Below are 225286 nucleotides of genomic sequence, written 5' to 3' on the forward strand. Positions count from 1 at the left end.
GGATAACAGGCTGATGACGCCCAAGAGTCCATATCGACGGCGTTGTTTGGCACCTCGATGTCGGCTCATCGCATCCTGGGGCTGGAGCAGGTCCCAAGGGTTCGGCTGTTCGCCGATTAAAGCGGTACGTGAGCTGGGTTCAGAACGTCGTGAGACAGTTCGGTCCCTATCTGCCGTGGGTGTAGGAATGTTGAGAGGAGCTGTCCTTAGTACGAGAGGACCGGGATGGACGCACCTCTGGTGGACCAGTCGTCGCGCCAGCGGCGCAGCTGGGTAGCTATGTGCTGAAGAGATAACCGCTGAAGGCATCTAAGCGGGAAACTCGCCTCGAAACAAACATTCCCTTGAGAGCCGTGGAAGACCACCACGTTGATAGGCCGGGCGTGGAAGCGCAGCAATGCGTGAAGCTAACCGGTACTAATTGCTCGATCGGCTTGATCGTCACAACTCATGCGCGGCGAACGCTCCGTCAACGGACGGCTCGCCGGAGCAGGACATTTGAAGAGCGCGGCTCCTTCCGATCAGGGGCCGGCGCTTGCGCGGTCTTGTCCGCCTCTCGCAGTCCGTCGTCTTCGCCGGCCCGGTGGCTTAAGCGGGGAGCCTACACCCGATCCCATCCCGAACTCGGAAGTTAAAGTCCCCAGCGCCGATGGTACTACGTCTTAAGACGTGGGAGAGTAGGTCGCCGCCAGGCCAGCCAAGACGACGGATTTTTCGCTCTTGCGACCCTTCCTTGCGGAACGTTTCGCGTTCCGGAAACTGGAAATTCCCCTTGTTCGCCGTCCGGCTTGGCCTTCGCGCCGGCGCGCGCGTTGATCTCGCGCGGCGTCGTCATATGATGAAGAGGCGAACTTGGGCGAGTCGCGGCTGTGGGGCGCGCAATGTCGGCGAAAATCTTGTTTGTCATCGCTTCGGCCTGCTCTCTCGCGCTTGTCGGGTGCGAGCGCGAAAGCGTCGCGAACGGGGAGGAAGACTCGCCGCCGCCGGCTGCAGGCGATCCCTACGCTAACAATAAGGCCAGCATTGACGTCTGGCTTGAGCGCCTCGAAGTCGGCAGCCGCGAGCTTTACAGCGCGCGCGTTCAGGTGGCGGACGCCGTCGACCTGCCGGCCGGCGCGCGCGTCGCCGACATCGGCGCCGGCACCGGCATCTACAGCCTCCTCTTCGCCGAGCGCGTCGGGACGGAGGGCGTCGTCTACGCCGTCGATATCGAGCCGCGATTTCTGAAGCTTATCAATCAGCGCGCCGAGGATCTGGGCCTGGACAACGTCGTTTCGGTTCTCGGGCGGGAAGATTCCATCACCTTGCCGCCGGCCTCCGTCGATGTCGTTTTCATCTCCGACACCTATCACTATTTCGACGCGCCTGAAGCGATCATGCGGACCGTGTTCGAGGCGCTACGCCCGGGCGGGTCGCTCTATGTCGTCGATTACGACCTGAAGGAGGGCGAAATGCCGCCCGCCGACAAGCGTCACGTCCGCGCGGGGCGCGAAGGCGTGGCCGCCGAGATCGAGGCGATCGGGTTCCAAAAGGCCGAGCACGTGTCCGTGCCCGGCCTTTCAGAGAACTATATGCTGCGCTTTCGCCGGCCGTAAACGCAAGCCGGCAAGAGCCGCCGCCGCGTCAGTCGAGATAGGCCGGCGGCTGCGGCAGGCGCTCGAAATCCGCCGCCTCGTGCTGAATGACCACCATCGCGCCGGTCTCTGCGGCGATCGCCTCGAACTTGTCCATCGAGCGCAGGGTTTCCTCGGCGTCCGTGTTGAAGCGCGGCACGGTGCGTCGCTCGCGCGCTTCGCTCAGGTGATAGAGATCGCCTGAAAGCAGCGCCGGTCCTGTATTTTCGAGCGTGACGAGCAGCACCGAATGGCCCGGCGTGTGGCCTGGCGCAGCGATGATGCGCACGCTTCCGTCGCCGAAGACGTCATATTCGTCCGTGAAGGTGATCGTCTGCGCGTTCTCAAGCGCGCTGTAGAGAGGGAAAGTCTGCGCGTCGGCGCGCGCCTCGTCCCGGAACATATGCGCGCGCTCGTCTTCATGCACGATGAAAGTCGCATTCGCGAAGACCCCAGCGTTGCCGACATGGTCGAAATGAGAATGCGAGATCGAGAAATATTCGATGTCCCCGGGCGCGAGCCCGAGCCCGGGGAGCTGGCCGTCGAGCGTTTTCGGCATGGAGAGCGCGAAAGGCCCGTTCGTCACGCCGCCTTCGACCTCATGCAGCGAGTCCGGAAGGCCCGCATCCCACAAAAGATCGCCTTTCGGATGGCGGATTAGAAAGCACGTATCCACGGCGCTGTTCCGGCGGCCGTCATAGGCACCGCCCACGTCGAACACGCCGAGATCGAGCATCTCGATCCGGCCGCAGTCGAGCGTATAAAGACGCATTGACGGGGCGCCGCCGTCGCCGGCCTCTCCGGCCGATTCGGACGGCGCCGTCGATTCGGCGCCCGCCGGTTCCACCCGCGCGCAGCCAGCGGCGAGAACGACAAGACCGGCGAGGATTGCGATCGTCTTCATGGAGACTTCTCCCTCTTTGGCGGGCGCAGGATTTACGGCGTCGCGCCGGACGTCAACAGGCCGGGCCGTCGCCGGCGAGTTCGGCGCGCATGCCGGCGTTGAGATCGTCTGCGGCGGCTTCTTCCCGTTCGGTTTCGGCGATGTAGTCGCGATAAGTCTGACACGACCCGGCGTCTTGAGCGTTCTGCGGGGAGGCGGGCTCGATCAGGACGCCCAGCAGCGGCGCAGGCGGAACGCCTTCCGCCTGAGAGTCCGACGCGGCGTCGGCTTCGTTTTCGGCCAGACGCGCAAGAGACGCTTCCGCGCCGTCTGGCGGCCCGGCCGCGCCCGATACGCCCGCGGCGGCTGAAGAAGCCTCATCGAATGCGGCCGCCGGCTCGGACAGGGCCGGTTGCGAGGGCTTCCTGGCGGGGGGCGCGGGCGCGCGGTCTGCAGTCTGCTCCTCCGCCAGAACCCGCCGCTTGCGGGCGGGCGTCTGCGGCGGCTGCTGGGGCTCATCGGTCGCCGCCGAGGACGAAGCTGCTTTGTCGCCCGGCGCCGGCGTCATGGGCGCCGCGTCCGCGGGCGCGAGAAGCGCGGCCGCGTTGGCGATCAGGATCGTCCGTTCCGGGATGGGCGGCAGATTTCCGTTGGGCGGCAGGGCGGCGAGAGCGCCTGCGCGCCCGTTCGGGCCGCCCCGTTCGAGATCGGCGGCGAGCCGGCCGGCGATGGCCGACTGCGTCAGGCGGCTGCGATAGACTTGGGCGTTTTCGAACACGCGCTGAACGTAGTTGCGCGTTTCGGAAAAAGGTATCTGCTCCACCCAGTCCACCGGATCCACCCCGGGCGCGCGCGGATCGCCATAGCGCTCGATCCATTCCTCCACCCGGTTCGCGCCGGCGTTGTAGGCCGCCAGCGTCATCACCCAAGATCCGTCATATTTCTCCATCAGATGCGACAGGTGCGCCGCGCCGATGATCATGTTGTAGACGGGATCGTCGAGCAGCGCCGAACGCGAATAAGGCAGCCCCTCCTTGCGGGCGGTGATCTGCGCCGTAGACGGAAGAAGCTGCATAAGGCCGCGCGCGCCGGCCCGCGAGTAGGCCCGCGGGTTGAATTCGCTCTCCTGGCGCGACAGGCCGAGAATGATCTCCGGCGGCGCGAAGCGCGTCGCCTCTTCCGGCACGAAAACGAGCGGGTAGGCGACCTCCGGCGCGAAGGCGCCGCGCCCGGCGCCGACTTTTCCCGCGCGCACGGCGAGATGAGTCGCGCCGCGCCGTTCCGCCAGCCGCATCAGCTCGACATATTCGCCGGGCGATTCGAGTTCGTCGTCGACATGATAGGCGAAGACCATGAGCGCGTGATCGGACTGAAGGTCGGCGAGCATGCGCATGGCCTGAACCGTCGGTCGCGAGCCGAAACGCGCGCGCTCTTCCGGCGTCGGTTCGACGACCGGCCCGAAGTTCTGGGTGGCGGCGCCCAGCTTTTCGGCGGCGAGCTGGCCGTAATACGTATAGGCGTGCCGGGCGGCTTCGCCATAACGGGCCTGGGCGATGTCGTTCGCGCCGCGCGCTTCGGCGGCGCGGGCGAGCCAGTAATAGGCTCTCGCCAGAGAGATCGGGGCGCTCACATGCGCGGCGAGCGCGGAGAAGTGCGTCTCCGCCCGCTCCGGCGCGCCGAGAAACCGCAGGGCGATCCAGCCGGCGTTGAACTCGGCCTCGGCGAAATCCGGTCCGCCAGGTTCGAGCCCGTGTCCGGCGGCCATGTCGTAAGCCTCCGTATAGAGACCTTCTTTGAGCGCCCAGCGCATGAGCAGCTGGCGTTCGTCCCACCAGCGCGCGGCGTTGCGAAGCGCCGCCGGATCGGCGGGCGCCTGTCGGGCTATGGCGATCGCCCGAGGCTCCTCGCCGGCGCGGCGGAAATAGCGCACGGCGGCCAGCATGACGCCCGGATCGGCGCGGTCTTCCTCGCGAAGCGATTCATACATTTGCGCCGCCTTGCGCGCCGAGGTGAGAAGCGCCGCGCGCGTTTCCGCCAGGCGCCGCTCATGGGGCGGCAGGCGGGAGAAAATGCGTCTGGCCGCCGTAACCTGTTGCGACCATAGCAGACGGTCGACCCGGGCGATGTGGTCTTCCGTACGCAGATGGCGCCCGTACCGGGCGAGCGCGCTCTGTTCGACGATTGCCGGGAGATCATGGTTGATCCAGGCGTCGCGGAGCTGGACGACCGCCGCCTCGCGCTGGCCTTCATCCAGAAGGGCGCGCGCGAGGTGGATCTTCCCTTCGCCGGTCACCGGATCGCGCGTGTCAAAAAAGGCGAGGATCGCTTCCGGCCTGGCCGAGTTCGGAATCCGGCTCTCGACATGCGCCTGGATGCGCCGCGCCGCAGGCCAGCCGGAATGGCCGTCAAGAAACGCGTCGGCTTCTTCGATGTCGACGAGGGGGTCCTCAGCGTAAAAGTAAAGCCATTGCGCGAGACTGCGCGCAATCGGCGCGTCCGCAGCGGGCGCCAGCGCCTTCGCCCGCGACCAGTCGCGACGGGCGAGCGCTTCTTCTATCTCCTTAAGGAGCGCGTAATCGGCGGGCGAGAGCCAAGCCGGACCCGGCGCGGGGGGTTTCACCCGGGGCTCGGCGTAGAGCGCGGCGGCCGAGAGCGCGGAAACGGGCGTTGCGGCGGCCATGGTTTCCGCGACGGCCATCGCCGCCAGACAGGCTGCAAAACCGGCCAAACCGCGCCACAATCGCGTTCTACGCATCGACGTCTCCTGAGAGCCCCAGCCGCGGAGGAAAAGGGTAACGCATTTGGCCGCGCTTCAAAATGCAGGCCAGCTTGCCGGAGACGGACATCGGGAGTATCGAGCGGGTAAATCTGACAGGCGCTTGGAAAACATGAAAAAAATTCAAGGCTGCATCACCGCCCTCGTGACGCCGATGCGCAATGGCGCAGTCGATGAGGATGCTTTTCAGCGGCTCGTCGAGCGGCAGATCGCGGCCGGCGTCCACGGCGTCGTGCCGGTGGGGACCACCGGCGAGTCGGCGACCCTGAGCCACGCCGAGCACCGGCGGGTCATCAGCCTGTGCGTGGAGGTCGTGGCCGGCCGGGTTCCGGTGATCGCCGGCGCCGGCTCGAACGCCACGGCCGAAGCGCTCGCGCTGGCGCGGTTCGCCGAGGAGGCGGGGGCCGACGCGCTGCTCACGGTCACCGGCTATTACAACAAGCCGAGCCAGGCGGGTCTGATCGCGCATTTCACGGCGCTGCATGACGCGACCGGCCTGCCGATCATTCTCTACAACGTGCCGGGGCGCACGGTCGCAAATCTGTCCGTAGAGACGATCGCGACGCTCTCACGGCTGCCGCGCATCGTCGGCGTGAAAGACGCGACCGGCGATCTCGCCCGCGTGGCCCTGCAGCGTCTTGCGAGCGGCGAGGACTTCACCCTGCTTTCCGGAGAGGACATGACCGCGGTCGGCTTCAACGCGATGGGCGGGCGCGGCTGTATCGGCGTGACGGCCAACGTCGCGCCGGAGCTGTGCGCGCGGATGCAGAACGCCTGTCTCGAAGGGGATTACGCGACGGCTCTTGCGCTGCAGGATCGGCTCGCGCCGCTCCATGACGCGCTCTTCCGCGACACCAGTCCGGGCCCGGTGAAATACGCCATGTCGCTTCTCGGTCTGTGCTCGGACGAGTTGCGGCTGCCGCTCGTCTCGCCGCCCGAGCCGGTCAAACAGAAGGTGCGCGAGGCGCTGTCCGGCCTCGGCCTTATCGACTGATGGCGGCGGGCAAGGGCGACCATGGTCGCAAGATCATCGCGGAAAACCGCCGCGCGCGCTTCGACTATCATATCGAAGATGTCGTCGAGGCCGGACTCGTGCTGACGGGCACTGAGGTGAAGGCGCTGCGCGAAGGCAAGGCGACGATCGCCGAATCCTACGCTTCTCCGGAAGGCGACGGCATCTATCTCATCAATGCGACGATCCCGGAATACTCCGCCGGCAATCGCGAGAACCACGAGCCGAAACGGCCGCGCAAGCTCCTGCTGCGCGCCCGCGAGATCAGCCGTCTGACCCAGGCCGTGCAGCGCAAGGGTTACACGCTGGCCCCGCTGCGGCTTTACTTCAACGAGCGCGGCATCGCCAAGCTTGAGCTGGGCCTGGCGCTCGGCAAGAAGCTGCACGACAAACGCGAGACCGTTAAGCAGCGCGACTGGACCCGGCAGAAGCAACGGCTGTTAAGGGAGAACCGCTGATGATGGACGCGCCGCCGCCGAACTTGCAAAACGAGCCGCCTCGGGAGGAAGACGAGGGCCCCAAGGTTCGCGTGCATCCGCCGACGGTGATGTTCGCCGCGCTCGTCGCCGGTTTTCTCGTTCGCCTTTACGCCGGCGGCTCGTTGCCGCTGCCGCGCGCGCTGGCGGAAGGTCTGGGCGGCTTTCTCATCATACTCGCCCTGGGCATTCTGATGGCGGCGACGCGCGCATTCAACGAAGCCGGCGAGACGCTTCAGCCCAACACGCCGTCGAAGCGGCTGCTCACCGAAGGACCGTACCGCTTTTCCCGCAACCCCGTTTATCTCGCGATGATGATATTCGGCGCGGGCTTCGGGATAGCGACCTCTAACGTGTGGATCGTCCTGACTACGGCGCTCGCCGGCGTCATCCTTCATTTCTTCGCGATCAAGCCGGAGGAGGCGTATCTCGAAAGGAGATTCGGGGACGCCTTCGCCGAATACCGCCGACGGGTGCGGCGCTGGATCTGAGCCAGCGCAGCGCCGGGTCAGGCCGACTCGTCCCTGTAATCCGGCACGAACGCGAGCACCGTTTGAAACGCGGCCGCCGCGCCCGCCCCGCCGGAAATGCATAGCAACGCGACGCTCAGAAGATCCCCGACCACATAACGCGACCCCGCCGCGAGCGCGAGCACGACGCCCAGCGTCAGGCCCGCGCGGGCGTAAAACCGCACAAGATCCGCGAAAGCGTCGCCGTCGCCGGTGAAATGCGCGGCGAACCGGGGCCTGGCGAGCCATACATAGGTCCAGCAGCCGACGCCGCCCGCGACGATCGCGAGGATCAGCTTGCGGCCGTGGAATACATTCTCGATGAGATCGCGCGCCTCGGCGAAGCTGAAGGCGGCGACTGCCGCGCCGATCACGCCGAAGATCGCCGACGCGCTGAGCGTCGCAAAGGGGCGCGTCCGGCGCGCCCGACGGATGGCGGCCTGTTCGGGCCTCGGCGGCAAACCCCAATTGCGCGCCATCGCGGTCTCCCTGCAGTTGATGCAGCGGTCTGAAGGTTACCCTTATCGCCTTGGCGGGGCTAGGCTTCGCGATTCAAGAAGAGTCCGCGCCTCGGCGAAAACCGCCTCGAACATCTCGGGCGTCAGCCTGCCCGTGTTCGTGTTGTATCGCGAGCAGTGATAACTGTCGAACAATGTCACCCCGCCGGCTTCATGCCGGGCGCCATGGGCGAACGGCGTCGCGCTGCGGCGCAGACCGAGCGCCAGGACGGTCGATTCGTGCGCGATCCTGCCGAGACATAGGATGGCGCGCAGATGCGGCAGGGCCTTGATCCGCGCCTGGAGAAACGTTCGGCAGGCGTTGATTTCGGCGGGCGCAGGCTTGTTCTGCGGAGGAACGCAGCGAACCGCGTTGGTGATCATCGCATCGATGAGCCTTAGCCCGTCGTCCGGCCGCGCCTCATATGTTCCTTCGGCAAAGCCGAATTTGAGGAGCGTGCCGTAAAGCAGCTCGCCGGCGTAATCGCCGGTGAACGGCCGCCCGGTGCGATTGGCGCCCTGAAGGCCGGGCGCGAGCCCGACAATGAGCAGACGCGCCTGCGGATCGCCAAAAGACGGCGCCGGCCCGTTGAACCAGTCAGGGTGAGCGCTCTGGTTTTCCCGCCGATAGGCGACGAGGCGCGGACAGACTGCGCACTCGCGAGGAGGCTCAGGCGCGATTTGCGCGACGGCGGGGTTCGACGCCACGTCGGGCCGATCAGTCCACGTCCTCGTAATCGTCCTCGTCTTCGTATTCGCCTTCGTCCTCGAAATCGTCCTCTTCGAATTCTTCTTCATCGTGGGCGGGGCGAGCCTTGCGCTGCTGACCGGCCGCGCGGCCGATGATGGATTCAAGCTCGGCGAGGTCGATGAAGCGGTCGGCCTGGCGGCGCAGTTCGTCCGAGGCCATGGGCGGGCTCGACTTCACCGTGGACACGACCGTGACGCGGACCCCCTGTGCCTGAACGGCCTCAATCGCCCGCCTGAAATCGCCGTTGCCGGTGAACAGCACGATGTGATCAAGCTTCGGGGCGAGGACCAGCATGTCCACGACGAGTTCGATGTCGACGGAGCCCTTGAAACGCCGGCGGCCCTGCGCGTCGACATATTCGCGCGAGGGCTTCGTGACCATCGAATAGCCGTTATAGTCGAGCCAATCGACGAGCGGGCGCAGGGGGGAATAATCCTGCGTCTTATCTTCCTGGATCACCGTATAGTAGTAGGCGCGCACCAGCCGGCAGTTCGCCTGAACTTTCGCCAGCAGGCTCTTGTAATCCAGGTCGAAACCCAGCCCGCGCGCCGCCTTGTAGAGATTGGCTCCGTCAATGAAGAGCGCGGTTCTTTCATCCGCGCGCAAACCCAGAAAACCCGTCATCCATTCCTCTCAGTATCGCTCTTGGCGTAATTGGATTGAAACAACGCTTCGTCTCTATGCTTCAAGACGGTTTAAAAGACATGATTCTCGTCGCATTGGGATCGAATTCGCCATTCGGCCGGCTCGCCCCGGCCGACATCATTTTATCCGCGCTGGGCGCGCTGGGGCGAGTCGCAAATGTGCGAGCCGCGTCGCGACTTTATGCCTCGCCCGCCTGGCCGGACCCGACGGAGCCGCCTTTCGTCAACGCCGTGGCGCGGCTGGAGACGGCGCTGTGCGCGGAGGCGCTTCTGGCGTCTCTTCACGCCGTCGAAGCCGGCTTCGGCCGGCGCAGAAGCCGGCCGAACGCCCCGCGAACGCTCGATCTCGATCTTCTGGATTATCACGGCATGACGCGCGTTGCAGACGCCGCCTCTTCGCTGGTTCTGCCCCATCCCAGGCTCGCGAAGCGCGCCTTCGTGCTCGCGCCGCTCGCGGAGGTTGCGCCCGCATGGCGGCACCCGGCGACGGGCGAAACCGTCGCCGCGCTCGCAGCAGTGGCCCGGAACCCCGCCGTCCGGCCGCTGGCGGCGCCGGGGAGCGGCCGGCGGGGCGACGGATTCGAGGGGTGATTTTGCGGCGCAGCAGTTGTCTTTCGGCGCGCGCAGGATTATGTCAGCGGGCTCAGCCCGCACCACCCGCATCAGGAGAACCGGATGGCTCGCGTCACCGTTGAAGATTGCGTCGAGAAGGTTTCGAACCGCTTCGATCTCGTATTGCTGGCCGCCCACCGGGCGCGCGTGCTTTCCTCAGGCGCGCCCTTGCTGGTCGATCGCGACAACGACAAGAACCCGGTCGTGGCGCTGCGCGAGATCGCCGACGGCGCGCTCGAACCCGACGCCGTCGCGGAGGATCTCGTCGCCTCGCTGCAGAAGCATATCGACACCGAAGAACCTGAAGAGGGCGCTCCGGTGGAGAAGGCGGACCAGCCTGAATTCGACAGGATCACCGAGGAAGAATATATTCGCGCCCTGAAGGCGTCGGGGATGACGACGCCGCAGTCCCTGCCCAAGGGTTAAGGGAGGCGCCGTCGGGCGACATGGCCGACCCCACCCACGGAGATCCCCGCCGTCACGGAGATCCGTCGTCCGTCGGCCGCGCCGAGATGGAACAGCATCGTCTCGCCGGAAAGGATGCTGGCGCGAATGCCGAGAAAACATGCGCGACTGCTGCGAAAACGCCTTCAGAACAGGGCTCGCGCGCGCCGCAAGCTCGCCCTGTCGGATCGTCGGCGACGACGGCGCAGACTCGTCGCGATCAGAACGATGCGACAGCGCCGGCGGCTTCGCATCCGGTGGGGTTCATCCGGCAATATGAGCTCGTCGATCGCGTCAAGGCGTACGATCCGCAGGCGGATGAAGACCTCCTGAATCGCGCCTATGTGTTCGCGATGAAGGCCCATGGCGGCCAGATGCGGAAGTCGGGCGATCCTTATTTTACCCATCCGCTCGCGGTGGCGGGCATCCTGACCGAACTGCGGGCCGATCCGGCGACCGTCGCCACGGCGCTGCTGCATGACGTCGTCGAGGACACCGACACGACGATCGACGAAATCCGGCGCCTTTTCGGCGACGAGATCGCGCGCCTGGTGGACGGCGTCACGAAGCTGTCGCAGATCGAGCTGAAATCGGACGCCAGCAAGCAAGCGGAGAATTTCCGGAAATTCGTCATGGCGATGGCGGACGACGTGCGCGTGCTGCTCGTCAAGCTCGCCGATCGTCTGCACAACATGCACACGCTCTATCACGTGCCGGATGCCGACAAGCGTCAGCGGGTCGCGCTCGAGACGATGGAGATATACGCGCCGCTCGCAGGCCGCATCGGCGTGCAACGGTTTCGGGAAGAGCTCGAAGACCTGGCGTTCCGCGAGCTTAGCCCGCACGCCTATGAAACCATCAGCAAACGTCTGGAAGAGCTTCAGGCGACGACCGTGGGCGGCGTGGTGGAGCTCGCCCAGACCCTGCGCGCGCGGCTTGAGAAGGCGGGCGTAAAGGCCCAGGTTCACAGCCGCGAGAAACGCCCCTATTCCATCTGGCGCAAGATGGCGGCGAAGAACGTCTCCTTCGACGAAATCGCCGACATTTACGCCTTTCGCGTCATCGTCGACACGGTCGAGGACTGCTATCGCGCGCTTTACGTCATCCATACCGGATGGCGCATGATTCCGGCCGAATTCGACGATTACATTTCTGCGCCCAAGCCGAACCACTATCAGTCCATCCACACCGCCGTCATCGGCCCGCCGCGGGCGGACGGCGGGCGCCAGCGGATCGAGATCCAGATCCGAACGAACGAAATGCACGAGACGGCCGAGCGCGGCGTCGCCGCCCACTGGCAATACAAGGACCCGGCCAATGGCGACGGCGGCGTCGTCGAGATCATCCCGCCTGGCCAGTACGACCCATATGAAACGCCGCGTCGGCTCGTCGAAATGTTCCAGCATGGCGAGGACGTCGAGGAGGCGCTGCGTTTCGCCAAGCTTGAGCTGTTTCAGGATCAGGTCTTCTGCTTCACGCCGAAGGGGCGGGTCATCGCGCTGCCGAAAGGAGCCACGGCGATCGACTTCGCCTATGCGGTGCACACCGACGTAGGCGACGAGTGCATCGGCGTGAAGATCAACGGCGTGCAGAGGCCCTTGCGCACGCCCTTGAAGAACGGCGACGTGGTGCAGATCCTGCGCGCGAAAAACGCCCCGCCGCCCGCCGAGTGGGAGACGCTCGCGGTCACGGGCCGCGCGCGCTCCGCGATCCGTCGGCGCATCAAGAAGATGCAATATGCCGAGCAGGTCGCGCTCGGCCGCAGCATCGCCGAAAGCGTCTTCAGCGGCGCGCATCTTGAGTTTTCGCCCAAGGCGGTGCGGGCCGGCCTCGTTCGCCTCGGCGAGAGATCCGTCGACGACGTGCTCGCCAAGGTCGGCCGCGGCGAGCTTACGGTGAATCAGCTCATCGAAGCGGTCTATCCAGGCGCTAGCCATGAAGCCGAAGGCGAGATCCGCGCCGCCGGGCGCAAGCCGTTCAAGCCGCGCGTCGCCATTGAAGGACTCACCCCCGGCGTGTCGGTGAAGATGGCGCAATGCTGCACGCCGCTTCCGGGCGAGCGCATCGTCGGCATTCGCCAGCCCGACGGCTCGATACTCGTGCACACGATCTATTGCGAGAAGCTCGCCGAAGAAGATCCCCCTCAGGGGCTCTGGCTCGACCTCAAATGGCGCCGCGACGGCGAGGGGCTGTTCGGTTACGCCCGGATCGTCGTAACGGTGCGCAACGAGATCGGCGTTTTGTCGGACGTCGCGGGCATCATCGCCCGCTATGGGGTCTCCATCGCCAACATCAAGATGCGCAATCGCGCGCAGGATTTCGTAGAGATGTTCATCGACGTCGAGGTGAAGGACGCCCGCCAGCTCATGCAGATGCTGGCCGGCCTCAGGGCCTCGGCCAATGTGGTGTCGGCCGAAAGACGCGAGGGCGCGGACGATGAAGACCGCTGACGTGCTGAAAGAGTTCGAGGAAGCCGGCGCGCTCCAGAAAGGACATTTCGTCCTGTCGTCGGGCCTTCACAGCGACACGTATCTCAACAAGTCGATCGTCTCCATGCACCCGCCGCGTACGGAAAAACTGTGCCGGGCGCTTGCGGAGAAAATCCGCGGCGCCTTCGGCTCTGACGTCGATTACGTGGTTTCGCCTGCAATGGGCGCGATCATTTACGGCTACGAGACCGCGCGCCATCTCGGCGTTCCTTTCATGTTCGTCGAACGGGTCGAGGGGAGGTTCGAGTTGCGGCGCGGCTTTTCGCTGGAGAAGGGCGCGCGCGTCGCCGTGGTGGAGGACATCGTTTCGACAGGCCTTTCGGCGCGCGAATGCATCGAGGCCGTGCGCGCGCTTGGAGCGGAGGTCATCGGCCTCGGCTGTCTCATCGACCGCTCGGACGGGACGGCGGACGTCGGCGCGCCGCTCGTCGCGCTGGCGGCGCTGAATGTCGAGGCCTGGCCGGCGGACGCGCTTCCAGATCATCTCAAGGCGATTCCGGCGGTCAAGCCGGGCAGCCGCGGAGTGAGCCAATGAGCAGCCAGTCGTCAAAAGAGGGGGCGAAAAGGCCGATCCGGCTCGGCGTCAACATCGACCATGTGGCGACCATCCGCAACGCGCGCGGCGGACCGCATCCAGACCCCGTGCGCGCCGCCCAGCTCGCCGCCGACGCCGGCGCCGACGGCGTCACCGCCCATTTGCGCGAGGATCGCCGGCATATCCGCGACGACGACATGCGCCGGCTCAAGGCGGAGATCGATCTGCCGCTCAATTTCGAGATGGCCGCCACCGCGGAGATGCACAAGATCGTCGCCGAAGTGCGTCCGCACGCCTGCTGCATCGTTCCCGAGAACCGCAACGAGCGCACGACCGAGGGCGGGCTCGACGTACACGGTCAGAAGACGTTCATCGCGCCCTATGTGCGCGAGCTGAGCGATGCAGGCATTCGCGTCTCGCTCTTTGTCGATCCGCAGGAAAAACAGATCGAAGCGGCCAGGGAGGTCGGCGCCCCGGTCGTCGAAATCCACACCGGCGCCTATTACGAGGCCTGCGCCGCAACCCGGCCCGAGCGCATCGCCCATGAGCTCGAACTGATCCGAAAGGCCGCCGCCTTCGCCGCCGGGCTGGGGCTTGAGGTGCACGCCGGCCACGGGCTCACCTTTCACAACGTCCAGCCGGTTGCTGCGATCGCCGAGATCATGGAGCTCAATATCGGCCACTTCCTCATCGGCGAGTCGGTGTTCATGGGACTTGGCGCGGCGGTGAAGGAGATGAAGCGGCTGATGCAGGACGCGCGCACGGGCGGGCATTACTGATGATCGTGGGCCTCGGCAATGACATCATCGACATCCGCCGGATCGAGCGCACGCTCGAACGGCATGGGGAGCGCTTCGTCAGGCGCGTCTTCACCGAGATCGAGCAGGCGAAATCCGATCGCCGGCTCAACCGGGCCGCGTCCTACGCCAAACGCTTCGCCGCGAAGGAAGCCTGCGCGAAGGCGCTCGGCACCGGGCTTTCGCGCGGCGTCTTCTGGCGCGACATGGGCGTGGTGAATCTGCCCGGAGGCAAGCCGACCATGCGCCTCACGGGCGGCGCGGCGAAAAGGCTTGAAGAAATCGTCCCGCCCGGCCATGCAGCGGACATTCACGTGACCATCACCGACGAATATCCGCTCGCGCAGGCTTTCGTGATTATCTACGCTCGGCCGGCGCAGGAAACATGATAGGGATCGGCGCGCGGCGGGGGGCTGCGGCGATTGCGAAGCGGAAAGACAGGCAGGGAGCGGAGAATGGCGTTTGGTCTGAAAAGCGGCGTCGAGGGGGAGCCGCTGAAAGAGAAGAAAAAGCTCACCGCGGCCGAGGAGGCGTGGGATCTGGCGAAGACCGTCTTCTACGCCGTGGCGATCGCGCTCGTCCTGCGTATCGCGCTGTTCCAGCCGTTTAACATTCCCTCGGGCTCCATGCAGCCCAATCTGCTGGTCGGCGATTTTCTTTTCGTCTCGAAGCCGGCCTACGGCTATTCGCGCGCCTCGCTCGTCTATCCCTTGACGCGCCTGCCGATCGAAGGCCGGCTGTTCGGCAAGGCGCCGGAACGCGGCGACATCGTGGTGTTCAAGAACCGCAAGGATCACAACAAGGATTACATCAAGCGCGTCATCGGCCTGCCGGGCGATGAGATACGCATGATCAACGGCCGTCTGCACATCAATGGCGAGCCGGTGCGCAAGGAATTCATCGGCATGCAGATGACCGTCTGCGGCGCCCGGATGAGAGAAGCGCCGATCTATCGAGAAACGCTCGACAACGGCGTGAGCTATATCGTTGAGGAATGCGACGGCGACAATAACGAGCTCGACAACACGCCTTCCTATTACGTGCCGGCCGGCCATTACTTCATGATGGGCGACAACCGCGACCATTCGCAGGACAGCAGGGTTCTGCACGCGGTCGGCTTCGTGCCTGAGGACGATCTCGTCGGCAAGGCGGAACGGCTGTTCTTCTCCGTCGACGGCTCGAAGGCGCGGCTGTGGGAAGTCTGGAAATGGCCTTTCGCCGTCCGCTACGGTCGAATTTTCGACCCGGTGCGATGACCGACGCAGGCCTCGACGCTTTGGAGAATCGGGTCGGGCATCATTTCGCCGACGCCTCCTTGCTGGAGCGCGCGCTCACCCATTCCAGTCTTTCGGCGGGCGGGCGCGTGCGCGATCTCGAACGGCTGGAGTTTCTGGGCGACCGGGTGCTGGGCCTGCTTGCCGCCGAAGCGCTCTGGCGGCGTTATCCGCATCTCGAAGAGGGCGACCTCGCGACGCGATTCAACGCGCTCGTGCGCAAGGAGACCTGCGCCAAGGCGGCGCTTGCGCTCGGACTGGATGCGCTGATCCGCATGTCGCCCCATGAGGAGAGCGCCGGCGGACGGCGCAAGAAGGCCATTCTGGGCGACGTCTGCGAGGCGTTTCTCGGCGCGCTCTACATCGACGGCGGGCTGGAGGCGGCCCGGCGCGCCTTCGACCTGTTCTGGGCGCCCAATCTGGAGGCGCTGTCGACGGCTCATCGCGATCCGAAAACCACGCTTCAGGAATGGAGCCAGGAGCGCAAGAAAGGCCCGCCCCGCTATGAGGTCGTCGCCTCCGGCGGGCCCGCCCATGCGCCAGCCTTCGAGATCGAGGTGCAGGTGGAGGGCTTCGCGCCGGCGCGCGGCGAAGGCCGCTCCAAGCGGCAGGCCCAGATGGCCGCCGCCGAAGCATTCCTCATCCGCGAAGGCGTGTGGAAGGAAGATGACTGAAACGCGCTGCGCTTTCGTCGCCGTCATCGGCGCGCCCAACGCCGGCAAATCGACGCTCGTCAATGCGATGGTCGGCGCGAAGGTGTCGATCGTCACCCACAAGGTGCAGACGACGCGCGCGCGCGTGCGCGGCGTGGCGATCCATGACGAGACGCAACTCGTCTTCATCGACACGCCGGGGATCTTCTCCCCGCGCCGAAGGCTCGATCGCGCTATGGTCGCCGCGGCCTGGGATGCGCTCGAAGGCGCCGACGTCATATTGCTTATGGTCGACGCGCCGGCCTATCGGGCGGGAAAGGGCGGCGCGGGCGCGGACGCGGCCTCGCGCCGCGCGGTCGAGGATACGGATGCGATCGTCGCGGGTCTGAAAGAGCGCGGCGCCAAGGCGGTTCTCGTGCTCAACAAGATCGACCGCATCGCGCGCGGCGAGCTTCTGGCGCTGATCGACGCGTTCAATGCGCACGGCGTCTTTACGGACGTTTTCCTGATTTCGGCGACGACCGGCGACGGAATCCTTGATCTCAAGGCGTTCCTCGCCAAACGCGCGCCGCAAGGCCCATGGATGTATCCGGAAGATCAGCTTTCTGATAATTCAGAAAGGCTCATGGCGGCTGAGGTGACGCGCGAAAAGATCTACCTGCGCCTCCATCAGGAGCTGCCCTACGAGACGACCGTCGAGACGGAAAGCTGGACGCGTACGGGGAAAGGCGGCATCCGCATCGAACAGACGATCTATGTCGCGCGCGAAAGCCAGAAGCCGATCGTTCTCGGCAAGGGCGGCCAAACCCTGAAGGCCATCGGCGCGGCGGCGCGCAGGGAGCTGACCGAGCTTCTCGGCGTTCCGGTTCATCTTTTCCTTCACGTGAAGGTCAAGGAGAACTGGGCCGAAGACCCGGCGCGCTATCGCGCCATGGGACTCGACGTCGCCGACTGAGCCGCCGCGGCGCGGCTCTCGCCGGAAGACGTGATCGGAGCGTTCGATGCAGTTCGCGGACGAAGCCGTCGTTCTCTCGGCCCGGCCTCATGGGGAGGCGCATGCCGTGGTCGAGCTTTTCACGCCCGCGCACGGGCGCTGGGCGGGGCTCGTCTATGGCGGGCAGGGACGGCGGATGCAGCCCGTCCTGCAGCCGGGCAACGGCGTGCGCGCCGAATGGAAGGGCAGGCTCAGCGACAGCCTCGGCCATTTCTCCCTGGAGCTTGTCAACGCGCGCGCGGCCGCGCTGATGCAGGAACGGCTGTCCCTTGCGGGTCTTTCGGCGGCCTGCGCGGTCGCCGCGGCCTGCCTTCCCGAGCGCGAGGCTCATGCCCGCGCCTATCATGCGATGAGCGTGCTGCTCGACAATCTCGACGACGCGCAGGTCTGGCCGGCGCTGATGGCGCGATGGGAGCTCGGGCTGCTCGCCGAACTCGGCTTCGGTTTGACGCTTGATCGCTGCGCGGCGACCGGGACGCGGGAGAACCTGATCTATGTCTCGCCGCGCTCGGCCTGCGCGGTGTCGGCCGAAGCGGGCGAGCCCTACAAGGGAAAGCTTCTGCCGTTGCCGGCGTTCCTGCGCGGCGAATCGGCCGAAGCGAGCCTCGCCGACGCGCTCGACGCGCTGAAGACCACCGGCTACTTCATCGAGACGCGCATTCTCCACCCGGCGGGCCGCCAGCTTCCGGAAGCGCGCGCGAGGCTGTTGGAATTGCTCGCCAAAACAAATAATTAGCCCCTGTTTTTGCGCCGCCGCGCCGAGGCTCGTATCATGCCCGGCGAGGCATTCTTCCCGCCCTTTCGCGACCCGTCGCAGCAGGAGATGACCGAAGATCAGGAATCATATCGCCGCGCCAATGAGGCGAAAGCGAAATTCGACGATATCTACAACGCGCCGGATCCGCGCGCCTATTACGCGACTCTCGCCGCGCTCGATTACCAAATCCCGACCCAAGCGCGGCCTGTGTTTCAGAGATTGATCCGCAGCATCGACAAGGAACGTCCGAAAGTCGTGGACGTCGGGTGCTCCTATGGCGTGAACGCCGCCATGATCCGACACGATCTGAGCTTCGACGCGCTGGCGCGTCGTTACGCCGCGCCAAAGATGCAGGCCGCCGCGACGGCCGAGGTCATTCTAGAAGACGCCAGACTGTTCGCCGAACTGCCGCAGGCGGTAGAGGCTTCTTTCATCGGCGTCGATGTCGCTAACGAAGCGGCGGGCTATGCGAAATCCGTCGGCCTCATCGAGGAGGCGGCGGTGGAGAATCTCGAGGTCGAGCCCCTTTACGATCCCGCGCCGTTCGCCGACGCCGACCTGTTCATCACCACCGGCGCCGTGGGCTATGTGACCGCTGAGACCTTCGCAAAACTCATCGACGCGGTGAAAGGCCCGCCGCCGATGGTCGCCGCGTTCGTGCTCCGTCAGTTTCCCTTCGACGACATCGCCGCGCGCCTTGAGGATTACGGCTTGATCACCCGGAAGCTGGAAGGGCGATATTTTCCCCAGCGCCGCTTCCGCGACGCGGCGGAGGCCGAAGCGGCGGTCGAGGCGGTGCGCGCGCTCGGGCTCGACCCGACAGGGCTTGAGGCGGAAGGGCGCTATTACGCGGAGCTTTATCTCGCCGCGCCCAGGGGCGGGCTGCGCGTTGAGACGCTTTTTCCGGCCTGAGCGCGGCGCTGGAAAAGGGCGGGAGTCGGGGGCGGCTGGCGCCGCGCCGAGACTCTGCTATCCAGCCCGGCATGGCGAAAACGAAAATCCCGAAGGGGCCGGACAAGCCCCAGCCCGAAGACATTTTTCTCGAGCCGTTCGACGAGGCGCTGTCGCGGCGTTATCTGGCCTATGCGCTCTCGACCATTACGGCGCGCGCGCTGCCCGACGTGCGCGACGGGCTCAAGCCCGTTCACCGGCGCATCCTCTACGCCATGCGTCAGATGCGCCTTTCCCCCGGCGGCGCGTTCCGAAAGTCCGCAGGGGTCGTCGGCGAGGTGATGGGCAAGTTCCACCCGCACGGCGATCAGGCGATCTACGACGCGCTCGTGCGTCTCGTGCAGGATTTCTCCGTGCGCGTCCCGTTGATCGACGGGCAGGGCAATTTCGGCAATATCGACGGGGACAACCCGGCGGCCATGCGCTACACGGAAAGCCGGCTCACCGAGGCGGCGGCGCTCCTCCTCGACGGCATCGACGAGGACACGGTCGATTTCCGCGACACCTATGACGGGCTCGGCAAGGAGCCTGTCGTATTGCCGGCAGCGTTTCCGAACCTTCTGGCGAACGGGGCGTCGGGCATCGCGGTGGGCATGGCGACGTCGATCCCGCCGCATAATCCGGCCGAGCTGATCGACGCAGCGCTCCATCTCATCAAGGCGCCGAACGCCGCGACGGCGACCTTGATGAAATATGTGAAGGGGCCGGATTTTCCGACCGGCGGGATCTGCGTCGAAACGCCCGAGACGATGGAGGAAGCCTACGCCACGGGGCGCGGCGGCTTCCGCGTGCGGGCGCGGTGGCATACGGAGGATCTGGGGCGCGGGCGCTATCAAATCGTCGTCACGGAGATTCCATATCAGGTCCAGAAAGCGAAGCTCGTCGAGAAGATCGCCGAGCTGATGGCGGCGAAGAAGCTGCCCATGCTCGCCGACATACGCGACGAAAGCGCGGAGGACATCCGTCTCATTCTGGAGCCGCGCGCGGGAACCGTCGACTCCTCCGCGCTGATGGAGGCGATGTTCCGCGCCACCGATCTCGAAAACCGCTTCCCGCTCAACATGAACGTTTTGGGGGCGGACGGAGCGCCGCGCGTGATGGGACTGCGCGAGGCGCTGCGCGCCTATCTCGATCATCGCAAGGAAGTGCTGGTCCGGCGCACGAATTTCCGCCTCGCCAATATCGCCAGGCGGCTTGAAATTCTCGACGGCCTGCTCGTCGCCTATCTCAATCTCGACGAGGTGATCCGGATCATCCGGTATGAGGACGATCCCAAGGCCGAGCTCATGAAGGCGTTCAGGCTCTCCGAGGTTCAGGCCGACGCCATCCTCAACATGCGCCTCAAATCCCTGCGCAAGCTTGAGGAGATGGAGATACGCGCCGAGCACAAGGACCTTAAGAAGGAGCAGAAGGAGCTCAAGGCGCTGCTCGCTTCCGACGACCTTCAATGGAAGCGCATCAGCGAGGAGCTTAAGGAGGTCCGCAAGGTCTTCGACCCGAAAAGCCCGCTCGGCCGGCGGCGCACGACATTCGAGGCGGCGCCGGAAGCCGCGGAGATCGATCTCGACAGCCTCGTCGAGAAAGAGCCCGTCACCGTCATCCTGTCCGAAAAGGGATGGATACGGACCATGAAGGGCCATATCGAAAACCCCGCCGACGTCAAATACAAGGAAGGCGACCGGGCGAGCTTCGTCATTCCCGCCATGAGCACGGACAAGCTCATGCTGTTCGGCACCGACGGAAAGTTCTACGCGCTCGACGTCGCCGGCCTGCCGGGCGGGCGCGGCTTCGGCGAGCCGATCAGGCTGTCGATCGACCTTCCGAACGATCAGGCCGTGGCGGCGGCTTTCATCTATCAGGGCGGGCGCAAGCTGCTGCTCGCCTCGTCATCCGGGCACGGGTTCGTGGTTTCGGAGGATGACTGCATCGCCACGACCCGTAAGGGCAAGCAGACGCTCAACGTGCCGGCCGGCGCTGAGGCCGTGGTGTGCCGGGAGGCGGAGGGCGACATGGTCGCCTCCGTCGGCGACAACAAGAAGCTGCTCGTCTTTCCGCTTTCCGAGCTTCCCGAGATGGCTCGCGGCAAGGGCGTGCAGCTTCAGAAGTTCTCCTCGGGCGGGCTGTCCGACGCCAAGGTCTTCTCCGCGAAAGAGGGCCTGACCTGGATCGACCGTTCGGGACGCACCCAGACGGTGGACGGCTGGAAAGGCTATGTGGGCAAACGCGCCCAGGCGGGCCGCGTCGCGCCGAAAGGCTTTCCCGCATCGAAAAAGTTCGGGGGGCGCTGAGCCCGGCCCCCTGCTTCGCCTCAACGGTGTGCGAACAGCGGTCATCCCGCCGCCGATCCCAGAAAGGCCGCTGCGCCGCCAAGGCAAAGGCCGGGACCAAAGGCGATCGGCGCGGCGGCGTCTACGCGTTTTCCCATAACGGCGCGCACGCCGACGACCGCCAGGGTCGCGAGCGCGCCGACGAACACCGCCGGCGCCAGCGCCGGCCAGCCGCCCCAAGCGCCGATGGCCGCCAGCAGCTTGGCGTCGCCCGCGCCGAGGCCTTCGCGCCCGCGCAACGCGGCATAGGCGAGAGCGATGAGGCCGAAAGCGGCGTAGCCCGCCGCCGCGCCGACGGCCGCGGCTTCGAGCGGAACGAATCGGTCCCCGACATTGGCGAGAAGTCCGAAAAGCAGAAGCGGCAGGGTGAGCGCGTCAGGCAGAAAACCCGTCTCGAAGTCGATCGCCGCGAGGGCGATCAGGCTCCACAGAAAGATCGCGGCGAGCAGCGCCTCCGGCGAAGCGCCGAACAGGGCGAGCGCGCCGAGGGCCGCGAGCGCGCCGGCGAGCTCGACGAGCGGATAGCGCGGCGGGATCGCCGCCCCGCAAGCCGCGCAGCGCCCGCGCAGCGCGAGGTAGCTCGCAAGCGGAATGAGATGGAGCGGCGACAGCCGCGTGCGGCATTGCGGACAATAAGAACGCGGCGCGAGCAGCGTTCCCCTGTCGGCGCCGTCCGATTCCTCGATCAGCCCCCACATGGACGGGCCGCGATAAATGACGACGTTCAAAAACGACCCGGCAAGAAGGCCCGCCAGCGCGGCTGTGACGTAAAAGAACCACTCCATGAAATTGCGCGGCTCCGATTTATTTCTGCGCACATAGTGCGGTTAAGGGCGCTTTAACCGCAAGAGACGGCGATTCCAGCGGAAAATCTTAACTTCGCGCACAAGGTGCGCATACTGAGCATACGGCCCGTCGATTTGTCACAAAACTGAAAATCAACCGTCATGTCACTGTCGCGCCGCACGGCTAGCTCCCCGGCGTCGTGGGCGGCGCAAGGGCGACGCTCATCGGTTTTTTGCAAAGCGTCAACCACTCCGCGGGGGTCATGACATGAGGTTTCTTACGAACGTCCGTTCGATTCTGCTCGCCGGCGGCGCCGCGCTGGCGCTCGCCGCCTGCACCCAGGGCGAGGAAATCGCCTCGCCGGGGCCGAGCAATCCCGGCACGCCTCCGGGCGGCGGAGGCGGCGGCGGGGGCGGCGGGGGCGGCGGCGGGGCGCAGTGCCCAAGCGGCTTCACCGAAGGGACGGGCGTCGGCGGCTTCACCGTCTGCAATATTTCCGGCACGCTGCTCGGCGATCTCACCCTGCCTTTCGTGCAGGGCGTCGCCTATCGCCTCGACGGGCGCGTGGATGTCGGCGAGGATGGCGGCCCGACCTGCTCCGGCGGGGCTGACGAAGCCACCTTGACGATTGAACCCGGCGTCATTGTGTTCGGCGCTTCGGGCTCCGATTACCTGGTCGTCAATCGCTGCTCACGGATCATCGCCGACGGCGAGCAGAATGCGCCGATCGTCTTCACCAGCGAGAACGACCTAGAGCGCCGGGCCGTCGATCCAAACGACACGGGCGGCTCTGCGATCTCCGAATGGGGCGGGGTGGTGGTTCTCGGCCGCGCGCCGATCAACCGCTGCATCGCCGGAACGCCGGGCACGGTCGACTGCGAGCAGACCATTGAAGGCGTCACGAATCCGGATGCGCTTTACGGCGGCGCGACCGTCGACGACGACAGCGGCGTTCTGCGCTACGTGCAGATTCGCTTCGCCGGCTTCGCGATCAATCAGGACGGCGACGAGCTGAACGGCCTGACGCTCGGCGGCGTCGGTTCCGGCACGACCGTCGAATATGTCCAGGTGCATAACAATTCCGATGACGGGATCGAGGTCTTCGGCGGCGCGGTGAACCTCAAATATATCGTGCTCACCGGCAATGACGACGACTCCTTCGACCTCGACAACGGATGGAACGGCGCGACGCAGTTTCTGGTGATTAAGCAGCGCGACGACGGCGGCGACAACGGAATGGAGCTGTCGAGCGCGACAGGCGTGACGCCGGCGACAAATCCGACGATCGCCAATTTTACGCTGGTCGGCGCGCGGTCCAACGCCTTCCGCATCAATTCCGGCCATATCGGACGCTTCATCAACGGCGTGGTTTCCTATGGCGGGAACTGCTTCCGCTGGGAAAGCTCGGCGGGCGACGGGGACCCGTCGTCCTATGGCGGCGTCGACGTCGATCCGACCTTCAACTCTGTGCTGTTCGACTGCGACGGCGAGCTGACCAACGATTCGCCGGACACGCCGGCGGCGGTTCAGTCGGTCAACGCCGATCCCAACAATGTTATCGGCGAAAGCTCGCTCGCCGCGACGTTCTTCCCCGGCCCGAACGAGCTTGCGGTCACGCCGTTCGATCTGACGACGCTTCCCGGAATGTTCTTCGAGGATGTCGACTATGTCGGCGCGTTCGGCCCGGATGAAACCGAGACAGATAATTGGGCGACCGGTTGGACCTTCGCCCTGTTCCCCGAACCGGGCTGCCCGGCTGGCACGACGGATACGGGTTCGACGATCGGCGGCGTAAAGGTTTGCAGCGTCAGCGGCGTTCAAACTACGGATCTTCGCCTTACGCGCGGCAATTATTACCGGCTCGACGGCAGGGTCGATATCGGCGTCGATGTCGGCGCCGACGGCGCCAAGGCCGGAGGCGTCGCGGCCGAACTGACGATCGAGTCAGGCGCCGTGATCTTCGGCGAAAGCGGCGACGACTACCTGGTCGTCAATCGCGGCTCCAAAATTTTCTCGAACGGCACGGCGCAGAATCCCGTCATTTTCACATCGCGGGCGGATCTGGAAGACAACCAGCCCGATCCGCTTAACGCCATCGGCGAATGGGGCGGGGTGGTGGTTCTCGGCCGCGCGCCGATCAACCGCTGCATCGCCGGGACGCCGGGCACGGTCGACTGCGAGCAGACCATCGAAGGCGTCACGAATCCGGATGCGCTTTACGGCGGCGCGATCGCCGATGACGACAGCGGCGCGATCAGGTTTACGCAGATCAAATACGCCGGCTTCGCGATCAATCAGGACGGCGACGAGCTGAACGGCCTGACGCTCGGCGGCGTTGGTTCCGGCACGACCGTCGAATATGTCCAGGTGCATAACAATTCCGATGACGGGATCGAGGTCTTCGGCGGCGCGGTGAACCTCAAATATATCGTGCTCACCGGCAATGACGACGACTCCTTCGACCTCGACAACGGATGGAGCGGGTTCACGCAATATCTCATCATCGTTCAGCGCGAGCTTGGCGGCGACAACGGGATGGAACTGTCGAGCGCGACAGGCGTGACGCCGGCGACAAATCAGACGATCGCCAATTTCACGCTGGTCGGCGGGCGCTCCAACGCCTTCCGCATCAATTCCGGCCATATCGGACGCTTCATCAATGGCGTCGTGGCTTATGACGGCGCGCCGTGTTTCCGCTGGGAAAGCTCGGCGGGCGACGGGGACCCGTCGTCCTATGGCGGCGTCGACGTCGATCCGACCTTCAACTCTGTGCTGTTCGACTGCGCTGGTCTGACCAACGATTCGCCGGACACGCCCGCCGCCGTCCAGTCGGTGAACGCCGATCCCAACAACACGACGACGACGCCGGACTCGCTGATCAACACCTTCGTCAACGGGCCGAACGAATCCTCCGTGACGGCGTTCGACCTCTCGACGCTGGGCGGCGCAGCGGCGGCATTCTTCGATGACGTCGATTACATCGGCGCGGTTCGGGATGCGAACGACCGCTGGTGGGCGGGCTGGACCTGCGGTCTTGAGCCTGGCTCGGATTGCTGACGCCGGGGGGCGGGCGGCGCAACCATTTGCGCCGCCCCAATCATTCGTCCGCAGAATTTTGGGGTTGAAAAATCATGAAGTCGAAACACGCGCTGAACGGCCTCCTGCTGGCCACCACCATGCTCATCGCGCCGATTGGCGCGGCGGCGCAGGACGCCAGCGAGACGGTCTTGCCGACTGCGCCGGTCTTCACAGATGAAATTATCGTTCGGGGCAGGAATATTCCTGAGCCGCAACGGGCGACGTCTCAGGTTGCGACGTTTCTGTCGGCTGAAGATCTGACGCGGACAGGCGACGACAACGCGGCTCTGGCGCTGACGCGCCTGTCCGGCCTCAGCGTCGTCGGCGGGCGCTTCGCCTATGTGCGGGGTCTCGGCGACCGCTATTCCGCCGCTCGTCTCAACGGCTCGCTTCTGCCGAGCCCGGAGCCCTTGCGTCGGACGGTCCCGTTGGATCTTTTTCCGTCCAACATCCTGCAAGGCGCGGTCGTCCAGAAAACCTATTCGGCGAACTATCCTGGCGAGTTCGGCGGGGGGATGATCGACCTGCAAACGTTGCGACGGCCGGACGAAAGCTTCGTCAACGTCAAGCTCGGCGTCGGCATGAATCTCGAAACAACCGGCAAGAACGGCGTCTTCGTGCGCGGCGGCGATCTCGACTGGCTCGGCTATGACGACGGTCTGCGTGATATTCCGGAACCGCTCGACGCGCTCATCAAGTCCGGAACGCCGCTCAACGCCCTGACCCCCGCAGAACGCGAGACCGTCGGGGAAAGCCTCGTCAACTCGCCGCTTTTGGTTATTCAGCAAGGAACGCTTGGACCGAACTGGGAAGCGTCCATCGACGGCGGGACGTCTGTCGACCTCGGAGGCGATCTTACGCTCGGCCTCGTCGGCGTCGCCGGCTATAAGCAGGACTGGGAGACGGAGAGAGCCGTTCGGCAGCGCGTTTCGGGCGACATTCTCGGAAACGACTTCGAAAGCGTCGAGACCAGTCTCAATGCGACGGTCAACGCCTTGGGCTCGGCCTCTCTTTCCTGGGGCGAGCACCTTGTTCAGACGACGTTGCTCTACATCCATTCGGGGCGGAAAGAGTCCCAGATTCTCGAAGGGTTCAACACCAACTCTCCCGGCACGGGACAGGTGCTGGACGAACGCAGCTCCTGGCTGGAACGCCAGTTGTCTTTCGCGCAGCTGAGAGGCGAGCACGGTCTTGGCGACTTTGAAATCAATTGGCGCGCTTCGGCGGCGCGTTCGAAGCGGGATACGCCTTATGAGCAGTTCCTGAGGCGCATCAAAAACGCCGACGGCGTGCCGCTCTATTCCCAAGCCAACAACCGCACTATCGATTTTTCGGACCTGACCGATGATGCGCTGGGCGGCGGGATCGACCTAGTCTACCACGCTCCCTTCTCGGGACCGCGCGAAGCGACGATCACGCTCGGGTACGAATATTCAAACAACGAACGGGAATACAACCTGCTCGCCCTGCGGTTCGCCGGGGGCAACTCGCTTCCGCCCGACGTACAGGCGGCGCGGCCGGACTTTCTGTTCTCGCCGGACAATATAGATCCGGCCCGTTTCTTCCTTATCGAAACTCAGACAAGCTCGGATTCGTACAAAGGCGAGATGACGATCCATGCCGGTTACGGCCAGATCGACGCCGAGCTTATTCCAACGGTCCGCACGACCGTGGGGGTTCGTTATGAAGACGCCGACCAGTCGGTCATCACCTTCAATCGTTTCGCCGCATTCGATCCGGATCCGAGGAATTTCGGCCCCTCGACGGAATTGCTGAACGATTACTGGCTGCCGTCGGGGACGGTGACGTGGAATTTCACCGACAATATGCAGTTCCGCGTCGGCTACTCGCATACGATCGCACGGCCGCAGTTCCGCGAGCTTTCTCCTTCTCTGTTCTTCGATCCCGAAAATGATCGGTCCTACCGCGGCAACCGGTTCCTCGTGGACAGCGAATTCAGAAACTACGATGCGCGATATGAGTATTATCTCGGAAGAAACCAGTTTCTGACTCTCGCGGGATTCTACAAAACTATCGAAAATCCGATCGAGGAAATTCAGTTTGAGTCGACGCAGTTCGAGTTCGATACGACCTTCATCAACTCGCCGCGGGCGCGGCTGTTCGGCGGAGAGGCGGAGTACAGAACGCGGTTCGCCATCGGGTGGAACGACTGGTTCGACCGTCGCGACTGGCTGTTCTCGGCCAACTATACCTACACCAACTCGGAGATCAGGCTGAAGGACGGCGACACGGTCATCAATCCGTTCTCGGGCGCGCCTCAGTCGGCCGAGCTGTTTGGACTCGACGGTGCGCCGCTGCAGGGTACGCCGAAGCATATCGTCAATTCCCAGTTCGGCTGGGAAGGCGAGAACGATCAGTTTACGGTGCTGCTCGGTTGGGTCGGCGAGCGCATTCTGCAGCGGGGCAGCCCGAATGCATCGGGCGGGATTCCGGACGTCATTGAAAAGCCCGGCATCCAGCTCGATGTCGTCTATCGCTACGACATCGCCCTGTTCGGCGCAGACGCCACGATCGGTCTGGCCGCCCGGAACCTGACCGGGACCCGCCACGAGGAGTTCCAGCTCAGCAACGCGACCGAAAGCGGCCGCACCGAGTTCGACACTTACGACCGGGGGCGCAGCCTGTCGGCGAGCCTGACAGCCCGGTTCTGAGCATAGTAGGCAGAGGCGGGCCGGGGTAAAGGGCCCGAATCTTGCTAAGCAGCCGTCCGCGAAGGTGGGCGGCTGCTGCGCATTCTGGTAAAGCTTCAGGGCGACGAGCCTTGGGGCGCGCGTAAGGTGAGCACTGTTGGCGGTGATCGGGCAGGACCAGTTTGAACGCTCGGCGGCTTTGGCGATGCGGGCGCGGTCATGGCTGCGCCGTCTGACCGGCTCCGCCGGCTCTTTCGGCGGGCTTAAGGCGATCGATGCGCCGCGCTTGGCGGAATTCGGGCTGGCCGCGCTGATCGCCCTTCTCTGCGCCGGGATCGCCCTCGACATGGTCGCGCCGCTCCCGGTTTCGCGCAAGCCCGCTGTTCCATCCGCGGCGCGCGCGGATCGGGGAATCGAAGCCCGCAATCCTTTCTTTTCCCCCGCGCGCGAGACGGCGCAGACGGCCGCCGCGCCGGCGGCGGAGACTACGCTCGATCTCAAGCTGCACGGCACATGGATCGACGATGCGGGCGGCACGGCGATCATTCGCACGCCTGACGGCAAGCAGAAGACCTACGCCGTCGGAGATGCGGTCTGCTGCGGGGCGCGGCTCGACGGCGTGTTCGCCGACCGCGTGGTCATTCTGCGCGACGGCGTGCGGGAATCGCTCCGCCTGCCGCGCGACATGGACGCATCCGCGCGCGCCGCCGCCCCGACGACGGCACCGCCCCCGGCCAAACGGAATGCGGAGGATTTGCGCCGGATCATCCGCGTGCAACCTGTTTCCTCGGTCGGCGGCGCGCGTTTCGCTCTCTTCCCGGCCGGCGACGTCGCTGCGTTCGAAGCCCTTGGGCTTCGCGAAGGGGACATATTGCTTCGGATCAACGGCGCGCCTGCGCCGCAGGACGCAGAAGGTTTCGCACGTCTCGTCAACACGCTCGCCGACGCCGGCGAGGCGACGCTGACGGTCGAGCGCGATGGCGCGACCGCGACAGTTCGCATTGCGCCCGCCGCCGGAGGCTGATGCGCAGGAGATGGCTCATCGCATGAAAATGACTGTTGCGTTCCTTGTCTGCCTGGCTGCTATCGCAAGCGCAGCCGACGCGCAGGACTCTGCGCGACAAACCTGCGGGGCGGCGATCAATTACGACGACGCAGACATCAGGGCCGTGGTCGACGAGATCGCCCTGCGCACCGGTCGGACGTTTCTGCTCGATCCCCGCGTGCAGGGCCGCGTAACGGTGAAATCCCCCCCCAATGGCGGTTTGTGCGCTGACGAAGCCTGGGAGCTGTTCCAGGCGATGCTGCGGGTGAACGGCTTCACGGCGACCCCGATCGGCTCCGGCAAGTACAAGATCGTGCCGGCGCAGGAGGGGCCGCGCGCAGCCGGCCCGGTCGGCGAGGCGGAAGGCGGCGATATCGTCACGCAGATCGTCCGCTTGCAGCATGTCGATGCGCGCGAGGCGGCGGCGAACCTTTCCCAGATCATCAACGAGCGCGGAGTCGCGGCGCCGGTGCGCAGCGGCAACGCGCTGATCCTTGTCGACACAGCCGACAACATGGCGCGTTTGCGCGAAGTGCTCGCCCAGCTCGACCGCGACACGACCATCTATCGCACCATCCCGCTCAACTACGCCTCGGCCGGCGAAGTCGCGCGCGTCGTAGGCGGCCTGGCTCAGGAGATCACCGAAGAAGGCGGGCAGCGCGCGAAGATCAGCGTCGTGCCGGTCGAGGCGAGCAACAGCGTGCTCATTCGCGCCGAACCGGCGATCATCAACCGCCTTTCCAGAATCATCGCCGAGCTTGATCAGATCGGTCAAGCGAAATCGGATTTGTCGGTGATATACCTCGACCATGCGGATGCGGAGGAGATGGCGTCGCTGCTCCGTGAGATTGCGGACGCGCAGACGACAGCCGGCGAAGACGGCGCGTCAGGCCGGCCGCGCGCGACCATATCGTATCACAAGCCGACCAACGCGGTGATCATCAACGGCGATGCGGACATGCAGCGCACGCTGAAGAACGTCATAGCTCAACTCGACGTGCGCCGCGCGCAGGTTCTTATAGAAGCGATCATCGTCGAGGTTTCTGACAGAACCGCCCGCGAGCTCGGTCTGCAATATTTCCTGACGGGGACAAAGGGAAGCTCGATTCCATTCATGACGACGAATTTTCGCTCGACGCAGCCGAATATCCTGGCGCTGGCGGGGCCCACGTTGATCGAAACGGGCGTGCTGCCTGATACGTTCGAAGACTTTCGCGAGGATCTCGCGGAAGCCGCGCTCAATTCGCTCCTGGGCCTCAACGGGCTCGGTCTGGGCGGAGCGGGACGCATCGGCGACGACGGCGTGTTCAGCGCGATCCTGACCGCCATCAAACAGGACGACACTTCGAATGTGCTGTCGACTCCCTCGGTCGTCACTTTGGACAATCAAACGGCGCGGCTTTCGGTCGGGCAGGAGATACCGATCACCACCGGCGAGGCGATCGGCGACGATTTCACGAACGCCTTTCGTACGATCTCGCGCGAAGAAGTGGGCGTCATTCTGGAAGTGACGCCGCAGATCAACGAAGGCGGCACGATCACGATGGAGATTTCGCAGGAGACCTCCAGCGTCGCCGGGCAGATCATTGAGGAGTCGACCGATCTCATCACCAACAAGCGCGAGCTGACAACCATGGCTTTGGTTGACGACGGCGATATTCTGGTGATCGGCGGCCTGATCGACGATCAGTCATCTACGCGACAGGACAAGGTGCCGCTGCTCGGCGATATTCCGGTCGCGGGCAATCTGTTCCGGTCGTCCGGCAGAACCCGCGAGCGGCGCAATCTCATGGTCTTCATCAAACCCACGATCTTGCGGGATCGCGAGACGGCGCGCGCGGCGACGACGAAGAAGCTGAACTATCTCAAAGCGCGGGATTCGCTTTACCGGGGCGAGCCGACATCGGATCTCGAGCGGCTTATCGAGCAGGCGACGGGCCTCGACCGGCCGGCCGACGCCGGCGACGCCAACGCCAACGACAGACCATGAGCGACGCCAGCACACAGTCGCCGGTGAGATTGACTTACGCGTTCGCCAAGGAGCGCGGACTCGTCGTGCTCGATGGCGCGTCGCGGCCGGTCGTCGTCGGGTCGCGCGGCAGCCCCGATCCATGGGCGCTGATCGAGGCGCGCCGGGTCGCCGACGCGCCGATCCTCATCGAGGAGATGCCGCCGGAGGCCTTTGAGCGCCGCCTGTCGGAGATTTACTCCGTAAACGCCATTCACGCCGACGATTTCGCGATGGAGGGAGACGAAGGCGATCTCATGTCGCTGGCCGAGGGGCTGCCCCAGACCGCGGATCTGCTGGAAGCTGAGGACGACGCGCCCGTCATCCGGCTTATCAACGCGCTCATCGCTGAAGCGGTGAAGACGCGCGCCTCTGACATTCATATAGAACCCTACGAGAAAAGCCTGTCGGTGCGCCTGCGCATCGACGGCGTTTTGCGGGAAGTTTTGTCTCTGCCGGCGCGCATGACGGCGGCGCTGGTCTCGCGGGTGAAGGTCATGGCGCGCCTCGACATCGCGGAAAAGCGGGTGCCGCAGGATGGGCGCATCTCCATTGCGCTCGGCGGCAAGGCGGTCGACGTGCGCGTTTCGACCCTGCCGGCCCGTTACGGCGAGCGGGTCGTCATGCGAATTCTCGACAAGGAGGCCGCGCGACTCGACCTCGAGACGCTGGGCATGCCGGAAGACGTGAAGAGCCGTTTCAAGCAGGCGCTGCGCCGGCCGAACGGGATCATCCTCGTCACCGGCCCCACGGGTTCGGGCAAGACGACCACGCTTTACGCCGCGCTGACGCTGCTCAACGATCCGAGCCGAAACATCCTCACCGTCGAAGATCCCGTGGAATACGCCATCGACGGAATCGGTCAGACGCAGATCAACCCGCGCGTCGGCATGACTTTCGCGACCGGCCTGCGCGCGATTCTTCGTCAGGATCCGGATATCGTCATGGTCGGCGAGATCCGCGACGTGGAGACCGCCGAAATCGCCATTCAGGCCGCGCTCACCGGCCATCTTGTCCTGTCGACGGTGCACACCAATTCGGCGGTCGGCGCGGTCACGCGCCTGCGCGACATGGGCGCGGAGCCGTTTCTTCTGTCCTCCACCATCGCTGCGGTGATGGCGCAGCGTCTGGTGCGCCGGCTGTGCCCGTCCTGCAAGGAGCCGCACGCGCCGGACGAGGCGGAGCGGAGCGTCCTCGGCCTGGCGGCCGATGCGGCGGTCGAGATTTATCGCGCCGCGGGATGCGGACGCTGCGGACATACGGGTTACGAAGGCCGGATAGGGGTGTACGAACTGATCGTCGCCGACGAGACCTTGCGCAAGCTCATTCATGACGACGCCAGCGAACAGACGCTCGCCGCCCACGCCTTCCGCCATGCCGACACGCTCGCGCAATGCGGCTTCCGTCATGTGCTCGCCGGCGTCACGTCGCTTGAAGAAGTCCTCAGGGTCGTGCGCCAGGAGGAAGACGATGCCGGCCTATGAGTACGAGGCGCTCGACCCTTCGGGGCGCGCGCGCCGCGGGATCGTCAGCGCCGACAGCCCGCACCAGGCGCGCCGCGAGTTGCGCCGGCTGCGGCTCACGCCGCTGCGCCTGTCCGCTCCCCGGGCCGAGCGCGCCGGCCGGCTGGGCGGGCGTCGGCCGCCGCGGCTCGGGCATGGCGCGATCGTGCTCGTCACGCGCCAGCTCGCCGCGCTCGTGGCCGCCGCGACGCCGCTCGAGGAGGCGCTCAACGCCGTCGCTCTGCAGACGGAGAAACCGGCCGCGCGCGCGCGCCTTCTTGCAGTGCGCGAACGGGTGATGGAAGGCTGGCGCTTCGCCGACGCCCTGGCCGAAGATCCGCGCTCCTTCTCCGATCTTTATCGCGCCGTCGTCGCGGCGGGAGAGACCTCCGGCGATCTCGCTGGGGCGCTCGATCGGCTTGCGACCATGCTGGAGAAGAATCGCGCCATGCGCAACAAGGCGCTCGCCGCGCTGGTCTATCCGGCCGTGCTGGCGCTCGTGGCCGGCGGCGTGCTGACCTTGCTGATGACGACGGTCGTGCCCAAGATCGTCGAGCAGTTCAACGCTTTCGGCGGCGAGCTGCCTGCGATCACCCGCGTCGTGATGGGGCTGTCGCATTTCATCGGCGCTTACGGGCTGTACCTGCTCGTCGGCGTGATCCTCCTCCTCGCCGCCTTCTGGAGAGGCATGAAGACGCCGGCCTTCAAGCTCGCCGTCGACCGGGCGCTATTGCGCCTGCCGGTCATCGGCCGGCTGTTGCGCGGGCTAGACGGAGCGCGCTTCGCCCGCACGCTCTCGACGCTGGTCGCGGGCGGGGCGCCGCTGCTCGACAGTCTCGCCGGCGCGCAGCGCACCTGCGCCAACGATTACATCCGCGCCCGGCTCGACGGCGCCATCGCGATGGTGCGCGAAGGCGCCTCGCTCGCGAACGCGCTGCGCCGGGCGGGCGCGCTGCCGCCGATGATGACGCATATGGCCGCCGCCGGCGAGCGATCGGGCGCGCTCCCGGATCTGCTTGACCGCGCCGCCGCGCAGCTTGAAGACGAATTTGATGCCGCTTCCACCGTCGCGCTAAGATTGCTCGAGCCGGCGATTATTTTCGCGATGGGCGGCGCGATCATGGTGATCGTGATTTCGATCCTGTTGCCGATCCTGCGGCTCAACGCCCTGGCGGCCGGGTGAGTTCAACCGAACGCCGGAGAGAATATGAAAGAACGCATCGAACTACGGATCAAGGATCGCAGCCGCGCGCAGCGCGGCGTGACCCTCATCGAGCTTCTCGTGGTGCTCGCCATTCTGACCTTCATTTCGGCGATCGTCGTGGTCAACGTCCTGCCCGAGCGCGACCGCGCCGCGGCGCGCAAGGCCAGAATCGACATCGGCGTAATCGAAAGCGCGCTCGAGCAGTACCGCCTCGACATGATGACCTATCCGAGCACGGAGGAGGGTCTGGACGCGCTGGTCGAGCCTCCGCCGAACGCGCCGCGCGCCGATCAATACCGGCCCGGCGGCTATATCAAGCGCGGCGCGGCGGTCGACCCCTGGGGCAACCCTTATCAGTACCGCTATCCTGGCGAGTACGGCGTGTACGATCTTTTCTCCTACGGCGCGGACGGCGAACCGGGCGGGGAGGGGATCAACGCGGATATCGGCAACTGGACGCCCGAACGCTGATGAGACGGAACGTTCAAAGCGGCCTGACGCTCATCGAGCTGCTGGTCGTGCTGGCGATTCTCGCGCTTACGGCGTCAGTCGTCGTTCTCAATGCGCCGCCGTCGCGTCAGACCGCGCGGGTCGAAGCCGAACGCTTCGCTGCGCGGCTCGATGCGGCGATGGCCTCGTCGCTTACGACAGGCGCGCCTTTGCGCCTTGCGACGACGCCGGCGGGCTATCGCTTTGAGCGCTATGCGGATGGGGGCTGGAACGCGCAGGAGGGCGAGGGTCCCATGGCGCCGCGCGCGCTGCCTCGCGAGGTCGCGCTGGCGTTCGAAACGCAGGACGCGGCGTTCGCCAACGCCGCGCCCGACGAAGCCGGAAAAGCGGAAGCGCCGCGCCGCCTGACGATCGACCCGGTCGGCGTCGGCGACGCTTTCGCCGCGGTATTCTCCGATGGCGAACAGATCTGGCGGGTCGAAATCGATCATGCCGGAACGATTACGGTGACGCGCGATGACCGTTCGTGACGCTGACAGCCAAAAAGGCTTCACCCTCATCGAAGCGCTCGTCGCGCTGGTCGCGCTCGGTCTCGTCGTCGGGGGCGCCCTGGCGTTGATTGCGCAGAACGCCCGTTTCATCGCCGCTGCGGAGGACCGGCTCGTCGCGCAGGCGCTTGCGGATAATCTGATGGTCGAGGCGCTCGCCGCCTCGGCGCCGCTGGAACGCGAGGTGACAAGCGGCGAGACCAGTTTCGCCGGCCGCGACCTGCGCTGGCGGCGCGTCGTGGTAGAGACCGGCGTCGACGACGTCGTGCGCATCGATATCGACGTGCGTCGCCGCAAAGTCGGACAGACGCTCGCCGCGGCGACATCGCTCAAACGGGAGCGATCCTGATGCGGCGCGCGCAAGGCGGATTCACGCTGGTCGAACTTCTGGTCGCGCTATTCATCTTCGCGCTGATCGCCGGCGCGGGCGTCGTCGCCCTGCGCCTTGGGGTCGATGCGCGCGAGCAACTCGACGCGGCCGATCGTCGCCTGCGCGAGATGGAGATCGCGCGCCTCATCGTGAAGGAAGACCTCGCCCAGACGGTCGCTCGCCCCGTTCGCGACGCGTTCGGAGAACGGCTTGGCCCGCCTTTCCTCGGCGGCGTCGAGACCCGCGTCCGTCCGCCGATTGAAGGCGAAAGACTGCTTCTCGCCTTCGTGCGCGGAGGCTGGATCAATCCGGAAAGCGCAGCCCCGCGTTCAAGCCTTCAATATGTCGAGTATCTGGTCAAGGACGACGCATTGATCCGCCGCGTGCGCCCTTATCTCGACGATGCGCGCGGCCAGCCGTCCTTCGAGCGCGTGCTGGTCTCCGGCGTATCGAATGTGGAGATCGCATTCCTCGCAGGGGAGGCCGGCGGCGCGCTCCAATGGGCGGAAGGATGGCCGGCGCCGGGCGGCGCCGGCGGCCTGCCGCGCGCGATGTCGCTTTCCTTCTCGACCGAACGGTTCACGGATTTTCGCCAGCTTTTCTGGGTCGGCGCAGTGGCGACGGGGGAGCGGTCATGAGCCGGCCGATCGTTCCGCATGCGCCGGCGGATCGCGGAAGCGGGCGCCCCTCGAGTTCCGCATTCCGGTCCGGCCAAAAAGGCGCCGCACTGATCGTCGTCCTGCTGCTTGCCGCGACGCTCTCCTTCGTGGCGCTGGCGATCAGCGAACGGACGGTTCTCGCCGCCCAGCGCGCCGTTCACGCGCGCGCGCGCGCCGAGGCGCTCTGGCGCGCCTTCGGCGCCGAGGCGCTCGCGGCGGCGGCGCTGGCGGCTGCGGCGCGCGAGACGCCTGAGCGCATGACGCTCGACGAGCCCTGGATCGAACGCCCGATCGAAGTCCCGATGGAAGGCGGAAGGGCGGTCATCTGGTTCGCCGATGCGGGGCGCTGTTTCAATCTCAATGGGCTCGTGCGCGCTGACGGCGATCAGCTCTACGTCGCGCGCGAGGGCGCCGGCGAAGAACTCGCCGCGCTGCTCGATGCGGCGGGGGCGGGGGCCGGGGAGGCGGCGCGGCTCGCCGTCCTCGTCCAGGACTGGATCGACGCCGACAGCCTTTCCGCGCCGCAGGGGGCGGAAGACGGCTATTATCTCGGTTTGCCGGTCCCGTATCGCACGGGCGGAACGCTCCTTGCGGACGAGACGGAAATGCGCGCTCTCGCCGACATGACGCCTGAGTTTTACGCGTTCGTCCGGCGTTATGCCTGCGCGCTGCCGACCCCCGAACCGTCGCCGCTTAACGTTAACATGTTGCGCGCGGAGGACGCGCCTTTGCTGGTCGGGCTTCTTAAAGGCGCGATCAGTCTCGCCGCGGCGCAGGACGTCGTCGCCGACCGGCCGCCGGGCGGTTATGGCGCGGTTGACGAGTTCTGGAGTCACAGGGCGTTCGAGGACGTCGATGCGACGCAGGATGTCCGCAACCGGGTCGCGATCACGTCGCGTTACATCGCGGCGCGGGCGGAGATAGAGTATGAAGGCGTCGCCAGGGAGGCTCGAATGCTGTTCGAAATTGGCGAGGGCGGCCGCGTAAGGCTGCTGCGCCGCCGGCTGGGGCCCGACGCATGACCGACCTGCTGCTCATGCTTCTGGGCGAGTCTCCGGACGCGCCGCTGCGTTGGGGGCGCGTGCGCGACGGCCGGCTCATTGAGGGCGGCCGGCTTGATGACGCGCGTGGGCTGGCGGCGCTGCAGGATCATGCGGCCGAGGCCTCGCTCGTGGCTGCTCTCCTGCCGGGCGAACAGGTCGCGACGCGCCGGCTCGCCGCGCCGCCGCGCGACGAGAGGAAGCTGCGCGCGGCCGCCGAATTTCTCATCGAGGACGAGCTTGGCGAGCCGATAGCGGATCTCCACGTCGCCGTCGGCGCCGACGCGCGCGGCGCGCTCGCCGTCGCCGTGCGCAGGCGGATCGTCGAGAACTGGCTTGAAGCCTTCGCGGGCGCGGGCATCGGTTGCGCGCTTCTGAGCGCGGATTATCTCGCCCTGCCTCCAGCAGACAACGCAGCCGTCGTCATTTTCGACGGCGCGCGCGTCGTTGCGGCGATGCCGGATGGCGGGTTCGCCGTCGAGACGGCTTTGTTCGAGCGCATCGCTGCGGGCGTTTTTTCCGATGAGGTCGAGCGAATATCCGTGCTCGGAGACGCCGTTCATCGCCGGCTTCTGCCCAGAACTGTCGCGCTCGAATGGCTTGGAGCGAGCGGCGACGCAGCTCTGATTCTCGCTTATGCGCAGGCGATCGCCGAATCGTCGCCGGTCAATCTACGGCAGGGCGCCTATCGCCGCCGCAGGGACTGGCGCGCAGCCTTTGCGCCCTGGCGGCGGGCGGCGGCGCTCGCGGCGGCGTTGGCCGCGCTCCTACTCGTCGCCGGCGTCGCGGACGGACTGCGCGCGCATCGCATCGCCGATCGCTGGAGCGAGGCGGCGAGCGCTGTCCATGCAACGGCATTTCCCGACGCCGTGGGCGAAAATCCGGCCGCCCATGCGCGGCGCGTGCTCGCCGCGGGGGGCGGGCCGTCTTTCCTCGCCCTGTCCGCCCGGTTCGCCGAAGCCGTCGAGGCGACAGGGACGGTTGAAATCGAACGCATAACCTTCGATGCGGCGCGGGGCGACTTCATCGTCAGCGTGCGGAGCCGCTCCGACGCGGACATCGAGGATCTGAAACAGCGGCTGGCGGCGCTCGGAGTGGAGACCCGCGACAGCGGCGGCTACCGGCGGGCCGGCGCGGACTGGGTGGGCGAGTTGGCGGCGAGGATGCGATGACCGCATGGTGGAACGGCCTGACGGCGCGCGAGCGCCTCCTCGTCGCGATCGGCGGCGCCCTGGCGGCGCTTCTGTCGCTCGTCCAGTTCGTCATCGTTCCGGTCGCAGGTTGGCGCGCGGCCGCCCATCGCGAGGCAGAGGCGGCGGAGACGGCTTACCGTCTCGTGGCGGAAGCCGCGGCGCTGGGCGGCGAGGCGCGCGCCGCGCCGGAGGAGGCCGTTCCCATCCGCAACGCCGTGGTTCAGGCCGCGCGGGACAACGGCGTGCCCCTGACCTTTCTCAATCCGCGGCCGGACGGCGATGTGGAGGCGCAGGCGAACGAGGCCGATCCGGAAAATCTTTATCGCATGCTCGCAACGCTCGAGGCCCGTTACGGGGTCGAGATCGTCCGCGCGGATATCGCACGCCTTTCGCCCGACTCTTCCATCGTGCGGGCGCGGATGACCTTTTCGCGATAGGAGCGTCGATTGGCCGTGCAGGATGGACAACGCAGCATGGACCGCGCGCCGCTGAAGCCGGCGCGCCCGCTTGTGTTTCTGGCCGCGGCGGCGTTCGCGATCAGCGTTCTTGCGAACCTGCCGGCCTCGCTCGTTCCGGTGCTGGCCGGATTCGACCGCTATGACGTCGCCTGGCGCAAGGCTGAAGGCTCGCTCTGGCGCGGCCGGATCGAGGGCGTCGTCTATCGCGGAGCGCCGCTGGGCGCGGTTTCGTTCCGCGTGCGACCATTATCGCTGTTGAGCGGCGGGCTCGCCGCCGAGCTTGATTTTCGCGGCGGCGCGCTCGAAGGCGCGACTCGCGCGAGCGTCGGTCTCGGCGGCCGGATCGCGTTCGAGGGCGCCGATCTGGTTTTCGATCTCGGCGCGGCGCGGCGTTATCTGTTTCTCGGCGCGCCGCTCGAAGGTTCGGCGCGGATCGCGCTCGACAAGCTCGTGCTGACGCGCCGCGGCTGTCTCGCAGCCAGAGGCGATCTGTCGACCGACGTGCTGGCGCGCCGCGCGCGGCGGATGGGCGGAGAAGGATTCGTGCTCGCCGGAACGGCGGTCTGCGAGAATCATGAGCTTGTCCTCGATCTTTCGGGCCGCGGCGCGGAGGGCGCGGCGAGCCTCGTCATGCGCGTCCGGCCCGATTACACTTACGCGCTCGAAGCCGCCGTCGAGCCGGCGCGCGCAGATCTTGGGCTGGCGCTGGAGACCTTCGGCTTCGCCCGCGAGGACGGCGTGCTGACATACGGATCGACCGGCGCCATTCTCACGGCCGGCACATAGGGGAAACCGCAATGCTGCGCCGTTATATGATCGCCGCCATGCTCCTCGCCTCGGGCTGCGCCAGCGCGCCTCCCTCGGGGCCGGTCTCGACTGCAGCGCCGTCCGCGGGCGGCGAGGGGATCGCGCTCGGCGCGCTCGCGAACGCCGGCCTCAATCCGGGCGAGTGCGGCATGATTCTGTGGACGCTCGATGAAAACCGCCCGGCGCCGATATTCCGCTACGTCGTCGGCAAGGCCGCGGAGATTTCCGCGAACGGCGCGTTGATTCGCCTTGCGCCGGTCGGAGCCGAAGGCGCGGCTGCGTTCGGCGTGCACGAAAGCCAGACCTTTGAAGCGCCGGATGGGACGACTGCGCATGTCGAGGCGCGTTTCGGCCTTGGATTCGACAGAGGCGTATATCTCGAGCGCGGCCTCGTCCGGGTGGACGCGCCGGACGGCTGGCGCGCCGTCGCGCCGGCGGCGGGAATCGCCGGCTGCAGAGCAAAGTAGCGCCAGGCTGCGCAGTCCGGGCTGATCCGGCGCGCCCGCCGGCGTTTGGCGTCATCCCAGAATGCCGTCGATGCGCCGCTGCGCGATCGGATGATACCGCGCGCGCGCCTCGGCGTAGACGCGCCGCGCGAAATCCTCTCGGCCGTTCTCCTTGAGCGCCGTATACAGAGGATAGATGAACTTGCCGCGCCCGACGCGGTTGAGAAAATCCTCGATCGCCGGCATGGCGGGTTCGTAGCCGCCGGGAATGGCCTTCATGTACCACGCGAAGGCGATCTCGGCATTGGCGCTGTCGGTAAGGCCGAAACGCGCGTCCAGCGCGGCGAATTGCTCCTGCGTCATCGCCTTCGGCAGCGTATTGATGAAATGCAGCCACTCATGCGCGGACCAGCTGGCGACCTCGAGCGCGTCCGCGCCGATCTCGCCGGAAAGCCAGCGCGCCTGTTGCGCGGCAACCTTTTCAAAAGCGTCAGAGACCGGCGTTTCGATGGTCTCAGGCAGGCCCGGCTCATACAGCCACGCGCGCAGCTCGGCTTCGCTCACGGCCTCAGGGTCGTCCGCAAGGAGATTTTCCCTGAGATACGTCTCGAAGTCCTCCGTCGTGATCGACTGGAAGGCGAAATGATCGAAATAGCCGCGAAGGAAGGCGTCGAACGCTTCGCGTCCGAATCGTTCTTCAAGAAACTTCAGAAAGAACGCGCCCTTGACGTAGGCGACCTGCGAAAAGGCGTCGTCGGGATGGGCGAGGTCGGCCGGCAGCTTCAGCTGCGTAAGCGCCGGCCGCTCGGCGTTCGCGACGGTCCGCTTCAAGGAATCGAGATCGAGCGCGCGCTCCATCGTCGCGCGTTCGGGACCGTATAGCGCCTCCATCAGCCGGTTCTCGACATAGGAGGTGAAGCCTTCGTTGAGCCAGGCGTCGCGCCAGGTGGCGTTGGTGACGAGATTGCCCGACCAGGAATGCGCGAGCTCATGCGCGACGACGTTGGTCAGACTCTTGTCGCCGGCGACGAGCGTCGGCGTGAGAAAGGAAAGCCGCGGGTTCTCCATGCCGCCGAAAGGAAAGCTCGGCGGCAGCACGAGCAGATCGTAGCGCCCCCAGCGATAGGGTCCGTAAAGCGCCTCGGCCGCCTCCATCATCCCGGGCGTGTCTTCAAACTCCGCGGCGGCGGCGGCGAGAATGTCATCCTCCGCATAGATCCCGATGCGATCGTCGATCGCCCTGAAGGAAAGATCGCCGACGGCGACGGCGAGCAGATAGGCCGGCACGGGCTGCGGCATGTCGAAGACATACGCGCCGTCGCGGGGCCCTTCGTCCTGCGCCGCGCTCATCAGCGCGACCAGATCGGGCGGCGTCGTCAACCGGGCCGAATAGGTCATGCGCACCGCAGGCGTGTCCTGCACCGGCGCCATGGAGCGCGCGTTGATGGTCTGGTTCTGACTGTACATGAAAGGGTGGACGCCGCCCGCCGTTTGCGCCGGCGAGAGCCATTGCAGGCCCGCCGCGCCGGGGCTGGTGCGATAGGCGACGCGCACGCGTTCGGCGTCCTCCGGCAGCTCGATTTCGAGCCGGGAGCCGAGCGCCGGGTCGTCCTCTCCCAGAATGAAGGAGACATGCCTCCATGTCCCGCCGATTTCGGCCTCGACCGATTCGATTGCGAGATCGTTCGTGTCGAGAACGAGCGTATCGGCTTCCGGATCGAGACGTTTCAGGACGAGCGTCGCGGTTCCCTTAAGCGTCTGCTCGTCGAACAGCACGGCGAGATCGAGGTCGAGATGCGTCGCGCGCACCGCGTCGTAATTGGCGTAGGTGAACGGGTCAGCCCGCTCCGCTTTCGCCGTCTGGGCGTTCTCGCGCGCCGGCGCGGATTCCTGATTCGTGCACGCCGCGAGGAAAAGGGCGAGCGCGCCAGCGACATAACGGAGCGTCATGAGAATCCCCTCGACTATCGACCAAGAACTCCGCCGGGACCCTAAAGCCTCCCCTTGCATGCAGCAAGCCGCTTCGCGACGGCGCGGCCTCGGTTGATGAAGGATGGCCGTTAAGACGGCCGGCTCTTGAAGCGCCGGAGCTTGGACTGCTACGTCATGGCGGCGCGCCTGCGCCTTCCGCCATGCATGGATGGGAAAATGAAATACAGAACGCTCGGCAAGTCCGGTCTGCGCGTTTCCGAAATCGGTCTTGGCTGCTGGCAGTTCGGCGGCGATTTCGGCCCCGTCGGCGAAGAGACGATCGAAGCGATTCTCGACGCGGCTGGCGCGGAAGGCGTTAATTTCTACGACACGGCGGACGTGTACGGCGCCGGCCGCAGCGAAAGTCTGCTGGGGCGACGTTACGCCCGCCGCGCGCAGGAAATGACCATTGCGACGAAGGTCGGGCGCGCGCCGACGATCTATCCCGACAATTACTCTTATGAGGTGGTGCGCGAGAGCATCCTCGCTTCGGCGCGCCGGCTCGATCCTGCGCCGCTTGAGCTTGTGCAGATTCATTGTGCGCCCGCTGAAGAACTGCGCCGCGGCGAAATTTTCGAAATCATGAACCGTCTTCAGGGCGAGGGCCTATTCAGGCGCTGGGGCGCGAGCGTCGAGACCATTGAAGAAGCGAAGATTTGTCTCGAACAGGATGACCTTGTCTCGCTGCAGATCATTTTCAATCTTTTCCGTCAGGACGCCGCATGGGAGCTGTTCCCGCAGGCCGAAGCGGCGAATGTCGGGATCATCGTACGCCTGCCGCTGGCGAGCGGGCTTTTGACAGGGAAGTTCCGGAAGGACTCGACCTTTTCTCCAGAAGACCATCGCAATTACAACCGTGACGGCGCGGCTTTCTCCGTAGGCGAAACATTCTCGGGAATCCTGCTTGAAACGGGCGTCGATCTCGTGGAAGCGCTGCGCGCCTTTGCGCCTGAAGGCTGGGGCATGGCTGACCTCGCCCTGCGCTGGATCCTCGATCACTCCGCCGTCAGCACGGTGATCGCCGGCTGTTCGAAACCGGAACAGGTTCGGTCCAATACGCGCGCCTGCGCGTTGCCGCCGCTGCCTGCCGAAACGCATAAGGCGTTGCGGACGTTTTACGAAACGCGCGTGCGACCGGCGATCCGCTGTCCGATTTAACCCAACTCATGATTCGCCTACGGCGAAAGCGTCCTTGAACCGCTCCCGCAGCGCCTGCTTTTGCACTTTGCCCATCGCATTGCGGGGCAGGGCGTCGATCCAGAAGAAGCGACGGGGACGTTTGAAACGCGCCAGTCGCTCCAGCGCGGCGGCCAGCGCCGCGTCGTCGGGGCGCGGCGCGCCGGTCTGCGGCGCCAGAACCGCGACGACGCCTTCGCCCATGTCAGGGTGCGGAACGCCGATCACGGCGGACTCGGCCACGCCCGGAATCGCATCGAGGATCTGCTCGATCTCCGCGGGATAAATGTTGTAGCCGCCGGCGATGACGAGGTCTTTCGCCCGGCCGACCAGCGACAGGCGCCCTTCCTCGTCGAGCGCGCCGATGTCGCCGGTGACGAACCATGGGCCGCGAAAGGCTTCTTTCGTTTTCTCCGGCTGACGCCAGTAGCCGGCGAAGACGTTCGGGCCTTTCACTTCGACATTGCCCGGCTCGCCCGGGGGCAGCATGACGCCCGTCTCGTCCGTGATGCGCACATAAACGTCCGGCAGCGCGAAGCCCACCGTTCCCGGAATGCGCGCCCCGTCAAGGGGATTCGAGGCGATCATGCCGGCTTCCGACATGCCGTAGCGTTCGAGAATCCGATGGCCCGTGCGCGCCTCGAACGCCTTGAAGGTTTCCGGCGAAAGCGGGGCCGAGCCGGAAACGAACAGGCGAACGCCGGCGCAGTCTTCCGCGCCGAAATCAGGATCGGCCAGCAGTCGCGCATAGAAAGTCGGCACGCCCATCATCACCGTCGCGCGTTTCAGATTCTCGCGCACGGCGGCGACGTCGAAGGCGGGCAGAAAAATGATCTCCGCGCCGTTCAGCATCGCCGTATGCAGCGCGACGAACAGGCCGTGTATGTGGAAGATCGGCAGGGCGTGCAGCAGCGCGTCGCCGGGCCGGAAGCCCCATATCTCGTGCAGGGCAAGCGCGTTCGAGGCGAGATTGCGCTGCGTCAACACCGTGCCCTTCGACCGTCCCGTCGTGCCAGAGGTGTAAAGGATAACAGCCGTATCGTCTTCCGCGCGAGGTTCTATATTCGTATACGGAATGTTATCCTCGGCGCAGTCGATGAGCGTTCCACGTCCGTCGGCGTCGAGCGTCATGATCGCTTTCGTTCCCGCCGCGCGCGCCGCGGGCCTGAACGCGTCTTCCCGCTCGGGCGCGCAGATGAAGACGGCGGGCTCGGCGTCCGTGAGAAAGAAGGCGACCTCTTCGTCCGTATACGCTGTGTTCAGCGGAACGTAGACGAGCCCCGTCCGCAGGGCGGCGAGATACAGCGCGACGTTCTGCGCGCTTTTCTCGACCTGAACGGCGACCCTGTCGCCCGGCCGCGCGCCGCAGGCGAGAAGCGCGCCGGCGATCCGCGCCGACAGGGCGTCGATCATGGCGTAGGTCCAGACCGGCCCGCCGGGGATGGTCAGGCAGGGCGCCTCCATTGGAAAGCGGGCGCGGAGGAGAGAAAAGAAGCCGCCGTCGGTCATGTCGGTCACAGGTCTCGTCCGAAAATCTGGCCTTTGATACGCCATAAAAGTGTATTACACTATAAGCCACTATTTAATCTCGCGATCCAGGAGTCCGCCGATGAAGCCGGTCGGCCAGATGACCCTGACCCTTACCAGCGAACTCGAAGCCTTCGTGCGCGAGGAGGTGCGCCGGGGGGCTTACGCTTCGAGCAGCGAGTATATCCGCGAGCTCGTCCGCGAGCGCTATCGCCGTCAACGCGACAGGGCCGCACGGCTCGAAGCGCTTGATGACGCGCTTGCGCGCGGCCTCGCCGACGCCGAGGCGGGCCGCGCGGCCCCGCTCGACGAGGCGTTCAGGCGGCTTCGCGCGGAACTCGGCCTGCCGAATGAAAGCGGCGAGTAGGTGAAGGTCGTCGTTACTGACGCTGCCTTCGACGATCTCCTTCGCATCGGGCAGGCGATCGCGCAAGACAATCCCGCGAGGGCTGCGACATTTGTTGAGGAGCTTCAAGCGTGCTGCGAAAGGCTCGGCCATGCGCCGCGCGCCTTTCCGCTTCTTCCGGGTCATGAAGAAAGGGGCGTTCGACGCCGTCCGTATAGGGATTATATGATCTTCTATCGGATCGAGGTCGACGCTGTCGAGATTCTCCATGTCATTCACGGCGCGCGGGATTACGAACGCATATTGTTTCCGGAATAGGGGCGCGAAGAAATCGCGCCCCAAGTCCGTTCTTGCGCTTACGCCCACGCCTCCTTGGCCATCAGCTTCCTGGTCTGCTCTTCCGAGCGGCGATGGGCCGGCCGGTCCTTGAGGCCGTTCCAGTAGGCCTCGAACTCGGGGCGCTTCGGCACGGTTCCGAACTGCATCCCCCAGCCGATATGCGAGCCGAGATAGACGTCCGCGGCGGTGAAGCGGTCGCCGGCGACATATTTCCGGCCCTTGAGGTGGTTCGCGAGAGTTTCGATCACCAGCTCATATGTTCCGTAGCCGAACATGCGCTGCCGGTCGGGATCGGGGTCCCAGCCGACGGCGTGGTTGGAAAAGGCGGCCTCCATCGGTCCGGCCGCGAAGAACAGCCAGCGGTAATACGCGCCGCGCTCCTGCGGGATCGGCGCCAGGCCGGCGTCGGGAAAGGCGTCGGCGAGATAGGCGCAGATGGCCGCGCATTCGGTCACCACCGCATCGCCATGCCTGATCGCCGGCACCTTGCCCATCGGGTTGATGGCGAGATAGTCGGGCGCCTTCATCGTGGTCCCGTATTCCAGGACCTCGATGCGGTAGGGCGCGCCGACCTCTTCGAGCATCCAGTGCACGATGCCGCCGCGCGACTGGGGATTGGTGTAGAAGACAAGCTCTTTCGTCATGGCTGTTTCCCTTTCCTTGAGGCGGGGCCGCTGTCCATACGCGACAGCATTGTCAAATTCCGTCAGCAGCGACTGGCGCCATTCCTTCAGCAGCGCCTGCCGGCGCCGGGGATAGCGATCCTTCTCCAGCATCGCCGTCTCGATGCGGTCGGCGCGGAAATGGCGGAAGTCGCGGCGCAGCTCGCACCAGGCGGCGAGCACGCGGGTCGATTCGAAAAAGCCCAGAAGGAACGGCCACACCACGCGCTCGGAGCGCGCGCCTTTCTCGTCGCGATAGACGATCAGAAGCCGGCGTTCGGTCCGGATGGCCTCGCGCAGCAGCGACAGCGCCACCTTTTGCGGGCGCTCCCAGCCCCGGCCGACGAGAAGCGAGGCGTCGTCGAGCCGCCGGCGCAGGTCGTCGGGCAGCACCGCGGCGATCTTCGCCATCGCCTCGCCGGCGGCCCGCGACAGGCTGTCGTCCGTGCGCCGCGCCACCCAGCGCGCGCCCAGCGCTAGGGCCTCGATCTCCTCCTCGGAGAACATCAGCGGCGGCAGCATGAAGCCGGGCTTGAGCACATAGCCGACGCCGGGCTCGCCCTCGATTTCCGCGCCCAGCGCCTGCAGCGCGCCGATGTCGCGGTAAAGCGTGCGCAGGCTGATCCCCATCTCCTGGGCGAGGGACGCGCCGCTCACCGGCCCGCGATGGCGGCGCAGGATCTGGAGAAGCTCGAACAGGCGCTCGGTGCGGGGCATGGGCGGCAGGATAGTAGGTCGTGATGACAGATTTTGACAGCGGGGGACGTCTCGCTTCGCGCCGGCGTTTCGCACGAAACCGAGGGGCGTCGAATCCGGCTGCTTCAGCGGGCGCGCGGCCTGCAGCCCGGTTTCGAACGAAACGCGTTCCGCCGTTTCGCACGATTTCGCCCCCGGGACGCGCGCGTCCGTCCCCGCGCCGGCGCGGGCGGGCGCCGGCTTGAGGCCCGGGCGCGGGGAACGGCGTCATGAGCGGCGTCTCGATCATGCGCCCAGTATGGGGCCGATCGGAAAGTCGGGGATAACTTTCCCCGTTTTTCAACCAAGCGATTGAATTTACTTAGGTTGAACCCCGCATAAAGGCGAAGAAATGCAGGAACGGGCAGGGCGGCGGCGAAAGGGCGCAACGGCGACATCCTTCGCGCGGCGCGCGATCCAACGCGCGATCCAATATGCGAACGACGCGCTCCAGCCCCGCCGTTCCGCCTTTCGCGCCGCGCCCGCCCTTGACCTGACGGCGGTCAGCCGGAAAGAAGGCGGGCCAGACGGCCAGCGAGACGGGTGAGGCGGTGCTCGACGAACAGGCGGCGAAAGCGGCGCGCGGCGACAATTTTCAGGCGGCCCTGTCCGAGGCGATCCAGGCGTCGGCCGACTGGCTCGTCCGGCGCCAGAAGCCTGAAGGCTATTGGGTCGGGCGGCTCGAATCCAATTCCTGCATGGAGGCGGAATGGCGCCTCGCCCTGTGGTTCATGGGGCTCGACGATCATCATCTTTGCCCCCGTCTCGCCGCGAGCCTGCGCGAGAGCCAGAGCGCGGACGGCTCGTGGCGGATCTATCACGGCGCGCCGGCGGGCGACATCAACACGACGGTGGAAGCTTATGCGGCCCTGCGCTGCCACGGCGACGATCCGCACGCGCCCCATATGGCGCGCGCGCGCGCGTGGATCCTGTCGAAGGGCGGGCTTCGCAACGTGCGCGTCTTCACGCGCTACTGGCTGGCGCTGATCGGCGAGTGGCCGTGGGACCGGACGCCGAACCTGCCGCCGGAAGTCATCTGGTTTCCCAACTGGTTCGTCTTCTCGATCTACAATTTCGCGCAATGGGCGCGCGCCACCCTGATGCCGATCGCAGTGCTTTCCGCGCGCCGGCCGACGCGGCCCCTGCCGGCCGAGCGCCGGCTCAACGAGCTTTTTCCCGAAGGGCGCGCGCGCTTCGACTACGAACTGCCGCCCAAGCCCGGCGCCGATTTCTGGGACCGGTTCTTCCGCGCGGCGGACAAGACCCTGCACGCCCTGCAAGGCTTCGGGCGCAAGACCGGCCTTTCCCTCGGCCGCGACGCGGCGATCAAGCGCGCGCTCGAATGGATCATCCGGCATCAGGACGCCGACGGCGTCTGGGGCGGCATCCAGCCGCCCTGGATCTATTCGCTGATGGCGCTGCATACGGAAGGCTATGCGCTCGACCACCCTGTTCTGGCGAAGGGCCTGGCCGCGCTCGACGATCCGCGCTGGCGCGTCGATGTCGGCGAGGCGACGTGGATACAGGCCTCGACGAGTCCGGTCTGGGACACCGAGCTGACCTTGCTCGCCCTCCACGACGCCGATGTCGTCAAGGCGCATGAGGCGGCGGTCGAACGCGCCGTGCAATGGCTGCTCGACCAGCAGGTGCGCCGGCCCGGCGACTGGCGGGTGAAAGTCCCCAATGTCGAGCCCGGCGGCTGGGCCTTCGAGTACAAGAACTACTTCTATCCCGATACGGACGACACGGCCGTGGCGCTGATCGCGCTCGCCCCCTTCCGCGACGATCCGAAATGGAAGGCGAAAGGCCTCGACGAGGCGATCCGCCTGGGCGTCGACTGGCTCATTGGGATGCAGAGCGAATGCGGCGGCTGGGGCGCGTTCGACAAGGACAATGACAAGAAGATCCTGACGAAGATTCCCTTCTGCGATTTCGGCGAGGCGCTCGACCCGCCTTCGGTGGACGTGACCGCCCATGTCATCGAGGCGTTCGGCAAGCTCGGCTACGACAAGACCCATCCGGCGATGAAGCGCGCCCTCGACTGGATGAAGAAAGAGCAGGAGCCGGACGGATCGTGGTTCGGCCGCTGGGGCGTCAATTATGTTTACGGCACGGGCGCGGCGCTGCCCGCGCTCGAGGCGATCGGCGAGGATATGAGCGCGCCCTATGTGCAGCGCGCCTGCGACTGGCTCGTCTCCATGCAACAGGCCGACGGCGGCTGGGGCGAGTCCTGCGCGTCCTATATGGACCCGGCCATGAAAGGGCGGGGGACGCCGACGGCCTCGCAAACCGCCTGGGCGCTCATGGGGCTCGTCGCCGCGAACCGCGCGCAAGACCGCGAGGCGATCCAGAAAGGGCTCGCCTTTCTCGTCGAGCGTCAAAAGAACGGGACCTGGGAGGAGCCTGAGTATACGGGCACGGGTTTTCCCGGCTACGGCGTCGGCCAGACCATCAAGCTCGGCGATCCTCTGCTTGCGGAGCGTCTGAAGCAGGGGCCGGAGCTCTCGCGCGCCTTCATGATCAACTACAATCTCTATCGCCATTACTTCCCGCTGATGGCGATGGGCCGGGCGCGACGCCTGCTGGGCGCGTAGAACGAAAAACGCGGCGCCCCTGGTTGCTCGCAGGGCGCCGCGAGGATCGGCGCGGGAATAATATGTCGGCTTACGTCGCGGTCTCGTCAAGCACGTGAACGCCGTGGGTGACCGCGCCGCCCGCGCGCAGCACGGCGGCGACGAACACGACTTCGGCGAGCTCGCCCTGCGTGGCGCCGGCCGCGATCGCGGCCTTCTTGTGGATCTCGATGCAGTAGGGGCACTGCGTGGTCAGCGCGACGGCGACGGCCATCAGCTCCTTGTATTTTTTCGGAATGGCGCCGTCGGCGAGCGCGCCTTGTCGAAAGCCATGAAGGCGCTCATCGCTTCGCCGGCGTGCTCGTTATACAGGCCGAGTTTCTGCATGTTTTTCATGTCGTACATGGCTGATTCATCCTTTTTTCAGAGGTTGCGGGAGGGTGACTGTCGCGCTGTTTGGCCAAGACGAAGCTTTATCTTCGTCTTCGTCAGCGCCTTGCTACTCTGTATACGAATAATAGAGGTTGCGAGACTGCCGTGGAACAGGCGTCAGGCGGAAAAGCCGTTATGGACGACTTCCAGCTTGTTGCCGAAAGGATCGCGCACATAGGCCATATAGGCGCCCGGATCGCCGGGAAAGCCTCGCCGCTCGCCCGGCGCGCCTTCACACATCCCGCCGAGCGAAAGGGCGACCCTGTGAAAGGCGTCCACGGCTTCGCGGCTTTCCGCCGCGAAAGAGACGTGCGCGCCGTTCCCCCAGGTCGCCGGCCGTTTGTCATAAGGCGACATCGCCAGAAACTGCGGCGCGTCGACGCCGTAGGCGACAAAAGCGTGGTTCGCGGCGAGCCGTCTGACGCCGATCGTTCCCAAGACCGGATCGTAAAAGCGGGCCGCTTCCTCAAGATCGCCGACGCCGACGCTCAAATGATCGATGATGTTCTTCACCTCGTCCTCTCCGGATTCGAAGCTGTATCCGTCAGCGCCGCCGATGCGACGCCTCGGTTTTCAATATGATCTGGACCGGCGTTTCGCCATGCGATCCGTAGAAAGATGAACGACGCGTTCTGATTTGCGTACTGACAGCGCATTTGCGCGCCAGTCAGCCCCGCTCTGTTCGCCGTCAGGCCGCTTCGGCGGCGACGGCCGTTTTCTGATAACGGCCAGGCCCGACGCCGAAATGTTTCTTGAACGCCCTTATGAAAGCGCCGACGGATTGATACCCCACGGCCGGCGCGATGCGCGCGAGATTCGCGTCGCGCCGCGTCAGCATTCGCGATGCGAGCTCCATGCGCCATTGCGTAAGATACTGGATCGGCGAACAGCCGATCCGTTCGCGCATGCGCTCGGAAAACACGGTGCGCGACATGCCCGCCTCGCTCGCCAGCGCCTCCACGGTCCAGTCGCGATCGGGGGCCTGATGGATCGCCGACAGGGCGCGCGCAAGCTGCGGGTCGCGCAGGCCGGCGAGAAGGCCGACATCCGTTTGCCGCGCATGATGGCGCATGGTCTGGATGAAGAGGATTTCGGAAAGGCGGTTGATGATCGCATCCGCCCCCGGCGCGCGCTCATGAACCTCATGGGTGATGAACTTCATCGCCTCGTCTATCCAGCCGTAATTCAGGGACTGGAAGCCTTTCACATGGATGTAGGGCGGCAGCGCGCCGAGCAGAAGCCGGCCTGCGTTCGGATCGAAAGCGAAGTGCCCGCACACGAGACAGGCGGGCGAGGCGCGGTCCGGTCCGCCGTAAACGAGCGCGCCGGCTCCCTTGAAGCCGGCGCGCTGGACGACTTCATCGACCAGCATGGCGGGCCTGTCCGGCTCGTCGCTGAGGCGATGCTCCCTGCCGTGCGGAATGACGATCAGGTCGCCCGCGGCGAGCCGAACCGCATCGCCCGCCCCGGCGACGCGAACCCAGCACTGGCCGCGCGTGACGAGATGGAATCGCGCCACGCTCGCATAATCCGGCACGCACACGCCCCAGGGCGGCGAAAACTCCGTCCGGAAATAAAGGCTGCCTTGCAGCTTCACGATGTTCAGAATGTCGCTGAGAACGTCCATGTCGGGTCCCGCGCAGGCGCGGCGCGCATTATGGACGGCTCATCCGCCATGGAAAGCCGTCACGGACGATCTGCGCATTTTTCCGGTCAGACGGCGGATTCAGCGCGTTCATAAGTTTTGAGACGGACGAACCCCGCAGCTTCCTGGTGCAGGTCGCGTTCAGGCGCGCGGCCCCGCGCCGGGCCGCTCGTCGCGGCGCGCTCACGGCGCATAACTTTTCCGTGAAGCGGCGGAGGTCGCGTTTAATTCTTTCGCCTCCCCGCTCGCAACGCCGTCGATCCAGGTTTCTCGCACGACGAGATCGTCGTCGAAAGCGACGAGGCTGGCGCGCCAGCCCGGCGCGATCCGGCCGAGTTCGCCGTCGAGGCCGAGAAACGCCGCCGGATGACGCGAGGCCATGCGCGTCGCCTCGGCGAGGCTCAGGCCCATCAGCGCGGCGGCGTTGCGCACGGCGCGCGCCATTTCGAGATCGGAGCCGGCGAGCGTGCCGTTCTCCGCCACGCACACTCCGTCCTCGACCGTAATGAGCCGGCCCTGCAGTCGGAAAGCCTTTTCCTTCATGCCGACCGTCGGCATGGCGTCGGTGACGAGCATCAGCCTGTCGAGCGGCTTGCACTTGAGCGCGACCTTCAGGACGGCGGGCGCCACGTGCCGGCCGTCGACGATGAGCCCGCACCAGCTGTTCGGGTCTTCGAGCGCCGCGCCGACGACGCCGGGCTCGCGGCTCGTCATCGGCGACATCGCGTTGAAGAGATGGGTGAAGCCGGTCACGCCCGCCGCGAGCGCGCCTTTCGTCACGTCATAGGTCGCGTCCGTATGGCCGGCCGAGACGATGACGCCCGCCGCGACAAGCCGGCGGATGAGCTCGGGCGGGGCGTTTTCCGGCGCGAGCGTGACGAGCGTTCTGCCGCGCTTCAGCGCGGTCAGAAGCGGCAGGTGCCCGGCTTCGAGCCGGCGGAACTTGGACGGATCGTGCACGCCCTTTTTGTCCGTGCTCAGAAAAGGGCCTTCGATGTGAATCCCGAGAACGCCGGGAACGCCTTCGGCGATGGCGGCGTCGACCGCCGCGACGGCCTCGGCGATGACGTCGAGCTCGTCGCTGATGAGCGTCGGCAGAAAGCCGGTCGTGCCGAAACGCCGGTGCGCCGCGCCGATCTCGCGAATGGTCTCGACATCCGGCGATTCGTTGAACAATCGTCCGTTCCCGCCGTTCACCTGAACGTCGATGAAGCCGGGTGCGAGGATCGCGCCGTCGAGATCGAAGCGCCGCCCGCCCGCGGGCGCTTCCTCGCGCGGGACGATCGCGGCGATGCGCGCGCCTTCGAGAACCAGCGCATGGCCTTCGATCATGCCCTGGTCGGCGAGGATGCGCGCGTTTGTCAGAACGGATTGCATCAGATCGTCTCGGTGACTTTGGCGAGATTGGGCGGGCGGTCCGGATCGAGGCCGCGCAGGGCCGCGAGCAGGTTCGCGGCTTTGTAAAAGCTCGCGATCTGGAGGATCGGCTGCAGGGCGGGCGGGGCGGCGATCTCCGGCAGGGCGCGCCCGCCCGGCGGCGGGGCGACGCCGGCGGCGAAAATCTGCGCGCCGAAGCGGGCGAGCTTGTCGAGGGTCGCGGCGTAGGCGGGCAGGGTCTCGTCGTCCTGCGCGAGAGCGAGGATCGGAAAGCCCTCGCGCACCAGCGCGGCCGGACCGTGCAGCGCCTCGGCGGCGCTGTAGGCCTCGGCGTGGAGCCGGCAGGTTTCTTTCAGCTTGAGCGCGGCCTCCTGCGCCGCGCCGAGGCCGAGCCCGCGGCCCAGCACGAAAGCGCTCGTCGCGGTCTCGAGCGTCTCGGCCAGCGGCGACCAGTCGAGCGCCCAGGCGCGCCCGAGCGCTTCGGGCAGGCGCGCGAGCGCGGCGAGCATCTCCGCGTCGCCGGTCCAGCGCGCGACCAGCATCGCGACCGCCGCCAGCGACGCGATGCAGGATTTCGTCGCCGCGACGCTGCGCTCCGGCCCGGCGCAAAGGGGAATGAGCTCGTCGGCGAGCCGGGCGAGGGGGGACTCCGCGTCGTTGACGAACGCGACGAGCAGCGCGCCCGATTCTTTCAGGTTTCGCGCCGCATGCAGAATATCCGGGCTCCGGCCGGACTGCGAGATCGCGAGGGCGAGCGCGCCCTGCGCGGGCGCCGGCGCGAGGTATACGGACGAGACCGATGGCGCGCAGGAGGCGCAGATCGCATAGGCGCGCGTCTCGATGAGATACTTCGCATAGGTCGCGGCGTGGTCGGAGCTGCCGCGCGCGCAGGTGACGACGAGACGCGGGCCGGCTTCGCGCAGCCGGACGCCCAGCCGCTCGAAGGCGCGCGCCTGGCTGTCGTAAAGGCGCGCGACGGCTTCGCCCGCTTCGGCGGCTTCGGCGTGCATGAGGGCGGCGGTCGGATCGCGACGCATGCGGCGCAAACTCCTCTCGGTTCAGGTGGAAAGGCTGAGCTCGGCGACGAAATCATAGGCGTCGCCGCGATAATAGGACTGCGTGATCTCGACCGTGCGCCCGTCGCGTGCGAAGCCGCGCCGCTCGATCAAGAGGCCGGCCGCGCCCGCCGGCGTGCCGAGCAGCTCGGCCTGCTCGGCGGTGAAGTTGACCGCGCGCAGCCTTTGCAGCGCGCGCGTCGGCCGGCAGCCGGTCTCTTCAAGCGCGGCGTAAAGCGAGGTCTTCACCGCGTTCGCCGAGCGCAGGCAGAAAGCCGGAATGGTCGAATATTCAAGCGCCATCGGCGTGTCGTCGGCGAAGCGAATGCGATGGAAGCGATAGACCGGCGAGCCGGGGCTCAGGCCCAGCATCAGCGATTCCTGCGGCGTGACGGTCCCTTGCGACCGGTTGAGCCATTCGCTGCGCACGGTTCGCCCGCGCGCGCGCATATCCTCCGTAAACGAAGAAAGCTTGGCGAAGCTCTTCTCCACGCGGCCAGCCACGAAGGTGCCGGCGCCGTGGCGGCGCGTGAGCACGCCCTCGTCGACAAGCCCGTCGATCGCCTTGCGCACCGTCACCCGCGACAGCGCAAAGCGCGCCGCGAGCTCGCGCTCGGCCGGCAGCGCGTCGTTGGGCTCCCAGACGTTCTCGTCGATCGCCCGGCGGATGGCGCGCTGCAGGCGCAGATAAAGCGGAGCCGCGCTGTCCGCCGAGAGGTATTCTCCGATTTTTTCGTATGAATTCATGCTTGCGCTCGACGGATCGGCGATGGGGACAGGCGACGGGCGGGGAATCCTAAGCCACACTTTTCCGCGGAAGGCAATACCACTTTCAAAAATATGTCATAAAGGTATCTAAGTGGTATTTGTTTGGCGCGACCTCTCTTGATTAACTCCCCCTATCGCGGCGCGGCTCGCGGCCGCCGGGTTCCGGCGCGCCGGCGCAATGGCCGCCGGAGGGGATGAAAGTCAGGGAGGACGACATGACTGGCATGAAATGGATGCTGACAGGCGCGGCGAGCCTTGCGGCGCTGGCGGCGGGCGCCCCGGCGTCGCCGGCCTTCGCGCAGGACGAGGCGGCGTCGGACGAAATCGTGGTGCGCGGCATCCGCCGTTCGCTGCAGGAATCGCTCGAGACGAAGCGCAACGCCGACACCCTGGTCGATGCGGTGACGGCGGAAGACATAGGCAAGTTTCCCGACAAGAACGTCGCCGAATCCTTGAGTCGCGTGCCGGGCGTCGTGATCAATCGCGAGTTCGGCGAAGGCGAGCGGGTCTCGCTGCGCGGCCTCGCGCCAAACCAGACCAAGACGCTGTTGAACGGTCATGCGGTGGCGACGGCGGACTGGTTCGTTCTCGATCAGCTGTCGGCGACGCGGAACTTCAACTACCTCGTCCTGCCGTCGGAGATCGTCGGCCAGCTTCAGGTCCATAAAAGTCCGCGTGCGGATATGGAGGAAGGCGGCATCGGCGGCGCGGTGAACGTCATCACCCGAAAGCCGCTCGATCTGCGCCCGTTCGAAGCGGCGCTGACGGCCGAAGCGGCCTATACGGCCCGCTCCGATTCCGTGGACCCGCAGATCTCCGGCATTCTGAGCTGGAAGAACGAGTCTGAAACGTTCGGAATCCTCGCCGCCGGCGTCTTCCAGCAGCGCGCGGTGCGCCGCGACGGCTTCGAGATTCTCGGCTACGATCCGGGTCTCGATCCGGCGGGACTCGATCGGCAGGTCCCGACGCTGATCGGCTCGGCGCTCTTCCAGCAGGAGCGCGAGCGCAAGGGCGGCAATGTCGAAATCCAGTTCCGGCCGAGCGACGCGCTGGAGGTCAACATCAGCGGCCTGTGGACGCGCTTCGGCGCCGACAACGTCAACGCCAACTATCTCGCCTGGGCGTCGAACGCCCTCGGCGCCGGCGCGGGGCTGACGGGCGAGACGGTGATCGAAGACACGATCGTCGCCGGGACGATCGCCAATCCCGGCCCGGGCGGGCGCGGCGCTGTCTACGACACGATTTCGCGCATCGCCCACGCCGAAACCCGGCTCCTGGCCGGCGACGTCGTCTACAGCCCGAACGAGGACTGGAGTCTGCATCTGAAGGTCGGCTACACGGACGCCGAAGGCGACACCGACAGCCAGCCCTTCGTCGAATTCGCCGCGCCGACGGGCGTCGTCTTCGATCTTACCGGCGCCGCGCCGCGGGTCAGTTTCCCGGACATCGATCCGACAGATCCGAACGACATGCTGTTCGATTTCGCATCGAACCATCAGATCACGAACGACGACAGCGAGTTCTTCGTCTACGCCGATGCGGAAAAGGCGGTCGACGCCGGCGCGTTTCGCACGCTGAAGTTCGGCGTCAAGTTCACCGATCATGAACGCCGGACTGACTTTCAGGCGACCACCTTCGGCGGCTTTTTCCTGCCGTTTCTGGCGACGGGCTGCAATGGCGGGCCGTGCGACGCGGCTTTCTTCAGCCCGGGCGGCACGCCGGACGATTTCCTGAAGAACATCGCCGTTTCGGGCTCGCTCACGGATTTCTTCCTGCCCGATCAGGATATCATCAACGACGCGATCCTCAGCTTCGGGCCGGCCTTCGACCGTATTCCGCTTTACTCGGAGATTTTCTCCGTCGAGGAGAAAACCTATGGCGGCTACGTCATGGGCGATCTCGAAGGCGACCGCTGGCGCGGCAATATCGGCGTGCGCGTCGTCGCCACGGATCAGACGTCGAGCGGCTTCATTCAGAACGCCACCGGCCCCGGCCAGGTGTCCAACGCCTTCGGCGTGTTTCTGCCGGTGACGGAGAAGCGGTCCTATACGGACATTCTGCCGAGCGCGAATTTCGTCTATGACGTGACGGACACGTTCCTTGTACGGATCGCGGCGGCGCGCACGCTCACGCGGCCGGACTTCACCGACATCGCGCCGCGGGTGACGCTCAATCCCGGCGCGCTCACGGGATCGGGCGGCAATCCGGACGTCAAGCCGTTCCGCGCGAACCAGTACGACGTGTCGCTCGAATGGTATCCGCGCGAGAACACGTTGCTGGCGCTCGCCTTCTACTACAAGGACATCCTCAATTTCGTGACCAGCACCATCACCGAGGAAGTGTTCCCCATCGAAACGCAGACGCCGAACCTGTCGCGCTGCACGCCGGCGGGCGGCTCCAACCCGGATCTGTTCAACTGCGAATTCGCCATCAACCGGCGGGCGAGCGGCGGCGGCGGCCGGGTGCAGGGCATCGAAGCGATCGCCCAGACGCCGCTGGGTCACGGCTTCGGGGTGCGCCTCAACTACAGCTTCTCCGACGCCGAGGCGGAGAACGGCGATCCCATTCCGGGCAATTCGCGGCACGCCTTCCAGGCGAGCGGCTATTTCGAGAACGAATGGCTCAGCGCGCAGCTTTCCTATAACTGGCGCGATGAGTTTTTCATCACCTTCGATCGGGCCTCGCCGCTCAATCAGAAGGCGCTCGCCTCGCTCGACGCGTCGATGAGCGTTCAGGTGACGGATTATGCGGCGCTGACGTTCAACGCCGTCAATCTCACCAATGAGAAGATCGAGCAGTTCGCCGGCGAGACGTTCCGGCCGCGCGCGATCTACGACAACGGGCGTTACTTCTTCGGCGGCGTGCGCCTGGCGTTCTAGGCGGCCGCGGCGCGGCGTTTCCTCCCCCGGCGGGGCTTCGGCGCCGGTTTCTCGGCGCGCGAAGCTCCGCTCGGGACCGCGGGCGGCGGCTTGACGGCGCGCCGGGCGCGCCCATGATGCGGTCGAGCTTGCCGCGGGCGGAAATCTGACGGAAGGTTGAGGCGAGAATGATCGAGGCCGGCCGGCTGGCGCCTTTGGGAGCGTTGCTGTTTCTTGTCGCCGCCGGTTGCGCGGACGCGCCCGGAGACGGCGCGGCGGCGAGCGACGAACCCGGGGCGGCGCGCGTCGCCGTTCCGGTGATCCCGCTGCCGAAATCGGTCGAAGCCGGACACGGACGATTCCGCCTTGCCCTTGACGGCGCCGTCCAGGCGGAAGGCGGCGCGGAGGCCGCGCGCGTCGCCCGCTATTTCGCCGACCTGATGGCGCGCACTAGCGATGCGCGCTTGCGGGTCGGGACGGGCGGCGCGCTTGCGACGGGCGCGCTTGTCTTTCGTCTCGACACGGACGGGCCGGCGCAGGAGGGCGCCTATCGCATCGACATGACGCCGGAGCGGACGACGGTCAGCGCCGCCTCGCCGGCGGGATTGTTCTACGGCGCCGTCACCTTCTGGCAGCTCGCCGCCGCCGCGCCGCGCGAGGCGGGCGCGCTCGTCCTCGACGCGGCGCGCATCGAGGACGCGCCGGGTTTCCCCTGGCGCGGCGTGATGCTCGATTCGGCGCGGCATTATCAGTCGCCGGATTTCATCAAGCGCTTCATCGACTGGATGGCGCTGCACAAGCTCAACGTCTTTCACTGGCACCTGACCGACGATCAGGGCTGGCGCATCGAGATCGGGAAATATCCTCAGCTCACGGAGATCGGCGCCTGGCGGGTTCCTGCGGGCGCGCAGGGCGTCGATCCCGAAACCGGCGCGCCGCGCCGCTACGGCGGCTACTACACGCAGGATGAAATCCGCGAGATCGTCGCCTATGCGCGCGCGCGCTTCGTCACGATCGTCCCGGAGATTGAAATGCCCGGGCACGCCTCGGCGGCGATCGCGGCCTATCCGCAATACGGCGCCGCGCCCGAAGGCGCGCTGCGCGCGACCCCGAGCGACTGGGGAATCTATCCTTACGCCTACAATATCGAGGAGGAGACGTTCGGCTTTCTCGAAGACGTCCTTTCCGAGACCATGGCGCTGTTTCCCGGCCCTTACATCCATGTCGGCGGCGACGAGGCGGACCCGGAGCAATGGGCGGCGGCGCCCGGCGTCGCGGCGCGCATGCGCGCGCTCGGCCTCGAAGGAGCGCATGCCCTTCAGGGCTATTTCACCCGGCGGATCGACTCGTTCTTGCAGGGCCAGGGCCGCCGCCTCGTCGGCTGGGACGAGATTCTCGAAGGCGGGACGTCGCGGAACGCCGTGGTCATGTCATGGCGCGGGATCGACGGCGCCGTGGAGGCGGCCCGGCAGGGACGCGACGCGGTGCTCGCTCCCGCGCCCGTTCTCTATTTCGACAACTGGCAAAGAGCGGATCCTGACGAGCCGCCGGGGCGGGGCCATGTGGTCTCCCTGCGCGACGTCTACATGTTCGATCCTTATCCGCACGCGCTCGACGACGCGATGCGCGCGCATGTCCAGGGCGTGCAGGCGAATATCTGGACGGAGCACATCCGCACCCATGAAAGGGTCGAACATATGGCCTTCCCGCGGCTGGCGGCGGTTGCGGAAAACGCCTGGGCGCCGACAGCCGCGAAAGACTGGCCGGGTTTCCTCGCGCGCCTGACCCGCCTGCTCGCGCTTTATGACCGGTTGGGCGTCGGCTATGCGAAAAGCGCCTTTACGCCGCGCATTACGGTCGAGCCCGGCGAGGACGGCGCCTTCCGGGTGCGGATCGACAACCAGGCGGATTACGGCGAGATCCGCTATGCGCTCGGGGGCGCCGAACCGGGCGCGGATTCGCCTCTGGCGAACGGAGAGATCGTTCTCAGCGGGCCGTCCATGCTCAAGGCAGCGACATTCGCGAACGGCGAGACGCTCGCCCGCGCGCAGATGAACGTCAGCGCCGATGCGCTGTTGCGCCGGCGCAGTCAGCAGCTTGCAACGTGTACGGAAAAGCTCGTCCTCAACCTCGAAGACGACGCGCCCCATGAAGGCCCGCGCGCGGTCTTTCTCATCGACGTCATGAATCCCTGCTGGCGGTTCGAAGGGGTCGATCTGACCGGCGTGACGGCGATCGAGGCGCGGGTGGGGCAGGTTCCCTTCAACTACCAGATCGGCGACGCGGTTCGCGAGATCGCATTCCGTCCCCCGCGCACGCCGGCGGGCGAGCTGGAAGCCCGCCTCGGCGGCTGCGAGGGCGAGCCGGTCGCGAGTCTGCCGCTCGAGGAGGCGGCGACGGAGCCGGCCGTTTCGGTCTTGCGCGCATCCTGGCCGACCGTATCAGGCGTGCATGACGTATGCTTTCAGTTTACGGCGGAGTCGGTCGATCCCCTTTGGGCGATCGATGAGATTCGCTTCATTCGGAGCGATGCAAAGGAATGAGCGAGAGAACGTTGACGGAAGCGCGCGCCGCCGACGACGGAGCGGCGAAGGGCCCGGTCGCGCTCGTCGCGCCATTGCCCGGGCTGGTGTCGCCGCTCGCCGAAACGCCCGATCCCGCTTTCGCGGGCGGGGCGCTCGGCGACGGGCTCGCCGTCGATCCGACGGGCGCGACCTTGCGCGCGCCCTGCGCCGGCGTGATCGTCGCCGTGGCGACGGCGCGCCACGCCGTCACCATCCGGGCGGAGAACGGGGCGGAAATTCTTCTTCATGTCGGCGTGGAGACGGTGGCGCTCGAAGGGGAAGGGTTCCGGACCCTGACGCGCGCCGGCGCGCGGGTGGACGCGGGCGCGCCGCTGATCGCTTTCGACATGGACTTCGTCGCGCGGCGGGCGAAGAGCCTCGTCACGCCCGTCCTCGTCGTCAACGGCGAGGCGTTCGCCGTCACGCGCCGCGCGGCGGCCGGCGAGATCGCGGAAGGCGACTTTCTGTTCGAGGTCGCGCCGCGCGCCGTCGCGCCGGCGACCGAATACAAGGCCGACGATGAGACGAAGGCGGAGGAAACGGCGCTCGTCGCCATGCCGCACGGGATTCACGCCCGGCCGGCGGCCGACATTGCGGCGGCGGCCAGGGCGTTCGCCAGCGACGTGCGGCTCGTCGTCGGCGCGCGCGAAGCCAACGCCCGGAGCGTGTCGTCGCTGATGAGCCTCGGCGCGAAAATGGGAGACGCCGCGCGCGTGCTGGCGCGCGGACGGGATGCGTTGGAGGCTGCGCGCGCCGTGGCGGCGCTGATCGGCCCTTCCGGGCGAAGCGCGCGCCGAAAAGGCGACGACGATCCGCAAACGGAAGAGAATAGCGTCGCCGGCCCGTTCGCCGGCGAAACCGTGCTGACGGGCGTTTGCGCCGCGCCTGGTTTCGCCGTGGGCGAGGCCGTATTGCTTGCGCCGGAGTCCCGCGAGGAGGATTACGAGAACAAAGGGCTTGAGGTCGAGCGCGCCGCGCTCGACGCCGCGCGCGAGGCTGCGCGGCGGCGCCTCGTCGAGGCCATGGACGGCGCCGGTCAGGCGCAGCGCGGCATCCTGCGCGCGCACGCCGACCTTCTCGACGATCCCGAACTGGCCGAGGCGGCCGCCGCGCGCGTTGCGGCGGGGGAAAGCGCGCTCGCAGCCTGGCGCGGCGTGATGCGCGAGCAGGCCGCGCGGATGCGCGCCATGGCGGACCCGCGCATGGCCGAACGCGCAGCCGATTTCCTCGACCTGGAGCGTCAGGTCGCGGACGTGCTGCTCGGCCGCGCGCCGCAGGCGTCGCCAATGGCCGAAGGCGCCGTCCTCATCGCCGAGGAGGTCTATCCCTCGCAGCTTCTGCGCGCGGACGGAGCGCGCCCCGCCGCCATTGCGACCGCCGCCGGCGGAGCGAGCAGCCACGCGGCGATTCTCGCGGCGAGTCTCGGCGCGCCGATGGTGGTCGCCGCCGGCCGCGATCTTCTGCGCGCGCCCGCCGGAGCGCCCGTCATCGTCGACGCCGATCGCGGCGAAATCGTCGTCAATCCGAATGCGGATCGCCTGGCGAGGGCGCGCGAGCGTCTAGCGCGCCGCCGCGCGCGCCGCGCGCAGGCGCTGGAAACAGCTCGCGCCGCGTGCCGCACCAGGGACGGCGCGCGCATCGAAGCGCTCGCCAATCTCGCCTCGCCGGCCGAGGCGCGCCTCGCCGTGGAGAATTTCGCCGAAGGTTGCGGCCTTCTGCGTACGGAGTTTCTGTTTCTCGACCGGCTTTCGCCGCCCGATGAAGACGAGCAGGCCGAACAGTATCAGGCCGTCGCCGATGCGCTCGGCGCGCGCCCGCTCGCGATCCGCACGCTTGATATCGGCGCGGACAAGCCTGCGCCCTATCTCGCGCTGGAAAGAGAGGAAAATCCCGCGCTCGGCCTGCGCGGTCTGCGCGTTGGGCTCGAACGGCGCGATCTTCTGGAGGCGCAGCTGCGCGCGATCTTGCGCGTAAAGGCGCGCGGGCCCCTTCAGATCATGCTGCCGATGGTGAGTTTTTCCGACGAGCTCGCCGCGGCGCGCGCCATGCTCGACGAGCTGCGGGCGGCGATGGGCCGCGAAGAGCCCGTCCCGCTCGGCGTGATGGTGGAGACGCCCGCCGCCGCGCTCATCGCAGGCCGGCTCGCCGAGGCGGCCGATTTCTTCTCCATCGGCACCAACGATCTTGCGCAATACGCGCTGGCGATCGACCGCGGCCACCCCGGACTGGCGGGCCGGCTCGACCCGCTGCATCCGGCGGTGCTGCGGCTCGTCGCGATGACGGCTGAGGCCGGCGCCGCGCGCGGGCGGAGCGTGAGCGTATGCGGCGGCGCGGCGTCCGATCTCGCCGCGGCGGCGGTTCTCGTCGGCCTCGGCGTCGGCCGCCTTTCCGCCGCGCCCGCGCGCGTTCCCGAGATCAAGGCGTTTATTCGTACTGTGACGATGGAGGAGTGCCGGGAGGCCGCCCGGCGCGCGCTCGCCGCGCGCGAGGCCGCCGAGGTTCGCGCGATCGCGCGCGAGATCTGGCCGCATCTGGACGAGGAACGATGATGAAGCAATCCTTCGCCGCCGGCGCGATGGCGGGGGCCCAGCGCCTCGGCCGCTCGCTGATGTTGCCCATCGCGGTGCTGCCTATCGCGGGCCTGCTGCTGCGCGTCGGCCAGCCGGACATGCTGGCGATCCCGTTCGTCGCGGCGGCGGGCGAGGCGATCTTCGCCAATCTCGGCCTTCTGTTCGCCCTCGGCGTCGCGGTCGGTTTCGCGCGGGAGAACCACGGCGCGGCCGGCCTCGCCGGCGCCGTCGGCTTTCTCGTGGCGACGCAGGGGGCGGGCGCGCTGATCGCCCCGCCCGCCGAGCTCGCCGCCGGATGGAGCGAGGCGACGCGCGCCTTCGAGCTCGCGGCCTACAAGGAGCAGGCGCTTTCCAAAATGAGCGTGCCGATCGGCATTCTCTCCGGCGTCGTCGCGGGCCTGCTCTATAATCGCTATGCGGATATTCGCCTGCCGGATTATCTCGCCTTTTTCGGCGGCCGGCGCTTCGTTCCCATAGCAAGCGGATTCGTCGGCCTGGGGCTCGCTTTCGTCTTCGGCTTCGGCTGGGCGCATCTGGAGCGGGCCATGGACGCCTTCAGCCTGTGGATCGTCGATCTCGGGGGGCTCGGTCTGTTCCTTTACGGCGCGATCAACCGGGTACTGATCGTCACCGGCCTGCACCATATTCTGAACAACGTCGCTTGGTTCATCGTCGGCGACTATGAGGGCGCGACGGGCGACCTCAGGCGCTTCTTCGCGGGCGACCCTGAGGCGGGCGCCTTCATGAGCGGGTTCTTCCCGGTGATGATGTTCGGCCTGCCGGCCGCGTGCCTCGCCATGTATCACGCTGCCCGCCCGGAGCGGCGCAAGGCCGTGGGCGGCATGCTTCTGTCGATGGCGCTGACCTCTTTTCTCACCGGCGTCACCGAGCCCATCGAGTTCGCATTCATGTTCCTCGCCCCGCTTCTTTACGCCGCCCACGCGCTGCTGACCGGCCTTTCGATGGCGCTGATGGACGCGCTCGGCGCGAAGCTCGGATTCGGCTTTTCGGCGGGACTGTTCGATTACATCCTGAATTACCGCGCCGCGACGCGGCCCTGGCTTCTTCTGCCGGTCGGAGCGGCCTATTTCGCCCTTTATTATGCCGTGTTCCGCGCCTGCATCGCCTGGTTCGACCTGAAGACGCCGGGGCGCGAGGCGGCGGACGAAGCCCCGCTCACGCGCGCGCCGCGCGCCGTCGAGGCCGGCGAGTCTGCGATGGGCGAGCGCGGGTCCGCTTTCGTCGTCGCGCTGGGCGGGGCGGACAATCTCCTTTCCGTAGACGCTTGCACGACGCGGCTGCGCCTGACGCTCGCCGATCAAGACGCGGTCGATCGCGCCGCGCTCGCGCGGCTGGGCGCGAAAGGCGTCGTCAGCCCCGGCGGTCCGGCCTTGCAGGTGGTGCTCGGTCCGGTCGCCGATCAGGTTGCGGCGGAGATGCGCGCCGCGCTGCCCGCGCGGACGGGCGAGCGGCCCAGGGCGTCGGCCAGGGCTGCGCCGTCCGTGGCCGCGCCCGAGATCGACGACGACATGCGCGGGCTGGCGAAGGCCGTGCTCGACGCGCTGGGCGGGGCGGGAAATGTGACGGACGCGGAAGAAGGGGCGGGCCGGCTGTGCGTGCGTCTGGCCGATGCGGGCCGCATAGACGAGGCGGCGCTCAGGCGCTGCGGCGCGCGCGCGCTCGCGCGGCCCTCGCCGGCGAGCGTCCAGCTCCTGCGCATGGCCGCGCCGGCGCGCCTCGCCGCGGCGATGAAAGAGGCGCTGGGACAGGCCGGCGCGGCGCGCAGGGCGTCGCCCTGACAGGGATCCGGCCTGGCGGCGGAGGAATCATGTTCCGTTCGAATGACGACGAACGCCGCCCGGACCGGGGCGCGCGCTAGCCGCGCGCCTTCAGCGCCGCCCTGTGGGCGCGTGCCTCCTCCACATAATGGGCCGCGCCGATGAGGGCCATCCTGTCCTCGCCCTCCTTCAGGTCGCGGAATTTCCGCGCCGGCATGCCGGCCCACATCTCGCCCGTCGGCACGACCTTTTTCGGGCTGAGAAAGGCGCCCGCCGCCAGCGCGGCGCCGGTTTTCACCACCGAGCCGTCGAGCATGGTCGCGCACATGCCGACGAAGCCGCCGTCCTCGATCGTGCAGCCGTGCAGCATGCATTTATGGCCGATGAGGACGTTCTCGCCGATGACGACGGGCAGGCCGCCCCAGCGCGGATCGTCGACATGGACGACCGTGCCGTCCTGCACGTTGGAGCCCTTGCCGACGACGATCTTGTTGGTGTCCCCGCGCAGCACGCAGCCGTACCAGACGGAGGCGTTCTCATGCACCTCGACGTCGCCGCACACGACGGCGCCCGGCGCGATGAAGGCGCTCTCATGAATTTTCGGCTGCTTGCCGCCGATGGGGAAGATGAGGGGTTTCATGGAGCGAAGTATGCGCGGGGCGGGGAAGCGGTCAATGGGAACGGGCAGATGTTTCCTGCCTGAAACATGTGGCGTTATTCGATCACGCTGTTCATGGTTTTGCATGTCTTTGGACGGCTGCTTCCATAGTGAAACTGGCCCTGTTTTGGGAAAAAGGTTATGCTTTTCAGAAATGACGACTGAGAATAAGCGGCCCTGAGAAGTGATCAACAGCGATTACGTCATCTACGTAGATGAGAGCGGCGATGCGAACATCGACAAAATCGACCCGCAATATCCGATTTTCGTTCTGACATTCTGCATCTTCCAGAAGGAGCCATACGCCTCTACCGTTTCGCCTTCGATTCAGCGATTGAAATTCAAGCACTTCAACCATGACAACGTGGTTCTGCACGAATACGACATCCGAAAGCCCCGAGGGCAGTTTGCGTTTTTGCGGGACGCCGTAAAGCGCGCTGAATTTCTGGCTGATCTTGCAAGGGTCATTTCGGATGCGCCGATGACCATCATCGCCGCCGTCATCAAGAAGGATGAACTGAAACAGCGATATGTCGATCCGGATCATCCCTATGAGACGGCCCTGAAATTTTGCCTTGAACGAACCTACCATTTTATGCGCGAGCGGGCGCAAGCCGATCGTCAGACCGTCATTCTCGCCGAGGGGAGGGGAAAGGCGGAAAACGACGCATTGGAGCTTGCCTTCCGACGGATTGTCGATGGCGAGAATTTTGCTAGCGTACGAATGAATTGCTTTAAGCTGATGTTCGCCCCAAAAGGCGTGAATCTTGGCGGTATGCAGCTTGCCGATCTGACTGCAAGGCCGATCGGCCTTAGCGTTTTACGACCCGATCAACGCAATCGTGCTTTCGAGATCATCGAGCCCAAGATTCGACGGGGACCGACGGGGCTCTCCGGGTTTGGACTGAAGGTTTTCCCATAAAACAAAAGGCCCCGACAAAGCCGGAGCCTCTTGCCGACCGGATATGTCCAGTCCCTAGCTGGCATGGAAAATAGGGCGAAATGTCCCTATTGTCAAGGATTCTGGTCGTTTTGAACGCTCGCGGCCTGTCGCCTTTCGCATGTCTTATCCCCTCGCCGCGTCCGGCTGATTGTCCGGGTGCGCCTTGACGAAGGCGGGATGCGCGGTGCAGCGCTCATAAATTGCATTGAGCCGCGGCGCGCCGGCGAGATCAACGCCGAAGCGCAGCGCGGCGTAGATCTGCGGAACGAGGCAGATGTCGGCGAGGGTGGGCTGATCGCCGACGCAATAATCGCCGGCGGTCTCGGCGACCATGGTCTCGACGGCCTCGATCGCGCCTTTCACGAAGCGGTCGAGCCAGGCTTTGACCCCCGCTTCGTCGAGGCCGGCCTCCTCGCGCAGGTATTTCTGTACGCGCAGGTTCTGAAGGGGCTGGGCCTCGCAGGCGATGGCGTAGGCGATCTGGCGCGCCCTGGCCCGCATGAGCGGATCGGCCGGCAGCAGCGGCGGGGCGGGATATGTCTCATCCAGATAGTCGATGACGGCGAGCGACTGGACGAGCGTCGCGCCGTCGTCCGTCATGAGCGCGGGCAGAAGGCCCTGCGGGCTGACCTTGAGATAATCGGGCGATTTCTGCTCGCCCTTGAGCAGGTTCACCGGCGCATAGTCATAGTCGAGTCCCTTGAGGGCGAGGGCGATGCGCACGCGATAGGTCGCGCCCGAGCGCCAGTAGCCGTAGAGCTTCATGCCTTATCTCCTTCCACGCCGGCGATTTTTTGCGTCCAACCTAGAGAACCCGGCGGCCGGGGAAACCGCGTCGCGCCGCGCTCGCCGGGAATTGATTCAAGATAGTAACATATGTTACCAATCATCGCGAATGGCGGGCCGCGACGGCCCCGGCCGCCCTGGCAACAGGCGAAGGAGGCTTCCCATGGCCGATCTTTTCGAAAACCCCATCGGCACCGACGGCTTCGAGTTCGTCGAGTTCACGGGGCCGGAGCCGGACAAGCTCGCGAGACTTTTCGAGACGCTCGGTTTCACGGCGGTCGGCCGGCATCGGTCGAAGGACGTCGTTCATTACCGGCAGGGCGACATCAACTTCATTCTCAATCGCGAGCCGAGCGGCCAGCCGGGCGCCTTCCGCAACCGGCACGGCGCCGGCGCCAACGCGATGGCCTTCCGCGTGAAGGACGCCGCCCATGCGTTCGAGGAAGCCGTGCGCCGGGGCGCCCGGCCGGTCGAGGCGAAAGCCGGTCCGATGGAGCTCAACATCCCCGCCATCGAAGGCATCGGCGGACTCTATGTCTATCTCGTCGACCGCTACGGCGCGAAGACCATCTACGACGTCGATTTCGAGCCCATCGAAGACGCGGAGCCGGCGAAGAACAGCGCGGGCCTTACCTATATCGATCATCTCACCCACAACCTCCATCGCGGCAACATGGCCAGGTGGGCGAAGTACTACGAGGACATCTTCAACTTCCGCGAGATCCGGTATTTCGACATCGAGGGCAAACTCACCGGCCTCGTCTCCAAGGCGATGACGAGCCCGTGCGGCAAGATCCGCATCCCGCTCAACGAAAGCCAGGACGACAAGTCCCAGATCGAGGAATTCCTCCAGCGCTATAACGGCGAAGGCATCCAGCATATCGCGCTGGGTACGGACGATATCTATGAGACGGTGGAAGAGCTGCGCCGGCGCGGGGTGCCGTTCCAGTCGACGCCTGACACATATTACGAAAAGGTCGGCGAGCGCGTGCCGGACCACGGCGAGGACCTGGCCCGGCTTAAAAAGAACCGCATCCTGATCGACGGGGCGCCGACAGAAGGGCAGGGGCTTCTTCTCCAGATCTTCACCCAGGACGCCATCGGCCCGATCTTCTTCGAGATCATCCAGCGCAAAGGCAATGAAGGCTTCGGCGAAGGCAACTTCAAGGCGCTGTTCGAATCGATCGAGGAAGATCAGATCCGCCGCGGCGTCTTGAAGGAAAGCGCGTAAGACGGCGTTCGCCCGTGATGTTCCGTGCGGATATTTTCTCCTGCCCGTCCGGACTTTCGCCGGACGGGCGGAAGAAGGAGGCGGGATGAGTACAGCGTCGCAAGTCGCGGAGGAAACCCCGCAGCTCGTCCTCGCCGCGTTTTTGCCCTATCGCATCGTGGCGCTCGGCCACGCCCTCAGCCGCCGGCTCGGGCGGGCCTACGCGGATGAAAATCTCGCCATTCCGGAGTGGCGCGTGCTCGCCGTGGTCAGCCAGGCCGCGGCGATGGCCGCGCGCGACGTGGCGGCGATGACGCCGATGGACAAGATGGCCGTCAGCCGCGCCGTCGCCTCACTGGAGGAAAAGGGGCTCGTGCTGCGCAAGCCCGATCCGAACGACCGCCGCGTGTCGATGCTGTATCTCTCGGCGAAGGGGCGCGCGCTGTTCGCCCGCGTCGCGCGGCTCGCGCTCGATTTCGAGGCGCGCCTGATGGAGGCCCTCGACGAGGACGAGGCGCGCACGTTCCGGGCCGCGCTCGACAAGCTCGACGCGCGCGCGCGTCAGCTTGCGGCGGACGGGGTTTCGGAGCCGGCCGACGCCTCCTAAACTGGCGCCGACGGTCTGATCGGCGTTCTGCGGAGCCAGAGGCGAGTCGGCATGCGGCGTTTCATCGAGGCGAGTCTCGCCGCGCTTTTCCTTTCCGCCTGCGTCTCCTTTCCTCCGCCGCCGCCGGCGCGCGAGACGCCGCGTTTCGAAGACGGGCGCTTCGTCAGCTTCGACGGCGCCGCATTCGGCCTGTCGGCGTGGCGCGCCGAGAACCCGCGGGCGGTCCTCATCGCCGTGCACGGCATGAACGACTACGCGAAAGCCTTCGAAGGCGCAGGCGAGTGGTGGGCGCGCGAAGCGGGCCTCGTCGTCTACGCCTATGACCAGCGCGGCTTCGGCCGCTCGCCCGGTTTCAGGCGCTGGCCGGGGGCTGCGACGATGCGCGCGGACCTGCGCGCCGCGATCGCGGCGGCGCGTGCCGCCCATCCCGGCCTGCCGCTTTACGTGCTCGGCCATTCCATGGGCGCGGCCGTCGTGATGACCGCGATGCGCGACGGCCCGCTCGACGCCGACGGGGTCGTGCTCGCCGCGCCGGGCGTGTGGGGCGGGGCGCAAATGCCCGTCGCCTATCGCATCTTTCTCAATCTCGCCGCGAGCGTCGCGCCGGGCAAGACCGTCACCGGCGAACGGGCCGGCCGGCGCGCGACGGACAATGTCGAGATCCTGCGCGCGATGTTCGCCGATCCGTTGGTCATCAAGGACACCCGCCTCGATGCGGTTCTCGGCGTCGTGCGCCTGATGGGCGCGGCCTGGGACGCTTCGGACGAGATCGGCGGGCGGATTCTGGTTCTCTACGGGCGCAAGGACGAGATCATCCCTGTACGGAAAATGCAGCACGCCGCCGCGCGCCTGTGCGGCCGGGTCGAGACGCGCGTCTATGCGGAGGGCTGGCATCTTCTCTTCCGCGATCTGCAGGCCGAGCGCGTCTGGCGCGACGTCGCGGCATGGACGGCTGAAACCGGCGCGGCGCAGCGCTGGCGGCCGACGGCGCGGGGAGCGGACGCCGCAAGCCCGGTGTCAGGGGCCGGGCCCGCGACGTCCGCCTGTGCAGGCGCCGACGGTGGCAGGTCAGTCGCCGTTGCCGTGCAGCGGCCGGACCGGACCGGCATGTGAGGGCGGCCGGCCGACCCGTCGTCTGGAGGGCGAGCGCCGCTGCACGTTGCTCGTTATACGCGCGCCGGCTTAACAAAAGGTTGTGATAAATAATTATAGCAATTTTTGGTTGTGTCTGTCATGGGCCTGGCGCGCCGCCGGATTCGGCGCGGATCCAGTCCAGAAAGGCGGCATTTGACGCGCCTGGATCGACTCTCAGGGCGGCGACGCAGGGAGTTTCATATGGGTGGAGCCGTAAAATGAGGTCGCGGGCTGAGGAAGCGGCGCCCTCATGCGTCTTTACGATGAAGGTGATTTCCTCCGCGGTTTCCACCGCGCCGCGCCAGCGATAGATTGAGGTCGAGCCGCCGAGGATGTTCACGCAGGCTGCGAACTTCTTTTCGACCAGCGCGGCGGCGATCTTCCGGGCGGTCTCAAAGTCGGGAGCGGTTGCGTAAAGAAATATTATGCTCGTCATCGTATATCATATCCTTCTATGAAGGTTCTGGTCGTCTTCCGTCAGCGCGACGGAGACGTCAACCGCGGAGACTGTCGATAGTATGTATGCGTTGGATTCAGACAAGGCGGTGGTCCTTTTCTCCGGCGGCCAGGATTCGGCGATCGCGCTCGCCTGGGCGCTGCAGCGGTTTGACTGGGTGGAAACCATCGGTTTCGACTACGGCCAGCGTCATGCGGTGGAGCTGGGCGCGCGCACCGCGCTGCGGCGCGAGCTGACGCGCGACTTTTCCGCTTTCGCCGCGCGGCTGGGGCCTGACACGCTGGTCGATCTGGGCGGCCTTGGACGGCTCAGCGAGACGGCGCTCACGCGCGACGCCGAAATCGCCGTCGCTGAGAACGGCCTGCCGACCACCTTCGTGCCGGGGCGCAATCTCGCCTTCCTGGTGTTCGCCGCGGCGCTCGCCTATCGGCGCGGCGCGGGCGCGCTGGTCGCCGGCATGTGCCAGGTCGATTATTCAGGCTATCCCGACTGCCGGGAAGAAGCCTTGCGCGCGCAGATTGAGGCGATCCGCCTCGGCATGGACGCCGCTTTCCGTCTCGAAACGCCGGTCATGCATCTGAGCAAGGCCGAAAGCTGGCGCCTGGCTGAAAAGATCGGGGGGCGCAGACTCGTCGATCTCATCAACGAGCATTCGCACAGCTGCTATCGGGGCGTTCGCGCGACGCGCCACGAGTGGGGCTATGGCTGCGGGGATTGTCCGGCCTGCGACTTGCGCGCCAAAGGGTGGGCGGCTTACGTCGCCGACGAGGGCGGCGAGACGGCGACCGGGAAGGCGAAGTGACGACCTATTCCGTCAAGGAACGCTATTACACCTTGCAGGGCGAAGGGGCGCAGGCGGGCCGCGCGGCGGTGTTTCTGCGCTTCGCCGGCTGCAATCTGTGGACGGGCCTCGAAAAGGATCGCGACAGCGCCGACTGCCGGTTTTGCGACACCGATTTCGTCGGAACCGACGGACCGGGCGGGGGCAGGTTCCGCTCTGCGGACGCGCTCGCGGACCATGTCGCGGCGGCCTGGCCGGCGGGCGCAGGCGGGCGCCCGCTCGTGGTGTGCACCGGCGGGGAGCCGCTTCTGCAGCTCGACGCGCCGCTTATTGACGCGCTGCATGCGCGCGGCTTCGAGGTGGCGGTCGAGACGAACGGCACGATAGCTGCGCCCGCCGGGCTCGACTGGATCTGCGTCAGCCCCAAGGCCGGCGCGCCGCTCGTTCAGACCGAAGGCGACGAGCTCAAACTCGTCTTTCCGCAGGACGGGGCCCCGCCTGCGGCGTTCGAGCGCCTGCGCTTCAAGCGTTTTTTCCTGCAGCCTATGGACGGGCCGGAGGTTTCGCGGCATACAGCCGCCGCCGTCGAATACTGCAAAGCCCATCCGCAGTGGCGTCTGAGCCTTCAGACCCACAAGCTGATCGGCATTCCTTGAAACGCCGAAGGACGCGCCGCCATGCGCATCGTCAAGTCGATAACCTTCGACGCCGCGCACTATCTGGCCGATTGTCCGGATGCGCGGCCCTATGCGCGCATGCACGGCCATTCCTTCACGCTCGAGGTGGCGATCGACGGGGAGCCTGACCCCGAGACCGGCTGGGTCGTCGATCTCGGCGATGTCGCCGAGGCGCTCGCCGAGCTGCGGGACAGCCTCGATCATCGGCTTCTGAACGAGGTCGAGGGGCTCGGCCGGCCGACGCTCGAGAACATCTGCCGTTACGCGGCCGAGCGTCTGCGCGCGCGGTTCCCGGGCCTTGCGCGCGTGCGCGTCGCGCGTCCCTCCTGCGGGGAGGCCTGCGAGTACGAACTGTGAGGCGGCCCGCGAGACAGGCGCAAGACGAGGCGATCCGGCGCCGAATCGTCTTTCCCGCCGTTTCGTTCGCGCCAGCCGCCTCGCGCGCATCGTCAAGAGACGGCGCGCGTCGACGCGACGCCGGGAAAACGGCGGCTATTCCTCCAAGGCCTCGCCTCTGATCAGCGCACGGAACGTCATCAGTTCCTCGCCCATGAGAATCATGTCGCCGTCCTGGTCCATCGCGTCGAAATCGAGAAGATATTCGCGGATGTAGTCCTCGCGGGCGATGGCCGGCGCCGCGCCGGCCATATAGGCGAACCTCTCGCGGGCCCGTTCCGCCGCCTGCCGCGCGGCCGCCTCAGGGTCGAGCTCTTCGACGAAAGCGCGGAACTGGCGCTGGCGGGCGGCCTCCTCGTCCGTCGCCGGCGCGGCGCGGGCGGCGTTTTCCCGCCAGGACAGAACGAGACCGACGAATTCCTCCGCCGTGAGGCGTCCGTCGCGGTCGCTGTCCGCCGCGGCGAAATCGAGCCGCGCTTCTTCATAGGCCTCCGAGCGGGTCAGCACCTCGCGGTCGAAGGCCGCGCGCAGATCCTCGATCGCCGACCCGCCGGCCTCGCTCGGCCGGACCGGATCGTCGCGCGTATAGGTGAGGGTGCGCTTCTCCTCGCCGACCACCTCGCCGTTGATGGTGCGGGTGAAGATGACCGTCTGCCGGAGCTGCTGGCGTTTGTTGAGCTGATCGGCCATCTCGTCCGGGTCGATCTCGGCCTCGGCGGACTGGTCTTCGGCCCGCCCTTCCTGCCCTTGCGCGGCTGATCCATCGGCGGGCTGCTCCGGCGCTTGCGCGCGCGCCGCGGCGAGGCTCGCGCCGACGACGGCGAACGCCGCGACGATCTTCAAAACCGCCATGATCGGCCTCTCCGATGATTGCGCCGCGGATGATAAGAGGTTCCGGCCCGCGCGCAAAATCGCGTCAGACCGGCGGAGCCGCCTCGACGGTCGGGCCGAAGATCTTCTCGAAGGCGGCGCGCAGGGCGGCGTCGGCCTCGTCCATCGAGACCGGCAGGCCGAGATCGACGAGGCTCGTCACCCCGTAGCGCGAATCGCGCACGCCGCAGGGCACGATGCCCCCGAAATGGGAAAGCTCGGGCTCGACGTTGAACGCGATCCCGTGAAAGCTCACCCAGCGCCGGATGCGCACGCCGATGGCGGCGATCTTGTCCTCGCGCGGGGGCCCGCCGGGCTGCGTGCGGTCGACCCAGACGCCGACCCGGTCCTTGCGAATCTCCCCGCGCACGTTGAACCGGTCGAGCGCGCCGACGATCCACGCCTCCAGCCCCGACACGAAGGCGCGCACGTCCCGGCCGCGCTCGGCGAGATCGAGCATCACATAGGCGACCCGCTGCCCGGGTCCGTGATAGGTGAGCTGGCCGCCGCGGGCGCTTTTGTAGACGGGAAACCGGTCCCGCATGAGCAGGTCTTCGAGGCGGGCGCTGGTCCCTGCGGTGTAGAGGGGCGGATGCTCCAGCAGCCAGACGAGCTCGCCGGCCGCGCCGGCCCGGATGGCGCCGGCGCGCGCCTCCATCGCGGCGACGGCCTGCGGATAGGCGATGCGGCCGGGACTGACGGCCCATTCCACGGGCCGGTCCCGCCGCAGACGGTCGAGAGGGACGGAGCTGCGAGTCACGGACTTTTCTTGCCTGCCGGCTGCGATCGCCTAGATAGGGCCTGAAGCGCGCGAAAGCGACGCTTTCGGCGCCGTCGGCGCGGCGTCGCCGACAGGGCTTCACAGGGCGCGAGCGTTTTGCTATCCCGCGCCCTCTCTTCAGGCGACGGGCCTTGCCCGCGCCTGAGCCGGCGCGGTTGTGGCGGAACTGGTAGACGCGCAGCGTTGAGGTCGCTGTGGAGCAATCCGTGGAGGTTCGAGTCCTCTCAACCGCACCATTCTCATTGCATCGCCATCTGCGTTTGCGGATCTGGGCCGGCGCCGATTTACGTTTCGTTCATTCTCTCTGCAGTCCCATGCGCGAGTCGGTCTAGAATGACGGCCGACCGGGAAGGTGTCTGACAGAGGGGGGGCCGATGTCGCCGGGCGCGCGACCGCAGCCGGATTTCCGGACGGTGTTCGAAGCCGGTCCGGGGCTCTATCTGCTGCTGTCGCCCGACTTCGATATCGTCGCGGTCACGGACGCCTACTGCCGCGCGCTCGGGCGCAGCCGCGACAGCCTCGTCGGGCGCAACGTCCTCGAAGCGTTCCCGCCGGACCCGTCGGATCCCGACCGCCGGGCGGTCGCGGATCTTGAAGCGTCCCTGCGCCAGACGCTTGCGCGCGGCCTGCCGGACCTCATGGAGATCGTCAAATACGACGCCCTCGGCGACGACGGCGGTCGGATCGAGCGTTACTGGAGTCCGCTCAACGTTCCGGTCGTCGACAAGGAAACCGGCGAGGTCATCTGGATCATTCATGAAGCCCAGGACGTCACCGAGCTCGTCAGGGCGCGCGACAGCAGCGCAAGCGCGGGTCGTCTCGCCGAGGAGCAGGCCGCCGTCATCAGGCACCTCAACGTCCGCAACGAGGCGCTCGCCCGCCAGATCGCCGAGAACGAGCGTCTGAGCAGGGAGCGCGAGCGCGCCTTCGACGCCTTTCTGAAAAGCGAGATGCGCTTCAAGACGCTCGCCGACAGCCTGCCGGGCGTCGTTCATCGCAGCGTGCGCGGCGCCGACGGCTCCCGGCGGAATGTCTTCATCAGCGCGGGCGTGGAGAAGCTTCTCGGCGTTCCCGCGCAGGAATTCATGGAGAACCGGGCGTTCCTCTCTGACTTTATGGACCGGAACGACCGCGATCTGCGCGAGGCGGCGCTGAAAAGAGCGGTGGAGCGCGGCGAGACGGCCGAATTCGAAGCGAGGATGATTCCGCGCCAGGGCGGCGTGCGCTGGTGGCGCGTGCATACGACGCCGACGCGCATGGCGAACGGCGATATCCAGTGGGACGGATTCGCCATCGACGTCACGGAACGCAAGGCCGCCGAGCATAATCTTCAGCAGGCGCTCAAAATGGAGGCCATCGGCCAGCTTACCGGCGGCCTCGCGCATGACTTCAACAATCTGCTTTCGGTCATTCTTTCGAACGCCGAGACGCTGAGCGAGACGCTTGCCGACGACGAAGAGCTGCATGCGCTCGCCGACATGACGCGGCGGGCGGCCGAGCGCGGCGCGGAGCTGACGAACGGGCTTCTCGCCTTTGCGCGCCGCCAGCCGCTCGAACCGCGCCCCGTCGACGTCAACCGGCTGGTCGTCGGCATGGACGGGCTGCTGCGCCGCTCGCTGGGCGGCGATATCGAGATCGAACTGGTCCGGGGCGCGGGGCTGTGGCCGGCGATGGTCGATCCGGCGCAGCTCGAAGCGGCACTGCTCAACCTCGCGCTCAACGCCCGCGACGCGATGCCGAAAGGCGGGCGGCTGACCATCGAGACGGGCAATGCGCATATCGACGACGATTACGCCGCGGCGCATGCGGAGGTTTCGCCGGGCCAGTATGTGATGGTCTGCGTGACCGACACGGGCGCGGGAATGGAGCCGGAGGTCGCCGAGCGCGCGTTCGAGCCGTTTTTTACGACGAAGGGGCCGGGCAAGGGCGCCGGGCTCGGCCTCGCCATGGTGTACGGCTTCGTCAAGCAGTCCCGCGGCCATGTGAAAATTTACTCTGAGCCGGGGCAGGGAACGGCGATCCGCATCTATCTGCCGCGCGCCGCGCCAGCGGAGGCGTCCGCCGAGGAGGACGACCGCCGCGCCGCGGACGGCGTCCCCGGCGGGACGGAGTCGATTCTCCTCGTGGAAGACGATCCGCTCGTGCGCGAGAACGCCGAGCGCATACTGAAGAATCTCGGCTATCGCGTGCTCTCGGCCGATCGCGGCGCGAGCGCGCTGGCGATTCTCGAGCGCGGCGATCCTGTGGACCTTCTGTTCACGGACGTAGTGATGCCGGGCGGGATCGCCGGCCCCGAACTCGCCGCGCGCGCAGCGGAGTTGCGGCCGGGGATCAGGGTTCTTTTTACGTCCGGCTACACCGAGAGCGCGGTGGTGCATCACGGACGGCTCGATCCCGGCGTCAATCTCATTCGCAAGCCATACGGCCGCAAGGCTCTTGCAAGGAAGCTCAGGCAGACGCTCGATGAGAAAGGGGGAGCGAATGACGGTTGAGACCCGTTTCGGCTTGACGGCGTCGATCGGCGCGTGTCAATCCGCGCGGCGCGAAAGCGATGCGCGCTTAAGGTCGTGGAGGAGACGACTGTCGCCAGACATGCGGAGGGCTGGATCATGACCACCGTCCTGCTCGTCGACGACGACGAACTGTTTTGCGCCTCGATCAAAGCGGGGCTGGAGCAGAAAGCCTATCGCGTGCTGGTCGCCAATGACGGCGAGTCGGCGCTGCGCGCGGTCGAGCGCGACGCGCCCGACGTGGTTGTGCTCGACCTTTTCATGCCCGGCATGGAGGGGATGGAGACCTTGCAGCGCATGCAGCGGCTGCGCCCGCAAATGCCGGTCTATGTCGTCACAGGCGGGGGCAGGAGCCGCCTCTTCGAGCTGCTCGACGTGGCCGAGGGTCTCGGGGCCGCCGGAACCCTGCGCAAGCCGTTCACGGCGAACGATCTCATCCGGTTAATCGAGAAGAAAGACTGACCGGGTTCGATATCGTCTCCCGTCGGGCGCTGGCGGGAGATTTGCAGGCGCTGAAGGGCGAATCCGCCGCAGGAGGCGACACGTGGCGCGATTATCCGCAATTGCGGCTGCGGCCGCGGCGGCTTTCGTTGCGAGTTCCGGTCTCGCGCCGGCGAAAACCGTCGTCGTCGGACCGGCGCCCTGTCCGGCGCCGCCCGATATCGAGCCCTATGTCCCGCCGGCGGACGTCGCGGCCGATTCGAACGCAGACTTGCGGTTGGACGACCGGGTTCTCGTTCTGAAAGACGCGGAGATCGGGCCGGAGCTTATCGGGCGGTTCATTCTCGACGCGCATACCGGCCTGCCCTACCGCGTCGAGCCGGGGGAGCAGGAACATGCTTGCGGGCGATAAACCGCCTGCCTGACGGGCGCTTGTCCTGTCCGTCCTGAAATCATCACGAATTCCTCACGCAGACGGCCGCGACGGCGGCGGGCGCGCAGGGCGAAATCGCTCGCGCTGTCCCGGTCCGTCGCGCCGGCGTGCGCCTCCCGTCGCCGAGGCGCGGCGGGTCGGGACAGCCCCGATCGCAAGGAGGCGGGCTCGGCTCGATGTCAGGCGGTTTCGCCTGACTTCGCTCGCGGGCGCGCCCGGGAGCGCAGATCCACCCCTGAGGCCGGACGGCGAGCCGTCCCGCCCGAAAACGAAGCGGAAAGGAGACGCCGATGTCTTTCAGCAAACCTGTCCTGGCGACGATCCTCGCGGCGGCGATCATCGCCGGCGCCGGCCATGCCGCGGCCGATGACGCGCAGCGCATTCGCAGCGTGCGCGTCGCCTATGACGATCTTGATCTCGACAGGGAGGCCGATGCGCGGGAGATGCTCGCCCGCCTCGAACGCGCGGCGCATGAGGCCTGCGGACGCTATCCCGAGCGGCACTCCAGCTACCGGATAATGCCGGAACGGACGAAGGCCGCGTTCCAGGAGTGCCGGCGGCGCGCGGTGGCGGCCGCCGTGCAAGAGCTGAACGCCGCAAGGCTTAACGAATTACATGCGCGATCGGCGGGATAATCGGCCAGCCGGTTCGTCCGCGCGCGCCCGGCTTTATCTTGTGAGCGCGCGCATTTCATCGGAAACTGATCGGGCCGCGCCTGAACGGTCGGGCGCGGATCCCGTCAGCTCCATAATGAGTCGCATGAACGAACAGGCCGCCGCCGCCAGGCCTCAGGAGATCGATCTCAGCCGCGAGGAGCCGTTCGCGCTGGGCGACATCCGCGTGCGTCCGACCGCTTTGGAGATTGAACGCCGCGGCCAGGCGACGTCGATCGAGCCGCGCGTGATGAAAGCGCTGATCGCGCTGCATCGCGCCGGAGGGGCGACCGTCACGCGCGATGCGCTGATCGATCAATGCTGGGGCGGGCGCATCGTTTCGGAAAGCGCGATCAATCGCTGCGTCTCGCAGCTGCGCAAGGCGCTGGCGAGCAACGGGGGCGATGCGGGCGTGATCGTGGAGACGATTCCCAAGGTCGGCTACCGGCTTCAGGTCTCGCCCGCGCGCGCGCCCCTCGCCGAGAAAGCGCCTGACGTCGCCGCGCAGGAAAAGCGGACGTCGCCCTTGCGATTGATCGCCGTTGCGAGCGCTCTCGGCGCGGCGCTCGTCGCGGGCGCGCTTTTCTTCCTGTCGCGTCCTGCGCCGTGGACCGCCGTGGCGTATCGACCGATCACGTCCACGCCGGAAATCGAGACCTATCCGGCCCTGTCGCCGGACGGATCGCAGATCGTTTATTCGTTTCAGAGCGACCCCGACGCGCCGCGCGACCTTTATTTGCAGGGCGTCGCAGCCGGCGCTCCCGCGCCCTTCACCTCGGGTCCGGCTGACGACTATGGCGCGGCCTGGTCGCCGCGCGGGGACAGGGTGGCCTTCCTGCGCCGGTCGCCCGGCGCGCCGTGCGCGCTCGCGATCGCCCCGATCCCGCGCGGGCCGGTGCGGATCGTCGCGCCCTGTCTCGCCGCCGACTACACGCGGGTTTCCTGGCTTGACGAGAGCACCCTGATCCTTTCCGACGCGCCCGGGCCCGGAGAGCTGCGCCGCATTCGCGCCGTCGATATCGAAACGGGCGCGGCGCGCGATTTGACGACGCCGCCGGCTGCTACGCTCGGCGATCATGATCCGCAGGCTTCTCCCGACGGGCGCTACGTCGTCTTCCGGCGAACGCTCATGACCGGGGCGGACGATCTGTTTCTTCTCGATATGCGCGCCGGAAAGGAGCGGGCGCTGACCCGCGACGGGTGGAAGGCGGCCGGCTATGTGTGGTCGGCCGACAGCCGCCATGTCTTTTTCTCTTCCAATCGCGGCGGCGGCTTCGGTCTTTGGACCGTCGAGGTTCGCCGCCCCGGACCGCCGCGGCGCGTAAGCCTGGGGCTGGGCGCGGTCACTTTCACGCGCATGTCCGCCGACCGTCATGACAGGCTCGCCGTCGAGGCGCCGCGCGGGCGCGTCAACATCGCGGCCGCGACGCCGGGGGGCGAAATCGTTCCTGTCACGGACGGCGCCGGCGACGATTGGGAGCCCGCCGCCGCGCCCGACGGTCTCGTCGCCTTCGTATCCACGCGCAGCGGCTCGCCTGAACTGTGGACCGCGGACGCGGACGGCCGGCTCGTCCGCGTCACAGAGCTTGGCGCGAGCTACATGACCGATCCTGTCTGGTCGCCGGACGGCGGCCTGATCGCCTTTTCGGCGGTGCGCGGGCGCCGCGCCGAGCTCTACGTCGTCGCGCGAGACGGTTCGCGGCTGCGCGTGCTCACCGACGACGGCGCGGCCAAGCATGACCCGGTCTTTTCCGCTTCGGGCGAGCAGGTCTTCTATGTCGAGCACGGACTTGCCGGCTGGCGGCTCATGCGGATCGAGCTGGCCGAAGGCGCCCGTCCCGAGCCGGTTCCCGGCGGCGAAGGCTGGCGATCGCTGCGCGCCGCGCCGGACGGCCGGCTGTTCGGGGTTCGGGAGGGCTCTTCGCAGATCGTCGCGCTGAACGGCCCGGCGCCGCATGTCGCGCTCGGCGAGGGCGATTTATGGGCGGCGGGCGAAGAGGGGATTTATATCGTCCGCGCCGGCGAAGGCTCCGGCGCCGCGCTGCTGCTTCATCCCTGGGAAGGCGCGCCGCGCAAGGCGGGCGATCTGCCGACCGGCGCCGGGCCGCCGAGCGCGGGCGCCGACGGGCGCGTGCTGTTCTCCCGGCCGCTCGATCAGGAGGTCGACATCGGCCTTTTGCGCCTCGGCCGCCGGCCATGATCCGCGCCGGCCTGTAGACATCGTCCGGCGGGCTTTCTATGAGCCAGAGCGAGAGCCCGCCCGCGTCGATGCGCGAAGGCGGCTTTTCGACAGCCCGCAGCCGCCGGCGTCCGACAGACGGAGACTTCATGCGCCTTTCCCGATACTTCCTTCCGCTGCTCAAGGAGACTCCTTCCGAAGCGCAGATCGTCTCGCATCAGCTGATGCTGCGCGCCGGCATGATCCGGCAGGAGGGGGCGGGAATCTACGCCTGGCTGCCGCTCGGATTCCGGGTGCTGAAGAAGATCGAGCGGATCGTGCGCGAGGAGCAGGACCGCGCCGGCGCGGTCGAAATGCTCATGCCGACCATCCAGCAGGCGGAGCTGTGGCGCGAGAGCGGACGTTATGACGCTTACGGCAAGGAGATGCTGCGCATCAAGGATCGGGGCGAGCGCGAAATGCTCTACGGTCCGACCAACGAGGAGATGATCACCGAGATCTTCCGGGCCGGTATTCGTTCGTACAAGGACCTGCCGAAGCTGCTCTATCATATCCAGTGGAAGTTCCGCGACGAGATTCGCCCCCGCTTCGGCGTCATGCGCGGGCGGGAATTCCTGATGAAGGACGCCTATTCGTTCGACTTCGACGAGGCGGGCGCGCGGCGCAGCTACAACCGCATGTTCGTCGCTTATCTGCGCACCTTCGCGCGCATGGGACTGACGTCCATTCCGATGCGCGCCGAGACGGGCCCCATCGGCGGCGATCTCAGCCATGAGTTCATCATCCTGGCCGACACGGGCGAAAGCGCGGTCTATTGCGACCGCCGCCTTTTGGAGCTGCCTGTTCCCGGCGCCGACACCGACTTCGAAGGCGATCTGCAGCCGATCATCGATCGCTACACGTCCTATTACGCCGCGACTGACGAGAAACACGACGCGGCGGCTTTCGAAAAACAGATCGCCGAGGCGGACCGCATCGCCGCGCGCGGCATCGAGGTGGGACACATCTTCTATTTCGGGACCAAATATTCCGAACCCATGCGCGCCCATGTGACGGGGCCGGACGGGAAGGAGCGGCCCGTGGAGATGGGCTCCTACGGCGTCGGGGTCTCGCGGCTCGCCGGCGCGATCATTGAGGCCCATCATGACGAGGCGGGCTGCAAATGGCCGGTCCCCGTCGCGCCCTTTCACGTGGGGCTGGTCAATCTCAAGGCCGGCGACGCCGGGACGGACGACGCCTGCGAACGGCTTTACGCCGCGCTTGAAAGGGAAGGCGTCGAAACGCTCTACGACGACACCGGCGCGCGGCCCGGCGAAAAATTTGCGCGCATGGACCTGATCGGCCTGCCTTACCAGCTCATCGTCGGTCCGCGCGGACTGGAGAACGGCGTCGTCGAAATCAAGCGCCGCGCCGACGGCGCGCGCGAAGAGCTGGCGCCCGAGGCGGCGGCGGAGAAACTGGTCGCCGACATTCGCGCCGCCCTGGCGGTCGCATAGCCGCGTCGCGCCGGCCTTACAAAGCGAAAAGCCAGGCGGCGAAAACGATCGCGGACACGGCCATGGCGCCGACGATCGCCCAGCTCGTTGCAAGCCTCATCTCCCTCTCCCCCGGACTCTCCAGCGTCGCGCTTGGCCGAAAAAGCCTGCCGGCCCGGCCTGGCCGGGAACGCAACGCGCTGGCGGCGAACGCGCCTGTCGCGGTCTCTCTTCCGGCGAGACCGAATTGACTTCCTCCGATCCCGCGCTTGCGCGGTCTGAATATGGATCCGCCCGGTCCAGAGATCATGTCCGGGAATTTTCCGACGCGCGCCGCGCCCTTCGGCGCAGAGGAAAATCGCGAGCGGTTTGGCGGCGCCGGAAATCGTGTTACCTGCTCATTCCCGATACCGCCGCGAGCCCAGGCCGATGACCGCCGCCTCCCAACCCCCCGCGCAGCCCGCCGCGACCCCGCCCTTCGCCTTTTTCGAATGGATGATCGCGCGCCGCTATCTGGGCGCGACGCGCAGCGGCAAGGGCGCTTCGCTCATCTCCATCATCGCCGTCGTCGGCATCGCGCTGGCGGTGGCCGTCCTCATCAGCGTGATGTCGATCATGCAGGGATTCCGGGCGAAGCTGCTCGACCAGCTTCTCGGCGTGAACGGCCATGTCTTCGTTCTCTCGCCCGAGCCGATCGAGGACTACGAGGCTCTCGCCGCGCGGCTGCTCGACGTTCCCGGCGTGGTCGAGGCGACGCCGCTCATCCAGGCCCCTGTCTACGCCACGGCGCGCGGCGAGACCGGCATCTTCGTGCGCGGCGTGCGGCCTGAGGACCTTCAGCGCATCCGCTATGTGACGGGTCCGGATCATGTGAAGGCGGGCTCGTTCGAGACCTTCGGCCAGGGACGCAACGGCGGCGACGAAATCGCCCTCGGCAGCCGGATCGCCTATTCGCTGGGCGTGGGGCCGGGCGATCCCGTGACGCTCGTTTCCGGGCGCGGCGCCGACACGCCTTTCGGCCCGACCCTGCGCAAGAAGACCTATCGCGTCGGGGCGATCTTCGAGGTCGGAAACTCCGAATACGATGGATTCATCGCCTATATGCCGCTCGCGCAGGCGCAGCTCTTCTTCAATTACGGCGACGCCGTCCAGCAGATCGAGCTCAAGGTCGAGGATCCGGACAGGGTGGCCGACTATCGGCGCGCGCTTGCGGGAGCGGCGCCCGGCTATGAGATCCGCGACTGGCGGCAACAGAACCGCAGCTACTTCAACGCGCTCCAGGTCGAGCGCTTCGCCATGCGGCTCATCCTCTTCCTCATTCTCATCGTGGCGGGCCTCAACATCGCCACCGGCCTCATCATGATGGTCAAGGACAAGACCGGCGACATCGCCATCCTGCGCACCATGGGCGCGACGCGCGGGGCGATCATGCGCATATTCTTCCTCTCCGGCTCGCTCATCGGCGTTCTCGGCGCGGCGTTCGGACTCCTCCTGGGGGCCATGTTCGTGTGGAACATCGACGCCATCGAGAACTTCCTTTCGATGCTGTTCAACACGGACCTTTTCCCGGCGGAGGTGTATTATTTCGACGGCGTGCCGGCGGAGATGCAGGCCGGCGAAGTGGCGTTCGTGGTGATCGGCGCGCTCCTCATGTCGTTTCTGACGACGCTGTACCCGTCCTGGCGGGCGGCGCGCCTCGATCCGGTGGAAGCCCTTCGTTACGAATAGGAGGCGGCGATGGCGTTGACCGAACAGAAGTTCAAGACATGGCTTTCCGCATACGGCCGGGCCTGGGAGGCGAGAGACGGGACGGCCTTCGCGAAGCTGTTCGCCGACAATGCGCTTTATTACTGGACGCCTTTCGCCGAACCGAAGAAGGGACCGGCGGAGATCGCCGCGGCGTTTCTCGCCGCCTCGAACGGCCAGCGCGAGATCGACTTCGGCGCCCGGGTTCTCTACGTGCAGGCGCAGCTCGGCGCGGCGCACTGGAGCTGCGCCTTCACCCGCGCGCGAACCGGCCGGCGCGTGCATCTCGACGGGGTTCTCGTGGTTCAGTTCGACGACGGCGGCAAGGCGCTGTCCTTGCGCGAATGGTGGCATACGGATGAGAGATGATCTGGAGACCGGCGGGGCGGGCGGACCGGTGCTGCGGCTCGAACGGATCGAGCGCCGCTATGGCGATCTCATCATTCTTCAGCCGTCGGATTTCGCGCTTAAGCGCAGCGAGACGGTCGCCCTGCTTGGCCCGTCCGGATCGGGCAAGTCGTCGCTCCTGCATATCGCCGGCCTGCTCGAGCCGCCAAGCGGCGGCGAAGTTTATATCGACGGGCGCGCCTGTTCGGGACTGTCGGACTCGCAGCGCACGCGCCTGCGCCGGGACGCGCTCGGCTTCGTCTATCAGTTTCATCATCTGCTTCCGGAGTTTTCCGCGCTCGACAATGTGGCGTTGCCGATGCTGATCGCCGGCCGGAAAAAGGCGGAGGCCGACCGCGAGGCGGCGCGCCTTCTGACGGCGCTCGGGCTCGGCGGACGTCTGCGTCATCAGCCCGGCCAGCTTTCCGGCGGCGAGCAGCAGCGCACGGCCATCGCGCGCGCGCTGGCGAACCGGCCGAAAATTCTGCTGGCGGACGAACCGACCGGCAATCTCGATCCGAAGACCTCCGACGTGGTTTTCGACGCGCTTCTCGAGGTCGCGCGCGCCGAAGGGCTCGCCGCCCTGATCGCCACGCACGATCAGCGCCTCGCCGCGCGCATGGACCGCGTGATCGAGATCCGCGACCAGCGGCTTCAGCCGCTGCGCCGGCCGGCGCAGGCGCCGCTCTGACGGCCGAAGGGTCTGCGAGTCCCTCAACAGCGCTTCGCTCTTTTCCCGCGCGGCCCTCGCGGCGTATCCTTTCAGGAAAACGACAACCGCTTCGAGGGAGGAAATCCATGACGCTCGCCGCCGAGGAGCGGATCGTCTGCCCGAACATGCTCGCCGATGTGGTTCGCCTTCAGGCGGCGCGATTTCCCGATCGCGCGGCGCTGCATTTCGAAGGCGAGACGCGAACCTTCGCCGAGCTGGACGCCGAGTCGAACCGCGCGGCGCAGGCCTTCGTCGCGCTCGGGCTGAAGCCGGGCGACCGCATCGGCTGGCTGGCGCGCAATCTCGGGATTTTCTGGCCCGCCTTCTTCGGCGCCATGAAGGCCGGGATGGTGATGACGCCGCTCAACTGGCGCCTCGCCCCGCCGGAGGTCGCCGCCATCTTGCAGGATTCGGGAGCGCGGCTGCTCGTCGGCGAGCGCGCCTTTCTGGCGGCGCTGGAAACCGTGGAAGGATATTCACCGCCGCGCGTCCTCGGACTGGAAGAGGAGGAAGGGGGATTTCAATCCGTCCTCGATGCGCAATCGCCTGACGAGCCGGACTATCGCGCGCGCGAGGAGGACGTGATCGTCCAGCTTTACACCAGCGGCACGACGGGGCTGCCCAAGGGCGTCCTCCTGACCAACAGGAATTACCATGCCGTGGGCGCAGCCGGCCTGGAGCGCGGCGTGTTCGTTCCGCAGACGGATGACGAGGCGATGCTGCACGCGCTGCCGCATTTTCACGTCGCAGGCGTCAATGTCGGCGTGCTCGCCATGGGGCGCGCCATGCCGGTCGTTCAGCATCGCCAGTTTGATCCTGCCGCCATCGTGCGCGAAGCGCAGGGCGGGCGGCCGCTCGATGCGTTCTTCGTGCCGGCGATGATTCTGATGATCCTCGAAGCGGCGAAGGCGGCGGGCGCGCGGCTGGACGCCTTTCGGACGGTCGGCTACGGCGCGGCGCCGATGCCGGAGCCGTTGCTCGACGCCGCGCTCAAGGCGTTTGCCAACGCGCGCTTCTGGCAGTTCTACGGGATGACGGAGACCTGCGGCGGGGCGAGCCTGCTCGATCCGGAAGATCATGCGCCGGGCCTGGCGCGGCGCGTATCGGCCGGCCGGCCGCTGCCGGGCTGCGAGATCAAGGTCGTCGATCCGGAAACGCGCCGGCCGGCGCCCGCCGGCGCCATGGGCGAAATCGTTCTGCGTGCGGATTTCGTCATGGCCGGCTACTGGAACAGGCCGGATGCGACGGCGGAGATGATGCGCGACGGCTGGTGCGCCACGGGCGATGCGGGACGCTTCGACGAAGACGGCTATCTCTACGTGCTCGACCGCATCAAGGACATGATCATCTCCGGCGGCGAGAACATTTACCCAGCGGAGATCGAGAACCTGTTATCGGCCCATCCGGCCGTGCTGGAGGCGGCGGTCATCGGTCAGCCGGACGAGAAGTGGGGCGAGACGGTCAAGGCGATCATCGTGCGCCGGCCTGGCGCTACATTGACTGAAGAGGATGTCATTGCATTCCTCAAGCCGAAGCTCGCCCGCTTCAAGCTGCCGAAGACCGTGACGTTCGCGGAGGCGCTGCCGCGCAATCCGTCCGGCAAGATACTGAAGACGGTCCTGCGCAGGATGTAAGGCGCGTCTGCTGCGGCGCGGACGCGTTTAAGCCTTGTCCTCGTCTTCGGAGGAGGAAAGGTTCGGCTTCAACCGCCGCGGCGCCGTCAGCATGGACTGGGCGAGGGCTTCTTCCTCCTCGCTGCGCAGACGACGGAACAACCTGTCGGCGCGCGCGCTTCGCGAACGCGGCGTCGGCCCCAAACGCAAGAACAGCTCGCCCGTGGTCAGCTCGATGCGGCTCACCTTCGCCCCCGCCTTACGAAATCGAGAGGAAAAAGGTGATTCGAATTGGTTAACGATTGGTTAACCAGCATTCTGCTGCGCGCCGAACAGGGCCTCGTGTCGAGCGCAGATCGTCGGCCACAGCCGTGCGGCGTCTGGCTCGTCAAGGCCGAACGTTTCGCGCAAAGTCTCGACGAGCTCGTCGGCGGTCTCCAGCACGCGCTTGCGCGCGCCCTCGGCTGTGAGCTCCTTCAGCACGCGCCCGCGCAGGGATATGTGGCGATCGGCGAGGCGCTTCTGCGCGACAAGATTCTGCACGAAAGGCGAGGCGGGATCACTTTGCAGCCAGGCGCATTTCGCCGCGAGCAGACTCTCGTCGGCCGGGGCCGGCGCGAAGTCGAAACTGAAGGGAGCTCCGTCCGCGTCTTCCGTATACCGCCAGAAGCCGCCGCCCGCCTGCGACAGGCGCAAGCGGAACGGCGGCTGGTCGCGCTCGAGCGGCTCAAGCGGAAGCGGTTCCAGCAGACTTCCGCCGAAGCCGACGTCAGCGAGCCAGGGCCGGCCGTCGAGGCGAACCAGCAGACACAGATGATTGCCGAGAGCCGCATCGCCCGCCTGATCGCGGCGCACGCCGCCGGCCAGGCGCGCGACCTCGAAGCCGAGTTCGCCGAGGGCCCAGCCGAAGATCCCGTTCATCTCGTAGCACCACCCGCCGCGCCGGCGCGCGACGATCTTCTCGAAGATGCGCTCAGAGTTGAGATCGACCGGCCTGCCCAGCTGCACGTCGAGATTTTCGAAGGGAACCGCGGCGAGATGCGCGCGCATGAGCCCGCGCAATGTTTCAAGATCGGGGCGAAGGGCGCCCGCATAGCCGATCCGGCGAAAGTAACGCTCCAGCGGCGTCATGGCCGGGCGGGTAGCACGGCCCGCCGCGGCTGTCATCGGGCGAAGGGTCGGCGGCGAGCTCGCAGGAGGGCTTTACCATGACATGGCATGGGAAAGAAGCCGGCGCTGGACGCTGCGCCGCTTGTCGAGAAAGTTCAGCCTAATTAATATGACAGTGTCATATTGGGAGCGGTTCATGCCGAGACGAGCAAGCCGTCCAATCACGGTTACGCTTGGCGAACTTCATGCGAGCGTCGAGGCGCGCGTGAAATCGGGCGCTTACGCCTCGGCGAGCGAAGTCATACGGGCGGCGCTGCGCGCGCTTGATCGAGAAGAAGCGACGATCGGCGACTGGTTGCGGCGCGAGATCGCCGAATCGCTGGCTGATCCGCGACCGAATGTCCCGGCGCGGGCGGTCTTCCAAAGCCTGAGAGACCATCGTTTTACGCAAAAGAAAAAGGCCAAACGTGCGAAAACGTAGGGTCGACTTTCGGCCCATGGCCGAAGTCGATCTTGTCCGGCTTTGCGATTTTGTCGAGAAAGAGGCGGGCGAAGCGGTTGCAATCGGGTTCTTCGAGAAGATCGAGGCCGCATGTCTGTCGCTGGAAACCCACGCCGAGCGCGGCCTACGCCGCGATGATCTATTGCCGGGATTGCGCACGCTTGCGATCGAGCGACGCGTACTGATCGCGTACCGCGTTCTTGTGTCGAAAGTCGTCATTGTCCGTATATTTTACGGCGGGCGCCACTTCGAGCGAGTGTTGCGCGGCAGGAAAGGAAAGGGGCGTTCTTAAACGTTCGACCGCCTCACACGACCTTCACGCCTTCACTTTCACATAGCTTCCCGGCGCGTCCTCGATGGGCTCGAGCGCGCCGTCGCCGGGAATGCGGGCCGGAACGCGCCCGGGGCTTTTTTCGTTCAGCCATGCGATCCAGTAGGGCCACCAGGAGCCGGGACGCTTTTCCGCGCCCGCCTTCCATTCTTCCAGCGTCGCCGGCAGGGCGGGATTCACCGAGTGGTGATATTTGTTCCGGGACGGATGATTGATGACGCCCGCGATGTGGCCGGAGCCCGCGAGCATGTATGTCGCCGCGCCGTTCTTCGCGCCGCCGAACAGCCGAGCCGACCTGAACACCGACGGGGCCGGCGCGATATGGTCGGTCTCGCCCGCCTGCATGAAGATCGGAATGGAGACGGCGCCGAGGTCGAGACGCTCGCCGCCGACGACCATCTCGCCCTTGGCGAGGCGGTTATGCTGATAGAACTCGCGCAGGTAGAACAGATGAACGCCCTTGGGCATGCGCGTCGCGTCCGAGTTCCAGTAGAGCAGGTCGAACTTGGCCGGGTCCTTGCCCTTCATGTAGTTGTCGATGACGAAGGACCAGATGAGATCGTTCGAACGCAGCATGTTGAAAGTGGTCGCCATCGCGCGCCCTTCCAGCACGCCGCCGGCGGCGTCCATCTGTTTCTCGATCGCCTCAAGCTGCGCGTCGTCGACGAAGAGCATGAGATCGCCGGCTTCGGAGAAGTCCGTCTGCGCTGTGAAAAAGGTCGCGGTCTTGATGCGCTCGTCGCCGCGTTTCGCCATCAGCGCCAGCCCGGCGGCGAGCATCGTGCCGCCGATGCAATAGCCGATGGCGTCGACTTCTTCCTCGCCTGCGGCCAGCTTGACAGCGTCGAGCGCCTCCAGCATTCCCTGCCGGATGTAATCCTCGAACGTCTTGTCACGAAGCTCCGGACCCGGATTGACCCACGAGACCACGAACACCGTGCGGCCCTGCTCGACCATCCAGCGGATGAACGAGTTTTGCGGCTGAAGGTCGAGGATGTAGAACTTGTTGATCCATGGCGGAAAGATCACCAGCGGCCGGCGCGCGACTTCCTCCGTCATCGGCGCGTACTGGATGAGCTGCATGATCTCGTTCTGATAGATCACCTTGCCCGGCGTGGTGGCGATGTTCTCGCCGAGGCGGAAATAGTTAAGATCGGCCTGCCGGATCGCCAGCTCTCCATGGCCGCGGTCGAGGTCTTCGAGCAGGTTCTTCATGCCCTTGAGAAAGCTCTCTCCGCGCGTCTCGATCGCAGTTTCGATCACTTCCGGATTCAGCATCGGGAAGTTCGTCGGCGCGATCGCGTCGAGAAACTGCCGGGTGAAGAATTCCGCTTTCTTCTTCTCATGCTCGTCCATGCCTTCGAGCTGGCCGACCGTGGTCTCCAGCCAGCGCGCGAAGGTCAGATAGGACTGCATGACGAAATCGAGCATCGGGTTCTCCCGCCAGGCGGGATGGGAGAACCGCTTGTCGCCGGGCGGCGGCTCGATGGCGGGGCGGACCTCTTCGCCCGCCATGCGCCGCGACATCGTCGCCATGAGCTTTGCGTAATCGCCCCAAAGATTGAACTGGCGCTGCAAGAGCGTGCCCGGGTCCATCGCCAGCGCGTTCATCATCTCGCGGAAGGAGTCGCTGAGATTGAGCGGATCGACCGGCCGGTCGCCGCGAACGACCTGAAGGTTGGGATTGCGCACGAAGAACTCGCGCACGAGCTCCTGGCTCGCGCCGGTGACGTCCGCGAGATATTCCGAAAGGGCGTCGTAATCCTCGAACAGGCTGCGCGACCGAACTTCGGACGAAGCGGCCTTCGAAACGGTCTTGGCCTCTGGGGAGGGCGCCGGCCCGGCGTCCGCGGCCTTGCGGGGTCGGCTTTGCGCGCCTTTCTTCGAAATCGCCTTTTTCTTCTTTTTCGCCGTCTTCGCCGCGCCTTTCCGGGCCGACGGGCGTTCGGGCCGGACCTTCGCGCCGGCCTGTTTTTCGTCCGAACCGGCGCGCTTGTTCGTCTCCGCGCGGGATTCGGCGTCGGCGGGTTCTGGTTCGGCTTGCGTCATAAGGTCGGATGTGAGTTATCTCGCGGATGGAGTCGTTATAGTCGGCGATGGCGATGGGCGCAAAACGCAAGCTCGCGCGGTTTCTCATTCTCGGCGCGTCCGCGGCGGGCGCGCTCGCCTTGCCGGGCTGCGCCGGCTTCGAGCGGCTGCTGCCGCCCGGCTTCGTCAAATATGAGGATCTCGCCGGCGACGAGCCGCCCGATCCGCGCATTCAGGAGCGCATCGCCGAACGCCGCAAGGAAGAGGGGCGAGCTTTTCCCAATCTTTCGCAGGCGCCCCAGACGCGCCCGGAGCCGACGCCGGAGGCCGAGCGCGAGGCGCTGGCGGCCGAGCTGCGGGCCGCGCGCGACGCGCTCGCTGCAGCGGTGGCGCATGATCGGGAGCTCGCTGCGGAGGAGCGCAGCGAGAGGATCCTGCTGCCCGGCGGCGAAAACGGGCCGCTGCCGCTCGACGAGGCCGGCCGCGCCCTTCAGGATACGGTCGCCGGCGACGAGGCGATCGCCCGCCGCGAACGCGGCCTGCCGCCGAAGCCCCCGGCCCGGGAGGACGGCCAGTAAGAGAGCGTCTACATGCCGGACACGGAAGAGTTCTATCGCATCAAGCGCCTGCCGCCTTACGTCTTCGAGGAAGTGAACGCCTTGAAGGCGCGCCTGCGCGCCGAAGGCCGCGACGTCATCGACTTCGGCATGGGCAACCCCGACATGCCGACGCCGCCGCATATCGTCGAGAAACTGATCGAAACGGCGCGGAAGCCGCGCACCAACCGCTATTCCGCCTCCCGCGGCGTTCCGGGCCTCCGGCGCGCCATCGCGCGCTATTATGAGCGGCGCTTCGGGGTGACGCTCGATCCGGATACGGAGATCGTGGCCACCCTCGGCTCGAAGGAGGGCTTCGCCAATCTGGCCCAGGCGATCACCGCGCCGGGCGACGTCATCCTTGCGCCCGATCCGGCCTATCCGATCCACGCCTACGGCTTCATCATCGCCGGCGGCGTGATTCGCGCCGTGCCGGCGCCGAGCCCCGAGGCCTATCTGTCCGGCATGGCCAGGGCGATCGGACGCACCACCCCGCGCCCGACGGCGATGGTGCTCAACTACCCTTCCAACCCGACCGCCCATGTCGTCGAGCTCGACTTCTATCGGGAAGCCGTGGCGCTGGCGAAAAAGCACGACATCTGGATTCTCTCCGATCTCGCCTATTCGGAGATCTATTTCGAGAAGCCCGCGCCCTCTGTGCTGCAGGTCGAAGGAGCGAAGGACATCGCCGTCGAGGTCAACTCGCTGTCCAAGACGTATTCGATGGCCGGCTACCGGGTCGGCATGGCGGTGGGCAACCCGCGCCTCATCGCCGCGCTGGCGCGGGTCAAGTCCTATCTCGACTACGGCGCCTTCACGCCGATACAGGTCGCCGCCGTCGCCGCGCTCGACGGCCCGCAGGATTGCGTGGAGGAGATCCGCGCCATCTACAGGAGCCGGCGCGACGTGCTGGCGGAAAGCTTCGCCAACGCCGGCTGGACGATTCCGGTCCCGGCGGCGTCGATGTTCGCCTGGGCGCCGATCCCGGAGGAGTACCGCGCGCTCGGCTCGGTCGGCTTCGCCAAGAAGCTCATGGAGGAGGCCGACGTCGCCGTCGCGCCCGGCGTCGGCTTCGGCGAGCATGGCGAGGGCTATGTCCGCATCGGCCTCGTCGAGAACGAGCAGCGCATCCGCCAGGCCGCGCGCAACGTCAAGCGCATGTTCGCGCGGCGCAACGCGGCGTGACCATGCAAGGGAAAACAAGCCATGCCCAATGAAGCCTTTCTCGACCGCGTGCTGACCATGGAGGTCGGCCGCTGCACGGAGGCCGCGGCGATCGCCGCCTCGACCATGATCGGGCGGGGAGACAAGGAAGGCGCCGACCAGGCGGCGGTCACGGCCCTGCGGGAGGCGCTGGGCAAGCTCGAAATCGACGGCACGGTGGTGATCGGCGAGGGCGAGCGCGACGAGGCTCCGATGCTCTATATCGGCGAGAAGGTCGGCACGGGCCGCGGGCCCAAGGTGGACATCGCCCTCGACCCGCTCGAAGGCACCGACCTCACGGCCAAGGCGATGGCGAACGCGCTCGCCGTGGTCGCCATGGCGCAGGGCGGCACCCTTCTCAACGCGCCCGACGTCTATATGGACAAGATCGCGATCGGGCCCGGCTATCCGGAAGGGCTCGTCGATCTCGACGCCCCGCATGAGGACAACATTCTGGCGCTGGCGAAGGCCAAGGGCGTGCCGGCGGAGGAAATCACGCTATGCGTGCTCGACCGGCCGCGTCACGACGGGATCATCAAGGCGGCGCGCAAAGTCGGCGCGCGGGTGTTCCTGATCCCCGACGGCGACGTCGCCGGGGTCTTCCACACCACCGAACCCGAGACCGGCATCGACATGTATCTGGGCCGCGGCGGCGCGCCGGAGGGGGTGCTGGCGGCGGCGGCGTTGCGTTGCGTCGGCGGGCAGATGCAGGGCCGGCTGCATTTCCGCAATGACGACGAACGCGCCCGCGCCGAGCGGCTGGGCGTCCAAGACCTCGATCGGAAATACTCCCTGCGCGAGCTCGCCTCCGGCGACGTCATATTCGCCGCGACGGGCGTGACCAACGGCACGCTGCTCGACGGCGTGCGATGGGATCCGAAATACGTCCACACGCACACCATCGTCATGCGCTCGAAGACCGGCACCATTCGCTACATCCGCGCGCGGACAAGGCGGAAATGAAGCCATGTGCGGAAAAGCGGTAGGATCCGCCGGCGAACCGTGCGATAATGAATGTTTCGACGAGGGCGGGCGGCGGCGAGCGTGGTTGCGGCGGTAGAATCGGTCATCAGCGGCGTCGGCGCCTATCTGCCCGAGCGGATCGTGACCAATCACGATCTGGCTGAGATCGTGGACACCAGCGATGAATGGATCCGCACCCGCAGCGGCATCGAGGAGCGGCGCTTCGCCGCCGACGATGAGGCGACTTCCGATCTCGCCGCCAGGGCCGCATGGCATGCGCTCGATCAGGCCGGGCTGAAGCCGCGCGACATCGGTCTCGTCGTGGTCGCCACGGTGACGCCGGACCGCACCTTTCCGGCCACGGCGGTCTATGTACAGCGCAAGCTCGGCGTCCCCCGCGGGATCGCCTTCGACATATCGGCGGCCTGCGCCGGGTTTCTTTACGCGCTGACGACGGCTCACGGCTTCGTCTCTTCGGGACAGGTCCGCCACGCTCTCGTCATCGGCGCGGACAAGCTCTCGTGTTTTCTCGACTGGTCGGATCGCGCGACTTGCGTGCTGTTCGGCGACGGCGCCGGAGCGGTGGTGCTCAGCGGCGAGCCGCCGCGCACGGCCGCCCCGCCCCGCGGCGTGCTCGCAACCTATCTTTCTGCAGACGGACGGCTTGCGGATCATCTTTATGCGGACGGCGGGCCTTCCACGACCGGGACGGTGGGCAAGGTGCGCATGAACGGCAAGGAGGTTTTCCGCAACGCCGTCGAACTCATCTCCGACGCGGTCTTCAAGGTGACCGAGCAGGCGAACGTCGCGCGCGGCGAGATCGACTGGTTCGTGCCGCATCAGGCGAACATCCGCATCATCGAGGCCTGCGCCAAACGCCTCGAGCTTGAGCAGTCGCGGATCGTCGTCACCATCGGCAAGCACGCGAATACGTCCTCCGCCTCGATTCCGCTGGCGCTCGACGCGGCGGTCCGCGACGGGCGCGTCAGGCGCGACCAGCTTCTCGTGTTCGCCGCGCTCGGCGGCGGCCTCGCCTGGGGCAGCGCGCTCGCGCGGTACTAGGCGCCGCCCCTTCCGCGGCGGGCGCGAGATCATGTGGAAAGCCCGCCGCTGGCCGCCGGCGCGAATCGCGGGCAGGGTGAGAGCATGACCTCGCTTTCCCCTGCGCCGCAGGCCGCCTGCGAAGACGTTCTCCTGCCGCTGCCGGAGATGGGGCCGACCGCCTCGGGCCGCCGGTGGGTTCTGCGCGAGGCCGATCCGCGCGAAGCGCTCGCCATCGAGCAGAAGGCCGGCGTCGCGCCGTTCGTGGCGCGCGCGCTCGCCGCGCGGGGCGTGACGGGCGAGGCCGCGAACGCTTATCTCAATCCTTCCTTGCGCGAGTCGATGCCCGATCCTTTCGTGCTGCGCGACATGGACCGGGCGGCCGCGCGCCTCGCCGAGGCCGTGCTTTCAGGCGAGACCGTCGGCGTCTTCGGCGATTACGACGTGGACGGAACCACTGCCGCGGCGATCTTCCGGCGCTATTTCGACGCCGCGGGCGCGCCGCTGACCGTCTATCTGCCGGATCGCATCCTTGAAGGCTACGGGCCGTCGATCGAGGCGTTCCGCGATCTTGCGCGCGCCGGCGCGCGCCTCGTCGTCACGGTGGATTGCGGCGCGTCGGCCCATGCGATCATCGAACAGGCGGCGGGCGAAGGCCTCGACGTCCTCGTGATCGACCATCACCAGATGAGCGGGCCGCCGCCGGCGGGCGCCGTCGCGGTGGTCAACCCGAACCGCCCCGACGACGTGTCGGGCCTTGCGAATCTCTCCGCCGCCGGCGTCGCCTTCATGGCGGTCGCCGCCCTCAACCGGGCGCTGCGCGAGGCGGGCTGGTTCAAGGCGCGGCCGGAGCCCAACCTGCTCGCGCTTCTCGATCTCGCCGCGCTCGGCCTCGTCTGCGACGTCATGCCGATCACCGGCCTCGCCCGGGTCATGGTCGCGCAGGGGCTGAAGGTGCTGGGGCAGGGCGGCAATCCCGGCCTCAAGGCGCTTGCGGCGCGGGCCGGCGTGAAGGGCGCGCCCTCGGCCTATCACCTGGGCTTTCTGCTCGGGCCCCGGCTCAACGCCGCCGGGCGGATCGGCCATGCGCGGCTGGCGCTGGAGCTGCTGACCGGCGCAGACCCGGCGCGGCTTTCCGCGCTCGCCGAACGCCTGCATGTCATGAACGCCGAGCGCCAGGCGATCGAGACGGCGGTGCTCGAAGACGCGATCGCGCAGGTCGAACGGACCGGCGCGCATGAATCCAGCGTGATTGTCGCGGCGGGCGAAGGCTGGCATCCCGGCGTGATCGGCGTCGTCGCCGGCCGGCTGAAAGAGAAATACGACCGGCCCGCCATTGTGATCGGCCTTGAGGGCGAGATGGGCAAGGGGTCGGGCCGCTCGATCGCCGGCGTCGATCTTGGCGCGGCGGTGACGGCGGCGAAGGCCGAAGGACTTCTCGCCGCCGGGGGCGGGCACGCCATGGCGGCGGGGCTGACCGTCGCGCGCGCGGCGGTCGCTCCGTTCACGGCCTTTCTGAACGAGCGCCTTGGCGAGGACGTCGCCCGCGCGCGCGCGGACCGGCGCCTCGATATTGACGGCGTCGTCGCCGTCGGCGCCGTCTCCGGCGAGCTTGCGGCCATGATCGAACGGGCCGGCCCCTTCGGTCCGGGCAATCCCGAGCCTCTTGTGGCGCTGACCAATGTGCGCTCCGTAAGGGCGCGAACCGTCGGCTCCGGTCACGTCTCCTGCCTGCTGGCCAACGATTCGGGCGAGACCGCGCGGGCCGTCGCTTTCCGGGCGGAGGAAGCCGGACTCGCCGCGATCCTGACGGCCGGCGGGCGCGTGCATGTCGCCGGAAAGATCCGCCGGGACGACTGGCGCGGCGCCGACGCGGCGCAGTTCCACATCGTCGATGCGGCGCGCGCCGGCTGAGGCGGAAACGGCGCCGCAGGGGGCTTGCTTTCGGCGCGCATCCTCGCCTATACAGCGCCGGCGCCGCCGCAGCGGCGTCGGCGAGGGCCCTTCGTCTATCGGTTAGGACGCCAGGTTTTCAACCTGGAAAGAGGGGTTCGATTCCCCTAGGGCCTGCCAGATCCGGTTCAATCATTTCCGGCGATCTCCCGCGGCAGCGCGATGCAGTCGTGATAGGTCGCGCCGGGCGCCGCGGGCTCTGTCCGCAGGCGGAGAAAGCTGCGCGCGATTCCGCGGATCTCGTAATCCAGCGCCGCTAGGCGCCGGCGCAACTGATCGCCGCTCTCGCGGTTCGTCTCGAAGATGACGATCGGCTGCAGACGCGCCAGCGTCTGGCGCGCGCCTTCGATCACGGCCGCTTCCGCGCCCTCGACGTCGATTTTCATCAATCGCAGCGACGGCCAGTCTGCGGCGACGTCGTCGAGCCGCGCGGTCCTCACCGTCAAGGCGGGATAAGGCTCGCTTCCTGTCGCGAGCGTCGCCGCGCCGGCGTTGCCGGGCGGTCGCGCAAGGCGCGCCGTTCCGGCGGCGTCGCTCAGCGCAAGCTCTTGGACATCGACCTGCCTCGCCCCGCTGCGCGCGACGGCGGCGCGCAGCCGCGCGGCCGTATCGGGATGCGGCTCGAAAGCGACGACCCGCCCGTGCGGGCCAACCAGCTGCGCGAGCTTCAGGGCGGTGACGCCGATATTGGCGCCTATATCGGCGACCGTATCGCCGGAGCGGACGTAGCGCGCGAACAGCTTCGATATCTTGCGGTCGAGATCGCCGAAATACCAGGCCGCCCGGCCGACATAATCGTCGAGATCGGCGAGCACCGCCCCGCCGGCGACCCGCGCCCAGACGGTCGCGCGCGGCGCCCCGTCGAGCCGGCGCAGCAGGCGATGATTGGCGAGCGACGCGCAGCCGCTAAGGAACGGATAGGCTCGGGCGCAGACGGCGAGCAGCCGGGCTCCCGGCGGCGCCGGCGTCGTGCGTTCAGCGGCATCAATGGGAGCGCCCATCGGCGCCTCGCTTTCGCTTCCGAACCGGAGCAGAACGTCTCGCCGATTGATTTTGGCGATGATTTCGATTGTATTAAACCAAGGTTAACATCATCGCCGGGGTGGAGGGGCATATGAGGACTTTTTTTGGCGCGCTGATCGCCGCGGCGCTTGTCTTCTCGCCGCTTTGCCAGGCGGCCGCGGGCGGGGTCTCCAAGGGGCAGATCGCCGACCTTCTGTCCGATCAGGGCTATTCGGTTCGCGAAGACTTCCAGCCCAACGCGATCGCCGTCTTCGTCGGCGACCATGTCGTCGTGGTGGCGATCGACGGGCCTGACGGCGACATTTCCTACATCACCTATCCGCCGGGCGTGTCCATCCGGCAGGTCGGGCATGAATTTCTGAGCAGATTCAACAGCGAAGTGAAATTCGGCCGGGCCTATGTCGACCGCGACGGCGACATCGCCATCCAGATGGACCGGAATGCGGCCGGCGGCGTCTCCCTGGCGAATGTCGAGTCCGACTTCGACGTCTTTCTCCTGCTGATCTCGAAATTCCTTTCCGATCTCGAATCGCGCGCCGCCTCAGCTTAGGCCGGATCCTTCGCAAAGACGCGACGGGGGAAGAGGAGAATTTTGCGGCGCCGCAACCATTTGGAGAAAATGGGAGACGGACTAGCCAAAATCGTGCAATTCTGCTTTTCAGATCGTAGTGTTCGGACCGAGGCGGAGTATAGTGTTATCACCGACTCAGAGGTGCTTGCGGGGCGTATAACAGCATTCTCAGGGCGCAAGAGGGGTGGCCGCTGGTATGGCTGGATTATCGGACGAAGCGGGGAGCGGCCCGAGCGGCGGCGAGAAGGAAGAGGTTTTCAGGCTCAAGGGCGTCGTCAAATGGTTTGACCCTTCCAAAGGGTACGGCTTCATCGTCGCCGCAGGCGGCGAAGGCGACATTCTGATCCACTCGACTTGCCTGCGCGAAGCGGGACACGCCACGGCGCGCGAAGGCGCGACCATCGAATGCGACGTGGTGCGCCGTCCGAAGGGCCTTCAGGCGCTCAAGCTAATCCATATTGATGAAAGCACTGCGACAGCGCGCCAACCGCCGCCGACCCAAACGCCGGCCGGCGATTTCGTGCGCGCCGCCGTCAAATGGTTCAACAGGGGGCGGGGCTTCGGCTTTCTCACGCGCGGCGAAAACACCGACGACATCTTCATCCATATGGAGACGCTGCGCCGCTGCGGCATGGGCGAACTGGTTCCCGGCCAGCGGGTGCAGGTTTCCTTCGCCTCCAGCGTCAAGGGGCTTCTGGCGATCGAGGTCCGGCCCGATCCCGAAAACTGATCCGCCGCCATGGCGCTCCGAAAGGCGTCGCCCCGGTCTTTACATCCGACCCGGTTTCGCCGACATGAACGCCGGTTCCGGCCCTGGCGCGGGGCGTGGCGCAGCCTGGTAGCGCATCTGCTTTGGGAGCAGAGGGTCGCAGGTTCGAATCCTGCCGCCCCGACCAGCCGGCGGGAACGCTGATTTTGTCGGGCCGTTCGGGCCCTGAACCATGACGGAGCCGAGATGCTTGCGCGCATTTATCGACCGGCGAAGACCGCCATGCAGTCCGGCAAGGCGCAAACCCGGGAATGGCGCCTGGAGTTCGAGGCGGAGGCCGCGCGCCGGATCGACCCGCTGATGGGCTGGACCAGCGGCGCCGACACCCGCGCCGGACAGGTGCGCCTTTCCTTTGCGAGCCGGGAGGAAGCGGTCGCCTACGCCGAGCGCCATGCGATTCCTTATGTGATCGAAGAGCCGCATCCGCTGGCGCAGCGGCCCAAGGCCTATGCGGATAATTTCGCCCATCGCCGCCGCGCGCCCTGGACGCATTAGACCGTCCCGCGCAAAGGCAGGCGGCGGTTTTCGCAAAATCCGGCGCGCCTGCTAAAAGCGGCGAATCGGGGCCCCGTAGCTCAGCTGGATAGAGCACTCGCCTTCTAAGCGAATGGTCGCAGGTTCGAGTCCTGCCGGGGTCGCCAGAAACCGCCTCGCCATGTTGCGCTGCAAAAATTTTATTGACACGCGCGTATGAGCGTGATGAAGTTCGTCCGCTCAAGGACGAGCCATCCGGTCTCCAGCGTAGGGCGGCGGACGAACCGAAACCGTAGCGTTCGGCTTCATTGACGCCGGCGGGCGCGCCTCACGGCGAGGCGCACATCTCTCGACAATCCTGATCTTGAAACTCGCCGCGCGCGAGCAGCGCATGCGCGCGCCTGGCGCGCCCGGCGGAGGGAGGTTTCTCGTCGCATGAGCGATCAGGCAGCAAGCCGCGCAGGCTTTCAAATGCAAATGCGCCGCGACAGGGCAGGCCGCGCCGAACCGGCCCGCGCGCTCGTCATGTCGACGGCGGCCTTTACGGTCTGTTTCGCCGTCTGGACGATTTTCTCGATCATTGGCGTACAGATAAAAGACGAGCTGTCCTTGAGCGAGTCGCAGTTCGGCCTGCTGGTCGGGGCGCCGATTCTCACCGGCTCGTTGATCCGCCTCGCGCTCGGCGTTCTGGCCGACCGCCATGGCGGACGGCTGGTCTATACGCTCGCCATGCTGGCGGCGGCTGCGGCGACGTTTCTGCTCAGCTTCGCCGAGACCTACGCGCAGATGCTGATCGCCGCATTCGGCGTCGGGATCGCCGGCGGATCCTTCGCAGTCGGGGCGGCCTATGTGTCGCGCTTCTATCCGACCGAGAAACAGGGCGCCGCGCTGGGGATCTTCGGCGTCGGCAATGTGGGCGCGGCGGCGACGAAGTTCCTCGCGCCTTTCGTCATGGTCGCCCTCGGCTGGGAGGCGACGGCGCAGATCTGGGCGGCCTGTCTCGCGGTTGCGGGAGTCGTGTTCTACTTCGCGACCGAAGAGGACCCTGTGACGAAGGCGCGCGCGGGCGGATTCGCGCCGCGGCGGCCTCTCGCCGGCGAGCTCGCGCCCCTGCGCAACATGCAGGTCTGGCGATTCGCCCTTTATTACTTTTTCGTATTCGGCGGGTTCGTCGCGCTGGCGCTGTGGCTGCCGCGCTATCTCATCGGCGTCTACGGGTTCGACATCAAGCTCGCCGGGATGATCGGCGCGGTCTATTCGATCCCCGGCTCGATCTTCCGCGCCTGGGGCGGGGCGCTTTCGGACCGCGTGGGCGCGCGCAAGGTGATGTACTGGACCTTCGCGGCCTCGGCGGCGGCGACGCTCGTTCTGTCGATACCGCCTGCAGATTATACCGTATACGGAATGAATGGCGCCGTGACGCTCCATGTCGCCGTCGGGCCTGCGGCGTTCGTCGCGACGGCGTTCGTGCTCGGTTTCTTCATGAGCCTCGGCAAAGCCGCCGTCTACAAGCACGTGCCGGTCTATTACGCGGATAATGTCGGCGCGGTGGGCGGATTTGTCGGCATGATCGGCGGGCTCGGCGGTTTCTTTCTGCCGATCGCCTTCGGCTTGCTTCTGGAGACGACCGGGCTGTGGACGAGCGCGTTCATGCTGCTGTTCGTCCTCGCCGGGACGCTCCTCGCGTGGATGCATCTGGCGATCCGCAGCATGGAGCGGCGGCGCGCCGCGCAGGCGGCGTGAGCCGCGCGGCGGGCGCCTAAGAAAACGACCGTAGACTGACGGTCAAACCGCATGCGGCCGGGGTCGAACCGGAGAAAGAAGGCTGAACGAGGGAACAGATGAAGCAGAAACTGGTCGTCATCGGCAACGGCATGGCGCCGGGACGCGCGCTCGATAAGCTTTTCCAGATCGCTCCGGACGCCTACGACGTTACGATCTTCAACGCGGAGCCGCGCGTCAATTACGATCGCATCATGCTCTCGCCGGTGCTTTCGGGCGAAAAGAGCTTCGAGGAGATCATCATCCACGGCGACGCCTGGTATGAAAAGAACGGCGTCACGCTATGGAAGGGCCACAAGGTCGTCGCCATCGACCGCGAGGCGAAAACGGCGCGCTCCGAGCGCGGCGTCGTCGCTTCCTACGACAAGCTGATCGTCGCCACCGGCTCGCTGCCTGTCGTGATCCCCGTGCCGGGCGCCGATCTGGCCGGCGTGCTGACCTATCGCGATCTCGACGACGTCAACGCCATGCTGCTCGCCGCCCAGTCGGGCGGGCGCGCCGTCGTCATCGGCGGCGGCCTGCTCGGCCTCGAAGCCGCGGCCGGGCTGAAGGAACGCGGCATGGACGTGACGGTTCTTCATCTCATGCCGACGCTGATGGAGCGCCAGCTCGACGAAGCCGCCGGCCATCTTCTGCAAAAGGCGATCGAGGCGCGCGGCATCGCTGTGCGCACGAAGGCCAATACAGAGGCCATACTCGGAACCGATCCGGCGCTGGGCCCGCCGCGCGCGCGCGCGGTCCGGCTCGACGACGGAACCGAAATCGAGGCCGATCTCGTCGTCATGGCCGTCGGCATACGGCCGAACGTTCAGCTTGCGAAGGAAGCCGGCCTTGCGGTCAATCGCGGCGTCGTCGTCGACGCGGGAATGCGCACGAGCGATCCGGACATTTTCGCGCTCGGCGAATGCGCCGAGTTCGAGGGCCAGTGCTTCGGCCTTGTCGCGCCGCTCTATGAGATGGCGAACGTCGTCGCCGCCCGCCTGGCGGGCGACCCGGCGCCGCGGTTCAAGCCGAGCGCGCTGGCGACGCGCCTCAAGGTCACGGGCGTCGACCTTTTCTCAGCCGGCGATTTCGCCGAAAAGCCCGGAAGGGACGAAATCGTCCTGCGCGATGCGGCGCAGGGCGTCTACAAGCGGCTCGTCATCGAAAACGACCGCATCGTCGGCGTCGTGCTTTACGGCGACACGGCGGACGGCGCCTGGTTCTTCCAGCAGCTCAAGGACGGCGCCGACATTTCGGACCGGCGCGAGACGCTTGTCTTCGGCCCGGCTTACGCCGGCGGGCAGGCGCTGGACCCTATGGCGGCCGTTGCAGCCTTGCCGGATGATACGGAGATCTGCGGCTGCAACGGCGTGTGCAAGGGCGCGATTGAGACGGCGATCGCGCAGTTCGGTTTGACCAGCGCGGAAGAGGTGCGCGCGCGCACGAAGGCGTCGGCCTCCTGCGGAAGCTGCGCGGGGCTGGTCGAGAAGCTGGTCGCGCTTTCGCTGGGGGACGCCTACCAGGCGGACGCGCGCAAGCCGATATGTCCGTGCACGACATTCAGCCATGAGGAGGTCCGCCGCGTCATCGTCGGCCAGGCGCTCAAATCGATTCAGGCCGTCATGCAGGCGCTGGAATGGAAAACGTCCTGCGGTTGCGCGAAGTGTCGGCCGGCGCTCAACTATTATCTTTTGTGCGCCTGGCCGGAGGAGTATCGGGACGACGCGCAATCCCGGTTCATCAATGAGCGCGCGCACGCCAACATCCAGAAAGACGGCACGTTCTCCGTCGTGCCGCGGATGTGGGGCGGCGTAACGTCTCCGGCGGAGCTGCGCGCGATCGCGGACGTCGCCGAAAAGTACCGCATCCCCACGGTCAAGGTCACGGGCGGCCAGCGCATCGATCTGCTCGGCGTGAAGAAGGAAGATCTGCCGGCGGTCTGGCGCGACCTCAACAAGGCGGGGCTCGTTTCCGGTCACGCCTATGCGAAGGGGCTGCGCACGGTGAAGACCTGCGTCGGCGCTGACTGGTGCCGCTTCGGCACGCAGGATTCGACGGGGCTCGGCATAAGGCTCGAAAAATTCCTTTGGGGCTCCTGGACGCCGCACAAGGTCAAGCTCGCCGTTTCCGGCTGTCCGCGAAACTGCGCCGAGGCGACCTGCAAGGATATCGGCGTCGTCTGCGTCGACAGCGGCTACGAGATACATTTCGCCGGCGCGGCGGGAATGCATGTGAAGGCGACGGAGCTTCTCTGCCGCGTGCGGACGGAGGACGAGGTCGTCGAATATGTCGCCGCGCTGATGCAGATGTATCGCGAGCAGGCGGCCTATCTCGATCGCATCTACAAATGGGCCGAAAAAGTCGGCGTCGAGCATATCCGCTGCACGCTGACGGAGGACGAAGCGGCGCGTCGCGGCTATTTCGAGCGCTTCGTGCGCTCGCAGAAATCGGCGCAGATCGATCCGTGGGCGCGACGCGCGGCCGGAGAGGAACGGCGTGAATTCGTCCCGCTGGAACTGCCGCGGATGGAACGCAGCATGGAGATCGCCTGATGGGATTCAATGTCGAGCAGTGGGCGGACGTGTGCGCCGTCGAGGACATTCCGCTTCGCGGCGCGCGGGTGGTCAAGACGCCCGCAGGCTGCGTCGCGCTGTTCAGAACCTTCGACGGCGCCGTCTTCGCGCTCGACGACCGCTGCCCGCACAAGGGCGGCCCGCTGAGCCAGGGCATCGTGCACGCCCGCGCCGTGACATGCCCGCTGCATGGCTGGGTGATCTCGCTCGATACGGGCAGGGCGCAAGCGCCGGACAAGGGCGCGGTCAGAACCCGGCGCGCGCAGGTCGTCGACGGACGGGTGCGCCTGCTCGTTGCTGGCGCGGACGCGGCGGCGGAATGACCCTGTGGCGGACGGCGGCGTCATGATGCGCGTACGGACGACCTGCCCTTATTGCGGCGTCGGCTGCGGCGTCGCGGTCGAAGCGACGGGCGACGGCGTCGCCGTGAAGGGCGATCCGAACCACCCGGCGAATTTCGGGCGGCTCTGCTCGAAAGGAGCCGCTCTCGCCGAAACGCTCGGCCTTGAGGACAGGCTCCTCCATCCGCAGATCGAGGGCCGGCGCGCCAGTTGGGCTGCGGCGACCGAAACCATCGCGACGGCCTTCAGTCGAATCATCGAGCGTCACGGTCCCGACGCGGTCGCCTTCTACGTCTCCGGCCAGATGCTCATCGAAGACTATTACGTCGCCAACAAGCTGATGAAGGGGTTCATCGGATCGGCCAATATCGACACCAATTCGCGCCTGTGCATGGCCTCGTCGGTCGCCGGCCACAAGCGCGCTTTCGGCGCGGACGTCGCGCCCGGCTGTTATGAGGATCTCGAGCGCGCCGATCTCGTCGTGCTTGTCGGCTCCAATCTCGCCTGGTGCCATCCGGTTCTGTTCCAGCGCATCGAAGACGCGCGGCGGCGCCGGCCCGACATGCGGCTCGTGGTCGTCGATCCGCGCCGGACGGCGACCAGCGAGGCGGCGGACATTCATCTTCCCGTCGCGCCCGGCGGCGATACGGCGCTGTTTCGGGGGCTTCTGCGCGCGCTCGAACGGCATGGCGCGCGCGACGCGGCTTTCGTCGCGGCGCATACGAGCGGCGTCGAGGCGGCTCTCGAGGCTTCGGCGCCGTTCGACCTCGCTCGCACGGCGCGCGAGACGCGGATCGCGCCCGAGCTTCTCGCCCGGTTCTTCGATTTGTTCATTCATACGGAGAAAACCGTCACCGTCTATTCGCAGGGCGTCAATCAGGCGGCGGATGGAACGGATCGCGTCAACGCCATTATCAATTGCCATCTCCTCGCCGGCCGCATCGGCAAGCCCGGCTGCAGTCCGTTCTCGGTCACCGGTCAGCCCAATGCGATGGGCGGGCGCGAGGTCGGAGGGCTCGCCAACCAGCTCGCCTGTCATATGGAGCTTGACGATCCGGCGGCGCGCGCGCGGGTGCGCCGCTTCTGGCGCGCGCCGCGTATGGCGGACCGGCCCGGCCTCAAGGCGGTCGACCTGTTCGACGCGGTCCATGCAGACAGGGTGAAGGCCGTCTGGATCATCGCCACCAATCCGGTCGTCAGCATGCCGGACGCCGACCGCGTGCGCGAGGCGCTGAGGCGCTGCGAGCTGGTCGTCGTCTCCGATATCGTCGCGACGACGGATACGGCGGCCTGCGCCGACATCCTCCTGCCGTCGACGGGATGGGGCGAGAAGAGCGGCATGACGACGAACTCCGAACGGCGCATGTCGCGCCAGCGCGCCTTCCTGCCGCCGCCCGGAGAAGCGCGCCACGACTGGCGGCAGATATGCGATGTCGCCGCGAAGATGGGCTGGGCCGAGGCGTTCGCCTACGCCGACTCCAGCGAGATCTTCCGGGAATATGCGCGGCTTTGCGCGCTGGAAAACGACGGCGCGCGCGCGCTTGATCTCGCCGGCCTGACCGCGCTCGATAAAGCCGGCTACGAGGCGTTTGAACCGACGCAATGGCCGACGCCGAAAGGAGCGCGTGGCGGAATGGCGCGGCTTTTCGCCGACGGCCGGTTCTTCACGCCGTCGGGACGGGCCAACTTCGTGGTCCCCGGCGGACGGGCCGTGGCAGCCGTCAAGCCTGATTATCCGTATACGCTGAACACCGGGCGGGCGCGCGATCAGTGGCACACGATGACGCGCACCGGCCGCTCGCCGACGCTCGCCCGGCATATCGGCGAACCTTTCGTCGAGATGGCGCCGGCGGACGCTGCGCGCGAGGGCCTGCGCGACGCCGAAATCGTGCGCGTAATCTCGCCGCTCGGCGAAATGCTCGTACGGCTATGCGTAACCGCGCGCCAGCGGCCGGGGGAGCTCTTCGCGCCGATGCACTGGAACGACGCATTCGCGGCGCGCGCGCGCGTGGGCGCGCTCGTCGCGCCGATCGTCGATCCCGTTTCCGGCCAGCCTGCGCTGAAGGCGTCGCGCGTTCGCATCGAGAACGCAGGCGCCGTCTGGCACGCTTTCGCCGTCATCAGGACCGAAGACTTCGTCCGCTGGCGCGCGCCCGATACGGCGGGCTACTGGGCGAAAGCAAGAACGCGGGGCGGATTGCGCGCCGAGCTGGCGGGGTTCGAGGGCGCGCTCGAGTCGATTCATGCGCTCGTCGCCGATGAGTTGTTCGCCGAGGCGATCAGGCCGGCGCACGCCCGCGCGCAAATCGCCGCTCACGCCAACGCGGGGGCAGGCGTCTATAGCCGCGCGCTCTTCATCGACGACGTCTTCGCCGGCGCGATTTATTTCGCGCGCGGACCCGTACCGGTCGCGCGGAGCTTCGTGTGCGAACAGCTCGGGCGCGCTCTTACGGCGCGCGCTCGTCAGGCGGCGTTGCTCGGCCGGCCGGGCGCGGATGCGCCGGATCGCGGGGCGATCGTGTGCTCCTGCATGAATGTCGGCGCGAAGGAGATCGCCGCCGCCGCCCGAGCCGGCTGCGCATCGATCGAGGCGATCGGCGCGGCGACCGGCGCCGGAACGAACTGCGGCTCCTGCCGCGCCGAGATCGCCCGCCTCCTGCCGGAGAGGGAGCATGTTCCGGCCTGAACGCCGCGGCCGCCGAGGCTTCGCAATCGCAACAACTTCTGTCGCCGACGCCAAGGCAGGCGAAAAGACGGAATTTTTTATATTTTTCAGCGGCTATGGCCACGCCGGACGTCCGTTCATGGCTCTTGATGTTGCGCCGCGACAATGAGATATTGTGCGTCGCAACAAAAATAACGGCAGGCCATGGAGCGCCAGACCGAAACGCCGCTGATCGTTCTTCTGATCGACAGCAAGCCGGAACGCGCGAAGATCGTGGAGGACGGTCTGAGAGGGGCGGCCGTCGTCAGGCAGGCGCCGGCGTTGCACGGCGCCGAACTTCTCGCCGTCGTCGAACGGCTGCAGCCGGACGCCATCATCATCGACTGCGACAGCCCCGATCGGGACACGATCGAGAATCTTCAGCTCGTCGCTCGCAAGAATCCCAAGCCGATCGTCATGTTCGTCGAGAACGGCGACGGCGCCCTCGCGAGGGAAGCGGTGCGGGCGGGCGTGAGCGCTTACATCGTGGACGGACTGTCCGAGCGGCGCGTCCTGCCCGTTCTTGAGATCGCCATCGAGCGGTTCAGAATGTTCGACGCTCTTTGGAAGGACCTTGAGCGATCCAAGCGCGATCTCGAAGCGCGCAAGGTCATCGAACGCGCCAAGGGGCTTCTCATGCAAAAGCGCGGCCTGTCCGAGAACGACGCCTATGCGGCGATGCGCACGATGGCGATGAATCAGGGCAAGACCATCAAGGACGTGGCGGACAATATCCTGGCGGTGGCCAGCCTGTTCGACGACTGACGGAAGCGCGATGAAGCCTGAAATCAGCAACCTGACGATCGGTTTCGTTCCGTTAACGGACGCCGCCCCGCTTGTCGTCGCGCAAGAGAAGGGATTTTTCGAGAAATACGGCCTTCATGTCTGCCTGAGCCGCGAGAATTCCTGGTCGCAAATTCGCGACAAGCTCGCCGCGGGCGCGATCGACGCCGCGCACATGCTCGCGCCCATGGCGCCGGCGAGCTGGCTTGCGAACGCTTACGCGGCGGAGAAATTCGTAACGGCCGTCGCGTTCAATCTCAACGGCAACGCGGTCACCGTGTCGGAAAAGCTCTACCAGGAGATGGTCGCAGCCGATCCCGACGCGATGTTCGAGCGGCCGACTTCTGCGCGCGCGTTGAAAGCGGTCATCGCGGAGCGGTTGAGAAAGGGACGCGAGACCGTCACCGTCGGCGCCGTCTTCCCGTTTTCAAGCCATAACTATGCGCTGCGCTACTGGCTCGGCGCAGAGGGCGTCAATCCCGACCGCGACGTGCGCATGGTCGTGGCGCCGCCGCCTTTCATGGTCGACCAGCTCGACCGCGGCAAGGTGGACATGTTCTGCGTCGGCGAGCCATGGAACACGCTGGCCGAGCATCGCGGCCTGGGGCGCGCCATCGTGCGCTCGGCGGATATCTGGCGGCATATGCCGGAGAAGGCGCTCGGCGTGCGCCAGCGCTGGGCGGAGGATAATCCGGATACGCACATTGCGCTGGTTTCGAGCCTGCTCGAAGCGCTCATCTGGCTCGACGAGCGCGCGAACCGCATGGAGGCGGCCTATCTGCTGGCGAGCGAGCGCTATGTCGGCCTGCCGGCGGCGCTTCTGGCGCCGGCGCTGGTTGGAAAGGGCGCGCTCAGAACGCGGCGCAGCATCGTCGAAGCTGAAGACTTCCTCATTTTTCATCATTATGCGGCCAATTATCCATGGCGCTCGCACGCGCTGTGGTTCCTGTCGCAGATGGCGCGCTGGGGCCAGATCGAAGCGCCGGCGAACTTCCTTGCGATCGCCGACGGCGCCTATCGGCCCGACATCTACCGGATCGCCGCCGCGCGGCTCGGCGTCGCCGCGCCGCTGTGCGACGCCAAGACGGAGGGCGCGCCGGACCGCGCCTGGGTGCTGACCGAGGCGACTGCGCCGATCGCCATGTCCGCGAGCGCGTTCATCGACGGCGGCGTGTTCGATCCCGCCGCGGTCGGCCCCTATATCGAAGGCTTCATCCGCCACAATCTGCGAATCGACCCGTCGCAGGTCTACGCCGGCGCCTGAAAATCGCGCGCGTCTTAAACTCAAGGATGCGGCGCGAGCAGCGTCTTCATCATCTCTTCGGCGAGAATGCGCGCCGCGGCTTCAGCTTCTGCGCGCGCAGCGCCGTCGCCGACCTCATAGGTGATGGCGGGCGCGCCGAAGCGAGAGAAAATATAATTCTTGAGCGTAGGCCGGCTGCTGTAAGCCCGCTCGGCGTGCTCGAATTCGTACTCGTCGAGCCGGGCGCGCGCGCCGGCCAGCCAGCGCTCGGCGAAACGGGGCGGGGCGGTCGTCTCATCCGCGCTCTGCGTGTAGAAAAGATTGCGCCGCGTCGAGTGGAAATCGAGCATCAGCGCAAGGCCGCCTTTTTCCTCTGCGCAGCGTTGATCGAGCAGAGCTTTGACTGCGGCGGTTTCTGGTTGAGTGAAAGGCCCCCAGTCACGGTTGAGATCGATGCCGCCCGCGTTGTGTCGCCAGTTGCCCAGCGCCACGCCGTCCGGGTTCAGATTGGGAACGGCGATGACGTCATAGCGCGCTCGAAAGGCGGCCGCCAGCGCGCTGTTGCCGAAGACGGTTTCGAGAAAGGCCATCATGGCGAAGGCCCCCGTAACCTCGGGCGGGTGCTGACGACCGACGAAGAGGGCGCATGGAGCCGGCTTTGTCTTTTCCGGCGCCCCGTCAAGCAAGGCGATGAGCGTGCGGCCTTGTCGGGATTCGCCGATTGCGATCGTCCTCGCGTGATCACGCCCGCGCGCAAGCGCATCGACCCAGGCGGCGTAATCTTCGTTGAGAAACAGCGGCTGCGCGGCGATGATCACTGGCGCGGCGGCGATCTTTATACGGAGCGCCGCCTTGCGTCCGCGCCGGTTTTCGCGCACGGCGTCGGCTGGCAGCGGCCGCCAGCCGGCGCCGTCGTCGATCCAGGGATGATAACGATGGGCCGCCTCGGCGTAGCGCAGGACGATTTCAATTTCGCCGGCGCGCTTCGGCGTCAGGCGGAACGCATACCAAGGGCTCGGATTGATGGGCGAGTTTTCCGGCTCGATGCGTACAACAAACTTTGATCGCCGAGGCTCGCACGCCGACAGGCGCGCGCCTTCAAAACCGCCGTCTAGAACGGCGAACCGGTTTTCGCAAGGCTCGGACCAGTCCGGCGCGGGCGCGACGGCGCCCGCGCCGAGCGCCGCCGCCAAAGCGACGGCGATGCGGCCGCATCTACGCAACAGCAGCATCAGAACTGTTTGCGCAGATCGAAGTACAGGTAGCGGCCGCGCGCGCTGTGATAACGCGCGTCATAACCATTTGTCGCATCCACCAGCGGCGGGTCCTCATTGGTGATGTTGTTCGCGCCCACGCGCAGGCGCGTATTCGCCAGAAGACCGTCGCCCGGATATTCATACTGAGCGTAGACGTTGAGCGTCGTCCAGTCATCGACCTCGAACGGATCGCCGTTTACGTCCAGGCCGGGGCTGGTGTCGATGTAAGAGCCGACATAACGCACGAGCGCGCCGCCGCCGACGCCGCTGTCGTGCCGCCAGGTCACCGTCGCCGAGCCCTGCCAGACCGGTTGACCGTCCTGCCTGAGAATGTCGCCGGCGTTCGCGACCGTGATCGAGTCGTCGATTAGTCCTTGTTCGATCGCGTCGAGAATGATGCGGTCGTTCTCGGACGGCTCGATGGAGAATTCGCGCATCTTGACCACGTTGACCTTGAAGTCGAAGTCCCCTGCGGGCGTGTCGTCGAGCGAATAGTAAAGCGCGAAGTCCGTGCCGGAGATGTTCCGCGGCAGGAGATTGAGGTACGTATCTTCAATATGAAGAATGTCGCCGACGGGATCGAGTCCTGTTCCGGCGAAGAAGGCGATCTGATCCTCTGTCGGGTCGGCGCGGACCACGGCCGGGTTGGACAGCCCCTGCACCCGCAGCGCGTAATCGAGATCGAGGTGATTGCCCCCTCCGAAGATGCCGACCACGTTCTCCTGCTCAATGTCCCAGCGGTCGACGGTGATGGTCAGTCCGTTGAGGAAGCGCGCTGCGCCTTCGAAGCCGCGCGGTTGGAACACGACGCCGTAGGTGAGATTGCGGTTGTCCTCCGGCTTCAGATCTGGATTGCCGGCGCGCTGCTCCTCGCGCGATTCGGTGAAACCCACGCAATCCTCGAAGGTCGCGAAGGTTCCGTTGCGCACGCCCGCTTCGCAAAAGATCGAATCTTCGCGCGTGTTCGACCGGGCGACGTTTTTCTCGTTGATGGTCAGCAGGTTCGGGGCGCGAAAACCCTTCGACCATGAAGCGCGGAACTTCAGAAAGTCGGCCGGCTCCCATGCGGCGGCCACGCGCGGCTTGAAGCCGCTGCCGCCGACGTCGGAATAGTGTTCGTAGCGCCCGGCGAGCTGCAGACCGAAATGGCGCACGAGCGGGATCGCCTGGGATTCCCCGATTACCGGCACGGATAATTCGCCGAAGAACGAGAACACCGAGCGCGAGCCGTCTGAGTCGGAGGTGGGGCTGGTGCCCATCACGTCGCTGCCGACGACTTCGCCCGTGACGGCGTCGGTGAAGGTGATGGTTCCGTCTAGACGCGGATCGCGATCTTCGACATAGGCCTCATAACGCGCCTCCGCGCCGAAAGCGGCGCCGAGCGGACCGCCTGGCAGATCGAAGACCCTGCCGTTCGACAGCTTGAAATCGGCGAGGCCGAGCTCCGTCGTGCTCAGACGCTGCACGTCGATCAGGAACGGCTCGATGGCGCTGCGCGGATTCGGCGTGGAGTCGAGCTCGCTCGGGTTGTTCGGGTCGGCGCCGTTGAACAGATTGTAGGCGTCCGGCGTTTCATTGAAGAGCGCCTGCTGAAACAGGGTCGAAGAAACGCGGTTGTCCGTTACGTCGTTGGTCTTGGCGCGGGAGTAGAGAATGGCGCTGTCCCAGCCCCAGTTCGTCTGGCTGATCTGGCCGCGCGCGCCGAGAAGCGCCCGCCAGGAGGTGTTGAGCACGTCGACGTGACGCGGGCCGATATCGACCAGCCGAAAGCGCGCCCCGTCCACGAATACCGGCAGTCCCTCGTCCGGCACGTTTTCAAGACCGGGCAGGCGATTGGGGTTGGGCGCGCCGTCGGAAAATGTGACCGGGCCGAAGGGATTCCAGTAATTGTTCGCCGGCACGACGATATCGCCGCTGGCGATCGGCGTGCTCGCTTCGATCACGGCCTCGGTCTTGGCGTAATAGTAGCCGAACTCGCCATACAGCTCGACGTCGTCGGACAGATCGTGATTGAGAAACGCGAAGATGTTGAAACGGTCGCGATCGGAAATAAGGCTGCGAACGGAGCCGACATTATATCTCAGGTCGCGGTCGAGCGAGCCGTCGTCGATGCAGATTCCCGGCGTGGCGAGATCGTCCGCCGTGGTTCCGCGACAGCCGGCAAGGCTGTCCGGCTGAATATGGAAAACGCCTGACGCCGAAGTCAGGGTTTCGCCGTTCTGACGCACGCGCGTGGAAGAAGTGGTGTTCAGCGTGAACTGTCCCCAGGGCGAGCGCGTGCTGCGATTGTCGAAAGACACGTCGCCCTCGAAGCTGGTTCCTTCCAGGAAGGGGCGAAGGTCCGAGCTTTCGGAGTAGGGCCTCTCCCGCGAAAACAGCCCGTCCCGGCGCGAGAAGGCGCCGGCAAGGGAGATGTTCGTCCGCCCGTCGTTGAAGGTTTTGCCGGCGTTGACGGTGAGCTGCTGCTCATCGAGTTCGACGCCCTGAGAAAAGCCGTGACGGAAAGAGAGGGTCAGGCCGTCGAAATCGTCTTTAAGCACTGTATTGAACACGCCGGCGACGGCGTCGGAGCCGTAGATCGCCGAGGCGCCGTCATTGAGCACTTCGACGCGTCTGATGCCTGCGGGCGGCAGCGCGTTGATATTCACCGTCACGGCCGGCACCAGATTTTCCGTCTGCGTGCCAGGATGATTGACGAGTCTGCGGCCGTTGAGCAGCACCAGCGTGTTGCCCGGTCCGATCGAGCGTAGATTGATGGAGGCGACGTCCCCGCGCGCGTTGTTCACCGTGCTGGTGTTGTCGTCGCGGAAGTCGATGGCGCCCTGCGCCGGCAGGGCGCGCAGGATGTCCTCCCCGTCGAGACCGCCGATGGCGTCGAGATCGCCCTGGCCGATGACGACGACGGGCAGGGTCTCGTTGATGCGCGCGCCCTGAATATTCGTGCCGGTGACGATGATCTCGTCACGCTCCTGTTGCGGCGTGGGCTCGTCCTGCGCGATCGCCGTCGTAGCGGACGCGACGAAAGAAGAAAGCGCCGTCGTCAGAAAAAAGCCTGACCGTTTCATGGATTTATCCCCTCCAGAGGCTTGTTGTTCGATGGCGCGGGGATGAATGGTGATCACCCCGCTCGCAGTCAGGCCGCCTTGCAGGCTGGTGCCCTCGAACATCGCCTCGAGAGCCCGCTCTAGGGTGAAACGCCCCTCGAGCGGATTGGTCGTCGCCGTCGCGACGTCTTCGGTCTGGAACAGTACGGATCGTCCGTAGGCGCGGGCGAGGGCCTTGACGGCGTCCTCGGCGTTTTGCGCCGGGATCGCCAGCGCGACGTTTTCCTGCGCTTCGGCGTTCGCGGTCGAACGCGCAGCGACGGGCGAAGCCGCTGCGGCGCATAAGACCGCGCACGCGATGACTAGTCGTATTGCGTCCAAACCTTTCCGCACGACGGTCGTCTTCGCATTGCGAGACGGCCATGCAAACCCGTTCGGACAGAAAGAAAAATCCGCCATTCGCGGCGACGCTTTTCGCAACGGCCGCGCCAAGTGTTGCCGAATTGCACCAAGAGCGAGAAGAGGCGGGGCGGACGCGGCGCGTCTCACGCCGTCACCTGCCGTCCGCCTTGCGCAGGATGATGCGGCCTTCGTCCGGCTGTTCGACCTCGATTCCCATTCGTTCAAGCGCTTCCAGCAGGGCGTCCAGGTCGCCGGTGCGGAAGATGCCGCCGAACTTCACGCTTCGAAGCTCGTCGTCGGCGAATTCGATCCGCACGCGATTATGCCGGGCGATTTCCGCCACGACCTCTTCGAGCGGCGTTTCCGAGAAGTCGAAGAGTCCTTCCGTCCACGACAGCCTGCGCTGCAATTCGCGCGGCGAGACGGCGAGCGGGGCGGCGGGAGCGGGCGCGCCTGCGTCGTCGGGCAGAGCGCTCGACAGCAGCGTCTGTCCGGCGCGCACGATGACGGCGGCGCGCGCGCGATCCGGTTTTTCAGCAGACGGCGTCGCGCGATCGGTCCCGAGCGCCTTCGCCGGCGCGGCGAAGACTTTGTAGAACGCCACCGCGCCCTCGATCACGGCGAGTTCAGCCGCACCCTCGCGCAGGCGGACCGCGAAAGCGGTGCCGACGGCTTCCGCCGCGGCGTCGCCCGAGAAGACGACAAAGGGACGGTCAGGGTCGGAGGCGACTTCGAAGAGCGCCTCGCCGTTGACGAGGCGGATGCGCCGCCGGGTCTCCTGATAATCGACTTCGACCCGGCTGTCGGTGTTGAGCTTGACGACGGAGCCGTCCTCGAGCGCCACGGTGCGATATTCGCCGACGCCGGTGGCGTAGATCGTCGGCTCCGGCGGGACGGGGCCGCGCAGCAGCAGCATCGCGACGAGTCCCGCCGCCACGGCGATCCACAGACCGAGCGCGGCCAGCGCCGCGCCGCCGCGCCGCCAGGCCGGCCGCCGCAGCCGGCTGCTCATCGCCGCGGCCGCGTCATGGACTTCGGCCATGTCCGTCAGGATCGAGAGCTGGCCGGAGAGCGCGGCGACGGCCCTGATCTCGCGCGTATGGGCCGGGCTTCTGTTGATCCATTCGCGCAGCGCCAACAGGTCGGCCGACGACAGATCGCCGGATTCGATCTGGGCGACCCAGGCGCAGGCCTCGGCCGTGATCTCGGAGTCGGCGGTCAGTTTCGGACGTTCGACCATCTATGCGGCTCGCTTGGGTTCGTCATCGCCGGCGCGCGGGAAGATCGAGCACGCTTTCCGCTTCCGCCGTCCCGGGTCCGCCGGCCAGCTCCGACAGCATCCGCTCCCGGCACCGCTTCAGCCCCAGCGCGACATGCTTTTCCACGGTGCTGACCGCGATGCCGAGCTTGCGGGCGATCTCCTTATGGGACGCGCCATAGACGTATTTCAGCACGAATACTTTCTGACATTGCGACGGCAAGGTCTCGACCGCCTTCCAGAACGTCTCCATCCGGCGGCGCCCATCGACGATCTCGTCCACGGCCGGCTCGTCCGATACGTACCTTTCAGCGCCCAAATCCTCCACTAGCTCGACGGCCATTTTCGAGCGGCGTTCGATTTCGGCGCGGGCGACGTTCTTGGCGATTCCGATCAGGAAGCGCCGGGGCTCGCGGATCTCGCGCGCCCGCGCCGCTTCGAGAGCGCGGGCGATGGTCTCCTGGCTGATGTCGTCGATGTCGAGACGGCTCAGGGCGTAGCGCCGCAGGACTGACGCGATGAGGCCCCTGTTGGCCATGAAGGCCGCCAGGAGCCGGGCTTCGGCTTGTTTCGCCCCTGATCTGTCGCGCGTCATTCGTCCGGCCCCTCCCTTTTCCAGACTAAAGCGGGATGCGGCCGGTTCGTCAAACGACGCGCGCGAGCACGGGCCGAAACGGGCGGGCGCCGTCCGGCCCGCGCGCTTATTTCTGGTCTTCGGCTGCGAGAGTCTTCCGAATGGCCGGGCGCTCGCTCACGCGCTTCACATAGGCCTGAAGATTCGGCTGCCGATCAAGGCCGATCCCCGTCGGAATCGCCCAGCGCGCGACCGTGAACAGATAGGCGTCCGCGACCGTAAAGTCCTCGCCCATGAGATAGCGCCGCCCGTCCGAGAGGATTCGATCCGCGTAGCCGAGCCGCAGCTCCGCCCTGCCCCGGGCGAACGCCTTCATGTCGTCGCTTGCGGCCTTATAGAACAGCGGCCCGAAGGACTTGTGAATTTCGGTGCTGATGAAGTTGAGATGCTCCTGCAGTCGCACCCGCTCGAACGTGCCGGCCTTGGGCGCAAGGCGCGAGTCCGGATTGCGGTCGGCGATATATTGCAGGATGGCCGGGCCTTCGGTCAGAACCTCGCCGTCGTCGAGCTCAAGCGTCGGGACGTAGCCTTTCGGGTTGATCCGTTTGAAATCGGCGCCGCTTTCGGTCTTGCCCGCGGCGAGATCGACCTTCTCAATCGAGAACGTCTCGTCCGCCTCGTTGAGCGCGATATGCGAGGCCATCGAGCAGGCGCCGGGCGCATAGTAGAGTTTCATGTGTTTTCTCCTTCGGTTGGGGGTGAATCAGCGGAGGTCGGCGACGAGCGCGGCCATGAGATCACGCGCGCTGCGATGCTTGAGCAGCGGCGCGCCCTGGCCCGCGTAGAGCGAAAGGAAATCGGCGCGGTTCTGCGCGAGGGCGGCGGCCTTCAGCTTCGAGACGAACCAGCCCTGCGCAGGATAAGACGGCAGCGCGCCGGCGCGCGCCGTCAACTCTTCGACAAGGCGGTTGGGCATGCCGCGCGCGAGTCGTCCGGTATAGGCGCGTGTAAGAACGGTTTCCTCAGCTTGCGGACTGAACAGCGCTTCACGATGCGCGTCGTTTGTTCCGGACTCCGCGCAGGCGAGGAACGCCGTGCCGAGCTGGGCCGCCCCGGCGCCGAGGGCGAGGACGGCCGCGATCCCGGCCGCGTCAACGATCCCGCCCGCCGCGATGACCGGACGGTTTGCGCGCGCGGCCGCGGCGCGCGTCAAGGCGAGCGTCCCCGTCAGGCTCTCCTCGGCCCGTTTCAGGAAGGAAGGCCGATGGCCGCCCGCTTCAAATCCCGTCGCGAGAATGAGATCGACGCCCGCGCCGTCGAGCGCTTCGGCCTCCGCAAGCGTCGTCGCCGCGCCGATGGTCGCGATGTCGCGCCGGCGGCATTCGGCGAGCACGGCCGGCGCAGGAACGCCGAACACGAAACTGAAGACCGGCGGGCGCGCTTCGAGGAGCGCGTCGACCTGATCCTCGAAACGCGGATGGTATCGCGACGGCGGCTCAGGCTTATCGAGGCCCAGCTCGCGATAGAGCGGCTCGAAAGCCCGCCAGGCGCGCTCGAAGGTTTCGTCGTCGAGAGCGGCCGTTTCCGTGTCCGGCTGAGCCGCCCACAGATTGATCGCAAAGGGTCGGGCGGTCGCCGCCCGCAGATCGGCCGCAAGCCTGACGATCTCGTCTCCTTCGAGAAGATGCGCGCCAAATGAGCCCAGCCCGCCGGCGTTCGAGACCGTCGCGGCCAGCGTTACGGTGGACAGCCCGCCGCCGAACGGGCCCTGGATAATGGGATGCTCGATCCCCAGCCGATTCTGAGCCTCGCTGCGTCGGGCCATGCCTGCGTCCCTTTCTGTCGCCTGGTCGGGGAGATAGCGGCTTTAGTTACAAAATGTAACCATCAGATTTTTTGTTATCGAAAGAATGTGATATCCAACCGGTAACAAAGAGACCGCGGCGATGGCTCTGAGGCGCAGAAAGAACAAGGCTCCGCCCCTCGACGGGGAATGTCCGCTCATGGCCTGCATGAAGCTGCTCGGCGGGGCGTGGACGCCGAACATCGTCTGGTATTTGAGCGCTGGGCCGCGCCGGTTCAGCGAGCTGCGGCACGACATTCCGGGCGTGTCGTCGAAGGTGCTGAGCGCGCGCCTGAAGGAGCTGGTCGAGAAAGGGGTCGTAAGCCGCGAAGTGCGACCGACCTCGCCGCCTTCGGTGGAGTACGCGCTGACCGAGATCGGCGCTCAGCTCGTGCCGGTGATCGACGCGATCGTCGCCGTGGGCAAGCGCCTGAAAGAGGAAAAAGCGCGCGCCTCGTCCCGATCCCGGCAGGCGCCGGACAGGCTCGTTCTGGCCGAAGATTAATTCGCGCCGGCCCTTTCCAAGCCCGCGCGGATCGGCGATTCTTTGTTCGCGCGCGAGAACGCGCGCGGCGGCGAGACGGGGAATGCAAATGAAGACACGGATCATCCTTGCAGGGATCGGCGCCCTGGCGCTGGGTCTGGCGGCCTGCGGCGAGCGCGCGCCGGAAGAAACGGTCCCGGCCGAAGAAGAAACCGCGCCGCCTGAGGACGACGGGACGGCCGGCGCGGACGCCATGCGGGCTATGGGCGAGGCGAGCCCGGCCGCGCTCGCCTGCGTGAAGGACCCGTCGCCCGAGTCGATCTGCACGATGGACATCAACGCTTGCGGGTTCAGCAGCGTCTGTCAGTGCGGCGAAGGCTATGTTTACGACGCCGCGCTCGGCAAATGCCTGCTCGACCTTGAAGGTTTTCAGGGCGAAGCCGTGCGCGTCGCCGTCGACGAAACGGACTGCGCGCAGGCCGCAGCCGGCGCGTGCACGCGCGACATCAACGCCTGCGGCCATCCAAGCAGGTGCGACTGCCCGGACGGCTTCGTCTGGAATGCGGTCGCCGGGCTGTGCCTGCGCGATATGAGCCGGCCGGCGGAGCAATAGAAGCGACGGGGCGGGGCTCGCCGCGGCGGCGGGCGTCGGATAAGGTCGCCGCGCCATGGCGAAAGCGACCCGACTGACGCGCCTCGTCGAGGAGATCCGCGCGTGCCGTCACTGTGCGGAGCATCTCCCGCACGAGCCGCGGCCGGTGCTGCAGGCCGCCGCGTCGGCGCGCGTCGGGATTTTCGGCCAGGCCCCGGGAACGCGCGTTCATGCAAGCGGCCGTCCGTTCACGGACCCGTCTGGCGTGCGGCTGCGCGACTGGCTGGGAATGAGCGAGGACGTGTTTTACGACGCGCGACGCGTCGCGATCGTCCCGATGGGTTTCTGCTTTCCCGGTCTCGACGCGAAGGGCGGCGACCTGCCGCCGCGGCGAGAGTGCGCCGCGCTCTGGCGGGCGCGGCTGATGGCGCTGCTGCCGAAGCTCGAAGTCTGCGTGCTGGTCGGCGCCTATGCGCAGAGATGGCATCTCGGCGCGCGCGCGAAGCCGAGCCTCACCGAAACGGTCGCGGCATGGCGCGACTACGCGCCGGAATACTTCCCGACGCCGCATCCGTCGTGGCGCAACAACGCCTGGCTCAAGCGCAATCGGTGGTTCGAGGCGGAGCTGCTGCCCGCGCTGCGCGCGCGGGTCGCTGCGGCGCTGCGGTAGCGCGCGTCAGGAAACGCCTTCGCGGCGGGCGATGAAGGCGAGCCGTTCGAACAGGTGCACGTCCTGCTCGTTTTTCAACAGCGCGCCGGCGAGCGGGGGGATCGACTTGCGCGGATCGCGCTCGCGCAGGACTTCCTCCGGCAGCTCTTCGGCGAGCAGCAGCTTCAGCCAGTCGAGAAGCTCCGAGGTGGATGGTTTTTTCTTGAGTCCCGGAACGTCGCGGATCTCGTAGAAAATCCTCAGCGCGTCCGACACGAGCCGTTTCTTTACGCCCGGAAAATGCGCCTCGACGATCTGCGTCATCGTCTCGGGATCGGGAAACTTGATGTAATGGAAAAAGCAGCGGCGCAGGAAGGCGTCCGGCAATTCCTTCTCGTTGTTCGAGGTGATGACGACGATCGGGCGCTGTCTCGCCTTCACCGTCTCGCCGGTCTCGTAGACGTAGAACTCCATGCGGTCGAGCTCCTGCAACAGGTCGTTGGGAAACTCGATGTCCGCCTTGTCGATCTCGTCGATCAGCAGAACGGGCCGCTCGGGAGAGACGAACGCCTCCCACAGCTTGCCGCGCTTGATGTAGTTGCGCACGTCGCGGGCGCGCTCCTCGCCGAGCTGGCCGTCGCGCAGCCGCGCCACCGCGTCATATTCGTAAAGCCCTTGATGGGCCTTCGTCGTCGATTTGATGTGCCATTCGATGAGCGGCGCGCCGACCGCCCCGGCGATCTCCTGCGCGAGCACCGTCTTGCCCGTGCCCGGTTCGCCCTTCACGAGCAGGGGACGCTCCAGCGTGATCGCGGCGTTGACCGCCACCTTGAGATCGTCCGTGGCGATGTAGGTTTTCGAGCCGGCGAATTTCACTGGATCTCCTCTGATCGCGCCGCCCCCCGCAGGGCCTTCCCGTTGCGGCGCACTATAGGAACCGTCCGAATGCGCGGCAACGACGCGGCGCAGCCCGGCGCGGCCGGGCTCCTCAGCCCTCAGCCGGCGAGGCCGATTTCCTTGAGGCGCTGCTTCAGGAAGGCGTCCGCCGTGATCGGCGGGTATTTCGCGCCGGCGCCGCGGCAGCTTTCGATGCATTCCAGCACCGCGCCCGAGTGCGGATGCATGAAGAACGGCATCGAATAGCGCGACGCGTTCAGGCCCTTCGGATTGACCACCCGGTGCGTCGTCGCCGGGATGACGTCGTTGGTCGCCCGCGCCAGCATGTCGCCGGCATCGACGATGAGATTGTCCGGGTCCGTATCGACGGGCAGCCAGTTTCCGTCGCGGTCGAGAAGCTCAAGCCCCGCGCCGTTCGCCGCCACGAGAATGGTGATGAGATTGATGTCTTCGTGCGGCGCGGCGCGCAGGGCGGCCGGATCGGCGTCCGGCGGCACCGGCGGATAGTGCAGGATGCGCAGGATGGAGTTGCCATCGGTCGCCATGCGCCGGAAGTAATCGTCGGGCACGCCGAGGGAGGGCGCGAGCGCTTCGAGCATCGCGAAGCCCGCTTCTTCGAGCGCGCCGTAAAGCGCAAGAAACGTCTCGCGAAAGCCGGCCGGCCGCTCCGGCCAGACGTTCGGCGGATAGATTTTTGCGAGCGGGGAGTCCGGCGCAAACTCCCGGCCCACATGCCAGAACTCCTTGAGGTCGGCGACCCGGGAATCCTTGGCGTGCTCGCGGCCGAAGGGCGTATAGCCGCGCTGGCCGTCCGGGCCGGTCATGTAGCGCAGCTTCTCCGCCTCGGGCAGGGCGAAGAACGCTTCCGCCAGGCCGTAAGCGCGCTGAAGCAGGTCCCGGCCGATCCCGTGATCCTTCAGAATGATGAAGCCGAAATACTGAAACCCCTCCATCAGGGCGTCGATGAAGGCCCGGCGCTCATCCGGCCCGCCTCGGGTGAACGTCCTGAGGCTGAGTTCGGGCACGCGCGTCAATTTTCGGGCCATGTCGATCATCCGTTTCGGCTGCGTTCTTCATAAAGGATTTACACCGATGCGCGGCCTATGCGCCACCGGCCGCCGGAGCGATTGACCGACCCGTGCGGGGCGTCCAATAAGACGCGATGGACGAGGCGGCCCGCATCGAGCACGAACACACGCCGGAAGCGATCGCCCGGAGGCTGAAGGAAGGGCCGAAAGCGCGCTATCTGCGCGACTGGGTCATCGGCGGAATCGACGGGGCGGTGACCACCTTCGCCATCGTCGCCGGCGTCGCCGGGGCGGAGCTTTCGACGCGGATCATTCTCATTCTCGGCGCAGCGAACCTGCTCGCCGACGGCTTCTCCATGGCGGCGGGCAATTACTCGGGCGTGAAAGCCGAGCGCGACGACTATCGCCGCCTGAAGGAGATGGAGCTGCGCCACATCGCCGTCGCACCGGAAGGCGAGCGCGAGGAGGTCCGTCAGATTTTCGCGGCGAAAGGCTTCGAAGGCGAAGATCTCGAACGCGCGGTCGCCGTCATCACGGCGAACCGCGAGCGCTGGGTTCGGCTGATGCTGGAAGAGGAGCACGGCGCGCCGCGCGTCGAACGCTCGCCTTTCGTCGCGGGCGCGGCGACCTTCGCGGCGTTCGTCCTGTGCGGCGCCGTGCCGCTGCTGCCGTTCCTGTTCGGGCTCGCCGACGCGCCGCTTCTGGCGGCGACGGTCATGACGGGCGCCGTCTTTTTCGGCATCGGCGCGCTGAAGAGCAAATGGTCCACCGCTTCCTGGCTGCGTTCGGGCATGGAGACGTTCCTGATCGGCATGCTCGCCGCCGGCGCGGCCTATGCGGTGGGCGCGTTTTTGAAGAACATCGCAGCCTGAGAAAGCTCGTCAATGAAACAGTCCGCCGCCCGCCATATCGTCGATGCGCTCATTCAGAACGGCGCGACGCATGTGTTCTGCGTGCCGGGAGAGAGCTATCTCGCCGTGCTCGACGCGCTGCATGACGCGCGCGATCGCATAAGGCTCATCGCCTGCCGGCATGAAGCGGCGGCGGCCAACATGGCCGAAGCCTATGGCAAGCTCACCGGCCGGCCCGGCGTCGTCATGGTCACGCGCGGGCCGGGCGCGACGCAGGGCTCGGTCGGTCTGCATACGGCCTATCAGGACTCGACTCCGATGATCATGTTCATCGGCCAGGTCGCGCGCGGCCAGCTGGACCGCGAGGCGTTTCAGGAGATCGACTACCGGCGGATGCTTTCCTCCGTGGTCAAATGGGCCGGCCAGATCGACGTCGCCGCCCGCGCGGGCGAGTATGTGAACCGCGCCTTCGCCACGGCCGCGAACGGACGGCCCGGTCCCGTCGCGCTCGCCCTGCCCGAAGATATGCTGGTCGAGGAGGTCGACGCCGAACCCCTGCCGCCGGCGCCGCGTGCGATGGCCGCGCCCGACGAGCGCGCGCTCGAGTTGTTGCGGGAGATGCTCGGCGGCGCCGAGCGGCCGCTGCTGCTCGTCGGGGGCGGAGGATGGACGAACGAGGCCGTGCGTGATCTTAAAACCTTCGTCGAGGCGACCGGCCTGCCGGTGGCGGCGTCCTTCCGCGCGAAGGACCTGTTCGACAACCTCCATCCGCAATATGCCGGCGACCTCGGCATCGCGCCCAATCCGAAGCTCGTCGAGCGCGTGGGGCGCAGCGATCTCATCATCGCCTTCGGACCGCGCCTCGGCGAGATGACCACCTCCGGCTATACGGCGCTGAAAGCGCCGCTCGCCGATCAAATGCTCGTGCATGTTCATCCCGGCGCGGAGGAGCTAGGACGCGTCTACACGCCCATGCTTGCGATCAACGCCGCGCCCGAGACGATGGCCCGCGCGCTCGCCGCGGAGGAATGGACGCAGGACGAGGGCTGGCTGCAGCAGGCCTACGACGCGCACGCCGACTTCGAAGCGTTCTCGAAGCCGATCGAAGTGAAGGCCGGGGTCAATCTGTCGGAGGTCTTCTCCTGGCTCGACAGGAATCTTCCCGACGACGCGATCATGTGCAACGGCGCGGGCAATTACGCGGCCTGGCTTCATCGCTTCTACCGGCACAAGGCGTGGAAGACCCAGCTTGCGCCCACTTCCGGGGCGATGGGCTACGGCTTTCCGGCGGCGCTGGCGGCCAAGGCGGTCTTCCCGCAGCGCGAGGTCGTGTGCGCCGCGGGCGACGGCTGCTTCATGATGGCCGCGAGCGAACTGGCGACCGCCATGCAGTACGACCTGCCGGTGATCGTTCTCGTGGCGAACAACGCCAGCTACGGCACGATCCGGATGCATCAGGAGCGCGACTATCCGGGCCGCGTGGCCGGCACCGATCTCGTCAATCCTGATTTCGCCGCCTTCGCGCGGTCCTTCGGCGCCCATGGCGCGACGGTGACGCGAACCGAAGACTTCCCCGCAGCCTTCGAGGACGCGCGCAAGAGCGGCCTGCCGGCGGTCATCGAGCTCAAGACCTCGGTCGAGGAAATCGCGCCGGGGCGCACGATCGCGGGGCTGCGAGCGCGCTCTTGAGGTGCATTTCGCCGCGCCCGCTGCTAGAACGCGCCCGGGTCAGCGGGACCGGCGGCCCGTCTCTCCAAGCTCCGCCATTCATGCCTGACATCGGGAAGACGACATGGATCACGGGAAGAACGAATTCGTCACCAACGAGACGCTCAAGGCGCGCCGGGACGCGGCGCTGCCGGCCGGCTTGCCCTCGAAATCGGGGATTTACGTCGCGCGCGCCGAAGGCGCCGAGCTGTGGGACGTGGAAGGCAAGCGCTATATCGATTTCATCGGCGGCATCGGCGTGCTCAATGTCGGCCATCGCCACCCGAAGGTCGTCGCCGCCGTCAAGAAGCAGGTCGACGCCTTTCTGCATACGAGCTTCGGCATCGCCCAGTACGAGGTGTATGTCGAACTCGCCGAGCGGCTGAACCGGCTTGCGCCGGGCCCGACGAAGAAGAAAACCGCGCTGTTCAACTCGGGCGCGGAGGCGGTCGAGAACGCGGTCAAGTTCGCCCGGCGCATCACCGGCCGGCCGGGGATCGTCGCCTTCGAAGGCGCGTTCCACGGACGCACGCTTCTGGCGACCACGCTCACCGGCAAGGCCAAGCCTTACAAGCTCGGCTTCGGACCGCTCGTTCCCGGCGTTTATCATGCGCCGTATCCGGACGCGTATCACGGCGTGTCGGTCGAGGATGCGCTCGAAGGGCTCGATCATATTCTGAAGACGCAGATTCCCGCCGATGAACTCGCCGCGATCATCGTCGAGCCGGTGCAGGGCGAGGGCGGATTCAACCCTGCGCCCAAGGCCTTTCTGGAGGCGCTGCGCCGCATCTGCGACGAGCACGGCGCGCTTCTGATCGCCGACGAGATCCAGTCGGGCATGGGGCGGACCGGCAAAATGTTCGCCTTCGAACATTCCGGCGTCGAGCCCGACATGATCTGCATCGCCAAGTCCATCGCGGCGGGCCTGCCTCTGTCGGCCCTTACGGGCAAGGCCGAGCTGATGGACAAGATCGCCGCCGGCGGCATGGGCTCGACCTATGGCGGCAATCCGGTCGCCTGCGCGGCGGCGCTCGCGGTGCTCGACGTCATCGAGGAGGAGGGGCTGCTCGCCCGCGCCGAGGCGATCGGCCGGCGGGTGGCGGAAAGCTGGCGGGCCCTCCAGAACGGCGCCGCAAGAGGCGTCTTCGGGGACGTGCGCCAGATCGGCGGCATGATCGCCGTCGAGTGCGTTAGCGACGGCGATCCGATGAAGCCCAACGGCGAAATGGCCGGAAAGATTCAGGCCGAAGCGCGCGATCGCGGCCTGATTCTGACCACAGCCGGCTCCCACGCCCAATGCCTGCGCTGCCTGACGCCGCTGGTCATTACCGACGAGCTGCTCGATGAAGGCCTGAGTATTTTCGCTGAAGCGACTGAAGCAGCTATAAAATCATCCGCCTAACTACCGAGCCGGATCAGCCCCAGATCTCCATGACGAGGCCGCGGGCGTCGCGCGCGCCGTCGGTCAGCCGCAGGGCGCGTCCGTCGAGGCGCGCTTCGGCCGTCAGGGCGAGGGCGCAGGCGTCGAGAATGTCGTCCGGCTGAACCGCAGCGCGGAAGCGAGCCTTCGCCTGCGCGAGCAGGGCGGGCGCAGCCGGAAAGCCGCCGCGTCGCAGCAGGGCCAGGCGCTCGCGCCGGCCTTCCCCGGTTTTCTTCGAATGACGGCAGGGCGCGCCGTCATTGAGCCGGGAGAACGCGACCTCCGGATGCCCTTCGCCCAGCCACGCCTGATCGGCCGGCGAGATGACCGCGTCGATCTCCCGGATTCGGGGAAGGATGTTCCAGGCCTGCTTCGACAGACCGCCGCCGGCTTCGGGGCCGGCGGCCTTTCCCCAGGCGTTCGCCTCCTCATACCGGGCGAAGTCGAGCATCGGCCGGCGCGGCGAGGGAAACACGCTGCCCGCCCGGCCCGCGCGGAGGCGCCGGCGCGCCATCGTCTCGCAGGCCCGCCGGCCCTTGTCTGAGAGACCGATGGGCATGTCGACGATCATCGCCGCGGCTTTCCCGGCCCATTCGTCATAGATCTCGGCGAAGGTTCGCCGAATCTCCGCGCGCGCCCGGCGCGCAGTCAGCTCCAGCAGCACGACGATCCAGCCGCCGCGACAGCCGTCCGCCCCTGCGACGACGCGCTCTTGGGACCCGTTCTTCAGGAGGGATGGCATGAGCGTTGCTGTCCGATCTTCCGAGAGGCGAGCGCGGCGGGCGGCCCTGACGACCTGCCCCTGTTAACGCAATTCCGATTGTCACAGCAGCATGCGGTCTGCATGCTGGCGCAAAACGAGGGGCGAGGTGGCTGCGAACCTGAAACCTGAGGAAGAAGAAAGCGCGGCGGGCGTATTCGTCCGTTCGGAGCTGTTCGCCAAGGCCTTCGGCGAGGGCATGGGCCTGGTGGAGCTGACGGCGAACTATCTCGACGGCGCAGGCCGGGACGCCTCGCGGCATCTGTCGCGCTCGGCCGCGCTCGCCTACGCCAGCGCGTCGATGCAGCTCACCACCCTGCTGATGCAGATCGCCTCATGGCTTCTGGTGCTGCGCGCGGTGCGCGAAGGGGAGATGACGCTCGCCGAGGCCCGGGACGAGAAATACCGCCTGCCGCAGCGAAGCCTGCCCCTGGGCGACATGCGCGAGCTGGGCCTGCCGGAAGAGCTCATGACGCTCGCCGAACAAAGCAGCCAGCTATATGCGCGGATCGCGCGGATCGATGCGGAGATATTCGGCGACGATCGCGCGCCGGCGCGCGTGCGCGACGCGGCCGCCCAGCAGCGCGCGCTGTTCGACGCCTTCGGTCAAAAGCTCTAGGCGGACGCCAGCGGCGCGCGTTCGACCCTCACGACTTTTTGGTCAGGCCGAACTTGCCGAATTTCTGGTTGAATTTCGACACGCGCCCGCGGTCGGCGACATGTTGCGGGCCGCCCGTCCACGCCGGATGGCTGTTCGGGTCGATGTCGAGATGCAGGCTCGCGCCCGGCTCGCCATAGGTCGAGCGCGTTTCGAAGGTCGTCCCGTCGGTCATGACGACCTTGATCGGGTGATAGTCGGGATGGATGTCCTTCTTCATGGCCGGACCTTATGCGGAATCTGCGGGGGGCGTTCGGAACGCGCGCCTATACGCGCTGCGCGGCTGAATGGCAAGTCCGCCCCGTCCCGAGGGTGGCGGCGATCGCCGCCGGTTGATATACCGCCGCGACGGCGCGCCGCAGCCGGACCTTCAAGGCGCGCCAGCGAGGCCGACAAGCGGCGCAGTATGAAACGTGTTCTGTCAGTGTTCGGCCTCGCCGCCGCGGTCGCCCTCGGCGCCTGGCTGGTTCATCGCGAGCGGAGTTTCGCCCCGGACGGGCTCGGCGCCGTTGAAGGCTTTCAGGCGTGCGCGCCGGTCTCGGGCGTGCCCGGTCCGGAAGATCTCCAGATCGACCCGGCGCGGCGGCGCATCTTCGTCTCGTCCTTCGACAGGAGCGCGCCGGAGCCCGGCGCGCGCGGCGCGATATATGTCTTTTCGCTGGACGATCCGCTGGCGGCGGACGCCTGGCGCGACCGCACCGGCGGCGTTCCCGAAATCTTCGAGCCTGTCGGGATCTATTTCTACGACGACGGCGAGACGCGCCGGCTGTTCGTCGCCAATGCGGCGGCCCGCGCCGTCGAGCTGTACGACGTGACGGCGGGCGGCGACCTTCGTCACCTCGAAACCTTCGTCGAGCGCCGCCTGACGAGCCCAAACGACGTCGCGGCGGTCGGGCCGCGCGCCTTCTATGTGACCAACGACGCCGCGCCGGGGCGGAACAGCGCGCTCGGCCGTCTCCATTATCTCCTGGGCGTCGCCTCGGGACTGATCCTGCATTTCGACGGGGTCGCATGGCGGGCGGGCGCCGAAGGTCTGCGTTTCGCGAACGGAATCGCGCTCAGCCCCGACGGCGGAAGGCTTTACGCGGCCGAGACTGCGGCCCGCGGCCTGCGCATCTATGATCGCGACGCGGCCACCGGCGCGCTCGCGCCCGTGATGTTCGCGCCGATGGGCGCGCCGGTGCGCAACATCAATATCGACGGAACCGGCGCGCTCTGGATCGCGGCGTCGAGACCGGCGCCGCGCGCGACCGACCGCGAACGGCGCGCCGGCGACGCGCGCTCTCTGGTGCTGCGTTATGACCACATGGCGGACCTGGCCGTATCGCCGAGACCGGTGTTCGTCGATGACGGGCGCGGGCTCGCCGCGCCCACCGCGGCGGCGCGGCTGGGCGACATCGTGGTCGTCGGCGGGGCGCTTGAACAAAAGTTCCTGATCTGCGACCTGCCTGCGTGACGCTTTCGCGTATGATCGACCATTCGTCCCGACAGAGGTGCGCTGACGTGCGTTATGTTTCCACGCGAGGAGAGGCCCCGGCCGTCGATTTCCGGGCGGCGCTGCTCGCCGCGCTCGCCCCTGACGGCGGGCTTTACCTGCCCGAGGCCTGGCCGCGCCATGGCGGCGATTTCATCGACCGGCTGAAAGGCGCCTCTTTCGCAGAGGCGGCGAGCCTGACGCTTTCGCCTTTCGTCGCGCCCTGGTTGTCGGGGGAGGAGACGCGCGCGATGGCCGCGAAAGCCTATGGGGGATTCGCCGACCCGGCGGTCGCCCCGTTGCGGCGGATCGGCGAAGAGGACTGGCTGCTCGAGCTCTTCCACGGGCCCACGCTCGCCTTCAAGGACGTCGCCATGCAGCTCCTCGGGCTGCTGTTCGAGCGGGCGCTGCGCGACGCCGGCGGGCGCGCGACCATCATCGGCGCGACGTCGGGCGACACGGGCGGGGCTGCGGTCGAGGCGTTCCGCGGGCGCGCCGGCGTCGAGGTCTTCATCCTGCATCCCGAGGGGCGCATCTCCGAAGTGCAGCGCCGTTTCATGACGACCGCCGACGATCCGAACATCTGCAATATAGCCGTAGACGGAACGTTCGACGACTGCCAGCGCGTGGTGAAGGAGATCTTCGCCGATTGCGACTTTTGCGCCCGCCATTCGGTGAGCGGGGTGAACTCCATCAACTGGGCGCGGCTGGCGATCCAGACCGTCTATTATTTCACGGCGATCGCGATGCTGCGCGCCGAGGGCGTCGAAGCGGCGCCGTCCTTCGTGGTGCCCACAGGCAATTTCGGCGACGTTTTCGCCGGCTACGCCGCCAAACGCATGGGCGCGCCTGTCGGGCGGCTGTGCGTCGCGGTCAACGAGAACGACATCATGCACCGCGCGCTGAGCCGGGGCCGGTACGCGCCGCGCGCCGTCACGCCGACCATATCCCCGTCGATGGACATTCAGATCGCCAGCAATTTCGAGCGGCTGCTGTTCGAAGCCTCAGGCCGCGACGCGGCGGCGATCCGCGATTTCATGCAAGCCTTCGCGAAAAAACGCGCGGGCGACATTCCCGCGGCGTGGCTCGATGAGATACGCGCCGATTTCATCTCGGAGCGGGCGAGCGAAGCTGAAACGTGCGAAGAGATCGCCCGGCTCCATAAGGCGTCCGGCGTTCTCGTCGATCCGCATACGGCCGTCGGCCTCGCCGCGATGCGCAAGGCGCGCGCGGACGGCCGGCTTTCCGGCCCGGTCGTCACGCTCGCTACGGCGCATCCGGCGAAGTTTCCCGACGCGGTCGAATCTGCGGCCGGCGCGCGCCCGCCGCTGCCCGCGCATGTCGGCGATCTGTTCGCGAAACCGGAACGCTGCGAACGCGCGCCCGCTTCCGCCGACGCCGTCAAGGCGATGATAGAGCAGGCCGGGGGCGGGCGATGACGCAGGTTTCCGTCCTTTCCAACGGCGTGCGGGTCGCGGTCGATCCCATGCCGGAGCTCGAATCGGCCGCGCTCGGCGTGTGGGCCGACGCCGGCGCGATGGACGAAGCGCCCGAGGAGAACGGCGTCGCGCATCTGCTCGAACACATGGCGTTCAAGGGCACGACGCGCCGCACGGCGCGGGCGATCGCCGAGGAGATCGAATCGGTCGGCGGCTATCTCAACGCGGCGACGAGCTATCAGCGTACGGGCTATTACGCGCGCGTCCTCAAGAACGACGTTCCGCTCGCGTTCGACATTCTCGCCGACATCCTGACCGACCCGCTTTTCGACGAGGGCGAGCTCGCCAAGGAGCGCGAGGTCGTTGCGCAGGAGATCGGCGAGGCGTGGGACTCGCCCGACGACGCCGTCATGGACATTCTGCAAGCGGAAGTTTACCGCGGCCAGCCTCTGGGCCGGCCCATCCTGGGTTCGCTCGAAACCGTGCGCAGTCATGATCGCGCGCGGCTCAGATCGTTCATGGACCGGCTCTACGGGCCGGAAAATCTCGTCGTCGCCGCGGCCGGCGCGGTCGATCCGGACCGGTTCCTCGCGCTCGTCGAGCGGCATTTCGCAGAACTCAAGGCGCCCGCGCCGCGCCCGGCGCGGGCCAAGCCGGCCTATACGGGCGGGGCGCGGCGCGACGCCCGCGATATCGAACAGATTCATCTCGCCGTCGCCTTTCCCGGCGTCTCAGTCCGACATGAGGATTATTTCGCGACGCGCGTTTTCGCCGAAGCGTTCGGCGGCGGGATGGCGTCGCGTCTGTTCCAGGTCATCCGCGAAGAGCGCGGGCTTGCTTATTCCGTATACGCCTACGCCGACTGTTACGACGACACGGGCGTCGTCGGGGCGTATGCCGGCGCCGATCCGGCGCAGGCCGAGACGATCCTCAAGCTCATGCGCGGCGAGCTTGAAAAGGCGGCGGAGTCCTTCAGCGAGGCGGAAGCGGCGCGGGCGCGCGCCATGCTCAAATCGACCCTGCTGATGGGGCTTGAAAGCCCCATGAACCGCATCGAAGCGGCGGCGGCGCATCTGTTCGCCTATGGCCGCATCGTTCCGCCGGACGAGCTGCGCGCGCGCATCGAGGCGACGACGGCGGCGGACATGCGCCGCTGCGCCGGCCGGGCCCTTGAGGCGGGGCCGCCTTCGCTCGCCGCCGTCGGCCCCGGCGATTTCGCCCGGCTCGCCGCCGCGATCGGCGCGCCGCTTTCCAGCAGTTGACGAACGCGCCTGGAGTCGCGCCAATAGGGCAGCGTCAACCCGGCGAGAGCGGCCGCGCCTGATGGTGCTTCTCGACATCGCCATGAAGCCGCCTGACGGCCCCATGCTCGTGCGCGATCCTGTCGCGCTGCGCGTCGCCGAGTATGCCGATTATTCAGGCTGGACCGATCTGCGCCGCGAGAGCCGGGCCCATCTGGCGCGCTGGGAGCCGGCCTGGACGGAGGCGGACCTGACTCCGGCGGCGTTTCGCGCCAGGGTTCGAAATCAATGGCGCGACATCCGCCGCGGGCGCGCGTTGCCGCTCCTGATATGCAGGCGCGAGGACGGAACGCTCGTGGGCGGAATCGATCTTTCCAAAATTCGCTATGGCGCGGCGCGAGCGGCCAGCGTCGGCTACTGGATCGGCGCGCCGTATCTGCGCCGCGGCTATGCGCGCGCGGCGCTCGAAGCCGTTCTCGATCATGCTTTTGAAACGATGCGCCTCAACCGCATCGAAGCCGCCTGCCAGCCCGAGAACGCCCCTTCGCGCGCGCTGCTGGAAAAATGCGGATTCCAGCGGGAGGGTTATGCGCGCGCTTATCTGAAGATCAACGAGGCGTGGCGAGACCATCTCCTGTACGCCGCGATCGCTGCGGATCGCGCGCGCCGGCGCGAACATTGCAGCGTCATGGAAATGCGTTAGGCGCGGGGCGAATCGATTCGGGACTTGCGCGATGGAGTCCGCCGCGAAACAATATAACAAAACCGGGCGCGGCGACGCGGGAGAGGCGGCGTCGCGCGACCGCCTGATGCGATTTTGCGTGAAAGCGCGCCGGCGCAGGCCGGGGCTGAAGGGAGCGGTGTCGCTGCAAGGGGTTTGGGGCGAGGATGATTGCTAACGTGCTTGTCGCCGTCAGCGGCGGTCCGACCGCCGGGTTCGCGGGCATGGCGGGTCTGGGAGAGGGCGCGATCGCCGGCGCTTTCGTGGTCGGCGCGGCGTTTCTGGCGGGCTACGCCGTGTTTCGACGCAGCGCCGCCGCCGCCTGCGCGCTCGCCATGGTGGTCTTCGCCGGCGCGCTGGAGTTCGCCTGGCTCGGCCTGTCGCCGGCCGCGCCGCCGGCGGCGATGGTGCTGCTGCAGGGGCTTTTCGCCGCTGCGGCGATTCTCTTCCTTTCCACGACCGTGCGCGCGGCGCGGGACAATGCGCTGCTCGGCGGATTGATGTTCGCCGGCGCGCTGGTTTTGGCGGGGCTCGGGATCATCAATCTGGTCGGGCGCGGCGATGCGAGCGGGCTCATGCGCTTCGGGCTCGCGGGCGTCGGCGTTTTCGCCGTCGCGCTCGCGGTGTCTCAGGCGCTGCGCGATCCGGGCGCGCGTCTCGTGCTGCCGGGGGCGATCGTCGCGCTGGGCGCGGCCGCGCTCGCAGCGTTCGGCCCCGGCGCGAACACGCTCGCCCCGCACGCCCTGTTCGCGTTCGGCGTGCTCGCCGCCAGCATCGTCGCGCTCACCGACGGCGCGCCGGGAGGGCGCGCGCGCAACGTAGTCGCGGAGACGGGTTTGCGGGCTTTCGAAGCGGCGGACTCGATAGACGACCGTCGGCAGGAAGCAGCCGCGACATCCGGCGAAGGCGAGGGGCGCAGCCAGCCCCGCGACGAAGAAGACCTGCTGTTGTCTCAAACCCGGCTGGCGCAGGTGCTGGACTACGCCGGCGTGGCGGTCTGGGACTGGATGCCCGGGCGGACGCATCACAGCCGCGCGCTTGAGGCCGTCCTGGGCGCGAAGAACGGCGACGCGGCGGCGAATCTCGGCGATCCCGAAGCGATAGTCGGCTTCCTTCATCCTGACGACGCCGCGCTCTATCGCCGTACGGTGCTCGCGCGCGAGGAAGGCGACGGCGCGTTCGACGCCGTGCTGCGTCTGAAGAACGGGCGGCGCGCGCGCTTCCGCGGCGCGCGGGCCGTCGAGCCGTCGGGCGAGATCGAACGTCTCGTCGTCTTTATCGAGCAGATCGAGGAGCCGCCTGCGACGGCTGCGGAAAAGCGTCCGGCGAAGGACGCCGATCCCCTGGCCGCTTCGTTTTCCGATGCGCTCGCCAAGGGCGAAATCCAGGCCGATTTCCAGCCGATCGTCGACCTTGAAAGCGGCCGCGTCGCGGGTTTCGAAACGCTGGCGCGCTGGCGCGGCGGCGAGGACGGCGCGGAGAAAGCCGCGCCCGAAGCGCTGGTGCGCGCCGCCAACGCCGCCGGACGCGGCGGCGCGCTCGCCCGCTTCGCCTTGCGGGAGGCGGCCGCTTATCTCGCCGAGCAAAAGCGCGCGCTCGGCCGCGACGATCTTTTCGTCGCCTTCAACGCCTCGCTCGCGCAGCTCGACGACGCCTTCGCCGAAGAGCTGCGGGCGGTCATGGCCGAGCACGGCCTCGCCCCGAAATCGCTCGTGCTCGAGCTGACCGAGACCGAGGCGATTTCGGACAAGGCGGCCGCCACGCGCCTGTTCAAGGCGCTGAAGGAAGCGGGCGCCGCGCTCGCCTTCGACGATTTCGGCGCGGGCTTTTCCTCGCTCAGCAATCTGCGCGCCTTCGCGTTCGATTATCTCAAGATCGACAAATCCTTCGTCGCCGGACTGGGCGCAGACGGCGGCGCCGACAAGATCGTGCGCGCCATGGCCGGCCTCGGCCGCGATCTCGGCATGACGGTGATCGCCGAAGGGGTGGAGACGAAGGAAGCGGCCGACGCAGCCCGCGCGGCCGGATGCGCGCTCGGGCAGGGCTTCGCCCTCGGCGAGCCGGCGCCGAAAGCTCGCGCCGAAAACGCCGCGCCTGATCCGAAACGACCCGCAGCGGAAACGGGCCGAAGCCCGGCCTGGGCCGGCGATCTGCGATGACTTCTCTCCGCGTTGAGTTAATTCAGCGGCGCGTCGTCCGCGCGCGGCGACCACCATTCGGGCGACAGCTTGGCGGCGGTCACGCCAAGGCGCTCGAGCGCGGCGCGCCATGACGAAGCGGGATCGGCGGCGAACACGATGGACTCTTCGGCGTCGCCATGGACCCAGACGTTCATCGCGATCTCGTCTTCAAGCTGCCCCGGCCCCCAGCCCGCATAGCCGATCGCCACGAGGAACCGAGACGGCGGCGTTCGCTCCCGCCGCCGTCCGGCGATGTCGACCAGAATGTCGCGGGTCGCGGTCAGGCCGATCCCGGGCGCGATCTCGAGCGTCGTCTCCGTCCGATAGTCGAGGGTGTGCAGCACCACGCCCCGGTCAGTCTGCACCGGGCCGCCGAAAAAGACGAGTTCGCCCGCCGCGCCTTCGCGCGGATCGATCTCGAGCTGCTCGAGAAGATCGCCCAGTTCGACATTGGCCAACGGCTTGTTGACGATCACGCCCATGGCGTGGTCGGCGTCATGCGCGCACATGACGACCACCGACTGCTCGAAGCGCGGATCGGTCATGTTCGGCATCGCGATGAGAAGCCGTCCGGCGAGAAAGTCTCGCTCCTCGTCGCGGCGCTTTTCAGAAGATGTCTTCTCCCCGGCCATGTCTGGAAGCTAGGCCGCTCCCCCGGCGAACACAAGCCGGCGGCGGCCGGCCGGCGGCGCATGGACGCGGGCGCGCGCGCGTCCTATGTACGGTATCGCCGCTTGCAACCTGAAGGAGTTTCCATGGCTATTTCCACCGGCGACAAGATACCCAATGTGACGGTGATGCTTGCGACGCCCGACGGTCCGCAGAAGGCCGAAACGGCCGAGGTGCTGGGCAAGGGCAAGGTGGCGCTGTTTTCCGTTCCGGGCGCATTCACGCCGACCTGTTCGGCCAAGCATCTGCCGGGATTCATCGAGAAAGCGGACGAGCTGAAGAAGAAGGGCGTCGAAAAGATCGTCTGCATGGCGGTCAACGACGCGTTCGTCATGAAGGCCTGGGCGGAGTCGCAAGGCGCGGCCGGCAAGATCGAGATGCTGTGCGACGGCAACGGCGAGTTCGCGCGCGCGCTCGGCCTGACCATGGACGGAACCGGCTTCGGCATGGGCGAGCGCTCGCAACGCTTTTCCGCCATCATCGACAACGGCGTCGTCACGGTGCTGAACGTCGAGGAGCCGGGCGCTTTCAAGGTGTCGAGCGCCGAGCATCTGCTTACGCAGCTCTAGACTGCGACGGTCTCCAGCCCGCGCCGGGCGAGCGCGTCGGCGCGCTCGTTCCCGGCGTTTCCGGCATGGCCGCGCAGCCAGCGCCATTCCACCTCGCGACCGGCGAGGAGTTCGTCGAGCGCCAGCCACAAATCCTGATTCTTTACGGGCTTCCTGTCGGCGGTTTTCCAGCCGTTGCGCTTCCAGCGGCTCATCCAGTCGGCGACGCCGTTCTTGAGATACTGGCTGTCCGTGTAGAGAACGACAGGCCCCGACGTCGCGCGCAGCGCTTCGATGGCGGCGGTCATCTCCATGCGGTTGTTGGTGGTCTCGGCCTCGCCGCCATAGAGTTCGCGCTCGCGGCCGTTCTCAAGGATCAGCGCGCCCCATCCGCCCGGTCCGGGATTTCCCGCGCAGGCGCCGTCGGTGTAGATTTCGATCATGACGCCAACCCTTCAGGGCCCTTCGGCGCGGCGGCCCGGTGAAGGATCAGAAGGTCCCGATATTCCAGGGGGTCTTTCACTTTCACGATCGCGCCTTCCACCTGATTGAGCCAGTCGTAAAGCCGGGTGAGCAGGAAACGCAGCGCCGCGCCGCGCAGCAAAATCGGCAGGGCGGCGCGTTCCGCCGAAGAAAGCGCGCGAATCTCCCGATAGCCTGCGATCATCGCCGCCGCGTTATCGGCGCTCCACCTGCGGTCCAGAAAACACCATGAGTTGAGGCATACCGCAAGGTCGTAGGCGTAAAACTCCGTGCACGCAAAATAGAAATCGATCACGCCGGACACCGCGCCGTCCCGGAAGAAGACGTTGTCCGGAAAAAGGTCGGCGTGCGCGGCGCCGGCGGGCAGGCTTTGCGGCCAGGCGCGGGCCAGCGCCGAAAGCTCCTCGGCGATGAGCGCGTCGAGACCGGGCGCGCAACGCCCGGACTGTCCCGCGCAGCGTTCAGCCAGCGCGCGCCATCCGTTCGGTCCCAGATCGTTCGCCCGATGCAGCGGAAAATCCGCGCCCGCCGTATGGAGCCGCGCCAGAAGCGCGCCCGCCTGACGGCATTGCGCGGGGCCGGGGCGCATGTTCGCCCGCCCTTCGAGAAAGGAGATGATCACCGCCGGCCTGCCGCAAACGTTCTGCAGGGCGGTTCCCTCGCGATCGGGAATCGGGTTCGGCGCCGGGACGCCCTTTCGGGCCAGATGGCTCATGAGCGCGAGGAAATAGGGCAGATCGGCCTTGCGGACGCGGCGCTCGAACAATGTCAGCACGAAACGCCCGCGCTCCGTATCGAGAACGTAATTCGTGTTCTCGACGCCTTCCGCGACGCCGCGCAGCGCGAGGAGTCCGCCGAGGTCGTAACGCCCGAGCAGCGCCTTCGCCTCGGCCTCGTCGACATGGGTGTAGACCGCCACCGGCGCTACCCCGCCGCCATCATGGCAGGTTTGAAGACGACGTCCTCGGCGGCGGCTTCGACGGTCTCGATCGTCAGGCGGAACCGGGCGGCCAGGCGTGCAAGAAACGTCTCGACGAGGACCTCCGGGGCGGAGGCCCCGGCCGTGAGCCCGATTGTCTGCGCGTCTTCGAGCGAGTCGAGGTCGAAAGTCTCCGGCGCGTCGAGGAGTATCGCGCGCGCCGCGCCTGCCGCCAGCGCCGTGTCGACGAGCCGGCGCGAATTCGAGGAGGCGGGCGATCCGATCACGACGACCAGATCGGCGCCGGGCGCGATGCGCTTCGCCGCCGCCTGGCGGTTCGACGTGGCGTAGCAGATGTCGGACCGGCGGGGACCTTCGATCGCGGGAAAACGCCTCTTCAGGATGCGGACGATCTCCGCCGCGTCGTCGACCGAAAGCGTCGTCTGGGTAACATAGGCGAGGGGGCCCGCAGGCGGCGAGACGGCTTCGGCGTCCGCGCACGTCTCGACGAGGGTCACCGCGCCTTCGGGAGCCTGCCCCATCGTGCCGACCACTTCGGGGTGGCCTGCATGGCCGACCAGCAGCACGTGCCGGCCCCGCGCCGCGTTTCGGCGGGTCTCGGCATGGACCTTCTGAACGAGCGGGCAGGTCGCGTCGATGACATGCATGTTTCGGGCGGCTGCGGCGTCATGGACGGCGCGCGGCGAGCCGTGCGCGGAGAGAACCACCGGCCTGTCCGCCGGCGCCGCGTCGAGATCCTCGATGAAGACCGCGCCCATCGCCTTGAGGCGATTGACCACATGGGTGTTGTGGACGATCTCGTGTCGGACATAGACCGGCGGTCCGTACGCCGCGAGCGCGTCCTCGACGGCGCGGATCGCCCGCTCCACCCCGGCGCAGAATCCGCGCGGCGCGGCGAGGCGCACGGCGAGACGGGCTCGCCCGCTCTTATCCGCGGAAGATGCGATCATACCGGCTCCCGCCAAAGGGTCCTTCCCCGGACCGCCATCGGGGTCCGCCGTTGCGCGGACCGCCCTGAAACGCTACGACGATGCCCGCCGAAGCAGGCGCGGATGCGGCGCCGCGGCGGCGCGCGCAGGAAATCTTTACGGCAGATATAGAGGTTCGGGTCGATGAACAAAGGCTTTGCGCTCGCGCTTTTCGCCGCATCCGCCGCGCTGGCGGCCGGCTGCGCCTCCGACCGGTCACGCGCCGCGCGCGAGCGCAATCCCGCGCCTTGCCCGAACGTCGTGGTGCTGGCCGACGCGGCCCGCGCCATAGAATTCGACGGCGAGCAGACCCTCGAAAACGTCGCCTATACGGCCGAGATTCTGGGCGTCGATCTCGCCTGCCGGTACTACGCCGACAAGCCGATCGACGCGAGCCTGACGGTGGATTTCGCCTTCGGGCGCGGCCCGAAAGGGGCAGAGCGCAAGCACGCCTTCACTTATTTCGTGGCGGTCACGCGCAAGGATCTCGAGGTGATCGAGAAGGCCGAATTTACGATCCCAGTCGAGTTCGACGACAACCGCCCGGTGCGGCTGGCGGAGGAGAAGATCCGCAAGATCGTGATTCCCCGGGCGGGCGAGAACACTTCCGGCACGAATTTCGAGGTCGTCGTCGGCTTCGCGCTGACGCCCGAGCAGGCGATCTTCAACCGCTCCGGCAAGAGCCTGAAGTTCCCGAATCTGCAATGACGCTCACCCTGACCGACGAGCTGTCTGCGATCGTCGGGGCGGCGTTCGCGAAGGCCGGACTCGATCCGGCCCTGGGCCGCGTGCGCCCCTCCGACCGGCCGGATCTGGCGCCGTTTCAGTGCAACGGCCCGCTGGCGGCGGCCAAGGCGGCGAAGAAGAACCCCCGCGCCCTGGCCGAGACCGTCGCCGGCGGGCTCAAAGCTCATCCGGCGTTCGAAAGCGTCGCGGTCGCGGGGCCCGGCTTCATCAATCTCACGCTGCGCGACGCCTTTCTGGCCGAAAAGCTCGACGCTCTGGCGGGCGATTCAGGCTGCGGCGGCTGGCGCAAGGATGAAGCGGAGACGATCGTCATCGACTATGGCGGGCCGAACGTCGCCAAACCGCTCCATGTCGGCCATCTGCGCTCGGCGATCATCGGGGAGTCGCTGAAGCGGCTGTTCCGCTTCGCCGGGGATGCGGTCTACGCCGACGTGCATCTGGGCGACTGGGGCCTGCCGATGGGCCAGCTCATCGCCGAGCTCAGGCGGGAAAGGCCCGATCTGCCGTTTTTCGATCCTGCGTTTGACGGGCCGTATCCGGAAAAACCTGTCGTCGCTCTGGAAGATCTCGAACGGCTCTATCCGCAGGCCTCCGCCGCCTGCAAGGCCGACCCCGCCCGCGCGGAGGAGGCGCGCCAGGCCACCGCCGAACTGCAGGCCGGCCGCGCGGGCTATCGGGCGCTGTGGCGCCAGTTCGTGGAGGTCTCGCGCGCCGCGATCGAGCGGGAATACGCCGATCTCGGCGTTTCCTTCGACTGGTGGAAGGGCGAATCCGACGCCGATCCGTTCATCCCGGAACTGGCGCAGATGCTGCGCGCGCAGGGGCTGACCGAAATCAGCGACGGGGCGGAGATCATCCGCGTGGCGCGCGAGGGCGACGCCAGGGAGGTCCCCCCGCTCATCCTGTTCAAGTCGGACGGCAGCGTCCTTTACGGCACCACCGATCTGGCGACCATTCTGGAGCGCAAGCGGGCCGTCGATCCGGCGCGCATTCTCTATGTGGTCGATCAGCGCCAGGCGCTGCATTTCGAGCAGGTCTTTCGCGCCGCCGACCGGGCGGGGCTGTTCCCGCTCGACCGGCTCGAACATCTCGGCTTCGGCACGATGAACGGCAAGGACGGCCGGCCTTTCAAGACCCGCGAAGGGGGCGTCCTCAAGCTGCGCGATCTCATCGACATGGTCGACGCGCGCGCGCGCGAGCGGCTCGCCGAAGGCGGCCTGGCGGAGGGCTATCCGGAGGAAGAGGTCGCCGACATCGCCCGCAAGGTCGGCGTCGCGGCGCTCAAATTCGCCGACCTGTCGAGCCCGCGCACGACGGATTACGTCTTCGACCTCGACCGCTTCATGGCCTTCGAGGGCAGGACCGGCCCGTATCTTCTTTACGCCAGCGTGCGCATCCGCTCGGTGCTGCGCAAGGCCGCCGAGCGCGGGGCGGGCGCGCCAGGTCCCATTCGCATCGTCGCGCCGGAAGAGCGCGACCTTGCGCTCGCGCTTCTGGCGTTCGGCGACGCGACGCGCCTGGCCTTTGAGAAGCGGATGCCGCATTTCCTGTGCGAGCACGCCTTCGGCCTGGCGCAGGCGTTTTCGAAATTTTACGCCGCCTGCCGCATCGCCGACGAATCGGACGCCGCAACGCGCGCCTCGCGCCTGAGCCTTGCGGCCGCCGTCGGGCGCCAGCTCGACCGCGCGCTCGATCTGCTGGGCATAGCCGTCCCCGAGCGGATGTAACCCTTTTTCAACACCCTGCAGGAAAAGCGACGCGGCGGCGCTCGCCCGGAAGCGGCGTCCGGCGCGCCGTGCGAATTTACCATGTTGAGAATCCTGGGAAAGATTCCCACAGCCGCGCCCTTCCGTCCGGCGTTGCGACATTACGCCTTCGCAAATGCAAAAAGAACGGAAGGCTTTGTCACAGCGCTGTTATTTTTAATGTTTAGGCCAGCGCCGTCGCCGCGCGTGACGGCTCAGCGCGTCGGCGTTCAGCGTTTTCTCATCTACTTGGGGATATCCAAATGACATTATCCAGACTGCTCCACGCGAGCGTCGCATCGGTCGCGCTGACGACGGCGTTTGCGACCGTGGCTACGCCTGTTCTCGCTCAGCAGACCGACTCCGGCATTCGCGGCGTCGTGGTCGACGCAAATGGCGCGCCTGTACGCGGCGCCGAAGTGGTGATCGTCCACGAACCGTCCAACACGACGTCGCGCGCGACGACCAGCGGCTCCGGCGCCTTCTCCGGCCGGGGGCTGCGCGTAGGCGGTCCGTACTCGATCACCGTAACGGCGCCGGGCTATGAGGCCGAAACGCTGGGGGGCGTGTATCTCGAACCGGGGTCCGACCAGCGCCTCACGATCAATCTCGCGCGCCTCCAGGCGTCGGACGAAATTCTCGTCGTCGGCCGTCCCAGAGCCCGCGTCGATCTCAACAACGGCGCCGGCTCGGCCTTCGACTCGCGCTCCATCCAGAACCAGCCTTCGACGACGCGCGATCTCGTCGACACGCTTTTGCGCGATCCGCTGGTGAACAAGGGCGCCGGCACGGGCGTCATTTCCGTCGCGGGGGTCAATCCGCGCTATAACGCGCTCGCCATCGACGGCGTGCTGCAAGGCGACGATTTCGGCCTTTCGAGCTCCATCTACGCCACCAGCCGTTCGCCGATCTCGCTCGACGCGGTCGAAGCGGCGTCCGTCGTCGCTTCCGACTATTCGGTCGAATCGCAAGGCTTTCAGGGCGGCCTCATCAACGTCGTGACCAAGTCCGGCACGAACGACCTCACAGGCAGCGCCTATTACTATCGTTCGGGTACGGATTTCGTCGGCGAGCTTTCCGACGGCGTGCTCGTGCCGGCCAGCGATTTCAAGGAGCGCGAATACGGCTTCTCGGTAGGCGGCCCGATCATCCGCGACAGGCTCTTTTTCTTCCTGAGCTTCGAGGACTTCGAAACCTCGTCGCCTGCGAACTTCACCGGCGCCGACCAGCAGAACCAGATTCTGAACGCCGAGCAGCTTTTCTCGGCGCTTAACGACGTGATTCTCTCCGGCACGGGCTTCGACGCGGGCGGTCGCCCGACCTCGACGGCGATTCCGGAGACGTCCCGGCGCTGGCTCGGCAAGATCGACTGGAACATCAACGACGATCACCGGCTCGAGGCGAGCTATCAGCGCACCCGCGAGACCGATACGTCGATTTCGTCGCTCAGCTTCACGTCGGCCTGGTACGACACGCCGGTCGAGCTCGATTCCTATGCGGGCGCTCTCTACTCCGACTGGACGGACAAGCTGTCGACCACATTGCGCGTCGGCTACAAGGACTTCATGCGCGGACAGATCTGCCGGGCCGGCACGGATTTCGGCGAGATCCAGATGCGCCTCACCGGCGCCGAGCTGCTCGCCAATCCGGCCTTCGCCGGCGCGATCGATCCGAGCGCGTCGGAGCTGACGTTCATCGCCGGCTGCGACCGTTTCCGCCACGGCAACGAGTTCGACGACGAGCGCCTGCAGGTGTTCGCCTCAGCCGATTACGAGCTCGACGATCACCTGATTACGTTCGGCGGGGAGTTCGAACGTTATCAACTGCGCAACCTGTTCCTGTCGGACTCGAACGGCACGTTCATCTATGACGATCTGACCGAGCTGCTCAGCGGGAACGGCGTGACCGTCACCTACCGCAACGTCGTGACCAACAACAAGGACGATGCGGCGGCCGAATGGGGCCTCAATAAAATCTCGCTGTTCGTCCAGGACGACTGGCAAGTCACGTCGAACTTCGCCGTGAACGCCGGCGTCCGCTACGAGCGCTATCTGCAGGACGACACGCCGCCGGAACGGCAGGACTTCCTCGCCGCTTTCGGCCGGACGAACACGGACAATCTCGGCGGGATCGACATCATACAGCCGCGCATCGGCTTCAACTGGACGCCGCTCGACCGCACGACGGTGACGGGCGGTTTCGGCCTGTTCTCGGGCGGCAACCCGCAGGTATGGGTGTCGAACGCCTTCCAGCCGCAGATTTTCGCCGTCAGCGATACGTTGAACGGCGTCGATCCGGCGGTCGTGCCGCAATCGCTCATCGATCAGGTCGCGGCCTCCGACCCGACGACGCCGACCTTCATCGATACGATCTCGCCGGATTTCAAGATTCCCTCGCAATGGAAGGGGTCGGTGCGCGTCGCGCAGGAGTTCGATCTTAAATTCGGCGGAATCGATCTTGGCTCGGATTATGTGTTCGTGATCCAGTATCTGTACGCCAGGATCAAGGACGACTTCGTCTGGCGCAACATCGCTCAGACCGATCTCGGCCTGCCCGTCGGCGTCGCGCCTGACGGCCGGCCGATCTACTCGAACCTGCAGGCGCTCGGCGTCAACAACGCCATCGAGCTCGGCAATGCCGACGGGGGGCGGAGCCATATCCTGTCCGTCCAGCTCGCCAAGCAGTATGAGAACGGCTTCAACTTCGACGTTTCCTACGCCTTCCAGGATGTCGACAGCGTGACGCCGGGCACGTCTTCGCGGGCGGTCTCGAACTGGCGCTCGCTCGTCACGTTCGACCGCAATGATCCGGAAGTCGGAACCGCGCCGTTCGAGACCCGGCACGCTTTCAACATCAATCTCGGTTACGAGAAGGAGTTCTTCCGGGATCTGACGACGCGGTTCGATCTGTTCGGCGTCATCACCTCGGGCGATCCGTTCAGTTATACTTTCGACGTTTCCTCGTCGAACCCGCTGTTCGGACGCGCGGGCAACTTCGAATCGCCGTTCGACAACGATCTGCTCTACATTCCGACGATGTCGGGCGGCGCGTCGACCGACTCCCGGGTCGTCTTCGCTTCCGGCTTCGACGGCGCGGCGTTCGAGAACTTCATCGAACAGCACGGCGTCGGACAGGGAAGCATCTTCGACAAGAACAGCGTGCGCGGAAGCTGGAACCAGCTCTGGAACTTCCGCTTCCAGCAGGACCTGCCTTTCGTCGGCGATTTCGGCGTGCCGGCGCTTGAAGGCAACCGCATGAAGTTCGTCGTCGACATCTTCAACGTGCTCAACCTCGTCAACGACAAGTGGGGCGCGCGTTTCGATGCGCCTGGATTCGACACGCAAGGCGTCGTCATCGCCGACATCGTGAGCGCGGCCGATGTCGCGGCGAACGGGATCGACGGCGCGACGGCGTTGACGGGCAATGATCCGGCTACGGTCTGTCAGAGCGAAGGCGATTGCGTCTATCGCTTCAACACTTTCCGGAGCTTCCCGTCGAGCTTCCCGAGCCTGTCGGACTCCGTCTACCGCATCCGCGTGGGTCTGCGTTACGAGTTCTAGAACCGCGCCATGCGCAAAAGGAAAGGGCGGCCCCGCGGGGCCGCCCTTTTCGTTCGCCGGTTCGCAGAAGCCTTTTCAGACGCCGATGAGCCGATAAAAGCGCGCCTCCATCTGGGGATCGGCATGGAAGACGCCGGTGAGCGTCTGCGTGACGCAGGCGACGTCAGTCTTGCGCACGCCGCGGGTCGAGATGCACTGATGCTCGGCCTCGATGCGCACCGCGACGCCGCGCGGGGCGAGCGCGGTCTCGATCGCGGTCGCGATCTGGCTGGTCAGCGTCTCCTGGCTTTGCAGCCGGCGCGCATAGGCGTCGACGACCCGCGCGAGCTTGGAGATGCCGACCACCCGGTCGGACGGCAGATAGGCCACATGCGCGACGCCGATGATCGGCTGGATGTGATGCTCGCAATGGCTTTCGAGCCGGATGTTCTTCATCAGAACGATGTCGTTATAGCCGTCGACCTCCTCGAAGGTTCGCGAGAGAATCGCGACCGGATCTTCGGCGTAGCCGGAGAGAAACTCTTCATAGGCGTCGACGAAGCGGCGCGGCGTGTCGACGAGCCCTTCGCGCAAAGGATCCTCGCCGAAATAGGCGAGGAGGGTGCGCACGGCTTCCTCGGCCTCCTGCCGCCCCGGGCGGGGCCGCTCGTCCGGCGCCTTCAGGGCGGTGACCTTCTCGACTGACATTTACGCCTCCTTGATCGCGCGGACGAGATTGGCGAGCTCTATGGCGGCCAGGGCGGCCTCCGCGCCCTTGTTGCCGGCCTTGGTTCCGGCGCGCTCGATCGCCTGTTCGATTGTGTCGACCGTCAGCACGCCGAAGGTTACGGGCGTTCCCGTATCATGGGCGACGGCGGCGACGCCTCTCGCCGCCTCGCCGGCCACGTAATCGAAATGCGCCGTCGCGCCGCGAATGACGCAGCCGAGCGCGACGATCGCGGCGTAGCGGCCGGTCTCGGCGAGCCTGCGGGCGAGGAAGGGAAGCTCGAACGCGCCGGGCGCGATCGCGTGGTCGATATCTCCCTCGGCGACGCCGTGGCGCGCGAGCGCGTCCTTCGCGCCGGCGACGAGGCGCTCGACGATGAAATCGTTCCAGCGGGTCGAGGCGAGGGCGATCTTGAGTCCTGCGCCGTTCATGTGGCCTTCAAAAAGATGACTCATGCAAAACTCCGTATGCGTCTTAATACCGCTCGTCCGGACGAAAGCCGGGGCGTGGGTCCGGCTCGATTGCGTATCCCGGCCGCCGCCGGGACGAGCGGGGGAAAGGCCGCTCCTTTATTCCCTTCACCCTGCGGCCCTGAGCCCGCTCCGTCCGGTCTCGCGCGCGCGGCGATAGTCCTGAAGCGCCTTCACCGTGACGATCTTCAGCCCGTGCCGGGCGGCGAAGCGTTCGAGATCGGGCAGGCGGGCCATCGTGCCGTCGTCGTTCATGATCTCGCAGATCATCGCCGCCGGCGTGAGGCCGGCGAGGCGGGCGAGATCGACGCTCGCCTCGGTCTGGCCGCCGCGCTCAAGCACGCCGCCGTCGCGCGCGCGCAAGGGAAACACATGGCCCGGCGTGACGATGTCGCCGGGGCCGGCTTCGGGGTCGATCAGCGTGCGCATGGTATGCGCCCGGTCGAAGGCGGAGATGCCGGTGGTCACGCCGCGCGCGGCCTCCACCGACACGGTGAAAGCGGTGCCGAAGCGCGCGCCGTTCTTCTCCGCCGGGGCCATCATCGGCAGGCGGAACTTGTCGATCAGACGGCCGGCCATGGCGCAGCAGATGAGCCCGCGGCCTTCCTTCGCGCAGAAATTCACCGCTTCGGGCGTGATGAAATCGGCGGCGAGCGCGAGGTCGCCTTCGTTTTCTCGGTCTTCGTCATCGACGATGATGACGAACCGGCCTGTCTTGAAGGCGGCGATCGCCTCGGAAACGCTTGCGATCGGCATCAGCGCGCTCCTTCCGTGATGAAACCGTGTTCGGCGAGAAACTCGCGGGAGACGCCGCCGCCCGCGTCGCGGGCGATAAGGCGCTCGACATATTTCGCGAGGATGTCGACTTCGAGATTGACGCGCTCGCCGGGCTGCTTGCGCGGGAGGGCGAGCTTTTCCCGGCTGTAGGCCACGAGGGTGACGTCGAACCAGTCCGCGCCCGTATGAACCACGGTGAGCGACGCGCCGTCGACGGCGATATAGCCCTTCGGGACGATATAGCGCATGAGGGCGGGCGGGGCGCCCACCGTCATCCACAGCGCGTCCTCGTCGGGGCGAAACCCCTTGACGACGCCGGTTCCGTCCACATGCCCCTGCACGTAATGGCCGCCGAGACGGGTCGAGGGCAGGACGGCGCGTTCGAGATGCACGGGCGCGCCGGGGCGCAGGTCCGCAAGATTGGTCTTCGCGCGGGTCTCCGGCGCGAGGCCGAAGGAGAAGCTGTCGGCGTCGAAATCGGTCACGGTGAGGCACGCGCCGTTGACCGCGATGGAATCGCCGCGCTTCACGCCTTCAAGCGTCTCGCGCGCGCCGACCGCAAGCGCATAGCCGCTTCCCTGGCGGGAGACGTCGCGGACGGTCCCGATCTCCTCTACGAGGCCGGTGAACATGCGCGCTCCTGCGGTTTGCGGACGAGACCGCGGATCATCAGATCGGGCCCGAGCCGTTCGGTCTCGACCTCGGCGAGGCGGGTCGCGTCGGCGAGCCGGGCCGCGCCCGCGCCGGCGACAGGAGTCCTGCCGGCGCCGCCGATGATGACCGGCGCGACGAAGGCGCAGACTTCGTCTATCAGGCCGCCGTCGAAAAACGAGCCGAGAACCGCGCCGCCGCCCTCGACCAGCACGCTGCAAAGCCCCCGCTTTCTCAGCGTCCGGAGCAACTCGTCGATGTCGACGCGTCCCTTCCCGTCCGCCGGCAGGACGAGAACGTCGACGCCTAGCTCCTCATAGGCCGCGCGGCGGGCTTTCGGCGCGGCCGCCGTCGTCGCCAGAACCGCGCCGCGCCCGCCGCGATCATAGACGAGCGCGCCGGGCGGGGTGCGGCCTTTCGAGTCGACGACGACGCGCAGGGGCTGGACGGGCGCGACTTCCGGCAGGCGCACGGTGAGGGCGGGATCGTCCGCGATCACCGTATCGGCGCCGACGAGCACGGCGTCGACCGACCGGCGCAGGCCGTGCGCCCGTTCGCGCGCGAGCGGACCGGTGATCCATTTGCTTTCCCCGCCGGGGGTCGCGATCTTGCCGTCGAGGCTCGTCGCGAATTTGGCGATCACATAGGGGCGCGGGCTCTTGAGCGAATGCAGCCAGAAGCGCAGCAGCGCGCGCGCCTGCGTTTCGCAAACGCCGGCGCGCACGTCGACGCCTTCGGCCTTCAGACGCGCCGCGCCGCCGGCGGCGAGGGGATTCGGATCGGCGACGGCGTAGACGACGGCGTCCGCGCCGCTTTTCAAAATCGCATCGACGCAGGGCGGCGTGCGCCCGTGATGATTGCAGGGCTCGAGGGTGACATAGACGGTCGCGCCGCGCGCCTTCGCTCCGGCGGCCTTCAGCGCCATCGCCTCGGCGTGATCGGTTCCAGGACCGTCATGCCAGCCTTCGCCGACGATCGCGCCGTCCTTTGCGACGACGCAGCCGACAGGCGGATTGGGCGAGACCCGGCCTTCGCCCTTGCGGGCGAGCTCGAGGGCGCGAAGCATGAAACGCCGGTCGTCGGCCATAAAAAACGTCCCGAGTCTTGCGATCTTCGGGACGACAGCACGCCGGACAGCTTGCGCAACCCCGCCACGCGTCAGGCATGGCGTACGGCGCAGGCTCGCACGGCCTGCCGGACCTTCTCTCATCCGGACTGTCACCGTCGGCGCTGGGATCGCACCAGCTCCTGCTCTGCGAGGCCCCTGGCGCTCTCGCCCTGGGCTTCGCTCGGCTCGCGGGCTCGTCGGCCGGCTTTCGCCTGGCCGCATCACCGCCGGTGGGGACTTTCACCCCGCCCCGAAGATCCTTCTCGCGGATTGAACCGCGTTTGCTATATAGCCCGCGCCCGCGGCCCGTTCAATGGCGCGCGGCAGCCCGCTCTCCGGAGGTTCGATGCTCTCATTCCGCCGCCAGCCCGCCGAATGGTCGCCTCACGCCGCGGTATGGATCGGCTGGCCGAGCGCGGCCGATCTGTGGAAAGACGATCTCGACCCCGCCCGCCGCGAGGTGGAAGGCCTCGTCCGCGCCGTCGCCTTCCCCGCCGGCGCGGCGGGCCCGCGCGGCGAGCGCGTCGAGCTCGTCCTGCGCGGGGCGGAGGCCCGGGCGGCCGCCGAGGCGATGCGCGCCCGTCTGCCTGAGCCCGACATGGTCCGGCCGCGCGAGGCGCCCATCGGCGATATCTGGCTGCGCGACACCGGGCCCGTTTTCGTGAAGGACGAGGCCGGCCGGCTCGCCGCCAGCGCCTTCCGCTTCAACGGCTGGGGCGGGAAGTACGAACTCGCCGAGGACGATCGCATCGCCGACATCGTCGCGGCCATGGCGAACGTCCGCCTGCGCCGCTTCGAAGGGCTGGTCGCGGAAGGCGGCGCGATCGAGGTCGACGGGGAGGGAACCGTCATCACCACGCGCCAGTGCCTGCTCAATCCGAACCGCAACCCCGGCGCGCCTGAGGGCGAAATCGAGGCCGTCCTCAAGGCCGCCGTCGGCGCGGAAAAGACGATCTGGCTCGACGAAGGCCTCGCCGGCGATCACACCGACGGACATGTGGACAATATCGCCCGTTTCGTCGCGCCCGGAAAGGTCGTCTGCATGCGGCCGACCGGCTCTGACGATCCGAATGCGGACGTTCTGAACGCCATCCGCAAGACTCTCGCCGCCGCGACGGACGCGGCGGGCCGCCGGCTCGAGGTGATCGAGATTCCCTCTCCGGGCCGGGCGCTGATCGACGGCGCGCCGGTTCCCGCAAGCCACATGAACTTCTACATCGCCAACGAGTCGCTCGTGCTGCCGACCTATGGGCGGCTGACGGGCGAGGAAGCGGCGGCGGAAGAAGCGGCGGCTATACTGAGAAGCCTCGCCGTTCGCAAGGATGTCGTCACGGTCGATTCGTCGGCGCTGCTGACCGGCGGCGGCTCGTTCCACTGCATCACCCAGCAGCAGCCGGCGTGACGGCCGGTCGCTCGGTCGCGCCATCCGTCTTGCGCGCCGGTCAGTCGCCGCCCCACAGTTTTTCGATGCGCCAGTCGCGGCCGCAGGCGGCGCGGTAATACCGATAGCGGCGCGGATTCTTTTTGTAATAATCCTGATGATAATCCTCCGCGCGCCAGAATCGCGTCCGGTCGCGGATGGGCGTGACGACAGGCGCGCCAAGGATTTCCGCCGCCTCGTTCTTCGCCGCCTCGGCCGCGGCGCGCTCTTGCGCGTTCGCGACGAAGATCGCCGTCGTGTAGGAATGGCCGCGGTCGCAGAACTGTCCGCCGTCGTCCAGCGGATCGATATGGCGGAAGAAATAATCGACCAGCGCCCGGTAAGAGACGCTCCCGGGATCGTAGCGCACCTCCACCGCCTCCACATGGCCCTCATGATTGCGATAGGTCGGGTTCGGACGCTCCCCGCCCGCATAGCCGGAGACCGCTTCGATCACGCCGGGCAGCTTTTCGAAATCCGCCTCCACGCACCAGAAGCAGCCGCCGGCGAACACGGCCGCGCGGGTCGCATCTTCATCGGGCCTTTGCGCGCCCCCTGCGGGGGCGACGGCGGCGAGGAGAAGAGCGAGGAAGCCGAAAAGGGCGCGGTTCATGGAGCCTCCGTGCGTTTGCCCGGCCCAGCATACGCTTCTCCCGGCCGGCGCGCGCCTCACGAGGCCGTCAGCCGTCGCGCCGGGGGCGCTCGCGTGGATTTGTCAGGCGCGGCGGGGCGCGCTATCGAACGGGGTCGGCCCGCCCGCGGGCCGGTCTTTCCGCACATGACGGCGCAAGCAACGCTTCGGGATTGACGCATGAAAAACGCCGACCCCTTCGCCGCCGCCCGCGCGCGCGCCGCCCCGGCGATCGAGCGCCGGCCCAAGGAGATTCGCCAGCATGGCGAGGTCCGCATCGACGATTACGCCTGGCTGCGGGCGGAGAACTGGCGCGAGGTCCTGCGCGACCCGTCGGCGCTGCCCGCCGACATCCGCGCCGCGCTCGAGGCGGAGAACGCCTATTACGAGGCGGTCGTCGCCGATCTCGCGCCCTTGCGCAAGGCGCTGTTCGAGGAAATGCGCGCGCGCATCAAGGAGGACGACGAAAGCGTTCCGCTGCCGGACGGCCCGTGGCGTTACTGGACGGCCTACCGCAAAGGCGGGGAGTATCCCGTCTTCAAGCGCGCGCCGCGCGAGGGCGGACCGGAACAGATCCTGTTCGACGGCGATCGGGAGCGGGGCGACGGCGCCTTTTTCAATATCGGGCGCGTCGCGCACAGCCCGGACCATCGCCTTCTGGCCTACGCCGTCGACCGGGTCGGCTCGGAGAACTACGTCATCCGCGTGCGGCGCATCGAGACGAGCGAGGATCTGCCCGACAGGGTCGAACGCGCCGACGGCTCGTCGGGCGCGGTCTGGGCGGCGGACGGTTCAGGCTTCTTCTATGTGGAGCGCGACGATCACCAGCGCCCGAAGCGGGTGAGGTTTCACCGGCTGGGCGCCGACCCGGCCGCCGACCGCGTCGTCTATGAAGAACCCGACGACGGCTTTTTCCTGCACGTATCGAAGAGCCTCAGCGGCGCCTTCATTTTCATCGAGAGCGGCGATCATACTACGAGCGAGGCGCGGTTCCTGCCGGCGGACGCGTCAGAGGAGGCGCCGCGGCTCATCGCCGCGCGGGAGGCCGGCGTCGAATACGACGTCGAGCATCAGGGCGAGCGTTTCGTCATCCGCACCAATGCGGACGGCGCCGTCGATTTCAAGCTCGCGACGGCGCCCGTCGCGGCGCCGGGGCGCGAGAACTGGCGCGATCTCGTTCCCCATCGGCCCGGAACCTTAATCGTCAAGGCGGCGGTCTTTCGCGATTACATCGTCCGGCTGGAGCGGCGCGACGCGCTGCCCCATCTCGTCGTTTCGTCCGCGGACGGCGCCGAATACGAAATCAGGTTCAAGGAGGCCGCTTACAGCCTCGGGCTTCATCAGGGCTACGAATACGACACGCAGACCCTGCGCTTCGCCTATGAATCGCCGGCGACGCCGACCGAGACCTACGACTTCGACATGAAGACCCGCAGGCGCCGCCTTCTGAAAGTGCAGGAAGTGCCCTGCGGCCACGACAGGTCGCGCTACGTCGTCGAGCGCATTCACGCGCGCGCGCCGGACGGGGAGGCGGTCCCGATCACCATCCTGCGCCTGAAAAAGCAGAAGCGCGACGGCTCGGCCCCGGCGCTGCTCTACGGCTACGGCTCTTACGGCATCACCATCCCGGCCGATTTCTTCTCCAGCGTGCTGCCGCTCGTCGATCGCGGCATGATCTACGCCGTCGCCCATGTGCGCGGGGGAACGGCCTGCGGGCGGCGCTGGTATCTCGACGGCAAGCTCGACCGGAAGATGAACACCTTCACGGATTTCATCGCCTGCGCCGAAGCGCTGATGAAAAGGAAATACGCCGCGCGGGGGAAGGTCGTCATCTATGGCGGCAGCGCCGGCGGGCTGCTGGTCGGCGCCTGCGTCAACATGCGCCCCGATCTGTTCGGCGGCGTGATCGCGGCGGTGCCGTTCGTGGACGTGCTCAACACCGTCTCGGACCCGAGCCTGCCGCTGACGCCGCCCGAATGGAACGAATGGGGCAATCCCGTCGAGAGCGCCGAGCAATACGGCTGGATCCGCGCCTATTCGCCCTATGAGAATGTTCGCGAGACGGACTATCCGCCGATCATGGCGACAGGCGGTCTCGCCGACTTCCGCGTCACCTATTGGGAGCCGGCCAAGTGGATCGCGAAGCTGCGCCGCGTCGCGCGCGGCGGCCCGTTCGTTCTGCGCATGAACATGGAGGCCGGCCACGGCGGGGCGGCGGCGCGCTTCGAGCGTCTTGAGGAGCGCGCGCATCTTTACGCCTTCGCGCTCAAATGCGTCGGCCTCGACGCCAAATCCCGGCGCTGAGCGGACTTATCCCCCGGAAGGGGGAAACTTATCCCCGCTCTTCGGCGCGGCCGTATCATCGCCTTCTTCGGACTTCTCGAAGGAGGAATCGTCCGTGAGGAAATGCGGCGAAGGCTTTGGAGCAGGCGGGACGCGCTCAACCTTTTGGGGCGCGACCGTGCGATTCGCGAATAGGCGGATCGTTCGAAACGCGCCGCAAACGCCCGCCGCGGCTTGCGCAGTCCGATTCGCCGCCCCGCCGTTTCGCACGGTTCGCGCCGGCCCGCTCGCTTTTCGCGCGAGCCGGTCAGCTCGCCCGCTTCACCTCGATGCCGTGATCGCGGATCTTGCGATAGAGCGTCGAGCGGCCCATGCCGAGCCGGCGGGCCACTTCGGTCATCCGGCCGTCATAGGTCTCGATGGCGAGACGGATGAGGTCGCGTTCGATCTCTTCGAGGGTGCGCAGGTTTCCTTCCCGGTCGAAGACGCTCACCGGATTGTCGCCGGCCTCGCCGGTCGACCTGTAACGGGCGTCGGCTGCGCCGTCTTCGTCTTCGTCCTGATGATCGACGAAGGGCGGGCCCATGTCGACGCCGGCCGCCTCGAACTCGGCGGCGAGCTGCGGGAAGTCGGCCGCCGTGAGATACGGCCCGTCGGCGAGGACGACGGCGCGGAAGACGGCGTTTTCGAGCTGGCGGACGTTGCCCGGCCAGGAGTATTTCGTCAGCACGTCAAGCACCTCGTGCCGGACGCCGCGCACGTCGCGGCCTTCCTCCGCGTTATAGCGCTGGATGAAGTGGTCGATGAGGGCGGGGATGTCTTCGGGGCGCGCGCGCAGGGGCGGGGCGACGATCGGGAACACGTTGAGGCGATAATAAAGGTCTTCGCGGAAGGCGCCTTTCTTCACCTCCTCAGCGAGATCGCGATTGGTGGCGGAAATGATCCGTACGTCAACCTTGACGGGGCGTTTCGCGCCGATGGGGTCGACTTCGCCCTCCTGCAACACGCGCAGAAGCTTCACCTGCATGTCGAGCGGCAGCTCGCCCACCTCGTCGAGGAAGATCGTGCCGCCGTCGGCTTCCTGAAACTTGCCGACATGCCTCGCCGTCGCGCCGGTGAACGATCCCTTTTCATGGCCGAACAGGATGCTCTCGACGAGATTGGCCGGAATGGCGCCGCAATTGACGGTGATGAACGCGCGCCCCGCCCGATCGGAAGAGCCCTGAATGGCGCGCGCGATCATCTCCTTGCCGACGCCGGACTCGCCCGTGATGAGAATCGGGATGTTCGACGCCGCCGCGCGCTCGCCGAGCCGGACGACGTGCTTGAGCGCGGCGCTTTCGCCCACGAGATCCTTGAAGCCGAGCGCGCCTTCGCGCTGGCGCTTGAGACGCGAGACCTCGCCCTTGAGCGTGGTCATGTTGAGCGCGTTGTTGATCGAGACGATGACGCGCTCGGGGCTCGCCGGCTTCACGAAGAAGTCGGCCGCGCCGTTCTGCATCGCCTGCACCACCGTATCGACGCCGCCCTGGGCGGTGAGCACGATGACGGGAAGCTCCTCGCGCATGGATTTCACGCGCTTGAGCGTCTCCATGCCGCCGAGACCGGGCATCCGCAGGTCGAGCAGGATGAGGCTGACGTCCGCCCCTTGCGGGCTTTGCAGCAGCGAAAGCGCGTTCTCGCCGGAATCGGCCTGGAGGACCGGATAGCCGGCCTTTTCGCAGATTCCGCGCATGATGCGGCGCTGCGTCGGATCGTCGTCGACGATGAGTATGGTTTTCGCCATTGAGGAGGAGTCTCCGGTTCTTCGCGAATATTCCTCCGAACGATAGGGAGACGGAGTAAATTTGCGCTTAAACCGTTTCATTACGGGGCACGCTGAGGGTCATGGTTAAGGAATGATTGCCGAACGATCGCGCCGCCGACCGGGAGCCGGGCGTGCGCCGCGCGCTTTTCCAGGCGTCGGGCCTGCGCTATGAGGCGTGGAAGCGTTAGCAGATGCAGCAAGCCCGCCGCCAGGCAGCGACATCGCAAGAGCAGACCATGAGCAAATCTGACGAAGAGCATATCCGCCCGCTCGCCGGCCTCGGCGGGCGAAAGCCGCCGGCGCCGGCCTGGTTCGAGTGGGCGCTGGGACAGCCTTCGGAGGAGGGCGCGGTCTCGGTCCGCGGCGCGAAGATCGCCTGGTCGGCCTGGGGCGAGGTCGGCCGGCGCGGGCTCGTCTTCATTCACGGCGGCCGGGCGCACCGCGAATGGTGGCGGCCCTTCGCGCCGTTCTTCGCGAACCAGTACCGGGTCGTCGCCTTCGACCTCTCCGGCATGGGCGATTCGGACTGGCGCCCGCGCTATACGATGGACGGCGCGGTCGACGAGCTGTTCGCCGTCGTCGACGCCGCCCGGCTCGGGCAGGGCGGCCGGCCGGTCGTCGTCGGCCACAGCTTCGGCGGCTGGGTGACCCTCGCCGCGGTCGAGCGGCGGGGCGAGCGGCTGTCGGGCGCGGTCATCATCGACAGCCCGATCGCCGAGCCCGACCCGGACGAGGGCTACACAATCAACAGGCCGAAAGGAGAGGACGAGTCGCGCAAGCGGCCGGCGAAAGTCTACCGGACCATCGAAGAGCCCATCGAGCGCTTCCGCTTCCTGCCCAACCAGCCTTGCGACCAGCTCTATCTGGCGGACTATATAGCCCGGACGGGCCTCGTGCAGGCGCCGCATCCGGAAGGCGGAACCGGCTGGGCGTGGAAGTTCGACCCCAGCCACGGGCGGAACTTCGAGATTCACTTCGAGCGCGATCTTTTCCTCGCCGCGCGCTGTCCGCTCGCCTTCATCTATGGCGAGGAGTCGCTGTTCTCGCGCGGGCCGGGATTCGATCACCTGCGCGCGCAGACCCGCGGCCGCTCGCCCTTCATCACGATCCCTACCGCTCATCACCATCTGATGATGGAGCAGCCGATCGCCTTCATCGCGGCCCTGCGCGCGCTTCTCAACTGCTGGCCGGTCCGGGTGGGGGCGTGAGGGGGCGGATTTGCAACATGAGCTAATATGGATTAAATAGCTATTCCAGCCAAAATGGGCCAAGCCGAGCATGTCCAGAGTCGCCGCCGTCGACGCCAAGAATCGCTTTGGCGAGCTGCTCAACGCCGCGCTTCGCGAGCCCGTGACCGTCGAAAAACACGGCAAGCCGGTCGCCGTGGTGGTCTCGAAGGAAGAATATGACGAGCTGCTAAGCGCGAAGCTCGCCTTGTTGAAGATCGACATCGAACGCGGCCTCGCCGACATAGAGGCGGGTCGGACGCTCGAGGGCGAGGCGGTCATGAAGGCCGCTCGCGCGCGCCTCAGGTCGTGAGCCGCTATGTATTTTCGGCGCAGGCTCGGGCCGATCTCGACTCCGTTCTTTCCTACACGCTGGAGGGGTGGGGAGCGCGGCAGGCGAAAACCTATCTCGACGCGCTGGAAACGCGCCTACAGGCGCTCGCGAAGACGCCGTCGATGGGCAGGGCGCGTCCGGACCTGGCGGAGGGGGTTCTTTCCTTTCCCTCCGGCAGCCACGTAATCTATTACAAACAGATCCGCGGCGGCATTGCAGTCGTTCGAATCCTGCACGGACGCCGGGATCCGTCGCGACATATATGAGCATCGGCGAGACGTAGCCGGGACTTGCTCAAGCGGCTGAATTCAGCCAGTAAATCCTCATGGATCAGCAACAGGACAGGGCGGGCGACATGGAGGAAAACATCATCGAGCGCCACCAGGACGCCGAGGAGCATCTGCGAACCTACAAATCCATCATGAAGGCGACCGGCGAAATCGGCGCGCCGTTCGCCATGGCGCTGACCGTATTCTTCACCAATCTCGTGCTCGCCAACGGCTTCTGGCTGTCGCTTTTCGCCGGCGTGCTGACCTATCTTGCCGTCTTCTGGATCGTCCGCCTCTTCTTCTCCCACTAAGCGCCGCCGTCCCCGGGAGGACAGATGAAAATCGCCGTTCTGAAGGAAACGCGACCGGGGGAGACTCGCGTCGCCGCGTCGCCGGAAACGGTCAGGAAGTTCCTCGCTCTCGGCGCGGCCGTCGCGGTGGAGCGCGGCGCCGGCGAACGGGCGAGCTTTTCGGATGAGCAGTATCAGGAGGCAGGCGCCGAGATCGCCGGTTCCGCCGCCGAGGCCGCGAAGGGCGCCGATCTCGTCCTGAAGGTCCAGCGCCCGACCGAAGACGAGATCGCCATGCTGGAGCGGGGGGCCAGGCTCGTCGCGATCATGGCCCCGCACGGCGCGCCGGAGATCGTCAAGGCCTGCGCGGCGGCCGGCGTCGAAGCCTTCGCCATGGATCTCATGCCGCGGATAACCCGGGCGCAGTCCATGGACGTGCTGTCCTCCCAGTCGAATCTCGCCGGCTACAAGGCGGTGATCGACGCGGCGGCCTATTACGGGCGGGCCTTTCCGCTGATGATGACCGCCGCCGGCATGATCGCCCCCGCCAAGGTCTTCGTCATGGGCGCAGGCGTCGCCGGCCTGCAGGCGATCGCCACGGCGCGCCGTCTCGGCGCGGTCGTCTCGGCCACCGACGTGCGCTACGCCGCCAAGGAGCAGGTGGAGAGCCTCGGGGCGACTTTTATCACCGTCGATGAAGAGGCGATGAAAAGCGCTGAAACCGAGGCGGGTTACGCCAGAGAGATGTCGGAAGACTTCAAGCGCCGGCAGGCCGAGCTCGTGGCCGAACACATCAGGAAGCAGAATGTCGTCATCACGACGGCGCTGATCCCCGGCCGGCCCGCGCCGAAGCTCGTAACCGAGGCGATGGTCCGCTCCATGGCGCCGGGCTCGGTGATCGTCGATCTGGCGGTGGAGGCCGGCGGCAATGTCGAGCTTTCCCAACCGGGCGAGGCGGTCGACGTCGGCGGCGTCATCATTCTCGGTTTCACCAACGTGCCCGGACGCCTGCCGGCCGACGCGTCGAGCCTTTACGCGCGCAACGTCTACAATTTCGTCGCGGCGTTCTGGGACAAGGAAGAAAAACGCTTCGCCGTCGACTGGGAGGACGAGATCGTCAAGGGCGTTGCGCTCACCCGCGACGGCCGGACGATCCACCCGCAATTCGGCGGCGCCGAGAGCGCCGTGTCTGATGAGGGCGACGTCGCCGCTGGAGCGCCGGCCGAAAGCGGCGGAGGAGAAGCCGACGCAGGCGGCCGCTAGTTTCGACAGGAGGATCCCGCCCATGCAGGCGACCAAGGAAACCGTTGAAGAGGCCGCCCGCGCCGCGGAGGAAGCGGCCAAGGCGGCCGAGACGGCCGCCGCCAACGCGACCACGAACGCGGAAGCTGCGGCCGCCGCCGCCGAGCAGGCGCGCACGTTCGCCGATCAGCTCGCCGCGCTCGCGGCCTCCCTCAGCGGGCCGTCCGAGTTCGTCTATCTGCTGGCGATTTTCATCCTCGCGATCTTCGTCGGCTACTATGTCGTCTGGTCGGTGACGCCCGCGCTTCACACGCCGCTGATGTCGGTGACCAACGCGATTTCCTCTGTCGTGATCGTCGGCGCCCTGATCGCCGTCGGCGCCGACCTCGCCGATTCGGCCGCGGGCGGAACGTCGAAGCTCCTGGGCTTCATCGCCGTGGCGCTCGCCAGCGTGAACATCTTCGGCGGGTTTCTGGTCACCCAGCGGATGCTGGGCATGTATAGGAAGAAAGAGCGATAGGGGAAAGAATGGGCGAAAATCTTCCCGCGCTGCTCTATATCGCCGCCAGCATTCTGTTCATTCTGGCGCTGAGGGGCCTGTCCTCGCCGGAGACCTCGCGCGCCGGCAACCGCTTCGGCATGATCGGGATGGCGATCGCCATCGCGACCACCCTGTTCGTGCTGGAGAACAAGGGCCTCGGCGCCTGGGTCCTCGTCGCGCTCGCCATCGCCATCGGCGCCGTTCCCGGCGCCTATATCGCCCGGCGCGTGCCGATGACGGCGATGCCGCAGCTCGTGGCGGCCTTTCACAGCCTCGTCGGCATGGCGGCCGTGCTGATCGCCTGGGCCGCGTTCCTCGCCCCGCGCGCCTTCGGCGTCGGCGAGCCGGGACATATCCACCTGCAGTCCGCGCTGGAGATGTCGCTCGGCGCGGCGATCGGCGCGATCACCTTTTCCGGCTCGGTGATCGCCTTCCTGAAGCTCAACGGCAACATGTCCGGCAAGCCGATCATCCTGCCGGCGCGCCATGCGATCAATCTCGGCCTCGGGCTTCTCATCCTCATCTTCATCGGCATGATGATGACCGGCGAACAGTCGTGGACGACCTTCCTGTGGCTGACGATCGCCTCTTTCATTATCGGTTTCCTGCTCATCATTCCGATCGGCGGCGCCGACATGCCGGTCGTGATCTCGATGCTCAACTCCTATTCGGGCTGGGCGGCGGCCGGCATCGGCTTCACGCTGGAGAACATGGCGCTCATCGTCACCGGCGCGCTGGTGGGCTCGTCGGGCGCCATTCTGTCGTACATCATGTGCAAGGGGATGAACCGCTCGTTCATCTCGGTCATTCTCGGCGGCTTCGGCGGCGAAGACGCGAGCGCCGGCGCCGGCGCGGAAGAGACGCGGCCCGTCAAGCAGGGTTCGGCCGAGGACGCCGCCTTCATCATGAAGAACGCGCGCAAGGTCATCGTCGTGCCCGGCTACGGCATGGCTGTCGCCCAGGCCCAGCATGCGCTGAAAGAGATGGCCGATCTTCTCAAGGAGCACGGCGTCGAGGTCAAATACGCCATCCACCCGGTGGCCGGCCGGATGCCGGGACACATGAACGTTCTGCTCGCCGAAGCGCACGTGCCTTATGACGAAGTCTTCGAGCTCGAAGACATCAACGCGGAGTTCCGCACCGCCGACGTCGCCTTCGTCATCGGCGCCAACGACGTAACGAACCCTGCGGCGAAGACCGACAAGGCTTCGCCCATCTACGGCATGCCGGTGCTCGACGTCGAAAACGCCGGCACAGTGCTGTTTGTGAAGCGGTCGATGGCCTCCGGCTACGCCGGGGTGCAGAACGAGCTCTTCTTCCGCGACAACACGATGATGCTGTTCGGCGACGCCAAGAAGATGTGCGAGGAGATCGTCAAGGCGTTGTAGCGCGCCCGCGCCTGACGCAAGGGGTCTTCATCACGACCCGCGCGGACGTTACGGCGCTCCGGGAGAGCGAAAAGGGGATAAAGCCATGCTGAAATACATGCTTGCCGGCGTTGCTGCGGCGGCGCTCGTCGCGTGTTCGCAGGAGACGCCTGTAGAAGAGCCCGCCGCGCCCGTGGAAACCGAGACGACGGCGCCTTCCGAACCGGCGATGATGGCCGAGGAAAAGCTCGACGCCGTCCTCGCCGCGCAGCCGGACGACGTCAAGGCGCGCTATCAATGGCGCCATCCCAGGGAGACGCTTCAGTTCTTCGGCGTCGAGCCGGGCATGACGGTGGTCGAAGCCCTGCCCGGCGGCGGCTGGTATTCGAAGATTCTCATCCCGTATCTCGGCGCGGACGGCCATCTCATCGGCGCGTCCTATGCGATGGAGATGTGGCCGCTCTTCGGCGGCTTCGCCACGGAGGAATTCATCGAAGGCCAGCGCACCTGGCCCGTCGACTGGCCGGCCCAGATGCGCGAGGCCGTCGGCGAGGGCGCGAAAATCTCCGCCTTCCAGTTCGGCTCGATGCCGGCGGCGTTCGAGGGAAAGGCGGATGTCGTCCTTTTCATCCGCGCGCTGCATAATATGGCGCGCTTCGAGGACGAGGGCGGATTTCTGACCCAGGGCCTCGCCGACGCCTACGCCGTCCTCAAGCCGGGCGGGATCGTCGGCGTCGTCCAGCACCGCGCGCCGGAAGACAGCCCCGACGAATGGGCGAGCGGCGATGCTGGCTATCTCAAGCAATCCGCGCTGATCGCCAGGTTCGAGGAAGCCGGTTTCGAATTCGTCGGCGCAAGCGAGATCAACGCCAATCCGAACGATCAGCCGACGACGGACGATATCGTCTGGCGCCTGCCGCCGACCCTCGGAACGAGCCGGGAAGACCCCGAACTGCGCGCGCAGATGGAGGCGATCGGCGAGTCCGACCGCATGACGCTCAAGTTCCGCAAGCCGGAATAACCCTCATGAGCGCAGACCGGGCGCGCCCGCTTGATAAGCGGGCCGTCCCGGCTCCGGCGCGGCCTATTGCAGTCGCGCGCGCAGATAAGCGTTCAGAGCCTCGGCGAACTCGGGCCGCTCCAGGGCGAGGGCGATGTTCGCCTGCAGCCAGCCGAGTTTCGACCCGCAGTCGTGAATGACGCCCTTGCAGACGCAGGCATGGAACGGTTGCCGGCCGTTCAGCTTGTTCATCGCGTCGGTGAGCTGGATTTCCCCGCCGGCGCCTTTTTCCTGGCGTTCGAGCAGCGCGAAAATCTCCGGCTGCAGAATATACCGTCCGATGATGCGGAAGTTGGACGGCGCGGCTTCAGGCGCGGGCTTCTCCACCATGCCCGTCATTTCGATGAGGTCGCCGCGACGCGCCTTCGGCGCGATGACGCCGTATTTCGACGTTTCGGACCGGTCGACTTCCTCGACCGCGACGATGTTGCCCCCCGTCCGCGCATAGGCGTCGAGCATTTGCTTCAGAAAGCCCGGCCGGGAAGGGACGATCTCGTCGGGAAGGGACACCGCGAAAGGCTCGTCGCCGACGATCTCGCGCGCGCACCAGACCGCATGGCCGAGTCCCAGCGGCGCTTGCTGGCGCGTAGCGATGACCTCGCCGGCGGCGGGCAGGCCGGCCCTGAGTTCGTCAAGCAGCTCGGTCTTGCTCTTGGCCGCAAGCGTCGCCTCGAGCTCATAGGCGTGGTCGAAGTAATCCTCGATCGCGCCCTTGCCGCGCCCGGTGACGAGCACGATGGTCTCGAGGCCCGCCTCGCGCGCCTCCGCGACCACGTAGTCGATCAGCGGCCGGTCGACGACCGGGAGAAGCTCTTTGGGGATCGTTTTCGTCGCAGGCAGAACGCGGGTGCCGAGACCGGCGACGGGAATAACGACCTTGCGGACGGGTTTCATGGCGGCTCGAGGTTCTGGCGCGGGCGCGGCGCGGACTGTTCGGGCGGGGCCTATTCGGGCGAGGGAACCTTATTCACGGGGCTGGTTTCGATTTCAACCGCCTGTTCGATCGGATCGAGATAGCGGGCTTCCCTTTCGAGGCGCTCTTTCAGGACCGCGAGCCGGCGCTTCGCGTCTTCGGCGAGATCGAAATAGAACAGGTTGAAATGCTGGACGCGCCATTTGGCGCCGAACCAGCCGCTTCGGCGCAGGAAGTCCTGGCGCGGGCGGTCCACGACGAGCACCCCGTCGACGCATTGCGCGCCGATGGCCCGCGCGACGGGCGGCGGCGTTTCCCCCAGGCGCAGGCCGGTCGCGGACGCCGCGCCGACATGCTGCGCGGGGCCCACATGCTCGCGCGTCCGGCGCCCGGCGATGGGGTTGACGCATAAGAGCGGCTCGCCCTTGGTCGCGATCAGATCGCCCTCCGGCGTCCAGACCATCGACCGGTCCCGCGTGCGCCGCATCTCCTCATCGAAGGGTTTCTCGAAGTCTGTATAGGAAACCACGCAGCGCGCCTGGTCCGGCTCCGTGCAGGGCGGCGTCCGTGCAAGCTGCGCATCGAACAGCGACAACGGAACCGCCTGCCGCAGGACGTAGGCGGCGGCCAGCCGCCGGCGCAGCGCTTCGTCGCCCTGGAAATAGTCCTGCAGCAGGCCGAGCGCATGCAGACCGCCCTGTCCGTATCCGACGAGAATGATCGGCCGCTCGGCGCCGCTGGTCTTGAGGAACGCTTCGAAGGCCCGGCGGACGTCGCGATAGGCGAGCCGGCGCGCGGCGACCCCGTCATATTTGTGGGTGAAGAAAGCGAACAGCGTCGCCTGCCGGTAGCGGGGCGCGTAGATGCGACCGAGCCCGAAAAACGGGCCGACCTCGTTGGGCGCTGCGGCGCGCCGGGCCGCCGCGTCGGCTGAAGCGTCGTCTATCGGCGCGTTCCAGCTTTCAGACGAATAATATGTGGTCGAGTGGATATAGAAGATGTCGGCTTCGGCGGTCCCGCTCTCCCTGTCGGGCCAGACCAGCCATGCGCCCCGCGCGGCGTAATCGGGCGCCGGCGGAGGCGATGAGACCTGAAACGGCGTGCTGGGGTTGAGCAGCGAGCGCGTCAGCGCGTCCTGAAAGACGATCGCGGCGACGATGGCGAGCGCCGTAAACGCCCCTCCGGCGACCCAGAAAGCGGCGCGGCGGCTCATCTCGCCGACTCTTTGCGATTTGCGGCCAGAGTCATCGCTCTCCTGCCGTTTTGGCGCCGCAAGCGCCCGTTAACCTTGTCATGGCGGTAATAGCCGCAAGCTGCTAACCGAGCGACGCCGCCGGATGCTATATTCCATGAAATAGACGCCGCGGCCGGCGCTGTCACGCCGCCATGCCGGCTTAGAGAAGACCCATGACCGACGACAAAACGGACCGCCAGAGCACCGAAAAACCCGCAGGCGGCGGCATCGCCGGGGACGGACCGCTGATCCGCCCGCCCAAGCGCAGCCTGTGGGGCAATGTGTGGTCGAGCTTCCTCGCCGGCATCGTGGTGATCGCCCCGATCGGCATCACCGTGGCGCTGGTCTACTGGTTCGTGACGGGGCCGATGGCGAGGCTCGACACGTTCGTCAAGCGGGCGATCCCCGACAGCGGCGGAACGCTGGAGACGATCACGCGCGCCATCCCCGGCCTCGGGGTGCTGATCGCCATCGTCGCGATCATTCTTCTCGGCGCCTTTGCGAAAAACTTCGTCGGGCGCGCCTTCATCAGGACAGGAGAGAACCTGCTCGATTCCATCCCCGTCATCCGCAACCTCTACCGCTTCTTCAAGAACGTCTTCGAGACCGCCCTGCAGCAGTCGGAGCGTTCGTTCAAGGAGGTCGCGCTGATCGAATATCCCCGTCCGGGCCTGTGGGTGATGGCGTTCGTCGTCGGCGAGACCAAAGGCGAGATCCGCTACCGGCTGTCGGATGCGGCCGACAGCCTCGTCAGCGTCTTCGTGCCGACCGTCCCGAACCCCACCTCGGGCTTCCTGCTGTTCCTGCCGCGGTCCTCGATCCGGCCGCTGTCGATGTCGGTCGAGGACGCGGCCAAGGCGATTTTCTCGATCGGACTTGTGACGCCGGAGTTCGCCGATCCCGACGCGGCGGTGAAAAAGCTACAGGAAATGGTCGAAGAGGCTCAGCCCGAAAAAAAACCGCGCCGCGCCTTCTTCCGCGCCAAAACCAATAAATAGCAGGCTTCATCCGGCGCGCAGGAGCCGCACGGCGTCGTCGCGGCTGAAGAGGTAGAGCAGGACCCGCAATGCAGCGCCGCGCGCGCTCTTCAGGTCCGGGTCTTTCTCGACGACGAGCCGCGCGTCGTCGCGCGCCGCCGCCAGAAGCTCGCCATGCGCGGCGAGATCGGCGATACGGAATTGCGGAAAGCCCGACTGCGCCGCGCCGAGAAGATCGCCGGCTCCGCGCAGACGCAAATCCTCCTCCGCGATGCGGAAGCCGTCGTCCGTCTCGCGCAGGATTTTAAGCCGCGCCTTCGCCGTCTCGCCGAGCGGGCCCTGGTACAGCAGAAGACAGACCGCTCGCCGGTCGCCGCGCCCCACGCGACCGCGCAGCTGATGCAGCTGGGCGAGCCCGAAGCGCTCGGCGTGCTCGACGACCATGATCGTCGCATTGGGCGCGTTGACGCCGACCTCGATCACCGTCGTGGCCACCAGCACGGACAGCCGGCCCTCGTAAAACGCCTCCATGACGGCGTCCTTCTCCGCCGCGCTCATGCGCCCGTGCACGAGGCCGACCCGCTCGCCGAGGTGAGGTTTCAGCGCTTCATGGCGCTCTTCGGCGGCGACGAGGTCGAGCGCGTCGGATTCCTCGACGAGGGGACAGACCCAGTAAATCTGCTCCCCGGCGTCGGCTGCGCGGCGGACGGCGGCGACGACTTCTTGCAGCCGCTCGACCGGAATCGTCCGGGTGAGAACGGGTTTGCGCCCTGGCGGCTTTTCCCGGATCAGGCTCGCATCCATGTCGCCATAGGCGGTGAGGGCGAGCGTGCGCGGGATCGGCGTCGCCGTCATCACCAGCATGTCGGGGCGCGGGCCTTTCTGCGCCAGCGCCATGCGCTGGTGCACGCCGAAGCGATGCTGCTCGTCGACGACGACCAGGGCCAGATCGCGGAACGCGACGCTTTCCTGAAACAGCGCGTGCGTGCCGAAGAGGATCTGAATCTCGCCCGAAGCGAGCCGGGCGAGCTTCTCCTCGCGCGCCGCGCCCTTGTCGCGCCCCGTCAGCATGTCGACGGCGACGCCCGCCGCCGCGCAAACCGGCGCGCAGGACTCCAGATGCTGTCGGGCGAGAATCTCCGTCGGCGCCATCATGGCCGCCTGCGCGCCGGCCTCGACGGCGTTCAGCATGGCGAGCAGGGCGACCACGGTCTTGCCGCTGCCGACGTCGCCTTGCACGAGCCGCACCATGCGCTCGGGCGCGGCCATGTCGGCGAGGATCTCTTCGAGCGCGCGCCGCTGATCGCCGGTCAGCGCGAAGGGCAAAGCCTTCGCCGCCAGCGCCCGCAGGCGCCCGTCGCCGCGGACCGGCCGGCCTGCGGACTTTATCCGCGCGCGGCGAATAAGGGCGAGGGCGAGCTGGTTGGCCAGAAGCTCGTCATAAGCGAGGCGCTGGCGTTCGGGGCGCGTCGGCGCCAGCGCGTCCGGCGTCTCCGGGGCGTGAACGGCGCGCAGCGCCTCGCGCCAGCCCGGCCAGCCCCGCCGCGCGAGCCAGGCCGCGTCCTGCCATTCCGGCACGACCGGCGCGCGCGCGAGCGCGGCGCGGACCGCCTTGCGCATCAGCGTATTGGAAAGTCCCGCCGTCAGCGGATAGACCGGCTCGATCAACGGCATGTCGCCGGCTTTTTCCGGATCGACGATATGATCCGGATGCGTCATTTGCCGGACGCCGCCGTACTCCTCGATCCTGCCGCTGACGATGCGCCGCGTCCCTTCCGGCAGCGCCCGGCGCAGATAGTCTTCCTTGGGGTGAAAAAACACGAGGGTGAGGAAGCCGGTCTCGTCCGAACAGATCACCCGATAGGGCTGGCGGCGCGCGCGCGGCGGATCGTGGCGGTCGACCGTCACCTCCACGGTGGCGAGCTGGCCGAACGGCGCATCCGCAAGCTTCGGGCGCGCGCGGCGATCGATCAGGCCGGCGGGGAGGGTGAAGAGAACGTCCGCGACCCTCGGCCCCGCCGCTTTCGCGATCAGGGGCGCGATCTTCGGGCCGACGCCGGGCAGGGCGGTCACGTCGGCGAACAGCGGGTTGAGGATCTCAGGCCGCATGGCCGGTTTATCCGGCGTTTTGCGGCGTTGTCCAAGCCGCGCCGGGCGGCTATGACCGGGTCATGTCCATCGCCCCCGACGACGCTCGCCGCAAGCGCCTGCTTTATCGAGCCCAGCATCGCGGCTTCAAGGAGGCCGATCTCGTCATCGGCGGATTCGCGGCCGCGCATCTGGCGGACATGACCGCGGCCGAGCTCGACGAATTCGAGGCGCTGCTCGCCCTGCCGGATCACGATCTTTACGCCTGGGCGACGGGCGAGGCGCCCGCGCCGGCGCAAGCGCGCGGTCCGGTTTTCGAGAAGCTGCGCGCCTACGACGTCTCCGCCAGCCTCCGACAGCAGCCGAGCGGGCGAGGTTGAACTTCGCCGCGCCGACGGCTACCTGTGCGCGCCCGCGATCGCCGAACCGGCGTTCGCGCGTTTTGCGTTTCAGCAGGGCCTGTTCGCCTCATGACCGTGATCTCCGGAACCGCCCGCATCAGCGCCGAGGAAGCCTGGAGCGCAAAGGGCGCGCTCGACGTCTACGGCGCGCCGGAGGGCGCCGACGCCATGGCCGTCGCGGCGGCGGCGCGCGCGCGCGGCGGGCTCGTCGTCCATATCGCCCGCGACGGGGCTCGCGCGGCGGCGATGGCCGAAGCGCTCCGTTTCTTCGCGCCCGATATTCCGACTCTCGTCTTTCCGGCATGGGACTGCCTGCCCTACGACCGGGTCTCGCCGTCGGCCGCGGTCGCCTCGGCGCGCATGGCGACGCTGGCCTTGTTGGCGCGTCATCGCGGGCGGGGCCCGCTCATCGTCGCGACCTCGGTGAACGCCGCCGTCCAGCGTACGCCGCCGCGCGCCGTGGTGGCGGATGCGGCGCTTTCGATCGGCCAGGGCGAAGCGATCGGCATGGAACCGATCGCCGCCTATCTCGCCGCCAACGGTTACGAGCGCGCGGGGACGGTGCGCGAGCCGGGCGAGTTCGCCGTGCGCGGCGGCCTGATCGATCTGTTCCCGCCGGGCGCGGAGGAGCCGATCCGGCTCGACTTCTTCGGCGACCAGATCGACTCCATTCGCGCTTTCGATCCGGCCACGCAGCGCACCACGCGCCAGCTGCGCGCCATCGATCTCGCGCCGGCGACGGAAGTTCTGCTGACGGAAGAGTCGATTTCGCGTTTTCGCTCGGGCTATGTCGCCGAATTCGGGCCGGCGGGCGACGATCCCGTCTATGAAGCGGCGAGCGCCGGACGCAAGCACGCCGGCATGGAGCACTGGCTGCCGCTTTTCTATCCGAAGCTCGACACGTTGTTCGACTTCGCCGAGGGCGGGCTCGTTTTTCTGGAGCATCTGGCCGCCGAAGCGGCCGACGAGCGCTTCGCCGCCGTCGCCGATCATTACGCCGCGCGCGTCGAAGACGCCGACCTGCGCCGGCCGAAAAACAGCGCGTTCGCCGCGCCGGCCTATCGTCCGCTCAAGCCGGAAGCGCTTTATCTCTCTGCGGACGAATGGCGCGCGCGGCTCGCGGAAGGCGACCTGCGCCGGCTTTCGCCCTTCGCGCCGCCCGAAGGCCGGCGCGCTTTCGATTTCGGCGCGAAGGTCGGGCGCAGCTTCGCCGCCGAACGCGCTGCAGAAAAGGTCAACGTCTTCGACGCTGTGCGCGAGCACGCCGAAACGCTCCTCCGCGAGGGCAAGTGCGTCTTCATCGCCTGCTGGTCGGAGGGCTCGGCCGAGCGCATGGCCAGCGTGCTCGCCGATCACGGCCTCGGCGCGCTCGCCCGCTATGAAAGCTGGCCGGACGCGCAAAAAGAGAGCGCGCGGACCGTTTCGACGATCGTGCTGGGCCTGGAGACCGGCTTCGTCACGCCGGACGCCGCTTTCATCTCCGAACAGGACATTCTCGGCGACCGGCTCGTGCGCCGCACGCGGAAGAAACGGGCGGAGAATTTCCTCGCCGAGGCGTCGAGCCTTCTCGTCGGCGATCTCGTCGTCCACGTTGATCACGGCGTCGGACGCTATGCGGGGCTGAAGACCCTCGACGTTCAGGGCGCGCCGCACGATTGCCTTCAGATCGAATACGCCGGCGGAGACAGGCTGTTCCTGCCGGTCGAGAACATCGAGCTTCTGTCGCGTTTCGGCTCGGACGATCCGGCCGCGCCGCTCGACAAGCTCGGCGGCGCCGGCTGGCAGAGCCGCAAGGCGAAAATGCGCGCGCGCATCAAGATGCTCGCCGAGCAGCTCATCGCCATCGCCGCCAAACGCGAGATGAAATCGGCCGAAGCCATCGCGCCGCCCGACGGCGCCTATGACGAATTCTGCGCGCGCTTCCCCTTCACGGAGACGGAAGATCAGGAAAACGCCATCGCCGACGTCATCGAGGACCTCGCGCGCGGCCGGCCGATGGACCGGCTCATCTGCGGCGACGTCGGTTTCGGCAAGACCGAGGTGGCGCTCCGCGCGGCCTTCGTCGTCGCAATGAGCGGCCGGCAGGTCGCCGTCATCGCGCCTACCACGCTTCTCGCGCGTCAGCACTACAAAAACTTCTCCGAACGCTTCAAAGGCTTCCCTGTGCGGGTGGCGCAGCTTTCGCGTTTCGTCAGCGCGAGCGACGCGGCCGCGACGCGCGCCGGCCTTGCGGACGGAACGGTCGACATCGTGATCGGCACGCATGCGTTGCTCGCAAAGACCGTAAGGTTCCGAGACCTCGGCCTTCTCATCATCGACGAGGAGCAGCATTTCGGCGTCAAGCACAAGGAGCGGCTGAAAGAGTATCGCGCCGACACGCACGTGCTTACGCTCACCGCGACGCCCATACCGCGCACATTGCAGCTCGCGATGAGCGGCATCCGGGATCTTTCGCTGATCGCTACGCCGCCGGCGGATCGGCTCGCCGTGCGAACGACGGTGGGGCCTTTCGATCCCGTGGTCGCGCGCGAGACGCTTCTGCGCGAGCACTATCGCGGCGGGCAGAGCTTTTATATCGCGCCGCGCATCGCCGATCTCGAGAGCGTCGCGGAGTTCCTGCGCGAAAGCGTCCCGGAGGTGCGCTTCAAGGTCGCCCACGGACAAATGTCGTCAGGCGAGCTCGAGGACATCATGACCGCCTTCTATGAAGGCAAGTTCGAGGTGCTGGTCTCGACGACCATCATCGAGTCGGGCCTCGACATTCCGACGGCGAACACGCTGATCGTGCACCGCGCCGACCGGTTCGGTCTGGCGCAGCTTTATCAGCTTCGCGGGCGGGTGGGGCGCTCGAAGCTGCGCGCCTACGCCTATCTCACCACCTCGCCGCGCGGCGAGCTGACGCCGGGCGCAGAGCGGCGTCTCAAGGTGATGCAGTCGCTCGACACGCTGGGCGCGGGCTTCACGCTCGCCTCGCACGATCTCGACCTGCGAGGGGCCGGCAACCTCCTCGGCGAGGAGCAGTCGGGCCACGCCAAAGAGGTCGGCGTCGAGCTTTACCAGCATATGCTGGAAGAGGCCGTCGCGTCGCTGCGCGAGGGCGCCGGCGCGGCGGAGGAGACATGGTCGCCGCAGATCAATATCGGCGCGGCGGTGCTCATCCCCGATCATTACGTCGCCGATCTCGACGTGCGCATGGGCCTGTACCGGCGCCTCGGCGCGCTCACCGAGCAGACCGAGATCGAGGCCTTCGCGGCGGAGCTCATCGACCGTTTCGGACCGCTGCCCAAAGAGGTCGAGCAGCTTCTCCAGATCGTCGCGATCAAGGGCGTGTGCCTGCGCGCGGGCGTGGCGAAAGTCGACGCCGGGCCCAAGGGCGCGGTGATCACGTTCCGCAACGATACGTTTGCGAACCCGGCCGGCCTCGTCTCCTATATTTCGAGCGCGCCGCTCGACGTGAAGCTGCGCCCGGACCAGAAGCTCGTCTTCCGTCAGGAATGGCCCGACGAGCGCGCGCGCCTGAAGGGCTGTATGCGGATCCTCGACACGCTCCAGGAGATCGCCCGCGAAGCGGCGTGAGCCTTACGACTTCGCCGCGCGCGGACGCACATTGCTGAGCCGGCCGAGAACGCCGGCGAGCGCTTCTTCGAGCCGGGCGCCGGGCGCGCGCTCGGCGACGCCCGCGGCGGCGGCGATCGCAAAGACCTTTTCCCGTTCGCCGTCCCGGAACATCGTGTTAGCGATCACGCCTTCGACGCGCTTGGCGGCGACGGCGGCGTCCGCGCCGCCGGTCGCGGAGAGGACGGCGATGAAAGTATCGGGCGAGAGGCGCGCGACGAAATCCTCCGCGCGCGTGACGCGGTTGACGAGCCGCGCCGCTTCGGCGAGCGCGCGCGGGCCTGCATGCGGCGCGGCGGGGAAAAGACGCAGCGCGACGAGCGACAACGGCCTGCCGGTCTGGTCGGACCGGGCGAACAGCCGCTCCGCGTGCTGAGCGAAAAACGCCGGCGCGAACGCTCCTGACAGGCGGTCGCGCACGCCCTCGCCCGCGCAGGCGCTCAAAAACCGCCGCATGGCGGCGGCGAGCCGCGCGCGGCGTGCGGCGAGCACGATGCGTCCGCCAAGGTCTTCGCTCACATGCGCGCGCAAGACGACGTCTGCGACATTCGCCCCGCGCCAGGCGACTTCGACTGGTCCGCCGGGCGCGCCTGGCGGCGGAATCACGATGACGGGAATCTCGTGGAGTTTGCGGTGACGGCGCATCGCGCGGGCGAGACTGAGCAGCGGATCGCCGGCCCCTTTCGGGATCAGCACCGCGCAGTCGAACGCGCCTGTCTCAAGGCTGCGCATGGCCTGTCCTGCATTCATCGCGCCGGCCGTTTCGGCCGAGACGCGTTCGGCGGCGGACAGGGCCGCGAGCGCGGCGTCGCCCGGCGCGCCGGCGATCAGCGTGCGCGGCGGCGCGCCGGCAGTTTCGATCGGCGGAAAGGAGGACGCCCGCGCCAGCGCCGCCGCGCTCTTCAGTCGCTCCCCCGTCTCCTCGGCGAGATTGCGCAGGCGCAGTCTCTGCCGGCAGATCTCGACGGCGCCGCGCAGATCGCCGCCGGCGATGACGAGCTCGCCCGAGCGGCGCAGATGCGAGCGCTCGCTCGCCGAGAGCGAGGCCGGGGCGAGATGGACGAACCCGCATTCCGGCGCGGCCCGACGGATCGCGGCCGCGATTCGCTGCAGGGCTTTCGCTGACAGCCGGCGGCGACGGAGATCGAGCACGGCGAGGTCGGCCCCGCGCGCTTCTTCCAGCGCGACGAGACGATAGCCGGCCTTGTCGAACAGCGCGGCCGCGGCCTCGTCCGGCGCATCGTCGGACGACAGCCAGACGATGCGCGCGCGCGGCGTGTGGGCGTTTTGCAGTTCCATCCTGTCCCGTTCCGAAGCCGGCGCGGCGGATGCGAAGCGGTCGATTAGTTGCTGCCGGCGCCGTGCGCGTGATTATTCAATTTGCGGGCCGGTTTCGGGTTTTCGCTTTCGGGTTGCGGCGTCGTATCGTCTTTCGCCGAAGCCGCGACGACGGCCGTCTCGGCGAGGCAGACATCCGGCTCGCCCGCCAGGGGAAAGAGCCCCGCCGCGGCGCGTTCCTGATAGCAGGGCAGGGCGGCGAGAAACTCCTGCGGCTTGTTCATGGGCCCGGCCTCCCGGTAAAGCTGGGCGGTCGGAATCCCGACATAACGCCAGTGCCACGGCTCGTAGCTGTCCTCGCCGGGCAGATAGTCATTACCCGGAGGATAGGACAGAATGAATCCGAAGCGGAAAGCGTTCTCCTCGAAGCACTGATAGGCGGCGTCGCTGCGGCGCATGAGGCGGCCGTCGACGTCGATGTCGACGGCGAGGCCAAGCTGATGCTCCGACATGCCAGGCGGCGTGACGGTGCCTTTCCGGCCGATCCGACGGAAGAGGTCGCGCTGCGTCGCATAGGACCGGTAGCCGGATCGCAGGGTGATGCGCTCGCCCGATTCCGATCGACACAGCGAGATGACCTGGGCGAGCCGGGCCGGCATGTTCGCCTCGCGCGGATCCGCGCCCTCATCCGCGGCGCGCCGGATCATCATCTCTTCGAGTGCGGCGTTCTTGCTGAGCGGAACATAAAAGTCCGCAGCCGGAACGAGATCGCCCGGCGCGTAGTCGGACGGCAAGGTGAAATTCCGGGACACAGGCCGGTCGATGTCCGAGCGCCGGTCGCGCAGGCGATTGGCCGCATAGCGCTGCGCGCCGAAAGCGTCGCGGAAGAGGGCGCGCATGTGCTCATAGAGCGCCTGCGCTTCGGTGGCGCGGCCCTGACGCTCATACACGCCCGCAAGCAGCTTTATGTAAAGGCTGAGGTCCGGGCTGTTCGCGCCTTTGATCTTTTCCTGCGCGTGGAAAGCGTCGAGATAGAGCCTCTCGGCGTCGTCGAGCCGACCCATATCCGCATAGACGGGACCGAGAATGAGCGCCGTTCGCACGGCGGCCGGATCGTCCGCGCCGAGCGTTCGGCTGCGAATGTCGTAGGCGGCCGACAGAAGCCCGGCGGCGGCGTAAAGACCGTCAGCCCGCATGGCGTAAAAGGCGCCGAGTTCGGCGAGGCGATCGGCCGTCGACAGCCTGGCTTCGCGCGCGCCTGAAAACTTCTCTCCGCCGCCGGTCGGCTTCAGATTCTCGGCGAACAGATCGGCGGCTGCGGCGATGCGTCCGGCGAAGAAGGCTTCAAGCGAGTCCGAGTCGTCGCCGTCGCCGCGCGCGGCCTCGTCGCCCGCCCGGTCGAGAAAGTCGGCGTAGATCGCCACCGCCTCGCCGAGATCGCCGGCGAAGATATGGGTCCTGGCGAGCGCGTCCTCCATTTCGCCGCGACGGCGCGGATCGAGCGCGCGGGCCCATCCCGAGGCCAACGCCTCCTCGATCAGCACTGCGGCCCGGGCGTAATCCTGGGCGGCGATCTGCGTTTCGGCGACGCGGAATTTCAGGGGCGCGAGCTTTTCTTCATCGGCGCCGGCCTCGCGCCGCATGGCGAGCACGCGCTCGCCGTAGACGGCCGCCCTGCCGGGAGCCCGCGAGGCGTAAAGCGTCTCGAAGCGGCTTTGCGCGGCCTCGACGTCGACGCGGACAATGATGTTGAACCAAGCGGCGTAAGCCAGCGCCATCACAGAAAAGGCGCCGGCGAACATGATCTGCGGACGCAACCCCATCGCCCTTCGTCTTCCCCTCGACGACTTGCCCACCGCGCGGACGGTAACATCAACCGGCCGCGCAGGCGAGCCTCGCGCCGCAAAAGCGTCCGTTTCCGGCTGCGCGCGCCCCTTTTCTCTGCGGCCTACCGTTGAGGCGGGTTTTTCGCTAAGCTCGCCCCAGGGGAAGCTGTCGCGAGGGTTCGGCCATGCCATACGGGGTGAAGCGGGGCTACAAGGCTCCGGGGGAATACGGCGTCTCGGATTTGTTGGGGCTGTCGCTCGCCGGCGCGGCGGGCATCATCGCCGCCATCGTCACGGACTATCAGCAGAAGGGCGAGGCGTCGGCGCTATACACGATCAATCAATGGGTGGTCGCGGCCTCGCGGATTCTCGGTTTCGGCGACGTGCCGCTGTGGGCGGTCGTCGTCGGCCTTATCGCGCTGGGCGCCGGCTCCATCTTCTACTTCCAGCCGATCACGCGCCAGGGCGCGTTCGCGCAAGGGTTCGGGCTTCTGGCGGTGATGATGACGGCCGTGCCCGCCGACCTCGCCGGCGGCTTGCAGGCGATACAACACGAGGACGAGCTTCCCGGCCTCGAGCCGGTCGGCATCGAGCGCGAAGCGGCGTTTCGCAGCGGCGACGCGAGAGGCGGGATCGTGCCGGCCGCCTATCGGCCTGGGGAGGCGCGGCTCTATTTCGTCCAGGACAGACGCGCGGCCGAGCGATATGACGTCCATCTCGTGGTCCGCTTTCCGAACGGGCTGGCCGACGACATCAACGCGATGATACGGCGCGGAGCTCTTCGCGGCCGTCTGCATAACGAGGACACCGGCCAGACTTACAACCTGTTCCGGAGCGTCGGCGGCACTGTCCAGCGCGAAGGCGACGCGCTCGTCATCCATGCGGGCGTTCCGGCGCGCGCCCAGCAGGCCAGGCTGTGGGTGCGCATTGAGTGCGAGAACTACGCCATCGAGGTGCAGTCCGCCCAAGCGCGCCTCGGCGAACAGCTCGATTGGACCATTACGATGCAGCCGTCCTCGACGCCGCTGGCGATCCAGCGGCTCGGCAAGTCGTACTGGTTCTGAGGGAAAAGGCGAAGGCGCGCGGGCAGGGCGACGGATAATTCGACTGGCGGATGGGGTGGGATTCGAACCCACGAGACGCTTGCGCGCCTGGCGGTTTTCAAGACCGCTGCCTTCAACCACTCGGCCACCCATCCGGCGCGAGAGGCGGACAATAGGCCGCCGGCGCGAAAGCTCAAGGCGGAACCTTCAGGGCCGGGCCCGATCGGCGGCGCGCCTTGCGAACGGCGCCAAATTCCCGCATAGCGCAGACATGCTCCGCTTCGCCCCGATCCTTCGCGCCGCGTTTCTTTTCGCCGCCGCCGCGCTCGCCGGCTGCGCGACGCCGGGCCGACATCCGTCGCCCGGCGTCGAGCCCAATCCGCACTACAAGGTCGGCCAGTCTTACGAGGTGAACGGTCGACGCTATCACCCGCGCGAGCAGCCCGACTATGAAGCGGTCGGAATCGCCTCCTGGTACGGGCAGGAATTTCACGGCCGGCTCACCGCCAATGGCGAGCTTTTCGACAGAAACAGGATGACGGCGGCGCACCCGACCCTGCCGCTCCCCTCGCGCGTCGAAGTGGAAAATCTCGAAAACGGGCGCAAAATCCTCGTGCGGGTGAACGATCGCGGCCCGTTCAAGGGCGACCGGATCATCGACCTGTCCCAGGCGGCCGCCCGCGCGCTCGGCTTCGAGGAGAAGGGCCTCGCCCCGGTGCGCGTGCGCTATGTGGGGCGCGCCTCTCTGGCCGATGCGACGGTGTCGCTCGACGACGGACGCGGCGAGCGCCGACGCCTCGCCCGCGCGGGAGAGGCCGGGCGGCGGGCGCCGCCGGCGCCGGCGTCGGGTCCGCAGGAGGACGTCATCGCGCGGCTTATCGCAGAGGCGGGGACAGCGCCGCCGGCGCCGACCGTGGAGTACTGGATCGACGTGGCGCGCTTCGCCGATCTCAATGCGCTCGAAGCGGCCAGGCTCGCCCTGTCGGCGTGGGGGCCGGTGCGCGTTCTGTCGGAGGCCCGTCTGAACGGGGTTATGGCCTGGCGCGTGCAGGTCGGGCCTTACGCCGACGAGGCGGCGGCTGCGATGCGCCTGGCCGAACTGCGCGGCGCAGGCTACGCTTCGGCGAGCCTGGCGCGCGAGCGCGCCGCGATCATCAGAACGTGCGAAGCAAGGTCGGAGCCGGAATGCCTATGAGACGTGTCCTGACGATGTTCCAGGGAGCATGGGCCGCTGCCGTCGCCGCCTTGATCGTCCTTGCGCCGCCGGCCGCTGCGGCGGCGCCGATCACGACGACGGCCGAATATGCGATTATCATGGACCACGAGACCGGGGCGGTTCTGTACGAAAAGAACGCAGACGTTCCGACGGCGCCGGCCTCGATGAGTAAGCTGATGACCGTGGCGATCGTTTTCGAGCGGCTCAAGTCCGGCGAGCTCAGCCTGGACGACGAGTTCTACGTCAGCGAAAAGGCCTGGCGGATGGGCGGATCCAAGATGTGGGTCCGCGTCGACACCAAAATCCGGCTCGAGGATCTTCTGCGCGGCGTGATCGTGCAATCAGGCAACGACGCCTGCATCGTCATCGCCGAGAACATCGCCGGCTCGGAGGAAGCCTTCGCCGAGATCATGACCCGCAAGGCGCGCGAATGGGGCCTCAAAAACTCCACCTTCGCCAATGCGACCGGCTGGCCCGATCCGAACCACAAGATGAGCATGCGCGACATCGCGCTTCTGTCGCGCAAGATCATCCGCGACTATCCGGAATATTACGCCATGTTCGCCGAGCGCGAATTCACCTGGGAGAAGATCCGCCAGGCGAATCGCAATCCCCTGTTCGATATGGTCGAGGGCGCGGACGGTCTGAAAACGGGTCACACGGAGGAATCCGGCTACGGCCTCGCAGGGACGGCCGTGCGCGACGGGGTGCGGCGCATCGTTGTTTTCAACGGAACCGCGTCGGAAAAAGAGCGGGCGAGCGAGGCCCAGCGGCTGATGCGGATCGCCTTCAACGACTTCGTGACGAAAACGCTCTATCAGGCGGGCGACGTGGTCGGCGACGCGCTGGTGTTCAAGGGCGTCGAAAAGTCGGCGCCGCTCATCGTGCGCGAGCCGATCTCGATGATCCTGCACCGGTCCGCAAATAAGGTGCGCGCGAAGATCGTCTATGAGGGGCCTGTCGCCGCGCCCGTGGCGGAGAACCAGCAGATCGGCTATCTTCGGGTCGAAACCGAGGCGGGCGAGGCTCGCGAATATCCGCTCTTCGCCGGCAAGACGGTCAGGGAGCTCGGCGTTTTCGGCAAGATCGCGCTGGCGGCGAAGACCCTGATCGTCGGGCCTTCTCAGCCCGAGTCGGAGGCGGCGACACCCTGAATGGTCGGCGCGCGGCAATCGCAAAGAGGGCCCTTCATCACCTTCGAAGGCGGCGACGGAACCGGCAAGTCGACGCATATCGCCCGGCTCGCCGCGCATCTTCGCGCCGCCGGCCATGAGGTCGCCGTCACGCGCGAGCCCGGCGGCTCTCCCGGGGCCGAAGCGATCCGGGAGCTGCTGGTCAGCGGCGCGACAGAGCGGTGGTCGGCGCTCGCCGAAGCGCTGCTCGTCTTCGCTGCGAGAGCCGACCACCTTGAGAAGGTCATCAATCCCGCTCGCGCGCGCGGCGCGGTCGTGCTGTGCGACCGCTTCGTCGACTCGACCATGGCCTATCAGGGCGCAGCCGGCGGCCTGGGCGAGGAGAAAGTGCGCGCGCTGCGCGATCTCGTCGTCGGCGCGGACGGGCCAGATCTCACGATCGTTCTCGACGCGCCGGGAGCGAGAGGCCTTGAGCGCGCGCAGGCGCGCGGCGGCGACAACCGTTTCGAAGCGAAGGGAGAAGCCTATCAGGCCCGCGTGCAGGAGGCCTTCCGGCGCATCGCGGCGCGCGAGCCCGAACGCTGCGTCGTCGTCGATTCATCCGGGCCCGTCGACGACGTCGCTCACCGTATACGGACGATCGTGAAGGAGCGCCTGGGTCTTGGCTGAACGGACGCCGGATAGCGCCCCCGCCCTGACGCCGCCCTGGATGCGCGAGCGCATCGTCGGGCGGGACGCGCTCGAAGCGCGCCTGCGCGCCGCCATCGACCAGGGCGATCTCTCCCACGGCTGGCTGCTCGCCGGGCCGAAGGGGGCGGGCAAGGCGACGCTCGCCTATCGCATCGCCCGGGCGCTGCTCGACCCGGACGCGCTCGCGGCCGCGGACTCGCTTCAGGTTCCCGCCGACTCGAAGGTGTTCCGGCTCGTGGCGGGCAAGGCGCATCCCGATCTGTTCGTCGCGGAGCGGTTGTTCGATGAAAAGACAGGCCGTCATCAGACTGAAATCACGGTTGAAACGATTCGCAATCTTACTGCTTTCCTGAACAGAACGGCGTCTCAGGGCGGTTGGCGGGTGGCCGTCATCGACGCTGCGGACGAGATGAACCCGAACGCCGCCAACGCGCTTCTCAAAGCGCTCGAAGAGCCGCCGGCGAAAACCGCGTTGCTGCTTGTCAGCCACGCGCCGGGCGGGCTTCTGGCGACCATCCGCTCGCGTTGCCGGCGCATCGACCTGCGTCCAGTGGCGGACGAGACCGTCGCGGCCCTCGTCGAAAACGAGCTGTCTTTCTCCGCGGCTGAGGCGCGCCGCGTCGCCGCCGCCGCCCGCGGCCGGCCCGGCTATGCGCTGACGCTGGCGGCGGGCGAGGGGGCCGAAGCGGTCGCCGCGGCAGAAGGCTTCATCGCCGCCGCTGTCGAGGGCGGCGATCTCTCCGCCGTCGCTGGGGGGCTTACGGGCAAGGCGGGGGGCGAGCGCTGGCCGCTCTTTGTCGCGCTGCTGCTCGAAGCGTTGCGCGAAGCGGCCAGCCGGGCGGCGACCGGCGCGCCCCCCGCGGGCCTGCTTGCGCGCGCAGCCCCGCCGCGGCTTCTTGAAGCGCATGATCGCATCGGCGCGCTCGCGCGCCGCGGCGAGGCCGTCAATCTCGACCGCGTCCAGCTCGCGCTCGCCATGGGCCGCATTCTGCGCGACGCCTTGCAATCGCGCGCCGTCTGAGCCATGCCTCGCTTCATGCTCATCGACAGCCACGTCAATCTGCATTCGGAGAAATTCGCGGACGACCTCGACGCCGTGATCGCGCGCGCGAGGGAGGCGGGCGTGCGCGCGATGCTGACCATCTCGGACCGGCTGGAGTCGACCGAAGCGATCAAGACGATCGCCGACTGGCGGGCGGGAATATGGCGCTCCGTCGGCGTTCATCCGCATCACGCAAAGGACTTTCCGGATCTCGACGCCAAAACGCTGATCGAGCTGGCCGAAGACGAAAGGGTCGTCGGGATCGGCGAGTGCGGCCTCGACTTTCATTACGAATATTCCGATCGCGACGCGCAGGCGCAGGTTTTCCGCGCGCATATCGAGGCCGCGCGCGAGACCGGGCTGCCCCTCGTCATTCATGCGCGCGACGCCGACGACGCGGTGCGGACGATGCTGGAGGAGGAGCGTCGCAAGGGCGCGTTCGTCCCGCTTCTGCACTGTTATACGGGCGGGCCTGAGCTCGCGCGCGCAGCGCTCGACATGGGCGGCTATATTTCCTTCTCCGGCATCATCACCTTCAGAAACGCCGACGACATCCGCGCCGTCGCGAAGGATGCGCCGCTCGAGCGCGTCATCATCGAGACGGATTGCCCGTATCTCGCGCCGGTTCCCATGCGCGGGCGGCGCAACGAACCGGCGTTTCTCGTGCATGTGGCCGAAAAGCTGGCGGAAATCCGCGGGATCGGCTTCGATGACGCCGCGCAGACGACCACTGGGAACTTCTTCCGGCTGTTCGCGCGCGCGCGTCGCGAGGAGATCGTTCCGTGAGCGAATCGACAGGAGAGGGCGAGGGCGCGCTGAAAGTGACGATCCTCGGCTGCGGATCGTCGGGCGGCGTGCCGCGCGTCGGCGGGCCGGACGGCGCGGGCGATTGGGGCGCGTGCGACCCGAAAGAGCCGAAAAACCGGCGCACGCGCTGCTCGGTCCTCGTGCGGCGGCGCCATCCGGAGCGCGGCTTCGCTCATGACGCCGTCACCGCCGTGCTGGTCGACGCGTCGCCTGACATGCGCGAGCAGCTTCTGCGCGCGCGCTGCTCGCGGCTCGACGCCGTGCTGTTCACCCATGATCACGCCGATCAGTGCCACGGCATCGACGATCTCAGGGCGTTCGCCTTAGCGCAGCGCGCCCGCGTGCCGGTCTATATCGACGAGTCGACGGGAGGAAGCATCGCCGAACGCTTCCGCTATTGCTTCGAACAGGCGCCGGACAGTCTGTATCCGCCCATCCTCGCGCGCCGGCCGATGCCGGCCTGCGGCGCGCCGTTCCAAATCGACGGACCGTCTGGGCCGGTTCCCGTCGTCGCGTTCCTTCAGCATCACGGCGGGGTCGACTCGCTGGGATTCCGCATCGGCGACGTCGCCTATTCGAGCGACGTCGTCAGCCTGCCGGAGGAAAGCTTCGAGATCCTGAAAGGCGCGCGCATCTGGATCGTCGACGCGCTCCAATACAAGCCGCACAAGACTCATGCGCATCTCGCGCTGACGCTCGAATGGATCGCGCGGGTGAAGCCGGAGCGGGCGATCCTCACCAATCTGCACATTCATATGGACTACCGGACGCTGTCGGTCGAGCTGCCGCCCGGCGTCGAGCCGGCCTATGACGGGATGGAGCTTTACGGAAATCCTTGAGCGCCGGTCGCTGTTCTCGCGGCTCGCGAGCGACCAGGTTGAGGGCCGTTGACCGTTCGACGCCGCCGCCGCAATCCCAATAAATTTGCGACAATATAAATTGTGCGACAAATCACGGCGTGAGGCCGGACGGCGCTGCGGCGTCGGAAAAGCCTTTCTCCGCTCGCCGATCGATCCAGCGGCCGCGCTATCCCAAGGAAATTTTGTCGGCGACAGCGTTTCAGCCCAGCGCCGTCGCCGATAGCTGCGCGACGGCGGCGACCAGATGATAGAACGAGCTCGCCGGCGCCGGCTCTTCCTCGAACCGGCCGTCGGCCCCGAGCTTGTCGCGCCACAGTCCGGACGGCTCGACATCGAGATAGCGCCACAGCGCCGCCGCGGCGCGGCGCGCATCGGCGCGCAGCGCTTCGTGGGAATCGCCCTGCGCGCTTTCGGACAGGATCAGCGCTGCTTTGAGCCGCTCCGTCTGCGGCCACAGGCGCGCGCGCGGCTCAAGCATTTCAAGGCGGTCGTCGAGCGCGTCGACGGCGACGCCGCGCCGGGCGTCGACGCCGCGCATGCCGGCTGCGTAAAGCCGCCGCGCCGCGCACGCGGCCTCCCGGTCGCCGGTTCGCCGGGACCAGCGCTCCAGCAGCCAGGCCCACTCGAACTGGTGGCCCGGCTCGACGCGCCGGCCGGCCTCGCCCGGCGCCGGGCGCCACCCGGCATCGAAGAACTCGCGCAGAAAGCCGCCTTCGGCGTCGATGAAGCGGTCAAGGGCGAGCCGGACGATGTCGCCCGCAAGCCGGGTCCAGCGCTCGCCGCCGCCGGCTTCGATCCAGGCCAGACACGCCTCGAACAGATGCATGTGCGGGTTCGACTGGAAGGGCCGCGCGCCGGCCTCGCGGAAGCCGCCCTTTTCATGGCGCATGACCTTTTCGATCGCGGCGAGCAGCGCCAGGGCTTCGTCTTCGGCGGACGGCCGCCCCGCCCGCGCCGCGGCGAGCGCCAGCAGCGCGAAAGCCTGATCGTAAAGATAGGCGGTCTCCTCGATCGGCGTTCCATCCGGCGAAACCAGCGTGCGGAACAATCCGTCCGGACGCCGATAATAGGCAAAGAAACCTTCGAGGCCATGTTCGACGGCGGCTTTCCACGGTCCCGCCCAGCCGAGCGCGCCGGCGGCGGCGTAGGCGTAAACCTGCCGCGCCTGCACGCGCGCGCGGCGCGGCGCGCCGGTCGGTTTGGCGCGCAGGCTAAGGCTCTCGTGCCAGCCCCATCCGCCGTAATCGGCGCCCAGCGCCTGCCACAGCGGCAGCGCTTCGGCGAACAGCCACAGACGATAGCGTTCAGCCCAGGCGCGCAGATCGCGCGCGCTCTCCTGCTGCGCGGGTCCGGCGCCGTCGCCTGCCGCGTCCGCTTGCGGCTTCGCCTCGGCGCGCAGCCGCTCGACGATCTTCTTGACCGATTGTGCGGCGTTCGCATGGCAGACAAGCACCGCGTCGGGCTCGGCGACGATCGCGAGGTCGCGCACCCCGGCGGCTGCGACGAGCACGCCGGGCGCGGCGCGAACGAGGCAATCCCGCGCGTCGATCGTCACCGCCTCGCCCGCAACGGCGTTTCCATGCTCGTCATGGGGACAGGCGGCGTAGACCGCATCCCAGGCGCCGACGTCCGACCAGGCGAAATCGACGGCGAGCACCGAGGCGCGGTCGGTCTTCTCCATCAGCGCGTAGTCGATCGATATCTTGGGCGCTTCCGCAAAGACGGGGTCGAGCTTCAGGCCCGCCTGCGTCTCCTTCGCGCGCGCGACGGCCTTGCGCGCCGCAGCCGCGATCGCCGGCGCGCGCCGGTCGAGCTCCTTGAGAAAGGTCGAGGCGGAAGCGATGAAATTGCCGCTGTTCCAAAGATAACCCTCGGCGACATAGCGCTCGGCCGTGGGGAAGTCCGGTTTCTCCACGAAGGCGTCGACCGGCGTCGCCTCTGCGTGCGCTTCGCCGCGCGCGGGCCGGATATAACCGTAGGCGGACGAAGGTTTTGTCGGCTTCACGCCGAGGGCGACGATCCGTCCTCCCTGCGCGGCGCGGGACGCTTTCTCAACGGCGTCGCAGAATTTTTCCGTGTCGGGAATGTAATGATCCGAAGCCAGGAAAACGCCGATTCCCTCCGGATCGCGTTCGGCGATCCAGACGGCCGCGGCGGCCATGGCCGGCGCGGAGTCGCGCGGCTCCGGCTCGAGCAGCAGCGTCGCGTCCGCTCCTTCGATCTGCGCGCGCGCCCAATGGGCCTGGCGCGCGCCGGTCACCACGATGAGGCGCCGGAAACCGGCGACCTTCCGCGCACGGCGGACAGTCTGGACGAACAGCGTCTCCGGCCCGATCAGCGGCGCGAACTGCTTGGGCCGAGACGGCCTCGAAACCGGCCACAAGCGCGTGCCGGAGCCTCCGCACATGATGACAGGATAGACGTTCACGCCCTGTTTCCTCCCGCTGCCCGCTAGACCATGTCGCGGACCAGCGCGTCAATGTCCAGCCAGCTGAACATGGTGCAGCTGTCGGATACGCCGAACGGCATGAACATCCGCCGTCCGAAAGCCAGCGCGCCGCAGGTGTAGACGACGTTCGGCACGTAGCCCACGCGCGTATCGTCCGCCGGAGACAGGATCGGCTCGCGCGTGCGGGCGAGAACCCGGCGGGGGTTCTTCTTGTCCAGCAGCAGCGCGCCGATGGAATATTTACGCATGGGCCCGACGCCGTGCGTGAGCAGAAGCCAGCCTTCGTCGATCTCGACCGGCGCGCCGCAATTGCCGATCTGTACGAGCTCCCAGGGATAAACCGGCGCGGCGATCTTCTCTCCCGTCTCCCAATGGGCGACATCGTCGGACTCCAGATAATAAAGATTTTCGTTGTCCTGCCGGCCGATCATGGCGTAGCGCCCGCCGATGCGTCGGGGAAACAGCGCCATGCCCTTGTTGCGCGAGGCCGCGCCCGTCATCGGCGAGAGGATGAAGGTCTGGAAGTCGCGCGTCTGGAGAAGCTGGGACGCGATGGCCGATCCGGAATAAGCCGTATATGTTCCATAATATACGGGTCCATCCTCGTCGTCTTCGAAGCGCACGAGGCGCAGATCCTCGAGCCCGTTGCGTTGCGCGGGCGTGGCCGGGAAAAGAACCGTTCCCGAAAGCGCCGTCTCCGGCTCCCGGATCATGACGACCCGTTCGCCTTCGACCCGCGCCTCGGCGGCGACGGAGACGGGCGGGCGCTTTGCGAGGGTCATGTCGCCGTTGCGGCTGAGCAGGCCTTCGCGAAACTCGATCGATGAAATGTGTCCCTCGCCCACCGCCCGCAAGGACATGACGAACCGAAGCGCGCCTCTGGGCGCGTCGTTCTGGTCGGGATGCGGAACGACGCTGGGATTCATCAGCGCCGCGGCGGCGTAGGCGTATTCGTGGCTGAGATAGGCGCCGATGAGCTGGCGCTGGTCAGGTTTGAGATTGTCCTTGAGCCCGAGCTCGGCCGCGATCTGCTCATAGCGCCGCTCGAAGAAGCGGTGAGTCTCCCAGTGGCGATGGGCGAACTCCTCGTGCACGATGCGAAGCACCTCCAGACAGGTCGCCTCGTCCATGGCGCGCACGGCCTCGACGATCCGATGCGCCCGCGAGGTCTGCACGGGATTGAGATCGCGCGGCTCCACCGCCAGGTGAAACGGCCTGATGACGACGCGCTGAGGGTCAGCGCACAGGCGAAGCGGCATGTGCGTGAAGATCGCCATAGCCCCTCCTTCTTCGACCTGCCCGTTGCTCGGTCTGTCCGTCGCCCCCCTGCCCGCCGATCAGCCTGCAAGCTGCGCCGTTTCGGCGGCGCGGGCGGCGGCCTTTTCCAGACGCTTCATCGACTGGACCGCCTGCAGATAGGACAGCGCCGATTCCGCGCCCTGATTGAAGTTCGCATTATAGGGCGTCAGGCCGTCGAAGCAGAGACCGTCCTCGGGCTGGGCGAGAACGAGGCCGAGATCGTTCCCGCCGAAATACCAGTCATAGGCGCGCCGCGCCTCTTCGAGCCAGCGCTCCTCGCCCGACGCGGCGTAGGCGGCTGCGCAGGCGTCGATTGTGGCGGCGGCTTCGAGCGGCTGCTGGTCGAAGGGTTTCGGCGCGGTCCGATGCGCGCCGAAACTGTCCGTGCCGACCGGCCGGAACGCGCCGCCCCGGCCCGTCTGTTTCCTGCAGAGCCAGGCGAGCGCGTCCGCTCCGGTTTCGATCCACGCCCGCCGGCCCAGGGTCTCGCCGGCGACGATCAGCGCCTGCGGCAGACGGGCGTTGTCATAGGCGAGCACGTTCTCGAACCAGCGCCATTCCGGCCCGGCGTAAGCATCGAAACCGCGCTTCAGCCGGCCGGCGAGGTCGGCGGCGAGGCGGCGCGCGTCGGGGTGGAACGGTTTGGCGCGCAGGAGCGCGCACAGGCCGAGAAGCACGAAAGCCTGGGCCCGCGGCGAACGCAGGCGCTCCATATGCGGCATGGCCCGCGCGGCGAGATCGCGCGCCCAGCGGCGCAGCTGCGGGTCGCGCGCCTGGGCCGCCGCGACGGCGACGGCCTGAAAACTGCGCCCGACGCTGTCCTCCGAGCCCGCCTCCTCCAGCCAGCGCCGGTCGTAAGACATGAAGTTGCGAAAGGCGCCGCGCTCTTCGTTCCAGGCGTGGTTCACGAATGCGGCGTAGATCCAGGCCAGTCGCGCGGCCGTCGGATCGCCCCCTTCTTCGCCGGCGAGCGGGCATGTCAACATCAGCGCGCGGGCGTTGTCGTCCACGCAATAGCCGTGATTGCGGTCCGGCACGCCGAAAAGACCGTGCTGAAGGAGCCCGCAATCGTCCGTAAACCGCGCAAGCCCCTCCAGCGACGGCGTCGAGGCCAGCCGATCGCGGCGCGCCTGCCGCAGGCTGACGACCTTGCCGTCGCCGTTCGAATCCATCGCCGCGTCGCGGAAAATCTCCAGATAGCGCTCGGCGATCCGCGGCCAGATCATGGAGCGCCCGGCGGCGTAGGCTTTGGCGCGCATCCCCTCGCGCAGGGTCTCGTCGCACAGCAGCCTGACCGCCGCGTCAGCGAGCGCCCGCTCGTCGCGGAACGGCGCGAGCACGCCCCTGCCTTCCGCCAGGAGCTCGGCGGCGTGCCAATAGGGCGTCGAGATCACCGGCTTGCCGAGCGCGACGGCGTAGCTCAGCGTGCCGGAAGTGATCTGCGCTTCGTTGAGATAGGGGGTCACATAGACGTCCGCCGCGCGAAGATAGGAAAGCAGCGTGTCCGCGTCCGCATAGCGATTGACGAAAACGACGTTCTCCCCGACGCCAAGCGAATCTGCGAGCGCCTTCAGCTCGTTGCGATAGGCTTCGCCCTCGCGCGCGATCAGATGCGGATGCGTCGCGCCGAGCACCACATAGAAGGCGCGCGGGCGCGCCTCGAGAATCCGCGGCATCGCCCGGATCATGTATTCGAGGCCCTTGTTGGGAGACAAAAGGCCGAAGGTCAGCAGCACGTCGCGCCCCTCAAGCCCCAATTCGGCCTTGTAGGGCGCGGCGTCAGACAGCGGCAGATCCGGCGCGCCGTGGGGGGCGTAGGCGATCCTGGCCGGCGGAATATCGTAGACCCGGCGCAGGATTTGCTCGCCGCGGCGCGCCATCACGATAAGACGCGAAGCGCGCGCGGCGAGCCGTTCCAGCGCCCGGCGCTGATCTTCGTCCGGATTCGCCAGCACAGTGTGCAGCGTCACGACGACCGGCGCATCGAGCGCCTCGACGAAATCAAGCAGATATTCCCCGGCCGGTCCGCCGAAGAGGCCGTATTCATGCTGTATGCAGACGACGTCGGGATGCAGCTCATTCACCCGCTCGGCCGCGGCGCGATAGGATCGGCGATCCATCTGGGAGACCGTTTCGATCACCTCCGGCGAAAAATCGTACCGCCCGCCCGGATCGATCATGGCGACGACGCCGATGCGCGCTTCCGGCGCGGCCTTTTCGAGCGCGGCCCGGATATCGGCGGTGAAGGTCGCGATGCCGCAACGGCGCGGCGGATAGCTCCCGACAAGGACGATATTGCGGATTCCGGTCGCCGTCGCGCGACGCGCAGACGGTTTGTCCTGCGATGCGGCGTGGTTCATCGTCTTCGCTCTCTCCCAGGCTTTCTATGGTTCAGCTTCGCGCGCAGGGGACGACGTTTCCCGCGCGCCGATGGCGCGTGGAGATTGCGAAGCGCTTAACTGGGAATGGAGGCGAAGTGCTTGAGAAGACGCGCAGGCGCGCCGCGCGCGAATGAACGGTTTATGACTTGTCGAAGCGGTAGAACTCTCCTCGAGGGTTCCATGACTGCTTCCGTTTCGATTTTCGCGCGGCGTTACGCGCCGTTCAGTAAACGCTCCTTCGACTGCCTGTCCTGACTCAGATAGGATCGCGGCCGCGCGATGCAAGGGCCGGCCTGCGACCCGTTTTCCCCAACCGCGAGCGCTTGAACCGCGCCGCGCGCGCGCTAGATCAGGGACGGCCTGCCGCATGCGCCATGGCCGGCGCGGCGGCCGGCGTCCACCGGGGGCCGGTGAAACGGCTGAAAGAGGAAGACATGCGCGAAATGATCCCGCACGCGGCTGACCGCAAGGCCGACGCCCTTCCCTATCTTGCGCGCTTTGCGCGCGCCGCCGACGCCGGCCTGGGCGCGGCCGATTTCCTTGGCAAGAGCGGCCTCGTCGCGGCGATGACCGCGCTCGTCCCGTTCTACTGGAACCCGCCGCTCTGGGTCGCGCTGCTGACCTGGCCGCGGGGGGTTGAAGCCGATCGCCTTCGCCGGCGTCCGCAGCGCGTCGCCGGGAAAGGGGTCCCCTCTCGCCCCGCCGGCGACCCATCCGCCGCCAACGACAACCGCCGGACGAGGCCGGCGCGCCAGGCCGCGTAAAGCGGCGGCGATCCTCTTGAAACGGACGATGCCTTTCCTAGCTCATTATTGCGGGTTGCCGAGGCCGGAGCCCGCGGCCAACGCCTGATCTTCCGGCCCCTCCGGCCGCAGCGGTCAGGCGTCATGCCGCTCCGACGCGAGGGCATGGACAGGGCCGTTTGAGCGAACGCCGCCGCACGGGCGTTCTTCGTCGGCGGACGGTTCCCGACGGGCCGCACGCCGCCCTTCGCGCCAGGGTCCCGGCGCGACGCTCCCCGCACCAAGTGGTTCGCCTTTATGTCGGCGCGACGGAACGCGGTCCCCCGGCCGCGCCGTCGGCCCGAGACGGATGGAGGTGCATGACCATGTGGAGCCTGTACGACAGAGGACCCGACTGGGGCGGCTTCGGCTGGGATCCTTTCGCCGAATTCCGTCGTCTCCAGAACGAAGTGAACCGCCTGTTCGAGGACCTTTCCGGCTTCGACGCGCCGGGCGAGGTCGCGCGCGCGGGCGTTTATCCGCCGGTCAACCTTTACGTCAATGACGAAGGCCTGCTGCTGACCGCGGAGCTGCCCGGCTTCGACGACGACTCGATCGAGCTCACGGTGCGCGAGGACACGCTGACGCTGAGCGGCGAGATCGCGCCGGCCAATGACGACGGCCGGGTCGGCTGGCGTCGCCGCGAGCGCGGCCGCGGGCGCTTCACGCGCACGGTGGAGCTGCCGTTCCGAATCGACCCGGACGGGGTCGACGCGCGTTTCCACGACGGCGTGCTCGAAATCGAAATGCGCCGTCCCGAACAGGACAAGCCGCGCCGCATAGCGATCAACGCCTGACGGCGGCGTGACGGATGCGAAGGATGGAGGACGATTATGAGCATGGAACTCGTCAAATCCGACGCGGGCGCGAATGTGACGCCCTTCGAGGAACGGCGCCCGCGCGCGCTTTATCGTCCGGCGACCGATATCTTCGAGACGGACGATGCGGTCGTGCTGGAGCTTGAGCTGCCCGGCGTCGCGCGCGATTCGGTCGACGTGTCGCTGGAAAACCGCGTGCTGACGATTCGCGGTCAGACGCCCCGGCGCAAACGCGAAGGCTGGCAGCAGATCTACGCCGAATATGGCGAAGGCGACTATGAGCGCGTCTTCAGCCTGTCGGAGGAGATCGACCGCGACAAGATTCAGGCCTCGTTCAGAAACGGGGTTCTGAGACTCGAACTGCCCAAGGTGGACACGGCCAAGACCCGGCGCATCAACGTAAAGGCGGCCTGAGGCGAAAGCCTTCAGGCCGTCCGCGCCAGGACTTGCAGCTAAGGAGGTTGACCCATGCGTATTACGGATCTTGTGCCATGGAGACGTAAGAAATCCGGCGGCGCGCTCGAGAGCCCCGGCGGGCGAGCGCTCGCCATCCGCGACGGCGGCGACCGCGATCCGGTTTTGTCGCTGCATCGCGATCTGAATACGGCTTTCGATCGTTTCTTCGACCGGTTCGAACGCTCGTTCTTCGGCGGCGCCGGCGTCGGCTTCTTCAGCCAGCCCCGCGCGGACGTCGCGGAGTCGGACGACGCGTTCAGGATCAGCATCGACCTGCCGGGTCTCGACGAGAAGGACATCGACGTGACCCTCAGCGGCGACGCGCTGACGATCCGCGGAGAACGGCGCGAAGAGCGCGAGGAGAACGAGAAGGGATACTTCCTGCACGAGCGCTCCTACGGCTCGTTCTTCCGGTCGATCCCGCTGCCGCCCGGCGTCGATCCCGATCGGGCCAAGGCGGAGTTCAAGAAAGGCGTTCTTCGGATCACCTTGCCCAAATCCGAGGAAGCCAAACGGCATACGCGCCGGATCGAGGTCAAGGCCGCCTGAAGCCGTCAGGCGCCGGCGGCCTCCCCGGCCCGATGCCCTGGGGAAAGCCGATGCGCGCTGATCCGGCGATCGCCGTCCACGTGGCCGCGGCGGCGCTGCTGACGCATACGGCGGCCGCATAAGCGCGCCGCACGCCGCGCCGCGCAAGGCGCCTGTGCGGCGCCGCCTTCGCAGCTTCGTCGCCGGACTTCCGGCCGGCGACGAAAGACGAGGAAGACGGAGACGGACGCAGACAGCGGACAGGATGGGAGGGGCGATGTTCGACGCGCAGATTTTCACGCCATCCGTACAGGGACCGATTCATGTTCATGTTCCGCCCGCCGGCGGCGCGCTGCGCCGATTCAGGCCTCCGCCGCCGCCTGTCGGAAACGCCGCCGAAATCGAGCGCGCCGCGCGCGCCCTGCGCGATGCGGAGATTTATGACGGGGATTCCTTTCTCGCGCTGACCGGCGACAAGCGCTTCGTATGGAGCGCCAGCGGCGCGAGCTTCCTGATGTTCGGTGTCTGGGGGCGCGCCTGGATCGCCATGGGCGGACCGGTGGGTCGGGCGGACGAGTTCGACGAGGTCGCCGCCCGCTTCGCAGAGGCGGCGCGCGCCGCGCGCGCCTGGCCGGCCTATTACGCCGTCGGCGCGGACGCGGCCGCCCGGCTCGCCGCCCACGGATTCGTCGCCGAAAAGGTCGGCGAGCGCGCGGTCGTCGATCTGCGCGCCTTCACCATTTCAGGCAAGGACAAAAAGGACATTCGCAACGCCCTCAACAGGGCCGACAAGGCCGGCTGCGCCTTCGAGATGCGCCCGCCCGGTCCCCTGGGCGATATGGAGCCGGCGTTGCGACGGGTGTCGGACGCCTGGCTCGCCATGAAGGCCGGAAGCGAAAAGGCCTTCTCCCTCGGCCGCTTCGATCCGGATTATCTCTCGCGCTTTTCGCTCGCCGTCGCGCGCCGCCAGGGCGAGCCCGTCGCTTTTGCGAACATCTGGATCAAGGACGATCTCGTGACGATGGATCTCATGCGCTTCGCCGACGAAGGGCCCGGCGGCGGCATGGACTATCTGTTCACGAAGCTTCTTTTATGGGCGCAGGCCGAAGGATATGCGCGCGTGGATTTCGGCCTCGCTCCGCTCGCCGGCCTCGATCGGCAGGGACGGCCCTCGACGGTCGCGCGCCTCGGCGCCTTCATCTATTCGCGCGGCGGACGATTTTACAGCTTCGAGGGCCTGCGCGCCTACAAGGACAAGTTCAATCCCGTCTGGGAGCCCGCCTATATCGCTGCGCCCAATCGCTGGCGCGCGGGCGCGGCGGCCGTCGCGGTCGCCGCGCTGACCGGCGGCGGCGTGCGCAACCTTCTGCGCAACAGCCGCAAGGGGCTCGCCGCGCCAGGACGCCGGCGCCAGCCCTTCGCGCGCATCATCGGCAGGGCTTGAATTTTTTCCATCCGTTCCAAGATCAATATCGCGTTGAACGCTCGAAACGCGCGCACTGCGCGCGATTGGGAGGCGAAGACGGCCATGACCGCCAGCTATGCGACTGACGCGCGCCCGAACGATCAAGCGAGGCCGAACGCGCAGCGCGGCCGGCCGTTTCTGCCCGGCGCGGATTCGCCGGCCGAAAGCCTGCCCCTGGCGCTGATCCGGCAAAGGCCGGTCGAGCCCGGTCGCGGCGGGCGGCGCGCCATCGACGAATGGCTGCTCGAGTTCCAGCCCGGCGCGCCAAGAGAGCGCGAACCGCTGATGGGCTGGACCGGCGCAAAAGACCCCTACGGATCGATCACGTTGCGCTTTCCAAGTCTGCAAAGCGCGGTGGAATTCGCGGAATCCCGGGGCTGGCGCTATGAGGTCGTCGATCGCTTCGCGCGGCTGCAACGCCGGGACTATCGCGCGGAGCTGATGCGACGCAGCCGGCCGCAGGCCGCGCCGCGCGAAGGCGCGCACGGCGCGGCGGTCTGACGGCGCCGTTATTCCCGCGCGATTCGGCCGGGGCGGTAGTCCGCCGTCGCTTCTGCGAGCAGCGCGTCGAGCGTCATCGGCGGCGTTTTCCATTCCTCCGCCGCGAAGAGCGGCGCCTGATCGGCGTAATGAGGCGACGTTTCATCCTGGGTCGCCGAGCCGAACTGGTGGATGGTCTTCACCGACAATGCGCCTTCGGAAGACCAGTCCGCATAAAGAATATAGCTGTCCCCGCCCGCCGCCGCGAGCGTTCCTTCAAGCGGATCGCCCATGAGATAGACCGCGCGCAGGACGTCCGGCCCGCCGTTCAGGGGCAAATCGACGTCGCCGCGCCGCAGACGGTTGAGTTCGCCCCATTCGGGATCGATTCGTCCATAAGCCGATTGCAGCTCGGAGATCGTCGCGCGCAACGCGTCGATCATCGCCGCCTCGTCCGGCGTCTCCTTCGCTAGCAGATAGCCGAGCGCTCGCTCGCCCGTGCGGACGGCGAGCGCCGCGGCCCGGTCCGTGCGGCGGGTCGAGCCGGTCCAACCCTCCAGCAGCGCGCGCGCCTCCGCCAGCGCCGGGTCCTGTCTGACAGCTTCGGATTCGATCAACATGCCGACCAGGCGGCGCAGACGCGACTCTTCCGCGTAGAAATGATCCATCTTGTAGGCGACGAACTCCTCGCCCGTAATTTCGCCGTCCGTCCCGTAAAGCGCCTGGAGACGGATTCCGCGATTGGTCGTGCGCGCGTCGATTCCGTAATGCGGGGGATAGCGCGCGGGGTCGGGATTATCGCCGGCGCCAGAGGCCTCGAACGGATTGTTGTTGCCGTTCACGACATAGCCAGAGGCGGGGTTCACGACCGAGGGCGCCGAGCCGAAAGGAAGCGTTCCTTTCCATAGAAGGTCGGGCCGGTCGCCCGGCGCAGGGCGCGACCAGTCCCATTCGCTCGACCGAACGGGAATGGCCGCGTTGTGATAAAAGGCGATGTTCCCTTCCCGGTCGGCGTAGACGACGTTGAAGCTTGCGATCGCCTGCATCGCCATCGCCGCTCGCCATTCGTCGAACGAGGCCGCCTTGTTCATGCGCAGCCACTGCTCGGGCGCGCGAATATCGCCCATGCCTGCATAAGAAACCGCATAGACGCCGGACGGAGTCACGAAGGCCGGGCCGTGTACGGAGCGAAGAATCTCGCGCGTAACGGGAAGCGAGAACGGGCCGAAGATCTTCACCCGGAGCCGCGCCTTCGCGCGGTCGAAGTCCCGCCATTCGCCGTCGAAGCGATAGCGGCGCGGCCTTTTCGGATCGTCGACCTCGAGCCGGTAGACGTCGGCCAGATCGGGCTTGTTGACTGTGAACGCCCAGCCGAGCGCCGGCCCCGCCCCATGCAGGATGACAGGCGCGCCGGGAAAGACGCCGCCGATCATGTCCCAGCCTTCGTCGGATTTGACCCGCGCCTCGTACCAGGCGACCGGTCCGGCGTAGGGTTGATGGGAATTGACCATCAGGCGCGTATGGCCGTCAGCGGATCGCCCCGGCGCGACTGCGACGGCGTTGGAGCCGGTCTCCATGTTCGGGCCGAGATGCAGCAGCGCGTGACGCGCCCGCTCCAGCGCCGCATGGGTTTCCGGTTCGGCCTCGAACAGCGCCGTCAGCATCTCGTCCAGGCCGTAGAAGAACGGCGTGCGGACCGCGAAGCCGGCGGCGACGTCCTGCCCGGTCACGGGCGCGACGCCGCGCGCGCACCGGCCCTTTTCTTCCGCGCACCACAGATTGACGCCCGCCGCATAGGCTTCGAGCAGCGCCCGCGTCCGCGCCGACAGCGCCGCCTCGTATTGGCGGGCGACGTCCTCGCGTATGCGCAGCGCGGCGACGAGATAATCCGTAACCGCCCCTTTCCGCCCCAGGCGGCGCCCGAGGGTTCCGCGCGAGAAGGCGAGCGCGTCCTCGAAGGTCGCCCAGTCGTCCTCCGCATGGGCGTAGGCGAGCCCGAAGGCGACATCGACGTCCCGCGCGCCGTAGATATGCGGCGCGCCGAAGGCGTCGCGGATGATGCGCGCGTCATAGGCCTGCGCCGCGCGCTTCGCCTCGGCCGCGTCGAAGCGCGGCGCGGGCGTCCACAGCCAGACGCCCGCCGCGACGATGAGCGCGAGCGCGCCGAAGCCGACGACCCTCATGTCCCCTCCCGGTCCCGCAATGGCGTACAAAGAAAGACATAACGCGCGCCGGCGCGGAATGCAGCGCTGCGGCGCAGCGCGTCACCAGTCCGGCGTGGCGTAGAGAAGATGCTGCGTTTCGTCGGCGCTCGGCGCCGCCTCGGCGGCGGGCGCGAAGGCGAAGCGCTCGCCGTGGCAGGTGATGATCGTGCGGCTCGCCAGATCGACGGTCAGGGCGAAGCCGCTCAGCGCCTCATCGGCGAGCGGACCCGCCGTCTGCGCGTCGAGCGCGGCCGGCAGGAGCGCGCGCCCTTGCGCGGCCTCAAGGAAGGCCGGCGCGAATGAAACGCCGATGACGCAGCGCAGGCCCAGCTCCAGAAGGCTCTCGACGGCCGCCCCGGCGCGCGCGCCGGCGCCGAAATCGCGGCCGACGATCAGGATCGCCGCGCTCGAAAACGGCGCGCGATCGAACAGGCTGTCCGCGCGCGGCCGGCCCGTGGCGTCAAGGCGCAGACGGCCGAACGGTCTGCCGCGCCACGGCCCCGTCGCCGGCGCGATGAAATTCGCGTCGATGTCGTCCCTGAGCAGCGGGATGGCGGGGGAAGTAAGGGTCGTAAACGGCCACATTTTTTCGACTCGTCCGTCTCGCGGGCGGAACCTCGCCGGCCGTCCGCCCGAAAGGCGAGCCGGCGCGCGCGATGATCCGTTGGCCGACGACTCCCCCCAAGACGGGCCGGCCCGACGCCCAAGGCCCGGCGAGACGCGGACGCTCCCGCCCCTGCGGGCGCAAGGGCGAGCGCGCATCAAGCCCGATGCGCGCGTTCGCGCATGAGTGTCAACTGAAACCTGGTTAACGGATCGAGCAGACCGCCGGGCCGGCTGCTATTCGACCGGATCGAGCCAGCCCCATTTGTCTTCGGTCTCGCCGGTGAAGAGGCCGAAAAAGGCGGACTGGATCTTCTTGGTGACCGGGCGCGCGCCGGTTCCGACCGGAATCCGGTCGACGGAGCGCACGGGCGTGACTTCCGCCGCGGTGCCGGTGAAGAACAGCTCGTCCGCGGCGTAAAGCATCTCGCGCGGGATCGGCTGCTCCACGACCTCGTAGCCGAGCGCGCGCGCGAGCGTCATCACCGTGTCGCGGGTGATGCCGGCGAGAATCGACGAGGCCGCGGGCGGCGTGATGATCCGCTCCCGGAGGACGACGAAGAGGTTCTCGCCCGCCCCTTCGCTCACCGTGCCGTCATGGGAAAGGCCGATTCCTTCGGCGAAGCCGCGGTCCTTCGCTTCCATGCTGACGAGCCGGCTCGAGAGATAATTCCCCGCCGCCTTCACGCCCGCGGGAATGGTGCCGGGCGCGGGCCGGCGCCAGCTCGAAACGCACACGTCGATGCCGTTAGCGAGCCCCTCTTCGCCAAGATAGGCCCCCCAGGGAAAGGCGGCGATCACCACATCGGTCGGGCAGGCCTGCGAGGCCGGGCCCATCTCGCCATAGCCGAGATAGGCGATCGGGCGGATATAGGCGGACTTCAGGCCGTTCTCGCGCACCACTTCGCGGCAGGCGGCCATCAGGTCCTCGGCCGAATAGTCGATGTTGATCTTGTAGACCTTGGCCGAGAACAGAAGCCGCTCGATATGCTCGCGATTGCGGAATATGGCGACGCCCTTGCGTCTGGCGTCGTAGGCGCGCATCCCTTCGAACACGCCCGAGCCGTAATGCAGGCCGTGGGTCAGCACATGGGTCGTGGCTTCCGCCCAAGGGACGAGCTTTCCGTTCCGCCAGATGAGCTTCGCTTCCTGAATCGGCATTTTTTCCTCCGCAACGCGGGCTTCCGGACGGGGGCGGCGCGTTGCGCCCACGCCGGGGTCCGGGCTAGACCGGCTTCGCCCAGCCGCCGCGTCCAGTCAAGGTTGAGAATGTCGCCGCCCGAAGAACCCGCCCTTTCCGCTCCCGCCCGCCTCGCGGCGGCGCGGCGCGTGGTGGTGAAGATCGGCTCGGCGCTGCTGATCGGCGCGGACGGCGAGCCCGACGCGCGCCGCCTCGCCGGTCTCGCCGCCGACATCGCCGCGCTCAGGGCGCGCGGGGCCGAGGCGATCGTCGTCTCTTCCGGGGCGATCGCGCTCGGCCGGCGCCGGCTGGGGCTCGAAGGCCGCCTGAAGCTCGCCGAGAAGCAGGCCGCCGCCGCCGCAGGCCAGGCGCTTCTGATGCAGGCCTGGCAAGGCGCCCTCGCCCCCTCGGGCGCGGTCGCGGCCCAGCTTCTCCTCACGCTCGACGACACGGAGAACCGACGGCGCTATCTCAACGCCCGCGCCACGCTGGAGACCCTGCTCGGCCTCGGCGCGGTTCCGATCGTCAACGAGAACGACACCGTCGCCACCGCCGAGATCCGATATGGCGACAACGACCGATTGTCCGCCCACGCCGCGCAGATGGCCGGCGCGGATCTTCTCGTCATGCTTTCCGACGTCGATGGTCTTTACACGGCCGATCCGCGCCGCGACGCCGCCGCCCGTCACATTCCTCTCGTCGAGACGATCACGCCCGAGATCGAACGCATGGGCGCCGGCGCCAACGCCGAAGCCGGCGTCGGCTCAGGCGGCATGGCGACCAAGATCGCCGCGGCGAAGATCGCGCTCGCGGCCGGCTGCGCGGCCATCATCGCCCGCGGCGACGTCGAGCGCCCGCTCGAAGCGATCGCAAAGGGCGCGCGCGCGACCTTGTTCGTGCCCCGATCGACGCCGGAGCGGGCGCGTCTCGCCTGGATCGGCGGCCGGCTCAGGCCCGCCGGGACGATTACCGTCGACGCGGGCGCGGCGAAGGCGCTCCTCGGCGGCGCGAGCCTTCTGCCGGCGGGCGTCGTCGCGGTCGAGGGCGATTTCCGCCGCGGCGACGCGGTCGCCGTGCGCGCCGCGAACGGCGAGCCCCTCGGCCAGGGGCTTTGCGCCTATGACGCCGCCGAAGCGCGCCGCCTTGTCGGCAAGAAATCGCACGAAATCGAGGAAATTCTCGGCTATCGCGGCCCGAACGCCCTCATCCATCGCGACGACCTTGCGATCGCGCGCCGCAACCCGGATAAGTAACCCGCGCGCAAATCCGCGCCATTCAGGGGCGCGACGCGCGAAGGAGGAACAGCATGAGCCTCAACATCTACCTTAACTTCAACGGAACTTGCGCTGAAGCGTTCGACTTTTACCGGTCAGTCTTCGGCGGCGACTTCGGCGCGCGGCTGACATTCGCCGACGCGCCTCCGGATATGCCGGTCGATCCGAAACACAGGGACAAGATCATGCACGTTTCCCTGCCGGTCGGCGACAGCGAGCTCATGGGGTCGGACGTCGCGGAAGGCTTCGGACCGCCCGTCACCTTCGGCGACAATTTCGCCGTCAGCTACACGGCGGAAAGCCGCGCGCAGGCCGATGAAGTTTTCGCCGCTCTGAAGGACGGCGGCGCGGAAGCCATGGCCATGCAGGAGACGTTCTGGGGAAGCTATTTCGGCATGTGCAAGGATAAATTCGGCGTCAACTGGATGGTGAGCTTTCCCCTCACGGAAAAAGCCGGCTAGGAAACGCCGCCCCCCGCGCTGCATTGAGAGCGATCTTAAACGACGATGCTGGACAAGGTGAGAACGCAAAGCGTCAAGGACATGATGACGGCGATCGCGCGGCGCGCCCGCGCGGCGGCGCCCGTCATCGCGCGCGCTTCGACGGAAAAGAAAAACGCAGGGCTGCTCGCCGCCGCCGAGGCGATCGAGACTGCGCGCGCCGACATTCTCGCCGCCAACGCCGAGGACTGCGCCAACGCCGAACGCAACGGCGTCGCCGGCGCGATGCTGGACCGGCTGCGCCTCGACGAGCGCCGCCTCGCGGGAATCGTCGGCGCGCTCCGGGAAGTGGCCGCCCTGCCCGACCCCGTGGGCGAGACCGTCGCGGAATGGACGCGGCCGAACGGGCTCAAGATCTCGCGCGTGCGCGTTCCCATCGGCGTTATCGCGGTCATCTATGAAAGCCGCCCGAACGTGACCATCGACGCGGGCGCCCTGTGCCTCAAATCCGGCAATGCGGCGATCCTGCGCGGCGGATCGGAGTCTTTCGCCTCCTCGCGGGCGCTGCACGCCTGCTTCGCGCGCGGGCTGGAAGCGGCCGGCCTGCCGGCGGGCGCCGTTCAGCTCGTTCCGACGACGGATCGCGCCGCCGTCGGCTATATTCTCGCCGGGCTTGACGGCGCGGTCGATCTCATCATCCCGCGCGGCGGCAAGTCGCTCGTCGCGCGCGTGCAAGCTGAAGCGCGCGCGCCCGTGCTCGGCCATCTCGAAGGCGTCTGCCATGTCTATGTCGACCGCGACGCGGATATCGACAAGGCCGTGCGCGTGGTCGTCAACGCCAAGATGCGCCGGCCGGGCGTGTGCGGCGCGGCGGAGACCGTCCTGATCGACGGCGCCCGGCTCGAATCCCTGTGGCCGCCGATTGGAAAGGCCCTGCGCGAGGCAGGCTGCGCGATCCGCGCCGACGCGGCGATCCGCGCGCTCGATCCTGAAACGGAACCGGCGCGCGAGGAAGATTGGGGAACGGAATATCTGGGCGCGATCATCGCCGCAGGCGCGGTCGACGGCGTCGCTGGCGCGATCGATCATATCGCCCGCTACGGCACGGCGCACACCGACGCCGTCGTGACCGAGAATCCCGACACGGCGGCGCGCTTTCTCGCCGAGGTGGACAGCGCCATCGTCATGCACAACGCCTCGACCCAGTTCGCCGACGGGGGCGAGTTCGGTCTCGGCGCAGAGATCGGCATCGCGACCGGCCGGCTGCACGCGCGCGGGCCCGTCGGGCTCGCCGAGCTTACGACCTACAAGAATGTGGTGCGTGGCGACGGGCATGTGAGGGAATAGGTTGCAGGCGGCCGGTGGCGGGTCGCCGGCGAAAGCGGTTATACCATTCTTTCGTTCTCACAACCTGCAACCTGAAATCTTAATGTCACGCGCCATCAACGAACTCCTCGACATCATGGCCCGCCTGCGTTCGCCCGACGGCGGTTGCCCGTGGGATCTCGAACAGACCTTCCGCACCATCGCGCCCTACGCCATCGAGGAGGCCTATGAGGTCGCCGACGCCATCGAGCGCGACGACATGGCCGCGCTGAAGGAGGAGCTGGGCGATCTCCTCTTTCAGGTCGTCTTCCACGCGCGCATGGCCGAAGAGCGCGGCGCGTTCGACTTCGCCGACGTCGTCGCCGCCATTTGCGACAAGATGATCCGCCGGCACCCGCATGTCTTCGAGGCGCCGGACGGGCGCGACGCCGACGCGCAGACCGCCGCCTGGGAAGATCAGAAGGCGGAGGAACGCCGGGCCAAGGGCGCGGCGAGCCTGCTCGACGACGTGCCGGTCGCCCTGCCCGGCCTCGCCCGCGCAGTGAAGCTGCAAAAGCGCGCCGCGCGGGTCGGCTTCGACTGGACGAATGTCGAGGACGTCCTCGCCAAGCTCGAAGAAGAAGTGCGCGAGCTGCAAGCGGCCGCGTGCACGAAAAGCGCCGACGCCATAGAGGATGAGTTCGGCGATCTTCTGTTCGTCATCGCCAATGTGGCGCGCCATCTCAGGGTCGATCCGGAAGCCGCGCTCAGGCGCGCCAATGAAAAGTTCGCCCGTCGCTTCCGCCATATCGAGACGCGCCTCGCCGCCGCCGGGCGCGACCTCGCCGAGGCGAGCCTCGACGAGATGGAGGCGTTGTGGACGGAAGCGAAGCGAGGCGAGCGCGGAGAAAAGGAATAGCCGCGCCCCTCACCGTCCGCCATAGCCGCCGCGCGGGCGCAGGGTTTTGCGCAGCAGGAAGTAAACCGGCAGGAAGGCGAAAGCCGCGAAGGTCTTGAGCGCGTAGTCGGTCACCATCCAGTTGAACCACGCCGCGCCCGCCCCGGCGTGCGCGGCCGGAAAATAGATCGCGGTCTGCACGCCGTAACCCGCGAGCGCGGCGAAGAGCGGCGCCCGCCACCAGACCCCGCCGCCGCGCAGCACGTCATACATGCCGATCGCCACATACTGGCCGAGCATGGCGCTGGCGACGAAGGCCGCGACGAAGCGCACGCTCGGCATGTCATGGCTTTCAAGAAACGGCGCAAGATAGGAAAGCCCCGCGAGGGTCGCCACGGCCGACACGCCCCAGGCCGCCGTGACCGCGCGGGAGGCCTCGTCGCCCCCGAACCGGCGCGTGACGAGAATGACCAGCGGCAGCGCGCCCGTCATCGCCAGCCCGCCGATGCTCAGCCACAGGCTCGGCTTGAGCGCGGGCGTATCGACCAGCCGGTCGAAGCTGCGCACCGGCAGATCGACCGTCAGGAACGACCAGAGAAGAACAGGCGAGAGGATCGCGGCGAGCAGCGCCATGCGCCCCAGGGCGGCGGCGAAGGCGGCCGTCTCGCGCGCCAGCCGCTGGGCCGGCGTCTCCTTCACCGGCCGGCGCTTTTCGACGACTGTCGTCGCGGCTTCCATGGCGCTCCCCGGGCGTGGCGGAGCGTTACGCCCCTCAGGAAGCTTTGGCGATTTCGCGCTTGACTTTCAAGGCGTTCGGGGAGAGCGCGGCATCGTCGGCCTTAGCCAGAAAGGCGTCCAGCCCGCCGCGATGATCGACCGTGCGCAGGGCGGCGGCCGTGATGCGGAACTTGAACGACCGGCCGAGTTTGTCGCTGTGCAGCGTCACGTCGCACAGATTCGGCAGGAAGCGCCGCTTGGTCTTGTTGTTGGCGTGGGAGACGTTGTGCCCGTACATCGGGCCCACGCCCGTAAGTTCGCACCGGCGCGCCATGGCGTTCACCTTGTTCTGCGGGGCGCGCGCGGGCGCGCCGAAAACCGTTGGTAGCTCGGAGCGCAGCCCTATAGGCGAGCGGCCCCGGCCCGTCAAGGACAGGCGTCAAGGGATTATAAGGAGCGGGCGCGCCCCGTCTCCCCCATGGCCGGCCTCCGGCGCAGGAGGCGCGGCCTCGCCGACGATCTCGATCACGGCCCTGATCGAAACCTGATCGAAATTTGCCCTCGCCGGCGACGCTGCTTATCTGTGAGGAACAGCCTGGCGGATGCAGGACGTGTTCGATTCCTCCAATCACGGCGAGCGCAGGTCCGGTCCGCTGACGCGCGGCGCGCCCCCGACCGCAGTCCTGGGCCCGACCAACACCGGCAAGACCCACTACGCCATCGAGCGGATGCTGGCCTATCCCTCGGGGATGATCGGGCTGCCGCTGCGCCTGCTCGCCCGCGAGGTCTATGACCGCGTGGTCGCCCGGCGCGGCTCCCGCGAAGTGGCCTTGGTCACCGGCGAGGAGAAGATCGTCCCGCCTTCCCCGCGCTACTGGGTGTGCACCGTCGAAGCGATGCCGCTCGACCGGGCCGTGGATTTCGTGGCGATCGACGAGATTCAGCTCGCCGCCGACCGCGAGCGCGGACGGGTGTTCACCGCGCGCCTGCTGCACGCCCGCGGCGCGGCCGAGACCCTGCTCCTGGGTTCGCAGACCATGCGCCCGATCCTGCGCCGGCTTTATCCGGACATGCGCTTCGTCTCGCGCGAGCGCTTCTCGACCCTTTCCTATGCGGGCCCCAGGAAGGTCACGCGCCTGCCCCGGCGCAGCGCGGTGGTCGGCTTCTCCGCGGAGACCGTCTACGCCGCCGCCGAGCTCATCCGCCGCCAGCGCGGCGGCGCCGCCGTCATTCTGGGCGCGCTCTCGCCGCGCACCCGCAACGCCCAGGCCGAGCTCTATCAGTCCGGCGAGGTCGATTATCTGGTCGCCACCGACGCGATCGGCATGGGCCTCAACATGGATATAGACCATGTGGCCTTCGCCGCGACGCGCAAGTTCGACGGACGCGCCACGCGCGCCCTGCGCGCCGACGAGCTCGCCCAGATCGCCGGCCGCGCCGGCCGGCATCTGCGCGACGGGACTTTCGGGGTCGCCGGCCAGTGTCCGGCCTTCGACGAGGCGACCGTCGCCGCCATTGAGGAGCACGCTTTCGAACCGGTCGCCGCCCTGCAATGGCGCAGCGAGGCGCTCGATTTCTCCAGCATCGACGCGCTCGCCCGCTCGCTCGACCGGCCCCCGCCGCGGATCGAGTTCACGCGCGCCCCGCCCGGCGACGACGAGATCGCCTTTCACCGGCTGACCGCCCTTCCCGAAATCCGGGACGCGGCGCGCGGCGGGGCGGCGCTCGCGCTGTTGTGGCGCGTGTGCGAAACGCCCGACTTTCGCAAAATCTCGCCGGAAGCCCATGCGCGTCTCTTGCGCGAGATTTACCTTCAGCTTCTGCGCGAAGACGTCATTTCCGACGACTGGATCGCGCCGCGGATCGAACGGCTCGACCGCACGGACGGGGACATCGACGCCATCTCCGCGCGCATCGCCCATGTGCGCACCTGGACTTACCTTTCTCACCGCGCGGCGTGGCTGAAGAACGCCGCTTATTGGCAAGAGCGCGCGCGGACGATAGAAGACTCGCTTTCCGACGCGCTGCATGAAAAGCTCACGCAACGGTTCGTCGACCGCCGCACGTCGGCGCTTTTGAAACGACTGCATGACGACGCGCCGTTGCTCGCCGGCGTCACCGATGACGGAGAAGTTATCGTGGAAGGCCATTTCGTCGGCCGCCTGATGGGGTTCGAGTTCATCGTCGACCCGCGCGCGCGCGGGCTCGACGCCAAGCGGGTGAGCGCGGCCGCCGAACGCGCGCTCGCGCCCGTGCTGGCCGCGCGCGCCGCCGCGCTCGCCAACGCCGGGGCGGACGAGCTTTCCCTGCGCGAGGACGGGGTCGTCTGGTGGCGCTCGGCGCCCGTCGCGCGGCTCGAAAAGGGGCCGGCGCCGCTGCGTCCCAATCTCGTGCTGAAAGGCGCGCACGCCCTTTCGCCGCACCTGCGCGGGCGCATTCAGGACCGGCTGCAGGACTTTTTCGCCGCCAGGATCGAGGCGCTGCTCGGCGATTTGATCCGTCTGCAGCAGGCCGCTTCGTCTACGGAGGAAGGCGGGCTCGCCCCGCTCGCGCGCGGCGTCGCCTTCCGGCTCGTCGAGAATTTCGGCGCCATGTCGCGCGCGCAGTTCGGCGACGAGCTCAAGCAGCTCGATCAGGGCGAGCGCGCCAAGCTGCGCAAGCTCGGGGTTCGCTTCGGCGAGTACACGCTGTTCATGCCGAACCTTCTAAAGCCCGCGCCGGCGCATTTGCTGACTCTTCTTTGGTCGCTGTGGACGGACAGAAACCCGGCCGACTTCCCCCCGCCCAAGGCCGGCCTCGTTTCGCTGCCGGCGGAAAAGGATCTTCCGCACGCCTACTATTACGCTTCCGGCTATCGCCCGTCGGGCGCGCGCGCGGTGCGCATCGACATGCTGGAGCGGCTCGCCGGCGCCGTGCGCGCCGCCCGCCGCGACGAATATCGCGGCGGCTTCGAGCCGACGACGCAGATGATGTCTTTCGTCGGCTGCTCCGGCGAGGATTTCGAGAGCATTCTCGTCTCGCTCGGTTATCGCAAGCAGACGATGAAGGTCCGCCGGCCGGTCGCGCCCGTCGCCGCGCCTTCATCCGAGCCGACGGCCGCGCCCGCGCAGGCTGCGCCGCTGAGCGAGCCTTCCCGCGACCCTGCGGCCGCCTCTTCCCTTGCGCCCGAAAGCGGCGCCGGAGTGGGTGCTGCGCAGCCGACGCCGGGCGAGGCGTCCTCCGAGTTTTCGCAGGACGCCGATGCGCAGCCCGCGCCGCCGCCCCTGAGCGAAACGGCGCAGACGGATGAACCGGCCGCCGCTTCGCCCGAGCCGGCGTCTGGCGAGCCGCCCGCCGCTGCGCCGGAACCGGCGCCCGCTTCTGGGCCGATCGAAACGGAAGAGGTCGAGATCGCCGTGTGGCGCATGGCGCCGCGCCGCCCGCCGAACAAGAAAGGCCCCCGGCCTCATCGCCAGGACGACCGGCGCGCCGACGGGCGCAAGGACGGCCCAGGCGGCCAGCGCCAGCGCGCCGAGGGCAGGTTCGACGGCAAGAAACCGCGCAAGGGCGCCCCTTCCCGCAACGGTCCGCCGCGGCATGTTCCGGGCATGCCCGTCCACCGCCGGACGGCCGATCCGAACTCGCCCTTCGCCGTGCTCGCCGGCCTCAAGGAGGAGCTTGTCCGCCAAAACGCTCCCGCCGACGGGGGCAAGCCCGACAAGCCTCGGTGACGCATCTTCCCCTCGCCGCCAGGGTCGCGCCCGCGCCGCCGCCGGCGACGCAGAGAATCGACAAATGGCTGTGGTGCGCGCGGATTTTCCGTACGCGCACGCTTGCGACGAAAATCGTCGCTGAAGGAAGCATGCGCCTCACCCGCGGCGGCGACACCATGCGCGTCGACAAGCCGAGCTGCCTCGTGCGCCCGGGCGACCGCATCGCCTTTCTCGTCGGCGGCCGGCTCAGGGTGCTCGAAGTGCGCGCCTGCGGGCTCAGGCGCGGCCCGGCGCGCGAGGCCGCGTTGCTTTATGTCGACCGTTCGCCCCAGCCCGCATCGCCGCTGAATTCCGGTAAGGAGGCGCCATGTTCTCGAAGCTGAAATCGTTCTTCGCTCCTGCAAGGCCGCGCGCGAACGAGCCCGATTCGCGCCTGAGCGCGCTGCAACACGCCGTCGCCGCCCTGCTCGTCGAGGCCGCCCGCGCCGACGCGCGCTACGAGGCGGCTGAGAAAGCCCTCATCGACGAAGCCCTCGCCCGCCAGTTCGGCCTTTCGCCGGCCGAAGCGGCGGCCCTGCGCGCCGAGGCCGAAGCGGCGCAGTCCGAAGCTCTCGACATTCATCGTTACACCAAGATCGCCAAAACCATGAGCGCCGCCGACAGAATCCGCCTCGTCGAGCATCTATGGCGAATCATTCTCTCCGATCGCGAACGCGACCCCTATGAGGACGCGCTCATGCGCCGGCTGTGCGGCCTCATCTATGTGAGCGATCAGGAAAGCGGCGCCGCGCGCCGGCGCGTTGAGGCCGCGTTATCGCAAGGATAGAAAAATTAGCCGCCCCGGCGCTTGCGCCCGGCGGCCGACAGGCTATTTAAGCGTCAGATTTCCGCCGGGAGCAGAGGGCGTATGACCTACGTGGTGACCGAAGCCTGCATCAAATGCAAATACACCGACTGCGTGGAGGTGTGCCCCGTCGACTGCTTCTATGAAGGCGAGAACATGCTCGTCATTCATCCCGACGAGTGCATCGACTGCGGCGTTTGCGAGCCGGAATGCCCGGCCGAGGCGATCATCCCCGACACCGACGATCCGGACGGCAAATGGGTGGAGCTCAACGCCAAATACGCCGCCGAGTGGCCCAACATCACCCAGAAGATCGATCCCCTGCCCGACGCCGACGAATACGCCAAGGAAGAGGGCAAGCTGGAGAAGTACTTCAGCCCCAAGCCCGGCGCGGGATCGTAGGCGCAGCGGCGGCGAAGGAAGCGTCCAGCACGAACGCCGCCATCAGGCGCGCCCTTATCGATCCAGGCGCGAACCTCTTCGCGGCAGACTGCCGCTGCGTCTGCGCGCCGGCGACGCATCGCCGCCAGAACCGCCTTGGGATCGGGCGGCGCGCGCCTTGGTCAAGTCTTGGCCAAGGGCTGCCGAGCCTGAACGGGCCCGTTCGAGCGGGCGCCGCTCTCGCGCCGATGTGCTTGGCGCATCGTGAAATTTTATGCTATTATTACAAAGAGTTCGGCAGGAGGCGGTCGTAAGGGCCGGATCAGCCGCCGCTGGAAGGACGAAGAGCAACCCGCTGAAACAGCGACGTTTCTTTATTCCTACAAGCGCCCGTTCGAGGCTTCGCTCCCTGTAAGCGAAGCGTCGCGTGCGATTGCGCCTCCAGGTTGGGACAACGCCAGCGTGTCCCAACGGCCGTGCTTGATGCGCAGCTTGGCCGGCGAAGGACGATCCGGCGGCGGCCGCCGCTTTCGCCGCGCATAGAGGACGAGATCATGGCGACAAAGACCGCGGAAAAATCGGCGCAAACCGGCGCCAGAAAGAAACCGGCCAAACCCGCCGCGCGCCGCAGCGCCGCGGCCGTGAAGAAAACGGCCGGCGGCAAGACCGCCTCCAAAAAATCGACCAAATCGCCCGCCAGAAAGGCGCCCTCCAAGGCGGGCGCCAGGGCCGGCGCGGCGAAAGCCAGGGCTGCGGCGAAAAAACCCGTAGCCAAAAAGCCTGCAAGCAAGGCAAAGGCCGGGTCCGAAAAAACGGCCAGCAAACCCGCAGGCAGGTCCCCGTCCCCCAGTAACAGTAAGAAACCAGCGTCCGTGAAAAAAACAGCCGCCGTTAAAAAGCAGCCGGCGAAGAAGGCCGCCGCGCAAAAGCCAGCCGCCGCGAAAACCAAGCAGGCCAAGCCCGCGAAAGCCGAGAAGGCGACAAAGCCGGCGGCGAAGGCCGGGAAGCCGCTATCGGAGGAGGCGAAGGAGAAGAGCCCCGCCAAGGCGAAGACGGCCGCGCCGGCCAAACCTTCGAAGAAGGAAGCCGGCAAGGCGGCGGCGCCGAAACAGGCCCCAAAAAAAGCCGAGGCCAAAGGCGCGCCGGCGAAAAAGCCGCTGGTGGGCCAGAAGCCGCGCGCGCCGAAGCCTTCCGGCGGCGTCGATCCGTCTGCTTACGCCCTGTCCGCCAAGGCCGTCGCCGCGGTCAACGAAGCCATGCCGAACGCTTCGGAGGCCTCCGCCGAAGCCAAGCAGGACTTCAAGGTCAACGACCATGTGGTCTATCCCGCTCACGGGGTCGGCCGCATCGTTGCGATCGAAAAGCAGTCGATCGCCGGCGTCACCAACGAGCTCTTTCTCATCGATTTCGAGCAGGAGAAAATGAAGCTCCGCGTGCCGACCGCGAAGGCCAAGGCGGTCGGGATGCGCCGTCTTTCCGATCCCGCCACCATCAAGAAGGCGCTTGAAGTGCTGAAAGGCCGCGCGCGGATCAAACGCACCATGTGGAGCCGGCGCGCCCAGGAATATGAGGCGAAGATCAATTCCGGCGATATCATCGCCGTGGCCGAAGTGGTGCGCGACCTCTACCGCGCCTCCGACCAGCCCGAACAGAGCTATTCCGAGCGCCAGCTTTTCGAGGCCGCGCTCGACCGGCTCGCGCGCGAGGTCGCGGCGGTGAACAAGACCGATCTCGACGCCGCCATCGCCGAGCTCGACGCCGCGCTTCAGCAGAAGAAGGCGGCCTAGCCGGCCCGTCCTCCGCCCGTCGTCCCGGGCGCGGCGCGGCATGAAATGACGCGCCGCAGACCCGGGATGACACCCGGGATGACGGGGCTTCCGTTTCCCACCGCCTACTACCTATTGCCTGCCGCCTATCCCGAATTCTTCCACCTTTACGTGGAATTCCCCTCCTGTAAAAACAACAACTTAGCCAAAATGCGGGGATAGTTATCCCCGCCCTTCGGGCCGCCCCCATACTGGGCGGCATGAACGATTGCGCGTCACAAAAGCTCCAGCGCCCGCCGATGGGCGAGTTCGATGGACGGGCCGTTGACCTTCGCTACATGGCCGCGCGCGCGCACGCGTCGACCGGCGAGCCCGGAAAGATCGAGGCCCTCGCGCGCCCAGCGCCGGGCGAGGCGCGTCGGCGCGGTCACGGTGAAATCCGTGCGATAATCCTCGCCGAAATTAAGGAACACGCGCCCGCGCGCGGCGGCCGCCGAGCGCGCCTCGCCTTCGACGAGAGCGAAGCGGCCGATCGCGCCCGTCGCGTTCCCGGCCGGAAAGACGCGATAGGCGTCGAGCGCCCACAGTCCGGCTCGGGCCGCGCGCGCCTGCGCCTCGGCGGCGAAGAGCCGGTCGAGAAAGGCGTCGTCGCCGCTCTCGGGCCGCACCCGCGCCGCCCCCTCGGCGAGAAGCAGCTCCTGCACGGCGACGGGCCCGTTCTCGCGGGGCAGCCAGAGCCGCACGAAAGGCCGTCCCCAGCGGTCGGGTGCGCCGGCCTCCTCGATCGTGAAGGCGCCGCCGGCTGCGAGACGCGCGAGCGCCGCCGCCGCGGCGCCGGCGTAGGGCTCGGGCCCGTCCCCGAAGCCGCGCGGATCGGGCGCGAGAATGTCGGCGAGGCGAAGCTCCCTGCCCTGATGAACGAGCCGGTCGCCGCGCAGGACCCGGACCGGCGCTTCTGCCGCGGCGCGTCCGCCGAAGGCCGCCGCGCCGGCTGCGAGAAGGAAGGCTCGCCGCCGCATCGCGCGCCCTCAGCCTTCCGTCAGCACGCGGACCTTCGCGCGGGCCGAACGCCCCGCGCCGTCGACGACCACGATCTCGTAAAAGCCCGCCGCGCGCGGGCGCCAGAGCGCGCGCCCGCTGGTCGGCTCGGTCGCGGCGGGCTCGCCCGACACGTACCAGCGATAGCCCCCCGCCCCGCCGCGCGCGGCGAGGGAGAAGCCGCGCGCCTCGTCCGTCGCGGCGAAAAGCTCGGCGCCGTCGCGGGGGAACACGATCTCCGGCGCTCGCTCCCGGCGCGGCGCAGCAAGGCGCGCGAGCGCCGGGCTTTCGCTCTCCCCGATCTCGGGGACGGCGCGCGCCGCTGCGGGATCCGCGCGCCAGATCATGTCGAACAGCGCGGCCAGCAGCGGCGCGGCCGCCTTGCGGCCCGTCGCGCCGGGCCTTGGCGCGCCGTCGGCCCGTCCAACCCAGACGACGACCGTATAGCCGCCCGCATGGCCGGCCGCCCAAGCGTCGCGATAGCCGTAGGAGGTGCCGGTCTTCATGGCGATCTTCGGCGCCCGGACGGTCAGCGCCGCCGGGGCGCGCCCTTCAAGCGCCGGCGCGTCGGCGAGAACGGCGCTTACCCGCGCCGCGCTCTGCGCGGAGAACAGCCGATAGGCCGGCGCGGCGGGCGCTTCGGCCTCTTCCGCCTTCCAGGCGAGCGGTCGCGCGCGGCCTTCGTCGGCGAGCCCGGCGTAGAGCGCGGCGAGATCGCGCATGGTCACGCCCGCCCCGCCCAGCGCCAGCGCGAGGCCGAAATCGCCTTCGGCGCTCTCGGGCGCGGCGAGCGCCGCGCCGGCCGCGCGCAGGACGGCCGCGAGCCGGTTCGCGCCGAGCCGGTCGAGCAGCCGCACCGCCGGCAGGTTGAGGGAATGTTTCAGCGCTTCGCCCGCGCGCACTTCGCCGTGAAAGCGGCGGTCGAAATTCTCCGGCGCGTAGCCGTCGAAGCTCTGCGGCATGTCCTCGATGACCGTATGCGGACCGATGAGGCCGTCGTCGAAGGCGAGCGCGTAGATGAACGGCTTCAGGGTCGAGCCCGGCGAGCGCACGGCGGCGGTCAGGTCGATCCAGCCGCCCGGCGCGTCGAGGCCCGAAGAGCCGACCGCGGCGCGCACCGCGCGCGTCTCGGTCTCGACGATGAGCGCGGCCGCCGTCGCCCCGTCGTCGAGCCCTGCGGCCCAGGCGGCGACGAGCGCTTCGGCTTCGCGCTGGAGGACGAGATCGATCGTCGAGCGGACGACCGGCGCGCCCTCTTTCGCCAGCGCGGCGGCGGCGTGCCAGGCCGCGCGCGGAAAGGGCCGTCGCGTCTCGGGCAGACTTGCAAGGCGCGCTTCTTCCGCGCGCGCCGGCGAAAGAAGCCCTTGCGCGGCGAGCTTTTCCAGAATCGCCGCGCGCGCGGCTCTCGCCGAGTCGGGGCGGCGGTCGGGTCGGCGCGCTTCGGGCGCCTGGGGCAGCGCGATGAGAAGCGCCTGCTCGGCGTCGGTCAGATGCGCGGGCTCCTTGCCGAAATAAAGAAGACTCGCCGCGCGCACGCCTTCGATATTGCCGCCATAGGGCGCGAGGGTGAGATAAAGCTCCAGTATCTCGCGCTTCGTCAGCCGGCGCTCGATCTGAAGGGCGCGGATCACCTCGACGAGCTTCGCCCCGACGGTGCGCGGGCGCGGCTCCAAGAGGCGCGCCGTCTGCATGGTGATGGTCGAGGCGCCGGAGGCGATCCTCCCGGCGCGGAGCGCTTCGCCGCTCGCGCGCGCAAGCGCGATGGGGTCGACGCCCCAATGGGCGTGAAAGCGCTTGTCCTCGACGGCGATGAGCCGCTCGACGAAGCTCGGATCGACGGCGTCGAGATCGGCGCGGAAGCGCCAGCGTCCGTCCGCCGTCGTAAAGGCCTGCAGCCAGCGGCCCTCGCGGTCGAGCACGAGCGGGCTCAACGCCTCGCCCTTATGCAGCGGCGGCGGGAAGAGCAGATCGGCGGCGGCGACGGCGCCGAGGAGCGCCAGCGCGGCGGCGGCGATCCTCATCACCGGCGCGAAGTGCGATCGGAAAAGTCGACGCGCCGTCTTCATTCACTCCGCCGCTGCGATGGAGAGCCGCTCGACGGCGGTGCGCGCGCCGACGCCCGGCCGGTACATGTCCTCGATCGCCGCGCCCGGCGCGACGAAGGCGCCCGGCGTGACTGCGCGGGCCACATAGGCGAGCGTAAAGCGCTCGCGCCTGAGGTCGAGCGCCGCGACGAAGCGGTCGTCGCGCGCCTCGGCGACGCGGGCATGGTTGATCTCGCCGATCCATTTGTAGGGTCCGGAGCGGTCGCGCCCTGCTCCGTCCTCGGGCCGCAGTACGGTCTCGATCTCCAGCCCCGCCGGCAAAAGATCGGCGATCACGGCCGGATGCAGCCGGTCGGCCTCGGCCCGCCCCGTCAGCACCACGACGATCCGGTCGTTCTGCCTGAGGGCCGAAAGATCGACCGGCCGGCCGTCGCGCGTCGCGTAGCGCTTCGACAGCGCGAAGCCGCTCGCCCTCGGCGGCGGCGCCTCTTTCGGCGCGCCGGAGACCGTCACGGTGCGGAACACCGGCCCGTCGCCGTCGTTTCGGAACGAAACGCCTTGCGCGAGCTCTTCGGGGGCGAGCGCGAAGCTCGGCGCGGGGGGCAGGCCGTCGAGGCGCGTCCCGTCGCGCGACAGAACCACGGGCCCGGCCCGGCGCAGCAGCGCCTGGCTCGCCAGCAGCACGAAGGCTTTCTCCTGCGTGTGCAGGCGCTCGGGCTCCTTCATCATCTGCGCGAAGGTCTCCGACAGACGCTCGACGAGCCCGTCCCGTCCGGCTTCGGCGGCGAGGGCCAGCGCGCCCGCGACGTCGCGCAGCGGCGTCTGGTAATAGTCGCCCGTATTGTCGTAGCCGATGGCCTCGACCGCCTTGTCGAACGCGTTCGCCGAGCGCGCCCGGTCGCCCATCAGCGCCAGCGCCGCCGCGATATGGGCGCGCGCGAGCGGGCCCGGCGTCTTTTCGAGCAGCGCGTCGTGGAAATAGCGCAGGTCCGACAGGTCCGCCCGGCCGGCGCGCGCCAGCACGTACATGGCGTAGGCCGCCGCGCGCCGGCGCAGCAGCTCATCGGCGTCGTTCGAGCCCGGGCCCGTATTGGCGCGCATGTCATAGCGCACGGCCGTCCAGCGATCGACGCGCGCGACCTGCGCGAGCGCGTCATAGGCCCGCGTCAGCGCCTCCTCCGGCACGGCGTAGCCTTCGGCTTTCGCGCGCGCGAGGAAATCGACCGCATAGGCGCCGAGCCAGGGCGAGGCCGCCCCGTCGCCTTCGCGCCACAGGCCGAAGGCGCCGTCCGCGCTCTGGCGTTCGAGGAGCGTGTTGACCGCCTTCTGCACCCGCGGACGCGCGGCGCGGTCGGGCCCCCGCCCCGCCTCGCCGCCGAGCGCGTCGACGAAAAGCAGCGGCATGGCGACGCTCACGATCTGCTCCGTACACCCGTAAGGATAGCGATAGAGCGCGTCGAGCAGCGGGCCGGGCTCCACCCCGCGCAGGCGCGAGAAGGAGACCGTGACTTCCGCCGAGCCCGGAACGAAGGGCTCGATCAGCGCCGCCGAGGCGGAAAAGCGCTGGCCCGGCGCGAGCGCGGCCGTGCTGACATTCGTCACGGGGAAGTACGGCGTGCGCGCCTGAATGGGATAAGACCGCTCGACGGCGAATCCGTCCGGGCCCTGAACGCTCAGAGTCACGGCGCCCACGCCTTCCCGGTCGGCGGCGAAAGCGAAGCGGGCCGTCTGACGCGCGCCCGCCGCCAGATCGAAGCTCGCCGTCTCGTCGAGGACGACCGGCCCCTCGCCTTTCAGGCTGACGCGGTATTCACCGGCCGCGCCTTCCACGTTGTCGATGAGCAAGGTCGCCTCCGCCCGGTCGCCCGGCGCGAGGAAGCGCGGCAGGGCGAGCTCGGCCGGCACGGGGTCGCGCACGGTGAGCGGGCGCGCGGCCGCGCCCAGCTTGTCGGCGCTCCAGGCCACCGCCATCAGCCGCAATTCGCCGTTGAAGTCGGGGATCTCCACCGGAACCCGCGCCGTTCCGTCCGGCCCGAGCGCGACGAGCCCGGAGTAGAGCGCGACCGACTTCGTCGGCACGACGGTCAGCCCCTCGCCCCCGATCTGGTCGCCGCCGAAACGGGCCGGCGCGGCGAGATTGGCGTTGAGGATTCGTCCGTAGTCGTCGCGAATCTCCACGCCGAGGCGCTTCTTGCCGTAGTAATAGGCCGCCGGATCGGGCGATCCGAACTTGGTGAGCCGCAAAATGCCTTCGTCCACGGCCGTCAGGGTGAGCATCACCTGCTCGCCGCGCTGCGCCCCGGCGATCCGCACCGGCAGGTCGAGCTTCTGACGCGGACGGATCTTCTCCGGCGCGTCCAGCGTCACCGCGAGGGTGCGCGCGCCCATGTCGAAGGGCACATAGGCGACGCCCATCGCCCGGCGCGGCACGGGCCGGTCGACCGCGGCGCGCGGCGTGACCACCGTCGCCAGCACGTAGAATCCCGCGCCCCAGGCGGGATCGGTGTCGATGACGATCTCGCGCCCTTGCGGGCCGACCTTGAGTCGCTGGACGAGATGCACGCGGTCGGTGGCGACGACGACGATCGCCTCGCCCGCATAGGGCGGGCTGAGCGTGAGGCGCGCCCGCGCGCCCGGCTTCACCGGTTCGGCCGGGGCGTCGAGCGACGCCTGATCAGGCGTCTCGGCGCCCGCCGCATGGGAGCGCCAGCCCACATAGAAGCGGATGTCGGAGCGCGCGCCCGAGTCGGGATCGGTCGCGACCAGCCGGTAAGAGCCGGGATCGAGCCGCTGCACGATCCTGGCCGGCGCGTCCGCGCCGGCTTCCGCCCGACCCTCGCCGATCAGAACGTCCTTGAAGGACCGCCGCCAGCGCCACTGCCCGTCGTCGCGATACCAGTCGAACCAGTAGTCCTCCTCGACGAGGCGCCATTCGAGCGCGCCGGCGCGCGCCTTTCCGTCCCAGCCGACCAGAACGGCCTCGATCTCGACCGGCTCGTTCTGGCCCACGCCCGCGCCCTCGCCCGCGAGCCGGAGCCCGACATAGGCCTCGTCGGGGCGGACGGGAATCCGCGCGCTTTCGCGCACCACGCGCCCGCCGGGCTCGATCACGCCGACCACGAGATCGGCCCTGAGCGGCGCGCCGACCTTCCTCGGCGCGTCGGCGACGTCGAGCGCGAGGCTGGTCTCGCCCGCGGCGTCGAGCGCCGCGTTCGGCAGGCGGATGAACCGCTCGTCGAATCGTCCGTCCACGGGCCCGTAGCGATAGCCGGAAAAGTCCGGGAACGGATTGGGGTCGAGGCGCAGCCGCGCCTCGGCCTCGACCGCGAGGCCAGACGCCGGCGCGCCGTAAAGAAATCGGCCGCGCACCTTGACGGGGCGCGTCTCGCCCGGCCGGATCGGCGTCGTCTCGTCCATGTCGAGCGTCACTTCGAGCCGCTGCGGCGTGAAATCCTCGACCGAGAATTCGAGCGAGCCGACGATCCCCGCCCCGTCCGCCTCGGCGACGACGCGCCAGACGCCGCGCGGGGCGGCCGCCGGCACGTCGAAGGCGCGCGAAAAGCCGCCGATCTCGGTCTTCTCTATACGAATCTTCGCCGCCTCGGTGTTGTTGGGCCTGTAGACCGTCAGCGTCATCGGCCGGTCGGGAACGGCGCGGCCGGCCTCGTCGCGCAGAAGCCCCGTAATATGCGCCGTCTCGCCCGGCCGGTAGATTCCCCGGTCGGCGTAGAGATAGCCGTCGAGCTTCGGGGGCGGCGCCCGCCCGCCGACGTCGCGGTCGGACAGGTCGAGCGGCGCGCGTTGCAGGTCGAGCGCGGCGAAATCCTCCTGCGGGCCGTAGGCCATGATCATGCGCGGGACCAGCGGATAGTCGCCGCCGACGGCTGCGCCGTCGAAGCGCGCCCGGCCGCTGGCGTCGGTCGCCGCGCGCGCGAGCCGGTCGTTGTTCGCGGCGATGAGGTCGAGAGTCACGCCTGCGAGGGGCCGGGCCGTGGTCAGCGAGCGCGCGAAGACGTCGATCCCCTCCTCGCTCGAATAGGCGGTGAGCGCGATGTCGGTGAACATCACCCAGCGCCAGGCCTGCGCCGCGCGATACCGATCCGCGCCCGGCGAGACGTCCTTGGCGCGAATGAAATAGGCGCCGGGCTTGAGCTCTTTCAGCGCCGCGCCGAGGGGGAATACGGTCGTGACCGTTCGGTTGCGCTCGGCCTCGATGTCGAGCGCGCCCTCATAGACGACGACGCCGACATCCTCGCCGCTTTCGCCCTCATAGACGTGGGAATATTCGTCTTCGGGAACCGCCTCGCCCCTGACGATCTGCTTGCGCGCGAGCGAGCGGTCCGAGACGCGGCGGATGACGATCTCGACCTTCTCGACATTGACCGTTTCAAGGCCGAGCCCGTCGGCTTCGAGCCGCGGCAGCACCACCCCGTCGCCGGCGAAGCCGACATAGGCGGGCTTGTCGCCGAAGGCGACGGCGACCTCCGTCGCGCGTTCGAGCCGCGCGCCCGACGCGCTCGGCAGGCCGGCGCGCAAGGTCGCGCGGTAGTCCGTATCGAAGGCAAGGCCGGACAGGCACAGACTCTGGCCGTCGACCGAGACCGCCGGGCGCGCCCCCGGCGTCAGGCGCACATAGTCCGCGTAGTCGGTCTCGCCGCTGTCGTCGAGCTTCTCGGAGAACTGGAAGCAGGCGCGCGGCGTCTCCCGGCTCGTGTCCAGCGCGAGGCGCAGGAACTGGAATCCCTCGACGACTGCCGGTCCTGCCCGGCGCGCATCCGCCGCACGCGGCGCCTGGAAGCCGTAGCGGGACGGCGGGCCGGCGGCCTCGTCGCGCGCGGCCGGCGCGGTGAGGCCGAGCGGCGCCGACGGCGCCTCCCCCTCGCTGGGAATCACATAGCGGCCCGCCAGCAGACCGACCGCGAAGGCCGCCAGAAGCCCCGCGAAGACGAGCGCCGCCTTGCTGCGTTTCATGAAGCTCTCCTCCCGTTCGGCCGGATCGGTTTCGGCCAAGGCTCCCCCGCCTGCGCCAGGGCTTTCGCCGGCGAACCGGCCGCCGGCCCGCCGTTCCGATTTCAGCCGGCCCTTCTCCAGCAGACCGGCCGATTATGGCGCTTAATCGGCGACGGGAAAACGCGCGCGCGGCCTTTTCCGGAAAATTACGCGGCGCGCGCCCCGCCGGGGCGTCGGCGCGGTTATCCGGCCGGGCTTTCGCCGCCGCCTCTTTCGCGCGCGCAGCCTGCAGAGGCGCCTTGCGCCGCAGCGCGCGGGAGGTTTGAGAAATCCCGCGGGGCTGCTAAACCTCGCCGCCTGGAAGACCCCGTAGCTCAGCAGGATAGAGCATCAGATTCCTAATCTGAGGGCCGCAGGTTCGAATCCTGCCGGGGTCGCCAGTTCTGACTTTCGAACGCGATCACCGCGCGCCGGTCCCGCCCGTCAAGGCGCGGACCGTCTCGATGGGCATGAGCATGACCCGCTCTCCCAGCGGCGAACGCAGAAATCCGTGCGCCGCGTAAAAGCCGGCCGCGGACTCGTCGATCGCATGGGCGATCACCGCGCGAACGCCCGCGATTTCGGATGCGGCGAGACAGCGACGAAGCGCGTCGGCGAGCAGCGCCGAGCCGAGCCCTCGCCCGCGCCAGCCCGCGTCGACGGCGAGACGGCCGATCAGAAGGAGCGGAATTTGATCCGGACTGCCGCGACGCAGCTTCGCCGACGGAAGCGCCTTTCTTTGCGCGAGCGCCGTGGAGATCGCGTAATAGCCGACGACGCGCGCAGGCTCGCCCGCAGGGCAGGTCACATAGGTGCGCGCGGACAGGCCTTCGCTGGCGCGCGCCTTCTCGCGCAGCCAGTCGTCAAGGGACGGATGAACGCCGTTCGCGAACGCCGAAACGTCGTGGTCGGCGTTCAGCGGCTCGCACGGGCGCAGGAGCGGCGATGTCAGCTTTCCCACGGCGCACGTCGCGCGAGCCGCTCGCGGACTTCGTCTGAAGGCGGCGGCGGCGCGTCGAGCAGCGCGAGAAAGCGCGCATGCGCCTGTTCGTCGAGCAGAAACAGGCGCTGGTCGAGGATCGTCTCTTCGGCCTGACGGCGGGCGCTCTCCAGCATGAATTCGGAGAGCTTCTGCCCGCGCAGCGCGGCGGCGCGATTGAAAAGCGCCTTGCCCTCCGCTGAGACGCGAATCTGAATGACGCTGTCCTTGGCGGCGGGAGCGGGCATCGAATACTCCATTGCGGACGCCGTCTCGACTTATAAAAATGTATTGCTATTGTCAATACACCTGCTGGCGCTGGCGCGATCCTTGAAACGGCCGATAAAGGCCGCCGGGTCCGGGGACCATCACAGGCCGGGAGCCGTCACAGGCCGAAAGCCGTCACATCATGCGCGACGCCCTGCTTCTGCTGTTCATTCTCGCCTGCTCGGGGCTGGCGCTGCGCTATCCTTTCGCCGGCGTTCTCGCCTGGGCGTGGTTCGCGCTGATGGCGCCCCATCAGTTCGCCTACGGCGTTTACGGCCTGCCGCTTAACGAGATCATCGCCGTCGCGACTCTCGCCGGCGTCGCGATCGCGGGCGAATGGCGGCGCTTCCGTCTAGACCGGACGACGGTCCTGCTCGCCCTGTTCGCCGGGTGGCTGTGCGTCTCGCAGGTCTTTTCTCTCGACCCGGATCATTCCGCCGTCTATTTCGACCGTTTCGTCAAGACGCTGATCTTCGCGATCGTCTGCGCGCTCATGGCGCGCGACCGGCTGCGCTTCCATGCGCTGTTATGGATGCTCGTCGTCGCGATCGGCTATTTCGCCGCGAAGGGCGGGCTGTTCACGCTCGCCACGCTCGGCCGTTTCCGCGTGCAGGGCGTCGAGAACACGGTGCTGGAGGACAACAACCATCTCGGGCTCGCCATGACTGCGATCCTGCCGCTCATTCTCTATCTGCGCGGGGAGGCGAAACACGCCGCCGTCAGGGCGGGCCTGCTCGCGCTGTTCGCGTTGGCGCTCGTCGCCATTCTCGGCACGCATTCGCGCGGAGCGCTGATCGCGCTCGCCGTCTTCGCCGGCTTTTTCTGGCTGCGCGCGCGGCGGAAGTTTCTCATTCTCGCCGGGCTCGCCGCGGTGCTCGTTCCGGCGGTCGCCTTCATGCCGCCGGCCTGGAAAGAACGCATGCAGACGATCACGCAGGCCGCCGAGGATCCTTCCTTCATGGGCCGCGTCGACGCCTGGATCGTCAACATGAAGCTCGCCGAGGCCCATCCGCTGACCGGCGCGGGCCTGCGCAACTCCTATCAGAAGGAGATCGCCGCGACGGTCGATCCTGTGCGCGCCGAGACCGCCAAGGCCGCCCACAGCATTTACTTCGAAGTGCTGGGCGGCGCCGGGTTCGTCGGCCTTGCGCTTTATCTCGCGGCCGTCGCTTCGGCGCTCATGGCGGCGGGCGAGATCCGCCGGCGCGCGAACGCCCCGCCCTGGGCGAGCCGGTTCGCCTGGTTCGCGCAGATGTCGCTCGTCGTGTTCTGCGCGGGCGGCGCGGCGGTCTCGCTGGAGATGTGGGACGGCTATCTGATCGTCATGGCGCTGATCGCCGCGCTCTCCCGGCTCGTCGCCGAGCCGAAAGCAGCCCCGGCGCCAGCCGGCTGGCGGGCGCGCGCCCGCGGCGCGCCGTCGCGAAAGCCTCCGTCCTGATCTTTTCGGCTATTTCTGGCCGACGAAGGCCGCATTCGGAGTCGAGGCCGAACCGGCCTCCCGCCGGCGCGGCGCGGGCGCTTCATGGGCGCGAGAGGAAGCCTGCGGCGCGGGCGCGCCCGCCAGGTCCGGACAGCATGTTCCCGCCACTTCGATCTGCACGGTCGAATGCGCGATGCCGTAACGCTCTTCGAGATAGGATTTGATATGGGCGAGCGCTGCCGGGCCCTGCGCCGGGTCTTCGACGCAGGCGTGCAAGGTCAGCCGCGCGTGTTCCGGCGCGAGCTGCCAGATGCGGACATCATGCACGTCGACAATCTCCGGCGCCGACTCCTTGAGATCCGCCTGCAGGGCCGACACGTCGATATGCCGGGGCGCGCCTTCCAGCAGAATGAACCCGGCCTCGCGGATCAGCCGGTAGGCCGAATAGGCGATCAGCGCGGCCACCATGATCGACAGGATGGGATCGATCCGCATCCAGCCGGTCGTCGCGATGACCACGGCGGCGATCACGGCGGCGACCGAGCCCAGCATGTCGCTGACGACATGCAGCAACGCTCCGCGTACGTTGAGATCGCGCGTGTGACCGCGATTGAGGATGAAAAACGCCACGCCGTTCGCCGCTAGGCCCGTCAGCGCGACGGCAAGCATCGCGCCCCACTTCACATCGGGCGGCGCCTGCAGCCTGCCGACGGCCTCGATGACGATCCAGACCAGCAGGAACAGCAGAAACAGTCCGTTGGCGAAAGCCGCCAGCACCTGCGCGCGGCGATAGCCGAAATGCAGCCGCTCGTCGGCCGGGCGCCGCGCGAACCAGTGCGCGCTCGCCGCCAGGCCCAGCGCGACCGCGTCGGTCAGCATGTGCGCGGCGTCGGCGAGCAGCGCGAGCGAGCCGGCGAGCACGCCGCCGATCGTCTCCACGATCATGAACACGACGATGACGGCGAAGGCGGCGAGCAGGCGGTTCATGCCCTCGCCCGTTTTGTCATGCCGATGTTCGCAGTGCGTCACGCTTCAGCCCGTCGATCGATCGCCATCCCGAACTGACGCCGCTTTACGGTGCGACAGCTTCAGCGGCGCCTGACACTACGCTTGCGCGCGCGACAGGAGCAAGCATTAAGGGCTTTATTTCGCGCCTCTGTCTATCACAAGATGATAACGACGGGAGCGCAGATCCGTATTGGGGTAAACGCCGGAAACAACGGCGCACGATCGGACGCGAAGAAGGGTGACGTGATAACATCTTCGCTGTAAAGGTGGGCGGCGCTGCGCGCCTGTCCGGCGCCTCGAACGGCGACGCCGACCGGCGGGGACGGTTCGACAAGGGCGCAATGAGAGGGCGGAGCGAAGGGGACTCGCCGGCGTGTTCGGGGATGGTCAGATGCCGAGCGGGGTGATCGCCGCGCTTTTCGCCGGCCTTGTGAGCACGGCGGGCCTGTTCGCCATGCTCCTGCTCAAGGACTGGAGCCGGCGCAACAGCCCCTCCTTCTCTGCTTTCGCGGTCGGTTTTCTTCTCGTCACGGTGTTGATGCACCTGATCCCGGAAGCGCTCAGCTATTCGTTCGGCGCGTGGCGCTGGATGGCGCTGGGGTTCGCCGCGCTGTTCGCCTTCGGCCTCTCCTTGCGCCTTTTCACCCGCCGCCGGATCGAGAGCGCGAATCTCGCCTTCGGCTACGCCTCGATCATCGCGCTGGGGGCGCATTCGTTTCTCGACGGGGTTCTTTACGATCTCGCCTATCGCGGCGACCTGTTCACCGGCTGGATCGCCACCATGGGCCTCATGCTGCACGAGTTTCCGGAGGGAGCGATCGCCTTCTATCTCCTGCGCGAGGCAGGCATGGCCCGATTGCCGGCGGGGGTTCTGGCCTTCGTCGCCGCCGCGCTGACAACCGTCGCGGGCGCGTGCCTTTCGGCTTACTCGCCGTGGACGTCGGACCTTCCTTACGCGGCGTTTCTCGGCATGACGGCCGGCGGCCTGGTCTATGTGACCGCCTTCCATCTCGGTCCTCACTCCACCCGCGCGCCTCATCCGCTCGGCTACCGTCTGATGAGCCTCGGGGTGATCGTGGGGCTTTTGGCGATCATCTTCCGCCACGGGGCCCATTGAGCGCGCGTGATCGCCCTGCGCCGAGGCCCGGAGGAGACACCGACCGTTCGTCTGCGCCCCCGGCGAACCCCAGGCCCTTCCCTAGCAGGCGCGTCAAAATACTTTATTTTTTAAAGTCATTTGTGTATGTACGAAACTCGCCGCTATGGCCGCGCTCAGGGAGCCTCGCATGAACCTCGCGCCCATTCTCGTCGCGCCGATCCAGATCCAGATTCACCTCGTCAGCGCCGTCGCCGCGTTTCTCCTCGGCGCGGTCATCCTGCTCAACCGGAAAGGCACGCGTTTTCACAAGATGCTGGGATGGACCTACGTGTTGCTGATGACCGTAGTGGCGGTCTCGGCCGTCTTCATCCGGCGACCCGAAGGCGCGGGCTGGAGCGTGAACGGCTATACGCCGATCCATCTTTTCGTCGTGCTGACGGCGGTCTCATTGCCGCTCGCCCTGTTCCATATCCGACGCGGAAACGTGAAAGGCCACGCCGGCTCGATGATCGGGCTTTTCGTCGGCGGACTGGTCATCGCCGGCGCGCTGACCTTGCTCCCGGGGCGGATCATGCACGCGGTCGTTTTCGGCGGGTGAACCTCACCGCCCGTTGAACGCCGGCTTCCGCTTTTGCATCAGCGCCATGACGCCTTCGCGGCAGTCTTCGGTGGCGATGAGGGTCTTCTGCAGCATCGCTTCATAGGCCATCGCATTTCGAAGGCCCGACTGGGCCGCGGCGCGAAAGGCGCGCTTGGTCGCGGCGAGGGCGAGCGGGGCCCGCTCGGCGAGCGAGGCGGCCCATTCGAGCGATTCCGGAACGACGCGCTCGCCCGGAACGACCCGGTTGACGAGCCCAAGCTCAAGGCAGCGCGCGGCCGGTATCTTCTCCGCCTCCACGGCGAGCTGATAGGCCCGCGCATAGCCGACCTCCTGCGTCAGCAGCCAGGAGAGCCCGCCGTCGGGAACGAGGCCGATATTGGAGAAGGCGCTCATCAGATAGGCGTCCTCGCCCATGACTCTGAGATCGCAGGCGAGCGCAAGCGTCATGCCGATTCCCGCCGCCGGCCCGTTAATCGCCGCGATCACCGGCTTCTCGCAGGTCATGATGACGGAGAGGAACGCGCCATATTCCGTATTCAGAATGTCTTCGATCGTGCGCGGGCTCGACGCGTCTGTGACGTCCGCCCCGGCGCTGAAGCCCCGCCCCTCGCCGGTTATGACGACCGCGCGCAGCGTCGCGTCGGCTGAGGCGCGCGTCATGGCGTCGAGTAGATCGGCGCGCATCGCCGCGTCGAAAGCGTTGAGCGTCTGCGGACGATTGAGCGTGACGAGGGCCGTCGTCTCGCCGCGCTTTTCGTATTTCACCGTCATTGAGGCCTCCTTCTTCCGCGCCGGACTTCGTTTCTGCCAAACGCCGCGCGGACGCGCTACGCCTGCAAGCAGCGCCGGGCGCGCCAGTCGCGAGTCATTCGCTCACCTTTAGGTGGACGGCGCTCTTAGAGATTTCAAAGCGTTAGCCGAAAAACGGGGATAGTTATCCCCGCCTTTCGGCCAGAGCTTATCCTTCGGCTGCTGCGTCGCGGACTCCCCCGCGTCGCGGCGCAGGGTCCGGCGCGCACGCGCCGCGTCGCGTTCAGGGCGCAAGAGCGCCGGGCCTCTCGCTGTTTGACATCGTGGACCCTGCGCAGGCGTCGGCGCGAAGCTGTCGCCTGCGAACGACGCGCCGAACGGGCGCCGGGGCCGGACGCGCTCTGGCCTCGCGCCCGGATCGGCGTTACTCCACTTGCTGAAAGACGCAGTCGCCTCAACGCGGAGGAGTGAGTCATGATCGACAGCCGCTTTTTCCGGCAGGAATGCTACATCGACGGCGCCTGGATTGGCGCAGACGAGACGATCCCCGTCGACAACCCGGCGACCGGCGAGGTCATCGGGACCGTTCCGAAATTCGCCCGCAAGGAGACGGCGAAGGCGATCGATGCCGCGCACGCCGCCTTCGCGGACTGGCGCGGACGCCCCGCCGCCGAACGCGCCGCCTACTGCCTGAAGATCCACGACGCGCTGATGGCGAACCAGGAAGAGCTCGGCCGGCTCCTGACCATCGAGATGGGCAAGCCGCTCGCCGAAGCGAAGGGCGAGGTCGCCTATGCGGCCGCCTTCTTCAAATGGTTCGGCGAAGAGGCCCGGCGCGTCTATGGCGACGTCGTCCCCTCGCCCTGGGCCGACAAGCGCATCGTCGTGACCAAGGAGCCCGTGGGCGTCGTCGGCTCGATCACGCCGTGGAACTTCCCCACCGCGATGATCGCGCGCAAGGCCGCCGCCGCGCTCGCAGCCGGCTGCACGGTGGTCGCCAAGCCCGCCTCGCAGACGCCCTACTCCGCCCTCGCCTACGGGGTGATCGCCGAGGAGATCGGCCTGCCGAAGGGCGTTCTCAACATCCTGACCGGCTCGGCCGCCGCCATCGGCGACGAGCTGTGCGAGAACCCCAAGGTGCGAAAGATCACCTTCACCGGCTCCACGCCCGTGGGCAAGGAGCTCGCCTCCAAGGCGACGAAGCACATGAAGCGCGTATCCATGGAGCTCGGCGGCAACGCGCCCTTCATCGTCTTCGACGACGCCGATCTCGACCGCGCGGTCGCCGGGGCCGTGGCCTCGAAATACCGCAATTCCGGCCAGACCTGCGTGTGCTCGAACCGCATCTACGTGCAGGCCGGCGTCTATGACGTCTTCGCCGAGAAGCTCGCCGCGGCGGCGAAGGCGCTGAAAGTCGGCGACGGGCTCGAGCCCGGCGTGCAGCAGGGCCCGCTCATCGACGAGGCGGGCGTGCGCAAGGTCGAAGAGCATATCGAGGACGCTACGAAGAAAGGCGCGAAGGTCATTCTCGGCGGCAAGCGCCGCGAGGGCCTGTGGTTCGAGCCGACGGTGCTCACGGGCGTAACCGCCGACATGCTGGTCGCCCGCGAGGAGACCTTCGGCCCGCTCGCCCCGCTTTTTCGTTTCGAGACGGAGGAAGAGGCGATCCGCCTTGCAAACGACACCGAATACGGCCTTGCGGCCTACTTCTACACGCGCGATCTCGGCCGCGCCTTCCGCGTGATGGAGGCGCTCGAATACGGCATCGTCGGCGTCAACGAGGGCATCATCTCGACCGAGGTCGCGCCCTTCGGCGGGGTCAAGGATTCCGGCATGGGCCGGGAAGGCTCGAAATACGGTCTCGACGACTATCTCAACATCAAATACGGCCTGATCGGCGGGCTGTGATGCGCAATCGACAGCCTTCGCCCCGATGACGTCCGACGACCGCTCCTCGCCCGAAACCGCCGGCCGCGCGCATCATGACCACGCCGCGCATGCGGCGCATCGCGACGGCGGCCTTGCGGCGCATGACAAGCACGCCGGCCACAGCGTCGCCATGTTCCGGAACCTGTTCTGGATTTCTCTCGCGCTGACGGTTCCGGCGCTTGTCTGGGAGCCGATGCTGCAGGAATGGTTCGGTTACCGAGCGCCGGAATTTCCGGGCTCGTCTTATATTCCTGCGGTCTTCGCGACGCTTGTCTTCCTATATGGCGGGCGCGTCTTTTTGGCCGGCGCCTGGCGCGAGCTCGCCGACCGCGCGCCCGGCATGATGACCCTCATCGGGCTCGCCATCACGGTCGCCTTCGCCTACAGCGCCGCGGTGACGCTGGGCTTTCGCGGCCACCCGCTGTGGTGGGAGCTGGCCACGCTCGTCACGATCATGCTGCTCGGCCACTGGATCGAAATGCGCTCGATCTTTCAGGCCAAGGGCGCGCTCACGGAGCTCGCAAAGCTGCTGCCGGACGAGGCCGAGCGCATCGTGGAGGGCGACCGGACAGAGCGCGCGCCGATCGACAGGCTGAGGCCGGGCGATCTCGTGCTGATCCGGCCAGGCGCGTCGGTTCCCGCCGACGGCGTCGTGAAGAGCGGCGAAAGCGCCGTCAATGAAGCGCTAATCACCGGCGAATCGCGGCCTGTTCAGAAAACGCCCGGCGACAAGGTCATCGCCGGCTCAATCAACGGGCAGGGCTCGCTGCGGGTCGCGGTTACGGGCGTCGGGGAAGGAACGGCGCTCGCGGGGATCATGCGCCTTGTCGCCGAAGCGCAAAGCTCGCGCTCGCGCGCCCAGGCGCTGGCCGACCGCGCGGCGCAGCTTCTCACCTACGCGGCGGTCGCCGCCGGTCTCGTCACGGGCGCGGCATGGAGCGCGCTCGGCGCTGGCGTCGATTACGTCGTCACCCGCGTCGTCACGGTGCTGGTGATCGCCTGTCCCCATGCGCTGGGGCTCGCGATTCCGCTGGTCGTCGCGATCTCAACGACGCTCGCGGCGCGCAACGGGCTCCTGGTGCGCGACCGTCGCGGGCTCGAAGAGGCCCGCAATCTCGACATTGTCGTCTTCGATAAGACCGGCACGCTGACTCTGGGCGAGCATCGCGTCGTCGAGACCGTCGCAGCTGAAAGCATCAGGCCGGACGAAGCGCTGCGCCTCGCGGCCGCGGTGGAGCGCGATTCCGAGCACCCGATCGCCCAGGCGCTTTTGAGGTCGGCCGAAGCGTGCGGCCTTGACGTTCCGAAAGCAGAACGCTTCGAGTCCATGCCCGGCCGCGGCGTGCGCGCACAGATCGGCGCGCGCGCTCTGCTTGTAGGCGGGCCGGCCCTGCTGGAAAGGGAAGGCATCGACGCCGCGCCGATGCTGCGCGAAGCGGCGGAGCGGTTCGGCGCCGCCGGCAGCGCCGCCATCTGGCTCGCGGAAAAGGGCGTCGCCCTCGCCGTTTTCGCCGTCGCCGATGCGATCCGTCCGGAATCGCGCGACGCCGTCGCACGCCTGCAAGAGGCGGGCGTCGAGGTCGCCATGCTCACCGGCGACTCGCAGCCCGTCGCCGATCATGTCGCAAGGGAGCTAGGGATCGGCAAGGTCTTCGCGCAGGTGCTGCCCGAAGAAAAGGCCGAACGCATCAAAGCGCTGCAGGCCGAAGGAAGGCGCGTCGCCATGGTCGGCGACGGCGTGAACGACGCGCCGGCGCTGGCGACCGCCGACGTCGGCGTCGCCATCGGCGCGGGAACCGACGTCGCTGTCGAGGCAGGCGACGTGGTCCTCGTACGCAGCGATCCGCGCGATGTGGCGCGAATCATCGCGCTGAGCCGCGCCAGCTACGGCAAGATGCTGCAGAATCTGTGGTGGGCTGCGGGCTATAACATTTTCGCGATTCCGCTCGCCGCGGGCGCGCTGGCTTGGGCGGGCATCGTGCTTGCGCCGGCGTTCGGCGCCATACTGATGTCGGCGAGCACGGTGATCGTCGCCCTTAACGCGCAGCTCCTCCGGCGGCTGCGGCTATGATCGCCAGACGTCCCGCCATGACGGCCTTTGATCCTGCGCGCGGCGCCAAACGAGGGGACAATCCGATGTACGCCATTCGCATTTTGGGCGCGGCCACCGCCTTCTGCACGGTGCTGCTCGAAGTCTACTCCGGCGTTATCGACGGCCCGCTGTGGTGGGTGCTGCCGGGCGGGCTCGTCCTCGCGCTGCTGATTTCGCTGTCGCTTTACATGGAAATCGCGGCGAACGGCGCGGCGGGCCGCCCCACGCCGGGCTTCGTCAGCTCGGCGATCCAGTTCATCGTCATCCTCGCCATCGCCTTCGGCATGTCGTGGTTCTCCAACCATTTCGGGCGGGAGATCATTCCGCAGCTGCTCGAGCAGCGCGGCTGGACTCGTCCCGCCCCGTAGGCGAAATCGCCGGCGCTCGCCGGCTCGCGCTACCGGCCTGAGGGGGAATGTCGCGGACGGCTCTCACGAAGGCTGCAACCTCGCTCCGCCCGTATTTGAGGCGGACGCGCTCGTCCGACGCCGGCTGCCTCGCGAGGCTGACGCCGGGGCGGCGCTCCGTTGACGGACGGATCGGCCGCGGGACGAAACCGCCGCCGCAGTTCGGGCAGACGTCGAACAGAACGGTCTCCACGCAATCCGCGCAGAACGTGCATTCATAGCTGCAGATGCGCGCGTCGGGCGAGTCGGGCGGCAGATCCCGGTCGCAATATTCGCAATTCGGCCTCAGCGCGAGCATCGCGCCCTCCCGTTCCCCGCACGCCTCCTCATTCCGGGCGGATGCGCCGCCGAAAAGAACGAAAGGGCGTGCGGGCGTCGTTAATGCCCCTCCTTCCGGTCGACATGGCCGAGGTCGCGGCCCGGCGCGACGCGGTCGCGCACCCGGCGTTTGAGCTCGGCGATGTCAGGAAAGCCGCCGTCTTTCTTGCGCGACCAGATCGTCTCGCCGTCGAGCCGGATCTCGAACGCGCCGCCCTCGGAGTCCGGAACGAGCGTCACCGCGGCAAGCTCCTCGCCGAAGGTCGACAGGAGTTCCTGCGCCATCCAGCCGGCGCGCAGCAGCCAGTTGCACAGCCGGCAATAGACGATCTCGACGCGCGGTCCGCTCATGACGATTTCCCTCCCAAGACGCGGCGCCGGGCGCGTCAGATCTTGAACATCTTCTCGGCGGCCGCCCGCGTCGAGCCGCGCGCGCCGAGCGCCGCCTCGCAGCGCGCGATCTCCGCCTTGAGCGAGGCGATGCGTTCTTCGAGATCGTCGACGGAAAGCGTGCTGAGGTCCTGTTTCTTCAGGGACTTCAGCGTGAGGTCCGGGGTTTCCTGCGGCTCGTCGAAATCCATGGCGCGTCTCCCGGCGGCGCTTGTTTCAGGCGACGGATTTTGGGTTATCGCCGCCGCGGGTTCAAGCCGGCGCGCGCCTCGCAAAACCGTTCCCGTTCCGGCTACAAGAAGACGACGAAATCAGGGAGCCTGTCGCCATGAGCGCGCCCATTCCCGAGACCATGCGCTGCATCGAGATCGTAAAGCCCGGCGGGCCGGAGGTTCTGCGGCTCGCGACGCGCCCGACGCCGAAACCCGGCAAGGGCGAGGTCCTCGTGAAGGTTGCGATGGCGGGCGTGAACCGGCCGGACGTGCTCCAGCGGCTCGGCCATTACCCGCCGCCGGAGGGCGCGAGCGACCTGCCCGGCCTCGAAGTCAGCGGCGAGGTCGTCGCCGTCGGCCCGGATGTCCATGGCGAGCGCGTCGGCGACAAAGTCTGCGCGCTCCTGCCCGGCGGAGGCTACGCCGAATACGCGCTCGCGCATGAGGGTTCATGTCTGCCCGTCCCGCGCGGGCTTTCCATGGCCGAGGCGGCGGCTCTGCCCGAGACCTGTTTCACCGTCTGGGCCAACGTCTTCGAGGACGGGGGACTCAAGGGCGGCGAGACGCTGCTTGTCCATGGCGGGACGAGCGGGATCGGCGTCGCCGCCATCGCCATGGCCAAGGCCTTCGACGCGCAGGTGGTCGCCACCGCGTCGAGCGCGGAGAAGCTCGATGCCATCCGCCGACGCGGCGCCGATCACGCATTCAACTACCAGACCGACAAGTGGGAGGAGGAGATCGCCGCCCTCGGCGGGGTCGACGTCGTGCTCGACATGGCGGGCGGGGATTTCGTGGCCCGCAATCTCCAATGCCTCAAGCCCGGCGGCCGGCACGTCTCCATCGCCTTTCTACGCGGGGCGACGGCGGAGGTGAACATCTTCGCGATCATGCGCAAAAGGCTGCGCCTGACCGGCTCGACCCTGCGCGGGCGCGACAATGGCGAAAAGGCGCGCATCGCCTTCGCGCTGCGCAACCATGTCTGGCCGCTCATCGAAGCCGGGCGGATCACGCCCGCGCTCGACAGGATCTTTCCTCTCGCGGACGCCGCCAGAGCCCATGAGCGCATGGAGGCCGGCCGCCATATCGGCAAGATCGTGCTGGCGGTTTCGGAGGAATAGCTTTGCCTTTTGCCCCGAACGGCCTATATAGCGCCCAAAGTCGCGCTGATGCGCGCCGCTTTCCCCGGAAAACTCGGGCGTAAAGCGCGGCCCTCCGGAAAAGGAGGGCCGGAGGCGAACCCTTTTTCGGAGACGATTTCATGGCCGACAGACCCTTGATGCCGCTGGCGACCGCCGTCTGGCTGATCGACAACACCTCCCTCACCTTCGACCAGATCGCGGATTTCTGCGGCCTCCATCCCCTGCAGGTGAAAGGCATCGCCGACGGCGACGTGGCCGCGGGGGTGCGCGGCATCGACCCGATCACCAACCACCAGCTCGCTCGCGAGGAGATCGAAAAGGGCGAGGCCGACCCGACCTATCGGATGAAGCTGTCGCGCCCCAAGACCGTCGTGGCGGAAAAGCCGCGCAAGGGCCCGCGCTACACGCCGGTTTCGAAGCGCCAGAACCGGCCCGACGCCATCGCCTGGATGCTGCGCAACCACCCGGAAGTCGCCGACGCGCAGATAGCCAAGCTGCTCGGCACCACCAAGACGACGATCCAGGCTGTGCGCGACCGCACGCACTGGAATTCGCAGAACATCACGCCGCAGGATCCGGTCGGCCTCGGCCTGTGCACGCAGCTCGAACTCGACGCAGTGGTGCGCAAGGCCGCCGCGCGCAAGGCGAAGCTCGAACCGGCCGCGCCCGACGGACCGACTCTCGAGCCGGCGAGCGAGACGACGGCCGAGCCGGAAACGGCCGAGGCCGAAGAAGCCGAGGAGTCCCGCGAGGTCGATCTCGAAAAGGTGTTCGCCAGCCTCGGCGGCTCGAAGAAGCAAGAAGCGGACGAGGACGAATAAGCGCTTGCCGTTCGCCGCGATGCAGTGACAATATCCGCTCGCCGGTTGCGCCAGACGTGCCGGACGTTGTCGTTCTTGTACTGACGAAACCGGAGATCGAGAGAGGGGGCTTTATGAAATTCGTCGCATTATCCGCGCTGGTCGCCGGCGCGCTGGCTCTCGCCGCGTGCGAAACGACCTCCACCAGGCCGTACCAGCCTTCCGTCCAGAACGTTCTGGCGATGAAGGCCGCGCGCGACGCCGCTGAACAAAAACTGAAAATCAACACGGCGAGCGCTGCCGAAGGTGTGGAAACCAGCCTGACCTGCCGCGCGCTGGGCGCGCTTGAAGTCGCGCCCGGACAAACGCCGGTGGAGTATATTCACGGCGCGTTGCAAACTGAACTGTTCCAGGCCGAGCTCTACGATCAGATCGCCGGAACACCCGTCGATCTCAAGGTTACGCAGCTTGATTTCAATTCTTTCGGCACGGGCAAATGGACTGTCGCCATTACGCTTTCCTCGCCGAACTTGCCGGAAGGCTATTCCACGAGCGTCGATTACACGTTCAAGACAAGCTGGAGCGCGCTCAAGGCGTGCCAGAACGTCATCGACGCCTTCCAGCCGACCGTCAGCGCCCTCATCAGGAAGGCGGTTGAGGATCCGAATTTCCAACGGCTGTAACAACGACGCGCAGTCTGCGGCGGCGGCCCCTCGATCGCCCCGTCGCCGCAGACCTTCAGCTTAAGGATTAGCCCTGCGCTCTAAGGCCGGCTACTCCTCCTCGGTCTTCTTCGTCGGCGCGCCGGAGCGGATCATCCGTCCGCCGTCGATATAGATGCACTGGCCGGTGATATAAGATGCCGCGTCCGAGGCGAGGAAGAATACGGTTTCGGCGACTTCCTCAGGATCGCCGAGGCGCTTGAGCGGCACGGACCGGCGCGCGAGACGCCGGTCGCCGTCGTCGATGAAGTCGTTTTTGATCGCCCCGACGCCGACCGCATTGGCGCGGATTCCATAAGGCGACAGCGCGAGCGCGATCGCCTTGGTCATCTGGTGCAGCCCGCCCTGAGTCGCGGCGAAAACGACGTGATCGGCCGCAGCGACGACGGCTTCGACCGACATGAGATTCACGATCGCGCCGGGCCGCATCTCTTCGTCGCTCGCTTCAAGCTGCTTGACGAACTGGCGCGCGACGGCCTGATTGACCAGAAACGCATTTTTGAGATTGCGCGCGACGACGCGCTCGAAATCCTCCTCCGAAGTCTCAAGAAACGCCGCTGAAAATTCCTCGCCCGCCATATGCGCGAGCACGTCGATGCGCCCGTTCGCCTCGAGCGCTTCGGCGACGATATTGTGCACA

General features: G+C 67.4%; 200 protein-coding genes, 6 tRNA genes, 2 rRNA genes, 2 pseudogenes and 1 riboswitch (2 of these 211 cut by a window edge). Of the genes and pseudogenes, 139 read left to right on the forward strand and 71 right to left on the reverse strand.

Translation table 11 applies throughout. The features are described from left to right. The 3 genes from CHB64_RS05370 to CHB64_RS05380 all read left to right on the forward strand — a co-directional run. A 23S ribosomal RNA gene (locus tag CHB64_RS05370) occupies positions 1 to 442 on the forward strand (it extends 2368 nt beyond the left edge of the window). Positions 443 to 579: 137 nt separating this feature from the next. Continuing rightward, positions 580 to 694 (forward strand): 5S ribosomal RNA (gene rrf, locus CHB64_RS05375). A gap of 187 nt (positions 695 to 881) precedes the next feature. Continuing rightward, the gene (locus tag CHB64_RS05380) at positions 882 to 1595 is read left to right on the forward strand and encodes a class I SAM-dependent methyltransferase (RefSeq protein ID WP_089411591.1); all 714 of its coding nucleotides are present in this window, start codon (positions 882 to 884) and stop codon (positions 1593 to 1595) included. A 28-nt stretch (positions 1596 to 1623) separates the two neighbouring features. Here CHB64_RS05380 and CHB64_RS05385 read toward each other — a convergent pair whose 3' ends face one another. After that, a complete protein-coding gene (locus CHB64_RS05385; protein WP_200815236.1) occupies positions 1624 to 2517 on the reverse strand; it encodes an N-acyl homoserine lactonase family protein in 894 nt (297 codons plus the stop codon). A 52-nt stretch (positions 2518 to 2569) separates the two neighbouring features. After that, entirely contained in the window at positions 2570 to 5251 is a 2682-nt protein-coding gene (locus tag CHB64_RS05390) for a lytic transglycosylase domain-containing protein (RefSeq protein WP_089411592.1), read from the reverse strand. 133 nt (positions 5252 to 5384) lie between these two features. On the opposite strand from CHB64_RS05390, the gene dapA reads away from it, so the two are divergent. From dapA to CHB64_RS05405, 3 genes are read left to right on the forward strand one after another with little or no spacing between them, the layout of a single operon-like run. Continuing rightward, entirely contained in the window at positions 5385 to 6266 is an 882-nt protein-coding gene (gene dapA, locus CHB64_RS05395) for a 4-hydroxy-tetrahydrodipicolinate synthase (protein ID WP_089411593.1), read from the forward strand. Next, on the forward strand, positions 6266 to 6742 hold the full coding sequence (smpB, locus tag CHB64_RS05400; RefSeq protein WP_089411594.1) for an SsrA-binding protein SmpB: 477 nt from the start codon (positions 6266 to 6268) through the stop codon (positions 6740 to 6742). Before dapA ends, smpB begins: the two co-directional genes overlap by 1 nt. Further along, positions 6742 to 7251, forward strand: coding sequence for a methyltransferase family protein (locus CHB64_RS05405; RefSeq protein ID WP_089411595.1), 510 nt, complete (start codon positions 6742 to 6744; stop codon positions 7249 to 7251). The genes smpB and CHB64_RS05405 overlap by 1 nt, the downstream gene beginning before the upstream one ends. 17 nt (positions 7252 to 7268) lie before the next feature. Here CHB64_RS05405 and CHB64_RS05410 read toward each other — a convergent pair whose 3' ends face one another. The 3 genes from CHB64_RS05410 to CHB64_RS05420 are packed head-to-tail and all read right to left on the reverse strand — an operon-like array spanning position 7269 to position 9141. Then, positions 7269 to 7748, reverse strand: coding sequence for a hypothetical protein (locus CHB64_RS05410; RefSeq protein ID WP_089411596.1), 480 nt, complete (start codon positions 7746 to 7748; stop codon positions 7269 to 7271). Between the two features lie 42 nt (positions 7749 to 7790). Beyond that, positions 7791 to 8564 carry a uracil-DNA glycosylase gene (locus CHB64_RS05415; RefSeq protein ID WP_089411597.1) on the reverse strand — a complete coding sequence of 258 codons (774 nt, stop codon included), beginning with the start codon at positions 8562 to 8564 and terminating at the stop codon, positions 7791 to 7793. Then, positions 8485 to 9141 (reverse strand): LabA-like NYN domain-containing protein, encoded by a 657-nt coding sequence (locus CHB64_RS05420; RefSeq protein ID WP_089411598.1) that lies wholly within the window; start codon positions 9139 to 9141, stop codon positions 8485 to 8487. The genes CHB64_RS05415 and CHB64_RS05420 overlap by 80 nt, the downstream gene beginning before the upstream one ends. A gap of 80 nt (positions 9142 to 9221) precedes the next feature. Here CHB64_RS05420 and folK point away from each other — a divergent pair, with 80 nt between their 5' ends. The 12 genes from folK (at position 9222) to parC (ending at position 20955) form a co-directional block, all read left to right on the forward strand. Beyond that, positions 9222 to 9752 carry a 2-amino-4-hydroxy-6-hydroxymethyldihydropteridine diphosphokinase gene (gene folK / locus CHB64_RS05425; RefSeq protein ID WP_089411998.1) on the forward strand — a complete coding sequence of 177 codons (531 nt, stop codon included), beginning with the start codon at positions 9222 to 9224 and terminating at the stop codon, positions 9750 to 9752. A gap of 84 nt (positions 9753 to 9836) precedes the next feature. Beyond that, positions 9837 to 10199, forward strand: coding sequence for a DNA-directed RNA polymerase subunit omega (gene rpoZ, locus CHB64_RS15730; protein ID WP_089411599.1), 363 nt, complete (start codon positions 9837 to 9839; stop codon positions 10197 to 10199). A 20-nt stretch (positions 10200 to 10219) separates the two neighbouring features. Continuing rightward, positions 10220 to 12667, forward strand: coding sequence for a RelA/SpoT family protein (locus CHB64_RS05435; protein ID WP_200815237.1), 2448 nt, complete (start codon positions 10220 to 10222; stop codon positions 12665 to 12667). Continuing rightward, a complete protein-coding gene (gene pyrE, locus CHB64_RS05440; RefSeq protein WP_089411600.1) occupies positions 12654 to 13241 on the forward strand; it encodes an orotate phosphoribosyltransferase in 588 nt (195 codons plus the stop codon). Before CHB64_RS05435 ends, pyrE begins: the two co-directional genes overlap by 14 nt. Then, complete coding sequence (locus CHB64_RS05445) at positions 13238 to 14020, forward strand: pyridoxine 5'-phosphate synthase (protein WP_089411601.1); 783 nt, start codon at positions 13238 to 13240, stop codon at positions 14018 to 14020. The genes pyrE and CHB64_RS05445 overlap by 4 nt, the downstream gene beginning before the upstream one ends. Further along, positions 14020 to 14427, forward strand: coding sequence for a holo-ACP synthase (gene acpS / locus CHB64_RS05450; protein ID WP_089411602.1), 408 nt, complete (start codon positions 14020 to 14022; stop codon positions 14425 to 14427). The genes CHB64_RS05445 and acpS overlap by 1 nt, the downstream gene beginning before the upstream one ends. A gap of 66 nt (positions 14428 to 14493) precedes the next feature. Continuing rightward, entirely contained in the window at positions 14494 to 15294 is an 801-nt protein-coding gene (gene lepB, locus CHB64_RS05455; RefSeq protein ID WP_089411603.1) for a signal peptidase I, read from the forward strand. Beyond that, complete coding sequence (rnc, locus tag CHB64_RS05460) at positions 15291 to 15986, forward strand: ribonuclease III (RefSeq protein WP_089411604.1); 696 nt, start codon at positions 15291 to 15293, stop codon at positions 15984 to 15986. Before lepB ends, rnc begins: the two co-directional genes overlap by 4 nt. Further along, entirely contained in the window at positions 15979 to 16920 is a 942-nt protein-coding gene (gene era / locus CHB64_RS05465; protein ID WP_089411605.1) for a GTPase Era, read from the forward strand. The genes rnc and era overlap by 8 nt, the downstream gene beginning before the upstream one ends. A 46-nt stretch (positions 16921 to 16966) precedes the next feature. After that, on the forward strand, positions 16967 to 17695 hold the full coding sequence (gene recO / locus CHB64_RS05470; protein ID WP_089411606.1) for a DNA repair protein RecO: 729 nt from the start codon (positions 16967 to 16969) through the stop codon (positions 17693 to 17695). Between the two features lie 36 nt (positions 17696 to 17731). Then, positions 17732 to 18628, forward strand: a complete 897-nt coding sequence (locus CHB64_RS05475) for a hypothetical protein (RefSeq protein WP_089411607.1) — start codon at positions 17732 to 17734, stop codon at positions 18626 to 18628. Positions 18629 to 18699: 71 nt separating this feature from the next. Next, positions 18700 to 20955, forward strand: a complete 2256-nt coding sequence (gene parC / locus CHB64_RS05480) for a DNA topoisomerase IV subunit A (RefSeq protein WP_089411608.1) — start codon at positions 18700 to 18702, stop codon at positions 20953 to 20955. Between the two features lie 41 nt (positions 20956 to 20996). On the opposite strand, the gene CHB64_RS05485 is transcribed toward parC, so the two are convergent. After that, a complete protein-coding gene (locus CHB64_RS05485; protein WP_089411609.1) occupies positions 20997 to 21779 on the reverse strand; it encodes a prepilin peptidase in 783 nt (260 codons plus the stop codon). 268 nt (positions 21780 to 22047) lie between these two features. On the opposite strand from CHB64_RS05485, the gene CHB64_RS05490 reads away from it, so the two are divergent. From CHB64_RS05490 to CHB64_RS05560, 15 genes are all read left to right on the forward strand, one after another. Next, positions 22048 to 24837, forward strand: coding sequence for a hypothetical protein (locus CHB64_RS05490; RefSeq protein WP_089411610.1), 2790 nt, complete (start codon positions 22048 to 22050; stop codon positions 24835 to 24837). A 74-nt stretch (positions 24838 to 24911) separates the two neighbouring features. Then, positions 24912 to 27530 (forward strand): TonB-dependent receptor domain-containing protein, encoded by a 2619-nt coding sequence (locus CHB64_RS05495; RefSeq protein ID WP_089411611.1) that lies wholly within the window; start codon positions 24912 to 24914, stop codon positions 27528 to 27530. Positions 27531 to 27672: 142 nt separating this feature from the next. Beyond that, on the forward strand, positions 27673 to 28533 hold the full coding sequence (locus CHB64_RS05500; protein ID WP_234993327.1) for a type II secretion system protein N: 861 nt from the start codon (positions 27673 to 27675) through the stop codon (positions 28531 to 28533). A gap of 22 nt (positions 28534 to 28555) precedes the next feature. After that, the gene (gene gspD / locus CHB64_RS05505) at positions 28556 to 30544 is read left to right on the forward strand and encodes a type II secretion system secretin GspD (protein WP_159462422.1); all 1989 of its coding nucleotides are present in this window, start codon (positions 28556 to 28558) and stop codon (positions 30542 to 30544) included. Further along, positions 30541 to 32046, forward strand: coding sequence for a type II secretion system ATPase GspE (gene gspE / locus CHB64_RS05510; protein ID WP_089411614.1), 1506 nt, complete (start codon positions 30541 to 30543; stop codon positions 32044 to 32046). Before gspD ends, gspE begins: the two co-directional genes overlap by 4 nt. Further along, positions 32033 to 33247: a type II secretion system inner membrane protein GspF gene (gene gspF, locus CHB64_RS05515; RefSeq protein WP_089411615.1), complete on the forward strand. Its 1215-nt coding sequence runs from the start codon at positions 32033 to 32035 to the stop codon at positions 33245 to 33247. The genes gspE and gspF overlap by 14 nt, the downstream gene beginning before the upstream one ends. Before the next feature lie 24 nt (positions 33248 to 33271). After that, positions 33272 to 33739: a type II secretion system major pseudopilin GspG gene (gene gspG / locus CHB64_RS05520; protein ID WP_089411616.1), complete on the forward strand. Its 468-nt coding sequence runs from the start codon at positions 33272 to 33274 to the stop codon at positions 33737 to 33739. After that, on the forward strand, positions 33739 to 34248 hold the full coding sequence (locus CHB64_RS05525; protein ID WP_089411617.1) for a prepilin-type N-terminal cleavage/methylation domain-containing protein: 510 nt from the start codon (positions 33739 to 33741) through the stop codon (positions 34246 to 34248). Before gspG ends, CHB64_RS05525 begins: the two co-directional genes overlap by 1 nt. Beyond that, positions 34235 to 34615, forward strand: a complete 381-nt coding sequence (gene gspI / locus CHB64_RS05530; RefSeq protein ID WP_089411618.1) for a type II secretion system minor pseudopilin GspI — start codon at positions 34235 to 34237, stop codon at positions 34613 to 34615. The genes CHB64_RS05525 and gspI overlap by 14 nt, the downstream gene beginning before the upstream one ends. Continuing rightward, a complete protein-coding gene (gene gspJ / locus CHB64_RS05535) occupies positions 34615 to 35274 on the forward strand; it encodes a type II secretion system minor pseudopilin GspJ (protein WP_089411619.1) in 660 nt (219 codons plus the stop codon). Before gspI ends, gspJ begins: the two co-directional genes overlap by 1 nt. Then, positions 35271 to 36317, forward strand: coding sequence for a type II secretion system minor pseudopilin GspK (gene gspK, locus CHB64_RS05540; RefSeq protein WP_159462423.1), 1047 nt, complete (start codon positions 35271 to 35273; stop codon positions 36315 to 36317). Before gspJ ends, gspK begins: the two co-directional genes overlap by 4 nt. Beyond that, positions 36314 to 37507, forward strand: a complete 1194-nt coding sequence (gene gspL, locus CHB64_RS05545; RefSeq protein WP_089411621.1) for a type II secretion system protein GspL — start codon at positions 36314 to 36316, stop codon at positions 37505 to 37507. The genes gspK and gspL overlap by 4 nt, the downstream gene beginning before the upstream one ends. After that, the gene (gene gspM / locus CHB64_RS05550; RefSeq protein WP_089411622.1) at positions 37504 to 37965 is read left to right on the forward strand and encodes a type II secretion system protein GspM; all 462 of its coding nucleotides are present in this window, start codon (positions 37504 to 37506) and stop codon (positions 37963 to 37965) included. Before gspL ends, gspM begins: the two co-directional genes overlap by 4 nt. A 36-nt stretch (positions 37966 to 38001) precedes the next feature. Further along, positions 38002 to 38772, forward strand: coding sequence for a type II secretion system protein N (gene gspN, locus CHB64_RS05555; protein WP_089411623.1), 771 nt, complete (start codon positions 38002 to 38004; stop codon positions 38770 to 38772). An 11-nt stretch (positions 38773 to 38783) separates the two neighbouring features. Beyond that, positions 38784 to 39260, forward strand: a complete 477-nt coding sequence (locus tag CHB64_RS05560) for a hypothetical protein (RefSeq protein ID WP_089411624.1) — start codon at positions 38784 to 38786, stop codon at positions 39258 to 39260. A gap of 51 nt (positions 39261 to 39311) precedes the next feature. Here CHB64_RS05560 and CHB64_RS05565 read toward each other — a convergent pair whose 3' ends face one another. Then, positions 39312 to 41189: a M1 family metallopeptidase gene (locus CHB64_RS05565; protein ID WP_089411625.1), complete on the reverse strand. Its 1878-nt coding sequence runs from the start codon at positions 41187 to 41189 to the stop codon at positions 39312 to 39314. 198 nt (positions 41190 to 41387) lie between these two features. Between CHB64_RS05565 and CHB64_RS05570 the strand changes: the two genes are divergently transcribed. Beyond that, the gene (locus tag CHB64_RS05570; RefSeq protein WP_089412000.1) at positions 41388 to 42368 is read left to right on the forward strand and encodes an aldo/keto reductase; all 981 of its coding nucleotides are present in this window, start codon (positions 41388 to 41390) and stop codon (positions 42366 to 42368) included. A gap of 6 nt (positions 42369 to 42374) precedes the next feature. On the opposite strand, the gene CHB64_RS05575 is transcribed toward CHB64_RS05570, so the two are convergent. Further along, positions 42375 to 43895 (reverse strand): AMP-binding protein, encoded by a 1521-nt coding sequence (locus tag CHB64_RS05575; RefSeq protein WP_089411626.1) that lies wholly within the window; start codon positions 43893 to 43895, stop codon positions 42375 to 42377. Positions 43896 to 43995: 100 nt separating this feature from the next. Between CHB64_RS05575 and CHB64_RS05580 the strand changes: the two genes are divergently transcribed. After that, entirely contained in the window at positions 43996 to 44280 is a 285-nt protein-coding gene (locus CHB64_RS05580; RefSeq protein WP_089411627.1) for a type II toxin-antitoxin system ParD family antitoxin, read from the forward strand. Next, entirely contained in the window at positions 44281 to 44577 is a 297-nt protein-coding gene (locus tag CHB64_RS05585; RefSeq protein ID WP_089411628.1) for a type II toxin-antitoxin system RelE/ParE family toxin, read from the forward strand. A gap of 38 nt (positions 44578 to 44615) precedes the next feature. Here the strand turns inward: CHB64_RS05585 and CHB64_RS05590 are convergent, their stop codons facing one another. Next, positions 44616 to 45977, reverse strand: coding sequence for an HTH domain-containing protein (locus tag CHB64_RS05590; protein ID WP_089411629.1), 1362 nt, complete (start codon positions 45975 to 45977; stop codon positions 44616 to 44618). A gap of 569 nt (positions 45978 to 46546) precedes the next feature. On the opposite strand from CHB64_RS05590, the gene shc reads away from it, so the two are divergent. Further along, complete coding sequence (gene shc, locus CHB64_RS05600; RefSeq protein WP_089411631.1) at positions 46547 to 48589, forward strand: squalene--hopene cyclase; 2043 nt, start codon at positions 46547 to 46549, stop codon at positions 48587 to 48589. Positions 48590 to 48659: 70 nt separating this feature from the next. Here shc and CHB64_RS05605 read toward each other — a convergent pair. The 6 genes and pseudogenes from CHB64_RS05605 to CHB64_RS05630 all read right to left on the reverse strand — a co-directional run bounded on the left by CHB64_RS05605 (position 48660) and on the right by CHB64_RS05630 (position 53824). Next, positions 48660 to 48973 (reverse strand): annotated as a pseudogene (locus tag CHB64_RS05605) (carboxymuconolactone decarboxylase family protein). A 144-nt stretch (positions 48974 to 49117) separates the two neighbouring features. Then, entirely contained in the window at positions 49118 to 49513 is a 396-nt protein-coding gene (locus tag CHB64_RS05610) for a VOC family protein (protein WP_089411632.1), read from the reverse strand. A 175-nt stretch (positions 49514 to 49688) separates the two neighbouring features. Beyond that, positions 49689 to 50627 carry an AraC family transcriptional regulator gene (locus tag CHB64_RS05615; protein WP_089411633.1) on the reverse strand — a complete coding sequence of 313 codons (939 nt, stop codon included), beginning with the start codon at positions 50625 to 50627 and terminating at the stop codon, positions 49689 to 49691. Between the two features lie 201 nt (positions 50628 to 50828). Continuing rightward, positions 50829 to 52022 carry an N-acetylglucosamine-6-phosphate deacetylase gene (gene nagA / locus CHB64_RS05620; protein ID WP_089411634.1) on the reverse strand — a complete coding sequence of 398 codons (1194 nt, stop codon included), beginning with the start codon at positions 52020 to 52022 and terminating at the stop codon, positions 50829 to 50831. Further along, complete coding sequence (locus tag CHB64_RS05625; RefSeq protein WP_200815239.1) at positions 52022 to 53059, reverse strand: SIS domain-containing protein; 1038 nt, start codon at positions 53057 to 53059, stop codon at positions 52022 to 52024. The genes nagA and CHB64_RS05625 overlap by 1 nt, the downstream gene beginning before the upstream one ends. Positions 53060 to 53080: 21 nt before the next feature. Next, on the reverse strand, positions 53081 to 53824 hold the full coding sequence (locus CHB64_RS05630; protein ID WP_089411635.1) for a GntR family transcriptional regulator: 744 nt from the start codon (positions 53822 to 53824) through the stop codon (positions 53081 to 53083). 236 nt (positions 53825 to 54060) lie between these two features. On the opposite strand from CHB64_RS05630, the gene CHB64_RS05635 reads away from it, so the two are divergent. From CHB64_RS05635 to nagE, 4 genes are all read left to right on the forward strand, one after another. Then, positions 54061 to 56724 carry a TonB-dependent receptor gene (locus CHB64_RS05635; protein ID WP_200815240.1) on the forward strand — a complete coding sequence of 888 codons (2664 nt, stop codon included), beginning with the start codon at positions 54061 to 54063 and terminating at the stop codon, positions 56722 to 56724. 167 nt (positions 56725 to 56891) lie between these two features. Beyond that, positions 56892 to 59246, forward strand: coding sequence for a family 20 glycosylhydrolase (locus CHB64_RS05640; protein ID WP_089411636.1), 2355 nt, complete (start codon positions 56892 to 56894; stop codon positions 59244 to 59246). Then, positions 59243 to 61816, forward strand: coding sequence for a phosphoenolpyruvate--protein phosphotransferase (gene ptsP / locus CHB64_RS05645; RefSeq protein ID WP_089411637.1), 2574 nt, complete (start codon positions 59243 to 59245; stop codon positions 61814 to 61816). Before CHB64_RS05640 ends, ptsP begins: the two co-directional genes overlap by 4 nt. Further along, positions 61813 to 63636 carry an N-acetylglucosamine-specific PTS transporter subunit IIBC gene (nagE, locus tag CHB64_RS05650; RefSeq protein WP_200815241.1) on the forward strand — a complete coding sequence of 608 codons (1824 nt, stop codon included), beginning with the start codon at positions 61813 to 61815 and terminating at the stop codon, positions 63634 to 63636. The genes ptsP and nagE overlap by 4 nt, the downstream gene beginning before the upstream one ends. A gap of 76 nt (positions 63637 to 63712) precedes the next feature. On the opposite strand, the gene CHB64_RS05655 is transcribed toward nagE, so the two are convergent. After that, a complete protein-coding gene (locus CHB64_RS05655; RefSeq protein ID WP_089411638.1) occupies positions 63713 to 64255 on the reverse strand; it encodes a gamma carbonic anhydrase family protein in 543 nt (180 codons plus the stop codon). A gap of 202 nt (positions 64256 to 64457) precedes the next feature. Here CHB64_RS05655 and CHB64_RS05660 point away from each other — a divergent pair, with 202 nt between their 5' ends. Next, the gene (locus CHB64_RS05660) at positions 64458 to 65195 is read left to right on the forward strand and encodes a DUF3800 domain-containing protein (protein WP_089411639.1); all 738 of its coding nucleotides are present in this window, start codon (positions 64458 to 64460) and stop codon (positions 65193 to 65195) included. A 144-nt stretch (positions 65196 to 65339) separates the two neighbouring features. Here CHB64_RS05660 and maiA read toward each other — a convergent pair whose 3' ends face one another. Continuing rightward, complete coding sequence (gene maiA, locus CHB64_RS05665) at positions 65340 to 65981, reverse strand: maleylacetoacetate isomerase (RefSeq protein ID WP_089411640.1); 642 nt, start codon at positions 65979 to 65981, stop codon at positions 65340 to 65342. Positions 65982 to 66165: 184 nt separating this feature from the next. Here maiA and hppD point away from each other — a divergent pair, with 184 nt between their 5' ends. From hppD to CHB64_RS05680, 3 genes are all read left to right on the forward strand, one after another. Next, positions 66166 to 67233 (forward strand): 4-hydroxyphenylpyruvate dioxygenase, encoded by a 1068-nt coding sequence (gene hppD, locus CHB64_RS05670; RefSeq protein WP_089411641.1) that lies wholly within the window; start codon positions 66166 to 66168, stop codon positions 67231 to 67233. 85 nt (positions 67234 to 67318) lie between these two features. Then, positions 67319 to 67819: a MarR family winged helix-turn-helix transcriptional regulator gene (locus CHB64_RS05675; protein WP_089411642.1), complete on the forward strand. Its 501-nt coding sequence runs from the start codon at positions 67319 to 67321 to the stop codon at positions 67817 to 67819. Between the two features lie 51 nt (positions 67820 to 67870). Next, a complete protein-coding gene (locus CHB64_RS05680) occupies positions 67871 to 68932 on the forward strand; it encodes an alpha/beta fold hydrolase (protein ID WP_089411643.1) in 1062 nt (353 codons plus the stop codon). 118 nt (positions 68933 to 69050) lie between these two features. Here CHB64_RS05680 and cutA read toward each other — a convergent pair whose 3' ends face one another. Then, positions 69051 to 69389 carry a divalent-cation tolerance protein CutA gene (gene cutA, locus CHB64_RS05685; protein ID WP_089411644.1) on the reverse strand — a complete coding sequence of 113 codons (339 nt, stop codon included), beginning with the start codon at positions 69387 to 69389 and terminating at the stop codon, positions 69051 to 69053. Positions 69390 to 69471: 82 nt separating this feature from the next. Here cutA and queC point away from each other — a divergent pair, with 82 nt between their 5' ends. Genes queC through CHB64_RS05700 form a run of 3 tightly spaced genes read left to right on the forward strand, consistent with a single transcriptional unit; the run spans position 69472 to position 71225 of the window. Continuing rightward, complete coding sequence (gene queC / locus CHB64_RS05690) at positions 69472 to 70212, forward strand: 7-cyano-7-deazaguanine synthase QueC (RefSeq protein ID WP_089411645.1); 741 nt, start codon at positions 69472 to 69474, stop codon at positions 70210 to 70212. Then, on the forward strand, positions 70209 to 70847 hold the full coding sequence (gene queE / locus CHB64_RS05695) for a 7-carboxy-7-deazaguanine synthase (protein WP_200815242.1): 639 nt from the start codon (positions 70209 to 70211) through the stop codon (positions 70845 to 70847). The genes queC and queE overlap by 4 nt, the downstream gene beginning before the upstream one ends. A gap of 21 nt (positions 70848 to 70868) precedes the next feature. Continuing rightward, on the forward strand, positions 70869 to 71225 hold the full coding sequence (locus tag CHB64_RS05700; RefSeq protein ID WP_089411647.1) for a 6-pyruvoyl trahydropterin synthase family protein: 357 nt from the start codon (positions 70869 to 70871) through the stop codon (positions 71223 to 71225). Positions 71226 to 71360: 135 nt separating this feature from the next. Here CHB64_RS05700 and CHB64_RS05705 read toward each other — a convergent pair whose 3' ends face one another. Together CHB64_RS05705 and lipB are read right to left on the reverse strand one after the other, a co-directional pair. Next, a complete protein-coding gene (locus CHB64_RS05705; protein ID WP_089411648.1) occupies positions 71361 to 72116 on the reverse strand; it encodes a hypothetical protein in 756 nt (251 codons plus the stop codon). Between the two features lie 64 nt (positions 72117 to 72180). Beyond that, on the reverse strand, positions 72181 to 72894 hold the full coding sequence (gene lipB, locus CHB64_RS05710) for a lipoyl(octanoyl) transferase LipB (protein WP_200815243.1): 714 nt from the start codon (positions 72892 to 72894) through the stop codon (positions 72181 to 72183). Positions 72895 to 73066: 172 nt separating this feature from the next. Here lipB and CHB64_RS05715 point away from each other — a divergent pair. The 11 genes from CHB64_RS05715 (at position 73067) to CHB64_RS05765 (ending at position 85085) form a co-directional block, all read left to right on the forward strand. Beyond that, positions 73067 to 73151, forward strand: a tRNA-Leu gene (locus tag CHB64_RS05715). A 138-nt stretch (positions 73152 to 73289) separates the two neighbouring features. Next, a complete protein-coding gene (locus CHB64_RS05720) occupies positions 73290 to 75407 on the forward strand; it encodes a hybrid sensor histidine kinase/response regulator (protein WP_089411649.1) in 2118 nt (705 codons plus the stop codon). A gap of 117 nt (positions 75408 to 75524) precedes the next feature. Continuing rightward, entirely contained in the window at positions 75525 to 75887 is a 363-nt protein-coding gene (locus CHB64_RS05725) for a response regulator (RefSeq protein WP_143265945.1), read from the forward strand. Between the two features lie 82 nt (positions 75888 to 75969). Next, on the forward strand, positions 75970 to 76278 hold the full coding sequence (locus CHB64_RS05730; protein ID WP_089411651.1) for a hypothetical protein: 309 nt from the start codon (positions 75970 to 75972) through the stop codon (positions 76276 to 76278). Between the two features lie 311 nt (positions 76279 to 76589). Then, positions 76590 to 76934 (forward strand): UrcA family protein, encoded by a 345-nt coding sequence (locus CHB64_RS05735; RefSeq protein ID WP_089411652.1) that lies wholly within the window; start codon positions 76590 to 76592, stop codon positions 76932 to 76934. Between the two features lie 124 nt (positions 76935 to 77058). Then, the gene (locus CHB64_RS05740; protein ID WP_159462424.1) at positions 77059 to 79152 is read left to right on the forward strand and encodes a winged helix-turn-helix domain-containing protein; all 2094 of its coding nucleotides are present in this window, start codon (positions 77059 to 77061) and stop codon (positions 79150 to 79152) included. Positions 79153 to 79280: 128 nt separating this feature from the next. After that, positions 79281 to 80627 (forward strand): proline--tRNA ligase, encoded by a 1347-nt coding sequence (gene proS, locus CHB64_RS05745; RefSeq protein WP_089412005.1) that lies wholly within the window; start codon positions 79281 to 79283, stop codon positions 80625 to 80627. Positions 80628 to 81035: 408 nt separating this feature from the next. After that, the gene (locus tag CHB64_RS05750; protein ID WP_089411654.1) at positions 81036 to 82334 is read left to right on the forward strand and encodes a lipoprotein-releasing ABC transporter permease subunit; all 1299 of its coding nucleotides are present in this window, start codon (positions 81036 to 81038) and stop codon (positions 82332 to 82334) included. 9 nt (positions 82335 to 82343) lie between these two features. Further along, on the forward strand, positions 82344 to 82721 hold the full coding sequence (locus CHB64_RS05755) for a nuclear transport factor 2 family protein (protein WP_089411655.1): 378 nt from the start codon (positions 82344 to 82346) through the stop codon (positions 82719 to 82721). Next, positions 82711 to 83430 (forward strand): ABC transporter ATP-binding protein, encoded by a 720-nt coding sequence (locus tag CHB64_RS05760; RefSeq protein ID WP_089411656.1) that lies wholly within the window; start codon positions 82711 to 82713, stop codon positions 83428 to 83430. Before CHB64_RS05755 ends, CHB64_RS05760 begins: the two co-directional genes overlap by 11 nt. A 107-nt stretch (positions 83431 to 83537) precedes the next feature. After that, complete coding sequence (locus tag CHB64_RS05765; RefSeq protein ID WP_089411657.1) at positions 83538 to 85085, forward strand: long-chain-fatty-acid--CoA ligase; 1548 nt, start codon at positions 83538 to 83540, stop codon at positions 85083 to 85085. A gap of 27 nt (positions 85086 to 85112) precedes the next feature. On the opposite strand, the gene CHB64_RS05770 is transcribed toward CHB64_RS05765, so the two are convergent. Continuing rightward, complete coding sequence (locus CHB64_RS05770) at positions 85113 to 85310, reverse strand: hypothetical protein (RefSeq protein WP_089411658.1); 198 nt, start codon at positions 85308 to 85310, stop codon at positions 85113 to 85115. Between the two features lie 60 nt (positions 85311 to 85370). Continuing rightward, positions 85371 to 86195 (reverse strand): arylamine N-acetyltransferase family protein, encoded by an 825-nt coding sequence (locus CHB64_RS05775; RefSeq protein WP_159462425.1) that lies wholly within the window; start codon positions 86193 to 86195, stop codon positions 85371 to 85373. 175 nt (positions 86196 to 86370) lie between these two features. Between CHB64_RS05775 and CHB64_RS05780 the strand changes: the two genes are divergently transcribed. After that, complete coding sequence (locus CHB64_RS05780; RefSeq protein ID WP_089412006.1) at positions 86371 to 86655, forward strand: type II toxin-antitoxin system ParD family antitoxin; 285 nt, start codon at positions 86371 to 86373, stop codon at positions 86653 to 86655. Further along, positions 86642 to 86968: a type II toxin-antitoxin system RelE/ParE family toxin gene (locus CHB64_RS05785; RefSeq protein WP_268802334.1), complete on the forward strand. Its 327-nt coding sequence runs from the start codon at positions 86642 to 86644 to the stop codon at positions 86966 to 86968. The genes CHB64_RS05780 and CHB64_RS05785 overlap by 14 nt, the downstream gene beginning before the upstream one ends. A gap of 24 nt (positions 86969 to 86992) precedes the next feature. Here the strand turns inward: CHB64_RS05785 and CHB64_RS05790 are convergent, their stop codons facing one another. Then, positions 86993 to 89056 carry a PHA/PHB synthase family protein gene (locus CHB64_RS05790; protein ID WP_089411661.1) on the reverse strand — a complete coding sequence of 688 codons (2064 nt, stop codon included), beginning with the start codon at positions 89054 to 89056 and terminating at the stop codon, positions 86993 to 86995. A gap of 53 nt (positions 89057 to 89109) precedes the next feature. On the opposite strand from CHB64_RS05790, the gene CHB64_RS05795 reads away from it, so the two are divergent. The 6 genes from CHB64_RS05795 to CHB64_RS05820 all read left to right on the forward strand — a co-directional run bounded on the left by CHB64_RS05795 (position 89110) and on the right by CHB64_RS05820 (position 94911). Next, positions 89110 to 89613, forward strand: coding sequence for a hypothetical protein (locus CHB64_RS05795; protein WP_143265946.1), 504 nt, complete (start codon positions 89110 to 89112; stop codon positions 89611 to 89613). 12 nt (positions 89614 to 89625) lie between these two features. Further along, a complete protein-coding gene (locus CHB64_RS05800) occupies positions 89626 to 90816 on the forward strand; it encodes an LL-diaminopimelate aminotransferase (RefSeq protein ID WP_089411663.1) in 1191 nt (396 codons plus the stop codon). A 21-nt stretch (positions 90817 to 90837) separates the two neighbouring features. Continuing rightward, a complete protein-coding gene (gene glpX / locus CHB64_RS05805) occupies positions 90838 to 91797 on the forward strand; it encodes a class II fructose-bisphosphatase (protein WP_089411664.1) in 960 nt (319 codons plus the stop codon). Between the two features lie 51 nt (positions 91798 to 91848). Then, positions 91849 to 92859: a beta-ketoacyl-ACP synthase III gene (locus CHB64_RS05810; RefSeq protein ID WP_089411665.1), complete on the forward strand. Its 1011-nt coding sequence runs from the start codon at positions 91849 to 91851 to the stop codon at positions 92857 to 92859. An 84-nt stretch (positions 92860 to 92943) separates the two neighbouring features. Beyond that, on the forward strand, positions 92944 to 94752 hold the full coding sequence (gene recJ / locus CHB64_RS05815; RefSeq protein WP_200815244.1) for a single-stranded-DNA-specific exonuclease RecJ: 1809 nt from the start codon (positions 92944 to 92946) through the stop codon (positions 94750 to 94752). 84 nt (positions 94753 to 94836) lie between these two features. Further along, positions 94837 to 94911, forward strand: a tRNA-Glu gene (locus CHB64_RS05820). Between the two features lie 8 nt (positions 94912 to 94919). Here the strand turns inward: CHB64_RS05820 and CHB64_RS05825 are convergent. After that, positions 94920 to 95792 (reverse strand): FkbM family methyltransferase, encoded by an 873-nt coding sequence (locus CHB64_RS05825; RefSeq protein ID WP_089411666.1) that lies wholly within the window; start codon positions 95790 to 95792, stop codon positions 94920 to 94922. A gap of 113 nt (positions 95793 to 95905) precedes the next feature. Here CHB64_RS05825 and CHB64_RS05830 point away from each other — a divergent pair, with 113 nt between their 5' ends. From CHB64_RS05830 to CHB64_RS05880, 11 genes are all read left to right on the forward strand, one after another. Next, on the forward strand, positions 95906 to 96364 hold the full coding sequence (locus CHB64_RS05830; RefSeq protein WP_089411667.1) for a YbjN domain-containing protein: 459 nt from the start codon (positions 95906 to 95908) through the stop codon (positions 96362 to 96364). A 217-nt stretch (positions 96365 to 96581) separates the two neighbouring features. Beyond that, positions 96582 to 97115 carry a cold-shock protein gene (locus tag CHB64_RS05835; RefSeq protein ID WP_089411668.1) on the forward strand — a complete coding sequence of 178 codons (534 nt, stop codon included), beginning with the start codon at positions 96582 to 96584 and terminating at the stop codon, positions 97113 to 97115. 89 nt (positions 97116 to 97204) lie between these two features. After that, positions 97205 to 97281, forward strand: a tRNA-Pro gene (locus CHB64_RS05840). A 59-nt stretch (positions 97282 to 97340) separates the two neighbouring features. Then, positions 97341 to 97649 carry an ETC complex I subunit gene (locus CHB64_RS05845; RefSeq protein ID WP_089411669.1) on the forward strand — a complete coding sequence of 103 codons (309 nt, stop codon included), beginning with the start codon at positions 97341 to 97343 and terminating at the stop codon, positions 97647 to 97649. A 69-nt stretch (positions 97650 to 97718) separates the two neighbouring features. Beyond that, positions 97719 to 97795: transfer RNA gene (locus tag CHB64_RS05850), tRNA-Arg, on the forward strand. A 304-nt stretch (positions 97796 to 98099) separates the two neighbouring features. Beyond that, positions 98100 to 99371, forward strand: a complete 1272-nt coding sequence (locus CHB64_RS05855) for an MFS transporter (protein WP_375790376.1) — start codon at positions 98100 to 98102, stop codon at positions 99369 to 99371. A 98-nt stretch (positions 99372 to 99469) separates the two neighbouring features. Then, complete coding sequence (nirB, locus tag CHB64_RS05860) at positions 99470 to 101944, forward strand: nitrite reductase large subunit NirB (RefSeq protein WP_089411670.1); 2475 nt, start codon at positions 99470 to 99472, stop codon at positions 101942 to 101944. Further along, positions 101944 to 102288 (forward strand): nitrite reductase small subunit NirD, encoded by a 345-nt coding sequence (gene nirD / locus CHB64_RS05865; RefSeq protein WP_089411671.1) that lies wholly within the window; start codon positions 101944 to 101946, stop codon positions 102286 to 102288. Before nirB ends, nirD begins: the two co-directional genes overlap by 1 nt. A 4-nt stretch (positions 102289 to 102292) precedes the next feature. Beyond that, positions 102293 to 104992 (forward strand): nitrate reductase, encoded by a 2700-nt coding sequence (locus tag CHB64_RS05870; RefSeq protein WP_200815246.1) that lies wholly within the window; start codon positions 102293 to 102295, stop codon positions 104990 to 104992. Positions 104993 to 105175: 183 nt separating this feature from the next. After that, positions 105176 to 105775, forward strand: coding sequence for an ANTAR domain-containing response regulator (locus CHB64_RS05875; RefSeq protein ID WP_089411672.1), 600 nt, complete (start codon positions 105176 to 105178; stop codon positions 105773 to 105775). A 10-nt stretch (positions 105776 to 105785) separates the two neighbouring features. Continuing rightward, on the forward strand, positions 105786 to 107057 hold the full coding sequence (locus tag CHB64_RS05880) for a CmpA/NrtA family ABC transporter substrate-binding protein (protein ID WP_089411673.1): 1272 nt from the start codon (positions 105786 to 105788) through the stop codon (positions 107055 to 107057). Between the two features lie 20 nt (positions 107058 to 107077). Here the strand turns inward: CHB64_RS05880 and CHB64_RS05885 are convergent, their stop codons facing one another. The 6 genes from CHB64_RS05885 to CHB64_RS05910 form a co-directional block, all read right to left on the reverse strand. Continuing rightward, positions 107078 to 108268 (reverse strand): M14 family metallopeptidase, encoded by a 1191-nt coding sequence (locus tag CHB64_RS05885; RefSeq protein WP_089411674.1) that lies wholly within the window; start codon positions 108266 to 108268, stop codon positions 107078 to 107080. After that, a complete protein-coding gene (locus CHB64_RS05890; RefSeq protein WP_159462426.1) occupies positions 108268 to 111729 on the reverse strand; it encodes a TonB-dependent receptor in 3462 nt (1153 codons plus the stop codon). The genes CHB64_RS05885 and CHB64_RS05890 overlap by 1 nt, the downstream gene beginning before the upstream one ends. A 160-nt stretch (positions 111730 to 111889) precedes the next feature. Then, entirely contained in the window at positions 111890 to 112978 is a 1089-nt protein-coding gene (locus CHB64_RS05895; protein WP_089411676.1) for a FecR family protein, read from the reverse strand. 22 nt (positions 112979 to 113000) lie between these two features. Beyond that, on the reverse strand, positions 113001 to 113591 hold the full coding sequence (locus CHB64_RS05900) for an RNA polymerase sigma factor (protein ID WP_089411677.1): 591 nt from the start codon (positions 113589 to 113591) through the stop codon (positions 113001 to 113003). Positions 113592 to 113697: 106 nt separating this feature from the next. Next, on the reverse strand, positions 113698 to 114306 hold the full coding sequence (gstA, locus tag CHB64_RS05905) for a glutathione transferase GstA (RefSeq protein ID WP_089411678.1): 609 nt from the start codon (positions 114304 to 114306) through the stop codon (positions 113698 to 113700). Positions 114307 to 114333: 27 nt separating this feature from the next. Next, positions 114334 to 115395, reverse strand: coding sequence for an NAD(P)H-dependent flavin oxidoreductase (locus CHB64_RS05910; protein WP_089411679.1), 1062 nt, complete (start codon positions 115393 to 115395; stop codon positions 114334 to 114336). 121 nt (positions 115396 to 115516) lie between these two features. Between CHB64_RS05910 and CHB64_RS05915 the strand changes: the two genes are divergently transcribed. The 3 genes from CHB64_RS05915 (at position 115517) to CHB64_RS05925 (ending at position 117159) form a co-directional block, all read left to right on the forward strand. Continuing rightward, entirely contained in the window at positions 115517 to 115918 is a 402-nt protein-coding gene (locus CHB64_RS05915; RefSeq protein WP_089411680.1) for a winged helix-turn-helix transcriptional regulator, read from the forward strand. An 88-nt stretch (positions 115919 to 116006) separates the two neighbouring features. Continuing rightward, positions 116007 to 116510 (forward strand): hypothetical protein, encoded by a 504-nt coding sequence (locus CHB64_RS05920; RefSeq protein ID WP_089411681.1) that lies wholly within the window; start codon positions 116007 to 116009, stop codon positions 116508 to 116510. 55 nt (positions 116511 to 116565) lie between these two features. Further along, positions 116566 to 117159 carry a uracil-DNA glycosylase family protein gene (locus tag CHB64_RS05925; protein WP_089411682.1) on the forward strand — a complete coding sequence of 198 codons (594 nt, stop codon included), beginning with the start codon at positions 116566 to 116568 and terminating at the stop codon, positions 117157 to 117159. 6 nt (positions 117160 to 117165) lie between these two features. Here CHB64_RS05925 and CHB64_RS05930 read toward each other — a convergent pair whose 3' ends face one another. Next, positions 117166 to 118014 (reverse strand): AAA family ATPase, encoded by an 849-nt coding sequence (locus CHB64_RS05930; RefSeq protein ID WP_089411683.1) that lies wholly within the window; start codon positions 118012 to 118014, stop codon positions 117166 to 117168. A gap of 119 nt (positions 118015 to 118133) precedes the next feature. Then, positions 118134 to 119081, reverse strand: coding sequence for an isopenicillin N synthase family dioxygenase (locus tag CHB64_RS05935; RefSeq protein WP_089412010.1), 948 nt, complete (start codon positions 119079 to 119081; stop codon positions 118134 to 118136). Positions 119082 to 119197: 116 nt separating this feature from the next. On the opposite strand from CHB64_RS05935, the gene CHB64_RS05940 reads away from it, so the two are divergent. The 3 genes from CHB64_RS05940 (at position 119198) to gabT (ending at position 123023) form a co-directional block, all read left to right on the forward strand. Beyond that, positions 119198 to 119935 (forward strand): VIT1/CCC1 transporter family protein, encoded by a 738-nt coding sequence (locus CHB64_RS05940; protein WP_089411684.1) that lies wholly within the window; start codon positions 119198 to 119200, stop codon positions 119933 to 119935. Between the two features lie 12 nt (positions 119936 to 119947). Beyond that, positions 119948 to 121603 (forward strand): thiamine pyrophosphate-binding protein, encoded by a 1656-nt coding sequence (locus CHB64_RS05945; RefSeq protein ID WP_089411685.1) that lies wholly within the window; start codon positions 119948 to 119950, stop codon positions 121601 to 121603. 103 nt (positions 121604 to 121706) lie between these two features. After that, on the forward strand, positions 121707 to 123023 hold the full coding sequence (gene gabT, locus CHB64_RS05950; RefSeq protein ID WP_089411686.1) for a 4-aminobutyrate--2-oxoglutarate transaminase: 1317 nt from the start codon (positions 121707 to 121709) through the stop codon (positions 123021 to 123023). A gap of 13 nt (positions 123024 to 123036) precedes the next feature. On the opposite strand, the gene CHB64_RS05955 is transcribed toward gabT, so the two are convergent. Then, positions 123037 to 123783, reverse strand: coding sequence for a DUF429 domain-containing protein (locus CHB64_RS05955; protein ID WP_089411687.1), 747 nt, complete (start codon positions 123781 to 123783; stop codon positions 123037 to 123039). Positions 123784 to 123910: 127 nt separating this feature from the next. On the opposite strand from CHB64_RS05955, the gene CHB64_RS05960 reads away from it, so the two are divergent. Next, a complete protein-coding gene (locus tag CHB64_RS05960; protein ID WP_200815247.1) occupies positions 123911 to 124420 on the forward strand; it encodes a DUF1465 family protein in 510 nt (169 codons plus the stop codon). Positions 124421 to 124448: 28 nt separating this feature from the next. Here CHB64_RS05960 and rpmE read toward each other — a convergent pair whose 3' ends face one another. After that, positions 124449 to 124679 carry a 50S ribosomal protein L31 gene (gene rpmE, locus CHB64_RS05965; protein ID WP_089411689.1) on the reverse strand — a complete coding sequence of 77 codons (231 nt, stop codon included), beginning with the start codon at positions 124677 to 124679 and terminating at the stop codon, positions 124449 to 124451. A 186-nt stretch (positions 124680 to 124865) separates the two neighbouring features. On the opposite strand from rpmE, the gene CHB64_RS05970 reads away from it, so the two are divergent. From CHB64_RS05970 to CHB64_RS05990, 5 genes are all read left to right on the forward strand, one after another. Next, positions 124866 to 125915, forward strand: coding sequence for an SMP-30/gluconolactonase/LRE family protein (locus tag CHB64_RS05970; protein ID WP_159462427.1), 1050 nt, complete (start codon positions 124866 to 124868; stop codon positions 125913 to 125915). A gap of 47 nt (positions 125916 to 125962) precedes the next feature. Next, on the forward strand, positions 125963 to 127372 hold the full coding sequence (thrC, locus tag CHB64_RS05975; protein ID WP_089411691.1) for a threonine synthase: 1410 nt from the start codon (positions 125963 to 125965) through the stop codon (positions 127370 to 127372). Then, on the forward strand, positions 127369 to 128634 hold the full coding sequence (locus CHB64_RS05980) for a M16 family metallopeptidase (protein ID WP_089411692.1): 1266 nt from the start codon (positions 127369 to 127371) through the stop codon (positions 128632 to 128634). Before thrC ends, CHB64_RS05980 begins: the two co-directional genes overlap by 4 nt. 61 nt (positions 128635 to 128695) lie before the next feature. Beyond that, positions 128696 to 129316 carry a GNAT family N-acetyltransferase gene (locus CHB64_RS05985; RefSeq protein ID WP_200815248.1) on the forward strand — a complete coding sequence of 207 codons (621 nt, stop codon included), beginning with the start codon at positions 128696 to 128698 and terminating at the stop codon, positions 129314 to 129316. 197 nt (positions 129317 to 129513) lie between these two features. Then, positions 129514 to 131493 carry an EAL domain-containing protein gene (locus CHB64_RS05990; RefSeq protein WP_143265948.1) on the forward strand — a complete coding sequence of 660 codons (1980 nt, stop codon included), beginning with the start codon at positions 129514 to 129516 and terminating at the stop codon, positions 131491 to 131493. Positions 131494 to 131510: 17 nt separating this feature from the next. On the opposite strand, the gene CHB64_RS05995 is transcribed toward CHB64_RS05990, so the two are convergent. After that, on the reverse strand, positions 131511 to 132146 hold the full coding sequence (locus tag CHB64_RS05995) for a YqgE/AlgH family protein (protein ID WP_089411694.1): 636 nt from the start codon (positions 132144 to 132146) through the stop codon (positions 131511 to 131513). Positions 132147 to 132269: 123 nt separating this feature from the next. On the opposite strand from CHB64_RS05995, the gene CHB64_RS06000 reads away from it, so the two are divergent. After that, positions 132270 to 132752 carry a peroxiredoxin gene (locus CHB64_RS06000; RefSeq protein WP_089411695.1) on the forward strand — a complete coding sequence of 161 codons (483 nt, stop codon included), beginning with the start codon at positions 132270 to 132272 and terminating at the stop codon, positions 132750 to 132752. Here the strand turns inward: CHB64_RS06000 and rnhA are convergent. Genes rnhA through ispH form a run of 3 tightly spaced genes read right to left on the reverse strand, consistent with a single transcriptional unit; the run spans position 132749 to position 135104 of the window. Continuing rightward, a complete protein-coding gene (gene rnhA / locus CHB64_RS06005; RefSeq protein WP_089411696.1) occupies positions 132749 to 133174 on the reverse strand; it encodes a ribonuclease HI in 426 nt (141 codons plus the stop codon). The two genes, CHB64_RS06000 and rnhA, sit on opposite strands and share 4 nt — an antisense overlap. Beyond that, positions 133171 to 134133, reverse strand: a complete 963-nt coding sequence (locus tag CHB64_RS06010) for a homoserine kinase (protein WP_089411697.1) — start codon at positions 134131 to 134133, stop codon at positions 133171 to 133173. Before CHB64_RS06010 ends, rnhA begins: the two co-directional genes overlap by 4 nt. 5 nt (positions 134134 to 134138) lie before the next feature. Then, positions 134139 to 135104: a 4-hydroxy-3-methylbut-2-enyl diphosphate reductase gene (ispH, locus tag CHB64_RS06015; RefSeq protein ID WP_089411698.1), complete on the reverse strand. Its 966-nt coding sequence runs from the start codon at positions 135102 to 135104 to the stop codon at positions 134139 to 134141. Positions 135105 to 135266: 162 nt separating this feature from the next. On the opposite strand from ispH, the gene CHB64_RS06020 reads away from it, so the two are divergent. The 3 genes from CHB64_RS06020 to CHB64_RS06030 all read left to right on the forward strand — a co-directional run bounded on the left by CHB64_RS06020 (position 135267) and on the right by CHB64_RS06030 (position 141174). Further along, entirely contained in the window at positions 135267 to 135830 is a 564-nt protein-coding gene (locus CHB64_RS06020) for a hypothetical protein (protein ID WP_089411699.1), read from the forward strand. Further along, positions 135827 to 137596 (forward strand): arginine--tRNA ligase, encoded by a 1770-nt coding sequence (gene argS / locus CHB64_RS06025; protein ID WP_089411700.1) that lies wholly within the window; start codon positions 135827 to 135829, stop codon positions 137594 to 137596. Before CHB64_RS06020 ends, argS begins: the two co-directional genes overlap by 4 nt. Positions 137597 to 137877: 281 nt before the next feature. Then, positions 137878 to 141174, forward strand: a complete 3297-nt coding sequence (locus tag CHB64_RS06030) for a TonB-dependent receptor (protein WP_089411701.1) — start codon at positions 137878 to 137880, stop codon at positions 141172 to 141174. Positions 141175 to 141249: 75 nt separating this feature from the next. Here CHB64_RS06030 and folE read toward each other — a convergent pair whose 3' ends face one another. The 5 genes from folE to ribD form a co-directional block, all read right to left on the reverse strand. Then, entirely contained in the window at positions 141250 to 141861 is a 612-nt protein-coding gene (folE, locus tag CHB64_RS06035; protein ID WP_089411702.1) for a GTP cyclohydrolase I FolE, read from the reverse strand. Continuing rightward, positions 141862 to 142335, reverse strand: coding sequence for a 6,7-dimethyl-8-ribityllumazine synthase (gene ribH / locus CHB64_RS06040; protein WP_089411703.1), 474 nt, complete (start codon positions 142333 to 142335; stop codon positions 141862 to 141864). Between the two features lie 123 nt (positions 142336 to 142458). Next, a complete protein-coding gene (gene ribB / locus CHB64_RS06045; protein WP_089411704.1) occupies positions 142459 to 143106 on the reverse strand; it encodes a 3,4-dihydroxy-2-butanone-4-phosphate synthase in 648 nt (215 codons plus the stop codon). Next, positions 143106 to 143759, reverse strand: a complete 654-nt coding sequence (locus CHB64_RS06050; protein WP_089411705.1) for a riboflavin synthase — start codon at positions 143757 to 143759, stop codon at positions 143106 to 143108. Before CHB64_RS06050 ends, ribB begins: the two co-directional genes overlap by 1 nt. Beyond that, positions 143741 to 144865: a bifunctional diaminohydroxyphosphoribosylaminopyrimidine deaminase/5-amino-6-(5-phosphoribosylamino)uracil reductase RibD gene (gene ribD / locus CHB64_RS06055; protein ID WP_089411706.1), complete on the reverse strand. Its 1125-nt coding sequence runs from the start codon at positions 144863 to 144865 to the stop codon at positions 143741 to 143743. The genes CHB64_RS06050 and ribD overlap by 19 nt, the downstream gene beginning before the upstream one ends. A 107-nt stretch (positions 144866 to 144972) precedes the next feature. Next, positions 144973 to 145148: riboswitch (FMN riboswitch) on the reverse strand. 84 nt (positions 145149 to 145232) lie between these two features. Here ribD and CHB64_RS06060 point away from each other — a divergent pair. Beyond that, complete coding sequence (locus tag CHB64_RS06060; RefSeq protein ID WP_089412012.1) at positions 145233 to 146288, forward strand: agmatine deiminase family protein; 1056 nt, start codon at positions 145233 to 145235, stop codon at positions 146286 to 146288. A 40-nt stretch (positions 146289 to 146328) separates the two neighbouring features. On the opposite strand, the gene msrA is transcribed toward CHB64_RS06060, so the two are convergent. Then, complete coding sequence (msrA, locus tag CHB64_RS06065; RefSeq protein ID WP_089411707.1) at positions 146329 to 146919, reverse strand: peptide-methionine (S)-S-oxide reductase MsrA; 591 nt, start codon at positions 146917 to 146919, stop codon at positions 146329 to 146331. A 198-nt stretch (positions 146920 to 147117) separates the two neighbouring features. Between msrA and CHB64_RS06070 the strand changes: the two genes are divergently transcribed. Then, positions 147118 to 149241, forward strand: coding sequence for a S9 family peptidase (locus tag CHB64_RS06070; RefSeq protein WP_089411708.1), 2124 nt, complete (start codon positions 147118 to 147120; stop codon positions 149239 to 149241). A gap of 286 nt (positions 149242 to 149527) precedes the next feature. Here CHB64_RS06070 and CHB64_RS06080 read toward each other — a convergent pair whose 3' ends face one another. Then, complete coding sequence (locus tag CHB64_RS06080; protein ID WP_089411710.1) at positions 149528 to 151006, reverse strand: sigma-54-dependent transcriptional regulator; 1479 nt, start codon at positions 151004 to 151006, stop codon at positions 149528 to 149530. A 257-nt stretch (positions 151007 to 151263) separates the two neighbouring features. Here CHB64_RS06080 and CHB64_RS06085 point away from each other — a divergent pair, with 257 nt between their 5' ends. From CHB64_RS06085 to CHB64_RS06120, 8 genes are all read left to right on the forward strand, one after another. Then, positions 151264 to 152235 carry an alpha/beta fold hydrolase gene (locus tag CHB64_RS06085; protein ID WP_159462428.1) on the forward strand — a complete coding sequence of 324 codons (972 nt, stop codon included), beginning with the start codon at positions 151264 to 151266 and terminating at the stop codon, positions 152233 to 152235. 70 nt (positions 152236 to 152305) lie between these two features. After that, positions 152306 to 152566: a type II toxin-antitoxin system prevent-host-death family antitoxin gene (locus tag CHB64_RS06090; protein WP_089411712.1), complete on the forward strand. Its 261-nt coding sequence runs from the start codon at positions 152306 to 152308 to the stop codon at positions 152564 to 152566. Continuing rightward, positions 152563 to 152853, forward strand: coding sequence for a type II toxin-antitoxin system RelE/ParE family toxin (locus CHB64_RS06095; RefSeq protein ID WP_089411713.1), 291 nt, complete (start codon positions 152563 to 152565; stop codon positions 152851 to 152853). The genes CHB64_RS06090 and CHB64_RS06095 overlap by 4 nt, the downstream gene beginning before the upstream one ends. Before the next feature lie 59 nt (positions 152854 to 152912). Next, the gene (locus CHB64_RS06100; protein WP_143265949.1) at positions 152913 to 153167 is read left to right on the forward strand and encodes a hypothetical protein; all 255 of its coding nucleotides are present in this window, start codon (positions 152913 to 152915) and stop codon (positions 153165 to 153167) included. Positions 153168 to 153191: 24 nt separating this feature from the next. After that, positions 153192 to 154409, forward strand: coding sequence for a Re/Si-specific NAD(P)(+) transhydrogenase subunit alpha (locus tag CHB64_RS06105; protein ID WP_089411715.1), 1218 nt, complete (start codon positions 153192 to 153194; stop codon positions 154407 to 154409). A 22-nt stretch (positions 154410 to 154431) separates the two neighbouring features. After that, a complete protein-coding gene (locus CHB64_RS15735) occupies positions 154432 to 154908 on the forward strand; it encodes a proton-translocating transhydrogenase family protein (protein WP_089412013.1) in 477 nt (158 codons plus the stop codon). A gap of 8 nt (positions 154909 to 154916) precedes the next feature. Continuing rightward, positions 154917 to 156317 carry an NAD(P)(+) transhydrogenase (Re/Si-specific) subunit beta gene (locus CHB64_RS06115; RefSeq protein WP_089411716.1) on the forward strand — a complete coding sequence of 467 codons (1401 nt, stop codon included), beginning with the start codon at positions 154917 to 154919 and terminating at the stop codon, positions 156315 to 156317. Between the two features lie 85 nt (positions 156318 to 156402). Next, complete coding sequence (locus CHB64_RS06120) at positions 156403 to 157317, forward strand: class I SAM-dependent methyltransferase (protein WP_089411717.1); 915 nt, start codon at positions 156403 to 156405, stop codon at positions 157315 to 157317. A gap of 63 nt (positions 157318 to 157380) precedes the next feature. Here CHB64_RS06120 and galU read toward each other — a convergent pair whose 3' ends face one another. Both galU and CHB64_RS06130 read right to left on the reverse strand, forming a co-directional pair. Further along, positions 157381 to 158250 carry a UTP--glucose-1-phosphate uridylyltransferase GalU gene (gene galU / locus CHB64_RS06125; RefSeq protein WP_089411718.1) on the reverse strand — a complete coding sequence of 290 codons (870 nt, stop codon included), beginning with the start codon at positions 158248 to 158250 and terminating at the stop codon, positions 157381 to 157383. 50 nt (positions 158251 to 158300) lie between these two features. After that, positions 158301 to 159482, reverse strand: a complete 1182-nt coding sequence (locus tag CHB64_RS06130) for a DUF3089 domain-containing protein (RefSeq protein ID WP_089411719.1) — start codon at positions 159480 to 159482, stop codon at positions 158301 to 158303. Positions 159483 to 159676: 194 nt separating this feature from the next. Between CHB64_RS06130 and CHB64_RS06135 the strand changes: the two genes are divergently transcribed. Beyond that, a complete protein-coding gene (locus tag CHB64_RS06135; RefSeq protein ID WP_089411720.1) occupies positions 159677 to 160501 on the forward strand; it encodes a DUF502 domain-containing protein in 825 nt (274 codons plus the stop codon). A gap of 6 nt (positions 160502 to 160507) precedes the next feature. Here CHB64_RS06135 and recG read toward each other — a convergent pair whose 3' ends face one another. After that, positions 160508 to 162589, reverse strand: a complete 2082-nt coding sequence (recG, locus tag CHB64_RS06140) for an ATP-dependent DNA helicase RecG (protein ID WP_089411721.1) — start codon at positions 162587 to 162589, stop codon at positions 160508 to 160510. A 62-nt stretch (positions 162590 to 162651) separates the two neighbouring features. Between recG and CHB64_RS06145 the strand changes: the two genes are divergently transcribed. Then, positions 162652 to 162948, forward strand: a complete 297-nt coding sequence (locus CHB64_RS06145) for an FAD assembly factor SdhE (protein ID WP_089411722.1) — start codon at positions 162652 to 162654, stop codon at positions 162946 to 162948. A 90-nt stretch (positions 162949 to 163038) separates the two neighbouring features. Next, on the forward strand, positions 163039 to 166545 hold the full coding sequence (gene mfd, locus CHB64_RS06150) for a transcription-repair coupling factor (RefSeq protein WP_089411723.1): 3507 nt from the start codon (positions 163039 to 163041) through the stop codon (positions 166543 to 166545). 3 nt (positions 166546 to 166548) lie between these two features. Here the strand turns inward: mfd and CHB64_RS06155 are convergent, their stop codons facing one another. Then, on the reverse strand, positions 166549 to 167883 hold the full coding sequence (locus CHB64_RS06155) for a GGDEF domain-containing protein (protein WP_089411724.1): 1335 nt from the start codon (positions 167881 to 167883) through the stop codon (positions 166549 to 166551). A 44-nt stretch (positions 167884 to 167927) separates the two neighbouring features. Continuing rightward, complete coding sequence (locus tag CHB64_RS06160; RefSeq protein ID WP_159462429.1) at positions 167928 to 169685, reverse strand: D-alanyl-D-alanine carboxypeptidase family protein; 1758 nt, start codon at positions 169683 to 169685, stop codon at positions 167928 to 167930. A gap of 188 nt (positions 169686 to 169873) precedes the next feature. Here CHB64_RS06160 and CHB64_RS06165 point away from each other — a divergent pair, with 188 nt between their 5' ends. Continuing rightward, the gene (locus tag CHB64_RS06165) at positions 169874 to 170752 is read left to right on the forward strand and encodes a hypothetical protein (protein ID WP_089411726.1); all 879 of its coding nucleotides are present in this window, start codon (positions 169874 to 169876) and stop codon (positions 170750 to 170752) included. Positions 170753 to 170796: 44 nt separating this feature from the next. Here the strand turns inward: CHB64_RS06165 and CHB64_RS06170 are convergent. Beyond that, positions 170797 to 170886, reverse strand: a tRNA-Ser gene (locus CHB64_RS06170). A gap of 116 nt (positions 170887 to 171002) precedes the next feature. Here CHB64_RS06170 and CHB64_RS15665 point away from each other — a divergent pair. From CHB64_RS15665 to CHB64_RS06200, 6 genes are read left to right on the forward strand one after another with little or no spacing between them, the layout of a single operon-like run. Next, positions 171003 to 171926, forward strand: coding sequence for a septal ring lytic transglycosylase RlpA family protein (locus CHB64_RS15665; protein WP_159462430.1), 924 nt, complete (start codon positions 171003 to 171005; stop codon positions 171924 to 171926). After that, positions 171923 to 173101 (forward strand): D-alanyl-D-alanine carboxypeptidase family protein, encoded by a 1179-nt coding sequence (locus tag CHB64_RS06180; protein WP_089411727.1) that lies wholly within the window; start codon positions 171923 to 171925, stop codon positions 173099 to 173101. Before CHB64_RS15665 ends, CHB64_RS06180 begins: the two co-directional genes overlap by 4 nt. Next, positions 173102 to 173749, forward strand: coding sequence for a dTMP kinase (gene tmk, locus CHB64_RS06185; RefSeq protein ID WP_089411728.1), 648 nt, complete (start codon positions 173102 to 173104; stop codon positions 173747 to 173749). It begins immediately after the preceding gene. Further along, entirely contained in the window at positions 173742 to 174791 is a 1050-nt protein-coding gene (locus CHB64_RS06190; RefSeq protein ID WP_089411729.1) for a DNA polymerase III subunit delta', read from the forward strand. Before tmk ends, CHB64_RS06190 begins: the two co-directional genes overlap by 8 nt. Before the next feature lie 15 nt (positions 174792 to 174806). After that, the gene (locus tag CHB64_RS06195; RefSeq protein ID WP_183234031.1) at positions 174807 to 175598 is read left to right on the forward strand and encodes a TatD family hydrolase; all 792 of its coding nucleotides are present in this window, start codon (positions 174807 to 174809) and stop codon (positions 175596 to 175598) included. Beyond that, the gene (locus tag CHB64_RS06200; protein WP_089411731.1) at positions 175595 to 176458 is read left to right on the forward strand and encodes an MBL fold metallo-hydrolase; all 864 of its coding nucleotides are present in this window, start codon (positions 175595 to 175597) and stop codon (positions 176456 to 176458) included. The genes CHB64_RS06195 and CHB64_RS06200 overlap by 4 nt, the downstream gene beginning before the upstream one ends. A 220-nt stretch (positions 176459 to 176678) precedes the next feature. On the opposite strand, the gene CHB64_RS06205 is transcribed toward CHB64_RS06200, so the two are convergent. From CHB64_RS06205 to CHB64_RS06215, 3 genes are read right to left on the reverse strand one after another with little or no spacing between them, the layout of a single operon-like run. Then, on the reverse strand, positions 176679 to 178907 hold the full coding sequence (locus CHB64_RS06205; protein WP_089411732.1) for an AGE family epimerase/isomerase: 2229 nt from the start codon (positions 178905 to 178907) through the stop codon (positions 176679 to 176681). Positions 178908 to 178930: 23 nt separating this feature from the next. Beyond that, positions 178931 to 180205, reverse strand: a complete 1275-nt coding sequence (locus CHB64_RS06210; protein WP_089411733.1) for a glycoside hydrolase family 130 protein — start codon at positions 180203 to 180205, stop codon at positions 178931 to 178933. A gap of 60 nt (positions 180206 to 180265) precedes the next feature. Beyond that, entirely contained in the window at positions 180266 to 182587 is a 2322-nt protein-coding gene (locus CHB64_RS06215; RefSeq protein WP_089411734.1) for a glycosyltransferase family 4 protein, read from the reverse strand. A gap of 455 nt (positions 182588 to 183042) precedes the next feature. On the opposite strand from CHB64_RS06215, the gene CHB64_RS06220 reads away from it, so the two are divergent. The 6 genes from CHB64_RS06220 to CHB64_RS06245 all read left to right on the forward strand — a co-directional run bounded on the left by CHB64_RS06220 (position 183043) and on the right by CHB64_RS06245 (position 187158). Continuing rightward, on the forward strand, positions 183043 to 183372 hold the full coding sequence (locus CHB64_RS06220) for a hypothetical protein (protein WP_143265950.1): 330 nt from the start codon (positions 183043 to 183045) through the stop codon (positions 183370 to 183372). 338 nt (positions 183373 to 183710) lie between these two features. Continuing rightward, the gene (locus CHB64_RS06225; RefSeq protein WP_200815249.1) at positions 183711 to 184187 is read left to right on the forward strand and encodes an Hsp20/alpha crystallin family protein; all 477 of its coding nucleotides are present in this window, start codon (positions 183711 to 183713) and stop codon (positions 184185 to 184187) included. A gap of 36 nt (positions 184188 to 184223) precedes the next feature. Beyond that, positions 184224 to 184622 (forward strand): Hsp20/alpha crystallin family protein, encoded by a 399-nt coding sequence (locus CHB64_RS06230; RefSeq protein WP_200815250.1) that lies wholly within the window; start codon positions 184224 to 184226, stop codon positions 184620 to 184622. A 72-nt stretch (positions 184623 to 184694) separates the two neighbouring features. Then, positions 184695 to 185213 carry an Hsp20/alpha crystallin family protein gene (locus CHB64_RS06235; RefSeq protein ID WP_200815251.1) on the forward strand — a complete coding sequence of 173 codons (519 nt, stop codon included), beginning with the start codon at positions 184695 to 184697 and terminating at the stop codon, positions 185211 to 185213. Positions 185214 to 185469: 256 nt separating this feature from the next. Beyond that, entirely contained in the window at positions 185470 to 186636 is a 1167-nt protein-coding gene (locus tag CHB64_RS06240) for a phosphatidylglycerol lysyltransferase domain-containing protein (protein WP_159462431.1), read from the forward strand. A gap of 84 nt (positions 186637 to 186720) precedes the next feature. After that, positions 186721 to 187158, forward strand: a complete 438-nt coding sequence (locus tag CHB64_RS06245) for an NADH dehydrogenase ubiquinone Fe-S protein 4 (RefSeq protein ID WP_089411739.1) — start codon at positions 186721 to 186723, stop codon at positions 187156 to 187158. 8 nt (positions 187159 to 187166) lie between these two features. Here CHB64_RS06245 and CHB64_RS06250 read toward each other — a convergent pair whose 3' ends face one another. The 3 genes from CHB64_RS06250 to CHB64_RS06260 all read right to left on the reverse strand — a co-directional run bounded on the left by CHB64_RS06250 (position 187167) and on the right by CHB64_RS06260 (position 191105). Next, entirely contained in the window at positions 187167 to 189320 is a 2154-nt protein-coding gene (locus CHB64_RS06250; RefSeq protein ID WP_089411740.1) for a penicillin acylase family protein, read from the reverse strand. Positions 189321 to 189401: 81 nt separating this feature from the next. Further along, a complete protein-coding gene (locus tag CHB64_RS06255; protein ID WP_089411741.1) occupies positions 189402 to 189926 on the reverse strand; it encodes a 3-isopropylmalate dehydratase small subunit in 525 nt (174 codons plus the stop codon). A gap of 255 nt (positions 189927 to 190181) precedes the next feature. Next, on the reverse strand, positions 190182 to 191105 hold the full coding sequence (locus CHB64_RS06260; RefSeq protein ID WP_089411742.1) for a branched-chain amino acid transaminase: 924 nt from the start codon (positions 191103 to 191105) through the stop codon (positions 190182 to 190184). A gap of 108 nt (positions 191106 to 191213) precedes the next feature. On the opposite strand from CHB64_RS06260, the gene proB reads away from it, so the two are divergent. The 4 genes from proB to mazG all read left to right on the forward strand — a co-directional run bounded on the left by proB (position 191214) and on the right by mazG (position 195062). Then, a complete protein-coding gene (gene proB, locus CHB64_RS06265; RefSeq protein WP_089411743.1) occupies positions 191214 to 192377 on the forward strand; it encodes a glutamate 5-kinase in 1164 nt (387 codons plus the stop codon). A gap of 53 nt (positions 192378 to 192430) precedes the next feature. After that, positions 192431 to 192859 carry a VOC family protein gene (locus tag CHB64_RS06270; protein ID WP_089411744.1) on the forward strand — a complete coding sequence of 143 codons (429 nt, stop codon included), beginning with the start codon at positions 192431 to 192433 and terminating at the stop codon, positions 192857 to 192859. 45 nt (positions 192860 to 192904) lie between these two features. Continuing rightward, complete coding sequence (locus CHB64_RS06275; RefSeq protein ID WP_089411745.1) at positions 192905 to 194185, forward strand: glutamate-5-semialdehyde dehydrogenase; 1281 nt, start codon at positions 192905 to 192907, stop codon at positions 194183 to 194185. Between the two features lie 82 nt (positions 194186 to 194267). After that, the gene (mazG, locus tag CHB64_RS06280) at positions 194268 to 195062 is read left to right on the forward strand and encodes a nucleoside triphosphate pyrophosphohydrolase (RefSeq protein WP_089411746.1); all 795 of its coding nucleotides are present in this window, start codon (positions 194268 to 194270) and stop codon (positions 195060 to 195062) included. A gap of 9 nt (positions 195063 to 195071) precedes the next feature. On the opposite strand, the gene CHB64_RS06285 is transcribed toward mazG, so the two are convergent. Beyond that, positions 195072 to 195779, reverse strand: a complete 708-nt coding sequence (locus tag CHB64_RS06285; RefSeq protein ID WP_089411747.1) for a VUT family protein — start codon at positions 195777 to 195779, stop codon at positions 195072 to 195074. A gap of 34 nt (positions 195780 to 195813) precedes the next feature. Continuing rightward, complete coding sequence (gene rpmB, locus CHB64_RS06290) at positions 195814 to 196092, reverse strand: 50S ribosomal protein L28 (protein WP_089411748.1); 279 nt, start codon at positions 196090 to 196092, stop codon at positions 195814 to 195816. Positions 196093 to 196360: 268 nt separating this feature from the next. Here rpmB and CHB64_RS06295 point away from each other — a divergent pair, with 268 nt between their 5' ends. From CHB64_RS06295 to fdxA, 4 genes are all read left to right on the forward strand, one after another. Continuing rightward, positions 196361 to 199468 carry a helicase-related protein gene (locus tag CHB64_RS06295; protein ID WP_089411749.1) on the forward strand — a complete coding sequence of 1036 codons (3108 nt, stop codon included), beginning with the start codon at positions 196361 to 196363 and terminating at the stop codon, positions 199466 to 199468. Continuing rightward, the gene (locus tag CHB64_RS06300; RefSeq protein WP_183234020.1) at positions 199465 to 199833 is read left to right on the forward strand and encodes an RNA-binding S4 domain-containing protein; all 369 of its coding nucleotides are present in this window, start codon (positions 199465 to 199467) and stop codon (positions 199831 to 199833) included. Before CHB64_RS06295 ends, CHB64_RS06300 begins: the two co-directional genes overlap by 4 nt. Further along, positions 199818 to 200276, forward strand: coding sequence for a tellurite resistance TerB family protein (locus tag CHB64_RS06305; RefSeq protein ID WP_089411750.1), 459 nt, complete (start codon positions 199818 to 199820; stop codon positions 200274 to 200276). Before CHB64_RS06300 ends, CHB64_RS06305 begins: the two co-directional genes overlap by 16 nt. Positions 200277 to 200357: 81 nt before the next feature. Beyond that, positions 200358 to 200696, forward strand: a complete 339-nt coding sequence (fdxA, locus tag CHB64_RS06310) for a ferredoxin FdxA (RefSeq protein ID WP_089411751.1) — start codon at positions 200358 to 200360, stop codon at positions 200694 to 200696. A 301-nt stretch (positions 200697 to 200997) separates the two neighbouring features. Here fdxA and CHB64_RS15045 read toward each other — a convergent pair whose 3' ends face one another. Next, the gene (locus tag CHB64_RS15045; RefSeq protein WP_143265951.1) at positions 200998 to 201810 is read right to left on the reverse strand and encodes a hypothetical protein; all 813 of its coding nucleotides are present in this window, start codon (positions 201808 to 201810) and stop codon (positions 200998 to 201000) included. A gap of 25 nt (positions 201811 to 201835) precedes the next feature. Here CHB64_RS15045 and CHB64_RS15050 point away from each other — a divergent pair, with 25 nt between their 5' ends. Beyond that, a complete protein-coding gene (locus CHB64_RS15050; protein ID WP_200815252.1) occupies positions 201836 to 202462 on the forward strand; it encodes a CarD family transcriptional regulator in 627 nt (208 codons plus the stop codon). A 254-nt stretch (positions 202463 to 202716) separates the two neighbouring features. On the opposite strand, the gene CHB64_RS06320 is transcribed toward CHB64_RS15050, so the two are convergent. From CHB64_RS06320 to CHB64_RS06330, 3 genes are read right to left on the reverse strand one after another with little or no spacing between them, the layout of a single operon-like run. Continuing rightward, positions 202717 to 203460: a thermonuclease family protein gene (locus tag CHB64_RS06320; protein WP_089411752.1), complete on the reverse strand. Its 744-nt coding sequence runs from the start codon at positions 203458 to 203460 to the stop codon at positions 202717 to 202719. A gap of 9 nt (positions 203461 to 203469) precedes the next feature. Beyond that, the gene (gene pbpC / locus CHB64_RS06325; protein ID WP_234993319.1) at positions 203470 to 205545 is read right to left on the reverse strand and encodes a penicillin-binding protein 1C; all 2076 of its coding nucleotides are present in this window, start codon (positions 205543 to 205545) and stop codon (positions 203470 to 203472) included. Further along, on the reverse strand, positions 205546 to 210495 hold the full coding sequence (locus tag CHB64_RS06330) for an alpha-2-macroglobulin family protein (protein WP_143265952.1): 4950 nt from the start codon (positions 210493 to 210495) through the stop codon (positions 205546 to 205548). A gap of 342 nt (positions 210496 to 210837) precedes the next feature. Here CHB64_RS06330 and CHB64_RS06335 point away from each other — a divergent pair. After that, positions 210838 to 210914, forward strand: a tRNA-Arg gene (locus CHB64_RS06335). Positions 210915 to 210934: 20 nt separating this feature from the next. On the opposite strand, the gene CHB64_RS06340 is transcribed toward CHB64_RS06335, so the two are convergent. Both CHB64_RS06340 and CHB64_RS06345 read right to left on the reverse strand, forming a co-directional pair. After that, positions 210935 to 211474 carry a GNAT family N-acetyltransferase gene (locus CHB64_RS06340; protein WP_200815253.1) on the reverse strand — a complete coding sequence of 180 codons (540 nt, stop codon included), beginning with the start codon at positions 211472 to 211474 and terminating at the stop codon, positions 210935 to 210937. Then, positions 211462 to 211740: a type II toxin-antitoxin system TacA family antitoxin gene (locus tag CHB64_RS06345; protein ID WP_200815254.1), complete on the reverse strand. Its 279-nt coding sequence runs from the start codon at positions 211738 to 211740 to the stop codon at positions 211462 to 211464. Before CHB64_RS06345 ends, CHB64_RS06340 begins: the two co-directional genes overlap by 13 nt. 161 nt (positions 211741 to 211901) lie before the next feature. Between CHB64_RS06345 and CHB64_RS06350 the strand changes: the two genes are divergently transcribed. Next, a complete protein-coding gene (locus tag CHB64_RS06350) occupies positions 211902 to 213197 on the forward strand; it encodes a putative O-glycosylation ligase, exosortase A system-associated (protein ID WP_089411755.1) in 1296 nt (431 codons plus the stop codon). A 9-nt stretch (positions 213198 to 213206) separates the two neighbouring features. Here the strand turns inward: CHB64_RS06350 and CHB64_RS06355 are convergent, their stop codons facing one another. After that, positions 213207 to 214166 (reverse strand): cation diffusion facilitator family transporter, encoded by a 960-nt coding sequence (locus tag CHB64_RS06355; RefSeq protein ID WP_089411756.1) that lies wholly within the window; start codon positions 214164 to 214166, stop codon positions 213207 to 213209. Positions 214167 to 214578: 412 nt separating this feature from the next. Between CHB64_RS06355 and CHB64_RS06360 the strand changes: the two genes are divergently transcribed. Together CHB64_RS06360 and CHB64_RS06365 are read left to right on the forward strand one after the other, a co-directional pair. Beyond that, positions 214579 to 215304 carry a ZIP family metal transporter gene (locus CHB64_RS06360; RefSeq protein WP_089411757.1) on the forward strand — a complete coding sequence of 242 codons (726 nt, stop codon included), beginning with the start codon at positions 214579 to 214581 and terminating at the stop codon, positions 215302 to 215304. 169 nt (positions 215305 to 215473) lie between these two features. Further along, on the forward strand, positions 215474 to 215884 hold the full coding sequence (locus tag CHB64_RS06365) for a DUF2306 domain-containing protein (RefSeq protein ID WP_159462432.1): 411 nt from the start codon (positions 215474 to 215476) through the stop codon (positions 215882 to 215884). A 3-nt stretch (positions 215885 to 215887) separates the two neighbouring features. On the opposite strand, the gene CHB64_RS06370 is transcribed toward CHB64_RS06365, so the two are convergent. Further along, positions 215888 to 216658 (reverse strand): enoyl-CoA hydratase/isomerase family protein, encoded by a 771-nt coding sequence (locus CHB64_RS06370; protein ID WP_089411759.1) that lies wholly within the window; start codon positions 216656 to 216658, stop codon positions 215888 to 215890. Between the two features lie 453 nt (positions 216659 to 217111). Here CHB64_RS06370 and CHB64_RS06375 point away from each other — a divergent pair, with 453 nt between their 5' ends. Genes CHB64_RS06375 through CHB64_RS06385 form a run of 3 tightly spaced genes read left to right on the forward strand, consistent with a single transcriptional unit; the run spans position 217112 to position 221026 of the window. Beyond that, positions 217112 to 218545 carry an NAD-dependent succinate-semialdehyde dehydrogenase gene (locus tag CHB64_RS06375; protein WP_089411760.1) on the forward strand — a complete coding sequence of 478 codons (1434 nt, stop codon included), beginning with the start codon at positions 217112 to 217114 and terminating at the stop codon, positions 218543 to 218545. A 25-nt stretch (positions 218546 to 218570) separates the two neighbouring features. Next, a complete protein-coding gene (locus tag CHB64_RS06380) occupies positions 218571 to 220637 on the forward strand; it encodes a copper-translocating P-type ATPase (protein ID WP_200815255.1) in 2067 nt (688 codons plus the stop codon). After that, positions 220634 to 221026: a hypothetical protein gene (locus tag CHB64_RS06385; RefSeq protein WP_143265953.1), complete on the forward strand. Its 393-nt coding sequence runs from the start codon at positions 220634 to 220636 to the stop codon at positions 221024 to 221026. Before CHB64_RS06380 ends, CHB64_RS06385 begins: the two co-directional genes overlap by 4 nt. 37 nt (positions 221027 to 221063) lie before the next feature. Here CHB64_RS06385 and CHB64_RS15740 read toward each other — a convergent pair. The 3 genes and pseudogenes from CHB64_RS15740 to CHB64_RS06400 all read right to left on the reverse strand — a co-directional run. Beyond that, positions 221064 to 221363: pseudogene (locus tag CHB64_RS15740) on the reverse strand (DUF1272 domain-containing protein); the annotation flags it as partial. 80 nt (positions 221364 to 221443) lie between these two features. Then, positions 221444 to 221734 carry a SelT/SelW/SelH family protein gene (locus CHB64_RS06395; protein WP_089411763.1) on the reverse strand — a complete coding sequence of 97 codons (291 nt, stop codon included), beginning with the start codon at positions 221732 to 221734 and terminating at the stop codon, positions 221444 to 221446. Between the two features lie 35 nt (positions 221735 to 221769). Then, the gene (locus CHB64_RS06400; RefSeq protein ID WP_089411764.1) at positions 221770 to 221964 is read right to left on the reverse strand and encodes a DUF1192 domain-containing protein; all 195 of its coding nucleotides are present in this window, start codon (positions 221962 to 221964) and stop codon (positions 221770 to 221772) included. A 137-nt stretch (positions 221965 to 222101) separates the two neighbouring features. On the opposite strand from CHB64_RS06400, the gene CHB64_RS06405 reads away from it, so the two are divergent. From CHB64_RS06405 to CHB64_RS06415, 3 genes are all read left to right on the forward strand, one after another. Next, positions 222102 to 223103 (forward strand): NAD(P)H-quinone oxidoreductase, encoded by a 1002-nt coding sequence (locus CHB64_RS06405; protein ID WP_089411765.1) that lies wholly within the window; start codon positions 222102 to 222104, stop codon positions 223101 to 223103. Positions 223104 to 223243: 140 nt separating this feature from the next. Beyond that, the gene (locus CHB64_RS06410; RefSeq protein WP_089411766.1) at positions 223244 to 223945 is read left to right on the forward strand and encodes a DUF1013 domain-containing protein; all 702 of its coding nucleotides are present in this window, start codon (positions 223244 to 223246) and stop codon (positions 223943 to 223945) included. Between the two features lie 113 nt (positions 223946 to 224058). Then, positions 224059 to 224607, forward strand: a complete 549-nt coding sequence (locus CHB64_RS06415) for a hypothetical protein (protein ID WP_089411767.1) — start codon at positions 224059 to 224061, stop codon at positions 224605 to 224607. A 90-nt stretch (positions 224608 to 224697) separates the two neighbouring features. Here the strand turns inward: CHB64_RS06415 and CHB64_RS06420 are convergent, their stop codons facing one another. Next, positions 224698 to 225286, reverse strand: partial view of an SDR family NAD(P)-dependent oxidoreductase gene (locus CHB64_RS06420; protein ID WP_089411768.1) — the 3' portion only. The gene runs 197 nt beyond the window's last position; only the last 589 of its 786 coding nucleotides appear in the window; the start codon falls outside the window, past its right edge; its stop codon occupies positions 224698 to 224700.

This window comes from Amphiplicatus metriothermophilus (assembly GCF_900199215.1).
In the GTDB taxonomy this organism is placed as follows: Bacteria; Pseudomonadota; Alphaproteobacteria; order Caulobacterales; family Parvularculaceae; genus Amphiplicatus; species Amphiplicatus metriothermophilus.

Excerpts from the sequence above, each read along its gene's own strand:
- CHB64_RS05380 (WP_089411591.1), top strand. The coding sequence starts at position 882 with ATGTCGGCGAAAATCTTGTTTGTCATCGCTTCGGCCTGCTCTCTCGCG.
- CHB64_RS05385 (WP_200815236.1), bottom strand. The coding sequence starts at position 2,517 with ATGAAGACGATCGCAATCCTCGCCGGTCTTGTCGTTCTCGCCGCTGGC.
- CHB64_RS05390 (WP_089411592.1), bottom strand. The coding sequence starts at position 5,251 with ATGCGTAGAACGCGATTGTGGCGCGGTTTGGCCGGTTTTGCAGCCTGT.
- dapA (WP_089411593.1), top strand. The coding sequence starts at position 5,385 with ATGAAAAAAATTCAAGGCTGCATCACCGCCCTCGTGACGCCGATGCGC.
- smpB (WP_089411594.1), top strand. The coding sequence starts at position 6,266 with ATGGCGGCGGGCAAGGGCGACCATGGTCGCAAGATCATCGCGGAAAAC.
- CHB64_RS05405 (WP_089411595.1), top strand. The coding sequence starts at position 6,742 with ATGATGGACGCGCCGCCGCCGAACTTGCAAAACGAGCCGCCTCGGGAG.
- CHB64_RS05410 (WP_089411596.1), bottom strand. The coding sequence starts at position 7,748 with ATGGCGCGCAATTGGGGTTTGCCGCCGAGGCCCGAACAGGCCGCCATC.
- CHB64_RS05415 (WP_089411597.1), bottom strand. The coding sequence starts at position 8,564 with ATGAAGAAGAATTCGAAGAGGACGATTTCGAGGACGAAGGCGAATACG.
- CHB64_RS05420 (WP_089411598.1), bottom strand. The coding sequence starts at position 9,141 with ATGACGGGTTTTCTGGGTTTGCGCGCGGATGAAAGAACCGCGCTCTTC.
- folK (WP_089411998.1), top strand. The coding sequence starts at position 9,222 with ATGATTCTCGTCGCATTGGGATCGAATTCGCCATTCGGCCGGCTCGCC.
- rpoZ (WP_089411599.1), top strand. The coding sequence starts at position 9,837 with ATGGCTCGCGTCACCGTTGAAGATTGCGTCGAGAAGGTTTCGAACCGC.
- CHB64_RS05435 (WP_200815237.1), top strand. The coding sequence starts at position 10,220 with ATGGCCGACCCCACCCACGGAGATCCCCGCCGTCACGGAGATCCGTCG.
- pyrE (WP_089411600.1), top strand. The coding sequence starts at position 12,654 with ATGAAGACCGCTGACGTGCTGAAAGAGTTCGAGGAAGCCGGCGCGCTC.
- CHB64_RS05445 (WP_089411601.1), top strand. The coding sequence starts at position 13,238 with ATGAGCAGCCAGTCGTCAAAAGAGGGGGCGAAAAGGCCGATCCGGCTC.
- acpS (WP_089411602.1), top strand. The coding sequence starts at position 14,020 with ATGATCGTGGGCCTCGGCAATGACATCATCGACATCCGCCGGATCGAG.
- lepB (WP_089411603.1), top strand. The coding sequence starts at position 14,494 with ATGGCGTTTGGTCTGAAAAGCGGCGTCGAGGGGGAGCCGCTGAAAGAG.
- rnc (WP_089411604.1), top strand. The coding sequence starts at position 15,291 with ATGACCGACGCAGGCCTCGACGCTTTGGAGAATCGGGTCGGGCATCAT.
- era (WP_089411605.1), top strand. The coding sequence starts at position 15,979 with ATGACTGAAACGCGCTGCGCTTTCGTCGCCGTCATCGGCGCGCCCAAC.
- recO (WP_089411606.1), top strand. The coding sequence starts at position 16,967 with ATGCAGTTCGCGGACGAAGCCGTCGTTCTCTCGGCCCGGCCTCATGGG.
- CHB64_RS05475 (WP_089411607.1), top strand. The coding sequence starts at position 17,732 with ATGCCCGGCGAGGCATTCTTCCCGCCCTTTCGCGACCCGTCGCAGCAG.
- parC (WP_089411608.1), top strand. The coding sequence starts at position 18,700 with ATGGCGAAAACGAAAATCCCGAAGGGGCCGGACAAGCCCCAGCCCGAA.
- CHB64_RS05485 (WP_089411609.1), bottom strand. The coding sequence starts at position 21,779 with ATGGAGTGGTTCTTTTACGTCACAGCCGCGCTGGCGGGCCTTCTTGCC.
- CHB64_RS05490 (WP_089411610.1), top strand. The coding sequence starts at position 22,048 with ATGAGGTTTCTTACGAACGTCCGTTCGATTCTGCTCGCCGGCGGCGCC.
- CHB64_RS05495 (WP_089411611.1), top strand. The coding sequence starts at position 24,912 with ATGAAGTCGAAACACGCGCTGAACGGCCTCCTGCTGGCCACCACCATG.
- gspD (WP_159462422.1), top strand. The coding sequence starts at position 28,556 with ATGAAAATGACTGTTGCGTTCCTTGTCTGCCTGGCTGCTATCGCAAGC.
- gspE (WP_089411614.1), top strand. The coding sequence starts at position 30,541 with ATGAGCGACGCCAGCACACAGTCGCCGGTGAGATTGACTTACGCGTTC.
- gspF (WP_089411615.1), top strand. The coding sequence starts at position 32,033 with ATGCCGGCCTATGAGTACGAGGCGCTCGACCCTTCGGGGCGCGCGCGC.
- gspG (WP_089411616.1), top strand. The coding sequence starts at position 33,272 with ATGAAAGAACGCATCGAACTACGGATCAAGGATCGCAGCCGCGCGCAG.
- CHB64_RS05525 (WP_089411617.1), top strand. The coding sequence starts at position 33,739 with ATGAGACGGAACGTTCAAAGCGGCCTGACGCTCATCGAGCTGCTGGTC.
- gspI (WP_089411618.1), top strand. The coding sequence starts at position 34,235 with ATGACCGTTCGTGACGCTGACAGCCAAAAAGGCTTCACCCTCATCGAA.
- gspJ (WP_089411619.1), top strand. The coding sequence starts at position 34,615 with ATGCGGCGCGCGCAAGGCGGATTCACGCTGGTCGAACTTCTGGTCGCG.
- gspK (WP_159462423.1), top strand. The coding sequence starts at position 35,271 with ATGAGCCGGCCGATCGTTCCGCATGCGCCGGCGGATCGCGGAAGCGGG.
- gspL (WP_089411621.1), top strand. The coding sequence starts at position 36,314 with ATGACCGACCTGCTGCTCATGCTTCTGGGCGAGTCTCCGGACGCGCCG.
- gspM (WP_089411622.1), top strand. The coding sequence starts at position 37,504 with ATGACCGCATGGTGGAACGGCCTGACGGCGCGCGAGCGCCTCCTCGTC.
- gspN (WP_089411623.1), top strand. The coding sequence starts at position 38,002 with ATGGACCGCGCGCCGCTGAAGCCGGCGCGCCCGCTTGTGTTTCTGGCC.
- CHB64_RS05560 (WP_089411624.1), top strand. The coding sequence starts at position 38,784 with ATGCTGCGCCGTTATATGATCGCCGCCATGCTCCTCGCCTCGGGCTGC.
- CHB64_RS05565 (WP_089411625.1), bottom strand. The coding sequence starts at position 41,189 with ATGACGCTCCGTTATGTCGCTGGCGCGCTCGCCCTTTTCCTCGCGGCG.
- CHB64_RS05570 (WP_089412000.1), top strand. The coding sequence starts at position 41,388 with ATGAAATACAGAACGCTCGGCAAGTCCGGTCTGCGCGTTTCCGAAATC.
- CHB64_RS05575 (WP_089411626.1), bottom strand. The coding sequence starts at position 43,895 with ATGACCGACGGCGGCTTCTTTTCTCTCCTCCGCGCCCGCTTTCCAATG.
- CHB64_RS05580 (WP_089411627.1), top strand. The coding sequence starts at position 43,996 with ATGAAGCCGGTCGGCCAGATGACCCTGACCCTTACCAGCGAACTCGAA.
- CHB64_RS05590 (WP_089411629.1), bottom strand. The coding sequence starts at position 45,977 with ATGCCCCGCACCGAGCGCCTGTTCGAGCTTCTCCAGATCCTGCGCCGC.
- CHB64_RS05615 (WP_089411633.1), bottom strand. The coding sequence starts at position 50,627 with ATGGACGTTCTCAGCGACATTCTGAACATCGTGAAGCTGCAAGGCAGC.
- nagA (WP_089411634.1), bottom strand. The coding sequence starts at position 52,022 with ATGCAATCCGTTCTGACAAACGCGCGCATCCTCGCCGACCAGGGCATG.
- CHB64_RS05625 (WP_200815239.1), bottom strand. The coding sequence starts at position 53,059 with ATGCGTCGCGATCCGACCGCCGCCCTCATGCACGCCGAAGCCGCCGAA.
- CHB64_RS05630 (WP_089411635.1), bottom strand. The coding sequence starts at position 53,824 with ATGAATTCATACGAAAAAATCGGAGAATACCTCTCGGCGGACAGCGCG.
- CHB64_RS05635 (WP_200815240.1), top strand. The coding sequence starts at position 54,061 with ATGACTGGCATGAAATGGATGCTGACAGGCGCGGCGAGCCTTGCGGCG.
- CHB64_RS05640 (WP_089411636.1), top strand. The coding sequence starts at position 56,892 with ATGATCGAGGCCGGCCGGCTGGCGCCTTTGGGAGCGTTGCTGTTTCTT.
- ptsP (WP_089411637.1), top strand. The coding sequence starts at position 59,243 with ATGAGCGAGAGAACGTTGACGGAAGCGCGCGCCGCCGACGACGGAGCG.
- nagE (WP_200815241.1), top strand. The coding sequence starts at position 61,813 with ATGATGAAGCAATCCTTCGCCGCCGGCGCGATGGCGGGGGCCCAGCGC.
- CHB64_RS05655 (WP_089411638.1), bottom strand. The coding sequence starts at position 64,255 with ATGAAACCCCTCATCTTCCCCATCGGCGGCAAGCAGCCGAAAATTCAT.
- maiA (WP_089411640.1), bottom strand. The coding sequence starts at position 65,981 with ATGAAGCTCTACGGCTACTGGCGCTCGGGCGCGACCTATCGCGTGCGC.
- hppD (WP_089411641.1), top strand. The coding sequence starts at position 66,166 with ATGGCCGATCTTTTCGAAAACCCCATCGGCACCGACGGCTTCGAGTTC.
- CHB64_RS05675 (WP_089411642.1), top strand. The coding sequence starts at position 67,319 with ATGAGTACAGCGTCGCAAGTCGCGGAGGAAACCCCGCAGCTCGTCCTC.
- CHB64_RS05680 (WP_089411643.1), top strand. The coding sequence starts at position 67,871 with ATGCGGCGTTTCATCGAGGCGAGTCTCGCCGCGCTTTTCCTTTCCGCC.
- cutA (WP_089411644.1), bottom strand. The coding sequence starts at position 69,389 with ATGACGAGCATAATATTTCTTTACGCAACCGCTCCCGACTTTGAGACC.
- queC (WP_089411645.1), top strand. The coding sequence starts at position 69,472 with ATGTATGCGTTGGATTCAGACAAGGCGGTGGTCCTTTTCTCCGGCGGC.
- CHB64_RS05700 (WP_089411647.1), top strand. The coding sequence starts at position 70,869 with ATGCGCATCGTCAAGTCGATAACCTTCGACGCCGCGCACTATCTGGCC.
- CHB64_RS05705 (WP_089411648.1), bottom strand. The coding sequence starts at position 72,116 with ATGGCGGTTTTGAAGATCGTCGCGGCGTTCGCCGTCGTCGGCGCGAGC.
- CHB64_RS05720 (WP_089411649.1), top strand. The coding sequence starts at position 73,290 with ATGTCGCCGGGCGCGCGACCGCAGCCGGATTTCCGGACGGTGTTCGAA.
- CHB64_RS05725 (WP_143265945.1), top strand. The coding sequence starts at position 75,525 with ATGACCACCGTCCTGCTCGTCGACGACGACGAACTGTTTTGCGCCTCG.
- CHB64_RS05735 (WP_089411652.1), top strand. The coding sequence starts at position 76,590 with ATGTCTTTCAGCAAACCTGTCCTGGCGACGATCCTCGCGGCGGCGATC.
- CHB64_RS05740 (WP_159462424.1), top strand. The coding sequence starts at position 77,059 with ATGAACGAACAGGCCGCCGCCGCCAGGCCTCAGGAGATCGATCTCAGC.
- proS (WP_089412005.1), top strand. The coding sequence starts at position 79,281 with ATGCGCCTTTCCCGATACTTCCTTCCGCTGCTCAAGGAGACTCCTTCC.
- CHB64_RS05750 (WP_089411654.1), top strand. The coding sequence starts at position 81,036 with ATGACCGCCGCCTCCCAACCCCCCGCGCAGCCCGCCGCGACCCCGCCC.
- CHB64_RS05755 (WP_089411655.1), top strand. The coding sequence starts at position 82,344 with ATGGCGTTGACCGAACAGAAGTTCAAGACATGGCTTTCCGCATACGGC.
- CHB64_RS05760 (WP_089411656.1), top strand. The coding sequence starts at position 82,711 with ATGAGAGATGATCTGGAGACCGGCGGGGCGGGCGGACCGGTGCTGCGG.
- CHB64_RS05765 (WP_089411657.1), top strand. The coding sequence starts at position 83,538 with ATGACGCTCGCCGCCGAGGAGCGGATCGTCTGCCCGAACATGCTCGCC.
- CHB64_RS05775 (WP_159462425.1), bottom strand. The coding sequence starts at position 86,195 with ATGACGCCGCTGGAGCGTTACTTTCGCCGGATCGGCTATGCGGGCGCC.
- CHB64_RS05780 (WP_089412006.1), top strand. The coding sequence starts at position 86,371 with ATGCCGAGACGAGCAAGCCGTCCAATCACGGTTACGCTTGGCGAACTT.
- CHB64_RS05790 (WP_089411661.1), bottom strand. The coding sequence starts at position 89,056 with ATGACGCAAGCCGAACCAGAACCCGCCGACGCCGAATCCCGCGCGGAG.
- CHB64_RS05795 (WP_143265946.1), top strand. The coding sequence starts at position 89,110 with ATGGGCGCAAAACGCAAGCTCGCGCGGTTTCTCATTCTCGGCGCGTCC.
- CHB64_RS05800 (WP_089411663.1), top strand. The coding sequence starts at position 89,626 with ATGCCGGACACGGAAGAGTTCTATCGCATCAAGCGCCTGCCGCCTTAC.
- glpX (WP_089411664.1), top strand. The coding sequence starts at position 90,838 with ATGCCCAATGAAGCCTTTCTCGACCGCGTGCTGACCATGGAGGTCGGC.
- CHB64_RS05810 (WP_089411665.1), top strand. The coding sequence starts at position 91,849 with ATGTTTCGACGAGGGCGGGCGGCGGCGAGCGTGGTTGCGGCGGTAGAA.
- recJ (WP_200815244.1), top strand. The coding sequence starts at position 92,944 with ATGACCTCGCTTTCCCCTGCGCCGCAGGCCGCCTGCGAAGACGTTCTC.
- CHB64_RS05825 (WP_089411666.1), bottom strand. The coding sequence starts at position 95,792 with ATGGGCGCTCCCATTGATGCCGCTGAACGCACGACGCCGGCGCCGCCG.
- CHB64_RS05830 (WP_089411667.1), top strand. The coding sequence starts at position 95,906 with ATGAGGACTTTTTTTGGCGCGCTGATCGCCGCGGCGCTTGTCTTCTCG.
- CHB64_RS05835 (WP_089411668.1), top strand. The coding sequence starts at position 96,582 with ATGGCTGGATTATCGGACGAAGCGGGGAGCGGCCCGAGCGGCGGCGAG.
- CHB64_RS05845 (WP_089411669.1), top strand. The coding sequence starts at position 97,341 with ATGCTTGCGCGCATTTATCGACCGGCGAAGACCGCCATGCAGTCCGGC.
- CHB64_RS05855 (WP_375790376.1), top strand. The coding sequence starts at position 98,100 with ATGCAAATGCGCCGCGACAGGGCAGGCCGCGCCGAACCGGCCCGCGCG.
- nirB (WP_089411670.1), top strand. The coding sequence starts at position 99,470 with ATGAAGCAGAAACTGGTCGTCATCGGCAACGGCATGGCGCCGGGACGC.
- nirD (WP_089411671.1), top strand. The coding sequence starts at position 101,944 with ATGGGATTCAATGTCGAGCAGTGGGCGGACGTGTGCGCCGTCGAGGAC.
- CHB64_RS05875 (WP_089411672.1), top strand. The coding sequence starts at position 105,176 with ATGGAGCGCCAGACCGAAACGCCGCTGATCGTTCTTCTGATCGACAGC.
- CHB64_RS05880 (WP_089411673.1), top strand. The coding sequence starts at position 105,786 with ATGAAGCCTGAAATCAGCAACCTGACGATCGGTTTCGTTCCGTTAACG.
- CHB64_RS05885 (WP_089411674.1), bottom strand. The coding sequence starts at position 108,268 with ATGCTGCTGTTGCGTAGATGCGGCCGCATCGCCGTCGCTTTGGCGGCG.
- CHB64_RS05895 (WP_089411676.1), bottom strand. The coding sequence starts at position 112,978 with ATGGTCGAACGTCCGAAACTGACCGCCGACTCCGAGATCACGGCCGAG.
- CHB64_RS05900 (WP_089411677.1), bottom strand. The coding sequence starts at position 113,591 with ATGACGCGCGACAGATCAGGGGCGAAACAAGCCGAAGCCCGGCTCCTG.
- gstA (WP_089411678.1), bottom strand. The coding sequence starts at position 114,306 with ATGAAACTCTACTATGCGCCCGGCGCCTGCTCGATGGCCTCGCATATC.
- CHB64_RS05910 (WP_089411679.1), bottom strand. The coding sequence starts at position 115,395 with ATGGCCCGACGCAGCGAGGCTCAGAATCGGCTGGGGATCGAGCATCCC.
- CHB64_RS05915 (WP_089411680.1), top strand. The coding sequence starts at position 115,517 with ATGGCTCTGAGGCGCAGAAAGAACAAGGCTCCGCCCCTCGACGGGGAA.
- CHB64_RS05920 (WP_089411681.1), top strand. The coding sequence starts at position 116,007 with ATGAAGACACGGATCATCCTTGCAGGGATCGGCGCCCTGGCGCTGGGT.
- CHB64_RS05925 (WP_089411682.1), top strand. The coding sequence starts at position 116,566 with ATGGCGAAAGCGACCCGACTGACGCGCCTCGTCGAGGAGATCCGCGCG.
- CHB64_RS05935 (WP_089412010.1), bottom strand. The coding sequence starts at position 119,081 with ATGGCCCGAAAATTGACGCGCGTGCCCGAACTCAGCCTCAGGACGTTC.
- CHB64_RS05940 (WP_089411684.1), top strand. The coding sequence starts at position 119,198 with ATGGACGAGGCGGCCCGCATCGAGCACGAACACACGCCGGAAGCGATC.
- CHB64_RS05945 (WP_089411685.1), top strand. The coding sequence starts at position 119,948 with ATGAAACAGTCCGCCGCCCGCCATATCGTCGATGCGCTCATTCAGAAC.
- gabT (WP_089411686.1), top strand. The coding sequence starts at position 121,707 with ATGGATCACGGGAAGAACGAATTCGTCACCAACGAGACGCTCAAGGCG.
- CHB64_RS05955 (WP_089411687.1), bottom strand. The coding sequence starts at position 123,783 with ATGCCATCCCTCCTGAAGAACGGGTCCCAAGAGCGCGTCGTCGCAGGG.
- rpmE (WP_089411689.1), bottom strand. The coding sequence starts at position 124,679 with ATGAAGAAGGACATCCATCCCGACTATCACCCGATCAAGGTCGTCATG.
- CHB64_RS05970 (WP_159462427.1), top strand. The coding sequence starts at position 124,866 with ATGAAACGTGTTCTGTCAGTGTTCGGCCTCGCCGCCGCGGTCGCCCTC.
- CHB64_RS05980 (WP_089411692.1), top strand. The coding sequence starts at position 127,369 with ATGACGCAGGTTTCCGTCCTTTCCAACGGCGTGCGGGTCGCGGTCGAT.
- CHB64_RS05985 (WP_200815248.1), top strand. The coding sequence starts at position 128,696 with ATGGTGCTTCTCGACATCGCCATGAAGCCGCCTGACGGCCCCATGCTC.
- CHB64_RS05995 (WP_089411694.1), bottom strand. The coding sequence starts at position 132,146 with ATGGCCGGGGAGAAGACATCTTCTGAAAAGCGCCGCGACGAGGAGCGA.
- CHB64_RS06000 (WP_089411695.1), top strand. The coding sequence starts at position 132,270 with ATGGCTATTTCCACCGGCGACAAGATACCCAATGTGACGGTGATGCTT.
- rnhA (WP_089411696.1), bottom strand. The coding sequence starts at position 133,174 with ATGATCGAAATCTACACCGACGGCGCCTGCGCGGGAAATCCCGGACCG.
- ispH (WP_089411698.1), bottom strand. The coding sequence starts at position 135,104 with ATGATCGCATCTTCCGCGGATAAGAGCGGGCGAGCCCGTCTCGCCGTG.
- CHB64_RS06020 (WP_089411699.1), top strand. The coding sequence starts at position 135,267 with ATGAACAAAGGCTTTGCGCTCGCGCTTTTCGCCGCATCCGCCGCGCTG.
- argS (WP_089411700.1), top strand. The coding sequence starts at position 135,827 with ATGACGCTCACCCTGACCGACGAGCTGTCTGCGATCGTCGGGGCGGCG.
- CHB64_RS06030 (WP_089411701.1), top strand. The coding sequence starts at position 137,878 with ATGACATTATCCAGACTGCTCCACGCGAGCGTCGCATCGGTCGCGCTG.
- folE (WP_089411702.1), bottom strand. The coding sequence starts at position 141,861 with ATGTCAGTCGAGAAGGTCACCGCCCTGAAGGCGCCGGACGAGCGGCCC.
- ribH (WP_089411703.1), bottom strand. The coding sequence starts at position 142,335 with ATGAGTCATCTTTTTGAAGGCCACATGAACGGCGCAGGACTCAAGATC.
- ribB (WP_089411704.1), bottom strand. The coding sequence starts at position 143,106 with ATGCCGATCGCAAGCGTTTCCGAGGCGATCGCCGCCTTCAAGACAGGC.
- CHB64_RS06050 (WP_089411705.1), bottom strand. The coding sequence starts at position 143,759 with ATGTTCACCGGCCTCGTAGAGGAGATCGGGACCGTCCGCGACGTCTCC.
- ribD (WP_089411706.1), bottom strand. The coding sequence starts at position 144,865 with ATGGCCGACGACCGGCGTTTCATGCTTCGCGCCCTCGAGCTCGCCCGC.
- CHB64_RS06060 (WP_089412012.1), top strand. The coding sequence starts at position 145,233 with ATGCTCTCATTCCGCCGCCAGCCCGCCGAATGGTCGCCTCACGCCGCG.
- msrA (WP_089411707.1), bottom strand. The coding sequence starts at position 146,919 with ATGAACCGCGCCCTTTTCGGCTTCCTCGCTCTTCTCCTCGCCGCCGTC.
- CHB64_RS06070 (WP_089411708.1), top strand. The coding sequence starts at position 147,118 with ATGAAAAACGCCGACCCCTTCGCCGCCGCCCGCGCGCGCGCCGCCCCG.
- CHB64_RS06080 (WP_089411710.1), bottom strand. The coding sequence starts at position 151,006 with ATGGCGAAAACCATACTCATCGTCGACGACGATCCGACGCAGCGCCGC.
- CHB64_RS06085 (WP_159462428.1), top strand. The coding sequence starts at position 151,264 with ATGAGCAAATCTGACGAAGAGCATATCCGCCCGCTCGCCGGCCTCGGC.
- CHB64_RS06090 (WP_089411712.1), top strand. The coding sequence starts at position 152,306 with ATGTCCAGAGTCGCCGCCGTCGACGCCAAGAATCGCTTTGGCGAGCTG.
- CHB64_RS06100 (WP_143265949.1), top strand. The coding sequence starts at position 152,913 with ATGGATCAGCAACAGGACAGGGCGGGCGACATGGAGGAAAACATCATC.
- CHB64_RS06105 (WP_089411715.1), top strand. The coding sequence starts at position 153,192 with ATGAAAATCGCCGTTCTGAAGGAAACGCGACCGGGGGAGACTCGCGTC.
- CHB64_RS15735 (WP_089412013.1), top strand. The coding sequence starts at position 154,432 with ATGCAGGCGACCAAGGAAACCGTTGAAGAGGCCGCCCGCGCCGCGGAG.
- CHB64_RS06115 (WP_089411716.1), top strand. The coding sequence starts at position 154,917 with ATGGGCGAAAATCTTCCCGCGCTGCTCTATATCGCCGCCAGCATTCTG.
- CHB64_RS06120 (WP_089411717.1), top strand. The coding sequence starts at position 156,403 with ATGCTGAAATACATGCTTGCCGGCGTTGCTGCGGCGGCGCTCGTCGCG.
- galU (WP_089411718.1), bottom strand. The coding sequence starts at position 158,250 with ATGAAACCCGTCCGCAAGGTCGTTATTCCCGTCGCCGGTCTCGGCACC.
- CHB64_RS06130 (WP_089411719.1), bottom strand. The coding sequence starts at position 159,482 with ATGAGCCGCCGCGCCGCTTTCTGGGTCGCCGGAGGGGCGTTTACGGCG.
- CHB64_RS06135 (WP_089411720.1), top strand. The coding sequence starts at position 159,677 with ATGACCGACGACAAAACGGACCGCCAGAGCACCGAAAAACCCGCAGGC.
- recG (WP_089411721.1), bottom strand. The coding sequence starts at position 162,589 with ATGCGGCCTGAGATCCTCAACCCGCTGTTCGCCGACGTGACCGCCCTG.
- CHB64_RS06145 (WP_089411722.1), top strand. The coding sequence starts at position 162,652 with ATGTCCATCGCCCCCGACGACGCTCGCCGCAAGCGCCTGCTTTATCGA.
- mfd (WP_089411723.1), top strand. The coding sequence starts at position 163,039 with ATGACCGTGATCTCCGGAACCGCCCGCATCAGCGCCGAGGAAGCCTGG.
- CHB64_RS06155 (WP_089411724.1), bottom strand. The coding sequence starts at position 167,883 with ATGGAACTGCAAAACGCCCACACGCCGCGCGCGCGCATCGTCTGGCTG.
- CHB64_RS06160 (WP_159462429.1), bottom strand. The coding sequence starts at position 169,685 with ATGGGGTTGCGTCCGCAGATCATGTTCGCCGGCGCCTTTTCTGTGATG.
- CHB64_RS06165 (WP_089411726.1), top strand. The coding sequence starts at position 169,874 with ATGCCATACGGGGTGAAGCGGGGCTACAAGGCTCCGGGGGAATACGGC.
- CHB64_RS15665 (WP_159462430.1), top strand. The coding sequence starts at position 171,003 with ATGCTCCGCTTCGCCCCGATCCTTCGCGCCGCGTTTCTTTTCGCCGCC.
- CHB64_RS06180 (WP_089411727.1), top strand. The coding sequence starts at position 171,923 with ATGAGACGTGTCCTGACGATGTTCCAGGGAGCATGGGCCGCTGCCGTC.
- tmk (WP_089411728.1), top strand. The coding sequence starts at position 173,102 with ATGGTCGGCGCGCGGCAATCGCAAAGAGGGCCCTTCATCACCTTCGAA.
- CHB64_RS06195 (WP_183234031.1), top strand. The coding sequence starts at position 174,807 with ATGCTCATCGACAGCCACGTCAATCTGCATTCGGAGAAATTCGCGGAC.
- CHB64_RS06210 (WP_089411733.1), bottom strand. The coding sequence starts at position 180,205 with ATGGCGATCTTCACGCACATGCCGCTTCGCCTGTGCGCTGACCCTCAG.
- CHB64_RS06215 (WP_089411734.1), bottom strand. The coding sequence starts at position 182,587 with ATGAACCACGCCGCATCGCAGGACAAACCGTCTGCGCGTCGCGCGACG.
- CHB64_RS06220 (WP_143265950.1), top strand. The coding sequence starts at position 183,043 with ATGCGCGAAATGATCCCGCACGCGGCTGACCGCAAGGCCGACGCCCTT.
- CHB64_RS06225 (WP_200815249.1), top strand. The coding sequence starts at position 183,711 with ATGACCATGTGGAGCCTGTACGACAGAGGACCCGACTGGGGCGGCTTC.
- CHB64_RS06230 (WP_200815250.1), top strand. The coding sequence starts at position 184,224 with ATGAGCATGGAACTCGTCAAATCCGACGCGGGCGCGAATGTGACGCCC.
- CHB64_RS06240 (WP_159462431.1), top strand. The coding sequence starts at position 185,470 with ATGTTCGACGCGCAGATTTTCACGCCATCCGTACAGGGACCGATTCAT.
- CHB64_RS06245 (WP_089411739.1), top strand. The coding sequence starts at position 186,721 with ATGACCGCCAGCTATGCGACTGACGCGCGCCCGAACGATCAAGCGAGG.
- CHB64_RS06250 (WP_089411740.1), bottom strand. The coding sequence starts at position 189,320 with ATGAGGGTCGTCGGCTTCGGCGCGCTCGCGCTCATCGTCGCGGCGGGC.
- CHB64_RS06255 (WP_089411741.1), bottom strand. The coding sequence starts at position 189,926 with ATGTGGCCGTTTACGACCCTTACTTCCCCCGCCATCCCGCTGCTCAGG.
- CHB64_RS06260 (WP_089411742.1), bottom strand. The coding sequence starts at position 191,105 with ATGCCGATTCAGGAAGCGAAGCTCATCTGGCGGAACGGAAAGCTCGTC.
- proB (WP_089411743.1), top strand. The coding sequence starts at position 191,214 with ATGTCGCCGCCCGAAGAACCCGCCCTTTCCGCTCCCGCCCGCCTCGCG.
- CHB64_RS06270 (WP_089411744.1), top strand. The coding sequence starts at position 192,431 with ATGAGCCTCAACATCTACCTTAACTTCAACGGAACTTGCGCTGAAGCG.
- CHB64_RS06275 (WP_089411745.1), top strand. The coding sequence starts at position 192,905 with ATGCTGGACAAGGTGAGAACGCAAAGCGTCAAGGACATGATGACGGCG.
- mazG (WP_089411746.1), top strand. The coding sequence starts at position 194,268 with ATGTCACGCGCCATCAACGAACTCCTCGACATCATGGCCCGCCTGCGT.
- CHB64_RS06285 (WP_089411747.1), bottom strand. The coding sequence starts at position 195,779 with ATGGAAGCCGCGACGACAGTCGTCGAAAAGCGCCGGCCGGTGAAGGAG.
- rpmB (WP_089411748.1), bottom strand. The coding sequence starts at position 196,092 with ATGGCGCGCCGGTGCGAACTTACGGGCGTGGGCCCGATGTACGGGCAC.
- CHB64_RS06295 (WP_089411749.1), top strand. The coding sequence starts at position 196,361 with ATGCAGGACGTGTTCGATTCCTCCAATCACGGCGAGCGCAGGTCCGGT.
- CHB64_RS06305 (WP_089411750.1), top strand. The coding sequence starts at position 199,818 with ATGTTCTCGAAGCTGAAATCGTTCTTCGCTCCTGCAAGGCCGCGCGCG.
- fdxA (WP_089411751.1), top strand. The coding sequence starts at position 200,358 with ATGACCTACGTGGTGACCGAAGCCTGCATCAAATGCAAATACACCGAC.
- CHB64_RS06320 (WP_089411752.1), bottom strand. The coding sequence starts at position 203,460 with ATGCGGCGGCGAGCCTTCCTTCTCGCAGCCGGCGCGGCGGCCTTCGGC.
- pbpC (WP_234993319.1), bottom strand. The coding sequence starts at position 205,545 with ATGAAGACGGCGCGTCGACTTTTCCGATCGCACTTCGCGCCGGTGATG.
- CHB64_RS06330 (WP_143265952.1), bottom strand. The coding sequence starts at position 210,495 with ATGAAACGCAGCAAGGCGGCGCTCGTCTTCGCGGGGCTTCTGGCGGCC.
- CHB64_RS06345 (WP_200815254.1), bottom strand. The coding sequence starts at position 211,740 with ATGCCCGCTCCCGCCGCCAAGGACAGCGTCATTCAGATTCGCGTCTCA.
- CHB64_RS06350 (WP_089411755.1), top strand. The coding sequence starts at position 211,902 with ATGCGCGACGCCCTGCTTCTGCTGTTCATTCTCGCCTGCTCGGGGCTG.
- CHB64_RS06355 (WP_089411756.1), bottom strand. The coding sequence starts at position 214,166 with ATGAACCGCCTGCTCGCCGCCTTCGCCGTCATCGTCGTGTTCATGATC.
- CHB64_RS06360 (WP_089411757.1), top strand. The coding sequence starts at position 214,579 with ATGCCGAGCGGGGTGATCGCCGCGCTTTTCGCCGGCCTTGTGAGCACG.
- CHB64_RS06365 (WP_159462432.1), top strand. The coding sequence starts at position 215,474 with ATGAACCTCGCGCCCATTCTCGTCGCGCCGATCCAGATCCAGATTCAC.
- CHB64_RS06370 (WP_089411759.1), bottom strand. The coding sequence starts at position 216,658 with ATGACGGTGAAATACGAAAAGCGCGGCGAGACGACGGCCCTCGTCACG.
- CHB64_RS06375 (WP_089411760.1), top strand. The coding sequence starts at position 217,112 with ATGATCGACAGCCGCTTTTTCCGGCAGGAATGCTACATCGACGGCGCC.
- CHB64_RS06380 (WP_200815255.1), top strand. The coding sequence starts at position 218,571 with ATGACGTCCGACGACCGCTCCTCGCCCGAAACCGCCGGCCGCGCGCAT.
- CHB64_RS06385 (WP_143265953.1), top strand. The coding sequence starts at position 220,634 with ATGATCGCCAGACGTCCCGCCATGACGGCCTTTGATCCTGCGCGCGGC.
- CHB64_RS06395 (WP_089411763.1), bottom strand. The coding sequence starts at position 221,734 with ATGAGCGGACCGCGCGTCGAGATCGTCTATTGCCGGCTGTGCAACTGG.
- CHB64_RS06400 (WP_089411764.1), bottom strand. The coding sequence starts at position 221,964 with ATGGATTTCGACGAGCCGCAGGAAACCCCGGACCTCACGCTGAAGTCC.
- CHB64_RS06405 (WP_089411765.1), top strand. The coding sequence starts at position 222,102 with ATGAGCGCGCCCATTCCCGAGACCATGCGCTGCATCGAGATCGTAAAG.
- CHB64_RS06410 (WP_089411766.1), top strand. The coding sequence starts at position 223,244 with ATGGCCGACAGACCCTTGATGCCGCTGGCGACCGCCGTCTGGCTGATC.
- CHB64_RS06415 (WP_089411767.1), top strand. The coding sequence starts at position 224,059 with ATGAAATTCGTCGCATTATCCGCGCTGGTCGCCGGCGCGCTGGCTCTC.